Annotated in this window: 216 protein-coding genes, 2 tRNA genes, 1 other RNA gene and 2 pseudogenes (2 of these 221 running past the window's edge); 115 read left to right on the forward strand and 106 right to left on the reverse strand. The window is 61.8% G+C overall.

The annotated features are described in order from the left end of the window. The 3 genes from OGL93_RS06515 to rpmE form a co-directional block, all read right to left on the reverse strand. Positions 1-567: the 5' end (the start) of a malic enzyme-like NAD(P)-binding protein gene (locus OGL93_RS06515; RefSeq protein WP_263261631.1), read on the reverse strand. The gene continues 702 nt to the left of window position 1, outside the view; 567 of the gene's 1,269 nt are visible here — the first part of the coding sequence; it begins with the start codon at positions 565-567; its stop codon lies off the left edge, out of view. Positions 568-655: 88 nt separating this feature from the next. Then, a complete protein-coding gene (locus OGL93_RS06520; RefSeq protein WP_263261632.1) occupies positions 656-1,450 on the reverse strand; it encodes a thermonuclease family protein in 795 nt (264 codons plus the stop codon). A gap of 59 nt (positions 1,451-1,509) precedes the next feature. Further along, entirely contained in the window at positions 1,510-1,731 is a 222-nt protein-coding gene (rpmE, locus tag OGL93_RS06525; protein WP_263261634.1) for a 50S ribosomal protein L31, read from the reverse strand. Positions 1,732-1,904: 173 nt separating this feature from the next. On the opposite strand from rpmE, the gene OGL93_RS06530 reads away from it, so the two are divergent. The 6 genes from OGL93_RS06530 (at position 1,905) to OGL93_RS06555 (ending at position 9,146) form a co-directional block, all read left to right on the forward strand. After that, positions 1,905-4,124, forward strand: coding sequence for a primosomal protein N' (locus tag OGL93_RS06530; RefSeq protein WP_263261635.1), 2,220 nt, complete (start codon positions 1,905-1,907; stop codon positions 4,122-4,124). Between the two features lie 100 nt (positions 4,125-4,224). Next, positions 4,225-5,961, forward strand: a complete 1,737-nt coding sequence (gene argS / locus OGL93_RS06535; RefSeq protein WP_263261636.1) for an arginine--tRNA ligase — start codon at positions 4,225-4,227, stop codon at positions 5,959-5,961. A 1-nt stretch (position 5,962) separates the two neighbouring features. Next, positions 5,963-6,640, forward strand: a complete 678-nt coding sequence (locus tag OGL93_RS06540; RefSeq protein ID WP_263261637.1) for an SPOR domain-containing protein — start codon at positions 5,963-5,965, stop codon at positions 6,638-6,640. Positions 6,641-6,811: 171 nt separating this feature from the next. Next, complete coding sequence (gene hslV, locus OGL93_RS06545) at positions 6,812-7,342, forward strand: ATP-dependent protease subunit HslV (RefSeq protein ID WP_181110901.1); 531 nt, start codon at positions 6,812-6,814, stop codon at positions 7,340-7,342. Positions 7,343-7,364: 22 nt separating this feature from the next. Further along, a complete protein-coding gene (gene hslU, locus OGL93_RS06550) occupies positions 7,365-8,702 on the forward strand; it encodes an ATP-dependent protease ATPase subunit HslU (RefSeq protein ID WP_263261639.1) in 1,338 nt (445 codons plus the stop codon). 66 nt (positions 8,703-8,768) lie between these two features. Further along, on the forward strand, positions 8,769-9,146 hold the full coding sequence (locus tag OGL93_RS06555) for a DUF971 domain-containing protein (RefSeq protein ID WP_263261641.1): 378 nt from the start codon (positions 8,769-8,771) through the stop codon (positions 9,144-9,146). Positions 9,147-9,170: 24 nt separating this feature from the next. Here the strand turns inward: OGL93_RS06555 and OGL93_RS06560 are convergent, their stop codons facing one another. Both OGL93_RS06560 and OGL93_RS06565 read right to left on the reverse strand, forming a co-directional pair. Continuing rightward, positions 9,171-9,911, reverse strand: a complete 741-nt coding sequence (locus tag OGL93_RS06560) for a phasin family protein (RefSeq protein WP_263261643.1) — start codon at positions 9,909-9,911, stop codon at positions 9,171-9,173. A gap of 129 nt (positions 9,912-10,040) precedes the next feature. Then, positions 10,041-10,316, reverse strand: coding sequence for a polyhydroxyalkanoic acid system family protein (locus OGL93_RS06565; protein ID WP_263261645.1), 276 nt, complete (start codon positions 10,314-10,316; stop codon positions 10,041-10,043). 123 nt (positions 10,317-10,439) lie between these two features. Here OGL93_RS06565 and ubiE point away from each other — a divergent pair, with 123 nt between their 5' ends. Genes ubiE through OGL93_RS06610 form a run of 9 tightly spaced genes read left to right on the forward strand, consistent with a single transcriptional unit; the run spans position 10,440 to position 16,467 of the window. Next, on the forward strand, positions 10,440-11,210 hold the full coding sequence (gene ubiE, locus OGL93_RS06570; protein WP_263261647.1) for a bifunctional demethylmenaquinone methyltransferase/2-methoxy-6-polyprenyl-1,4-benzoquinol methylase UbiE: 771 nt from the start codon (positions 10,440-10,442) through the stop codon (positions 11,208-11,210). Next, positions 11,210-11,833, forward strand: coding sequence for an SCP2 sterol-binding domain-containing protein (locus tag OGL93_RS06575; protein WP_263261648.1), 624 nt, complete (start codon positions 11,210-11,212; stop codon positions 11,831-11,833). Before ubiE ends, OGL93_RS06575 begins: the two co-directional genes overlap by 1 nt. Further along, positions 11,830-13,440, forward strand: coding sequence for a ubiquinone biosynthesis regulatory protein kinase UbiB (ubiB, locus tag OGL93_RS06580; protein WP_263261649.1), 1,611 nt, complete (start codon positions 11,830-11,832; stop codon positions 13,438-13,440). Before OGL93_RS06575 ends, ubiB begins: the two co-directional genes overlap by 4 nt. Positions 13,441-13,491: 51 nt before the next feature. Continuing rightward, a complete protein-coding gene (hisI, locus tag OGL93_RS06585; protein ID WP_263261651.1) occupies positions 13,492-13,890 on the forward strand; it encodes a phosphoribosyl-AMP cyclohydrolase in 399 nt (132 codons plus the stop codon). Then, positions 13,883-14,215, forward strand: a complete 333-nt coding sequence (locus tag OGL93_RS06590) for a phosphoribosyl-ATP diphosphatase (protein ID WP_263261653.1) — start codon at positions 13,883-13,885, stop codon at positions 14,213-14,215. The genes hisI and OGL93_RS06590 overlap by 8 nt, the downstream gene beginning before the upstream one ends. A gap of 25 nt (positions 14,216-14,240) precedes the next feature. Then, the gene (locus OGL93_RS06595; RefSeq protein ID WP_263261655.1) at positions 14,241-14,510 is read left to right on the forward strand and encodes a twin-arginine translocase TatA/TatE family subunit; all 270 of its coding nucleotides are present in this window, start codon (positions 14,241-14,243) and stop codon (positions 14,508-14,510) included. Between the two features lie 3 nt (positions 14,511-14,513). Further along, the gene (gene tatB, locus OGL93_RS22230; protein WP_346659634.1) at positions 14,514-14,978 is read left to right on the forward strand and encodes a Sec-independent protein translocase protein TatB; all 465 of its coding nucleotides are present in this window, start codon (positions 14,514-14,516) and stop codon (positions 14,976-14,978) included. Continuing rightward, positions 14,975-15,763 (forward strand): twin-arginine translocase subunit TatC, encoded by a 789-nt coding sequence (gene tatC / locus OGL93_RS06605; RefSeq protein WP_263261657.1) that lies wholly within the window; start codon positions 14,975-14,977, stop codon positions 15,761-15,763. The genes tatB and tatC overlap by 4 nt, the downstream gene beginning before the upstream one ends. Continuing rightward, complete coding sequence (locus OGL93_RS06610) at positions 15,760-16,467, forward strand: 16S rRNA (uracil(1498)-N(3))-methyltransferase (RefSeq protein ID WP_263261658.1); 708 nt, start codon at positions 15,760-15,762, stop codon at positions 16,465-16,467. Before tatC ends, OGL93_RS06610 begins: the two co-directional genes overlap by 4 nt. Positions 16,468-16,529: 62 nt before the next feature. Here the strand turns inward: OGL93_RS06610 and mdoH are convergent, their stop codons facing one another. The 12 genes from mdoH to hutC form a co-directional block, all read right to left on the reverse strand. Beyond that, a complete protein-coding gene (mdoH, locus tag OGL93_RS06615; RefSeq protein WP_263261659.1) occupies positions 16,530-19,097 on the reverse strand; it encodes a glucans biosynthesis glucosyltransferase MdoH in 2,568 nt (855 codons plus the stop codon). After that, positions 19,090-20,829 (reverse strand): glucan biosynthesis protein G, encoded by a 1,740-nt coding sequence (locus OGL93_RS06620; protein WP_346659635.1) that lies wholly within the window; start codon positions 20,827-20,829, stop codon positions 19,090-19,092. Before OGL93_RS06620 ends, mdoH begins: the two co-directional genes overlap by 8 nt. Positions 20,830-21,107: 278 nt before the next feature. Beyond that, positions 21,108-21,545, reverse strand: coding sequence for a D-aminoacyl-tRNA deacylase (gene dtd, locus OGL93_RS06625; protein ID WP_263261662.1), 438 nt, complete (start codon positions 21,543-21,545; stop codon positions 21,108-21,110). Then, positions 21,542-22,513, reverse strand: a complete 972-nt coding sequence (gene pip, locus OGL93_RS06630) for a prolyl aminopeptidase (protein ID WP_263261663.1) — start codon at positions 22,511-22,513, stop codon at positions 21,542-21,544. The genes dtd and pip overlap by 4 nt, the downstream gene beginning before the upstream one ends. A gap of 127 nt (positions 22,514-22,640) precedes the next feature. After that, positions 22,641-23,444 carry an N-formylglutamate deformylase gene (hutG, locus tag OGL93_RS06635; protein WP_263261665.1) on the reverse strand — a complete coding sequence of 268 codons (804 nt, stop codon included), beginning with the start codon at positions 23,442-23,444 and terminating at the stop codon, positions 22,641-22,643. Next, positions 23,441-24,661, reverse strand: coding sequence for an imidazolonepropionase (gene hutI / locus OGL93_RS06640; protein ID WP_263261667.1), 1,221 nt, complete (start codon positions 24,659-24,661; stop codon positions 23,441-23,443). Before hutI ends, hutG begins: the two co-directional genes overlap by 4 nt. Before the next feature lie 23 nt (positions 24,662-24,684). Then, positions 24,685-25,497 (reverse strand): betaine/proline/choline family ABC transporter ATP-binding protein, encoded by an 813-nt coding sequence (locus tag OGL93_RS06645; protein ID WP_263261668.1) that lies wholly within the window; start codon positions 25,495-25,497, stop codon positions 24,685-24,687. Then, complete coding sequence (locus tag OGL93_RS06650) at positions 25,494-26,345, reverse strand: proline/glycine betaine ABC transporter permease (RefSeq protein ID WP_263261670.1); 852 nt, start codon at positions 26,343-26,345, stop codon at positions 25,494-25,496. The genes OGL93_RS06645 and OGL93_RS06650 overlap by 4 nt, the downstream gene beginning before the upstream one ends. A gap of 57 nt (positions 26,346-26,402) precedes the next feature. After that, positions 26,403-27,860, reverse strand: coding sequence for a cytosine permease (locus OGL93_RS06655; protein ID WP_263261672.1), 1,458 nt, complete (start codon positions 27,858-27,860; stop codon positions 26,403-26,405). 57 nt (positions 27,861-27,917) lie between these two features. Next, entirely contained in the window at positions 27,918-29,579 is a 1,662-nt protein-coding gene (hutU, locus tag OGL93_RS06660; RefSeq protein ID WP_263261673.1) for a urocanate hydratase, read from the reverse strand. Positions 29,580-29,783: 204 nt separating this feature from the next. Continuing rightward, positions 29,784-30,338, reverse strand: coding sequence for a HutD family protein (locus OGL93_RS06665; protein WP_263261674.1), 555 nt, complete (start codon positions 30,336-30,338; stop codon positions 29,784-29,786). After that, positions 30,335-31,084, reverse strand: coding sequence for a histidine utilization repressor (hutC, locus tag OGL93_RS06670; RefSeq protein WP_263261675.1), 750 nt, complete (start codon positions 31,082-31,084; stop codon positions 30,335-30,337). Before hutC ends, OGL93_RS06665 begins: the two co-directional genes overlap by 4 nt. Positions 31,085-31,193: 109 nt before the next feature. Here hutC and OGL93_RS06675 point away from each other — a divergent pair, with 109 nt between their 5' ends. Then, positions 31,194-32,558 (forward strand): formimidoylglutamate deiminase, encoded by a 1,365-nt coding sequence (locus OGL93_RS06675; RefSeq protein ID WP_263261676.1) that lies wholly within the window; start codon positions 31,194-31,196, stop codon positions 32,556-32,558. A gap of 20 nt (positions 32,559-32,578) precedes the next feature. On the opposite strand, the gene OGL93_RS06680 is transcribed toward OGL93_RS06675, so the two are convergent. Beyond that, positions 32,579-33,157 (reverse strand): lipocalin family protein, encoded by a 579-nt coding sequence (locus OGL93_RS06680; protein ID WP_263261677.1) that lies wholly within the window; start codon positions 33,155-33,157, stop codon positions 32,579-32,581. 27 nt (positions 33,158-33,184) lie between these two features. Continuing rightward, positions 33,185-33,403, reverse strand: coding sequence for a hypothetical protein (locus OGL93_RS06685; RefSeq protein WP_263261678.1), 219 nt, complete (start codon positions 33,401-33,403; stop codon positions 33,185-33,187). 210 nt (positions 33,404-33,613) lie between these two features. Here OGL93_RS06685 and OGL93_RS06690 point away from each other — a divergent pair, with 210 nt between their 5' ends. Then, complete coding sequence (locus OGL93_RS06690) at positions 33,614-35,506, forward strand: methyl-accepting chemotaxis protein (protein ID WP_263261680.1); 1,893 nt, start codon at positions 33,614-33,616, stop codon at positions 35,504-35,506. Between the two features lie 48 nt (positions 35,507-35,554). Here OGL93_RS06690 and OGL93_RS06695 read toward each other — a convergent pair whose 3' ends face one another. Both OGL93_RS06695 and OGL93_RS06700 read right to left on the reverse strand, forming a co-directional pair. Next, complete coding sequence (locus OGL93_RS06695; protein WP_263261681.1) at positions 35,555-36,562, reverse strand: class 1 fructose-bisphosphatase; 1,008 nt, start codon at positions 36,560-36,562, stop codon at positions 35,555-35,557. 290 nt (positions 36,563-36,852) lie between these two features. After that, complete coding sequence (locus OGL93_RS06700; protein ID WP_263261682.1) at positions 36,853-39,306, reverse strand: glycogen/starch/alpha-glucan phosphorylase; 2,454 nt, start codon at positions 39,304-39,306, stop codon at positions 36,853-36,855. A gap of 174 nt (positions 39,307-39,480) precedes the next feature. Here OGL93_RS06700 and OGL93_RS06705 point away from each other — a divergent pair, with 174 nt between their 5' ends. The 3 genes from OGL93_RS06705 to OGL93_RS06715 all read left to right on the forward strand — a co-directional run bounded on the left by OGL93_RS06705 (position 39,481) and on the right by OGL93_RS06715 (position 41,337). After that, a complete protein-coding gene (locus OGL93_RS06705) occupies positions 39,481-39,885 on the forward strand; it encodes a YkgJ family cysteine cluster protein (RefSeq protein WP_263261683.1) in 405 nt (134 codons plus the stop codon). A gap of 117 nt (positions 39,886-40,002) precedes the next feature. Next, positions 40,003-40,470, forward strand: coding sequence for an NfeD family protein (locus OGL93_RS06710; protein WP_263261684.1), 468 nt, complete (start codon positions 40,003-40,005; stop codon positions 40,468-40,470). A gap of 9 nt (positions 40,471-40,479) precedes the next feature. Next, entirely contained in the window at positions 40,480-41,337 is an 858-nt protein-coding gene (locus OGL93_RS06715; protein ID WP_263261685.1) for an SPFH domain-containing protein, read from the forward strand. Between the two features lie 813 nt (positions 41,338-42,150). On the opposite strand, the gene typA is transcribed toward OGL93_RS06715, so the two are convergent. Continuing rightward, positions 42,151-43,959: a translational GTPase TypA gene (gene typA, locus OGL93_RS06720; protein WP_263261687.1), complete on the reverse strand. Its 1,809-nt coding sequence runs from the start codon at positions 43,957-43,959 to the stop codon at positions 42,151-42,153. A 123-nt stretch (positions 43,960-44,082) separates the two neighbouring features. Continuing rightward, positions 44,083-45,537: a tRNA uracil 4-sulfurtransferase ThiI gene (gene thiI, locus OGL93_RS06725; RefSeq protein WP_263261688.1), complete on the reverse strand. Its 1,455-nt coding sequence runs from the start codon at positions 45,535-45,537 to the stop codon at positions 44,083-44,085. 321 nt (positions 45,538-45,858) lie between these two features. Here thiI and glnA point away from each other — a divergent pair, with 321 nt between their 5' ends. From glnA to ntrC, 6 genes are all read left to right on the forward strand, one after another. Then, the gene (glnA, locus tag OGL93_RS06730; protein WP_263261689.1) at positions 45,859-47,265 is read left to right on the forward strand and encodes a glutamate--ammonia ligase; all 1,407 of its coding nucleotides are present in this window, start codon (positions 45,859-45,861) and stop codon (positions 47,263-47,265) included. Positions 47,266-47,478: 213 nt separating this feature from the next. Further along, complete coding sequence (locus OGL93_RS06735) at positions 47,479-48,036, forward strand: chorismate mutase (RefSeq protein WP_263261690.1); 558 nt, start codon at positions 47,479-47,481, stop codon at positions 48,034-48,036. A 66-nt stretch (positions 48,037-48,102) separates the two neighbouring features. After that, the gene (locus OGL93_RS06740; protein WP_263261691.1) at positions 48,103-48,624 is read left to right on the forward strand and encodes a DUF4124 domain-containing protein; all 522 of its coding nucleotides are present in this window, start codon (positions 48,103-48,105) and stop codon (positions 48,622-48,624) included. Further along, positions 48,621-49,250: a DUF4124 domain-containing protein gene (locus OGL93_RS06745; RefSeq protein WP_263261692.1), complete on the forward strand. Its 630-nt coding sequence runs from the start codon at positions 48,621-48,623 to the stop codon at positions 49,248-49,250. Before OGL93_RS06740 ends, OGL93_RS06745 begins: the two co-directional genes overlap by 4 nt. Before the next feature lie 255 nt (positions 49,251-49,505). Next, positions 49,506-50,591 (forward strand): nitrogen regulation protein NR(II), encoded by a 1,086-nt coding sequence (gene glnL, locus OGL93_RS06750; protein ID WP_263261693.1) that lies wholly within the window; start codon positions 49,506-49,508, stop codon positions 50,589-50,591. Continuing rightward, positions 50,588-52,024, forward strand: coding sequence for a nitrogen regulation protein NR(I) (ntrC, locus tag OGL93_RS06755; RefSeq protein WP_263261694.1), 1,437 nt, complete (start codon positions 50,588-50,590; stop codon positions 52,022-52,024). The genes glnL and ntrC overlap by 4 nt, the downstream gene beginning before the upstream one ends. Before the next feature lie 507 nt (positions 52,025-52,531). On the opposite strand, the gene OGL93_RS06760 is transcribed toward ntrC, so the two are convergent. Beyond that, positions 52,532-52,978, reverse strand: coding sequence for a hypothetical protein (locus tag OGL93_RS06760; protein WP_263261696.1), 447 nt, complete (start codon positions 52,976-52,978; stop codon positions 52,532-52,534). Here OGL93_RS06760 and OGL93_RS06765 point away from each other — a divergent pair. Beyond that, on the forward strand, positions 52,977-53,432 hold the full coding sequence (locus OGL93_RS06765; RefSeq protein ID WP_263261697.1) for a tRNA (cytidine(34)-2'-O)-methyltransferase: 456 nt from the start codon (positions 52,977-52,979) through the stop codon (positions 53,430-53,432). The two genes, OGL93_RS06760 and OGL93_RS06765, sit on opposite strands and share 2 nt — an antisense overlap. 52 nt (positions 53,433-53,484) lie before the next feature. On the opposite strand, the gene secB is transcribed toward OGL93_RS06765, so the two are convergent. Genes secB through OGL93_RS06780 form a run of 3 tightly spaced genes read right to left on the reverse strand, consistent with a single transcriptional unit; the run spans position 53,485 to position 54,673 of the window. Beyond that, the gene (gene secB, locus OGL93_RS06770) at positions 53,485-53,970 is read right to left on the reverse strand and encodes a protein-export chaperone SecB (RefSeq protein WP_263261699.1); all 486 of its coding nucleotides are present in this window, start codon (positions 53,968-53,970) and stop codon (positions 53,485-53,487) included. Positions 53,971-54,006: 36 nt separating this feature from the next. Further along, positions 54,007-54,258, reverse strand: coding sequence for a glutaredoxin 3 (gene grxC / locus OGL93_RS06775; RefSeq protein WP_263261700.1), 252 nt, complete (start codon positions 54,256-54,258; stop codon positions 54,007-54,009). 1 nt (position 54,259) lies between these two features. Then, positions 54,260-54,673 (reverse strand): rhodanese-like domain-containing protein, encoded by a 414-nt coding sequence (locus tag OGL93_RS06780; RefSeq protein WP_263261701.1) that lies wholly within the window; start codon positions 54,671-54,673, stop codon positions 54,260-54,262. A 192-nt stretch (positions 54,674-54,865) separates the two neighbouring features. Between OGL93_RS06780 and gpmI the strand changes: the two genes are divergently transcribed. The 4 genes from gpmI (at position 54,866) to OGL93_RS06800 (ending at position 59,934) form a co-directional block, all read left to right on the forward strand. Continuing rightward, the gene (gpmI, locus tag OGL93_RS06785) at positions 54,866-56,401 is read left to right on the forward strand and encodes a 2,3-bisphosphoglycerate-independent phosphoglycerate mutase (RefSeq protein WP_263261702.1); all 1,536 of its coding nucleotides are present in this window, start codon (positions 54,866-54,868) and stop codon (positions 56,399-56,401) included. A gap of 92 nt (positions 56,402-56,493) precedes the next feature. Continuing rightward, positions 56,494-57,762: a peptidoglycan DD-metalloendopeptidase family protein gene (locus OGL93_RS06790; RefSeq protein WP_263261703.1), complete on the forward strand. Its 1,269-nt coding sequence runs from the start codon at positions 56,494-56,496 to the stop codon at positions 57,760-57,762. A 38-nt stretch (positions 57,763-57,800) separates the two neighbouring features. Then, the gene (locus OGL93_RS06795; RefSeq protein ID WP_263261705.1) at positions 57,801-59,141 is read left to right on the forward strand and encodes a S41 family peptidase; all 1,341 of its coding nucleotides are present in this window, start codon (positions 57,801-57,803) and stop codon (positions 59,139-59,141) included. 58 nt (positions 59,142-59,199) lie between these two features. Next, positions 59,200-59,934, forward strand: coding sequence for a divergent polysaccharide deacetylase family protein (locus OGL93_RS06800; RefSeq protein ID WP_263261951.1), 735 nt, complete (start codon positions 59,200-59,202; stop codon positions 59,932-59,934). 78 nt (positions 59,935-60,012) lie between these two features. On the opposite strand, the gene hisF is transcribed toward OGL93_RS06800, so the two are convergent. The 6 genes from hisF to OGL93_RS06830 all read right to left on the reverse strand — a co-directional run bounded on the left by hisF (position 60,013) and on the right by OGL93_RS06830 (position 64,969). Then, positions 60,013-60,783: an imidazole glycerol phosphate synthase subunit HisF gene (hisF, locus tag OGL93_RS06805; protein ID WP_263261707.1), complete on the reverse strand. Its 771-nt coding sequence runs from the start codon at positions 60,781-60,783 to the stop codon at positions 60,013-60,015. An 88-nt stretch (positions 60,784-60,871) separates the two neighbouring features. Then, positions 60,872-61,618 carry a 1-(5-phosphoribosyl)-5-[(5-phosphoribosylamino)methylideneamino]imidazole-4-carboxamide isomerase gene (gene hisA, locus OGL93_RS06810; RefSeq protein ID WP_263261708.1) on the reverse strand — a complete coding sequence of 249 codons (747 nt, stop codon included), beginning with the start codon at positions 61,616-61,618 and terminating at the stop codon, positions 60,872-60,874. Between the two features lie 41 nt (positions 61,619-61,659). Further along, positions 61,660-61,917, reverse strand: coding sequence for a DUF2164 domain-containing protein (locus OGL93_RS06815; RefSeq protein WP_263261709.1), 258 nt, complete (start codon positions 61,915-61,917; stop codon positions 61,660-61,662). Beyond that, positions 61,917-62,555, reverse strand: a complete 639-nt coding sequence (gene hisH, locus OGL93_RS06820; RefSeq protein WP_263261710.1) for an imidazole glycerol phosphate synthase subunit HisH — start codon at positions 62,553-62,555, stop codon at positions 61,917-61,919. The genes OGL93_RS06815 and hisH overlap by 1 nt, the downstream gene beginning before the upstream one ends. Further along, positions 62,555-63,148, reverse strand: a complete 594-nt coding sequence (hisB, locus tag OGL93_RS06825) for an imidazoleglycerol-phosphate dehydratase HisB (RefSeq protein WP_263261711.1) — start codon at positions 63,146-63,148, stop codon at positions 62,555-62,557. The genes hisH and hisB overlap by 1 nt, the downstream gene beginning before the upstream one ends. Before the next feature lie 162 nt (positions 63,149-63,310). Next, positions 63,311-64,969 (reverse strand): OFA family MFS transporter, encoded by a 1,659-nt coding sequence (locus OGL93_RS06830; protein WP_263261712.1) that lies wholly within the window; start codon positions 64,967-64,969, stop codon positions 63,311-63,313. Positions 64,970-65,350: 381 nt separating this feature from the next. Here OGL93_RS06830 and OGL93_RS06835 point away from each other — a divergent pair, with 381 nt between their 5' ends. From OGL93_RS06835 to OGL93_RS06860, 6 genes are all read left to right on the forward strand, one after another. Then, the gene (locus tag OGL93_RS06835; protein ID WP_263261714.1) at positions 65,351-67,573 is read left to right on the forward strand and encodes an AsmA family protein; all 2,223 of its coding nucleotides are present in this window, start codon (positions 65,351-65,353) and stop codon (positions 67,571-67,573) included. Beyond that, the gene (gene mutY, locus OGL93_RS06840; RefSeq protein WP_263261715.1) at positions 67,570-68,637 is read left to right on the forward strand and encodes an A/G-specific adenine glycosylase; all 1,068 of its coding nucleotides are present in this window, start codon (positions 67,570-67,572) and stop codon (positions 68,635-68,637) included. Before OGL93_RS06835 ends, mutY begins: the two co-directional genes overlap by 4 nt. Then, positions 68,634-68,906, forward strand: a complete 273-nt coding sequence (locus OGL93_RS06845) for an oxidative damage protection protein (RefSeq protein WP_263261716.1) — start codon at positions 68,634-68,636, stop codon at positions 68,904-68,906. The genes mutY and OGL93_RS06845 overlap by 4 nt, the downstream gene beginning before the upstream one ends. Positions 68,907-68,997: 91 nt before the next feature. Continuing rightward, a tRNA-Phe gene (locus tag OGL93_RS06850) sits at positions 68,998-69,073 on the forward strand. Between the two features lie 128 nt (positions 69,074-69,201). Continuing rightward, positions 69,202-69,648: a hypothetical protein gene (locus tag OGL93_RS06855; protein ID WP_263261717.1), complete on the forward strand. Its 447-nt coding sequence runs from the start codon at positions 69,202-69,204 to the stop codon at positions 69,646-69,648. Positions 69,649-69,748: 100 nt separating this feature from the next. Continuing rightward, positions 69,749-70,075, forward strand: a complete 327-nt coding sequence (locus tag OGL93_RS06860; protein ID WP_263261719.1) for a hypothetical protein — start codon at positions 69,749-69,751, stop codon at positions 70,073-70,075. Positions 70,076-70,141: 66 nt separating this feature from the next. On the opposite strand, the gene gabP is transcribed toward OGL93_RS06860, so the two are convergent. After that, positions 70,142-71,536 (reverse strand): GABA permease, encoded by a 1,395-nt coding sequence (gabP, locus tag OGL93_RS06865; RefSeq protein WP_263261720.1) that lies wholly within the window; start codon positions 71,534-71,536, stop codon positions 70,142-70,144. A 455-nt stretch (positions 71,537-71,991) separates the two neighbouring features. On the opposite strand from gabP, the gene OGL93_RS06870 reads away from it, so the two are divergent. Then, entirely contained in the window at positions 71,992-72,744 is a 753-nt protein-coding gene (locus OGL93_RS06870; protein WP_263261721.1) for a transporter substrate-binding domain-containing protein, read from the forward strand. 2 nt (positions 72,745-72,746) lie between these two features. Next, entirely contained in the window at positions 72,747-73,970 is a 1,224-nt protein-coding gene (locus OGL93_RS06875; protein ID WP_263261722.1) for an SAM-dependent methyltransferase, read from the forward strand. A gap of 73 nt (positions 73,971-74,043) precedes the next feature. Here OGL93_RS06875 and OGL93_RS06880 read toward each other — a convergent pair whose 3' ends face one another. The 6 genes from OGL93_RS06880 to OGL93_RS06905 all read right to left on the reverse strand — a co-directional run bounded on the left by OGL93_RS06880 (position 74,044) and on the right by OGL93_RS06905 (position 80,503). Further along, a complete protein-coding gene (locus tag OGL93_RS06880; protein ID WP_263261723.1) occupies positions 74,044-74,670 on the reverse strand; it encodes a response regulator transcription factor in 627 nt (208 codons plus the stop codon). A 35-nt stretch (positions 74,671-74,705) separates the two neighbouring features. Then, complete coding sequence (locus OGL93_RS06885) at positions 74,706-75,368, reverse strand: molecular chaperone (protein ID WP_263261724.1); 663 nt, start codon at positions 75,366-75,368, stop codon at positions 74,706-74,708. A gap of 61 nt (positions 75,369-75,429) precedes the next feature. Continuing rightward, the gene (locus OGL93_RS06890) at positions 75,430-76,656 is read right to left on the reverse strand and encodes a hypothetical protein (RefSeq protein ID WP_263261725.1); all 1,227 of its coding nucleotides are present in this window, start codon (positions 76,654-76,656) and stop codon (positions 75,430-75,432) included. After that, complete coding sequence (locus tag OGL93_RS06895; protein ID WP_263261726.1) at positions 76,649-79,168, reverse strand: CS1-pili formation C-terminal domain-containing protein; 2,520 nt, start codon at positions 79,166-79,168, stop codon at positions 76,649-76,651. Before OGL93_RS06895 ends, OGL93_RS06890 begins: the two co-directional genes overlap by 8 nt. Before the next feature lie 63 nt (positions 79,169-79,231). Beyond that, complete coding sequence (locus OGL93_RS06900; RefSeq protein WP_263261727.1) at positions 79,232-79,708, reverse strand: fimbrial protein; 477 nt, start codon at positions 79,706-79,708, stop codon at positions 79,232-79,234. Positions 79,709-79,765: 57 nt separating this feature from the next. Beyond that, entirely contained in the window at positions 79,766-80,503 is a 738-nt protein-coding gene (locus OGL93_RS06905; RefSeq protein WP_263261728.1) for a molecular chaperone, read from the reverse strand. Positions 80,504-80,705: 202 nt separating this feature from the next. Between OGL93_RS06905 and OGL93_RS06910 the strand changes: the two genes are divergently transcribed. The 7 genes from OGL93_RS06910 (at position 80,706) to OGL93_RS06940 (ending at position 86,816) form a co-directional block, all read left to right on the forward strand. After that, positions 80,706-80,781: transfer RNA gene (locus tag OGL93_RS06910), tRNA-Thr, on the forward strand. Between the two features lie 172 nt (positions 80,782-80,953). Further along, positions 80,954-81,301 (forward strand): integrase arm-type DNA-binding domain-containing protein, encoded by a 348-nt coding sequence (locus OGL93_RS06915; RefSeq protein ID WP_263261729.1) that lies wholly within the window; start codon positions 80,954-80,956, stop codon positions 81,299-81,301. A 17-nt stretch (positions 81,302-81,318) separates the two neighbouring features. Continuing rightward, positions 81,319-81,729 carry a hypothetical protein gene (locus OGL93_RS06920; RefSeq protein WP_263261730.1) on the forward strand — a complete coding sequence of 137 codons (411 nt, stop codon included), beginning with the start codon at positions 81,319-81,321 and terminating at the stop codon, positions 81,727-81,729. Then, entirely contained in the window at positions 81,669-82,280 is a 612-nt protein-coding gene (locus OGL93_RS06925; protein ID WP_263261731.1) for a tyrosine-type recombinase/integrase, read from the forward strand. Before OGL93_RS06920 ends, OGL93_RS06925 begins: the two co-directional genes overlap by 61 nt. 181 nt (positions 82,281-82,461) lie before the next feature. Beyond that, positions 82,462-83,388, forward strand: a complete 927-nt coding sequence (locus tag OGL93_RS06930; protein ID WP_263261732.1) for a DUF1837 domain-containing protein — start codon at positions 82,462-82,464, stop codon at positions 83,386-83,388. 3 nt (positions 83,389-83,391) lie between these two features. Further along, positions 83,392-85,908: a DEAD/DEAH box helicase gene (locus tag OGL93_RS06935; protein WP_263261733.1), complete on the forward strand. Its 2,517-nt coding sequence runs from the start codon at positions 83,392-83,394 to the stop codon at positions 85,906-85,908. A gap of 521 nt (positions 85,909-86,429) precedes the next feature. Next, positions 86,430-86,816: a hypothetical protein gene (locus OGL93_RS06940; RefSeq protein WP_263261734.1), complete on the forward strand. Its 387-nt coding sequence runs from the start codon at positions 86,430-86,432 to the stop codon at positions 86,814-86,816. Between the two features lie 114 nt (positions 86,817-86,930). On the opposite strand, the gene OGL93_RS06945 is transcribed toward OGL93_RS06940, so the two are convergent. After that, on the reverse strand, positions 86,931-87,161 hold the full coding sequence (locus OGL93_RS06945; protein ID WP_263261735.1) for a hypothetical protein: 231 nt from the start codon (positions 87,159-87,161) through the stop codon (positions 86,931-86,933). A gap of 97 nt (positions 87,162-87,258) precedes the next feature. On the opposite strand from OGL93_RS06945, the gene OGL93_RS06950 reads away from it, so the two are divergent. Next, on the forward strand, positions 87,259-87,813 hold the full coding sequence (locus tag OGL93_RS06950) for a DinB family protein (protein ID WP_263261736.1): 555 nt from the start codon (positions 87,259-87,261) through the stop codon (positions 87,811-87,813). Between the two features lie 98 nt (positions 87,814-87,911). Here the strand turns inward: OGL93_RS06950 and OGL93_RS06955 are convergent, their stop codons facing one another. The 6 genes from OGL93_RS06955 to OGL93_RS06980 all read right to left on the reverse strand — a co-directional run bounded on the left by OGL93_RS06955 (position 87,912) and on the right by OGL93_RS06980 (position 96,170). Next, positions 87,912-88,655 (reverse strand): alpha/beta hydrolase, encoded by a 744-nt coding sequence (locus OGL93_RS06955; RefSeq protein ID WP_263261737.1) that lies wholly within the window; start codon positions 88,653-88,655, stop codon positions 87,912-87,914. A 23-nt stretch (positions 88,656-88,678) separates the two neighbouring features. Then, positions 88,679-89,095: a hypothetical protein gene (locus tag OGL93_RS06960; RefSeq protein ID WP_263261738.1), complete on the reverse strand. Its 417-nt coding sequence runs from the start codon at positions 89,093-89,095 to the stop codon at positions 88,679-88,681. A 29-nt stretch (positions 89,096-89,124) separates the two neighbouring features. Next, a complete protein-coding gene (locus OGL93_RS06965) occupies positions 89,125-89,751 on the reverse strand; it encodes a glutathione S-transferase family protein (RefSeq protein WP_263261739.1) in 627 nt (208 codons plus the stop codon). A 154-nt stretch (positions 89,752-89,905) separates the two neighbouring features. Continuing rightward, positions 89,906-91,183, reverse strand: a complete 1,278-nt coding sequence (locus OGL93_RS06970) for an OprD family porin (protein WP_263261741.1) — start codon at positions 91,181-91,183, stop codon at positions 89,906-89,908. A 621-nt stretch (positions 91,184-91,804) separates the two neighbouring features. Next, the gene (gene aguA / locus OGL93_RS06975) at positions 91,805-92,911 is read right to left on the reverse strand and encodes an agmatine deiminase (RefSeq protein ID WP_263261743.1); all 1,107 of its coding nucleotides are present in this window, start codon (positions 92,909-92,911) and stop codon (positions 91,805-91,807) included. Between the two features lie 355 nt (positions 92,912-93,266). Beyond that, entirely contained in the window at positions 93,267-96,170 is a 2,904-nt protein-coding gene (locus OGL93_RS06980; protein ID WP_263261745.1) for an aminotransferase, read from the reverse strand. 192 nt (positions 96,171-96,362) lie between these two features. Between OGL93_RS06980 and rfbB the strand changes: the two genes are divergently transcribed. The 6 genes from rfbB to OGL93_RS07010 are packed head-to-tail and all read left to right on the forward strand — an operon-like array spanning position 96,363 to position 102,966. Continuing rightward, the gene (rfbB, locus tag OGL93_RS06985; RefSeq protein ID WP_263261747.1) at positions 96,363-97,445 is read left to right on the forward strand and encodes a dTDP-glucose 4,6-dehydratase; all 1,083 of its coding nucleotides are present in this window, start codon (positions 96,363-96,365) and stop codon (positions 97,443-97,445) included. Further along, positions 97,442-98,314 (forward strand): glucose-1-phosphate thymidylyltransferase RfbA, encoded by an 873-nt coding sequence (rfbA, locus tag OGL93_RS06990; protein WP_263261748.1) that lies wholly within the window; start codon positions 97,442-97,444, stop codon positions 98,312-98,314. The genes rfbB and rfbA overlap by 4 nt, the downstream gene beginning before the upstream one ends. Next, on the forward strand, positions 98,311-98,859 hold the full coding sequence (gene rfbC / locus OGL93_RS06995) for a dTDP-4-dehydrorhamnose 3,5-epimerase (protein ID WP_263261749.1): 549 nt from the start codon (positions 98,311-98,313) through the stop codon (positions 98,857-98,859). Before rfbA ends, rfbC begins: the two co-directional genes overlap by 4 nt. Continuing rightward, positions 98,856-99,734: a dTDP-4-dehydrorhamnose reductase gene (gene rfbD, locus OGL93_RS07000; protein WP_263261750.1), complete on the forward strand. Its 879-nt coding sequence runs from the start codon at positions 98,856-98,858 to the stop codon at positions 99,732-99,734. Before rfbC ends, rfbD begins: the two co-directional genes overlap by 4 nt. Positions 99,735-99,769: 35 nt before the next feature. Then, positions 99,770-101,575, forward strand: coding sequence for an ATP-binding protein (locus OGL93_RS07005; RefSeq protein ID WP_346659636.1), 1,806 nt, complete (start codon positions 99,770-99,772; stop codon positions 101,573-101,575). Further along, on the forward strand, positions 101,572-102,966 hold the full coding sequence (locus tag OGL93_RS07010; protein WP_263261752.1) for a sigma-54 dependent transcriptional regulator: 1,395 nt from the start codon (positions 101,572-101,574) through the stop codon (positions 102,964-102,966). The genes OGL93_RS07005 and OGL93_RS07010 overlap by 4 nt, the downstream gene beginning before the upstream one ends. A gap of 93 nt (positions 102,967-103,059) precedes the next feature. Here the strand turns inward: OGL93_RS07010 and cysQ are convergent, their stop codons facing one another. Together cysQ and nudE are read right to left on the reverse strand one after the other, a co-directional pair. Beyond that, positions 103,060-103,878, reverse strand: a complete 819-nt coding sequence (gene cysQ, locus OGL93_RS07015) for a 3'(2'),5'-bisphosphate nucleotidase CysQ (protein WP_263261952.1) — start codon at positions 103,876-103,878, stop codon at positions 103,060-103,062. A gap of 17 nt (positions 103,879-103,895) precedes the next feature. Next, the gene (gene nudE, locus OGL93_RS07020; protein WP_263261754.1) at positions 103,896-104,462 is read right to left on the reverse strand and encodes an ADP compounds hydrolase NudE; all 567 of its coding nucleotides are present in this window, start codon (positions 104,460-104,462) and stop codon (positions 103,896-103,898) included. Between the two features lie 86 nt (positions 104,463-104,548). On the opposite strand from nudE, the gene yrfG reads away from it, so the two are divergent. The 6 genes from yrfG (at position 104,549) to OGL93_RS07050 (ending at position 110,963) form a co-directional block, all read left to right on the forward strand. Next, the gene (yrfG, locus tag OGL93_RS07025; RefSeq protein WP_263261755.1) at positions 104,549-105,238 is read left to right on the forward strand and encodes a GMP/IMP nucleotidase; all 690 of its coding nucleotides are present in this window, start codon (positions 104,549-104,551) and stop codon (positions 105,236-105,238) included. Further along, entirely contained in the window at positions 105,239-106,126 is an 888-nt protein-coding gene (locus OGL93_RS07030) for a LysR family transcriptional regulator (protein ID WP_263261756.1), read from the forward strand. Positions 106,127-106,218: 92 nt separating this feature from the next. Further along, positions 106,219-107,046, forward strand: a complete 828-nt coding sequence (gene fdhD, locus OGL93_RS07035) for a formate dehydrogenase accessory sulfurtransferase FdhD (RefSeq protein ID WP_263261758.1) — start codon at positions 106,219-106,221, stop codon at positions 107,044-107,046. A gap of 2 nt (positions 107,047-107,048) precedes the next feature. After that, on the forward strand, positions 107,049-109,391 hold the full coding sequence (locus OGL93_RS07040) for an FdhF/YdeP family oxidoreductase (protein WP_263261759.1): 2,343 nt from the start codon (positions 107,049-107,051) through the stop codon (positions 109,389-109,391). Positions 109,392-109,570: 179 nt separating this feature from the next. Next, a complete protein-coding gene (locus tag OGL93_RS07045) occupies positions 109,571-110,032 on the forward strand; it encodes a glycine zipper domain-containing protein (protein ID WP_263261760.1) in 462 nt (153 codons plus the stop codon). Between the two features lie 184 nt (positions 110,033-110,216). Further along, positions 110,217-110,963 carry a hypothetical protein gene (locus tag OGL93_RS07050; protein WP_263261762.1) on the forward strand — a complete coding sequence of 249 codons (747 nt, stop codon included), beginning with the start codon at positions 110,217-110,219 and terminating at the stop codon, positions 110,961-110,963. A gap of 110 nt (positions 110,964-111,073) precedes the next feature. On the opposite strand, the gene OGL93_RS07055 is transcribed toward OGL93_RS07050, so the two are convergent. Together OGL93_RS07055 and hslO are read right to left on the reverse strand one after the other, a co-directional pair. Further along, positions 111,074-112,618 (reverse strand): phosphoenolpyruvate carboxykinase, encoded by a 1,545-nt coding sequence (locus OGL93_RS07055; RefSeq protein WP_263261763.1) that lies wholly within the window; start codon positions 112,616-112,618, stop codon positions 111,074-111,076. Between the two features lie 177 nt (positions 112,619-112,795). Beyond that, entirely contained in the window at positions 112,796-113,698 is a 903-nt protein-coding gene (gene hslO / locus OGL93_RS07060; RefSeq protein WP_263261765.1) for an Hsp33 family molecular chaperone HslO, read from the reverse strand. A 106-nt stretch (positions 113,699-113,804) separates the two neighbouring features. On the opposite strand from hslO, the gene OGL93_RS07065 reads away from it, so the two are divergent. Next, positions 113,805-114,605, forward strand: coding sequence for a phosphatase PAP2 family protein (locus tag OGL93_RS07065; protein WP_263261766.1), 801 nt, complete (start codon positions 113,805-113,807; stop codon positions 114,603-114,605). 25 nt (positions 114,606-114,630) lie between these two features. Here OGL93_RS07065 and OGL93_RS07070 read toward each other — a convergent pair whose 3' ends face one another. Next, positions 114,631-115,032 (reverse strand): S4 domain-containing protein, encoded by a 402-nt coding sequence (locus OGL93_RS07070; protein ID WP_263261767.1) that lies wholly within the window; start codon positions 115,030-115,032, stop codon positions 114,631-114,633. 196 nt (positions 115,033-115,228) lie between these two features. Here OGL93_RS07070 and OGL93_RS07075 point away from each other — a divergent pair, with 196 nt between their 5' ends. Together OGL93_RS07075 and rimK are read left to right on the forward strand one after the other, a co-directional pair. Beyond that, positions 115,229-115,711 carry an ATP-dependent zinc protease gene (locus tag OGL93_RS07075; protein ID WP_263261768.1) on the forward strand — a complete coding sequence of 161 codons (483 nt, stop codon included), beginning with the start codon at positions 115,229-115,231 and terminating at the stop codon, positions 115,709-115,711. Then, positions 115,708-116,613 carry a 30S ribosomal protein S6--L-glutamate ligase gene (rimK, locus tag OGL93_RS07080; RefSeq protein WP_263261770.1) on the forward strand — a complete coding sequence of 302 codons (906 nt, stop codon included), beginning with the start codon at positions 115,708-115,710 and terminating at the stop codon, positions 116,611-116,613. The genes OGL93_RS07075 and rimK overlap by 4 nt, the downstream gene beginning before the upstream one ends. Positions 116,614-116,742: 129 nt before the next feature. On the opposite strand, the gene OGL93_RS07085 is transcribed toward rimK, so the two are convergent. After that, a complete protein-coding gene (locus OGL93_RS07085) occupies positions 116,743-118,053 on the reverse strand; it encodes an ATP-binding protein (protein WP_263261772.1) in 1,311 nt (436 codons plus the stop codon). A gap of 96 nt (positions 118,054-118,149) precedes the next feature. Further along, entirely contained in the window at positions 118,150-118,890 is a 741-nt protein-coding gene (gene ompR / locus OGL93_RS07090) for a two-component system response regulator OmpR (RefSeq protein WP_263261773.1), read from the reverse strand. Between the two features lie 232 nt (positions 118,891-119,122). Between ompR and OGL93_RS07095 the strand changes: the two genes are divergently transcribed. From OGL93_RS07095 to gshA, 3 genes are all read left to right on the forward strand, one after another. Next, positions 119,123-121,444 carry a Tex family protein gene (locus OGL93_RS07095; protein WP_263261775.1) on the forward strand — a complete coding sequence of 774 codons (2,322 nt, stop codon included), beginning with the start codon at positions 119,123-119,125 and terminating at the stop codon, positions 121,442-121,444. Continuing rightward, positions 121,444-121,827 (forward strand): PaaI family thioesterase, encoded by a 384-nt coding sequence (locus tag OGL93_RS07100; protein ID WP_263261776.1) that lies wholly within the window; start codon positions 121,444-121,446, stop codon positions 121,825-121,827. The genes OGL93_RS07095 and OGL93_RS07100 overlap by 1 nt, the downstream gene beginning before the upstream one ends. Positions 121,828-121,991: 164 nt before the next feature. After that, the gene (gene gshA, locus OGL93_RS07105; protein ID WP_263261777.1) at positions 121,992-123,575 is read left to right on the forward strand and encodes a glutamate--cysteine ligase; all 1,584 of its coding nucleotides are present in this window, start codon (positions 121,992-121,994) and stop codon (positions 123,573-123,575) included. A 47-nt stretch (positions 123,576-123,622) separates the two neighbouring features. Here the strand turns inward: gshA and argA are convergent, their stop codons facing one another. Continuing rightward, on the reverse strand, positions 123,623-124,921 hold the full coding sequence (argA, locus tag OGL93_RS07110; protein ID WP_263261778.1) for an amino-acid N-acetyltransferase: 1,299 nt from the start codon (positions 124,919-124,921) through the stop codon (positions 123,623-123,625). Positions 124,922-125,050: 129 nt separating this feature from the next. After that, positions 125,051-126,199 (reverse strand): acetylornithine deacetylase, encoded by a 1,149-nt coding sequence (gene argE / locus OGL93_RS07115; protein ID WP_263261779.1) that lies wholly within the window; start codon positions 126,197-126,199, stop codon positions 125,051-125,053. Positions 126,200-126,351: 152 nt separating this feature from the next. On the opposite strand from argE, the gene OGL93_RS07120 reads away from it, so the two are divergent. The 3 genes from OGL93_RS07120 to OGL93_RS07130 all read left to right on the forward strand — a co-directional run bounded on the left by OGL93_RS07120 (position 126,352) and on the right by OGL93_RS07130 (position 130,013). Then, complete coding sequence (locus tag OGL93_RS07120; RefSeq protein ID WP_263261780.1) at positions 126,352-127,716, forward strand: CYTH domain-containing protein; 1,365 nt, start codon at positions 126,352-126,354, stop codon at positions 127,714-127,716. 113 nt (positions 127,717-127,829) lie between these two features. After that, positions 127,830-129,617, forward strand: a complete 1,788-nt coding sequence (locus tag OGL93_RS07125; RefSeq protein ID WP_263261782.1) for a GspE/PulE family protein — start codon at positions 127,830-127,832, stop codon at positions 129,615-129,617. 87 nt (positions 129,618-129,704) lie between these two features. Next, positions 129,705-130,013, forward strand: coding sequence for a DUF2388 domain-containing protein (locus OGL93_RS07130; RefSeq protein ID WP_263261783.1), 309 nt, complete (start codon positions 129,705-129,707; stop codon positions 130,011-130,013). Between the two features lie 102 nt (positions 130,014-130,115). Here OGL93_RS07130 and gcvH read toward each other — a convergent pair whose 3' ends face one another. The 6 genes from gcvH to OGL93_RS07160 all read right to left on the reverse strand — a co-directional run bounded on the left by gcvH (position 130,116) and on the right by OGL93_RS07160 (position 136,117). Then, positions 130,116-130,499 carry a glycine cleavage system protein GcvH gene (gene gcvH / locus OGL93_RS07135; protein ID WP_263261785.1) on the reverse strand — a complete coding sequence of 128 codons (384 nt, stop codon included), beginning with the start codon at positions 130,497-130,499 and terminating at the stop codon, positions 130,116-130,118. A gap of 44 nt (positions 130,500-130,543) precedes the next feature. After that, positions 130,544-131,623 (reverse strand): glycine cleavage system aminomethyltransferase GcvT, encoded by a 1,080-nt coding sequence (gene gcvT / locus OGL93_RS07140; protein WP_263261787.1) that lies wholly within the window; start codon positions 131,621-131,623, stop codon positions 130,544-130,546. A 117-nt stretch (positions 131,624-131,740) separates the two neighbouring features. Further along, positions 131,741-132,979: a 2-octaprenyl-3-methyl-6-methoxy-1,4-benzoquinol hydroxylase gene (locus OGL93_RS07145; RefSeq protein ID WP_263261953.1), complete on the reverse strand. Its 1,239-nt coding sequence runs from the start codon at positions 132,977-132,979 to the stop codon at positions 131,741-131,743. Between the two features lie 32 nt (positions 132,980-133,011). After that, positions 133,012-134,211: a 2-octaprenyl-6-methoxyphenyl hydroxylase gene (gene ubiH / locus OGL93_RS07150; RefSeq protein WP_263261789.1), complete on the reverse strand. Its 1,200-nt coding sequence runs from the start codon at positions 134,209-134,211 to the stop codon at positions 133,012-133,014. Next, positions 134,208-135,542, reverse strand: a complete 1,335-nt coding sequence (gene pepP / locus OGL93_RS07155; protein ID WP_263261791.1) for a Xaa-Pro aminopeptidase — start codon at positions 135,540-135,542, stop codon at positions 134,208-134,210. The genes ubiH and pepP overlap by 4 nt, the downstream gene beginning before the upstream one ends. Positions 135,543-135,562: 20 nt before the next feature. Further along, positions 135,563-136,117, reverse strand: coding sequence for a YecA family protein (locus tag OGL93_RS07160; RefSeq protein WP_263261793.1), 555 nt, complete (start codon positions 136,115-136,117; stop codon positions 135,563-135,565). Positions 136,118-136,272: 155 nt separating this feature from the next. On the opposite strand from OGL93_RS07160, the gene OGL93_RS07165 reads away from it, so the two are divergent. From OGL93_RS07165 to OGL93_RS07180, 4 genes are all read left to right on the forward strand, one after another. Further along, positions 136,273-136,479 carry a TIGR02449 family protein gene (locus OGL93_RS07165; protein ID WP_263261795.1) on the forward strand — a complete coding sequence of 69 codons (207 nt, stop codon included), beginning with the start codon at positions 136,273-136,275 and terminating at the stop codon, positions 136,477-136,479. Then, a complete protein-coding gene (locus OGL93_RS07170) occupies positions 136,479-136,796 on the forward strand; it encodes a cell division protein ZapA (RefSeq protein ID WP_263261797.1) in 318 nt (105 codons plus the stop codon). Before OGL93_RS07165 ends, OGL93_RS07170 begins: the two co-directional genes overlap by 1 nt. A 32-nt stretch (positions 136,797-136,828) precedes the next feature. Further along, positions 136,829-137,007, forward strand: a non-coding RNA gene (gene ssrS, locus OGL93_RS07175) — 6S RNA. 52 nt (positions 137,008-137,059) lie between these two features. Next, on the forward strand, positions 137,060-137,662 hold the full coding sequence (locus OGL93_RS07180; protein ID WP_263261798.1) for a 5-formyltetrahydrofolate cyclo-ligase: 603 nt from the start codon (positions 137,060-137,062) through the stop codon (positions 137,660-137,662). A 7-nt stretch (positions 137,663-137,669) separates the two neighbouring features. Here OGL93_RS07180 and OGL93_RS07185 read toward each other — a convergent pair whose 3' ends face one another. Continuing rightward, positions 137,670-137,810 carry a hypothetical protein gene (locus OGL93_RS07185; protein ID WP_263261799.1) on the reverse strand — a complete coding sequence of 47 codons (141 nt, stop codon included), beginning with the start codon at positions 137,808-137,810 and terminating at the stop codon, positions 137,670-137,672. Between the two features lie 189 nt (positions 137,811-137,999). Between OGL93_RS07185 and OGL93_RS07190 the strand changes: the two genes are divergently transcribed. After that, positions 138,000-138,464, forward strand: coding sequence for an EVE domain-containing protein (locus OGL93_RS07190; protein WP_263261800.1), 465 nt, complete (start codon positions 138,000-138,002; stop codon positions 138,462-138,464). Positions 138,465-138,538: 74 nt separating this feature from the next. Here OGL93_RS07190 and OGL93_RS07195 read toward each other — a convergent pair whose 3' ends face one another. Then, on the reverse strand, positions 138,539-138,952 hold the full coding sequence (locus OGL93_RS07195; protein ID WP_263261801.1) for a flagellar basal body-associated protein FliL: 414 nt from the start codon (positions 138,950-138,952) through the stop codon (positions 138,539-138,541). 130 nt (positions 138,953-139,082) lie between these two features. On the opposite strand from OGL93_RS07195, the gene OGL93_RS07200 reads away from it, so the two are divergent. After that, positions 139,083-140,066, forward strand: a complete 984-nt coding sequence (locus OGL93_RS07200; protein WP_263261802.1) for an NADPH:quinone oxidoreductase family protein — start codon at positions 139,083-139,085, stop codon at positions 140,064-140,066. A gap of 64 nt (positions 140,067-140,130) precedes the next feature. Here OGL93_RS07200 and OGL93_RS07205 read toward each other — a convergent pair whose 3' ends face one another. The 4 genes from OGL93_RS07205 to OGL93_RS07220 all read right to left on the reverse strand — a co-directional run bounded on the left by OGL93_RS07205 (position 140,131) and on the right by OGL93_RS07220 (position 144,275). Beyond that, a complete protein-coding gene (locus OGL93_RS07205) occupies positions 140,131-140,820 on the reverse strand; it encodes a gamma-glutamylcyclotransferase (RefSeq protein ID WP_263261804.1) in 690 nt (229 codons plus the stop codon). Positions 140,821-140,904: 84 nt separating this feature from the next. Next, positions 140,905-141,873, reverse strand: a complete 969-nt coding sequence (locus tag OGL93_RS07210; protein ID WP_263261806.1) for a CDP-6-deoxy-delta-3,4-glucoseen reductase — start codon at positions 141,871-141,873, stop codon at positions 140,905-140,907. Continuing rightward, positions 141,873-143,339 (reverse strand): 4-hydroxy-3-polyprenylbenzoate decarboxylase, encoded by a 1,467-nt coding sequence (gene ubiD, locus OGL93_RS07215; RefSeq protein ID WP_263261808.1) that lies wholly within the window; start codon positions 143,337-143,339, stop codon positions 141,873-141,875. Before ubiD ends, OGL93_RS07210 begins: the two co-directional genes overlap by 1 nt. 30 nt (positions 143,340-143,369) lie before the next feature. After that, positions 143,370-144,275 (reverse strand): LysR family transcriptional regulator, encoded by a 906-nt coding sequence (locus OGL93_RS07220; RefSeq protein WP_263261810.1) that lies wholly within the window; start codon positions 144,273-144,275, stop codon positions 143,370-143,372. A gap of 102 nt (positions 144,276-144,377) precedes the next feature. On the opposite strand from OGL93_RS07220, the gene OGL93_RS07225 reads away from it, so the two are divergent. The 10 genes from OGL93_RS07225 to OGL93_RS07270 all read left to right on the forward strand — a co-directional run bounded on the left by OGL93_RS07225 (position 144,378) and on the right by OGL93_RS07270 (position 154,986). Further along, positions 144,378-145,229, forward strand: coding sequence for an oxaloacetate decarboxylase (locus tag OGL93_RS07225; RefSeq protein WP_263261811.1), 852 nt, complete (start codon positions 144,378-144,380; stop codon positions 145,227-145,229). 118 nt (positions 145,230-145,347) lie between these two features. After that, positions 145,348-146,424, forward strand: coding sequence for a cell division protein ZapE (gene zapE, locus OGL93_RS07230; protein ID WP_263261812.1), 1,077 nt, complete (start codon positions 145,348-145,350; stop codon positions 146,422-146,424). Between the two features lie 117 nt (positions 146,425-146,541). Further along, positions 146,542-147,294, forward strand: coding sequence for a sulfite exporter TauE/SafE family protein (locus tag OGL93_RS07235; RefSeq protein ID WP_263261813.1), 753 nt, complete (start codon positions 146,542-146,544; stop codon positions 147,292-147,294). A gap of 67 nt (positions 147,295-147,361) precedes the next feature. Further along, complete coding sequence (locus OGL93_RS07240; protein WP_263261815.1) at positions 147,362-148,888, forward strand: 4-hydroxyphenylacetate 3-hydroxylase N-terminal domain-containing protein; 1,527 nt, start codon at positions 147,362-147,364, stop codon at positions 148,886-148,888. A gap of 68 nt (positions 148,889-148,956) precedes the next feature. Further along, positions 148,957-150,000 carry an aromatic ring-hydroxylating dioxygenase subunit alpha gene (locus OGL93_RS07245; RefSeq protein ID WP_263261816.1) on the forward strand — a complete coding sequence of 348 codons (1,044 nt, stop codon included), beginning with the start codon at positions 148,957-148,959 and terminating at the stop codon, positions 149,998-150,000. Positions 150,001-150,014: 14 nt separating this feature from the next. Next, entirely contained in the window at positions 150,015-151,385 is a 1,371-nt protein-coding gene (locus OGL93_RS07250; RefSeq protein WP_263261817.1) for a diaminobutyrate--2-oxoglutarate transaminase family protein, read from the forward strand. Continuing rightward, a complete protein-coding gene (locus OGL93_RS07255) occupies positions 151,382-152,686 on the forward strand; it encodes a SidA/IucD/PvdA family monooxygenase (RefSeq protein WP_263261818.1) in 1,305 nt (434 codons plus the stop codon). Before OGL93_RS07250 ends, OGL93_RS07255 begins: the two co-directional genes overlap by 4 nt. After that, on the forward strand, positions 152,676-153,935 hold the full coding sequence (locus tag OGL93_RS07260) for an FAD-dependent oxidoreductase (protein ID WP_263261820.1): 1,260 nt from the start codon (positions 152,676-152,678) through the stop codon (positions 153,933-153,935). Before OGL93_RS07255 ends, OGL93_RS07260 begins: the two co-directional genes overlap by 11 nt. 26 nt (positions 153,936-153,961) lie before the next feature. After that, positions 153,962-154,588, forward strand: coding sequence for an FMN-binding negative transcriptional regulator (locus tag OGL93_RS07265; RefSeq protein WP_263261821.1), 627 nt, complete (start codon positions 153,962-153,964; stop codon positions 154,586-154,588). Positions 154,589-154,596: 8 nt separating this feature from the next. Further along, positions 154,597-154,986, forward strand: coding sequence for a tautomerase family protein (locus OGL93_RS07270; protein ID WP_263261822.1), 390 nt, complete (start codon positions 154,597-154,599; stop codon positions 154,984-154,986). Between the two features lie 97 nt (positions 154,987-155,083). Here the strand turns inward: OGL93_RS07270 and rho are convergent, their stop codons facing one another. Next, positions 155,084-156,343, reverse strand: coding sequence for a transcription termination factor Rho (gene rho, locus OGL93_RS07275; protein WP_263261823.1), 1,260 nt, complete (start codon positions 156,341-156,343; stop codon positions 155,084-155,086). A gap of 236 nt (positions 156,344-156,579) precedes the next feature. Further along, the gene (gene trxA, locus OGL93_RS07280; protein WP_263261824.1) at positions 156,580-156,909 is read right to left on the reverse strand and encodes a thioredoxin TrxA; all 330 of its coding nucleotides are present in this window, start codon (positions 156,907-156,909) and stop codon (positions 156,580-156,582) included. 307 nt (positions 156,910-157,216) lie between these two features. Here trxA and OGL93_RS07285 point away from each other — a divergent pair, with 307 nt between their 5' ends. The 5 genes from OGL93_RS07285 to ppx all read left to right on the forward strand — a co-directional run bounded on the left by OGL93_RS07285 (position 157,217) and on the right by ppx (position 161,650). After that, positions 157,217-157,999: a transporter substrate-binding domain-containing protein gene (locus tag OGL93_RS07285; RefSeq protein WP_263261825.1), complete on the forward strand. Its 783-nt coding sequence runs from the start codon at positions 157,217-157,219 to the stop codon at positions 157,997-157,999. A gap of 33 nt (positions 158,000-158,032) precedes the next feature. Next, the gene (locus OGL93_RS07290) at positions 158,033-158,698 is read left to right on the forward strand and encodes an amino acid ABC transporter permease (protein WP_263261826.1); all 666 of its coding nucleotides are present in this window, start codon (positions 158,033-158,035) and stop codon (positions 158,696-158,698) included. Next, complete coding sequence (locus tag OGL93_RS07295) at positions 158,695-159,345, forward strand: amino acid ABC transporter permease (RefSeq protein WP_263261954.1); 651 nt, start codon at positions 158,695-158,697, stop codon at positions 159,343-159,345. Before OGL93_RS07290 ends, OGL93_RS07295 begins: the two co-directional genes overlap by 4 nt. Further along, positions 159,332-160,063, forward strand: a complete 732-nt coding sequence (locus OGL93_RS07300) for an amino acid ABC transporter ATP-binding protein (RefSeq protein ID WP_263261827.1) — start codon at positions 159,332-159,334, stop codon at positions 160,061-160,063. Before OGL93_RS07295 ends, OGL93_RS07300 begins: the two co-directional genes overlap by 14 nt. An 84-nt stretch (positions 160,064-160,147) precedes the next feature. After that, positions 160,148-161,650: an exopolyphosphatase gene (gene ppx, locus OGL93_RS07305; RefSeq protein WP_263261829.1), complete on the forward strand. Its 1,503-nt coding sequence runs from the start codon at positions 160,148-160,150 to the stop codon at positions 161,648-161,650. Here ppx and ppk1 read toward each other — a convergent pair. Beyond that, complete coding sequence (ppk1, locus tag OGL93_RS07310; protein ID WP_263261830.1) at positions 161,637-163,835, reverse strand: polyphosphate kinase 1; 2,199 nt, start codon at positions 163,833-163,835, stop codon at positions 161,637-161,639. The two genes, ppx and ppk1, sit on opposite strands and share 14 nt — an antisense overlap. A 315-nt stretch (positions 163,836-164,150) precedes the next feature. Here ppk1 and OGL93_RS07315 point away from each other — a divergent pair, with 315 nt between their 5' ends. Both OGL93_RS07315 and elbB read left to right on the forward strand, forming a co-directional pair. Further along, complete coding sequence (locus OGL93_RS07315) at positions 164,151-164,753, forward strand: DedA family protein (RefSeq protein WP_263261831.1); 603 nt, start codon at positions 164,151-164,153, stop codon at positions 164,751-164,753. Between the two features lie 56 nt (positions 164,754-164,809). Next, positions 164,810-165,472 (forward strand): isoprenoid biosynthesis glyoxalase ElbB, encoded by a 663-nt coding sequence (elbB, locus tag OGL93_RS07320; protein WP_263261833.1) that lies wholly within the window; start codon positions 164,810-164,812, stop codon positions 165,470-165,472. Between the two features lie 9 nt (positions 165,473-165,481). On the opposite strand, the gene rhtB is transcribed toward elbB, so the two are convergent. Both rhtB and OGL93_RS07330 read right to left on the reverse strand, forming a co-directional pair. Further along, positions 165,482-166,111: a homoserine/homoserine lactone efflux protein gene (rhtB, locus tag OGL93_RS07325; protein WP_263261834.1), complete on the reverse strand. Its 630-nt coding sequence runs from the start codon at positions 166,109-166,111 to the stop codon at positions 165,482-165,484. A gap of 54 nt (positions 166,112-166,165) precedes the next feature. Further along, positions 166,166-168,079, reverse strand: coding sequence for an ATP-binding cassette domain-containing protein (locus OGL93_RS07330; protein ID WP_263261836.1), 1,914 nt, complete (start codon positions 168,077-168,079; stop codon positions 166,166-166,168). Positions 168,080-168,128: 49 nt separating this feature from the next. Between OGL93_RS07330 and OGL93_RS07335 the strand changes: the two genes are divergently transcribed. After that, on the forward strand, positions 168,129-168,575 hold the full coding sequence (locus OGL93_RS07335; RefSeq protein ID WP_263261837.1) for a TIGR02444 family protein: 447 nt from the start codon (positions 168,129-168,131) through the stop codon (positions 168,573-168,575). On the opposite strand, the gene OGL93_RS07340 is transcribed toward OGL93_RS07335, so the two are convergent. Further along, positions 168,572-169,351, reverse strand: coding sequence for an AlgP family protein (locus tag OGL93_RS07340; RefSeq protein WP_263261838.1), 780 nt, complete (start codon positions 169,349-169,351; stop codon positions 168,572-168,574). The genes OGL93_RS07335 and OGL93_RS07340 overlap by 4 nt on opposite strands. Positions 169,352-169,515: 164 nt before the next feature. Between OGL93_RS07340 and OGL93_RS07345 the strand changes: the two genes are divergently transcribed. After that, positions 169,516-170,175, forward strand: a complete 660-nt coding sequence (locus tag OGL93_RS07345) for an FKBP-type peptidyl-prolyl cis-trans isomerase (RefSeq protein WP_263261839.1) — start codon at positions 169,516-169,518, stop codon at positions 170,173-170,175. 7 nt (positions 170,176-170,182) lie between these two features. On the opposite strand, the gene rsd is transcribed toward OGL93_RS07345, so the two are convergent. From rsd to OGL93_RS07380, 7 genes are all read right to left on the reverse strand, one after another. Next, entirely contained in the window at positions 170,183-170,653 is a 471-nt protein-coding gene (gene rsd / locus OGL93_RS07350) for a sigma D regulator (RefSeq protein ID WP_263261840.1), read from the reverse strand. Positions 170,654-170,853: 200 nt separating this feature from the next. After that, positions 170,854-171,339 (reverse strand): disulfide bond formation protein B, encoded by a 486-nt coding sequence (locus tag OGL93_RS07355; RefSeq protein ID WP_263261842.1) that lies wholly within the window; start codon positions 171,337-171,339, stop codon positions 170,854-170,856. 127 nt (positions 171,340-171,466) lie between these two features. Beyond that, positions 171,467-172,702, reverse strand: coding sequence for a heme biosynthesis HemY N-terminal domain-containing protein (locus OGL93_RS07360; RefSeq protein WP_263261844.1), 1,236 nt, complete (start codon positions 172,700-172,702; stop codon positions 171,467-171,469). Then, positions 172,699-173,739, reverse strand: coding sequence for a uroporphyrinogen-III C-methyltransferase (locus tag OGL93_RS07365; RefSeq protein WP_263261956.1), 1,041 nt, complete (start codon positions 173,737-173,739; stop codon positions 172,699-172,701). The genes OGL93_RS07360 and OGL93_RS07365 overlap by 4 nt, the downstream gene beginning before the upstream one ends. 217 nt (positions 173,740-173,956) lie before the next feature. Next, complete coding sequence (locus tag OGL93_RS07370; RefSeq protein ID WP_263261846.1) at positions 173,957-174,703, reverse strand: uroporphyrinogen-III synthase; 747 nt, start codon at positions 174,701-174,703, stop codon at positions 173,957-173,959. Next, positions 174,700-175,641, reverse strand: coding sequence for a hydroxymethylbilane synthase (hemC, locus tag OGL93_RS07375; protein WP_263261848.1), 942 nt, complete (start codon positions 175,639-175,641; stop codon positions 174,700-174,702). Before hemC ends, OGL93_RS07370 begins: the two co-directional genes overlap by 4 nt. A 105-nt stretch (positions 175,642-175,746) precedes the next feature. Beyond that, entirely contained in the window at positions 175,747-176,493 is a 747-nt protein-coding gene (locus OGL93_RS07380) for a LytTR family DNA-binding domain-containing protein (RefSeq protein ID WP_263261849.1), read from the reverse strand. Between the two features lie 490 nt (positions 176,494-176,983). Here OGL93_RS07380 and argH point away from each other — a divergent pair, with 490 nt between their 5' ends. The 4 genes from argH (at position 176,984) to OGL93_RS07405 (ending at position 181,888) form a co-directional block, all read left to right on the forward strand. Next, positions 176,984-178,378, forward strand: coding sequence for an argininosuccinate lyase (argH, locus tag OGL93_RS07390; protein ID WP_263261851.1), 1,395 nt, complete (start codon positions 176,984-176,986; stop codon positions 178,376-178,378). A gap of 9 nt (positions 178,379-178,387) precedes the next feature. Further along, on the forward strand, positions 178,388-178,660 hold the full coding sequence (locus tag OGL93_RS07395) for a hypothetical protein (RefSeq protein ID WP_263261853.1): 273 nt from the start codon (positions 178,388-178,390) through the stop codon (positions 178,658-178,660). Between the two features lie 71 nt (positions 178,661-178,731). Beyond that, on the forward strand, positions 178,732-178,977 hold the full coding sequence (locus OGL93_RS07400) for a TIGR02647 family protein (protein ID WP_263261854.1): 246 nt from the start codon (positions 178,732-178,734) through the stop codon (positions 178,975-178,977). A gap of 73 nt (positions 178,978-179,050) precedes the next feature. Continuing rightward, positions 179,051-181,888 carry a class I adenylate cyclase gene (locus OGL93_RS07405; protein ID WP_263261856.1) on the forward strand — a complete coding sequence of 946 codons (2,838 nt, stop codon included), beginning with the start codon at positions 179,051-179,053 and terminating at the stop codon, positions 181,886-181,888. Positions 181,889-182,002: 114 nt separating this feature from the next. Here the strand turns inward: OGL93_RS07405 and OGL93_RS07410 are convergent, their stop codons facing one another. Then, the gene (locus tag OGL93_RS07410; protein ID WP_263261858.1) at positions 182,003-182,203 is read right to left on the reverse strand and encodes a DUF1289 domain-containing protein; all 201 of its coding nucleotides are present in this window, start codon (positions 182,201-182,203) and stop codon (positions 182,003-182,005) included. After that, complete coding sequence (cyaY, locus tag OGL93_RS07415) at positions 182,203-182,535, reverse strand: iron donor protein CyaY (RefSeq protein WP_263261859.1); 333 nt, start codon at positions 182,533-182,535, stop codon at positions 182,203-182,205. Before cyaY ends, OGL93_RS07410 begins: the two co-directional genes overlap by 1 nt. A 178-nt stretch (positions 182,536-182,713) precedes the next feature. On the opposite strand from cyaY, the gene OGL93_RS07420 reads away from it, so the two are divergent. The 6 genes from OGL93_RS07420 to OGL93_RS07445 are packed head-to-tail and all read left to right on the forward strand — an operon-like array spanning position 182,714 to position 187,279. Continuing rightward, positions 182,714-182,851 (forward strand): lipoprotein, encoded by a 138-nt coding sequence (locus tag OGL93_RS07420; protein WP_263261861.1) that lies wholly within the window; start codon positions 182,714-182,716, stop codon positions 182,849-182,851. An 8-nt stretch (positions 182,852-182,859) separates the two neighbouring features. Continuing rightward, a complete protein-coding gene (gene lysA, locus OGL93_RS07425; protein ID WP_263261862.1) occupies positions 182,860-184,107 on the forward strand; it encodes a diaminopimelate decarboxylase in 1,248 nt (415 codons plus the stop codon). 5 nt (positions 184,108-184,112) lie between these two features. After that, entirely contained in the window at positions 184,113-184,943 is an 831-nt protein-coding gene (gene dapF, locus OGL93_RS07430; protein WP_263261863.1) for a diaminopimelate epimerase, read from the forward strand. Positions 184,944-184,962: 19 nt separating this feature from the next. Then, positions 184,963-185,682 (forward strand): DUF484 family protein, encoded by a 720-nt coding sequence (locus OGL93_RS07435; protein WP_263261865.1) that lies wholly within the window; start codon positions 184,963-184,965, stop codon positions 185,680-185,682. 2 nt (positions 185,683-185,684) lie between these two features. Further along, entirely contained in the window at positions 185,685-186,587 is a 903-nt protein-coding gene (gene xerC, locus OGL93_RS07440; RefSeq protein WP_263261866.1) for a tyrosine recombinase XerC, read from the forward strand. Beyond that, positions 186,584-187,279, forward strand: a complete 696-nt coding sequence (locus tag OGL93_RS07445; protein ID WP_263261867.1) for an HAD family hydrolase — start codon at positions 186,584-186,586, stop codon at positions 187,277-187,279. The genes xerC and OGL93_RS07445 overlap by 4 nt, the downstream gene beginning before the upstream one ends. A 137-nt stretch (positions 187,280-187,416) precedes the next feature. Here the strand turns inward: OGL93_RS07445 and sutA are convergent, their stop codons facing one another. The 4 genes from sutA to glnK all read right to left on the reverse strand — a co-directional run bounded on the left by sutA (position 187,417) and on the right by glnK (position 190,230). Then, entirely contained in the window at positions 187,417-187,743 is a 327-nt protein-coding gene (sutA, locus tag OGL93_RS07450) for a transcriptional regulator SutA (RefSeq protein WP_263261869.1), read from the reverse strand. Between the two features lie 93 nt (positions 187,744-187,836). Continuing rightward, positions 187,837-188,259 (reverse strand): secondary thiamine-phosphate synthase enzyme YjbQ, encoded by a 423-nt coding sequence (locus OGL93_RS07455; protein WP_263261870.1) that lies wholly within the window; start codon positions 188,257-188,259, stop codon positions 187,837-187,839. Between the two features lie 262 nt (positions 188,260-188,521). After that, positions 188,522-189,856, reverse strand: coding sequence for an ammonium transporter (locus OGL93_RS07460; protein ID WP_263261871.1), 1,335 nt, complete (start codon positions 189,854-189,856; stop codon positions 188,522-188,524). 35 nt (positions 189,857-189,891) lie between these two features. Continuing rightward, entirely contained in the window at positions 189,892-190,230 is a 339-nt protein-coding gene (gene glnK, locus OGL93_RS07465; RefSeq protein WP_002555808.1) for a P-II family nitrogen regulator, read from the reverse strand. 413 nt (positions 190,231-190,643) lie between these two features. Between glnK and OGL93_RS07470 the strand changes: the two genes are divergently transcribed. Beyond that, on the forward strand, positions 190,644-190,928 hold the full coding sequence (locus OGL93_RS07470; RefSeq protein ID WP_263261872.1) for an accessory factor UbiK family protein: 285 nt from the start codon (positions 190,644-190,646) through the stop codon (positions 190,926-190,928). A 17-nt stretch (positions 190,929-190,945) separates the two neighbouring features. Further along, positions 190,946-191,869, forward strand: coding sequence for a LysR family transcriptional regulator (locus OGL93_RS07475; protein WP_263261873.1), 924 nt, complete (start codon positions 190,946-190,948; stop codon positions 191,867-191,869). 3 nt (positions 191,870-191,872) lie between these two features. Here OGL93_RS07475 and yghX read toward each other — a convergent pair whose 3' ends face one another. The 3 genes from yghX to OGL93_RS07490 all read right to left on the reverse strand — a co-directional run bounded on the left by yghX (position 191,873) and on the right by OGL93_RS07490 (position 193,851). Beyond that, positions 191,873-192,760: a YghX family hydrolase gene (yghX, locus tag OGL93_RS07480; protein ID WP_263261875.1), complete on the reverse strand. Its 888-nt coding sequence runs from the start codon at positions 192,758-192,760 to the stop codon at positions 191,873-191,875. Positions 192,761-192,892: 132 nt separating this feature from the next. Then, positions 192,893-193,294, reverse strand: a complete 402-nt coding sequence (locus OGL93_RS07485) for an NUDIX domain-containing protein (protein ID WP_263261877.1) — start codon at positions 193,292-193,294, stop codon at positions 192,893-192,895. A 32-nt stretch (positions 193,295-193,326) separates the two neighbouring features. After that, positions 193,327-193,851, reverse strand: a complete 525-nt coding sequence (locus OGL93_RS07490; protein WP_263261878.1) for a GNAT family N-acetyltransferase — start codon at positions 193,849-193,851, stop codon at positions 193,327-193,329. Positions 193,852-194,095: 244 nt separating this feature from the next. On the opposite strand from OGL93_RS07490, the pseudogene OGL93_RS07495 reads away from it, so the two are divergent. Both OGL93_RS07495 and OGL93_RS07500 read left to right on the forward strand, forming a co-directional pair. Beyond that, a pseudogene (locus OGL93_RS07495) lies at positions 194,096-194,740 on the forward strand (magnesium chelatase domain-containing protein); the annotation flags it as partial. A gap of 40 nt (positions 194,741-194,780) precedes the next feature. Then, a complete protein-coding gene (locus OGL93_RS07500) occupies positions 194,781-196,460 on the forward strand; it encodes a recombinase family protein (protein ID WP_263261880.1) in 1,680 nt (559 codons plus the stop codon). Between the two features lie 248 nt (positions 196,461-196,708). Here the strand turns inward: OGL93_RS07500 and OGL93_RS07505 are convergent, their stop codons facing one another. Both OGL93_RS07505 and OGL93_RS07510 read right to left on the reverse strand, forming a co-directional pair. Next, on the reverse strand, positions 196,709-197,332 hold the full coding sequence (locus tag OGL93_RS07505; RefSeq protein WP_263261882.1) for a recombinase family protein: 624 nt from the start codon (positions 197,330-197,332) through the stop codon (positions 196,709-196,711). 544 nt (positions 197,333-197,876) lie between these two features. After that, a complete protein-coding gene (locus OGL93_RS07510) occupies positions 197,877-198,155 on the reverse strand; it encodes a helix-turn-helix transcriptional regulator (RefSeq protein WP_263261884.1) in 279 nt (92 codons plus the stop codon). Between the two features lie 478 nt (positions 198,156-198,633). On the opposite strand from OGL93_RS07510, the gene OGL93_RS07515 reads away from it, so the two are divergent. Further along, entirely contained in the window at positions 198,634-199,155 is a 522-nt protein-coding gene (locus tag OGL93_RS07515) for a hypothetical protein (RefSeq protein ID WP_263261886.1), read from the forward strand. A 134-nt stretch (positions 199,156-199,289) separates the two neighbouring features. On the opposite strand, the gene OGL93_RS07520 is transcribed toward OGL93_RS07515, so the two are convergent. The 4 genes from OGL93_RS07520 to OGL93_RS07535 form a co-directional block, all read right to left on the reverse strand. Continuing rightward, positions 199,290-199,853: a hypothetical protein gene (locus tag OGL93_RS07520; RefSeq protein ID WP_263261888.1), complete on the reverse strand. Its 564-nt coding sequence runs from the start codon at positions 199,851-199,853 to the stop codon at positions 199,290-199,292. Positions 199,854-200,706: 853 nt separating this feature from the next. Further along, complete coding sequence (locus OGL93_RS07525; protein WP_263261889.1) at positions 200,707-202,248, reverse strand: hypothetical protein; 1,542 nt, start codon at positions 202,246-202,248, stop codon at positions 200,707-200,709. 460 nt (positions 202,249-202,708) lie between these two features. After that, positions 202,709-203,848, reverse strand: coding sequence for a hypothetical protein (locus tag OGL93_RS07530; RefSeq protein WP_263261891.1), 1,140 nt, complete (start codon positions 203,846-203,848; stop codon positions 202,709-202,711). Between the two features lie 18 nt (positions 203,849-203,866). Continuing rightward, positions 203,867-204,922 carry a DNA-processing protein DprA gene (locus tag OGL93_RS07535; protein WP_263261892.1) on the reverse strand — a complete coding sequence of 352 codons (1,056 nt, stop codon included), beginning with the start codon at positions 204,920-204,922 and terminating at the stop codon, positions 203,867-203,869. 218 nt (positions 204,923-205,140) lie between these two features. Between OGL93_RS07535 and OGL93_RS07540 the strand changes: the two are divergent. Next, a pseudogene (locus OGL93_RS07540) lies at positions 205,141-206,004 on the forward strand (YifB family Mg chelatase-like AAA ATPase); the annotation flags it as partial. Positions 206,005-206,042: 38 nt separating this feature from the next. Here OGL93_RS07540 and OGL93_RS07545 read toward each other — a convergent pair. Together OGL93_RS07545 and OGL93_RS07550 are read right to left on the reverse strand one after the other, a co-directional pair. Continuing rightward, positions 206,043-207,335, reverse strand: coding sequence for an FAD-binding oxidoreductase (locus OGL93_RS07545; protein ID WP_263261894.1), 1,293 nt, complete (start codon positions 207,333-207,335; stop codon positions 206,043-206,045). 35 nt (positions 207,336-207,370) lie between these two features. Next, the gene (locus OGL93_RS07550; protein WP_276583444.1) at positions 207,371-208,861 is read right to left on the reverse strand and encodes an aldehyde dehydrogenase family protein; all 1,491 of its coding nucleotides are present in this window, start codon (positions 208,859-208,861) and stop codon (positions 207,371-207,373) included. A 244-nt stretch (positions 208,862-209,105) separates the two neighbouring features. On the opposite strand from OGL93_RS07550, the gene OGL93_RS07555 reads away from it, so the two are divergent. After that, positions 209,106-210,497, forward strand: a complete 1,392-nt coding sequence (locus OGL93_RS07555) for a VOC family protein (RefSeq protein WP_263261896.1) — start codon at positions 209,106-209,108, stop codon at positions 210,495-210,497. A 37-nt stretch (positions 210,498-210,534) separates the two neighbouring features. Here the strand turns inward: OGL93_RS07555 and OGL93_RS07560 are convergent, their stop codons facing one another. Next, entirely contained in the window at positions 210,535-212,511 is a 1,977-nt protein-coding gene (locus tag OGL93_RS07560; protein ID WP_263261897.1) for a methyl-accepting chemotaxis protein, read from the reverse strand. Positions 212,512-212,666: 155 nt separating this feature from the next. Then, a complete protein-coding gene (locus OGL93_RS07565; protein WP_263261898.1) occupies positions 212,667-213,587 on the reverse strand; it encodes a LysR substrate-binding domain-containing protein in 921 nt (306 codons plus the stop codon). Between the two features lie 129 nt (positions 213,588-213,716). Between OGL93_RS07565 and OGL93_RS07570 the strand changes: the two genes are divergently transcribed. Then, on the forward strand, positions 213,717-215,111 hold the full coding sequence (locus OGL93_RS07570; RefSeq protein ID WP_263261957.1) for a NorM family multidrug efflux MATE transporter: 1,395 nt from the start codon (positions 213,717-213,719) through the stop codon (positions 215,109-215,111). A 4-nt stretch (positions 215,112-215,115) separates the two neighbouring features. Here OGL93_RS07570 and OGL93_RS07575 read toward each other — a convergent pair whose 3' ends face one another. After that, positions 215,116-216,792 carry a bifunctional diguanylate cyclase/phosphodiesterase gene (locus tag OGL93_RS07575; RefSeq protein WP_263261899.1) on the reverse strand — a complete coding sequence of 559 codons (1,677 nt, stop codon included), beginning with the start codon at positions 216,790-216,792 and terminating at the stop codon, positions 215,116-215,118. Between the two features lie 245 nt (positions 216,793-217,037). Between OGL93_RS07575 and rep the strand changes: the two genes are divergently transcribed. Further along, positions 217,038-219,047 (forward strand): DNA helicase Rep, encoded by a 2,010-nt coding sequence (rep, locus tag OGL93_RS07580; protein WP_263261901.1) that lies wholly within the window; start codon positions 217,038-217,040, stop codon positions 219,045-219,047. A gap of 14 nt (positions 219,048-219,061) precedes the next feature. Next, positions 219,062-219,637: a xanthine phosphoribosyltransferase gene (locus OGL93_RS07585; protein WP_263261902.1), complete on the forward strand. Its 576-nt coding sequence runs from the start codon at positions 219,062-219,064 to the stop codon at positions 219,635-219,637. Between the two features lie 111 nt (positions 219,638-219,748). Here the strand turns inward: OGL93_RS07585 and OGL93_RS07590 are convergent, their stop codons facing one another. The 5 genes from OGL93_RS07590 to dadA all read right to left on the reverse strand — a co-directional run bounded on the left by OGL93_RS07590 (position 219,749) and on the right by dadA (position 225,261). Further along, complete coding sequence (locus OGL93_RS07590) at positions 219,749-221,644, reverse strand: acetyl-CoA hydrolase/transferase C-terminal domain-containing protein (RefSeq protein WP_263261903.1); 1,896 nt, start codon at positions 221,642-221,644, stop codon at positions 219,749-219,751. Between the two features lie 203 nt (positions 221,645-221,847). Next, positions 221,848-222,396, reverse strand: a complete 549-nt coding sequence (locus tag OGL93_RS07595; protein ID WP_263261904.1) for a cupin domain-containing protein — start codon at positions 222,394-222,396, stop codon at positions 221,848-221,850. Between the two features lie 92 nt (positions 222,397-222,488). Next, positions 222,489-223,559, reverse strand: coding sequence for an alanine racemase (alr, locus tag OGL93_RS07600; protein WP_263261905.1), 1,071 nt, complete (start codon positions 223,557-223,559; stop codon positions 222,489-222,491). 75 nt (positions 223,560-223,634) lie between these two features. Further along, the gene (locus OGL93_RS07605; protein WP_263261907.1) at positions 223,635-223,988 is read right to left on the reverse strand and encodes a RidA family protein; all 354 of its coding nucleotides are present in this window, start codon (positions 223,986-223,988) and stop codon (positions 223,635-223,637) included. Continuing rightward, entirely contained in the window at positions 223,960-225,261 is a 1,302-nt protein-coding gene (dadA, locus tag OGL93_RS07610) for a D-amino acid dehydrogenase (protein ID WP_263261908.1), read from the reverse strand. Before dadA ends, OGL93_RS07605 begins: the two co-directional genes overlap by 29 nt. Before the next feature lie 153 nt (positions 225,262-225,414). Between dadA and OGL93_RS07615 the strand changes: the two genes are divergently transcribed. Together OGL93_RS07615 and OGL93_RS07620 are read left to right on the forward strand one after the other, a co-directional pair. Continuing rightward, positions 225,415-225,903 carry an Lrp/AsnC ligand binding domain-containing protein gene (locus OGL93_RS07615; RefSeq protein WP_263261910.1) on the forward strand — a complete coding sequence of 163 codons (489 nt, stop codon included), beginning with the start codon at positions 225,415-225,417 and terminating at the stop codon, positions 225,901-225,903. A 73-nt stretch (positions 225,904-225,976) separates the two neighbouring features. Then, on the forward strand, positions 225,977-226,167 hold the 5' portion of the coding sequence (locus OGL93_RS07620) for an FAD-binding oxidoreductase (protein WP_263261911.1). It continues 1,129 nt past the right edge of the window; the window shows 191 of its 1,320 coding nt (coding positions 1-191); it begins with the start codon at positions 225,977-225,979; the stop codon falls past the right edge of the window.

Below are 226,167 nucleotides of genomic sequence, written 5' to 3' on the forward strand. Positions count from 1 at the left end.
GATCTTGGCCGCATCCAGCTGCTTGCCGGCGATTTCCAGCGCATTGAGCATGCCCGCGGCGGTCACGATGGCGGTGCCGTGCTGGTCGTCATGGAATACCGGGATATCGCACTGCTCGATCAGCGCCCGCTCGATCTCGAAGCACTCAGGTGCCTTGATGTCTTCCAGGTTGATGCCGCCGAAGGTGATGGAGATACGCTTGACGGTATCGATGAAGGCCTGCGGGCTTTCAGCGTCGACTTCGATGTCGAATACGTCCACGCCAGCGAAGCGCTTGAACAGAACGCCCTTGCCTTCCATCACTGGCTTGGAAGCCAAGGGGCCGAGATTACCCAGGCCGAGGATGGCGGTGCCGTCAGAGATCACTGCTACCAGGTTGCCCTTGCCCGTGTATTTGTAGGCGAGTTCGGCGTCACGGGCGATCTCGCGCACAGGCTCTGCAACACCCGGGCTGTAGGCCAGCGACAGGTCGCGAGCGGTAGCGGTCGCCTTGGTGAGTTCGACGCTCAATTTCCCCGGGCGGGGATGGGCATGGTATTCGAGAGCGGCAGTTTTCAAATCTGACATGATGGCGTTCCGCTTGACTGTTGAACTTTTCGGAGCGCCGAGGATACGCACAAAGGAAAGTCGCGACAAGACTACCCAGTCACCGCTGTCAAGGCTTTGAGCCTACGACTTTGGGCTCAGATGGCACCGTCACGAGCATCGCCGGATGCGTCAGCCGAAGTACCCAGCGAGCCCGGGCGGAACGGCGCGCCGACCGACGGCCGCGGTCCGTTATCCAGCCCCGCGCCTCGACTACCTGGCCCGGTAGCCCTTGTAGCAGGGCCAGGTCGAAGCGCTCGCTGTCGCGCTGCGCCACCTGCAGGGCTAAGCCGCCTTCGAGTTCGAGCCATAAGCCGCCACCGTTGCGCTCGACCTTCAGCACCCTGCCTTCCACTATCGCAAAGCCGCTGCGGTCGATCGCCGTCGAAGGGCGCGGGCTGAACCGTCGCCATACGCCAAGCCCGGCCCGCCGCGCAGTCAGTTCGGCGGCACCGTGGCATAGGCGCAGCGCGTCATTGGGTGGGACCACTACCTGATAGCCGAGGCCTTCTTCGAGCAGCCGCGCCTCGAGGTTGCGCCCATCGGGGCTATAAACGTTTGCCAGGGCGCGCCCGTAACGGTCACGAGGCTGTGCGCCAGGAAGGATCGCCACTTGGCCGCCAGCTTCATCGACCAAGGCGTGCAAGCGACGCCGGGCCGCCTCGGCGTAGGGCTCACTCGGGCGGCCCTTATCAGCCAATTCCGGCGCATTAAGGCCGATCAGCCGCACGCTGCGGCCATCGGCCAAGCGCAGGGTATCGCCGTCTATCACCCGTGCGACCTTGCTCAGCGCCACGCTGGGGGGCGACGGGCAGCCAGCCTGGGCGCTGCCGAGGTAAACCGTGGACAATAAAAAAGCGCCCACTAGGGGCGCCTTTCCGATCAGCCTGGATAAGCCGCGATGGCTCTCCAACGCAAAAACCCTTAGTTGGTTTTTGCGGCGCCGAACACGCCGAAGCGCTGCTTGAAGCGATCAACACGGCCGCCGGTATCCAGCATTTTTTGCTTGCCGGTGTAGAACGGGTGGCACTCGTTGCACACGTCCAGGCTCAGCGAGTGGCCCAGGGTAGAACGGGTTTTGATGACGTTACCGCAGCTGCAGGTAGCTTCGATAGCTTCGTATTTCGGATGAATTTCAGGCTTCATGGGTAATTCCTCTGTCGTCGCGCCGCCACCCGGCACCATTGCCGGATACCGCACGTACTGGGGCCCGGCATATTACCAGAGCCGCCGCGCGACGCAAGCGCAGCCGTCTACCGATGGTCGTTGCCAGATGTTAGGCTTCCCGGCCTGCATTGCCTTCCGCCGTGGAACCCACCGTGCCCGACGTCATCTTGCGCCTCGCCTTGCCCTCGCCCCTGCGCCGCCTGTTCGATTACCGCGCGCCGGCGGGCATACAAGTGGCAGCGCTACAGCCAGGCATGCGCCTGCGGGTGCCTTTTGGCCGACGCGAAATCATCGGCGTGCTGGTGGAGGTCACCGACCGCAGCGACCTGCCCAAGGAAAAGCTCAAGGCCGCCATTGCCCTGCTCGATGAGGCTTCCCCCATCCCCCCGGGCATGTTCAACCTGTGCCTGTGGACGGCTCAGTATTATCAGCACAGCCTGGGGGACACCTTGGCCTGGGCGTTACCGAGCCTATTGCGCCAGGGGGAGCCGGCCGAGGCCCGCCAGGAACGCTTCTGGAGCGTCACCGCCGGCGCCCGTAGCGATGACCCTCGGCTAGCCCGAGCGCCACGCCAGCGCGACGCTTTCATGGCACTGGCGCAGCATCCTCATGGCGTAGCGCACACCCTGCTGGCACGCCTGGGCCTGACCAAAGACTCCCTAGACGCCTTGCTGGCCAAGGGGCTGGCGAGCGTGGAAGTGCGGGGCCATGCGCCAGCCAAGCGCCACGCCCACTGGCTGGCGCAACCGGAGCTGCCGCTCAACCCTGAACAACGCAGCGCCTTCGAAGCGGTCAAGGCCGGCTTCGGGCACTTCCATGCGTTCCTGCTGGCGGGCGTGACCGGCAGTGGCAAGACCGAGGTTTACCTGCAACTGATCCATCAAGCCTTGGAAGCGGGCAAGCAGGCGTTGGTGCTCATCCCGGAGATCAACCTGGGCCCGCAGACCCTGCTGCGCTTCGAGCAGCGTTTCAATGCACGCATCGCGCTGGTGCATTCGGCGGTCAATGATCGCGACCGCCTGGACGCCTGGCTTGCCGCGCGCGACGGCGACGCGGACATCATCATCGGTACCCGCTCGGCGCTGTTCACCCCCATGCGCAACCCTGGGCTGATCATCGTCGACGAAGAACACGACAGCTCTTATAAACAGCAGGAAGGCTTGCGCTACCACGCTCGGGACCTGGCGATTGTGCGTGCCCGCCAGGACAACATCCCGGTGGTGCTGGGTTCTGCCACGCCTTCGCTGGAAAGCCTGCATAACGCCCACAGTGGCCGCTACGGGCTGCTGCGCATGGAGCAACGCGCCGGGGGCGCCTTCCCGCCCCGCTACCTGCGCCTGGATGTAAAAAGCCGGCCACTGGACAGCGGCCTCAGCCCGCCGCTGCAGCAGGCTATTAGCCAGGTGCTCGCTCAGGGTCAGCAGGTACTGGTGTTCCTCAACCGGCGCGGTTATGCGCCCACGCTGCTTTGCCATGACTGCGGCTGGCTGTCTGAGTGCCCCCGCTGTGATGCGCGCATGACCGTACACCTGCGCTCCGGCGAGCTGCGTTGCCATCACTGCGGTTACGCTGCGCCGCGTCCCCGGCAGTGCCCGGCGTGCCAATCGGTGGACCTGCGCCCCGTGGGCGCGGGCACCGAACGCGCCGAGGACCGCCTGAAAACCCTGTTCCCTGACGTGCCGGTATGGCGGGTGGATCGGGACAGCACTTCACGCAAGGATGCGATGGCGCAGTTGTTCACCCGGGTGCAACGCGGGGAGCCGTGCATCCTGGTGGGCACGCAGATGTTGGCCAAGGGGCATCACTTCCCGCGGGTAACCCTGGTGGCGATCCTGGACGCCGACGGCGGGCTGTTTTCAGCGGATTTTCGCGCTGCCGAGCGTATGGCGCAGCTCATCGTGCAGGTTGCCGGCCGCGCCGGCCGGGCGGAAGAGCCTGGGCGCACCATCATCCAGAGCCACATGGCTGACCACCCGCTGCTGGTGCAACTCACCGAGGAAGGCTATCCGGCCTTCGCCACGCAAGCGTTGAGCGAACGCCGTGCTGCCGGCCTGCCGCCCTTCAGCCACCTGGCGTTGCTGCGCGCCGAGGCGCACAAACCCGGCCAGGCCGAGGCCTTCCTGGAACAGGCGTGCGTGGAGGCCGAGCGCCTGCGCGACACCCTGCAAGTGCTTGGGGTGGAATTGCTGGGGCCGGTGCCGGCGCCCATGGAGCGCCGCGCCGGCCGATACCGCGCCCAACTGCTGTTGCAGGCCAATGCCCGCGCACCGCTGCACCGTTTGCTCAGTTTGTGGGTGCTGCAGCTGGAACAGCTTCCTGGAGGCCGGCAGGTCCGCTGGGCACTGGACGTAGACCCCATCGACCTCTATTGAGTGGCCGCGAAGGTTGGCAAGGCCGGCCCATGAACGGATAATGCCCAGTTTTTCCACCCGCGCATCATGCGCCGCCGCCCTCGCGGCACACGAGACGATCATGAAAGACACCATTCGCCTGCTGATCCAACACGCCCTCACCCGCCTCATGGAAGACGGCGTGCTGCCCGCGGGCCTGACCCCGGCGATCCAGGTCGAAAACACCCGGGACAAGACCCACGGGGACTTCGCCAGCAACATTGCGATGATGCTGGCCAAGCCCGCCGGCATGAAACCGCGCGACCTGGCGGAAAAGATCATCGCCGCGCTGCCCACCGATGCGCAGGTGAGCAAGGCTGAAATCGCCGGCCCCGGCTTTATCAACTTCTTCCAGAACACCCAGGCCCTCGCCAGCCGCCTGGACGCCGCCCTGGCCGACCGCAAGCTCGGCGTGCGCAAGGCCAGCCCCGCGCAGCGGGTAGTGGTGGACCTCTCCGCGCCCAACCTGGCCAAGGAAATGCACGTTGGCCACCTGCGCTCGACCATCATCGGCGACGCGGTGGCCAACGTGCTGGAGTACCTCGGTGACACGGTGATCCGCCAGAACCACGTGGGCGACTGGGGCACCCAGTTCGGCATGTTGCTGGCCTACCTGGAAGAAAACCCGGCGGACAGCGACCAGCTTTCAGACCTGGAGAACTTCTACCGCGCTGCGAAGAAACGCTTCGATGAGTCCGAAGCCTTCGCCGAGCACGCCCGTAGCCTGGTGGTCAAGTTGCAAGCCGGCGATCCGGACTGCCTCACGCTGTGGAAGCGCTTCAACGAGATATCGCTGTCGCACTGCCAGAAGACCTACGAACGCCTGAACGTGCGGCTCACGCCTAACGATGTAATGGGCGAGAGCGCCTATAACGACGACCTGCCCAGTGTGGTCGCCGACCTGCGTGCCAAGGGCCTGCTGGTTGAAAGCGAGGGCGCCCAATGCGTATTCCTCGAAGAGTTCAAGAACGCCGAGGGCAACCCGCTACCGGTGATCGTGCAGAAGGCAGGCGGCGGTTACCTTTATGCCACCACCGACTTGGCTGCCGTGCGCTATCGCAGCAATGTGCTCAAGGCCGACCGTGCCCTGTATTTCGTCGACCAGCGGCAGGCCCTGCACTTCCAGCAGGTGTTCGAGGTGGCACGGCGCGCAGGTTTCATCACCAATGGCATGAGCCCCGAGCACATGGGCTTCGGCACCATGAACGGCGCCGATGGCCGGCCCTTCAAAACCCGCGACGGCGGCACCGTCAAGCTGATCGACCTGCTCGACGAAGCCGAGCAACGAGCCTATGCCCTGGTGAAGGAAAAGAACCCTGAGCTGGAAGAAAGCCGCCTGCGCGACATCGCCCGGGTGGTCGGCATAGGCGCCGTGAAATACGCAGACCTGTCCAAGCACCGCACCAGCGACTACAGCTTCAATTTCGAGCTGATGCTCAATTTCGAAGGCAACACCGCTCCGTACCTGTTGTACGCCTATACACGGGTCGCCGGGGTGTTCCGCAAACGTGGCCTGGGGTTTGGCGAAGCCCAGGGCGAGATCGTGCTGCAAGCCGCGCATGAGCAAGATCTCGCCGCTCGCCTGGCGCAGTTTGGAGAAACCCTTAACACCGTGGCGGAAAAGGGCACTCCGCATGTGCTGTGCGCCTACCTGTACGACGTTGCCGGGTTGTTCTCGAGCTTCTATGAAAACTGCCCGATCCTTGGCGCCGATACCCCTGAACAGCAACAAAGCCGGCTGCGGCTGGCGGCCCTGACCGGCCTGACCCTCAAGCAGGGCCTGGAACTGCTGGGCCTGGAAACTCTGGAGCGTATGTAAGTTGGCGGCGAAAAAACCTGCACCCAAGCGTGGCGCCAGCCGCAACCAAGCCCCCGCGAAGAAACCCGTCCCTGGCTGGCTGTGGCTGGCTATCGGGCTGTCCGTTGGCGCCTTCATCGTATTCCTGATGAAGCTCGAGCCGGGGCGCAACGACGTCAAGCGGGTCAAGCCAGAGGAACAAAAGGCTGCGAAGGTCGCCGAGGCGGAGAAAACCCCGCCTAGCCCGGAAAAGATCAAGCCCAAGTACGACTTTTACACCTTGCTGCCGGAGTCCGAAGTGATAGTGCCGCCCGATGCGGTACCGGAGAAAACCCCACCCGTGCCGGCACAACCGGTGACCCCCGCGGAAGCTGCGAAGATCGACACCGCCCGCGCCCAGGCCGCATTGTCGGGCCAGGTCCCGCCACCGCCACCGCCGGTAGTCAAGCCTGCGGCGACCACCCAGTACTACCTGCAAGCCGGTTCGTTCCGCAAGCAGACGGATGCCGACAAGGTCCGTGCGCAGATCATCCTGCTCGGCCAGGCCGTGCAAGTGGAGTCTGGCATGGTGAAGGACGAAACCTGGTACCGCGTGTTGGTCGGCCCGTTCAGCAACCGCGAGCAGTTAACCTCGGCGCAGAAAATGCTCGCCGGCAGCGGTTTCAACAACCTGCTGCTGCAACAGCGGCAGACGCGGTAAATCTGCGATCCATTCCCGGGCTCCGCCCGATCCCGCAGGGTCGATCCGACCGTTACCCTGCAGGACCGGGCAGAGCCTGGGAATGACGCCAACCCCGGTTGAAATCCTTCCACCCCATCCCCACATCAGTCTGCATTGGGCAGTTTCGCCCCGCAGCGTGAGGACGTTCCCTTGACCACCATCGTTTCAGTCCGCCGCCATGGCAAAGTCGTCATGGGCGGGGATGGCCAGGTTTCCCTCGGCAACACCGTGATGAAAGGCAACGCCAAGAAAGTCCGCCGCCTCTACCACGGGCAAGTGATCGCCGGCTTCGCCGGTGCCACCGCCGATGCCTTTACCCTCTTCGAACGCTTCGAGGCCCAACTTGAGAAACACCAGGGTCACTTGGTGCGCGCTGCCGTCGAACTGGCCAAGGACTGGCGTACGGATCGCTCCCTGAGCCGTCTCGAGGCCATGCTGGCGGTAGCCAACAAGGACGCCTCGTTGATCATCACCGGCAACGGCGATGTGGTCGAGCCTGAAGATGGCCTCATCGCCATGGGTTCCGGCGGCGCCTTCGCCCAGGCCGCAGCCCGCGCGCTGCTGAACAAGACCGATCTGTCGGCACGGGAAATCGCCGAGTCCGCGCTCAACATCGCCGCGGACATCTGCGTCTTCACCAATCATCACCTGACCATCGAGGAGCAGGACCTCGCGCAGTGACATGCCCGAGGCCGCTAACGCCATGTCCATGACCCCCCGCGAGATCGTCCACGAACTCAACCGCCATATCATCGGCCAGGACGATGCCAAGCGCGCCGTCGCTATCGCCCTGCGCAACCGTTGGCGCCGCATGCAGCTGCCCGCAGAGCTGCGCGTTGAAGTCACCCCCAAGAACATCCTGATGATCGGCCCAACGGGCGTGGGCAAGACCGAAATCGCCCGGCGCCTGGCGAAGCTCGCCAATGCGCCCTTTATCAAGGTCGAAGCTACCAAGTTCACCGAAGTGGGTTACGTAGGCCGCGACGTGGAGTCGATCATCCGGGATCTGGCCGACGCGGCGATCAAGCTGCTGCGCGAGCAGGAGATGGTCAAGGTTCGCCACCGCGCCGAGGACGCCGCGGAAGATCGCATCCTGGATGCACTGCTGCCGCCAGCGCGGGTAGGCTTCAACGAAGACCCCTCCCCGAGCAACGATTCGAATACCCGCCAGCTGTTCCGCAAGCGCCTGCGTGAAGGCCAGCTCGACGACAAGGAAATCGAGATCGAAGTGGCCGAGGCCGTGGGTGTCGACATCTCCGCTCCGCCGGGCATGGAGGAGATGACCAACCAGCTGCAAAGCCTCTTCGCCAACATGGGCAAGGGCCGGCGCAAGGCGCGCAAGCTCAAGGTCAAGGAAGCGCTCAAGCTGGTGCGCGACGAAGAAGCCGGGCGACTGGTCAACGAGGAAGAACTCAAGGCCCAGGCGCTCGAAGCGGTCGAGCAACACGGCATCGTCTTCATCGATGAGATCGACAAGGTGGCCAAGCGCGGCAATGTCGGCGGCGCCGACGTTTCCCGCGAGGGCGTACAACGTGACCTGCTGCCGCTGATCGAAGGCTGCACCGTGAACACCAAGCTGGGCATGGTCAAGACCGACCATATCCTGTTCATTGCCTCGGGCGCCTTCCACTTGAGCAAGCCCAGCGACCTGGTCCCTGAGTTGCAAGGCCGCTTGCCGATCCGGGTGGAGCTCAAGGCACTGACGCCGGGCGACTTCGAACGCATCCTGAGCGAGCCGCACGCCTCCCTGACCGAGCAATACCGCGAGTTGCTCAAGACCGAAGGGCTGGAAATCGAGTTCCTCGCCGACGGCATCAAGCGCTTGGCGGAGATTGCCTGGCAGGTGAACGAAAAGACCGAAAACATTGGCGCACGCCGCTTGCATACCTTGCTCGAGCGGCTGCTCGAAGAGGTGTCTTTCAGCGCTGGCGACCTTGCCGGATCACAGAACGGCGAGGCGATACGTATCGACGCGGCCTATGTGAACAGCCATCTGGGCGAGCTGGCCGAAAACGAAGACCTGTCGCGCTATATTCTGTAGCTGCACAACAGCTGTCATCGCGGGCCCTTCGGGGCCCTTCTCGTTTAACTTCGCAGGCTGCCCTCCATGCCCAAAATCCCCAGCGCGATCAACCTGCACAAGGCCTCGAAAACCCTCACCCTGGCCTACGGCCCGGGCGAGGTCTATGCGCTGTCGGCGGAGTTCTTGCGGGTGCATTCACCTTCTGCCGAGGTACAAGGCCACGGTAACCCCGTGCTCCAGCACGGCAAGCTCAAGGTAGGGCTGGTTGGCCTGGAGCCTGCCGGCCAGTATGCGCTCAAGCTCACCTTCGACGACGGCCATGACAGCGGGCTGTACACGTGGGATTACCTCTACGAATTGGCCACCCGTCATGACGCGCTCTGGCAGGAGTACCTGAACACCCTGAACGCCGCTGGTAAATCCCGCGACCCTCTGGAAGCCGTGGTGAAATTCATCCCTTAGCCCGCTACCTGGCCCTGCATGCCTTCAAGCCTGGGATGACGGTTCCGGGGTCGCGGCTGCCGTAGGGCTGCTCGCCGCCGCTTTGCGTGCCCGGGGCTTTTTCTCCGTGGGAGCCGCCTTAACTTTGCTAGAAGCCTCGGCGGCGCTCTTGCCCGCAACCTTGGCTGATGCAGGCTTGGCTGCCGTAGGTTTGGCGATCGCCGACTTGGCCGTGGCCTTGCCGGGCACGCTAGCGCTGGCCTTGGCCGTAACGGGTTTGGCGGAACTGGCGGTGGGCGAGGCTGCGCGGCGGGTAGCGCTGGCCAATGGCTTGGCCGCGGCCTGCGGTGGAGCCTGTAGCGAAGCCTGGGGCTGAGGCGCTGCCGTACCAGTCAGGCGCTCCAGCTCCCGCATCAGCACATCGACCTTATCGTGCAGTGCCGCCACTTCATTACGGCTGGGTACGCCCAAGCGGGAGATCGCACTGTTGAGGCGCTGATCGAAGGCCTCCTCGAGTTCGCCCCATTTACCCAGTGCCTTTTCCTTGAGGCCGCCCGCTTTTGGTCGCGCGACAGCCTTCACGGTATTGACCTGCTTGTCTATCTCCCCCTTGGCCTGTTTTTCAGCCCTCTCGCCCTCTTTGACCAGGCTGTCGAACAACTTGCCGCCGTCGGCCGCTGTCTTGGCATAGGCCCCAAGGCCAGCCAGCCAGATCTGACGGGAATACTTCTCGATGCCGCCCGCCCAGGAAGCGGTTTCTTTTTCTACCTTTTTCTTGCTTGCCATGACGCGTTCCTCGTTGCCCGCGGGCGGCATATTCCACCAGCTACTGCCATTGGTCGAATTTGACGGGCATTTGTTCCGCAAGGTGGGGCGATTCGCGGGGCTTCGGCCCACCTACGATGGCTTAAGCCGTCACGCCAGGGCTTTGTCCAGCGCCCGGTCGATTTCCGACTCGATCATCCCGCTCATCATCGACAGCATCATTCCCAGCTTCAGCTCGACCACCACGTTGTCTTCGCCCACCGCCACCTGCCCGGTGATGCCGCTGCGCTTGAGGTCGACGACGTCGCCGTTCCACTCGGCGGTCATGTCATATTTGCTCACCAGTTTATCCACCAGACGCTCGGCCTTCTCTTTGGCGACCTGCTTGCCCAACTGGTGCTTGCGTTCTACCCGGATATTGCTCATCGAAGACCCCGATCGCTGAAAAATGGCCGGTATATTAACGCGGATCGCGCCCTGTTCCATACGCCAAGACAAACGCTACTCGTGCCTATTAGAATGGCCGGTAATTTTCCTGGTGACAGCGATATGACCGATCAGCGCAAAGGCAACGATGCCGAACCTACCACTCACTTCGGCTACCAGAATGTCCCTGAAAGCCAGAAGGCGAAAAAGGTCGCAGAGGTATTCCACTCGGTCGCGGCCAAGTACGACGTAATGAATGACCTGCTGTCCGGCGGCATGCATCGGCTGTGGAAACGCTTCACCATCGAGTTGTCTGGCGTGCGCATGGGCAACCGGGTGCTTGATATTGCCGGCGGCACCGGCGACCTGACCCGTAAATTCTCCCAGTTGGTAGGCCCGTCCGGTGAAGTGGTGCTGGCAGACATCAACGCCTCGATGCTCAAGGTTGGCCGCGATCGCCTGCTGGACCTGGGTGTGGCTAGCAACGTGCAGTTCGTTCAGGCGGATGCGGAAAAACTGCCCTTCCCCGACAACCATTTCGACTGCGTGACCATCGCTTTCGGGCTGCGTAACGTGACCCACAAGGAAGACGCCCTGCGCTCGATGCTGCGCGTGCTCAAGCCGGGCGGCCGGCTGCTGGTGCTGGAGTTCTCCAAGCCCACCAGCAAGGTGATGTCCAAGGCTTACGACGCCTATTCGTTCGCGTTCATGCCGCTGATGGGCAAACTCATCGCCGGCGACTCGGAGAGCTATCGCTACCTGGCCGAATCCATCCGCATGCATCCCGACCAAGAGATGCTCAAGGCCATGATGGTCGACGCAGGCTTCGACCGCGTGACCTATCACAACATGACCTCCGGCATCGTCGCGTTGCACCGGGGCATCAAGCCCTGATGTTCAGCGACAGCCTGCTTGCCGCAGCGGAGGGTGGGCTCAATGCCGCCCTGCGCCTGGACAGCACTGCCTTGCCGAGGCTGGCGAAGCAGGCCGGGCAGGTGATCCTGGTCGATTGCCCGCAACCTCGGCAACAGCTGTATATCGTTTTAGGCCCCGCGGGGATCACCCTCGCCCGGCGCTGGGAAGCGCCTGCCACCTGCACCTTGCGCGCGCCGTTGGGCACCTTGGCGCAACTGGCATTGCGCAAAGACAAGACCCGGGTGCTACACGCCCCTGAAGTGACCCTGAGCGGGGACAGCGCGGCGCTGATGGAGCTCGCCGCGGTGTTGCAGAACCTGGAGCTGGATTGGGAATATGAAGTTTCCCGCTGGCTCGGGCCGGTTCCGACGGCGCTGCTTGGGGGCCATCTGCGCCTGCGCACGCGCTGGGCCAAGCGCGGCGGCGAGCGGCTGCTCAACACCGTTGCGGATTACTTGAACGAAGAAACCCGAACCCTGGTCGGAAAGGCAGAAGCCGAGGCGCGCCTGCGCGAGCTCGATCAGCTCAAGCTCGACACCGACCGCCTGCAGGCGCGCCTCGACCGCCTGCTCCGAACCCTTGAAGCCAGCGATAACGCATGAAGCTGCTCGCCGCCGTACGTCGTTTGTTCCGCATCCTGCGCGTTGCCATCCGTTTCCGCCTCGATGATCTCATCCTCGCGCTGCCGTTGCCCTGGTGGTTGCGCGCACTGCGCTACGGCATGCCATGGCGCTGGCTCCCGCGCAGCAACCGCCACCTCAGCCGCGGCGCCTGCCTGCGCCTGGCGCTGCAGGACCTGGGGCCGATTTTCATCAAGTTCGGCCAGTTGCTGTCCACACGCCGAGACCTGCTGCCCGAAGACATCGCCGATGAGTTGATGCTCCTGCAAGACCGGGTCCCCCCGTTCGACCCACAGCAATCCATGCAACTGATCGAATCCCAGCTGGGCGCGAAGATTACCAGCGTGTTCAGCCGCTTCGACGTCGAGCCCATGGCCTCCGCGTCCGTCGCCCAGGTGCATGCGGCGCGGCTGAAAACCGGTGAAGAAGTCGTGGTCAAGGTGGTGCGCCCCGGCTTGCGGCCGATCATCAGCCAGGACATCGCCTGGCTGTTCATCCTGGCCCGCAGTGCCGAGCGGCTGTCCGCCGATGCGCGCCTGCTGCACCCGGTCGACGTGGTGGCCGATTATGAGAAAACCATCTACGACGAGCTCGACCTGTTGCGCGAGGCGGCCAACGCCAGCCAACTGCGCCGCAACTTCGAAGACTCTTCCCTGCTCTACGTGCCACAGATCTACTGGGACTGGTGCCGCCCCAAAGTGCTGGTGATGGAACGCATCCATGGTGTTCAGGTGAACGACATGGCAACCCTGGCCGACCAGCGCACCGATATGAAATTGCTGGCCGAGCGTGGCGTAGAAATCTTCTTTACCCAAGTGTTTCGCGACAGCTTCTTCCATGCGGACATGCATCCGGGAAATATCTTCGTCAGCACGGTCTCGCCGTGGAACCCGAGCTATATCGCTATCGACTGTGGCATCGTCGGCAGCCTGACCCCTGAAGATCAGGATTACCTCGCGCGCAACCTCTTTGCTTTCTTCAAGCGTGACTACCGCCGGGTGGCGCAGCTGCATATCGATTCTGGTTGGGTGCCGGCGGAAACCAAGCTCAACGAATTCGAGGCGGCCATCCGCACCGTGTGCGAACCGATCTTCGAAAAGCCGCTCAAGGATATTTCCTTTGGTCAGGTGCTGATGCGCCTGTTCCAGACCGCAAGGCGGTTCAATATGGAGGTGCAGCCGCAGTTGGTGCTGCTGCAAAAAACCCTTCTCAATATCGAAGGCCTGGGCCGCCAGCTGTACCCAGATCTGGACCTGTGGGCGACTGCGCAGCCATTCCTGGAGCGATGGATGCGCGAACGCATGAGCCCGCGCACCGTGTTGCGCAATGTACAGGCGCAGGTTGAGCAATTGCCGCACCTGGCCAACATGACCCGCGACCTGCTTGAGCGCATGTCCCAGCCACACCGCAAGGACCCGCCACCGCCTTGGCGAAACCACACCGATCAAGCCGGCCTGCGGCTGGTTGGCGGCCTCCTGCTGGCCGGCGGGGCCTTCATGGCGGCCACCGCTGGCGCGGTAAACAGCCTGGAAGGCTGGCCGGCCTGGCTGATGCTGGTGTGCGGGGTGTACCTGGTGGTGCGCCGATAGCCAGTCAACGGCGAGGCTGGCACACTAGATGAACCTGCAGTGGAGCAAACGATGGAAGACTGGCTGGACGAGATCAACTGGAACAGCGATGGCCTGGTACCGGCCATCGCCCAGGATCACCGAACCGGGCGGATACTGATGATGGCCTGGATGAACCGCGAATCCCTGGCCCTGACCGCTCAGGAAAACCGCGCCATCTACTGGTCGCGCTCACGTGGCCGGCTGTGGCGCAAGGGTGAGGAGTCTGGCCACGTGCAGAAGGTTCACGAACTGCGCCTGGACTGCGACGCCGACGTGGTCGTGCTAGCTGTCGAGCAGCTCGGCGGCATCGCCTGTCATACCGGCCGCGAAAGCTGCTTCTACCGGGTGTTCGAAAACGGCGCCTGGAAGACCGTCGAGCCGGTGCTCAAGGATCCCGCCGCCATTTATCAGGGGCACAACCATGAATGACACCCTCGCCCGCGTGGCGGAGGTCCTCGAAGCCCGCAAGGGCGCCTCGGCGGACAGCTCCTACGTGGCCAGCCTTTATCACAAGGGCTTGAACAAGATTCTCGAAAAAGTCGGCGAAGAGTCCGTAGAGACTATCCTCGCTGCCAAGGACGCCGAACGCAGTGGCGATTGCAGCGATGTCATCTACGAAACCGCAGATTTGTGGTTCCATAGCCTGGTAATGCTCGCGGCGCTCGGCCAACACCCGCAAGCCGTACTGGACGAGCTCGACCGCCGCTTCGGGCTGTCGGGGCATGCGGAAAAAGCGGCTCGCCAGCCGTCCTGAACCTTATTCTTTCACGGAGCTGCCCATGGGTATCTTTGACTGGAAACACTGGATCGTCATTCTCATCGTGGTCGTGCTGGTGTTCGGCACCAAGAAGCTGAAGAACCTCGGCACCGATGTGGGCGAGTCCATCAAGGGCTTCCGCAAGGCCATGAGCGACGAAGAAAAGCCCACCGAGCCTCCACAGCCGGTGCATCCGCAGGCCACTTCGCCGATTACCCCGCCGCCGACCACCTTCGAAGGCCAGCACCAGAGGGTCGAAGACCCCGTGCGCAAAGACGCGACCCGGGACTGACCCGTGTTCGGGATCAGTTTCAGCGAATTGCTGCTAGTTGGCTTGGTGGCGCTGCTGGTGCTTGGGCCGGAGCGCCTGCCCGGCGCGGCGCGAACCGCCGGGCTGTGGGTTGGCCGGCTAAAGCGCAGCTTCAACTCCATCAAGACCGAGATCGAGCGGGAATTGGGCGCGGATGAAATCCGCCGCCAGCTGCATAACGAGCACATCCTCTCGCTCGAGCAAGAAGCGCGCAAACTGGTCGACCCCCACGGCGGGCAGGCGCAGCCCTCGATCCATCCGCCTACTCCGCCGGTGCAACCTGCCCAACCAAACCCGGCTAGCGTTGAGCGTCCTGGCGCTCACTCGATGGCCCACGGCGAGCAGGCCAACGACCACGCGCCACAGGTGCCAACGGCCCGGCCGGCTGTCGAGCCCGAACCCGCGGGCCCTGCACCGCGCCCGCCCCAGGACCCTACCTCAGCACCATGAGTGAAATACCCGAAGACGACCAGCCGATGCCGCTGGTTTCGCACCTGACCGAGCTGCGCACCCGCCTGCTGCGCTGTGTTGCGGTGATTTTCCTGGTGTTCGCAGGGCTGTTCTCCTTCGCCCAGCAGATTTACACCCTGGTGTCCGCGCCGCTGCGGGCGTACCTGCCGCCAGGCGCGACCATGATCGCCACCGACGTGGCCTCGCCGTTCCTCACGCCCTTCAAGCTGACGATGACCGTATCGCTGTTCCTGGCGATCCCGGTAATCCTGCACCAGGTCTGGGGGTTCGTTGCGCCCGGGCTGTACCGTCACGAGAAACGCGTTGCCATTCCACTGCTGGTGTCGAGCATCCTGCTGTTCTACGCCGGCATGGCGTTCGCTTACTTCGTGGTGTTCCCGCTGATGTTCAAGTTCTTCGCGGCGGCGACCCCCGATGGGGTGACCATGGCAACAGACATCGCCAGCTACCTTGATTTCGTGATGACCTTGTTCTTTGCCTTTGGGGTCGCCTTTGAGATTCCCGTGGCGGTGGTGCTGCTGGTATGGATCGGCGTGGTGGAAGTCAAGGCGCTGAGAAAGGCCCGCCCCTATGTGGTCATCGCCTGCTTCGTAGTGGGCATGATCCTGACCCCGCCCGATATTTTTTCGCAGACCCTGCTTGCGGTGCCGATGTGGCTGCTCTTTGAAGTAGGCGTGCTGTTCGGCGCCCTGGTGCGTAAACGCAGCGACGAAGCGACTGCCGAGGCCGATCACGACGACCAGCCTCCAGCGACCCGCCTGTGAACCTGCTGTTGCTCGAAGCCGCGGACTTCGTCGGCGAAGGTCAGGTTCAACTCAGCGGCCGGCGCCTGACCCACTTGCACGAAGTGCATCGCGCCGAAGTCGGCGACACCTTGAGGGTCGGCTACGTCGACGGCTTGGTCGGCGAGGGGCATATCGAGGCCCTGAGCCGCGAACATGCGCAACTTCGGGTGACCTTTGACCGACCTCCTCCGGCCAAGCTACCGCTCACCCTGGTGCTGGCACTGCCACGCCCGAAAATGCTCCGTCGGGTGTTCCAGACCGTCGCCACCCTTGGCGTACCGCGGCTGATTCTGGTCAACAGCTATCGGGTCGAGAAGAGCTTCTGGCAGAGCCCGTTCCTGCAACCCGAGGCCATCCGTGAGCAACTGGTACTGGGGCTGGAGCAAGCTCGGGATACGGTGCTCCCCGAGGTCATCATCGAGAAGCGCTTCAAGCCATTCGTGGAAGACCGCCTTGGCGCGCTCGCAGAGGGCACGCGGGGGTTGGTTGCTCATCCAGGGGACTTCCCCGCCTGCCCACGCGCGGTTGCCGAACCGGTGACCCTGGCGATCGGCCCAGAAGGCGGGTGGATTCCTTACGAAGTGGAACTGCTCAAGCTGGCGGGCCTTGCGCCCGTGCAGATGGGTGAACGCATTTTGCGGGTGGAAACCGCCGTCACGGCGTTGGTTTCAAGGTTGTTCTAAAGCCCCGGTTCGCACGCCTTGCCCGCTCCTACGTGTTGTAGGAGCGGGCAAGGCGTGTGCTGTCAGGCGTTGGCCAGCGTACCGCCAGCCAAAGGCTGCAAAGGCAGCGCTGGCGCATGCGGATCGGCCGCAACCGAAGCTCGCCATGCTGCCAACCAGGCTTCACTGCGCGATTCCCACACTTCCTGATGCAGGCGCGCCAAGGCTACCGGATCGCTTAGCAGGTACAGGCGGGCGTTGCTATCCAGAGCACTGGGCCCTCCTGCCAATGCCTTGCCCACCATCGAGTCGCGCATGGCTTCAACCGGCGCCGCCTGGCCATGGCGCGACGTCGCCAGCGCACAGGCCAAGGCATTCTGGCGTGGATCGACCACCGCCCGAACAAAGCCTTCGCGCAGGGCGTGCCAGCGGTTCTCGTGGGTGTAGGCGTCGGTGGAAATCAGTTCCTGCGGCGTATCGTATTCCTCAGGAATCAAGAACAGCCGTTCATCCTTGGCGCGCAGGCCCAGGTTGGTGCGGCTGGAAATCACTGACACCGGGATCGACAACATCAGCGACACCACGATCGGCGCCAGCCACCACAAGAAGCTGGGGTTGAGCGAGGCTACGATCAGGGACCAGAACACCCCTAGCAGGGTTTGCGGGCCATGGCGACGCACCGCTTCGCTCCACGGAGTGGAGTCATCGTCACGCTGCGGGGAGTTCCAGGTCGCTGCCCAGCCAAGGAATGCGGCCAGAACGAAGCGGGTGTGGAAGATCATCCGCACGGGCGCCAGCAGCATGGAGAAGAGCATTTCCATCAGCATCGACAAGGTAACGCGGATGCGACCGCCGTATTCCTTCGCGCCCTTGGCCCAGATCAGGATGATGCTCAGCAGCTTGGGCAGGAACAGCAACACCACCGTGGTCGAGAACAATGCGATGGCTTTGTCTGGATGCCATTGCGGCCACAGCGGATACAACTGCCGGGGCTCCAGGAAGTAGGTCGGCTCCATCAGGGTATTGACCGCAAGCAACGCGGTGGACAACACCAGGAAGAAGAACCACAAGGGCGCGGACAGGTAAGACATCACCCCGGTGAGGAACACCGCCCGGTGAACCGGATGCATGCCCTTGACCAGGAACAGCCGGAAGTTCATCAGGTTGCCGTGGCACCAACGGCGGTCCCGCTTGAGCTCGTCGAGCAGGTTCGGCGGGAGCTCTTCGTAGCTTCCGGGCAGGTCGTAGGCAATCCACACGCCCCAGCCGGCTCGCCGCATCAACGCCGCCTCCACGAAGTCGTGGGAGAGGATGGCACCCGCGAAGGCCCCCTTGCCGGGCAGCGGCGCCAAGGCGCAGTGCTCGATAAAAGGCTTCATCCGGATGATCGCGTTATGGCCCCAATAATGGGATTCGCCCAACTGCCAGAAGTGCAGGCCGGCGGTGAACAGCGGCCCATATACGCGCGTGGCGAATTGCTGCATGCGCGCATACAGGGTGTCCATGCCGGACGCCTTGGGCGCGGTCTGGATGATCCCTGCGTCCGGGGTCGCTTCCATCAAGCGAACCAGGGACGTGAGGCATTCGCCACTCATCACGCTGTCGGCGTCGAGCACTACCATGTAGCGGTAGTCGCTGCCCCAGCGACGGCAAAAGTCGTCCAGGTTGCCGCTCTTACGCTTCACGCGGCGGCGCCGGCGACGGTAGAAGATTTTGCCGAAACCTTTGGTTTCCTGACACACATCCAGCCAGGCCTGCTGTTCAGCTACCGCGATATCCGTGTTGTAGGTATCGCTGAGGATGAAGAAGTCGAAGCGATCCAGATCCCCGGTGGCCGCGACGGACTCAAAGGTCGCGCGCAAGCCGGCGAACACCCGCGGCACGTCTTCGTTGCATATCGGCATGACCAGGGCGGTACGGGCGCCGGGCTCGATGGGCTCGTTTCCAGCACTGGCACCGGAAATCCGGTACTTGTCATGCCCGGTGAGCAGCTCGAGGAACCCCATCAAGGCAGTCCAGAAACCCGCCGACACCCAGCAGAACAGTATTCCGAAGAGGATGAGGATGGTCGTTTGCAATGCATACGGCAGGACCTGCTGCGCGGTTTGCAGCAACGGCTGGTGCGAGACCTCCTCGAGATCGACCATGCCCCAGCCTTGATACGGCAGGATGCCCTTCATGTAGTAACCGGCGACGATGGTCTGCCCAATCATCAACAGCAACAGAATGTAGCGGCGGATCGAGCCGACCGTGCGCCAGCGCGCCTTGGGCAGGTCCCGCCGGTCATCCTTGGGCTGAGGCGGAGTGCCCCGGCCATGCAGGCGGTTCCAGATGCGCCCCAGGATGTTGGTTTTCCAAGGCTCGGGCACCATCTTCGTGCGGCGGATCGGCGGCGTCGCCTTCAGGCGCACACGCCCCGCGGCATCGACGCCTAGCATCTCGTGCGCTTCAAGCTCCGCGGCGGAGGTGAAGGTCAGGCGCGGCCCCACGGTGGCCTGGGCCCCCTCCCCGGCCAGGTCGGCCGGAGAAAGGCGCTGGTGCAGCTCGGCGAAAGAGCCGCTCTGCGCAAGTTCCGCGCGCTGCTCCTCGCTCAGAGGCAGGTGTGCCAGATACTCGTGGAGCGTCTCTGGTCGTTCGGCTGGCTTACTCATCGGCAGGCAACTGGTAGCTCCAGGTTTCAGTCAACACTTCTTCAGTTTTGACCGGTTCAGCAGGCTCGGCGGGTGCCGCAGGGGTGGCTGCAGGTTCAGCGGCAGGGGCGACCTTGTCATGCTTGCCACCTTTTTTGTGGCCATGGGACGGTTCCTCTGCCTTGGCTTCCACAACAGGCTTGGGCGGGTCGACCGGCAGGATGTCTTGCACCAGCGCCGCGCGCATTTCCACCGGCTTGCTACCGTCCTTCACCTTAATCCGCAAGGTCAGGCGCCAGCCCTGGGTTTCCGGGTTATAGCGCACGCTGTTTTCGACCAGGTCGGCGTTGTCGCCCACGCTTACCTGGCTGCGGACGCCAGCATCATCGAGCAGCGACTTGAGCTTGGGCCCTTCGAAATCAATGAGGAACGCCAGGCTGCCGTCGGGCTGACGGACCAGGTTGGCCTGCTTCACGTCGCCGATCGAACGCAGGGTCTGCTTGACCCAGGCGATGTCTGGCGAGTGCAGCTCGGCCTCGTCCATGGTCCAGTGAATGCGGTAATTATGCTCGAGAGGCTCACCTGGCTCCGGCATTTTCTCCGGGCTCCAGAACGCAACGATGTTGTCGTTGGTTTCATCGGCGGTCGGGATCTCCACCAGGTCTACGGTGCCCTTGCCCCAATCCCCGCGTGGCTCTACCCAGGCGCTCGGGCGACGGTCGTAACGGTCGTCGAGGTCTTCGAAGCGGTCAAATTCGCGGCCGCGCTGCAACAGGCCAAAGCCTTGTGGGTTTTCCACGGTGAAGCTGCTGACAGCCAGGTGCTTGGGGTTATTGAGGGGGCGCCAGATCCATTCGCCGTTGCCGGCGTGGATCGACAGGCCGTTGGAATCGTGCAGCTCGCGGCGGTAGTTGAGCGAGCGAGACGGCTGGTTGGCGCCGAACAGGAACATGCTGGTCAGCGGCGCCACGCCAAGGCGGCTAACGTGGTCACGCATGAACACGCGGGACTGAACGTCTACCACACTGTCGGTGCCGGGGCGCAGCACCAGGCGGTAGGCACCGGTGGAGCGCGGCGAATCGAGCAACGCGTAGATGATCAGCTGTTTGTCTTGTGGGTCGGGCTTTTCGATCCAGAACTCGGTGAAGCGCGGGAATTCTTCGCCGGAAGGCAAGGCGGTATCGATGGCCAGGCCACGGGCGGACAAGCCGTAGTTCTGGCCTTTGCCCAGCACCCGGAAATAGCTGGCGCCCAAGAGGGTCATGACTTCGTCCTGCTTGTCCGCCTTGTTCAGCGGATAGAGCACACGGAAGCCCGCCCAGCCGAGGTTCTCGGTGGTCTTGGGATCGAACTGCAGGTCACCGTACTCGAAGCGGGAGGCGTCGTACTTGATTTCCTCGACCGAGGTAGCGGTGACTTCGTTGATCTTCACCGGCACGTCGAAGTGCATGCCCTGGTGATAGAAGGAAAGCTTGAACGGGGTTTTGTCGTCAGCCCACTCGACCTTGTCGGCGCGGAACTGGATCTTTTGGTAGTCCGCGAACTTCATGTCACGGAACAGCGGTGGCAGGTTACTTTTTGGCGCTTCGTATTTCTGCGCGGCAAGGTCTTTGGCCTTGGCGGTAACGTCGTCCAGGCTGAACGCCCACAGTTGCCCAGCGCCAAGCAGGCAGAACAGCGCGGAACTCGCCATCAGCGCCTGGCGAAAGCGTTTGCCGGTTGTTCTTGGTGTGTTACACGGACTAACAATCACGAGCTACCCTCGCCGAAAAACAGATCATTGAACCAACGGCCAGCTGCGTTTGCCGGGTTGGCGAGCATTGTTCCGACTCCGAAAGGGCTCAATGATTCCCTAAGCGGCGCCGGCCCAGCACTCAAGTTAGAACAAAACCGGGGACAGTACCTGCGGTCCCCCCGGCGCGCGATTATCTAGCACGCCGCGAAACAACGCATCAGGGGCACGGAAGAATTTCTGCTACAAAATAGGATTTTTCATCGCCCGATGGGGTTTTTCCAGGGGCTGGGTGTGTTTCAGGCCTGCAACATGAAGGTCACAGGGCCGTCGTTGACCAAATGAACCTGCATGTCTGCGCCAAAACGCCCGCTCTGCACCCCAGGGTGAGCCGCCTGGGCCTGGCGCAGCAGGTACTCGAACAGCTCGCGGGCGAGCTCCGGTGGCGCGGCGGTGGAAAAGCTCGGGCGCATGCCGCTGCGGGTGTCGGCCGCTAGGGTGAACTGCGATACCAGCAGCAGCCCGCCCTGCACATCGACGAGGGAGCGGTTCATACGCCCTTCGGCGTCGCTGAACACCCGGTAGTTAAGCAGCTTGTGCAAAAGCCTGTCGGCCTGGGCCCCGGTGTCGCCTGGCTCTACCGCGACCAACACCAAAAGGCCCTGGTCGATTGCCCCGATGGTTGCGCCAGCCACCTCGACACGGGCGCTGGTCACCCGCTGCAACAGGCCCTTCATGCCTCTTCAAGGGGCAGGTCGAGCAGGCGCCGCGCCATCTCGTCGGCGGCACGGACCAAGGCGTCGATGATGCCCGGTTCGGAGCTGGCGTGCCCGGCATCGCGGATGACCTTGAGCTCACTGTTCGGCCAGGCGTGGTGCAGCTCCCAGGCGTTGTCCAACGGGCAGATCACGTCGTAGCGGCCATGGATGATCACCGCCGGCAGGTGGGCGATCTTGTGAACGTCACGAATCAGTTGGTCTGGTTCGAGGAACGCGTTGTTGACGAAGTAATGGGTCTCGATACGTGCGATGGATAGCGCCCGCTGCGGCTCGGAGAAACGATCGACGATCAACGGATTGGGCCGCAGGGTGGCGGTGCGGCCTTCCCAGATCGACCAGGCCTTGGCGGCGTGCATCTGCGCGATCTGGTCGCTGCCGGTCAGCCGCTTGTGGAACGCCTTGAGCAAATCGCCACGCTCGTCTTGAGGGATGGGCGCGAGGTAATCCTGCCAGTAATCCGGGAACATCCGGTTGGCGCCTTCCTGGTAGAACCAGCGGAATTCCTGCGGGCGGCAGAGGAAGATCCCACGCAGGATCAGCCCATGCACGCGATCAGGATGAGCCTGGGCGTAGGCCAGTGCCAGCGTGGAACCCCAGGACCCACCGAACAGCACCCACTTGTCGATGCCCAGGTGTTCGCGGATGCGCTCGATATCGCGCACCAAGTCCCAGGTGGTGTTGTTTTCCAGGCTGGCGTGCGGCGTGGAGCGGCCGCAACCGCGCTGATCGAAGGTCACGATGCGGTAAAGATTAGGGTCGAAGTAGCAACGGCTGGCGGCGTCGCAACCCGAGCCAGGCCCACCGTGTATGAACAGGACCGGCAGACCCTCGGGGGAACCACTCTCGTCGACATAAAGCACATGCGGCTCATCCACGGCCAGATCGTGCCGTGCATAGGGTTTGATCTGCGGGTACAAGGTCAGCATCAGGCGCTCCGTAAGGGTTTGGTCAGCCGTGAGCCATCATAAACCCGATTCGCCTGTATGTGCTTGCCTAAACGCTGCGCTTGTCGTAGCCGGGCCTGTTCGCAAAGGAGCTATTCGCTGGCTGGGGTCACCGGGGATAGGTCTCCCGCCCCCACGCCAGCGCCGCTTCGAGCAACCGCCGCAATACCTCGCGGGTAGGCTCGGCCAAAGCCGGGCGGTAATCGAACGGAGGCTGTTCGTTCATATAAGTCGCCTGGCCCAGCTCTAGCTGCACCGCATGAATGTCGTGTGCCGGATCGCCGTAATGCCGGGTGATATGCCCACCCTTGAAGCGCCCATTGAGCACATGGCTGTACCCTTGAGCTTCGGCGCACACTTGTTCGAGCCGGCCGGCCAGTTCGGGCGCGCAGCTGGCGTTGTTGAAGGTGCCTAGGTTGAAGTCCGGTAGCTTGCCATCGAACAACCGAGGCACGTGGGAGCAGATCGAGTGGGCGTCCCACAGCAGGGCGTAGCCGTGGATTTCACGCAGGCGTGCCAGCTCACTGGCGATTTGCTGGTGGTACGGCCGCCATACGCGCTCCAGGTAGTGGGCCCGCTGCTGCGCGGCAGGCACCTGCCCTGGCTGGAACAGCGGCGTGCCGTCGAACAGGGTGTCCGGGTACAACCCTGTGGTGGCGCCGGCGTACAAGGGTTTGTCATCGTCGGGGCGGTTGAGGTCGATGACGAAGCGCGAGTATTCAGCTACCAACACGCTGGCGCCAAGCGCTTGGGCAAAATCGTACAGCCGTGGGATATGCCAATCCGTATCTGGCAGGCCGCGCGCCGGCTCTACCAAGCCGCGCCCCACGGCTTCGGTCAACCGCAGCCCGGCGTGGGGGACGCTGATCAGCAGCGGTACGCTGCCCTGGCTGAAGGTAAAGGTATCGTTCATGGGGTTTCCTGCTTGAAGGTCAATTCCGCGCCATGGCGGATGATGCGCTTGTCCAGGTCACCGCCCAGCCAGTACGCCAGGTCGGCCGGGCGTTCGATGTCCCAGGCCACAAAGTCGGCCACCTTGCCCACCTCCAATGAGCCATGGCTGTCGCCCAGCCCCAGCGCTCGCGCAGCGTGCAAGGTTACGCCGGCCAAGGCTTGCTCGGGGGTAAGGCGGAACAGCGTGCAGGCCATGTTCATCATCAGCCGCAGCGAGAGCACCGGCGAGGTGCCTGGGTTGCTGTCGGTCGAGATTGCGATGGCCACGTTGTTGTCGTGCAGGGCCTGCATCGGTGGCAAACGGGTTTCGCGCAGGAAATAGAACGCGCCAGGCAGCAGCACCGCCACGGTACCGGCGGCCCCCATGGCCACGGCATCCTGCTCGCTCATGAACTCCAGATGATCGGCCGATAGCGCCTGGTATTTCGCTGCCAGGCTGGAACCACCGAGCGAGGACAACTGCTCGGCGTGTAGTTTTACCGGCAGCCCCAACCGGCTAGCGGCCTGGAACACTCGCTCGACCTGCGCCGGGGAAAACGCCAGGTATTCGCAGAAGGCGTCCACCGCATCCACCAGCCCTTCACTGGCCAGGGCCGGCAGCAGCTCTTCGCAGATGAAGCTGATATAGCCATCGGCATTGTCTTTGTAGGCGTCCGGCACCGCATGCGCCGCCAGGCAGGTTGCCCGCACGGTCACTGGCAACTCATCGCCCAGGCGGCGAATGACCCGCAGCATCTTGCGTTCGCTGGGAAGGTCCAGCCCATAGCCAGACTTGATCTCCACCGTGGTCACCCCTTCCTTTAGCAGGCAGGCCAAGCGGCGGCGGGCACTCTCGAACAAGGCGTCTTCACTGGCGGCTCGGGTCGCGCGCACGGTATTGGCGATGCCGCCACCCTGGGCGGCGATTTCGGCATAGCTCACGCCTTGCAGCCGCTGTTCGAACTCGCCGCTGCGGTTGCCGCCGTAAACCAAATGCGTATGGCAGTCGATCAGCCCTGGGGTTACCCAGCGCCCCTGCAGGTCGACTTGCTCGCAACCGGGGTTCGTCGGGGCTTCGCCCTGCGGCCCGACCCACTGGATTTTCCCCTCATCAGTGATCATCGCGGCGTTCTCGATGATCGAATAGCGCCCCTCTGCAAGGGTTGCCAGGTGGCAGTTGTGCCAGAGCGTGGGCATGTCAAAAGCTCCGAAAGCGTGTGTCAGGTACCAGCACGACGCTGGACGAAACGGCTCACGTAATCGTCTGCGGGGTGCTGAAGAATATGTTGTGGCGTACCCACTTGAACCAAGCGGCCGTCGCGCAGGATGGCAATGCGGTCGCCGAGGCGCAGCGCTTCGTCGAGGTCGTGGGTGATGAACACAATGGTTTTGTGCAATCGCGCCTGCAGCTCGCGCAGTTGCGCTTGCAGGTCCGCGCGGATGAGTGGGTCGAGGGCGCTGAAGGCTTCATCGAGCAGCAGGATGGGCGTATCGCAGGCCAAGGCGCGCGCCAGGCCAACCCGTTGGCGCATGCCACCGCTCAACTGCTCGGGCCAATGCGCGGCATAGCCATCGAGGCCTACTTGCTCGATCCAGTGCTGGGCCCGCTCGAGGCTGGCCGCCCGGGTGTCGCCACGCAAGCGCAGGCCATAGGCGACGTTATCCAGCACATTCTTGTGGGGCAGCAGGCCAAAGCCCTGGAAGACCATGCTGATGTCACGCCGGCGAAATTCCCGCAAGCGCGCGGGCCGGTAGTCCAGGACGTTCTCGCCCTGAATGATGATCTCGCCTCTGGACGGATCGATCAGCCGGTTGAAGTGGCGCACCAGGGTGGACTTGCCCGAGCCCGACAAGCCCATGATCACGAACACTTCGCCCGCGTCGATGCTCAGCGACACGTCCGCTACCCCCAGTACACAGCCGGTTTGCGCAAGGATGTCCGCCTTGCTCGCCCCTTGGTCCAGCAGTGCCAGCGCCTGCCCTGGGCGGCGCCCGAAAACCTTGGTGACATGCCGCAGCTCGATCACGCTCATTTGCCAGCCCTGCGCCGTGGCTGACCGTAGGCCTGGGTAATCCGGTCGATGACAATGGCCAGCGCGACGATTGCCAGCCCTGCTTCCAGGCCCTTGCCTACGTTGAGGGTCTGGATACCGGCGAGTACGTCTTCTCCCAGCCCGCGGGCGCCGATCATCGAGGCGATCACCACCATGGAAAGCGCCATCATGGTTGTTTGGTTGATGCCCGCCATGATACTCGGCAACGCCAGCGGCAATTGCACGCCGAGCAGCTGCTGCCAGGGGCTGGCGCCGAAGGCGTTGACCGCCTCCATCACTTCCCGGTCTACCTGGCGGATGCCCAGGTCCGTCAGGCGAATCACCGGCGCGATGGCGTAGACCACGGTGGCGAAGATCGCCGGCACCTTGCCCAGGCCAAACAACATCAGCACGGGAATCAAGTACACGAAGCTGGGTAGGGTTTGCATCACATCGAGCAGTGGCAACAGCACCGCCCGCACCCGGGGGAAGCGCGCCGCCACCATCCCCAGCGGCACCCCCAGCACGATCGCCAGGGTGGTGGCGACCAGTACCAGGGCCAGTGTTTGCAGAAGTTTGTCCCACAGGCCCACCGCACCGACCATGAACAGCAAGCCTGCCATCAGCACCGCCATGTACCAGCGCCGGCTGGCATGCCAGGCCAGGGCGCCAACGATCAGCAGCAACAGCCACCAGGGCGTGGCCCGCAGCACGCTTTCGAGCCCCACCAGCACAGCCAGCAAGGACTCGGAAACCTGTCGCAAGGCATCGCCATAGCGGCCGACCAACTGGTCGACCCAGGCATTGACGCCATTGGCGATGGAAAACGTCAGGCTGTCGGGAAACATAGGCGGCTCTCGTCATGGGCATTCACCAGCCTAGGACAGCCAACGCAGCGCAGCGGCTCAAATCGGATTCGCTTGAGTGAACGCCGGGGTTGCCACAGACTCGGCGTCGGGCAGGATCAACTGCGCCGGGATCGGGCGCGGCCAGCGGCGCGCGGCCCAGTAGTACACCAGCGCCGGCAACACCAAGCCGATGATCCAGGAGATATCCGTGTCCCCCAGGCGCTCCACCAGCGGCCCGGTATAAAAATGGGTAGAGATGAACGGCAGCTGGATAAGCACTCCGAACACGTACACGCTGATGCCCACCGGATTCCAGGCGCCGTAGCGGCCATTGGGATCGTTCAGGGCCGGCAGGTCGTAGCGCTCTTTGCTGATGCAGTAGTAATCCACCAGGTTGATGGCGCTCCACGGCGTGAAGAACGCCAGCAGGAAGAGAATGAAGGCGGAGAAGTCCTTGAGGAACGAATCCTTGCCTAACAGGGCCAGGCTGGTGGACACCGCGACCATGGCCAGGATGCACAGCATGCGTGTGGCGGAGCCGATTCGCCGCTGCCCGGACAGGCCGCTGAAGATCGTCGCCATCGACATGAAGCTGCCGTAGGCGTTGAGAATGGTGATGGTCAGCTTGCCGAAGGCGATGCTGAAGTACAGCAGCGCCGCTACGGCGCCGGTCCCGCCCAGGCCGACGATGAACGCCACCTCGTGATGGGCGAAGCCTTTGCCGGCCAACGCGGCCGCGAACACCCCGAACACCATCGCCGCTTGCGCGCCGATCACCGAGCCCAGGCCCACCGCCCAGAACGTGCCGGCCGCCGGCGTCGACCGCGGCAGGTACCGCGAGTAGTCCGCCACATAGGGCCCGAAGGCAATCTGCCAGGAGGCTGACAGCGACACCGCCAGCAAGAAGCTGCTCAAGGAGAAGTTACGGTTGCCCAGCAGCGCGGGAATGTCGTTGCCGGCCAGCAAGGCATAGAAGAGGTAGGCGAAGGCCAGCACCCCGAGCACGCTGGCTACCCGGCCAACCAGGTGGATCACCCGGTAACCAAACACCGTCAGCAGCACGATAACGGCGGCGAACACCAGGATGCCTTGCCAGTCCGCCGTGCCGAGAAGCTGAGCCACGGCCTGCCCCGCGAGCACCGAGCCGCTGGCGGAAAAGCCGATGTACATCAGGCATACCAGCACCAGCGGTATCACCGCCCCATACACCCCGAACTGAACCCGGCTGGAGATCATCTGCGGCAAGCCCAGGCGCGGGCCCTGCGCTGCGTGCAGGGCCATTACCGCACCGCCTAGCACTTGCCCCAGGAACAGGCCGACCAGCGACCAGAACACATCGCCGCCCAGCACCACCGCCAGGGCACCGGTAACGATGGCAGTGATCTGCAGGTTAGCGCTGAGCCAGAGCGAAAACTGGCTGGCGAGACGGCCATGGCGCTCGGCGTCCGGAATGTAATCAATGGAGCGCCGTTCGATCAAAGGCTTGTTTGCAGTGCTGTGCGTATTTATCGCCATGCCAGTCTCCATCCAGGGGGTGAACCCCCTGGCGGCTGCCAAGGGGCAGTGCTTTTTTCAGTCAAGCATCGGCAGGTTCAGCCCCTGCTCCCGGGCACAGTCAATTGCGATTTCGTAGCCCGCATCGGCGTGGCGCATCACGCCGGTGGCCGGGTCGTTGTGCAGCACGCGGGCAATACGCTCGGCGGCCTCGTCGGTGCCGTCGCAGACGATCACCATCCCGGAATGCTGCGAGAAGCCCATGCCTACGCCGCCGCCGTGGTGCAATGACACCCAGGTGGCGCCGCTGGCGGTGTTGAGCAGGGCATTGAGCAGCGGCCAGTCGGATACGGCGTCGGAGCCATCACGCATGGCTTCGGTTTCGCGGTTAGGGCTGGCCACGGAACCGGAATCCAGATGATCGCGCCCGATCACCACAGGCGCGGACAACTCGCCACTTCGTACCATTTCGTTGAACGCCAGGCCCAACTTGGCGCGCTGCCCCAGGCCAACCCAGCAGATACGTGCTGGCAAACCTTGGAAACTGATGCGCTCGCGGGCCATGTTCAGCCAGTTGTGCAGGTGGGCGTCGTCCGGGATCAGCTCCTTGACCTTGGCGTCGGTCTTATAGATGTCTTCGGCGTTGCCGGACAGCGCGGCCCAGCGGAATGGCCCCACGCCACGGCAGAACAGCGGGCGAATATAGGCCGGTACGAAGCCTGGGAAGTCGAATGCGTTGTGCACGCCCTCTTCCTTGGCCATCTGCCGGATGTTGTTGCCGTAGTCGAAGGTGGGCACGCCCTGCTTCTGGAATTCCAGCATGGCTTTTACATGCACGGCCATGGACTGCTTGGCCGCTTTGACCACCGCGGCCGGCTCGGCCAGCGCGCGCTGGCGGTACTGCTCCCAGGTCCAACCGGCCGGCAGGTAGCCGTTGAGTGGGTCGTGGGCGCTGGTCTGGTCGGTGACCATGTCTGGGCGCACGCCACGCTTGACCAGTTCCGGCAGAACCTCTGCAGCATTACCCAGCAGCGCAATGGAGATGGCCTTGCCCTCGCCGGTGTACTTGGCGATGCGCGCCAGGGCGTCGTCCAGGTCTGTGGCTTGCTCGTCGACGTAACGGCTGGCCAGGCGGAAATCGATACGGCTTTGCTGGCACTCGATGTTCAGCGAACAGGCGCCGGCGAGAGTCGCCGCCAATGGCTGCGCGCCGCCCATTCCGCCAAGGCCTGCGGTGAGCACCCACTTACCGCTGAGGTTGCCGTTGTAATGCTGGCGGCCGGCTTCCACGAAGGTTTCGTAAGTGCCCTGCACGATGCCCTGGCTGCCGATGTAGATCCAGCTGCCGGCGGTCATCTGCCCATACATCGCCAGGCCCTTGGCATCCAGCTCGTTGAAGTGTTCCCAGTTAGCCCAGTGCGGCACCAGGTTGGAGTTGGCTATCAGCACTCGAGGCGCATTGGCGTGGGTTTTGAACACCCCCACAGGCTTGCCCGATTGCACCAGCAGGGTTTCGTCGGCCTCCAGGTTTTTCAGGCTTTCGACGATGCGGTCATAGCATTCCCAGTTGCGCGCAGCACGGCCGATCCCGCCGTAGACCACCAACTCCTTGGGGTTTTCGGCCACCTCTGGGTCGAGATTGTTCATCAGCATGCGCAGCGGGGCTTCGGTCAGCCAGCTCTTGGCGTTCAACTGGGTGCCACGGGGCGCGCGGATGTTTACGTCACGGAAGGTGGTCATGGCAGTGGTCCTCTGAAAAGTCGCGGGTGTTTCGTCCGCACACATATTTACTTGTATGTACAAGCATATGCAATCCAGGGGCCACTTTTTTTCTTCGCCGGCTAAGGGCCAGATCGCGGGCGTTACCCGCTCCTATAGCCTCTGCGAATGAACAAAAAGGGCGCACGGCCGTTAAGCCGTGCACCCTTTGGGTGTGAGGAAACGTTAGAGAGGCTGGAGCTGGATGAGCGCGCAGCGCCCCGTAACCACCGCTGCTTGCTCGTTGAGCAGCAAGGTGTCGTGTTGGCCGAGCGTAACGCTGTTACCGGCCAACTCAACCCGCACTGTCGGCACTGCGGCGAAGATGATCCGCGTGCCGGCGTCGGCCTTCAGCGAAACCCGGGCGGCGGCATCCAGCCATTGCAGCTGTGCCTGATAACGCACTGGAGCGTAAATCAGATTGAAGTCCCGGATAGGCCCGTCGATCAGCTCGCAGCTCACCTCGCTGGCACCGGAAAATTCGAACGGCTGATAGGGGCGCAGCGGGCCGGAGCTACGGCCATCGACCTGCAGCACCATGCCCTGGCCTTCGAGCACGGTGATCACCCGCTCGTAGCCCGCAAAGGACGAAAACGGCCCGGGCTGGGCGATGTCCGCGATAGACAGCCGCCAACCGAATTCGTCCAGGCCAGCGCCTTGGTCCCGGCATACCTCCAGGGTGCTGCCGCCACCGTTCTTCCACGGCGTACGCAGGTAATCGGCAGCGCGCAGCAGCTTCATTTGCTGAACCGCCCTTCCAGCCTATGACGGGAGCCGGGGTGAATCAGCCGCGCGGCGGTAACTGCCTCGCGGCCAGACCAAGTGCGCCGGCGGATCAACAGGCACGGCTCGCTGCGCTCGATCTGCAACAGCTGGCAGGCTTGCTCGTCGGCTAGGATCGCCTCTACCACATGCTCGCCCTCGGTCAGCGGGGCTACACGATTAAGGTAGGCATAGGGGGTTTCGCGGGTGAAATCCTGCAGCAGGTAATCCGGCGCTACCTGGGCGTTGACGTAGCGATCTTCGATCTGCACGGGAATATCGTTCTCGTAATGCACCAGGATGGAGTGAAAGATCCGCTGGCCTTCGCGCACGTCTAGCGACACGGCGCGGCTGGCCCCGGCTGCCTCCTCGACCAACCTGACCACCTGGCAGCGGTGGCGATGGCCGCGCGAGGCGATCTCGTCGGCGATGTTGTGCACTTCGAACAACGCCGACTGCGTCTTGGGCTCCGCCACGAAGGTGCCTACCCCCTGCATGCGCACCAGCAGCCCCTCGGCGGTGAGCTCGCGCAGGGCCCGGTTGATGGTCATGCGGCTAAAGCCCAGCTGGCTGACCAGCTCGCTTTCGGAAGGCACACGGTAATGCGGCGGCCAGCTGCCGGTCTGGATCTGCTGGGCGATCATCTGTTTGACCCGCGCATAAAGCGGCGCGGGGCTTTCGCCCAGCTGGTCGGCCAAGGAGGAAACAACGGGCGGCGTGGGCACGAGGGGCACCTGTGAAAGGTTAAAACGGGGTATAGCTTGCCGGAGTTTACCCGGCACGCAAACAGCTGTATATGTATATACAACCGAAGCCCGAAGAGATTCCTTGCCCATGCCTGCCTATTTCGCCGACCGCGCACTTTTACCCGACGGCTGGGCTTCTCAGGTGCGCCTCGAGGTCGATGCCCGCGGGTTTATCACGTCCGTTCAAGCGGGTGCCTCGCCTGACGGCGCCGAGGCGCTGCCGGGCGCATTGCTGCCGGGCATGCCCAACCTTCATTCGCACGCCTTTCAGCGCGCCATGGCCGGGTTGGCGGAGGTCGCTGGTAATCCCAACGACAGCTTCTGGACCTGGCGTGAGCTGATGTATCGGCTGGTCGGCAAGATCAGCCCGGATGACCTCGAAACCATCGCCCGTCAGCTTTACATCGAGATGCTCAAGGCCGGCTACACCTCGGTGGCGGAGTTTCATTACCTGCACCACACCGCTGACGGCACGCCCTACGCGGACCCGGCCGAGCTGGCCATGCGCATCAGCCGCGCCGCCGCCAGTGCTGGCATAGGCCTTACCCTGGTGCCGGTGCTGTACAGCCACAGCGGCTTCGGTGGCCAGGCACCTAGCGCCGGCCAGCGCCGTTTCATTAACTCCACCGAGGCTTACCTGCGCTTGCAGCAACGCTTGGCGCCTGAACTTCAGGCCCAGCCCTCACAGCACCTGGGCGTGTGTTTCCACTCGCTACGCGCAGTCACGCCGGGGCAGATCGACGAAGTGTTGGCAGCCAGCTCGAGCACCGCTCCCGTTCACATTCATATCGCTGAACAACAGAAGGAGGTGGACGACTGCCTTGCCTGGAGCGGCAGCCGGCCCCTGCAATGGCTGTTCGATCACGCGCCGGTAGACGAGCGCTGGTGCCTGGTGCACGCCACCCATGCGGACCCCAGCGAAGTGCAGCGCATGGCCGCCAGCGGCGCGGTTGCCGGCTTGTGCTTGACGACCGAAGCCAACTTGGGCGATGGGTTGTTCCCGGCAGTGGACTATTTCGTCGCGGGTGGGCGCTGGGGGATTGGCTCCGACAGCCACGTGTCACTGAGTGTGGTCGAGGAGCTGCGCTGGCTGGAATACGGCCAACGGCTGCGAGATCAGCGGCGCAACCGCCTACATGCCCCGCGCAACCCCCAGGTTGGGCAAGCCCTTTACCTGGGCGCCCTGGCCGGCGGCGCCCAGGCATTGGGCCAACCGATCGGGCGGCTCGAAGCGGGTGCCCGCGCCGACTGGCTGATGCTGGACTCCGCCGACCCCTACCTGGCCACTGCCAGCGACGATGCCCTGCTTGGCCGCTGGCTGTTCGCCGGGGGCGACCGCCAGGTACGCGACGTGATGGTAGGCGGGCGCTGGGTCGTACGCGCCGGCCAGCACCCCGGGGAGGCCGAAAGCCTGCCGGCCTTCGCCCGGACCCTGCGGTCGCTATTGGGATAGAAGCCGCGGGGCACGAGGCTTTAGTCGGCTGAGCGCCAGATCAGCCGGGAGGTGTCATAACCCTGCTGGCGAGCGTGAGCCAGCATCCGCTGCTTCACCTCCTCGCTGACCGTAGGAGTGCGCGACAACAGCCACAGGTATTTGCGGTCGGGGTCGCCCACCACCGCTTCGGTATACGTACCGTTCAGGTCGATGATCCAGTAGTCGCCCTTGGCAATGCTGGGCGCCAGCCTGGAGAACCAGTTGTCGAACACCACCCACAACTTGTCCGCCTGCCCCGCAACTTGCTCGGTCGCAGTGCCGTGGGCTTCTTCCCAACTACCATCCTGCGTCTTGCAGCGGTTGAGCACATCGACGGTTCCATCGGGCTTGAGGCTGTAATGCGCCTCGGACTGCACACAGTGGCGCTGGAAGAACATCGGCATGCGCGCCAGCTCGTACCACGTGCCCTGGTAACGCTTGAGGTCGACCTTGCCCACCGTCTTGGGCGCCATATCAGCCGTGCCGGCATTACTGCAAGCGCTCAGCATCCAGCCACAGGCCAGCAGCGCCAGTGCCACGCCAGCGCGGCGAAATATCGGTTGTCCAAGGATTGCCATGCTCAGGTGCTCCATGTAAGAAGCGGATCATTCGACCGCTTCGGCAGGCTCCAACGCTTGCACTCGCCGTTCAAGGGCCAGGCGCAGCTCGGGGTCGATCACGCCGGCATCATAGAGCGCGGCTATATAACCCAGCGCCATGCCCGTCATCAGTACCGTCTCCGGCCCTTTGGCAGCCCGAGTAATGGCCGCAGTGCGCCGGTCAATGGCGCGCCCGATCTTTTCGGGGAGGTCCTGTTCGGTCATTGCCGTTCCTGTTGTGTGCCTGATCGCGGTTGGACGGCCGTCACTGGCGGAGGTTCCGGAGGCCAGCGCAATGTCAGCGAAGCGACAGTTTCGGATATCACTACCGCGGGGGCTCAATTTTTCCGCCGCCTGGTCGACTGAATAGCAGCGGGAAATCCGTACAATCGGCGCCCTTTTCTTACTTGCACTACTGTTCGAGCAACGACCGCCATGAGCAATAACATGAAATTCAGCCACAAGATCCTGCTGGTGGCGGGGCTTATCGTGGCCCTTGCGTTTGCCTGCTTCACTCTGTTCAACGACTACCGCCAGCGCCAGACGCTGCGCGCGCAGACCGAGACTTCCCTCGCCCAGCTCGGCGCACTCACCGCGAGCAACGTGCAGACCTGGCTCACCGGCCGTATACAGCTGGTGGAGTCCATGGCGCAGCAGGTAGCGGTCAACGGCGCGGCTACCGAAGCCCTGCCGCAGATCATCGGCCTGCCGGTATACCCGGCCAATTTCCAACTCAGCTATTTCGGCGGCCGCGATGGCGTGATGTTCTCGGTGCCGGCCGGCAACCGCGCGGCCGATTACGACCCGCGCGCCCGCGGCTGGTACAAGGCGGCCGACGCCGCCGGCCAGACCGTGGTCACCGAGCCCTACATCGCCGCGTCTTCGGGCAAGCTGGTCATCACCGTTGCCTCGCCGGTACAGCGTAGCGGCCAGATGCTGGGCGTCGCCGGCGCGGACATGGACCTGAACCAAGTCAGCGATATCATCAACTCGCTGAATTTCGGCGGCCACGGCCTTGCTTTCATCGTCAGCGCCCAAGGCAAGGTGTTGATCCATCCAGACACCAAGCTGGCCCTCAAGTCTCTGGCCGAAGCCTACCCCCAAGGTGCCCCGGCGCTCACCGGCGGGCTGCAGGAGATCGAGGTGAATGGTAAGGACCAGTTCATCAGCTTTACTCGCCTCAAGGGCATTCCCTCCGCGGACTGGTATGTGGCTACCGTGCTGGATAAATCCGCGGCCTTCGCCATGCTTGGCGAATTCCGCGCCTCGGCACTGATCGCCATGGTGATCGCAGTGGTCGCCATCATCGCCCTGCTCGGCCTGCTGATCCGCGTGCTGATGGCGCCGCTGCATGTGATGAACCGCGCGCTGCAGGACATCGCCGCGGGCGAAGGTGACCTGACCCGGCGCCTGGTCATTCATGGCCGCGACGAGTTCGGCACCCTTGGGGAATCGTTCAACCGGTTCGTTGAGCGCATCCACGAGTCCATCCGCGAAGTGGCTTCGGCCACCGCCCAGGTCAATCAGGTGGCCTCGCGGGTGCTGGAAACCTCCAACGCCTCGATGCTCAACTCCGACCAGCAGGCCGGCCGTACCAGCAGTGTGGCCGCGGCCATCAACGAGCTGGGCGCCGCCGCCCAGGAGATCGCGCAGAACGCCGCCCTCGCCTCGCAGCACTCCAGCGCGGCCCGTGGCCTGGCGGAGGAAGGTCAGCAGGTGGTGCATCGCACGATCAACAGCCTTGGTCAGCTCTCGGCGAACATCAGTGACTCGTGCGGCAACATCGAGACCCTCAACACCAACACGGTGAATATCGGGCAGATCCTCGAGGTCATCAGCGGCATCTCCCAGCAAACCAACCTGCTGGCGTTGAACGCCGCCATCGAAGCAGCGCGTGCGGGCGAAGCCGGGCGCGGTTTTGCCGTGGTCGCCGATGAGGTGCGCAACCTGGCCCACCGGACCCAGGAATCGGCGCGCCAGGTTCAGGCAATCATCGAAGACCTGCAGCAGGGTGCACGCCAGGCGGTCGACACCATGACCGAGAGCCAGCGCCAGAGCTCGGAAAGCGTGGAGGTGGCCAACCAGGCCGGTGATCGCCTCAACAGCGTGACCCAGCGCATCGGCGAGATCGACGGCATGAACCAGTCGGTGGCTACGGCTACGGAAGAGCAGACCGCGGTCGTGGAAGCCATCAACCAGGACATCACCGAAATCAACCTGCTGAACCAGGAAGGGGTAGAAAACCTGCAATCGACGTTGCAGGCCTGCGGCGATCTGGAAAGCCAGGTCAGCCGCCTGAAGCAACTGGTAGGCAGCTTCAGGATCTAAAGCGCGAGCCCCCGCCCTTTCCAAGGCGGGGGCCCATAGCGGCGGAAATTACTGGTGGTAACCGGTAACCCGTTCGACTTCCTCTTTCGAGCCCAGGAACACCGCCACGCGCTGGTGCAGGCCCTCCGGCTTGATATCCAGGATGCGCTGGTGGCCATCGGTGGACGCGCCGCCGGCCTGCTCGATCAAGAACGACATCGGGTTGGCTTCGTACATCAGCCGCAGCTTGCCGGGCTTGGACGGCTCGCGGGAATCGCGCGGGTACATGAAGATGCCGCCGCGGGTCAGAATACGGTGCACGTCCGCGACCATCGAAGCGATCCAGCGCATGTTATAGTTCTTCGCCAGCGGGCCTTCCTCACCGGTCAATAATTCGTCCACATAGCGCTTGACCGGGGCTTCCCAGTGGCGCTGGTTGGACATGTTGATCGCGAATTCGGCGGTGCTCTGCGGAACCTGGATGTTCTCATGGGTCAGCACGAAGCTGCCCAGTTCGCGGTCCAGGGTGAAACCGATCACGCCGCTGCCCAAGGTGAGCACCAGCATGGTCTGCGGCCCATAGATGGCGTAGCCCGCGGCGACCTGCGAGGTGCCTGGCTGCAGGAAAGCCTGCTCGTTCAGCGCGTCGTTCTGGCTCAGGTATTGGTCCGGGCAGCGCAGCACCGAGAAGATGGTGCCGACCGATACGTTCACGTCGATGTTCGAAGAGCCGTCCAGCGGATCGAACACCAACAGGTAAGCCCCTTTCGGGTACTTGCCGGGGATCTGATAAGCGTTGTCCATTTCCTCGGAAGCCATGCCGGCCAAGTGGCCGCCCCACTCGTTGGCTTCGAGCAGAATGTCGTTGGAGAGCACGTCCAGCTTCTTCTGGACCTCGCCCTGCACGTTTTCGGTGCCCATGCTGCCCAGCACCCCACCAAGGGCGCCTTTTTGTACCTGATGGGCGATGGCCTTGCACGCACGGGCGACAACCTCGATGAGGAAGCGCAGATCGGCAGGGGTATTGTTGCTGCGCGTCTGCTCGATCAGGTAGCGACTCAGGGTAACGGGCGACATGGAAAAAGCTCCGGATCCAGGGAGGGGGGATAAAACCCGCGCAGTCTACAGGGCGAACGAGGGTAAACCTAGCGAGCCATGGGCGCGACTGCCCTCAGACCCCCATAATCCGGGCGAGTTCACCGCTCCGCGAGGGGGCCCGGATCACCAGCAGCTCACCGGCTCCGGGAAAGCTTGCGGGGCCTGCGAACCGCCTCGCTACACACCGACGATGGGACCTGGTTCGCAGGCTTCGCCAGCTCCCACAAGCCAGATCCCATTGCAGCCGCCGCCAGCGATTGGCCAACCGGTCAGAGCGCTTTCCAGATCTGCTGGGCATACTCGCGGATGGTCCGGTCCGACGAGAACCATGCCATCCGCGCAGTGTTGAGGATCGCCGAGCGCCACCACTGTTTCGGGTGACGCCACAGCTCCTCCACCTTCATTTGCGCCGCCCAGTAGGACTCGAAGTCCGCGCATACCAGGAAGTGGTCGTAGCTCTGCAGGCCATCGATCAACCCGGCGTAACGCGAAGGATCATCCGGCGAGAAGACGCCCCCTCGGATAGCTTGCAGCACGTCGTTGAGCCGGTGCGAATTGGCGACGTCCTGATGCGCGCTGTAGTCGCCCGCATGCTTGCGCGCTTCCACCTCATCGGCTTTAAGGCCAAAGATGAACATGTGCTCCTGGCCCACATGGCTGCACATTTCCACGTTCGCACCGTCCAGGGTCCCGATGGTGAGCGCGCCATTGAGGCCGAACTTCATGTTGCTGGTGCCGGAGGCTTCATAGCCGGCGGTGGAGATCTGCTCGGACAGGTCTGCCGCCGGAATGATGCTTTCGGCCAGGCTCACGTTGTAGTTCGGGAGGAACGCGACCTTGAGCAGGCCGCGCACCGTTGGGTCGTGGTTGACCGTGCGGGCGATGTCGTTGGCCAGCTTGATGATCAGCTTGGCCTGGTGATAACTGGCCGCGGCCTTACCGGCGAAAATCTTCACCCGAGGTGCCCAAGGCTTCTCCGGGGTGGCACGGATCGCCTGGTACAACGCCACGGTATGCAAGAGGTTGAGCAGCTGCCGCTTGTACTCGTGGATGCGCTTGACCTGCACGTCGAACAGCGCCTTGGGATCGACGGCAACGCCTAGGCGGTCCTGAATCACCCTGGCCAGTACTTCCTTGCTGTGCAGCCGCTGCTCGGCGAAGCGGCGCTGGAACACGGCGTCATCGGCGAACGCTTCCAGCCCTTTAAGCAACCCTTCAGGATCGTCCAGCACCGCCTCGCCCAGTTTGTCCACCAGCATGGCGGTGAGCTTAGGGTTGGCCTGGTACAACCAGCGGCGGAAGGTGATGCCGTTGGTTTTGTTGTTGATGCGCTCGGGGTAGAGCTTGTTCAGGTCCGAGAACACGGTGCTGCGCATCAGGTCGGTATGCAGAGCCGATACCCCGTTGATGCTGTGGGAGCCCAGGAACGCCAGGTTACCCATGCGCACCCGGCGCCCATGCTCTTCTTCAATCAGCGAAACGGTGCGTAGCAACGCCACATCATGCATGCCTTTCTCGCGCAGGCCGTCGATGTGTTGAGCGTTAATCAGATAGATGATCTGCATGTGACGCGGCAGCATGCGTTCCATCAGGCCCACTGGCCAGGTTTCCAGTGCCTCTGGCAGCAGCGTGTGGTTGGTGTAGCAAAGAGTGTCGACGGTAACCTTCCAGGCTTCGTCCCAGGACAGCTGGTGAATGTCCACTAACAGGCGCATCAGCTCGGCCACGGCGATGGACGGGTGGGTGTCGTTCATCTGGATGGCGGCATGCTCGCCGAGGGAGTTGACCTTCTCGTGCATGTTCACGTGACGACGTAGCAAGTCTTGCAGCGAAGCCGACACGAAGAAATATTCCTGGCGAAGGCGCAGCTCCTGGCCGGCCTCGGTGCTGTCGGCAGGGTATAGCACGCGTGAAATACTCTCTGCCCGGGCCACATCGGCAACCGCGCCAAGGTGGTCGCCGGCGTTGAACCGCTCAAGGTGCAGGTCTTCCATAGCGCGTGCGCGCCATAGCCGCAGGGTGTTCACGCTAGCTCCGCGCCAGCCCACCACGGGTGTGTCGTACGCTACCGCGCGAACGGTCTCGCCCGGGCGCCAGACCTGGCGCGCCGTGCCGTCGCTCTCGACGGTCGCCTCCACATGGCCACCAAAGCTGATCGGGTAGATCACCTCGGGGCGTTCGAACTCCCAAGGGTTGCCGAAGTCCAGCCAGTTCTCCGTCTGCTCCTGCTGCCAGCCGTCGATGATCGCCTGTCGGAACAGCCCGTGTTCGTAACGGATGCCATAACCGTGGGCGGCAACGCCAAGGGTGGACATGCTCTCCATGAAGCACGCCGCCAGCCGGCCCAAGCCACCGTTGCCCAAGGCAGCGTCGGGCTCGAGCAGGCGGATCTTGTCCAGATCCACCCCCAATCCGTCCAGCGCCTCGCGGGCGATGTCGAGGATGCCCATGTTGCTCAGGCTATCGACGAGCAAACGGCCGATCAGGAACTCCAGCGAGAGGTAGTACACCCGCTTCTGCTGGCTGCGGTAGATCTGCCGGGTGTGGTCCATCCAATGGTCGACCATGTGGTCGCGAGCAGCCAATGCGATGGCCTCGAACCAGTCGTGATCGAACGCATGTTCCGGGTCCTTGCCAACCGCGTAGGTCAGTTTGGCGAGTACTGCGGCACGAAATTCGTCCACATCGACTTTGACTTTTCGGGTGAGCGGTTCCTGAGACATTTGAAGCCCTCAATGGCGTAAAAAATTCTGCGCAAGTGCAATCAGCCTAGACGTTTCGACCGAGGGTGGTAGGGCAGGTTCGAGAAACTCGTGGCACAAAAGGCACGAACGGCGATTGAACCCGGGCGCGGTGCAGGTATCATCGCGCGCCCTGCACCTTTTAGATGCCCCACCATGAAGCCCACCCTGATTGCCGCGGCCGAGATCGACCGCCTCGAAACCTGGCAGAAATACGCCAGCCACATGTGTGGCGGCTGTGTCTCCAGCTGCTGTACCTTGCCGGTCGAAGTGCGCATCAAGGACCTGATCCGCATTGGCGTGGTGGATGAGTTCGAAAAGGACGAGCCGCCCAAAAACGTAGCCAAGCGGCTGCAGAAAGAAGGCATCGTCGAGCGCTTCAATCAGAAAAGCGGCATCTTCACCCTGGCCCGGATGAGCAACGATGACTGTCTTTATCTGGACCGTAAAAGCCGCCTGTGCACGATCTACGACAAACGCCCGGATACCTGCCGCAATCACCCCAAGATCGGCCCGCGCCCGGGCTACTGCGCCTACAAGCCCAAGCCGCTGGCCCGCTGAGCAGCAGGCCCATATCATCCTTGTGCGCCGTGCGATACATACACTGATACTTCGCCAGCCTTCCTAAACGGCCGCTCAAGCGGCACCATCGCTAGTCTGTTTCAACCGGCGGAACCTATGGACATTCAATGGTGGTACTGGGCAGTGGGCGGGGTAGCGTTAGTGCTGCTGGAGCTGCTGCTTGCCTCGTTCTTTATCGTCTGGTTTGGCCTCGGCGCGCTTTTGGTGGCTGGTTTGGTATGGCTCGCGCCTGCCATCAGCCCCGGCGTGCAGCTACTGGCATGGGGCCTGGCGTCGGTAGCGCTTACCCTCCTTTGGTTCAAGGTATTACGCGCAAGCGTGCAGCGGGGGCCGCAATGGTCCGGCGAGGACGCGCTTGGCGAAGTAGGCCTGCTAACCGTCGACGTCACTTCTTTTCAACGCGGCAAGGTGCGCTTCCAGAAGCCGTTGATGGGCGCTGATGAATGGCCCTGCGTAGCGGACACCGCCATACCCGCTGGCGAACGCGTGCGGGTGTTGGCAGTAGAAGGCAACCTGGTTCGCGTGGGCCTTGCAATGCCAAATGAACGCTCTTCCCTGAGCTAAGGAAATCTCATGAACGCTGCATTCATTATCCCTCTCGTTCTATTCATTTTCATCGTGGTTACCATCGCCAAGGGCGTACGCCTGGTGCCCCAAGGCCAGGAGTGGATCGTCGAGCGCCTGGGGCGCTATCGGGTCACGCTCAAGCCTGGGCTGAACTTCTTGATCCCGTACATGGATGCGGTGGGCTACAAGATGAGCACCAAGGATCTGATCCTGGATATTCAGCAGCAGGAAGTCATTACCCGGGATAACGCGGTGCTGCTGGCCAATGCCCTGTGTTTCGCCAAGATCACCGACCCGACCAAGGCTGCCTACGGCATCGAGAACTACGACCAGGCCGTGCGTAGCCTGACCATGACCAGCCTGCGTTCGATCATCGGCGGCATGGACCTGGACGAAGCCCTCTCCTCCCGGGACAAGATCAAGGCACTGCTGCGCGACGCCATGGCCGAACAGACGATCGACTGGGGCATCACCATCCGCTCGGTAGAGATCCAGGACATCAAGCCATCCGAATCCATGCAGCGCGCCATGGAATTGCAGGCCGCCGCGGAGCGTGAACGGAAGGCTACGGTAACCCGTGCCGAGGGGGCTAAAACCGCCGCCATTCTCGAGGCCGAAGCCCGGCTGGAGTCCGCAAAGCGTGACGGGGATGCGCAGGTCACCCTGGCCAATGCGTCCGCACAGGCCATCGAACGGGTAAAGGCCGCCATCGGCAGCGACACCGGGCCGATGATTTACCTCTTGGGCGAGAAGTACATCGGCGCAATGGAAAAGCTATCCACCAGCAACAATGCCAAGACCATCGTGTTGCCCGCGGATATCCAGGACACCATTGGTGGGTTGATGGGGCGGGCGAAGCGCTAGCGCCGTTTTGTACGGGTGCGGGAGTGGGCGCCAACCCGCGAATAGCGGCGATGCAAAGGTTCGCGGGCTCCGCCCACTCCCACAGGGAACGGCCGGGTGAACGCCCAAACCAAAGCCCTATCACCTGTAGGAGCGGGCGCCAGCCCGCGAATAGGGCAATGCAAAAGTTCGCGAGCTCCGCCCCCCACAGGAAACGGCCGGATGAACGCCCAAACCAAAGCCCCCATCACCTGTAGGAGCGGGCGCCAGCCCGCGAATAGGGCGATGCAAAGGTTCGCGGGCTTCGCCCACTCCCACAGGGAACGGCCGGATGAACGCCCAAACCAAAGCCCCTGTCACCTGTAGGAGCGGGCGCCAGCCCGCGAATAGCGGCATTGCAAAAGTTCGCGAGCTCCGCCCCGCCCACAGGAAACGCCCGGATGAACGCCCAAACCAAAGCCCCTGTCACCTGTAGGAGCGGGCGCCAGCCCGCGAATAGCGGCGACGCAAAGGTTCGCGAGCTTCGCCCACTCCTACAGGAAACGGCCGGATGAACGCCCAAACCAAAGCCCTATCACCTGTAGGAGCGGGCGCCAGCCCGCGAATAGGGCGATGCAAAGGTTCGCGAGCTTCGCCCACTCCCACAGGGAACGGCCGGATGAACGCCCAAACCAAAGCCCCTGTCACCTGTAGGAGCGGGCGCCAGCCCGCGAATAGCGGCGATGCAAAGGTTCGCGGGCTCCGCCCACTCCTACAGGAAACGGCCGGATGGGCACCCAAAGAAAAAGCCCCTGTCACCTTACGATGGCAGGGGCTTTTCTTATTGCCTGATGCTTACTTCGAAGCGCGCTTACGCTCGTTTTCGTTCAGCACTTTCTTACGCAGGCGGATCGACTTCGGCGTTACTTCCACCAACTCGTCGTCATCGATGAATTCCAGGGCCTGTTCAAGGGTGAACTTGATCGGCGGAACCAGGGCGATGGTTTCGTCCTTGCCGGAAGCGCGCATGTTGTCGAGCTTCTTGCCCTTGGTGGGGTTGATCACCAGGTCGTTGTCGCGGCTGTTGATACCTGCCAGCTGGCCTTCGTAGATTTCCTGGCCAGGCTCGAGGAACAGCTTGCCACGGTCTTGCAGGGTTTCCAGCGAGTAGGTCAGCGCCTTGCCGGTCGCCATGGACACCAATACGCCGTTCTGGCGGTGGCTCACTTCGCCAGCCTTGATCGGGCCATAGTGGCTGAAAGTACCGGTGAGGATACCGCTGCCGGAGGTCATGGTCAGGAAGGCGTTACGGAAGCCGATCAGGCCACGGGCCGGGATGGTGTATTCCAGGCGGATACGCCCTTTACCGTCCGGCACCATGTTGCTCAGGTCGCCCTTACGCAGACCCATCTGCTCCATCACCGCACCTTGGTGCTGTTCTTCGATGTCGATGGTGACCGCTTCGTAGGGTTCCTGCTTCTCGCCGTCCACTTCCTTGATAACCACTTCAGGGCGCGAGATGGCCAGCTCGAAGCCTTCGCGGCGCATGGTTTCGATCAGCACCGAGAGGTGCAGTTCGCCACGGCCAGAGACCTTGAACTTGTCGGCGCTGTCGGTTTCTTCAACACGCAGGGCCACGTTGTGCAGCAGTTCCTTCTCCAGGCGCTCCTTGATGTTGCGGCTGGTGACGAACTTGCCTTCCTTACCGCAGAACGGCGAGTCGTTAACCTGGAAGGTCATGCTCACGGTCGGCTCGTCCACGCTCAGCGGCGGCAGGGCTTCGACGTTCTGCGGATCGCACAGGGTGTCGGAGATGAACAGTTGGTCCATGCCGCTGATGCAGACGATATCGCCTGCTTCAGCTTCTGCTACCTCAACGCGCTGCAGGCCATGGTGGCCCATCAGCTTGAGGATGCGGCCGTTGCGCTTCTTGCCTTCGGCATCGATGGCCACGACCGGGCTGTTGGCCTTGATACGGCCACGGGTGATACGGCCAATGCCGATCACGCCCAGGAAGCTGTTGTAGTCCAGTGCAGAGATCTGCATCTGGAACGGGCCTTCCAGGTCGACCTTAGGCGCCGGCACGTGGTCCAGGATGGCCTGGAACAGCGGGTCCATGTTGTCGGCCATGTCCTGGTAGTCCAGGCCAGCGATACCGTTCAGGGCGCTGGCGTAGACGATCGGGAAGTCCAGCTGCTCTTCGGTAGCGCCGAGGTTGTCGAACAGGTCGAAAATCAAGCCCGCGACTTTGTCTGGGTCCGCGCCTGGGCGGTCAACCTTGTTCACGACCACGATTGGGCGCAGACCAGCCTTGAAGGCCTTCTGGGTGACGAAGCGGGTTTGTGGCATCGGGCCATCTTGGGCGTCGACCAGCAGCAGAACCGAGTCCACCATGGACATCACGCGCTCTACTTCACCGCCGAAGTCGGCGTGGCCGGGGGTGTCCACGATGTTGATGTCGTAGCCGTTCCATTTGATCGCGGTGTTTTTCGCCAGGATGGTAATGCCGCGCTCTTTTTCCTGGTCGTTGCTGTCCATCACGCGCTCGTCGTTCAGCTCTTTGCGGTCCAGGGTGCCGGACAGTTTCAAGAGCTTGTCGACCAGGGTGGTTTTGCCATGGTCAACGTGGGCGATGATGGCGATGTTACGAAGCTTATCTCTCACAGGGCATATCTCGATGATGAATTCGGTGGGGCCGGCTCAAGGCAACGGCCAATCTACAGGCGCGATCACGCCGCGCGGTCGGGAGGGCGATGGCGGATGCTCCCGCCATTGAGCCCCGGGACTCTATGCCGGACGATAAACGCGCACATTGGCGTGCCCCTCGCTGAGCAGGTGATGAGCATGCAGCCGGCTCATGACACCTTTGTCGCAATACAGCAGGTATTGCCGGGCAGGATCGAGATCCTTGAACCGGCTGTTCAACGCATAGAACGGCAGGGTACGCACTTCCACGCCGTCAATCAGCAACGGCTCGTCTTCTTGTGCGTCGGGGTGACGAATGTCCAGCACCACATGGTTGGCAAGGGCTTCGGCGACTTCCTCGATCTCCACTTGCTGGCCCAGTTCATCGATCACATTGTCGATGGACACTAGCCGGGCGCGCTCGAGGGCGCTTTCCAGCACGGCCATGTCGAAGCGCTGTTCTTCTCGCTCGATGCGATAGCCGCGGGCGCTGGTGGTCGGGTTTACCGAGATCACGCCGCAGTATTCGGGCATGTGCTTGGCGAAATCCGCCGTGCCGATGGCCGTGGCCGTGTCGATGATGTCCTGCTTGTGGGTAGCAAGCAATGGCCGCAACACCAGGGTGGGGGTGACCGAGTCGATCACCGCCAGGTTGGTGAGCGTCTGGCTGGATACCTGGGAGATTGCCTCGCCAGTGACGAGCGCGTTGATTTCCAGGCGCTCAGCCATGCGGCTCGCGGCGCGCAGCATCATCCGCTTGAGGATCACGCCCATCTGGCTGTCGTCCACCTTGGCGAGAATCTCCCCGACAACTTCCTCGAATGGCACGCTGATAAACAGCACGCGATGGGAGCTGCCGTATTTTTTCCACAGGTAGTGGGCGACTTCCATCACCCCCAGCTCATGGGCGCGGCCACCCAGGTTGAAGAAGCAGAAATGAGTCATCAGGCCGCGGCGCATCATCTGGTAAGCCGCCACGGTGGAATCGAAACCGCCGGACATCAGCACCAGGGTCTGCTCCAGGGCGCCCAGCGGGTAGCCGCCGATGCCCTGGTGCTGGCCGTGGATCACGAACAACCGCTTGTCGCGGATTTCCATCCGCACTACCACTTCCGGGTGCTTGAGATCGATGCCCGCGGCGCCGCACTGCTGGCGCAGTTGGCTGCCAACGTAGCGGTCCACGTCCATGGAGCTGAACTCATGCCGGCCACCGCGCTTGCAGCGCACGGCGAAGCGCTTGCCTGGCAGCAGGTCGCCGAAGTGGGCCTTGCATTTGGCCACGATGTCGTCGAAGTCGCCCAGGGGGTATTCATCCACTTCCAGGAAATGGGTAATACCGGGGGTGTAGCACAGCCGCTCGGTCAGCTCTCTGAGCACCTTGGCATCGGTGACGCGCGTCTGCACCTCGAGGTTGTCCCATACGCCGTTCACCACGAGATTGGGGTCCAGGTCACGGGCCACCACGCGGATATTCTTGGCGAGCTGGCGGATGAACTGCTTGCGCACCGGCCGGCTTTTAATGGTGATCTCGGGGAAGACTTTAACGATGAGTTTCATGGACAGCGCGCGCGATGGCCCAGCTGGAAAAAAGGGGCGGCATTATAGCGGAAATTGTTCAAGGTTTGACCAACTATCTGTCGAAACCCTCGAAAGCACCAAAATGGATCATGCCCGGCGGGCGGTGCGCCGTTAAAGTGCAGCACGTACAGCGCCGCCTGCCGTAAGTCTCGCAAAACCGGGCGTTTTTCCGCGGCTGCCCATCTCAGGGCACTGGCATGCAAATTGCTCCCTTGTGAGGCAGGTTGCCTTGACCGAGTATTCGGCGGCAGCACCGAATCTCGGGGCGCACAGCACGCTCCAATCCACCCGGAGGACAACATGTCGAAGTCGGTTCAACTCATCAAAGATCATGACGTTAAGTGGATTGATCTGCGCTTCACCGATACCAAAGGCAAGCAGCAGCACGTCACCATGCCGGCGCGTGATGCACTGGACGACGACTTCTTCGAAGTCGGCAAAATGTTCGACGGTTCCTCCATCGCTGGCTGGAAAGGCATCGAAGCGTCCGACATGATCCTGCTGCCGGATGACGAAACCGCTGTTCTGGATCCGTTCACCGAAGAGCCGACGCTCATCCTGGTGTGCGACATCATCGAACCTTCGACCATGCAGGGTTACGACCGCGACCCACGTGCCATCGCTCACCGTGCCGAGGAATACCTCAAGTCCACCGGCATTGGCGACACCGTATTCGTGGGCCCGGAGCCTGAGTTCTTCATCTTCGACGAAGTGAAGTTCAAGTCCGACATCTCCGGCTCCATGTTCAAAATCTTCTCCGAGCAAGCTTCCTGGATGACCGACCAGGACGTGGACGGCGGCAACAAGGGCCACCGCCCAGGCGTGAAAGGCGGCTACTTCCCGGTGCCGCCGGTCGACCACGACCACGAAATCCGTACCGCCATGTGCAATGCACTGGAAGAAATGGGCCTGACCGTCGAAGTTCACCACCACGAAGTGGCGACCGCTGGCCAGAACGAGATCGGCGTCAAGTTCAACACCCTGGTGAAGAAGGCGGACGAAACCCAGACCCTCAAGTACGTGGTGCACAACGTTGCCGACGCCTACGGCCGCACCGCGACCTTCATGCCCAAGCCGCTGTACGGCGACAACGGCTCGGGTATGCACGTGCACATGTCCATCTCCAAGGATGGCAAGAACACCTTCGCGGGTGAAGGCTACGCCGGCTTGTCGGAAACCGCCCTGTACTTCATCGGCGGCATCATCAAGCACGGCAAGGCGCTGAACGGCTTCACCAACCCGTCGACCAACTCCTACAAGCGTTTGGTTCCAGGCTTTGAAGCTCCGGTAATGCTGGCCTACTCGGCACGCAACCGCTCGGCGTCCATCCGCATTCCGTACGTCAACAGCCCTAAAGGCCGTCGTATCGAAGCCCGCTTCCCGGACCCGGCCGCCAACCCCTACCTGGCCTTCGCCGCGCTGCTGATGGCCGGCCTGGACGGTATCCAGAACAAGATCCACCCAGGCGATGCCGCCGACAAGAACCTGTACGACCTGCCGCCTGAAGAGGCCAAGGAAATCCCGCAGGTTTGCGGCAGCTTGAAAGAAGCGCTGGAAGAACTGGACAAGGGCCGCGCCTTCCTGACCAAAGGCGGCGTGTTCTCCGACGACTTCATCGATGCTTACATCGAGCTGAAGTCCGAGGAAGAGATCAAGGTCCGTACCTTCGTGCACCCGCTTGAATACGACCTGTACTACAGCGTCTGATTTCGCCCCGGCTGTACTGAAAAGGCCTCCTTCGGGAGGCTTTTTTTATGGGTGATCAAACGAATGCCTCAAAGCCCGCAGCAGCCGAGATCGCTCGCGATAAGGCCCACAGACACCGCAAGTCTCAAAACAGCGCAAGCGACACCCCCCGGCCGCTAGCCCCAACGCAGCTTTGCTGGCATAACGGAGCGCCCATCACAGCGGAGCCCCGCCATGCTTAGATCTTTCGTGCCCTGCCTGGTGCTCGCCGCCAGCCTCGTCGGCAGCAGTGCCTGGGCCGCAGAACCCGCTCCCGCAGCCTTCGAGCCACTGCTCGCCAGCATCGAGCAACGTTTGAACATTGCCGACCAGGTAGCGCTGAGCAAATGGGATAGCAAGAAGGCCGTTGAAGATCGCGCCCGGGAGCGCGAGGTGATTGCTGCGGCGGTACTGCTGGCGCCGCAATACAAACTCGAGCCGGCCTTCGTCGAGCAGTTCTTCGCCGCCCAGATCGAAGCCAACAAGCTCGTGCAATACGGGCACCTGGCGGAGTGGCGCCTGGCTGGCGCGGCACCGGACACCCCCCGCCCTGACTTGGTCGGGCAGATCCGCCCACAACTCGATACCCTGCAAAAAACTCTGATGGAGCAGTTAGCCGCCTTCGCCGGGTATCGGAATAACGCCGCTTGCCCCCTGTGGGTCGCCCAGGCCAGCAACAGCGGCGAGCGCGATGAGCTCCATCGGCTGGCGCTGATCCGCGCCACCGGTGAACTCTGCGTGACCCCGCATTAACCAGTGATCGGCGAGGCGGTCTGATCTATGCTGATCAGGCCGCCGAAGCCCTGTCGAGTAGTTCTCATGCGTCGCGCCATCGTCTTGCTCCTGCCTCTGTTCTGCGCCCCCGCCTGGGGCGAGATCTACAAATACACGGATGCCAACGGCAATACGGTCTATTCCGAGCATGCGCCGGCCGGGCAGCCCTCGCAGACAGTCAAGCTGCCCCCGCTCAACAGCGTCGAGATGCCCAAGGGCAAAGCCCCCGAACCTACGCCGCAGCCTGCGCCGCAGCCGCCGCCGACCGCAGTCACGGCTTATGCCGCGCTAGGGCTGACGGGCATTCCTCCGGACGGCGCCATTCGCGCCAACAACGGCACCTTTGACGTGGGTGTGAACATCCAGCCCCGCCTGGTCGAGGGCCAGCTGCTGCAGCTGTTGCTGGACGGCGTCGCCTATGGCACGCCCGGCAACGTGCCGCGCCTGCAATTGGTCAATGTCGACCGCGGCCAGCATAGCCTGGCGGTGCAGGTGCTCGACGGGCCTCGGGTTGTCCAGGCAAGCCCCCCGGTGACCATCTACGTGATGAGAGTCAGCGCTCCATGAGGCCACTGCTGTTGGCGATGCTGCTCTGCCTGAGCGGGCTCTGCCAGGCGCAGGTCTATACCTACGTCGATGCGCAAGGGAACCGGGTGTACACCGATCAGCCGCGCAAGGGGGCCAAATCCGTTCAGGTCCCTGAGGGCAACCGCATCAATCTCTCGCCCGCCAGCACTCAGAACACGCCCCAGGCCAAACCCAAACCCAAGCCAAAGGCCCCCGCGGTGCATCGGGTGACCCACTATGAAATGTTCCGGATTCTAGTGCCGTTGCCAGACGCCGGTGTCAGCCATGCCAGCGGTGAACTCATCGTCACCCTGACCAGCGACCCCGCGCTGGCCGAAGGCGACGTCTATCGCGTGCTGCTCGATGGCCAACCGTTCGGCGAGCCAGGGCCCAGCCCTGTGGTCGCGCTGCAAAACGTGGATCGAGGCACCCACCAACTGGCGGCGGAAATCCTCGACAGCCAAGGCAATGTGATCGAGCGAACCCCTTCGCAGCCCGTGCACATGCAGCGTATATCGCTGGCCCAGAAACGCCGTGTGCACCCGTGCAAGAAAGCCGACTATGGCGTTCGCCCTGAATGCCCCATCGGTGACAAGCCTCCGGACGACGACGATGACGACGAGTAGGCGCAGGTAGCCCACGCAGCGCTGCACCGTTATAGTGCGCCAAGTGCACCTGCAGCCTCACAATGAGCCGAATTGGCGCAATTGGCTGCGAAGCCGCCTTTCCTCCTTGCCCCAAACCGCCCTTTCACGCTTCTTTTCGGAGCTTGGTTTGGATTTTGCATTTTGCCTGCATCCGCGGGGCGCAAGCCGTGGCCCGACCCGCACCGAGACCGCGCCTTTTGGGTCGCGACGTGCCAAGAGAGGTCAAGGATACGCATGACCATCAGCGATGCGCTGCACCGACTGTTACTGGACAACCTTACGACCGCCACCATTCTTCTCAACGCCGAGCTGCGCCTGGAGTACATGAACCCAGCCGCGGAAATGCTGCTGGCCATCAGCGGCCAACGCAGCCACGGGCAGTTCATCAGCGAGCTGTTTACCGAATCCGCGGAAGCGCTTAACTCGCTGCGCCAGGCAGTCGAGCAAGCTCACCCTTTCACCAAGCGCGAGGCGATGCTCACCGCGCTCACAGGGCAATCCCTGACCGTCGATTACGCGGTGACACCCATTCTCAGCAAGGGCGAAACCCTGCTGTTGCTCGAAGTGCACCCGCGTGACCGGCTGCTGCGCATCACCAAGGAAGAAGCGCAGATCTCCAAGCAGGAAACCACCAAGATGCTGGTGCGGGGCCTTGCCCATGAAATCAAGAATCCCCTCGGAGGGATTCGCGGCGCGGCGCAGTTGCTGGCCCGGGAGCTTCCCGAAGAAAGCCTTCGCGACTACACCAACGTGATCATCGAGGAAGCCGACCGTCTGCGTAACTTGGTGGACCGCATGCTGGGCTCGAACAAGCTGCCATCGCTGGCCATGACCAATATCCATGAAGTGCTGGAGCGCGTGTGCAGCCTGGTAGACGCGGAAAGCCAGGGTGGTATTTCGCTGTTGCGCGACTATGACCCAAGCATTCCGGATGTGCTGATCGACCGCGAACAGATGATCCAGGCCGTGCTTAATATCGTGCGTAATGCGATGCAGGCCATCAGCGGCCAGAACGAGCTTCGCCTGGGGCGCATCACCCTGCGTACCCGCACCATGCGCCAGTTCACCATCGGCCACACCCGCCACCGGCTGGTCGCGAAGATCGAAATCACCGACAACGGCCCGGGCATTCCTGCCGAACTTCAAGAAACGATCTTTTATCCAATGGTCAGCGGGCGCCCAGACGGTACGGGCCTTGGGCTGGCCATTACCCAGAACATCATCAGCCAGCACCAGGGGCTGATCGAATGTGACAGCCATCCTGGCCACACCACTTTCTCGATCTTCCTGCCGCTGGAACAAGGAGCTGCTTCGTCATGAGCCGTAGTGAAACTGTTTGGATCGTCGATGACGACCGTTCCATCCGCTGGGTGTTGGAGAAAGCGCTACAACAGGAAGGCATGACTACCCAAAGCTTCGACAGTGCCGACGGCGTGATGAGCCGCCTCGCCCGCCAGCAGCCGGACGTGATTATCTCCGACATCCGTATGCCCGGTGCCAGCGGCCTGGACCTCCTGGCGAGGATTCGCGAGCAGCATCCACGATTGCCAGTCATCATCATGACCGCCCATTCCGACCTGGACAGCGCCGTGGCGTCTTACCAAGGCGGCGCCTTCGAATACCTGCCCAAGCCCTTCGATGTGGACGAAGCGGTGTCTTTGGTAAAACGTGCCAACCAGCACGCGCAGGAACAGCAGGGCATGGACACGCCGCCGGCATTGACCCGCACGCCAGAGATCATTGGTGAAGCCCCTGCCATGCAGGAGGTTTTCCGCGCGATCGGCCGGCTGAGCCATTCGAACATTACGGTGTTGATCAACGGCGAATCTGGCACCGGTAAAGAGCTGGTCGCCCACGCTTTGCATCGGCACAGCCCGCGAGCCGCCGCGCCTTTTATCGCACTGAACATGGCGGCCATCCCGAAAGACCTGATGGAATCCGAGCTGTTCGGCCATGAGAAAGGCGCCTTCACTGGCGCGGCGAACCTGCGGCGAGGGCGCTTCGAGCAGGCCGACGGTGGCACCCTGTTCCTCGACGAAATCGGCGACATGCCTGCCGACACCCAAACACGCCTGCTGCGAGTGCTGGCCGATGGCGAGTTCTACCGAGTGGGTGGCCACACACCGGTCAAAGTGGACGTGCGGATCATTGCCGCGACCCACCAGAACCTGGAAAACCTGGTCCATGCGGGCAAGTTCCGCGAAGACCTCTTCCACCGCTTGAACGTCATCCGCATTCATATCCCACGGCTGTCTGATCGCCGAGAAGACATCCCCACGCTCGCCCGGCACTTCCTTGGGCGAGCGGCCCAGGAGCTGGCGGTGGAGCCCAAACTGCTCAAGGCCGAGACGGAGGACTACCTCAAGAACCTTCCGTGGCCCGGCAACGTGCGCCAACTGGAGAACACCTGCCGCTGGATTACCGTGATGGCTTCCGGCCGTGAAGTGCACATTTCCGATCTGCCGCCGGAGCTGCTGAGCCTGCCTCAAGACGCAGCGCCGGTGACCAACTGGGAGCAGGCCCTGCGGCAATGGGCCGACCAGGCGCTTGCTCGCGGCCAGTCCAACCTGCTGGACAGCGCCGTGCCGAGCTTCGAGCGGATCATGATCGAAACAGCGCTCAAGCACACCGCGGGCCGTCGCCGCGATGCCGCAGTGCTGCTGGGCTGGGGCCGCAACACCCTGACCCGGAAGATCAAGGAGCTGGGCATGAAGGTGGACGGCGGCGAAGAAGACGACAGCGACGACGCTTGACGGCCTCAGGCGCGAGGCGCTGCTCGCGCTGAGGCTCGTAGGCGCACGCGGAGCGTTGCGCCTACGAAAACCCACTGCCTATGTTGCAACCCCCTGCCCCAAGGCATCGCATTTGTGCACCGCCACCCAACTTTGCACCGCACCAATGCGTTCCAACGGTGCCCCTTCGCTTCCTTCTCAAATGCCGAGCCAGGCGGCCCGGCCGCTCCGCTCAAAGAAAAACAAGCAATTTCAAAGCGTTAGAGATAATCCCGGCTTTCCGCAGGGCTTGCATAAGAATTGGCACGCCCCCTGCAATACCTGTTGTACGAACGGTTTCGGGAATTCTGGTACAGGCAGGCCAGAGTTCCCCTCTTTACAGCCGGGGCAGGTCACTTCAGCCGCCCCACCCTTTCAGGGGCTTCGGTACAGGCAGGCCGGAGCTCCTTCTTTACACCGGGCACGGCATTGCGCCAGCGCCCACCCTTTTTGGGGACCTTGGTACAGGCAGGCCGGGGTTTCCCTCTTTTATTCGTCGCGCAGGCTCACATGCAGCCGCCAGTGACCCGCTTCTTCCGCCCCTTCCCACTGCGCGTGCAACTGCCGTGCAGCAATGACGTTAAGCAGTAGCCCCTTGTCCGTATGACGCAGCGTCCACTTCGCCTGGCGGCCATTGAGCTCCAACTGGCCCTGGAGCTGCGGACCGCTGGCGTCGAACAGAATCGCCACCGTGCCGTCGACCATCTCGCCATGCACCTGTGGCGCATGGTCGAACCACACATTCATTTCCCCGCCCGGCAGCAACTCGATCCGGTCGAATATGCTGCGCTCGGGGTCCATCAGCTTGCCGATCATCAACCCCATCAGCAGCCCGAACAATGCCAGCGAACCGAGAAAGCGGGGCCAGTAGGAAGATCGTGGTGGCAGCACTTCGGCGTTAGAATGCTGCCCGTCGTTCGTATCGGAGCCGCGCATGTTTCACGTCATCCTGTTTCAACCGGAAATTCCGCCCAATACGGGCAACGTTATCAGGCTCTGCGCCAATAGCGGCTGCCATCTTCATCTGATCGAGCCACTGGGCTTCGAGCTGGACGACAAGCGCCTGCGCCGGGCGGGCCTCGATTACCACGAGTATGCGCCACTCAAGCGCTATCCGGACCTCCCAAGCTGCCTGGAAAGCCTTGGCCACCCGCGCCTGTTCGCCTTCACCACCAAAGGCTCGCAGCCCTTTCACGACGTGCGCTTCGAACCGGGCGATGCGTTCTTGTTCGGCCCCGAGAGCCGCGGCTTGCCAGCTGAGGTGCTAGACGCCCTCCCCGCCAGCCAGCGCTTGCGGCTGCCCATGCGGCCCAACAGCCGCAGCCTGAACCTATCGAACACCGTAGCGATCGCGGTGTACGAGGCGTGGCGGCAGCACGGGTTTGCCTGAACGCGACACATAAAAAAAACGCCCCTCGGGGCGTTTTTCTTCAAGCATTGGCTCAGGCCTGAGGCGCCTCGCCGGCTTCCTGCATGCGCTGCAGCTCTTGCGCATACAAGGCATCGAAGTTCACCGGAGCGAGCATCAGTGCCGGGAACGAACCGCGGGTGACCAGGCTGTCCAGGGTCTCGCGCGCGTACGGGAAGAGGATGTTCGGGCAGAAAGCGCCCAGCGTGTGGCTCATCGCGCCAGCGTCCAGGCCTTTGATCATGAAGATACCGGCTTGCTGTACTTCTGCGATGAAGGCCACTTCCTCACCGTTCTTTACGGTAACGGAGAGGGTCAGCACCACCTCGTGGAAGTCGCTGTCCAGCTCCTTCTGGCGGGTGTTCAGGTCCAGCGAAACGCTCGGCTCCCACTGCTGGCGGAAGATCGCCGGGCTTTTCGGCGCTTCGAACGACAGGTCGCGAACATAAATGCGCTGCAGGGAGAACTGAGGCGCTTCGGCTTCTTCGTTGGCCGTGCCGTTGGTAGCTTGATCGGTCATGACAGATCCTTCTTGTAGCGTTCGGTAGGGTTATGTTCAGCGCAGCAGCGGGTCTAGCTTGCCCGCCCGCTCCAACGCGTAGAGGTCATCGCAACCGCCCACGTGATAGTCGTCGATCCAGATCTGCGGAACGGAGGTACGCCCGGCTTTTTTGGCCATTTCGGCACGCAGCAGCGGCTGACCGTCCACACGCACTTCTTCGAAAGCCACGCCCTTCTTGGCCAGCAGCGCCTTGGCGCGGCTGCAGTAAGGGCACCAATCGCTGGAGTAAACGACTATTCGCGGCATATCACTTCACCAAGGGCAGGTTATCGGCACGCCAGCTGGAGATGCCGCCGCCCAACTTGGCGGCGGTATGACCGCCCTTGAGCAGGTCGCGGCAAACAGCACCAGCGTGCTGGCCCATGGCGTCGACGATGATCAAGGTCTTGCCCTTGTGCTTTTCAAGTTCCGCGGCACGCGCCTGAAGCTTGTCCTGCGGGATGTTCAGGGCATCCACGATATGCCCGCCGGCGAAGTCTTTCTTGGCGCGGATGTCGATCACCACCGCCTTGTCGGCATTTACCAGGGCGGTGAGCTCACGCGGGCTGAGGCTGCGGCCGCCACGGCTGCTCTCGAGCAGCAACAGCAGAACCAGAAGAATGACGAAAAGACCAACGAGCAGGTAGTGATTGGTGGCGAATTCCAGCAAGTGAGCGACCATCGACAGCTTCCAGAGCGTGAAAAATGGCGGCCAGTATACACAGCGGCAGACCGCGGCCAAAGCCCACCGGGCGCCTGTTTCACGGAACCGGAACCGCCTTGGCGGGTCTGCTGGAACACGCCTGGGTACTCAACCCGGCGCAATTTACCCTAAGATATGTTTCTTATTCTCTTACAGCCGCGAGTGGGAACCATGACAGCCACGCCGAAACCTCTGGTCCTGATCATCCTGGACGGATTTGGGCACAGCGACAGCCATGAATACAACGCCGTCTATTCAGCGAAGAAGCCGAATCTTGACCGGTTGTTGCAAACCCACGCGAATGGGCTGATTTCCGGCTCTGGCATGGACGTTGGCTTGCCAGACGGACAGATGGGCAACTCCGAGGTGGGCCATATGAACCTCGGCGCGGGCCGAGTGGTTTACCAGGACTTCACCCGGGTCACCAAGGCGATCCGCGACGGCGAGTTCTTCGAGAACCCGACCATTTGCGCTGCGGTAGATAAGGCCGTGGCCGCCGGCAAGGCAGTCCACGTCATGGGACTGCTGTCCGACGGCGGCGTGCATAGCCACCAGGACCACATCGTTGCCATGGTCGAGCTGGCTGCCCGCCGTGGCGCCGAGCACATTTACCTGCATGCTTTCCTCGACGGCCGCGACACGCCGCCCAAGAGCGCCCATGGCTCGCTCGAGCTACTGGAAGGCATCTTCAGCCGCCTGGGCAAGGGCCGCTTCGCCAGCCTGATCGGCCGCTACTTCGCCATGGACCGCGACAACCGCTGGGACCGTGTGAGCGCCGCCTACAACCTGATCGTCGAAGGTGCCGCCGAATACCACGCTTCCAATGCCTCCGAAGGCCTGGAAGCGGCCTACGCTCGTGGCGAAAGCGATGAGTTTGTCAAGGCCACCACCGTCGGCGAGCCGGTGAAGGTGGAAGACGGCGACGCCGTGGTGTTCATGAACTTCCGCGCCGACCGCGCTCGCGAGCTGTCCCGCCCATTCGTAGAAAACGACTTCGCGGAGTTCGCCCGCGCCCGCCAGCCGAAACTGGCAGGTTACGTCGGCCTTACCCAATATTCCGCGAAGATCCCCGCACCGGCCGCGTTCCACCCCAGCAGCCTGGAAAACGTGCTGGGCGAATACCTGGCCAAGAACGGCAAAACCCAGCTGCGTATCGCCGAAACCGAGAAGTATGCCCACGTGACCTTCTTCTTCTCCGGCGGCCGCGAAGAGCCCTTCGAAGGGGAAGAGCGCATTCTGATCCCGTCGCCGAAGGTCGCTACCTACGACTTGCAGCCAGAGATGAGCGCGCCGGAAGTCACCGACAGGATCGTCGACGCCATCGAGCACCAGCGCTATGACGTGATCATCGTCAACTACGCCAACGGCGATATGGTCGGCCATAGCGGCATCATGGAGGCTGCAATCAAGGCAGTGGAATGCCTGGACACTTGCGTTGGCCGCATCGCCACGGCACTGGAAAAAGTGGGCGGCGAGGCCTTGATCACTGCCGACCACGGTAACGTCGAACAGATGGAAGACGTGGCCACCGGCCAGGCTCACACTGCGCACACCACGGAGCCGGTGCCTTTCATCTATGTGGGCAAGGGCCCATACAAGGTGCGCGAAGGCGGTGTGCTGGCAGATGTCGCGCCTACCATGCTGATGCTGCTGGGCCTGGAAAAGCCAGCCGAGATGACGGGCCACTCCATCCTGGTCGATGCCTGACTACTTGGGCAAAAGGGCGCACATGCGCCCTTTTGATTGGCGGTGCTGCCGGGCATACTAGCCCCATTATTTTTTCGGTAACGACCCACTCAATGCTCCGCGCCCTCGCCTTCCTTGCCCTCGCGGCCCTGACGCTTCCGGCCCACGCCGACGACCGCGCCCAGACCCAACAGCAGATCGAAGCCACCCGGCAAGATATCGCCGAGTTGAAAAAGGTGCTCACGCAGCTGCAGCAGGAACGCGCCGATGTACAGAAGGACCTGCGCGGCACTGAAACCGAAATGGGTAACCTGCAGAAGCAGGTCGATGCGCTACAGCAACAGCTTAAGAAGGCCGAGAGCGAGCTGCAACGCCTCGAAACAGAGAAAAAAAAACTCCAAAGTTCGCGCGCTGAACAGCAAAAGCTGATCGGCATCCAGGCGCGGGCTGCCTACCAGAGCGGTCGCCAGGAATACCTCAAGCTGCTGCTTAACCAGCAGAACCCAGAGCAGTTCGCCCGCACCCTGACTTATTACGACTACCTCAGCCAGGCACGCCTGGAGCAGCTCAAGGCATTCAACGAAACGCTGCGCCAACTGGCGGGTGTGGAGAAAGATATCCAGCTGCAGCAAGCCCAGTTGCTGGTACAGCAGGGCACCCTTGACGAGCAGCGCGGGGCACTGGAGCAGGTCCGCAAGGAACGCGAGGCTGCGCTGGCCAAGCTCAACGGCGACTACAAGGCACGCGACCAGAAGCTACAACAGCGCCAGCAGGATCAAGCCGACCTGCAAAAGGTGCTCGCTACCATCGAGGAAACCCTGGCCCGTCAGGCCCGGGAGGCTGAAGAGGCAAGGCGCAAGGCCCTGCTCGCCCAGCAGGAAGAAGAACGCCGCCAGCGAGAAGCCGCCGCCGCGAACGACACGCCGCCCCCTGCGCGAAAGCCAGCTGCGGAGGTCCGCGTGAGCACGGGCGAAACCTTTGGCGGAGCATTCGCTGCAGCCCGCGGAAAACTTCCATGGCCGGTCGATGGTCGACTATTGGCGCGCTTTGGTGAATCCCGCGGTGATGAACGTACCCGCTGGGACGGCGTCATGATCGGCGCGTCCGCTGGAAGCGCCGTGCATGCCGTCCACGGGGGCCGAGTGGTGTTCGCTGACTGGTTGCGTGGCGCCGGCCTCCTGGTGATCCTCGACCATGGGGACGGCTATCTCAGCCTGTACGGGCATAACCAAACGCTGCTTAAAAGTGCCGGAGACGTGGTCAAGGCTGGTGAAGCGATCTCCACGGTCGGCACCAGCGGTGGGCAGGACACACCAGCATTGTATTTCGCCATTCGCCAGCAAGGTCGGGCCACCGACCCTGCACAGTGGTGCCGCGGCTGACGCTGCACCGGTCAAACAGGATCAGGAGTTCGTTCGACATGCTGCATTCCTCCCGCCTTTCCATGCTGGCCCTGGCTCTGCTGATGGCGGCGCCCTTGGCGAACGCCGCCGACCCGGCGCCTTCCAAACCGGCGCCCGCACCTGCAGCATCGCCGGTCACCGCGCCAGCCGCCAAGGCACCGCTACCACTGCCGCTGGACGAGCTGCGTACCTTCGCCGAGGTGATGGACCGCATCAAGGCCGCCTACGTTGAGCCGGTCGACGACAAGACGCTCCTCGAGAACGCGATCAAGGGCATGCTGAGCAACCTCGACCCGCACTCGGCCTACCTGGGCCCAGAGGACTTCGCCGAACTGCAAGAAAGCACCAGCGGGGAATTCGGCGGGCTGGGTATCGAAGTAGGCGTGGAGGATAACTTCGTCAAGGTGGTGTCGCCCATCGACGACACGCCCGCCAGCCGCGCTGGCATCGAGGCCGGTGACCTGATCGTCAAGATCAACGGCCAGCCGACCCGCGGCCAGACCATGAACGAAGCCGTGGACAAGATGCGCGGCAAGGTGGGCGAGAAGATCACCCTCACGCTGGTGCGGGATGGCGGCAACCCCTTCGACGTGACCCTGGCCAGGGCGATCATCCAGGTCAAGAGCGTGAAAGCCCAGCTGCTGGAAGATGGCTACGGCTACATCCGCGTGACCCAGTTCCAGGTCAAGACCGGCGAAGAGGTCGGGGCCGCCTTGGCCAAGCTGCGCAAGGACAACGGCAAGAAGCTCAACGGGTTGGTACTCGACCTGCGCAACAACCCCGGCGGCGTGCTGCAAGCGGCGGTGGAAGTGGCCGACCATTTCCTGACCCATGGGCTGATCGTGTACACCAAAGGCCGCATCGCCAACTCGGAGCTGCGCTTCAACGCCGACCCGGCGGACGCCAGCGAGGGCGTGCCGCTGGTGGTGCTGATCAACGGCGGCAGTGCGTCGGCTTCGGAAATCGTCGCCGGCGCCCTGCAAGACCAAAAGCGCGGCGTGCTCATGGGCACCGACAGCTTCGGCAAAGGCTCGGTGCAGACCGTGCTGCCGCTGAACAATGACCGCGCGCTCAAGCTCACCACCGCGCTGTATTTCACCCCCAACGGGCGCTCCATCCAGGCCCAAGGGATCATTCCGGACGTGGAAGTGCGCCGCGCCAAGATCACCCGCGAGCAGGATCCGGAAAGCTTCAAAGAAGCCGACCTGCAGGGGCATCTGGGTAATGGCAATGGTGGCGCCGAACGGCCCACTGGCTCCGGCGTTGCGGACAAGAAAGCCCGCCCACAGGATGATGACTTCCAGCTCAGCCAGGCGCTTAGCCTGCTGAAGGGCCTGAAGGTCACCCGCGGCAACTGACCCTATGCGTGCGTGGTTACTGGCGGGCCTGCTCGCCTTGCATTGGGCGGGGCAGGCAATGGCCCAGGAGGGGGCAGCGGGTTCGCCTGCTTACCTGAGCCTGATCATCGACGACCTGGGCCAGAACCCTACCCGCGATAGCCGCGCCTTGGCCTTGCCGGGGCCAGTGACCTTGGCGGTGATGCCAGATACCCCGCATGCGGCGGAATTTGCCCGCGAAGCCCACAAGGTCGGCAGAACGGTGATCGTGCACATGCCTATGGACCCCGCCACTGGGCCGTTTGCCTGGCAACCAGGAATGCCCGAGGCGCAGCTGCGCGAGCGCCTGGCGGCGGCCTTCAAGGCAGTGCCCTACGCCGCTGGCCTGAACAACCATGAAGGCAGCCGCATGACCACCCAGGCCGATGCCATGGCAGTGCTCGCCAGTGAGCTGCAGCAGCGGCGGCTGTTCCTGGTCGACAGCCGCACTAGCCCCGGCACCCAGGCCGCCGCCCAAGCGCAAGCCATTGGCCTGGCAAGCGTGTCCAGGGATGTGTTCCTCGATGATGTGCGAACCCCGGAGGCCATTGCCGAACAGCTAGCCAAGGCCGTGGCGCTGGCCCATCAGCAAGGCTCTGCCGTGGTGATCGGCCACCCTTACCCGCAAACCCTGGCGCTGCTGGAGCAGGCCCTGCCCGGTTTGAAAGCCCAAGGCGTGGAGATGATCAGCATTCGGCAGATGATCGCGGAGCGGAGCAACCAGGCCATGCGCGGGCATGGCCGGAAGGGGACATATGCGCCCTCCAGAGAGTGAGGGCAGGTCCGGGCCCTGTGAGCCCATTTCGCGGGCAACGCCCGCTCCCACAGAGCTTCACCGCGAGCCCGAGACCGACTAACGCACGCAAATCCCTTGCGCGGCCATAAAGGCCTTGGCCTCTGGCACGGTGTATTCACCAAAATGGAAGATGCTGGCTGCCAGCACCGCGCTGGCGTGGCCTTGGGTAATGCCGTCCGCCAGGTGTTGCAGGTTGCCCACGCCGCCAGAGGCGATCACCGGGATGCCCAAGGCATCGCTGATGGCGCGGGTGACGCCCAGGTCGAAGCCGTTTTTCATGCCGTCCTGGTCCATGCTGGTGAGCAGAATTTCGCCGGCGCCCAGGCCTTCCATCTTTTTGGCCCACTCCACCGCATCCAGCCCGGTGGGTTTGCGCCCTCCATGGGTGAATATCTCCCACCGGGGCGCCTCGCCCGGCCCAGAGACCTTCTTGGCGTCGATAGCGACCACGATGCATTGGGAGCCGAAGCGCGCGGCAGCCTCGCCCACGAACTCTGGGTTGAACACCGCCGCGGTGTTGATCGACACCTTGTCCGCGCCGGCGTTGAGCAGGTTGCGAATGTCCTGCACGGTACGCACGCCGCCGCCCACGGTCAGTGGAATGAACACTTGGCTGGCCATGCGCTCCACGGTATGCAGGGTGGTGTCGCGCCCGTCCACACTGGCGGTGATGTCCAGGAAGGTGATTTCGTCCGCGCCCTGCTCGTCGTAACGACGGGCGATCTCTACCGGGTCCCCGGCATCGCGGATGTTCTCGAACTTCACGCCCTTCACCACTCGGCCGTTGTCCACGTCCAGGCAAGGGATGATGCGTTTGGCTAAAGCCATGGGGCCTCCTTCGGCGGAGCTGCAGGTTCTAAGCTTCAAGCGGCAAGAAAAGGCGGATCGCGATACGCTTCTTCTTGTGGCATGCCGCTTATGCCTTGCCGCTCGTGTATTGGTCACAGAACGCCTGGGCTTCAGCCACGTCCAGGGTGCCTTCGTAGATGGCCCGGCCGGTGATGGCGCCGATGATGCCAGGGGCCTTGGCAGCCAATAGGGCCTTGATGTCGCCCAGGTTGTGAATGCCGCCAGAGGCGATCACCGGAATGCGGGTGGCCTCGGCCAGGGCCGCAGTGAAGGGCACGTTGCAGCCCTGCATCATCCCGTCCTTGGCGATATCGGTATAAACGATGGCCGAGACGCCGTCGGCCTCGAAGCGCCTGGCCAGGTCGATCACCTGCACGGTGCTGACCTCGGCCCAACCATCGGTGGCGACGAAGCCATCCTTGGCATCCAGGCCAACGATGACCTTGCCGGGGAATGCCTTGCACGCTTGAGCCACGAACTCCGGCTCTTTCACAGCCTTGGTGCCGATGATCACGTAGCTCACGCCGGCCTTTACATAATGCTCGATGGTTTCCAGCGAGCGGATGCCGCCGCCAATCTGGATCGGCAAACCGGGATAACGGCGTGCAATGGCGGTCACCACTTCACCGTTGACCGGCTGGCCTTCGAAGGCGCCATTGAGGTCCACCAGGTGCAGCCGGCGGCAGCCACCATCTACCCATTTGGCGGCCATGCTCACCGGATCGTCGGAGAACACCGTGGAATCTTCCATGCGGCCCTGGCGCAAGCGCACACAGGCACCGTCTTTGAGATCGATAGCGGGGATGATCAGCATCTGTGAAACCTTTGAAATCGGTGAACAGCGAAGCCCGGAAGTCAGTGCTTTTCGAGCGCCCACAGGTCGCTTTCGATGCTTTCGAACCTCTCCTTGAGGTGCGCCTGCGCATCGAAAATCGCCCTGTTGTAATAATGTGGAGCTATTTCACGGGTAAACAGCTCGAGAACTTCAAGCGCCTCGAACGAGCCCAGGTCCAAGTCGAAGCGGTCTTGCAGGAGCCGCTTGATATGGGCCACCGCCTCGCGCTCCTGCTCGGGTGTAAGCGTGAGAATCGGCGACTTTTTGGCCTTGTTCATTACCAGCGCCCGTCCCAGGCGGCGAAGTTCTGCAGCAGTTGCAGGCCGTGGGTGTGGCTTTTCTCGGGATGGAATTGCACGGCGAAGCGTGGGCCCTCTGCCAGTGCGGCGGCGAAGTCCTTGCCGTAATGGCCGCGGCCGACCACCTGCGAAGCCTTGCCTGCCTCGATGTAGTAGCTGTGCACGAAGTAAAAGCGGGCGCGGTCCGGAATGCTGTGCCACAGCGGGTGGTCCACCGGCATGCTGATTTCGTTCCAGCCCATGTGCGGCACCTTCAAGTGCTCGCCGTCTTCGTGCAGGGCCTTGCCGAAGAAGCGCACCTGGCCCGGGAACACGCCAATGCAATCGACGCCATCGTTCTCTTCGCTGCGCTCCATCAGCGCCTGCATGCCCACGCAAATGCCGAGGAAGGGACGGTCCTTGCTCACTTCATGCACCAAGGCATCGAAGCCAAGCCTGCGGATCTCGGCCATGCAGTCGCGGATCGCGCCAACGCCGGGGAACACTACCCGGTCCGCCTCGCGGATCACCGCCGCATCGCTGGTCACCAGCACCTTACCGGCCCCCACGTGCTCCAAAGCCTTGGCCACGGAGTGCAGGTTACCCATGCCGTAGTCGATCACCGCTACCGTTTGCATCAGAGTACGCCCTTGGTGGAAGGCATTTGCCCGGCCATGCGCTCGTCCAGCTCTACAGCCATGCGCAGCGCGCGGCCGAAGGCCTTGAACACGGTTTCGATCTGGTGGTGGGTGTTGATACCGCGCAGGTTATCGATGTGCAGGGTCACCTGGGCATGGTTGACGAAGCCCTGGAAGAACTCCTGGAACAGGTCCACATCGAACCGGCCCACCACCGCGCGAGTGTAGGGCACATGCATTTGCAGGCCGGGGCGGCCGGAGAAGTCGATGACCACCCGCGACAAGGCTTCATCCAGTGGCACATAGGCATGGCCATAGCGGCGGATGCCTTTTTTGTCCCCCACGGCGCGGGCAAAGGCCTGGCCAAGGGTAATGCCCACGTCTTCGACGGTATGGTGATCGTCGATGGCGAGGTCACCCTTGCACTCGATATCCAGGTCGATCAGCCCATGGCGGGCGATCTGGTCGAGCATATGCTCGAGGAACGGCACGCCGATATCGAACCGGGCCTTGCCGGTGCCATCCAGGTTGATCGAGGCTTTGATCTGGGTTTCCAGGGTATTGCGCTCGACGAACGCCTTACGTTCGGCCATCACCAACTCCGCACACATTCATTCAGCGAAAAAGGGGCACATTATAGGCCCATAGCGGCAGCGGCATGAAGCGAACGCGACGAAGAAACGCAAAACCCCGCGCAGCCGAAGCAACGCGGGGTTTTGGTTAAAGCGGTTCTGTGCCTGAAGGCGGCTCAGCGCTTAAAAGAGCACGGCAACCTTCTGGATGGTGATCATCACCCCCCACGCCAGCGGGATGCCGACCGCCAGCCAGGCGGCAATCACCCATGGCAGAGTGTCCGAAGCGGCGCGCCATTCCAGGACTGTCGAGCCATTGCTGCTCTTGTCGTGGCTGATAGCGCGCTCTGCGGCCAGCTGCTCGGGGGTCATGAAGTACTTGCTGGCAACCGGGCGGATCAGCGCGTTGCAGATAAAGCCCAAGACCAGCAAGCCGGCCAGGATGTACAGGGTAATGTCGTAAACCGCCGCGCGTTCAACGCCGATGCTCAGCTGATATTCGCGCAGGTAGTTGACCAACACCGGGCCCAGCACGCCAGCCGCTGCCCAGGCAGTCAGCAGGCGGCCGTGGATCGCGCCGACCATCTGGGTGCCGAACAGGTCCGCCAGGTAAGCCGGAACGGTCGCGAAGCCGCCGCCGTACATGGACAGGATGATGCAGAATGCCGCCACGAAGAGCACGACGTTACCCAGGTGCCCAAGGTTCGGCACCAGCGCGTAGAGCGCCACGCCCAGGGTGAAGAACACGAAGTAGGTGTATTTGCGGCCGATGTAGTCCGAGAACGACGCCCAGAAGAAGCGGCCGCCGATGTTGAACAGGCTCAGCAGGCCGGTGAAGCCCGCGGCGATCGCAGCGATCTGCGCCAGTTGCGCCGGCGCCAGTTCACCGAAGGTCTGGTTGGTGCCCAGCAGCTTGCCGGCGAACACTTCCTGCAGCAGCGGCGACGCCATGCCCAGAATGCCGATGCCCGCCGAAACGTTCAGGCACAGCACCAGCCACACCAATACGAACTGAGGGGTTTTCCAGGCCACGCTTACATGCACATGGCGGTCGGTGATCATCGCGTTGCCAGACTTCTTCGCCGGCGCGGTCCAGCCCTCGGGTTTCCACCCGGTTGGCGGCACTCGGTAGGTCAGGGCACCACCGATCATGAATACGAAGTAAATGGCGGCCATCACCAGGAAGCTCTGCCATACGCCTACACCGGCAGGCGACGCGAAGTGCGACATCAACGCCGTGGCCAGAGGGGCGCCGACCATCGCGCCACCACCAAAGCCCATGATCGCCATGCCGGTAGCCATGCCGCGCTTATCCGGGAACCACTTGATCAGGGTCGATACCGGCGAGATGTAGCCCAACCCAAGGCCAATGCCGCCGATCACCCCGGAGCCGATCCACATGAGCCAGATCTGGTGGGTGTACACACCCATCGCGGAAATCACCAAGCCACCGCACCAGCAGATCGCCGACACCACACCGGCCTTGCGCGGGCCGGCATGTTCGAGCCAACCGCCCCATGCAGCCGCCGAGCAGCCCAGGAAGATGAAGAACAGGGTGTAGATCCAGCCGAGCATGGAAATCGGCCAGTCGCAGTCAGAAGAGAACACCTGGCTGACAAAGCCCATATCGGCTGGGCAAGCGACCGCGGCGGTTACGCCCAGCGCCTTGGACAATGGCAACCAGAACACCGAAAAGCCATAGGCCATGCCGATGCACAAGTGAATGGCCAATGCCGCTGGCGGGACCAGCCAGCGGTTGAAGCCCGGCTTGGCGATGATGCGTTCCTTGGCGAGGAAACCCGGCCGGCCGGCCGCGCCCGCCGCATGAGTGCTTTGAGTCATTTACTACCCCTGGTTGTGGTTAGGCTCGCGGTCGCAACTTCGAATCATGTTTCGAAGTCAGAGGACCGCCACGATCTTTCAGGCAAGGCGTGCTGATCGTTTTATAGGCGATCGTCCCGCAAGCGACAAACTGCCGCACAAGGGCCGACGACGCGCGAAGGTTAACATTTGTTTAAGCGAGTGGAAGCAAACTGCTATCGTGTTTTTCTCGCCTTGTGGCCTGTCGCACATCGGGCCATATCAAGACTGCCGAACGCATGCCTTGCGCTTATGCCCAGCTGAGGCGGCCGTGAGCCACCCAAGCGCAACGTTGGCCGCTTGCGGGGAAGCAAAACGTTATACTCGCGCCCATCGACGAATCGGACTAAAAGGACCCTGCCCATGAAAGCGTTCGGCAAAATCCTGGGGCTCTCCATACTCGGGCTGTTGCTGATCATCGTGGCTCTGGGCTTCGCCCTGACCCATTTTTTCGATCCCAACGACTACAAGGGGCAGATCCGCAAGCTGGCCCGAGAAAAAGCGCATGTGGAGCTGACCCTCAACGGCGACATTGGCTGGAGCCTGTTCCCCTGGCTGGGGCTTGAGCTGCACGACGCCAGCATCGCCACGTTGGCCCAGCCGCAAACGCCCTTCGCCAACCTGCAAATGCTCGGCCTGTCTGTGCGGGTGCTCCCCCTGCTGCGGCGCGAAGTGCAGATGAGCGACGTGCGCGTGGACGGTCTCGAACTGAACCTCCAGCGCGACGCTCAGGGCCACGGCAACTGGGAGGATTTCGGCAAGCCGCTGCCGGGCGATGCCGCCCAGCCCGGCGTGGCCAGTGCCGACGCCAGCCCGGATTCGCCGCCGCCCCCGGAGCGTGGCCGTGCCCTCAAGCTGGATATCGACAGCCTTACCCTGAACAACGGGCGAGTCAGCTACCTGGACGAACAGAGCGGGCGTAGCTTCAGCGCCGAGAGCATTCAGCTGAGCACCGGCGCCGTGCATGCCGCCACGGACATCCCTGTTACGCTCACTGCATTCCTCGGCACCAACCAGCCAGAACTGCGTGCGCGCACCGAACTCAAGGGCACGCTGCGCTTCGACCCTGGCGTGCAGCGTTATCAGTTCGAAGACATGCGCCTGGGTGGCGAGCTCACAGGGGCGCCCCTGCAGGGCCAGACGCTTACCTTCTCCGCGCAAGGCCAGCTCTTGGCGGACCTAGGCGCGCAGGTAGCGGACTGGAACAACCTCAAGCTCTCCGCCAACCAGCTGCGCGCCCTCGGCGAGCTTCACCTGCGCGACCTCGATAGCGCACCGCAACTCAGCGGCGCGCTCTCTATCGCCCAATTCGACCTGCGCGCGTTCCTCGAAGGTATCGCCCAGCCAGTGCCAGCCACCGCGGACAGCTCGGCGCTGACCCAGATCGAACTGGTAAGCCGGGTAACGGGCGACCGTAATGCCCTGGCGCTGGAAGACCTCAACGTCAAGCTAGACGGCAGCACCCTCAACGGGCGCCTGGCCGTGGAGGATATTGCCCATCAGGCCCTGCGCGTGCGGCTGCAGGGCGACAAGCTCGACCTGGACCGTTACCTGCCCGCCGACAGCGAGCAGGCCAAAGGCACTGCCGCCGCGCGCCAGGCCGAGGTGCAAGGCAGCGAGGCGGCCGCGGTCGCGGCGGGCGGTAACTCCCCATTGCCCGATGCTCCCGGCCGGCAGGCCTGGAGCGACGACCGCCTGTTCCCGATCGAGCGCCTGCGTGCCATCGACCTGCAAGCTGAGCTCAGCGTGGGCCGGTTGACGCTGCAAAAGCTGCCTATCGATAGCGCCCGCCTGACCGTGGCAGGCGCGGGCGGCCTGCTCAACCTTCAAGGCCTGAGCGGGCAGGTTGGCGAGGGCGAATTCAACGCCAACGGCAGCCTGGACGTGCGCCCCGACACCCCGCTGCTCAACCTGCAAACCCGGCTGAACCGGGTACCGGTGGAAGCGGTACTCGCCGGCCACGTCGCCAGCCCGCCCGTGCGCGGCCTGCTGACCCTGGACGCTACCCTGAAGGGCAGCGGTAACAGCCAGAAATCACTGGTAGACAGCCTCGACGGCAACGGCCACTTCGCCCTGGACAACGGCGTGCTGGTAGATGCCAACCTCGAACAGCAGCTGTGCCAGGGCATTGCATTGCTTAACCGTAAAACCCTGAGCAGCGAGCCACGCGGCCGCGATACGCCCTTCCAGCGCCTGGACGGCAGCCTGACCTTGCGTGACGGCGTTGCCAACAACCCTGACCTGAACGCCAGCATCCCCGGCCTGCGGGTAAGCGGCAACGGCGACATCGACCTGCGCGTGCTGGGCATGGACTACCGCGTAGGCGTGGTGGTGCAAGGCGAAAGCGGCAACATGGCAGACCCTGCCTGCCAGGTGAACGATCGCTTCGCCAACCTGGAATTGCCAATCCGCTGCCGCGGCCCGCTGGAGCTGGGCGCCCGCGCCTGCCGGGTGGACCGCGAAGGCCTGGGCCAGGTCGCCGTGCAAGCGGTACGCAACCGGGTGGAAGAGAAGATCGAAGATAAACTGGGTGACAAGGTCAGCCCCGAACTGAAGGACGCCCTCAAGGGCCTGCTGAAACGATGACCCCAGAGCAATTTTCCGGCGCCGTGCTGAGCTGGTTCGACCGGCACGGCAGGCACGACCTGCCGTGGCAGCAACAGATCAACCCGTACCGCGTGTGGGTATCGGAAATCATGCTGCAACAGACCCAGGTGAGCACCGTGCTCAACTACTTCGACCGCTTCATGGCGGCGCTGCCTACCGTTCGCGACCTGGCCGAAGCACCTGAAGACGAAGTGCTGCACCTATGGACCGGCCTTGGCTACTACACCCGCGCGCGCAACCTGCAGAAAGCCGCGCGAATGGTGATGGCGAACTACCAAGGCGAATTCCCACGCGACCCTGCCCTGCTGGAAACGCTACCCGGCATCGGCCGCTCCACCGCCGGTGCCATCGCCAGCATCAGCATGGGGTTGCGCGCGCCCATCCTGGACGGCAACGTGAAGCGCGTGCTGGCACGCTATACCGCCCAAAGCGGCTACCCAGGCGAACCCAAAGTAGCCAAGGCATTGTGGGACGCCGCTGAGCGCTTCACCCCGCATGCCAGGGTGAACGACTACACCCAGGCGATGATGGACCTGGGCGCCACCCTCTGCACCCGCAGCCGCCCTAGCTGCCTGCTGTGCCCGCTGCGAGAAGGTTGCCGCGCGCACCTGCTCGGCGAAGAAACCCGCTACCCCGCGCCCAAGCCGCGCAAGGCCCTGCCGCAGCGGCAAACGCTGATGCCGCTGGTCGCCAATGGCCAAGGCGAGATCTTGCTGTACCGCCGCCCGTCCAGCGGCTTATGGGGCGGATTGTGGAGCCTGCCTGAGCTCGACGGCTTCGGCGACATCGAACATCTGGTGGCCCAGCACGACCTGACCTTGCGCGGCACCCATGAACTCCCCGGCCTGACCCACACCTTCAGCCATTTTCAGCTGACCATCGAGCCCTGGCTGGTGCGGGTAGATGCCCAGGCCGCCCACGTGGCCGAGGCCGACTGGCTCTGGTATAACCTCGCCACCCCGCCGCGCCTGGGCCTTGCCGCCCCGGTGAAAACCTTGCTCGAGCGCGCGGCCGTTGCCTTGCACGCAGGAGAACCCGAATGACTCGCACCGTGATGTGCCGCAAATACAAAGAAGAACTGCCAGCCCTGGACCGCCCGCCCTACCCCGGCGCCAAGGGTGAAGACATCTTCCAGCACGTTTCGCAGAAAGCCTGGGCCGACTGGCAGAAACACCAGACCCTGCTGATCAACGAACGCCGCTTGAACATGATGAATGCCGAGGACCGTAAGTTCCTGATGGCCGAAATGGACAAGTTCCTCTCTGGCGAGGACTACGCCAAGGCCGAAGGCTATGTGCCGCCCGCGGAATGAACCCGCTTTCGCGTAAGCGACGGTAATGATTAAAAAAATTTTGCACCAGCGCTTGACGCCCCCCTGAAAAACCCGTTTAATGCGCCCCGTTGCCCAGGTAGCTCAGTTGGTAGAGCAGGGGATTGAAAATCCCCGTGTCGGCGGTTCGATTCCGTCCCTGGGCACCACTAATACCGAAACCCCTGAATCGAAAGATTCAGGGGTTTTTTGTTGATGGCTGCGTGAAAGGCGCCTGCCTTCATGTGCTGCGCTACGCTGATAGCGCTTCGTTCCGCGCCGGCAAAGGAGCCCGCTGATGTCCTCCCCTCGCAAGCAGCAGAAGAAAAACAAGCGCGCCTCGGCCAAGGCTCGGCAAAACCGCATTCTGCGCAACAATGTGCCCGATGCGCCAGCGCCGAAAAACCCGGACGCTCTCGCCCCAGACACCATCAGCATGGAAGACTTCTTCGAAGGCGGGATGGAAGCGCAGGTGTTCGATGAAATGTTCGACGCCATGAAGCACGCCGAAGAGCATGGGCTGCAGGCGGTATGCGAGGTGTTCCATGAGGAGTCCCCGCTGCCATTGGTAGTCGACAACTATTCGGCCGAAGACATCGAAAACCTGATCGTTTCCCTATGGGTGGCTTACTACGAACTCCAGGGCATGGCCGAAGACGATGCCGTGGCCAAGGTCAGTTCCGACGAGTTCATGCAAGCGTATATAGCCGCCAGCGAGGCGGTGGTCGCCCGGGCGGCTGAATAACGCCTTACCGAACCTTTACCGTCGCTAGACAGCGCTTTACACAGGCATGGTGTTTCATAGGCTCATGGCGCAACCCAAACCGGCGCCTTGAGGAGACACCATGTTTGCGAAGTTGACCAAAGCCCTGCTTCTTTCCACTTGCCTGGTGGCCGCTGGAGTCGCCGGTACAGCGTCGGCGGACGAACGTGATCTGATCGTGCCAGTGATCGCCGGTGCCGCGGTAGGCGCCTTGATCGCCGGCAACTGGGACAACGGCGGCCATCATCATTACCACGAGCCACGCTACGCCCCGCAGCCCCGGCCGGTGATGTATGTACCCGCACCACAGCCTGTGTACTACCAGCCAGCACCACAGCCTGTGTATTACCGCCCAGCGCCACCACCACGGCATTGGGAGCACCAGCGCTTCGATGGCCCCCGCTGGTAAGCCCGCGGGCAACAAAAAAGGCCGCTACCTTCGCAGGTAGCGGCCTTTTGCATTTGCGTCGCTAACTCAGCTACCCAAGGCGACCCGGGCGTGGCCAGCAGCCTTGCGGCGGCGGTCAACGATAAGGCCGGCAGCCACCACGGCGATGGTCAGCAAGCCCGTGGCGATGATCTCGATGCGGTGATCGTCGCGCAGGAACATCACGCCCAGCACCGCAATGATGAACACAATCACCAGGTAGGTGAGGCCCGGGAAGGCCCACATCTTGAAGGTCAACTGTTCGCCACGCGCTTCGGCCTTGCGGCGCATGCGTAGCTGCGAGAACGCGATCACCAGGTACACCAGCAACGCGATGGCGCCGGAGGTGGCCAGCAAGAAGTCGAACACCGCGGCAGGGGCTGCGTAGTTGGCGAAAGTAGCCAGGAACGCGGCAGCGGTAGACAGGATAACCGCGGCATAAGGGGTGCCGGCGCGGGAAGTGCGCTGTGCCGCCTTGGGTGCGTCGCCGCGCTTGCTCAGGGAGAACAGCATGCGCGAAGAGGTATAGAGCGCGGAGTTCAGGCAGCTGGTCACAGCGACCAACACCACGATATCCACGATCATCTTGGCATTAGGCACGCCAACCAGGTTGAGCACGGTTTGGTAGGAGCCAAGCTGCGGCAGCGCTGGGTCGTTCCAAGGCACCAGGGCCACCACCAGGAAGATCGACACCAGATAGAACAGGCAGATGCGCCAAATGACCGAATTGGTAGCCTTGGAGATCTGGCGGCCCGGATCACGCGACTCGGCGGCGGCGATGGTTACGATTTCGGTACCCATGAACGAGAACATGGTGGTCAGCATGGCCGCCACCACAGCGCCCAAGCCGTTGGGCATGAAGCCTTGGGTATCGGTCACATGGCTGAAGCCGCTGACCTGGCTGCCCGGCACGAAGCCAAAGGCGGCGCCCAGGCCCACCACGATAAAGGCCACGATGGCGATGACCTTCAGCAGCGCGAACCAGAACTCGAACTCGCCGTAGTTCTTCACGCTGAACAGGTTGGTGACGGTAAGCACTGCGGTAATGATCAGCGCGAACACCCAGACCTGCACGTCTGGAATCCATTGATGCAGGATGCCGGCGGCGGCGTTGGCCTCCAGCGGGATCACCAGTACCCAGAACCACCAGTAAAGCCAACCGATGGTGAAACCGGCCCAGTGGCCAATGGCACGGTCGGCATAGGTGGAAAACGAGCCAGTGTCCGGCGAGGCTACCGCCATCTCACCCAGCATGCGCATCACCAGCACCACCAGGGTACCCGCGGCTGCATAAGCCAGAAGCACGGCAGGCCCTGCTTCTGCAATAGCGTGGCCAGAACCGACGAACAGGCCGGCACCGATTACTCCCGCAATGGACAGCATGGTCACATGGCGGGTTTTCAGCCCTTGGGCAAGCCCACCGGCGTTTTGAATACTGCTCATAGGTTTACCCTTCCGAGAAAGCGATTGACCGGCGCTGCGCTCAAATGACCGCTGTTTGAGACGAGCAACACGCCGTTGCAATAATTTTACGCAAGAAGCGCGCCAAATTGATGCAAAATAGTTCAAGGCCGCCCCACAGTAAGGCCTAGCGGCATAACTGCAAGGGCTTGAACAATATGACTTTTTGTCGCAGGGGCCAAAAAGTATTACCGGATTACCCAGGCAAAGATCACTTTTTGCTCTGTTTCCGAGCAGCAAGTAACACCCCCGCCCTGCCTCGGTGCAACTTTGGGGCCCTCAGGCGCTGGGGGCGGGGTACAACCGCCCGCCAAGGCTTAGGCTTGCCTGGGATAAGAAAATGTCACAAGCAGCCATACCTGAGCGGTGATGTTTCTGCCATAAACGTTGTCGAAGCGAGTACACCTCGCTGCCCCTGGCTATTGGAGTTTCGCTACATGGCTCGATTTTTCGGTTCGCTACTGGGTTGCGTACTGGCCCTTTCCTGCGTTTCTTCAACGTACGCCGCGGACAAACTACGGATGGGCATGGAAGGTGGGCACCCCCCGTTCAACGACACCGACGCCAGCGGGCAGGTCGTCGGCTTTGACGCGGACATCGGTGCCGCCTTGTGCGCGAAGATGAAGGTGGAGTGCGAGATCGTCACCGCAGACTTCGAGAACCTCATCCCGGCACTCAACGACAACCAGTTCGACTTCCTTATTTCGTCGCTTTCGGTGACGGATGAGCGCAAACAGCTGGTGGACTTCACCGACCCTTACTACATCAACAAGCTGCAGTTCCTCGCTGCTGAAAGCAGTGACCTGGACGGCACGCCGGGCAGCTGGATGGGCAAGACCCTGGGCGCCCAAGAGGGCACCTTGGCGGCGAACTGGCTTCAGGAAAAGGCCGCCAACGTCGCGATCGTGCAAACCTTCCAGACCCAGGACGAACTCTATGTCGCCCTTTCCACCGGGCAAATCGACGGTGCGCTGGCCGACAAGTACACCGGCTACGAGTGGCTGCGCACCGATGGCGGAAAAGGCTTCGAACTCAAGGGCGAGCCGGTTGAAGATGGCGACCGCATCGCCATCGCCACGCGGCTGAACGACCCGCTGCGCACCCGCCTCAATGTGGCGCTCAAAGACATCCTCCTCGATGGCACCTACAAGAAGATCAACGACAAGTACTTCCCCTTCAGCATTCGTTGAACATGCTTGAAAGCACACAACTGGCGAGCCGCTTCAGCGCCCTGAGTCATTTCCTGGATGACCACCAGGCGCTGTGGCGGCCACGGCCCTTCACCTACCTCGAACTTCCCTGGGAACGCAGTTACCCACAATTGGCCGGGTGGTTGCGCACCCGTACATTGGCGCAGGCCGAGAGCGCCCTGCAGGCGCCGCTGGAGCTGGCGGCTCCTGCTCCTTTCTCGACACTGGCCACTGAGGCTGCAACGCTGTGCAACATCGGCGCGCTCCCCGAACGACCACTTACCCCGGCACCCGCTCGGCTTGACCGGGACGTACCCGGGCGCAAATGGACGCAAATCGAAGCGTTCGCCCGCCACCTGCGCTTCGAACACGCCCCAAGCCACTGGCTGGACTGGTGTGCGGGTAAAGGCCACCTCGGCCGCCGCCTGGCCAGTGAAGGGCAATCACTGACCTGCTGGGAGCACGACCCGGCGCTGGTAGCCGCCGGGCAAGCCCTAAGCGAACACCATGGCCTGCAAGCCGAGCATTGCCTTACGGATGTGCTGGCAAGCGGCTTGCGCATTCCCGCAGGGGTTACGCCGGTGGCGCTGCATGCCTGTGGCGACCTGCACATACGCTTGCTAACGCTGGCGCTGGCGCAAGGCTGCACGCAATTGGCGATCGCGCCCTGCTGTTACAACCGCACCCGCGCCTCTCTCTATGTGCCGCTGTCACGCCAAGGTAACCGCGAAAACCCAGAGCTGACCCTTGAGGACCTCGCCCTGCCCGCCAGCGAAGCCGTGACCGCCGGCACCCGCGAGCGGCGCCAGCGCGACCTGTCCATGGCCCGGCGCCTGGGCTTCGACCTGCTGCAACGGCGGCTGCGCAACAGCGACAGCTACCTGCCTACGCCTTCGCTGCCCGTCAGCTGGCTCGGGCGCCCGTTCGAGGACTACTGCCGGCACCTGGCGCAACTCAAAGGTTTGCCAGCGATACCGCCCTGCGACTGGGCCAGCCTGGAAGCGCAAGGTTGGGCGCGCCTCGCCCAGGTGCGCAACCTTGAACTGCCGCGGGCATTGTTTCGCAGGCCATTGGAGCTATGGCTGGTGCTGGATCGTGCCTTATGGCTTCACGAACAGGGTTACCAGGTGCGCGTGGGCACCTTTTGCGAGGCGGCCGTCACCCCTCGCAACCTGATGATCATCGCGGAACGCGCTGCCCAACAACCTGTGGATAACTCTGTGTAAAACCTTTGGGTTGCGCTTACCTTCTCACGGTTTGGCGAGCGCGACGCTTACTTTCTGAGTTGTGAATAGACGTTCACACTAAGTTGTGGCGCCGGGCAAGTTCGGCCAGGCAAACGACTGACTTCACCTTAAGCTTGGCAACCAGGCGAGACTTGTAAGAGCTGACGGTTTTGTTACTAAGCAGTAGTGCTTCGCCAATTTGAATATTGGTAAAGCCCACGGCCAGATAACGCAGCACCGACAACTCCCGAGCGGACAAACCAGCAATGCGCTCGGTTTCGGCGGCGTCGCCGAGCGTGGGGCCGTCCACGTTCGCTTGCCAGTTGGGAAAAAAAATAAACCCGGAGGTAATAGTGCGCACGGCATTACGAAAATCTTCGGGGCGGTTGGTCTTGGAAAGAAAACCTGCCGCGCCTGCCTTCAGGCAACGCTCGGCGCCGTATTCAGGCGGGTAACTGGTTAACACCAGCATTTGAGTGGGAAAGCCCAGCGCTTTGATCCGCTGGATAACGCTAAGGCCATCAAGCCGGGGAAGTGCAATTTCCAGCACAACCAACGCCGGCCGAACCTGGCGCGCCAGCGCCACGGCCTGCACGCCATCAGCGGCATGGGCAAAGGAATCGAAGCCCTCTTCCTTGAGCATTTCTTCGACAGTCGCTCGAATATACGGTTGGTCATCCACAATCAGCGCGGTTCGCATAGGCGTCTCCTTTCAGTGCAATACAGCCGCCCCGCCTACGGCGTATACCGGCGGCGATCCTTGCCTTCAATGAGCGTAAAAAGAAACCGCTGGGGCTTTTCACCCTTCAACGTGAATGTTTTGCCGGGCCGCACGTGCACAGTCTTGCCCTGCCCACACTCACCAGGCCCCTGGCACAGGGCGAGGCCCTCCAGCACCACCGTGGTATTGCCACGATTGGCGACTCGTAACTGGTTATCGTGCTGCTCGACGCTCGTTTGGAACAGCGCCGGCCGAGGGCTTACCAACACGACCCCGCCGATAGCCTTGAGCACGCCTACATCAGCGACGATGGCTTGCTGGTATTCCTCCCGCGCCTCCTGCGCCAAGCCAAAGGCTTCTTCTGCTCGCGGCACCACGGGTACGAAGCGCAGGCGAAAGTAACGCTCCGCCGCTCTACCCCCGCGATAAACCACACGGATCTCTCGATAACTGCCTGGAGGAATGATCAAGCGGGACGGGCTAGCGATCAGGGGTCGTTCGGTGCCTTCAAGGGCGCGCTCCTGCGGCTTGCCGTCCGGGCCATAGGTAAGCTCGGCCACCTCGACCCTTACAAACGCCGTGGCGTCCCCCACGTTGCCGATGCGCTTGGTAAAGGTAGTTCGGCCTGCCGCCAAGTAATCGTAGAGCGCGCCAGAATCCAAGGCTGGCGTGGCCATGGCCGGCGCGCTAAACAAGAGGGCTGTTACCAAGCCCCAACAGCGTGCCCAGGGCAAGCCGTTAAATCTGCGCATCGAACACCAACGTAAAACTCCCACGGAACGGATGGCCTGGGTTCTTGAGCATTATTCGTTGGAAGTCCATGGTTTCCGAGGCGATCTCAAGCAACCCTGGTTCATCTACCACGGGATAGTTGGGCTCAACTTCAAATACCCAATCGTGCTGCATCAAAGCGTCTTTGACCGGAGTGCCTCGATAGGTGATAGAGGCAGGCAAGGTCAGGAAAAGGCTTATTTTCGCAATCCGTTGGTTACTGACATTTCGTACCCCGCAGGCTGACCCTACAGGCTCATCGCAGCGTAGTTGGATCGAGAAAGGCCCGGATGCGGACATGCGGAAGGGCAGAAACTTTTCGATTCGGCTCGGTGGCGGCTTAAGCCCGGTCAGGTATTGATGCCAGCCGCCGTAGCGTGCGGGTGGTTGCAGGTCGACGTTTTCGTAACCGGCGGGGAAGTCCACGCTGAGCTGATGTTGCACATCCACGGTGAAGTTGAAGGTAACGCTGCTATCGCTCAGTTGGCTGACCTGGCTGCCCAGGCTGAAATCCCCGGCTTCGCCCACGCTGTAAGTCACGCTGCCGTAATACAAGCCACTGCGCACCCCATGCGGCTTGGGCAGCTTTAGCCGATAACCGACCGACATCGAACGCGCCGTGACGTCGATTTCTCGAGGGGTTTGGGCCCCGCTGCTGGCCGGATAGCACAGCCCAGGCGACACCGGGTCGGCGATTCTCCAGATAAAGCCCACACGGTTACCGCTGCTTCCGTACGCGGAGACATACGCGCAGTTGCCTCCAGTACTCGAATGCGAGGCGGGGTTTTCAGGGCGGTCCACGCCCTGGCCTCCCAGCACTTGCGCCACATGGGTAATGTCGAAATCCGCCGCGATGGAGCTGCCATTGGCGGAGAGCAGCGTCACCTTGGCCTGAGGCGGGGTGCGCAGCGACCAACGTCGCGCGATAGGCGGCAGGCCGCTGAGCACGCGGCGCTCATATTCCACGGGCACGGCAACCGAGGCAATCTGCTCGCCGCAGCCGCCGTACTCTTGGCAGAACCCGGACGGCGGCGTGGTGTTCTTGAAGCCCGAACCATCAGACGAAGGCCGGAACTGTAGGCTGATATCCACACTGGCTGCGCTGGCCAGCGAAGTGCACGCCCACAAGGCCAAAAGCGGCCAGGCCCGGCGCAGGCCGCTGCGCCCCAACCGGTTGAATAGCGGCTTATACATCAGGCTGACCTCCCTCGGCGGCGCCAGCGACGGTGGTCTGGCTGCAGGTCAGCTTGCCGACCATCAGCACGTCCTGTTCCCGTTTTGCCCGTGCTGGGTCCACATTGACCAGGCAGCGGCGCTTGCCGTGATGGCGGACCTCCAGGCTCGGGTTGGAATGGCTCATCTCCACCGCGAAAAACCCATCCGCCTCGCTGACGCCACGGCTGGCATGGTTGATGACCATGGCGCCGGGCAGTGGCTTGCCGCGCTCGTCCAGCAGTTGGCCGATCACCGTCACGGTGCGCATCACCTGCACCTTGTGGTAACTCACCGCACCTTTATTCAGGTGATAGTCCGCCACCTGCGGGACCACCACCGCGGGGTGCGCGCCTTCCCCGCGAAAATCGAAACGCACGCGCCCCGGCTCGTAGGGGGTCACGGGGATTACATTGCGCCCCGGCACCAAACGGCCGCTGATGCCGTGCTCGTCGTAAGTGCGCAGCTCGACGTCGGCCAGGTCACTGTCCACGTCGACGATCATCCCAGCGCCATAAGCATTGAAATCGCCGCTAGAGGCGAGATGGCCCTCGCCGAGCGCCAAGGTGTTGCTGAGGTTGAGCCCACCACCAAGCTCGCCGTTATAAGACGACGTTTGCAGGTACAGGTCGCCAGCGGCGGCCTGGCTTAGGAATTCCGCGCGCCCGCCCACGCCCAAGCCGTAGCTGTCGCTGTTGAGCGTGCCGGTTACGCTGCGCAGGAAAGGCCCGGCAAGCTGATGGCGGTAGTTCAAGGTCGCGGTCTGCTCCCGGCTGCCGTCGCGGTCGGTACGGGTGCCCACGGTACCGGTTAGCTGGTCCCCGCTGCTGCCTAGCGCCAGCGTCAGGCTCACGTCCACGCCACGGCTGCGACGGTTGCCGCTGCTGTCGCTGCCCGGCCGGTCGAACACTGAGAAGCGCCAATAACCCTCGGAGCCAAACAGGATGCTGCGCTGAATCCAGGACAGGTCCAGCCCGGTGCCGGCCGCCGGCCCAGTGTCATGCGTGAGCCGGGCGGTGCCGGCGCCCCGCGCGGTAAAACGGTGCTGCCAGGTCAGCGCGGTTTGTGTGTTCTCGCGCACCTGCCAGCGCCGCCGCGCCGAGAAAAACGCGGGCACGCGGTCGTCCCAGGCCTCGTAGTAGAGCCAGGAGCGGTTGTGGGTCAGCATCAGATTGCCCGCACGGTAGGTGTAGATCGCCTGCGCATCGATGCCGTCGCCGCGATCCTCGGTGCGGTACAGGTTGCCGAACAGGCGCAGGCCTTGGCTTAGCTCTGTGTCCAGGGACAGGCCGTATTGCATCCGCGCATCCACATGCTCGGCCGACAGCCCAAGGATTGCCTGCGGGTGCAGCATGTAGTTGGCGATCACGCCGGCATTCATGCCTTCGCCCTGGCGATCGTCCCAGTCGCTGAGCAGCTCTCGCCCCTGGCCGAGGTAGGCGTTGTAGCGCCAGCGTTGCTCAGGGTTCTTCCAGCCGCTGGGCTTGTAGATGAATTCGTTGGTGGTGGCGGTGACCTGGCCGTCCTCGACCACGCGCACTTCTACCTCATAGATACCCCCAGGCAGCGGCCGGGTGTCGATGGCCTGCAAGCCGGGCTGCACGGGCTGGCTGTAGATAAGCGAGCCGTCGCGGTACACCTGTACCGTGGCAGGGCGATTGGGGGTCACATACACCGGGCTGGCGCTTGGCTGGGCGTTGTCGACGGCCAGGCTGTCACTGCTGCCGAACATCACCCCCAAGGTGCCTTCGGGGCGCCCGCTCAACGTGCGGGGCTGGCGGCTAAGGCCCTGCACGGCCGGGGAGAAATAGCCCAGGCGAAAGAACCTGTCGCCCTGCAAGTGATCGGCATACAGGCTGCGTAGGCGATGCCGGTCGAGGCTCACGCCTTCGTAGCGGCTGTTGTCCACCTGCCCTTCGGCGACGGTGGTCCATTGCCCTATGCTGCCGGTGGCGGCGGCAACCCAGGTGCCATAGCGCTGGGATTCGCTGCCCGCCAGGTTCAATTGATTACGCAATAGCAGCCCGCCGCTGCGCTCGGGCAATTGATGGAAACGAGGCGTTTCGCTGTCGCGCTCAACCTCCCCGGTCAGAATGGATAGCGTCGAACGCTCGAGGCTGTAGTGCAGCGCCACCAAGCCGTTGGGGCAGTCACGGGCGCAGTCGCCTAGCGTGCGCGGTTCGCTCAAGGCCTGGAGCCAGGCTTGGCGTTGTTCGGCCGAGGCCTCGGTCTGGCCAATGTCGGAGTATTTGAGTAACTGCACGGTTTCGTCGCGGCCTAGCAGGAGCATGGCATCCCCTAGATAACGGCCGTTAAGGTCTACCCGCACCACCACCGGCACATCGAAGAAATGGTCCCTGAATTCAGCGGGCAGCCCTCGCGCCTGGCTCAGCAAGTCAAGGCTGGCTGGCCCGGCTGCGCTGGCTTGAGCCATGAACAGGCTTAGGGCGGCCGCCCCGGCAAGCACAGGCTTGAGGAGATGGTTTTCAAACACAGCGTGTGTCCACTTCCGGAATAGGGAATGAAGCGGGCCAGCGCGGCCCGCTCGGGGTGGCGCTTAGGGGGTAACGTTGCCCAGCGGGGTTTCGAAGGTCACGTCCACGAACGCCATGTAATTGCCCGGCGCGTAAGGGCCATCCGCGGCGGAAATGTCCATGTTCATGTAGAAGCGGTTAGCGGCGTCCGCAGCGGACACCACTTCTTGCGAGGTATTGCTCAGGTCCACGCCGTTGGCGGTGATGGTCAGCGGGATGCGATCCCCACGGCTGGTGAGCACGGCTTCGCTTTCCAGGCGGGCGGAGATGGCGCCAGTGGTGCTGCGGACCAGTACCCGCTTGCCAACGATGCCTTCAAGGTTGCCGTTAGAGCCCAAGGCCATCTTCTGCGTTTCGTTCATCCAGCCGTGCTCGTCGAGGAACGAGAAGACCGCGGTGGGCACCAAAGCGGTGACCTGAATGCGCTTGGAGACAGTGTTATCGGCGGCCACGGCCTGGCCGGCGAGAAGCAAGGCCAACGGAAGGGCGAGGTATTTCATGGGGCAGGTGCTCCTGTTGCTTTCGTTAAGGTTGGTGCCGGTGGTTAAAGGGCCCGGCTAGCCCTTGATTTCGTAAGGCAGGGGCGCCAATGCACCACGCCGATGCTCGAAGGCGTAAGTGGAGTTGGGGGTTTTCGCGAAGGCGCGGGTGCTGCCGGGCGGCAGGTGATGCACCACGGCAGGGTCGCAGTCGATGCCAGATGCATCGCAGCGGCGGAAGCGCTCCAGCACCGCGGTGGCATTGCCCACATTGCGCACCACGAAGCGCCCGAGTTGGTCGTCGATTTCAAGCTGGTGCATGACGTCGCGCGGCCGCACATACAACAGCGAGCCAAACCCGGCGAGCATCTGCACCCCACCGGCGATGGACACCTCATAGGCTTCGGCCTCTTGCTCGGTCAGCTCGAAGCCATCCCCGGCGCTAGGCAGCACCGGGTTGAAGCGCAATCGAAAATAGCGCTCGCGGTCACGCTGGCCGTCGAACAGCAAGCGCACCGTTTGCATGCCACTGGCCGGGATAATCAGGCGGGTTGGGCTTACCACCAGCTCACGCTCGCCGCCCCCGGCCTCGATATCCAGCGCAACCTCCTCCACGGTACCGTCGGCTTTGCGCAGCAGTTCCCAGGCACGCACCTTTACAAAGGCAGTAGCGTCGCCGCCGTTGAACACGCGCTTGACCAGCACGCCTTTGTCCGCCTGCAAATAATCACTGAGCGACCCGATACTGATTTTCGGCCCCGCCACCGCGACGGCAGGCAACCACGCCAACAAGGCAACAATGAAAGTGAACCGCATGAAACACAGGCCTCCGACAGCAACCGAAGCGGCGATAAGGAGGCAACATTGTTGCGGCGCGGGTACGCCGGGCCTGTAGGTGCTTTCCGCCCAGGCTGGTCGAAGAATCCGTCTCGGATGTGGGAAATTTCTGAGGACACGTGCGCCAGCGCAGCGCGGGCTTTACACCCCGCCGCTAATCGCTATAATCAGCGCCCTCACCGCCGGTATAGCTCAGCTGGTAGAGCAACTGACTTGTAATCAGTAGGTCCCGGGTTCGATTCCTGGTGCCGGCACCACATTAGGTCCCAGAGAAGGCTTTCAAAATCTCTGGAATCGTTGAAAAACCCGCCTTCTGGCGGGTTTTTTCGTTTTGGCGTTCCATCGGTTTCCGTCAGAAACTGGTGGATTCCAACCGTTTTAAGGGTAGAGTTTGGGATACAGGTCACTTCGATAAAAGGGAGTACCCTTATGTCGCGCACCACAGCTCCACTCCCCGACGCAGCTTGCCGCTTGGCAAAACCTACAGACCGCGCCTACAAGCTTTTCGACGGCTATGGCCTCTATCTCCTAGTCCAATCCAATGGCCGCAAAGGCTGGCGGCTCCGTTACGTCAAACCTGACGGACGGGAAGGACTGACCTCGTTCGGCAACTACCCCGTCATTGGCCTCGCCGATGCTCGCCGCAAGCGCTTGGACGTCGAGCGAATGCTGGCGGATGGCATTGATCCTATAGAAACCAAGCACCAAGCCAAGGCGGAACCTTTGAAAGCGTTGCGCTCGACTGGCATACGGAAATGTCGGCCAAGTGGGCTTTAGGCCATTCCAAGACAGTGATGAGCCGCCTCAAAACCCATGTGTTCCCGCTGATCGGCGCCCGCGCCATTGTCGACCTCGACACCCATGATCTCATGCAGCCCCTGGAAGCGATCAAGAAGCGCGGAACGATCGACGTTGCTTTAAGGGTAAAAAACTATCTGCAGAGCATCATGCGCAAGGCAAAGCGCCTCCGGCTTATCACCGCAAACCCTGCTTACGACCTCGAAGGTTTAATCAAAGCCCCAAGGGTGGTTCACCGCCCTGCTCTACCCTTATCGCGTTTGCCTGAATTGCAGGAACGTATCGACACCTACAAAGGCCGCGCACTTACTCGGCTGACGGTCATGCTCTCGCTGCATGTGTTCGTATGCTCCAGCGAACTGCGCTTCGCCCGCTGGAACGAGTTCGACCTCAAGCGCGATACCTGACACTCGTCCAGCGTTGGACGGGGTTAACCTTTTCAACAAGAGGGACGAAGATGGCCGGAGACATCCACCTTGTACCCTTATCGCCGCAAGCCATGACCCTGCTTGAACAGATTCACGCCCGCAGCGGTAAATTCGACCTGGTGTTTGCAGGCGATGCCAAGCCCTGGAAACCCATGTCTGAAAACACGGTGAACAGTGCACTCAGAAAAATGGGCTATGACACCAAAACCGAAATCTGCGGGCATGGGTTTCGTTCGATGGCCTGTAGTGCGCTGATTGAATCAGGACTGTGGTCCGAGACCGCCATTGAAAGGCAGATGAGCCACAAAGAGCGGAACAACGTCCGCGCCGCTTACATCCACAAGGCAGAGTTCATTGAGGAGCGCAAGCTGATCATGAACTGGCGGAGCCGGTACCTTGAGGCGAATAGACAAGAGCATGTCACGCCGCATGAGTTTGCGGACTGTAGCGGCGCTACAGTTACACCCTTAAGTCGGCGAAAAGTCCCAAACGCGGGCTCGGTCCGCTGCGTATCGGGTAGGCTCCTGTAGGGATGAACCCGCGAAGGGATGGCACAGTACTGGCCACCAGCGCATCCCAAGGCTATGATCCCAAAACCCCTTCAGTCGGAATGAGGCAAATGAAGGCTTTAGATTGAAACGAAAAATCTAAATGTTATAAAGAGCATTAAATATCCGTAAAAAGGTCTTAACGAATCAAGGAAGAATATAATTGAGCAGCCTAGAAGATTCGTCGCTTTATGTTTCAGTAGATGAGTTAGACTATCAATCATGCATCGACGTAATTGAGCATACCGAAACAATAGATGAAGCAAACGCAAATATTCGAATACATCATCTAAAGTTTGACGGGAACGGTAGGCCAATGTCCAAGGCCCTAGCCGAGCTACTTTACCAATACATAATTGACTATTGCATAGCCTCGAAAAACAGGCCAGAAACCCTAACAAATAGACAATCTGCACAACTAACAAAAGAGGCACGAAAGTTATTTAGACATCCAGAAATATCAGAGGATGATCCTGACAAAACTGGAGAGGCTGGCGAAACACTTCTTTTCTTCCTAACAGAAGCAATTCTTAGAGCACCTCAAATCGTTGCAAAAATGGAATTAAAGACGAATAGGCGTTTGGAGTCAAACGGGTCTGACGGTATCCATATGCGCTGGTGCGAAAAAGATCAATTAGTGGACTTTTACTTTGGCGAGTCAAAACTATACAGTTCGATTGATGGAGCCATTACATCCGCACTGAAAAGCATTAACGAATTCCACGATAAAGAAATATATAAGCACGAATTTACAATGATAACAAAGCATTTCAAATATGCTGATGAAAACACAAAAAATGCAGTTATTGATCTAATTAAGCTTGGCGAACCTGGTCCTGGGGCTCGCATCAACCACGCATGCCTAATCGGCTACAATTGGAAAGAATATCAAAACATCCATAAAATCAAACAAAGCGATCTTTCTAGTCAATTCCGCCAAATGCTACTTACCGAAAGCAAGAACATATCTAAAGCACTAAACTCAAGGTTTGGCGATTTTGAAAAAAAACATCTTAATTTTGAAGTTTTTTTCCTCCCATTTCCATCTGTCCAGCAGTTTCGTGATGAATTCAACGCAGCCCTAGACTAAACCATGAATATCGCCGAAGAATTTCAACCCCAGATAGCAAAGCTTTACAAGCTAAACATAGAGTCGCTACTCCCAATTCCAATAAACGCTGCCTCGATTACAGAAGCCGAAATTAAAGGCCTTATTGGGGTGTCCTCGGCGCTTTCCCTATCCGAAGAGCCCAGCGATTTAATTCTGTCTTACGAAATAATGAGTAGACTTATAGAGTCTACCGAAGAATCCGCCATAGATATAACTTCTGCAGCAGACATCATACTTTCTAGGCTAGGGAATTTTCCAGGACGCACACTATTGCGCAGTCGTTACACGCAAGATGAACGACCCAGCATTCCTATTTCTCTTGCATTGGAAAGAGTTGCACGCGAGGCCGAAAATTCCACCAACGAGGGAATTCTTCTAACGGATTTTCAATATAAGCTTTTAGAAGCCTTACAAAAGCAAACATCCTTAAGTGTCTCCGCACCTACTTCAGCAGGAAAATCATTTATCCTGAACATAGACCTAGTGCGCCGATTAAAGTCTTGTACAGAAAAGGTCGTTGTATACATAGTACCAACACGCGCTCTAATAAGTGAAGTTTCAAACCGAATCCGGCAAACACTTCAGCGTGAAAACATAAATGACACGACGGTTCGAACCGCGCCATTTCCGCTGGAAACAGAATCGAAATTCAAAAGCATTGTATATATTCTCACACCTGAAAGACTTCTTACCCTTTTAAAGCCAAAAAATAACACGCAACAGATCTCCACACTCATCGTGGATGAAGCGCATGAAATTCAAAAAGGGAATCGAGGGATAGTACTACACAATGCAGTTGAAATCGCACTTTCGAAACATCCAAAAACGTCGCTTATGTTTGCCAGCCCTCTCATAAAGAACCCTGGATACTTACTAAATTTATTTAAACGCAGTGATAATGGGCAGTTCTTCACCGAAACAGTTTCACCCGTATCACAGAATATTTTATTAATCTCCGAAGTTAACAAAAAGCCTAACATGGTTAACGTTTCGCTGCTCACGAATAAATTTGACATCACAATCGGGGAGCGCCATGTAAATTTCCGCTTTAGAGACAGCATCTTCAAGCAAAGAGCAAATCTAGCCTACGCGATAACAAAGAACGATGACTCTACAATAATATTTGCAAACGACCCCAGTGACGCCGAAAAAATAGCTAGCGAGCTTTCCTCACTCAATAAAAATTTCGAACCAAGCAACAACATTAAAGAATTTGTCAGTTTTATTAGAAGCGAGATCCACGAAGAGCACGGATTGGTAAAAAGCCTGCAAAGCGGCGTAGCTTTCCATTATGGAGACATTCCTTCCATTGTAAGGGCTGGTATCGAAGATTTATTCCGATCTGGAGAAATCAAATACATATGTTGTACCAGCACCCTATTGCAGGGTGTCAATCTTCCCGCAAAGCATATTGTTATTGACAACCCGTACAGCGGCAAAAATCCAATGCTGCGATCGGACTTCTTAAATCTAGCAGGAAGAGCCGGCAGACTTCTCCAGGAGTTCCATGGCAACATATGGTGTATAAGACCAGGAAGTTGGGAGGACGAATCGTACAAGGGCGATACTCTACAAGAAATAAAATCATCCATGGATAAAATTATGGGTGACGGGGGAAAAATTATTCAGGAGCTTATAAACGAGTCTCTAACTGATGAAAAAGAAAAGGAGATAGCCGAAGCTGGATTTAGTAAGCTTTTTCATGAAAGCATGACGTCAACTGATACGGAACTAACAGCGAAGTACAGCATCTCTGACACCGCCGAAATTTTCAACGATAACTTAATCCATATAAGATCACTTGAGGTTACGCTTCCTTATGATATTCTTGAGGCCCATCGATCATTGAGACCAGACCACCTCCAACATATTTATAACCATATGATTGGAGTGCTGAGCATTGACCATCTTTCGCTTTTGCATCCGTTCGAGGTTGGCGGAAAAGAAAGAATGTCAAATGCTGTGGATCTCGTTTGTGAGTATTTTTCTTGGGATGCACCAGTAAACTCTATAAAATATAGAAATCTTATATGTAATCTCGCACACGACTGGGTTACCGGTAAATCCATCGGATCTATACTCAAAGATCGCGTAAATTACATCCGCAGAGACGACGATAATAAATTAAGCGCCTCCTCAATAATTCGACAAGTGTTGAAAGTTATCGAAAGCGCAATAAGGTTTAGGCTCGTTAAATATCTTAGCGCATACGAAGATCTTCTAGAGCTAGCTTTATTAGAAAGAGGATTCTCCAAAGAAGACGCTCAACAGGCTCCCTACCACACCTTCCTAGAGTTCGGCTCATGTAACAAAGTTGAATTAGGGCTGATGTCAGTAGGCTTTTCAAGATTTACTGCGCTTAGACTGAAGAAAATCATCGGGAACACAGACGCCGTAGATGTAGAAGATTATTTGGAAGCTCTTTCGAAACTCAATATCAACTCAATCGACCTCCCGAAATTATGCCTGAACGAGCTAAAAAGTATTTTGGGACGATAATAACAGTAACGCCCATCCTGAATTGCCCTAGACCTCTTCAATCAGGGTCCATTTCAGCATGGCTGCAAAGCCGCCCTGCTGAAATGGACCTCACTTAAAAATCTAAAGCCCAAGCAACTATCTGTGGAAAACCACTGATTTCCACCAGTGCATAATTTTCATCCACAGCCGCAGAACTCTCCAAAATTCGAGCCTTGACCCGAATTATCAACAGGCGTAAAAAAGATCGGGCAAAGCGCTGTCGCTGACAGCAACCCCAGGTAGTCAGAACCTTTAAGGCTACGCCACACCGTGGTGGTTCTCCCAAAGTGCGATTAGCGTCCGGCGGCTCGTACGGTTACAGCGATGTGATGGATGCCTAGTTTTACCAGTGTAACTACTGCGGCAACTCATCCCCTTTCATAGCTGCCCTGCAGCAACCTATCCGCTTGGCCGGCCTCCTGAGCACTTCCTGGGAAATGGGCGGGTGGAGGCTGCACAGGCTGCTCGATAAACAGCCCGCAATCAAGGTCCGGCACTTTGTGACCTATGCAAACTTGCAATCGCAGTTGCGCTCGAATGCGCTCCTCACCGCGTTCACCGGCCCGATTGGCGTAGCGCTTTTGGCGCGCAAGGATCTGCCCGCAGGAGACGTGCTGACCACGCCGATAGACAGTAGTGTGCTGGATGAAACCGCGGGCGACAAAGAGTACACGCGGGCATATTTTACCGAACAGGAAAACCCGCATAAATCCCCAGTCAACGTTATTTATATCGACACTGAAATGCTAGGGAAGCGGGTTGCCAGCCGTTGCGTTGTGCCTCCAATCGCCAACAAGCCTAATCTGTTTCTGATCGAGGCGATGGACATGTGCATTACCAATCACTTGGCGCTCTATAGCGGTGCTCAAGCAGCGGTTGCCAAATAGAAATCCGTAAAGGGGAATAGCGTTTAGGCGCTACCTCTTTTGACCTCCGCATTGCCCTGCAGCCGGCGCCAGGCGAGTTGTGACGGCTGTAACGGGCTGAGGTGAATTTCAACGCTAGCGCCGTTCGGCGTACTTGTCTCCCACATGGCGGCTGATATAAGTCGCTAGCCCCTTGCCTGCCCTTGCCAGCCGCTGCATCTCCTCCACTGCCTCCGGCCCTGGCCGGTCAGCGTTGTAGAGGTAGCAAGGCGAGCCATCGCCTGCGAACTTGATGGTGATCGAGCCTTCACCCAGCTCATACGCGACCACGCCTGAATGGCCGCTGAGGTTGCCGTAGCGTTGCATGCTGCTCTCCTCTGCTATATCCGGTAGACCGCCCACCCCAAGCTAGGGTTGCGGGCGGCTACGCTGAGTGGGTCGAAAGCCAGCAACCGGGGGGTTTATGAATTATTTCCTTGCGCAGGCGCTGAACAATCAATGGGCCAATCGGCGACTGCTGCGCGCTTGCGCTGGGCTGAGTGAAGCCGAATATATTGCCGACCGAACCGGGTTTTTCCCGTCCATCCAGCGCACGCTAAGCCACATTCTTGATGTGGATCTCTACTATCTGGCGGCGCTGGAGGAGGACCTGCAGGCACAGACCAGCGAGCCAGCACCCGCGCTTGGCTTCGCGGAGTTAGTGGCTGGCCAGGCGGCAAGCGACCAACGCCTGGTGACGTTCTGTGAGGCGCTGCGGGTCGAGGATCTGTCGCGCGAAGTGGGTTTGCTGAGGCCGGTGGGGTTGCTGCACGAGCGCATCGATCGGGTGCTGCTGCACCTGTTCGAGCACCAGATTCACCACCGTGGGCAGGTACATGCGATGTTGAGCGGCACGCCGATCAAGCCGCCGCAATTGGACGAGTTTTTCCTGGATCAGGACCGAGAGGCACGGGAGCCGGAAGCCAGCGCCTTGGGCGTGGACGAGCCGCGGGTGTGGCGGCGCTATGTTGGGCGTTGATGCCGGGGCTGTTCGCGGGCTAAGCCCACTCCCACAAAGCGCAGCTTTCGTATCACCCGCAAGCGCGGCCGGGGATCTACGGCGATCCCACGGCGACCCTACGCAGCCGTAGCGGTGACTGACCCGGCAACCGCCTGCATGAACCGCTGCGGGTCTTCGAGCATCATCATGTGCCCGCCGGGCAGCAGGGTATAGCTGGCAGCCTGTTGCCTCGCCCAGAGGGGCAGGTCCCAGCCGGAGGCGGATCGCTCGCCTGCCATCAGGTGTACTGGCGGGCCGCTATCGAATACTGCCTTGAGGCTGGTGGTGTAATCGGAATTTCCCGTCACTTCGACCACGGAGCCAGCGGTAGCGTGTACGGTGCTAGCCGGCTGGTTGGCCAACAGCATCCTGGCCTGGGCGAGCTGGCCAGGGGTGGCAGTTATGCCGGCGCCCCCGAGCCAACCGGCGGGGTCGGCCGCGTAACCGGCGAGCAGCGCGCTCGCTTCGCCCGCGCTCATGGCCGCGACTTTGGCGGACCAAAAGGCGTCGTTGAGGCTGAAGTTGCCCTCCACGTTGATGATCGAGGCGACGCGCGGGGGATAGCGATGTGCAAACAGCATGGCGACCGCGCCACCCACCGAATGACCCAGCAGGTGAACCCGCTCCAGTCCGTGCTGGGTGAGCCAGCGCTCCAAGTGCTCAACCTGTTGCCATAGGCCCACATCCGCCGGGGAAACCTGGGCGTGCGCCCCGTAGCCAAGCAGGTCCGGCGCATGTGCCGTAATGCCCCACTGATGAAACAACGGCGGCAGATCGCGCAAGGTGCCGATCAGCCCGTGGATAAGTACCAAGTCGGTCACGCGGATGTCCTTTTGTCAGGCGATCAAGGCTGGGGGCGATAACGCCCGTTGAAGGGGTGCCCAGCATCGACGATCAATTCCGGCGAGAGCCTGCGGATGCGCGCCTCGCTGTGGTAGGCACCGTCGTCGTTGTAGCGCAAAAATGCGCGCTGGCAGCGGTTGCACTGCCATAGCCCGCATTGGTTGTAGGGATAAAAACGCGGGGCAATGGGCGCCCCGGGTGACCAATAATAGGTGCCGTCCGGGTGAAATTCGTCCAGGGTGGCGTCTTCTTCCTCGAACTGGGCCAGGGTACCGATTTGCACCAGTTGGTTTTCGCGCAGGCTAACTGGCCAGCCCGCCCAACCGGGCGGTAGGGCGCTGCAATTGCAAGGCAGTTCGATCGTTGCGCAGTGCTGGGCAATCTCCAGCAAGGCGGCGGCGCTTAGCAGCGGTAGCATCGGTAACCTTCCTTGGTTGGAAAACGGCGTCAGGGCTGCTGCGCCCCGCAGAACAGGAAGAAGCTTTCGCGTTCGGCCAGCCGCGCGTAGTAGGCGTTGACGGCCGGCAGGTCCGGGCGTTCGAAGGGAGTACCAAACCAGCGGTTCACAGACAGCCCAATAACGATATCGGCCAGGCTGAACTGCTCGCCGCTCACAAATCCGCCGGTGCGTTGCAGTTGCTGTTCAAGAATGGCCATAGCCGCGCACCAACGCTGCTGGCCCTCGCGCAGTGCTGTCGCGTCTTGATAAGCCGGGTTCTTGCGCACCAGCGAATGGAACACGTACCCCCAGGAAGGGTTCAGTTCACTCGCTTGCCAATCCAGCCACTGGTCCACCCTCGCGCGCTCGCGGGCAGCCTGGGGATACAGCCGCTCGCCGCCATAGGCGTTGGCCAGGTAGCGAACAATGCTGTTGGATTCCCACAGCACGAAATCCTTATCAATCAATACCGGGATCTGCGCGTTTGGATTAAGCGCGAGGAATTCCGGCGCGGTGGGTGAGCGAAAGCCCGCGCCCCAGTCTTCCTCGCGGGTTGTGGGCAACTGCAGCTCAGTGCAGGCCCACAGCACCTTGCGCACGTTGATCGATGAAGTTCGGCCGAGAACCTTCAGCATTGGGACGCCCTGCGGTGGCTGGCAAAGTGGGCCTATTACAGCACCAGAGCCGCTAGACCGGCCAGGGGTTATATCGGCGCCGAGGCTGGCGGACTTCGAAGCCAAGCCCTCGATGGAAATAAGCCCGCATCATGACGCGGGCTTAAAGCCCTACTTAGAGCAGGCTGAGAGGGTATTCCACGAACAGCCGTACCTCGCTGCCGTCATCGTTATAGCCGGCATCGCGAACGTTCGTAGACGTGCGCAGGAAAGAGTTGCGCAAGCGCACTGTCAGGTCCTTGGCCGCCCCTGCTTGTACGACGTATTGCAGCTGGTTGAACCATTCACGCTCGGTTCCGGAGCCGTCGTTGGTGCGGATGTTATCCCCGCGCACGTAGGCAACGTTGTAGCTCAAGCCAGGAACGCCAAGGGAGGCGAAGTTCAGCCCATAGGCCAACTGCCATGAACGCTCGTCCTCGGCATTGAAATCGGACCAGTAGGAGTTAGCCAGCAAGATGCTTGAGCCACCGTCGCCAATCCCGTCGTGCTTGGCATAACCGCCATAGTTATAGCCCGTGCTGCCGCTGCTGCGCTGGTGGGCGAGGGTCAGCGAATGCGGGCCCGTGGCGTAGGTGGCAGCTAAGCTCCAGATCTTGTTGTTTTGCCCGGTTTCAAGGCGGTTGGCGTATGCCTGGTCCAGATGCGAACGGTAGCCGTTGAAGTCCAACGCCAGCGAACGGTCCATGGCCAACGGCATTACATAGGTCATGCCCAGGTATTGCTTTTTCACCCGGTCCTGAACATCGGAGGTGTAGAGCGAGGCGTTGAAGTTCTCGTTGAAACGGTAGCTGCCCCCGAAGACATCGACCCGCTTTAACCCGCCACTGTCAGTGCCTTCGGCGCTTTCGCGGGTTTGCGCAGTGAAATGGCCAGCATTGAGCTCCAGCCCTTCCAGCTCCCGAGACGTCACTAGGTACCCTGTAAAGCTTTCAGGCAGCAGCCGGGTGTCTTCATGGTTGAGTACCGGCAGCGCGGGCATCATCTCGCCGTACCGCAGTTCGGTGTTGGACACACGGAACTTGATCGCGGCGCCCATGCGCGCCAGGTCGTGCTTGGCATTGCCGTGGCTGTCTTGCTTGAAGAAATCGATACCGCCCGAGCCGCTGCGCCCGCTACCCCCGTCCAAACGCAAGGCATACAGGCCAAAGGCATCGACACCTACGCCCACGGTGCCTTGAGTGAAGCCGGAGCTGAAGTTGGCAATAACCCCCTGCCCCCACTCGGCGCGATCCTCAATGCCGTGTTTGTAGTCGCGGTTCATGTAGGCGTTACGCAGCAGCAAGTTAAGGCGGCTGTCTTCTATAAAACCCTGTGCTTGGGATTGCTCGCTGGCCATGGCGTGGGTAGCGGTGCAAAGCCCGAGTGCAAGTGCGCTGACGCGGTAATTCAACATCTTGCGTTCCTTATGCCGTAGTAAAGACGCGCTACAGCCCCGGTAGCCAGGCAAGCAAGGCCACCAGGAAAGCTCGCGACGCAGGCGCGGGCTCTGGCGTGCCAGCCGCAGCGGGCCGGATGCTAGGGAGCGATAACGGAGGGCGTCAAACTACGAAAAGGAGTAAAGCGGGCGATAGCGGAGGATTTCACCCGGGCGTCCTGCCCGAAGCGAACGGCCAATGGCCGATGGAGTTCAAGCTTTAGGAAGGCCTAACAGCGCTTCAAGTTCATCATCGCTGATTAGGCCCGCAGGGTAGCGGTCAGCGATGACTCGCCGTGGATCTACCCCCCTGCCGCCCCCGCTCCCCTTGGTTTTGGAGTGCTGGGCCGGTAATTGCGGCGACGTATCGTTGTTACCTTGGGGCACTACCTCTCTGACTGCATTCATCACAACATCCCCGGTTCAACGTAGGGCACAAGCCAGGTTTTTTTCACTACAGAAAGGCGAACCTGCGCTGCCATTCCTGCTGAACATAATGATACAAAACCTATGCCAGCGCACCGAAGAGTAGCGTTGTGGATACAGAAAAGCCCAACGGCAAGCCGCTGGGCTTTTTCACTGGGCAGCGCTTAGTAATGGCTAGCGATGGCTCGGGGCAGGTTGCTGCTGGGTCAAGCAATGGATGTTGCCACCACCAAGCAACAGCTCTCGGCCGGGCACCATGACCACTTCGTGCTGCGGGAACACCTGCTGCAATATCTCCCGGGCCGCGTCATCCGTGGCTTCGGAGAAACTAGGAGCGATGATCCCGCCATTGACGATCAGGAAGTTCACGTAGGAACCAGCCAACCGCACCGAGGGGTCCCGGTGCTGGCTACCCGCGGCGATATCCACCCCTTCGCACTCTTCTGCTGTCGCAAATAGCGGCCCTGGAATAGGCATTTTATGCACTACAAAGGAGCGGCCTTGGGCGTCCGTTGTGTTCTCCAATACCTGCAAGGCTTCCTGGCAGCGGCTGTAGTTAGGATTTTGTGGGTCGTCTGTCCACGCCAGTAACACTTCACCGGGGCGGACGTAACAACAGAAGTTATCCACATGGCCGTCGGTTTCGTCATTGAACAAGCCGTGGGGAAGCCACACAACCTTGCTGACGTTGAGGTAGTCCGCCAGCAGCGCTTCGATTTCGGCACGATCAAGGTGCGGGTTGCGGTTGGCGTTGAGCAAGCACTCCTCGGTGGTGATCACCGTGCCTTCGCCATCGACATGGATAGAGCCGCCTTCGAGCACGAAGCCTTCAGTGCGATAGCGCGCGTAGCGTTCAAGCTCCAATACCTTGCTGGCGACCTGGTCATCCCGGTTCCAAGGGCTATACAGCCCGCCATTAAAGCCACCCCAAGCGTTGAAGGTCCAATCCACGCCACGCACTTCGCCGCTGTCATTGATCACGAAGGTGGGGCCGGTGTCGCGCATCCAGGCGTCGTCGCTGCTCATTTCGACGATGCGGATATTGGGCACGTCCAGGCGAGCACGCGCATTTTCGTATTGTGCCGCCGAGACGGCTACGGTCACCGGCTCGAAGCGTGCGATAGCACGCGCCAAGGCCACGTGGGCCGCCTGCGCGGCCTTGCCACCGAGCCGCCAGTTATCTGCGCGCTCCGGCCAGATCATCCAGATCTGGCTGTGCGGCGCCCATTCGGCGGGCATATGGAAGCCATCTGCGCGGGGTGTGCTAGCGAGGGTTGTCATAGTCAGGACTCCAGCGATCCATCGAAGGTTTTGATCGGGCCAGAAATTAGGCCTGCGATCGCGGAAGGTGCCCCAGGCACTGCAGGTGTGCTCAGGCTTATCCAGGTCAAAGCTTTGAACCAGGACGCCTTCCTCGGTTTCATCGAGCTTGGCACTTTGGCGCCAGATCGGCCTTGTACGTTGGGTGATCTTTATAGCCGATATTAATCGGATTTGAAAGCAGACATAGGCGAGCTGACAGCATACCATAGGATTTAAATGCCGATAAAAATCGGTTTAAATCCGAACGTAATTCCCTGGCTCGCCCGCGTTCGGCCTCATACCAGCGTGCGCCTGGTCGCGAGCAAGCCTGCGGCTACAGGTCTTCCGCCAACACCTTGGCCACGCTGTCGATAAAGAAGTCCACGCTCTGGCGCGTGGTGCACATCGGTGGCTTGATCTTGAGGATGTTGAGGTAATCACCCGTTGGCTGCATGAAAATACCCAACTCACGCAGGCGCTCGCACAACAGCGCGGTTTCCTCCGTGGCAGGCTCTAGCGTGGCGCGATCTCGCACCAGCTCGAGGCCCAGGTAAAAGCCCGAGCCATGGGCCGCGCCGGCAAGCGGGAAGCGCGCCACGAGTTCGTCCAACCGCTGGCGGAAATAGCCCCCTGTTACCCGGGCGTTCTCCCACAAACCCTCCTCTTGCATCACGTCCAGCACGGCCATGCCGATCTGGCAACTGACTGGGCTGCCGCCTGCCGAGGAGAAGAAATAGCCTTCGGCCTCTAGCGCTTCGGCGATCTCTCGCCGGGTGATGACCGCCCCCAACGGGTGGCCGTTACCCATGCCTTTGGCCATGGTGATGATGTCCGGGACCACACCTTGCTCCTCGAACCCCCAGAAGTGCGTACCCAGGCGCCCGTAGCCCACTTGCACTTCGTCGGCGATGCACACGCCGCCACGAGCCCGCACTTGCGCGTAAACCTGCTCTAGGTAACCGGGCGGCAAAGCGATACCGCCGGCATTGCCATACACCGGCTCGCAGATGAACCCCGCTACCTGCCGCTTTTGAGCGCCGAGGCGCATTAGCGTATCGGTTACGCTGCGCAGGTAATCGGCAGTGCTGCCTGGGCCCCGGAAGGCGCCTCGATAGGTATTGGGCGCCACCACGGGATGTACCCATTCCGGGCGGGTTTCCAGGGCCTTGGGGTTATCGGCGATGGAAGTGGAGATCGCATCCGTGGCGACTGTCCAGCCGTGGTATGCCTCCAGCACACTGAGCAGGTCTCGGCCGCCGCTGTAGGCCCAGGCCAGGCGGATCGCCAGGTCATTGGCCTCGCTGCCGCTATTGACCAGGAACACCCGATCCATCGAAGGGGGCGCCAGCTCCAGCAGCCGCTCGGAGAATTCCGCCAGCGCAGCGTAATGAAAGCGTGAGTTGGTATTGAGCAGCGACCACTGGCGGCCCGCGACCTGCGCCATCCGCGGATGGCCATGGCCGAGCACCGCCACGTTGTTGAGCATGTCCAGGTAAGAACGCCCTTGCATGTCGATCAAGTGGTTGCGCCAGCCCCGCTCGATGCGCGGCGGCGCTTGGTAATAGTGCTTCTGCGAGCGGGCGAAGCTGGCGTTTCGGCGCGCCAGCAAGGCCTGCGGATCCTGCTGGGGCGGTGCGTCACAGGCCCAGCCGAGTAAGCCAGCCGGCGACGGGCACAAGGTTTGCCACGCGGCTGCTCGGGAAGGCGTGGTGAATAGCGGTGCACAGGTGCCGGCCTGCATGAGCTGCACCCGCAAGCGGCCACTGGCCTGGCCCAGTGGTTGGCCGGCGGCAAACTGACCCGCCTGTGCGGTGATCCCAGGGCCGTCCAGGTGCAGCATCCAAGCGTCACCACGCAACACCCACGCACCGCTCTCAGCGGCCCACGCCCCGTCGAAAGGCGCGACCAGCGCCTGCTCGGCAGCGAGGAGCAACTCCACATGCAAGGCGAAGGTCTCCGGCTCGGCAGGAGTGTCTGGGCGAGTCTGCGCCAGGCAGTACTCTCCGTAGCGCGTGGAGGCGGCGCCATGACCTGGCAGGGCCGCCGCCAGTTGCTGTTCAACCGCATCAGCTTTTTGCCAGTTGCCTGCCTGCCAAAGCGGGCTGAGCACACCCAGGTCGAGACAGTTCACGTCCTCCGCCGCAAGCCCGGGCAACAGCCGCTCCAACGCGCCTATGCGGGCAGGCGGCGGGGCGAACCCGGCTGCCGCCAGAATGGCGCTTTCCATCAATTGCAGCGGCGCGCTGAGCGCAACATCGAAGACCTCCCACTCGTGGGCGGCGTTGTTCAGCAGATAGCTGTTGTTCGGGTTCAGCTTCAACTGCCGGGCGGTGCTCAGCACCAGTACTGCCGCCCGGTTGACGATCAGCGGCCACAGTGCACGCAGTTCGGCCTCGGTCAGTGGGTTGGCCTGCTGGTAAGCGATAACCGCGGGCAGGATGCCAAAGGGATCGCCTTCGCAATGGTGCAACAGCCCTGCGCAGGTCACGCTAAGGTCAGCGATCCGCCAGGTGTGGGTAAGGTCGCCGAAGTCGATGATGCCTTTAAGGGCCCAGCCGCGCTGCGCATTGCGCTGCCATAAGGTGTTGTCATCGGTCAGGTCCAGATGCACAGCCTGGCTGGGCAGCTCGGCTATCAGCTCGGCCAGGCGCTCTTGCGCCTGCTCGGCTGCATGACGTACCTGAGCCAGGCGCTCGGGCTGTTCGGCCAATACCGGCAGCAGCTGCTCGATCAAGGCCGCAGCGTAGCGTGGGTCCCATTGCAGTGTGCGTTCGAGCCCAGGGTGGCTGAAGCCAGCCAGCGCGCGGCCCACCTGGGCACATAGGCGCCCCATGGCAGACCGAAGCTCCCGCCCCAGGTGCGGCCGCCGCGTGAGCGGTTCGCCATCTAGATACTCAAGCACACGCAGGTGAAGCGCCTGCCCGCTGATCGTCAAGCTCAGCAGCTGCTCGCCAGCGAGGGTCGGTACCACCTTCGGTACGGCCAACCCTTCAAGGGCCAGGTGCTCAAGCGCGGCATGCTGGGCTTGCAGCTCATCGAAGCCGTAACTACCGTGGCACGCCTTGAGCACAAAGCGCCCGGCAGCGCTCTCAACGCGAAAATTCAGGTCTTGCTGGCTGCCGAGGGGCTGCAATTCGCCTTCGATGGCGTAATGCTCGAGGAGTACGCGACGGGCATCGGTCGCAGACAGCTCAGGGTTAGGCAGGCTGGAACGCTGGATCAACTCATGGAGCGACATCAGGGGGCCCTCGGCTTTTTAGGCGCCAATATCGCCACGATGCCGATGGATTAGCAACCCCGTCTGCGCCGCCTACACTGCAAGCGATGAAGGCACGGCGAAGTAATGCGCTTCAGGGCTTGCGCCAGGCCGCCGATGCCCACACAGTACCCCATTTATCCGCAGCGACTTAAGGAAAAAAGGCGCACACACATGCGAATTCTCATCACTGGCGGCGCCGGCTTTATCGGGTCTGCCCTCGTGCGGCACCTCATTGCACACACTGACCACGAGGTGCTCAACGTCGATAAGTTGACCTACGCGGGCAACCTCGAATCCCTGGCGAGCATCGCTACCAACACGCGCTATGAATTCGTTCAGGCAGACATCGCCGACCAACCTGCCATCGCCAAGGTGCTGGCCCGCTTCGAGCCCGAGGCGATCATGCACCTGGCGGCGGAATCCCACGTAGACCGTTCCATCGACGGCCCCTCGGCGTTTATCCAGACCAACATCGTGGGCACCTACGCGCTGCTGGAAGCGACACGCGCTTTTTGGGCAGGGCTCAGCGCCCCAGTGCGGGAAGCGTTTCGCTTCCACCACATCTCGACCGACGAGGTCTACGGCGACCTGCACGGGGTGGACGACCTGTTCACCGAGACAACGCCCTATGCGCCGAGCTCGCCTTATTCGGCCAGCAAGGCGGCCTCCGATCACCTGGTGCGCGCCTGGCACCGCACCTATGGCCTACCAGTGGTAGTCACCAACTGCTCGAACAACTACGGCCCGTACCACTTCCCCGAGAAGCTCATTCCCTTGGTGATCCTCAACGCCCTGGAAGGCAAGCCCTTGCCAGTGTATGGGGATGGCCAGCAGGTGCGGGATTGGCTATTCGTGGAAGACCATGCGCGCGCTCTGCTCGAAGTGGTGACCCGTGGCGAAGTGGGCGAAACCTACAATATTGGCGGACACAACGAACAAAAGAACATTGACGTGGTACGTGGCATCTGCGCGTTGCTCGAAGAGCTGGCGCCCGCCAGGCCCGAAGGTGTTGCCCACTATGCCGACCTCATTACCTTCGTGAAGGACCGCCCCGGCCACGACCTGCGCTACGCCATCGACGCTGGCAAGATCGAACGCGAACTGGGCTGGGTGCCACAGGAAACGTTCCAGACCGGCTTGCGCAAGACGGTGCAGTGGTACCTGGATAACCTCGACTGGTGCCGCCGCGTGCAGGATGGCAGCTATCAGCGCGAGCGCTTGGGCTTCAGCGAACACAAGGACCTGATTGCATGAAAGGGATCGTACTGGCAGGGGGGTCCGGCACGCGCTTGCACCCGATCACCCTAGGCGTGTCCAAGCAACTGCTGCCGATCTACGACAAGCCGATGATCTATTACCCCATTTCGGTGCTGATGCTCGCCGGCATCCGCGAAGTGCTGGTCATCTCCACCCCGCTGGACCTGCCTCAATACCGCCAACTGCTCGGTGACGGCAGCCAGTTTGGCATCCATATCAGTTATGCCGAGCAGCCTTCGCCGGATGGCCTTGCCCAGGCATTCCTGATTGGCGAGGAGTTCATCGGGCAAAGCCCGGTGTGCCTGATCCTGGGCGACAACATCTTCCACGGCCAGCACTTCTCCGACCAGCTGCAACGGGCGGTAGCCCGGCCTAGCGGGGCAACGGTATTTGGCTACTGGGTCAAGGACCCAGAGCGCTTCGGGGTGATCGACTTCGACGAAGCCGGGCGTGCGCTGTCCATCGAGGAAAAGCCTGCGGTTCCAAAGTCCAGCTATGCGGTGACCGGGTTGTACTTCTACGACAACGACGTGGTGCGGATAGCCCGCGAGGTGAAACCCTCGCCGCGCGGCGAGCTGGAAATCACTGACGTGAACAATGCCTACCTGGCCCGCGGCGATCTCCATGTGGAGCGCTTCGGCCGAGGCTTCGCCTGGCTCGATACCGGCACCCACGACAGCCTGCTCGAAGCGTCGCAATATGTGCAGACGGTCGAACACCGCCAAGGGCTTAAGGTCGCTTGCCTGGAAGAGATCGCCTACATGAACGGCTGGATCGATCAGCAACAATTGCTGGTGCGTGCCAATGCCTTTGGCAAGACCGGCTATGGCCAATACCTGTTTGCTCTGGCAAGAGAAGCCCGATGAATGTAGTAACGACCAACGTCCCTGATGTACTGATTCTCGACCCCAAAGTGTTCGGGGATGACCGCGGGTTCTTCCTTGAAAGCTTCAACGAGCGCCAGTTCCAGCAGATCACCGGCCGCCAGGTGGCCTTCGTGCAGGACAACCACTCACGCTCGCAACGGGGCGTGCTGCGCGGCTTGCATTATCAGCTGCAAAACCCCCAAGGCAAGCTGGTGCGAGTGACCAGCGGCGAGGTGCTGGATATCGCCGTGGACATCCGCCGCAGCTCACCGACTTTCGGCCAGAGCGTGGCGGTGATCCTGTCGGAAGAAAACAAGCGCCAGCTGTGGATACCCGAAGGCTTTGCCCACGGCTTTGTGGTGCTCAGCGAGTCGGCGGATTTTCTCTACAAGACCACTGACTACTACAACCCGGCCGCCGAACGCTGCATTGCTTGGGACGACCCAACCCTTGCCATCGACTGGCAGTTGGGCGGCCTCGAGCCGAAGCTGTCCGCCAAAGACCAGCAGGGCAAGGCATTGGCAGAGGCGGACCTGTTCCCATGAGCGGCCCGCTGAACGTGCTGCTGATCGGCGCCAACGGGCAGGTAAGCACCGAATTGCAACGTCGCCTGGGGCCTAAGGTTAACCTGCAGGTCCTGGGTAGCAGCACCCTGGACCTGACCCAGCCCCACGCCATTCGCGAGCAGGTACAGGCGCTGCGCCCCGGGCTGATCATCAACCCGGCGGCGCACACCGCCGTGGACAAGGCCGAAGCCGAGCCGGACCTGGCCTTCGCCATCAACGCCATCGCCCCTGGCGTGCTTGCTGAAGAAGCCGCGCGCCTGCAGGTGCCGCTGATTCACTACTCCACCGACTACGTGTTCGACGGCAGCAAAGCCACGCCCTATGTCGAGACCGACCCTACCGGGCCGCTTGGCGTTTATGGCCAGAGCAAGCTGGCCGGTGAGCAGGCAATTGAAGCGGTCGGGGGCGAACACCTCATTTTGCGCACCAGCTGGGTCTATGCGGCCCATGGGCGCAACTTTCTACTGACCATGCAGCGGCTGCTGCAGGAAAAGCCCGAGCTCAAGGTCGTTGCCGACCAGTTGGGCGCGCCCACCTGGGCCGGCGCCATTGCCGAGAGCACGGTGCAGTTGATAGAGCGCTGGCGGGCCGGGCAAGCGGGAGACTGGGGCGTGTACCACCTGACTTCCAGCGGCGAAACCTCCTGGTTCGGCTTCGCTCAGGCCATCGGCGAGCAACTGCTCGCCGCCGGTAAACCCTGCGCCAACCTGATACCGATCCCCTCAAGCGACTATCCGACCCCCGCCAAGCGGCCGCTGAACTCGCGGCTCGACTGCAGCAAGCTGGAACAACAGTGGGGCGTGCATCAGGCGGCCTGGCACAGCGCGCTGCTGGCCTGCCTGGCCGAAGCGTAACCGCCGTGCGGCGGGTGGAGTAAGATGCCGGGATGATCAAACCCGCCCTTCCCCGCCGCCCACGCTGGCGCAACCTCGCGCTCCTGGCCCTATGCCTGGCCCCACTGCTGCTCCCCTTGCAGCAGCTGGCGGACCGTTATTACCGCAGCGAACTGGTCGGCCAGAACCGACAGACCCTCGACCTGTATGTAGCCAACCTGCTCGGCACACTGCGCCGCTACGAGGTGCTGCCGCCGATCCTCGGCGACCTGCCCGCACTGCGCCAGCTATTGGCCCACCCGGAAGACCCACAGCTGCAAAGCGCGGCCAACCACTTGCTGAAAAACATCTGCGAGCAGACCGGCGCCGAAGTAATGTACCTGATGGACCCTGCGGGCAATACGTTGGCGGCTTCGAACTGGGACCATAAAGACAGCTTCGTAGGGCGCAACTTCGCCTTCAGGCCGTATTTCAACGACGCCATCGCCGGGCATCTAGGGCGCTTCTTTGGTCTGGGTACTACCTCGGGCAAGCGCGGTTACTTCTTCGCGGCCGGGGTGCGAGACGGCGACGAAACCCTGGGCGCGCTAGTGGTGAAGGTCGACCTGGACCACACCGAGACCCTTTGGGGGCGTACGCCCGAGCAACTGGTGGTGACCGACCAATACGGGGTAGTGATCCTCACCTCGAGGCCAGAGTGGCGCTACCGCACAACTCGCCAACTGAGCGAGGTAGAGCGCGCGGCCATCGCGGCCAACCAGCCATACCCTGCCGGGAGCCGCGGCATGCTTGACCTGGGCAGCGCCGGCTGGCTCAGCCAAAGCCGCTTCATTGGTGAAACCGGTTGGACGGTCAATCTGTTGGCCCCGCGTAGCCTTATCGACCGCCCGGTACGCACTGTGGTCGCCGTGGGCGGAGCAGCCTTGCTTGCACTGATCCTGATGCTTGGCCTGATGATGCAACGACGGCGCAACTACCTGGACCGCATTGATTTCGAGGCACGGGCGCGCCAGCAGCTAGAGGTCCGGGTAAGCGAGCGCACCAGCGCCTTGGAAAAGCTCAACAGCCGGCTGCGCCAGGAAGTGCTCGAGCGTGAACAGGCCCAGCAAAAGCTGGTGCAGGCCCAGGACGAGTTAGTGCAGGCCAGCAAGCTGTCAGCGCTGGGCACCATGAGCGCGAGCATCAGTCACGAATTGAACCAGCCCCTGGCGGCCATCCGCAGCTACGCCGACAATGCCGGCGTGCTGCTCGACCACCAACGCACCGAAGACGCCCGCGGCAACCTCAAGGCGATCAGCGAGCTGACCGCGCGCATGGCGTCGATCATTGCCCACTTGCGGGCCTTCGCCCGGCGCGACCGTCACGCCCCAGAGAGTGTGGCCCTGCAACCGGCCCTGGAGGACGCCTTGGCGCTGCTGGCCAAACGCCGCCGAGCGATGGATGTGGAACTGATCCGCGACCTGCCGGACGCCCCTCTTTGGGTGCAGGCCGGGGAAACACGGCTGCGCCAGGTGCTGGGAAACCTGTTGGCCAATGCGCTGGATGCGCTGACCGAGAAAGCCAACCCCAGGCGAATCTGGTTGAGCGCAGAAAAGTCCGCCGAAGGGATAAGCCTGTTTATCCGCGACAACGGCCCGGGGTTCAGCAGCGAGGCGCTGGCCCATGCGCGGGAGCCTTTTTTCACCACCAAAACCCGCACCCAAGGGCTTGGCCTGGGCCTGGCAATCTGCGATACGCTGATGCGCGCGCTCGGCGGCGAGCTGCTGCTGGCTAACCACCCGCAGGGCGGAGCGCTGCTGACCCTGCGGCTGAGGCCCGCGACACCCGGCGTAAGCCCGCAACCTCCCGAGGACCTGGCATGACAAGCCCAGCTGTACTGGATGCGCGCACCGACGTAGTGCTGATTGACGATGACCCACACTTGCGCCAGGCCCTCGGTCAAACCCTGGACCTGGCCGGGCTCAAGGTACTGGCGCTCGAAGATGCCAGTGGCCTTCCGGCGCGCATTGGCCGCGACTGGCATGGGGTGGTGGTGTCGGACATCCGCATGCCGAACGTCGATGGCCTGACGCTGTTGCGCCAGTTGCACGCTGCCGATCCAGAGCTGCCCGTGTTGTTGATCACCGGCCACGGTGACGTCCCCCTCGCGGTGGAGGCCATGCGCGCCGGAGCGTATGACTTCCTGGAAAAACCTTTTCCCAGTGATGCCCTGCTCGACGGCGTGCGCCGTGCCCTTAGCCATCGCCAGCTGGTGCTGGATAACCGCAGCCTGCGCCTGGCGCTGAGCGATCGTCAGGCGCTGGGTGCTCGGCTGGTGGGGCAAAGCCCTTCCATGACGCGGCTGCGGGAGCAGATCGGCGCCCTCGCGGCCACTCGCGCCGATGTGCTGATCCTCGGGGAAACCGGGGCGGGCAAGGAAGTGGTGGCCAGGGCACTGCATGACCTTTCCAGCCGGCGCAGCGGCCCGTTCGTGGCTATCAACGCCGGGGCCCTGGCCGAATCGGTGGTCGAAAGCGAGTTGTTCGGCCACGAGCCCGGAGCTTTCACCGGCGCGCAGAAGCGCCGCATCGGCAAGTTCGAGTTTGCCAACGGCGGCACCTTGTTCCTCGATGAAATCGAAAGCATGAGCCTGGACGTACAGGTCAAGCTGCTGCGCCTGTTGCAGGAGCGGGTGGTGGAGCGGCTGGGCGGCAACCAGCAGATCCCGCTGGATATCCGCGTGATCGCCGCCACCAAGGAAGACCTGCGCCAGGCAGCCGACCAGGGCCGCTTCCGCGCTGACCTCTATTACCGCCTGAACGTCGCGCCTCTACGCATCCCCGCGCTGCGGGAACGAGGCGAAGATATCGTCACCCTGTTCGAGCACTTCAGTGGGGCCGCCGCCGAACGCCACGGGTTGCCGGCGCAAGCCCTGCAACCTGCCCAGCGCGGCGCGCTGCTGCGCCATGGCTGGCCAGGCAACGTGCGCGAACTGCAAAACGCCGCCGAGCGCTTCGCCCTAGGCCTGGACCTGGCGCTGGATGCCCCCGGGGGCGATCCGAGCCTCGCACTGGGCACCACCGAAACCACCGCCAGCGGCCCTTTGAGCGAACAGGTCGAGGCATTCGAGCGGCAGCTGATCAGTGCTGAAATGGCCCGCGGCCATACCTCATTGCGCAGCCTGGCCGAAGCACTGGGCATTCCCCGCAAGACGCTGCACGACAAGCTGCGCAAGCATGGGTTGAGCGTGGGCAGCGGCGAGGAGAATGACTGACCCCGTGATGCTGCTACCGCCCACCACTCCAATGACCCGACCGTTCCCGGGCTCTGCCCGGTCCCACAGGGTTTGGTGCGGGACTTTGGGCTGCTAGGAGGGGATAGCGTCAGCGCACAACGCCAACAGCGCAGCACGCCATGGCGCTTCGGCCGGCAACGCCAGAAAATGCCCATTCAGCAAGCTTTCCCGGGCGGGGTACTCGAAGGGTTGCCCTTGGGTATCTACCACTTCGCCGCCAGCGCCCTCCAGCACACCCTGGGCGGCGGCGGTATCCCATTGGGAGGTTGGCGCCAGGCGCGGGTAACAATCGGCCGCGCCTTCGGCAACGAGGCAGAACTTGAGCGAGCTACCTACGCTAGTCAATTGCAGGTCCCCTACCGCTTCCCCCAGGCCGACCAGCAGACGCTCCTGTTGCGGGCTAGAGTGCCGCCGGCTCGCTACCACCGTAAAGGCTTCGCCCGCCGGTGGGGCCGAACGCACTTGGATCGGCAGCGCCTCCTGGCCCGTGTCGCAGCGCCAAGCACCGAGCCCCGCCCCGCCCCACCAGCAACGGCCGGTGACCGGCATGGCCACCACGCCGAAGACCACCTTGCCTGCGGCCACCAATGCGATGTTCACGGTGAATTCGTCGCTGCCGGAAATAAACTCCTTGGTGCCGTCCAGTGGGTCGACCAGCCACCATTGTTGCCAGCCTTCGCGTTGGGCCAACGGAAGGTCGCAGTCTTCTTCCGATAGGATCGGGATGGCCGGTGCCAGACGCGTGAGCCCGGCGACTATCACATCATGGGCGGCCAGGTCGGCGGCAGTCACCGGTGAGTCATCCGCCTTGGCGGTCACCGCAACCCCGGCGCGCCAGAACGGCAGAATGGCGGCGCCGGCGTCGCGGGCGACGGCCAGCACGCCTTCCATCAGTGGATGGGGAAAGGTCACAGGCTCAATACCCCACGCTGAATCAACAGATCACGCGCCAGGTACAGCGCAGCCAACGCCCGCCCTTCGGTGAAGTCTGGATTACGGGCCAGCTCGGCCAGCTCGCGCAGGTTGACCCTATCCACCCGCATGGGTTCAGGCTCATCGCCTTCAAGGCGTTCCTCGAAGAGGTCGGTGGCCAGCACCACATGGATTTTCTGGCTCATGTAACCCGGCGACAAGGACAGCTCGGTGAGGTGTTCCAGCTGGCGCGCGCCGAAGCCGGCTTCTTCCTTCAGCTCGCGGTTCGCGGCCGCCAGCACGTCCTCCCCCGGCTCGATCAACCCCTTGGGCAGCGAACGCTCGTAGGTTTCGGTGCCGCCGCAGTACTCCTCCACCAACAGCGCATGTTCGGCATCAGCCATCGCCACGATCATCACCGCCCCATGGCCACCGCCATGCCCTACCAGCCGTTCGTAGGTGCGTTCGGCACCGTTGGCGAAGCGCAATTGCACTTGCTCGACCCGGAAGATACGGCTGCTGGCGACGATCTCACGAGCCAGTACGGTGGGTTTGTGGCGCATAGGGGCGGCTCCTTGGCTTGAACGGGTTACTATACCTTGGCTTGCGCCCACGCTGAGCTTGTTTTCCGCTGCCCGGGAGCCCTCCGATGCCTGCTTTAGCCTGGCCCGAAATAGACACCGTCCTGCTCGACATGGACGGCACGTTGCTGGACCTGTATTTCGACAATCACTTCTGGCTGCACCATCTGCCGCAGCGCTACGCCGACGTGCACGGGGTAAGCCTGGCCATGGCGGAGCTGGAGCTGCGGCCGTTATTCGAAACGCATGCCGGCCAGCTCAACTGGTATTGCCTGGACTTCTGGAGCCGCGAGCTGAACCTGCCGATCCTCGAGCTCAAGCACGAGATTGCCGAGCTGATCGCCCTGCGGCCGCATGCCGATACCTTCCTTGAGGCGGTCAAGGGCGCTGGCAAGCGCCTGGTGCTGATCACCAACGCCCATCGCGATTCGCTGTCGCTCAAGCTCGAGCGGATTGCCCTGGCACCCTGGTTCGACCGGCTGATCACCTCTCACGACTACGGCTATCCGAAGGAAGCGGCGCAGTTCTGGGACGCGCTGCAGGCCGACCTGGCCTTCGACCCTGCCCGTGCCCTGTTCATCGACGATACCTTGCCCATCCTGCGCAGCGCGCGCGCCTATGGCATTGGCCACCTGCTGGCGGTAAGCGAACCGGACAGCCGCAAAGGGCGCAAGAACACCGAGGAGTTCGAAGCGGTCGAGGACTTTCGTGAGCTGCTGGCTGGCCTGGCCGGCGTGGCGCGCCAACAAGGGGCCTGAATGGACATCAAGCAGCTCAAGTTCCTGGTGGCACTGGATGAAACACGGCATTTCGGCCAGGCCGCGGCCCGCTGCCACATTACCCAGCCCACATTGTCCATGCGCCTGCGCAACCTCGAGGAAGAACTCGACCTCCCGCTGGTAAACCGTGGCCAGCGCTTTGAAGGCTTCACCCCGCCGGGCGAGCGCATTCTGGCCTGGGCGCGCACGGTGCTGGCTGCCTACGACGGCCTGCAGGCCGAAGCCGCCGCCTGCCGCGGGCACTTGGTAGGGACGCTGCGCCTGGGGGTGGTGCCGTTGTCGAGTTTCGACCCGGTGCCCTTGCTGCGCGGCTTGCATAGCTTGCACCCTGAGTTGCGCTTCGAACTGAGCTCGCTGAGTTCGGACCAACTGCTTGAACAGCTGGCCAGCAACCAGCTGGATTTGGGCGTGTCTTACCTGGATCGGCTCGACCCGTCCCAGTTCGAATCGCTGCCGCTCAGCGAAACCCGCATGGGCTTGCTCCATGACCAACGCCATTACCAGTTCGGCGAGGCGCCGTTGAGCTGGGAGGCGATCAACGAGCTGCCCTTGGGCCTGCTCACCAGCGGAATGCATTTTCGCCAGTCCATCGACCATGCATTCCATAGCCGAGGCCTGCGCCCCCGGCCGCTGCTGCAAACGGACGCCGTGCACCAGCTGTTGCAGGCGGTGCATGGGGGCCTGTGTTGCGCAATCATGCCCCTGCATGGCGGCCTGGAAGCGCTCACCGAGCACTTGCGCCTACAGCCGATCGAACAGGCGCAAACGCTCGCCAGCCTGGGTCTGATCATGCGCCGGACGGCGCCCCGTTCACCTCTGGCACAAGCTTGCTTCACCTATTGCCAGAGCATGAGCGCCGGAGGCTGATCGACGCCATCTATCAGCGAATCGGAATAAGCGATTAGACGGCCAGTCCCACCCGGCATAGGCTCCATGAACCAAACTGCCGGTACCTACACATGCCCGCCCCGCACTCAGCGCCCTTGGCGACTGCCGACGCCGTGCCGTCCGCCAGCCAGGACTACGGCTATGCAGCCCTGGACGGTAGCGAGCCTGCTCGTGCCGCGCTGGCCGAGGAGGTGGCCCTGGCGGTGGCGTACAACGGAGTCAGCCAGGCGGTGATGTTGGTCAGCCCCCGAGACCTGGAAGACTTCGTGGTCGGCTTCAGCGTCGCCAGCGGCATCGTCTCCGGCATCGAAGACGTTTTCGACATTCAGATCCAGGGCGATGACGCCGCCCGGCACGCCCACGTCGAGATTTCCAGCCGAGCCTTCTGGGCCCTCAAGGACCACCGCCGGCAGCTTGCGGGCACCAGCGGCTGCGGCCTGTGTGGTGTGGAAGCAGTAGACCAGGCACTGCCCGAGCTGCCAGTGCTCGCCCCGGCACCCTTGCCGCCGGCGGCCTGGCTGGAAGGGCTGCGCCAGCGCATCAGCGACCTCCAACCCTTGGCGCAACATTCAGGTGCCGTTCACGCCGCAGGCTTCATGAACGGCCAAGGCGAACTGCTGCTGGCTCGCGAAGACATCGGCCGTCACAACGCCTTGGACAAACTGATCGGTGCCCTGCTGCGCCAACGCATCGATACCCGTGGCGGATTAGTGGTGATGACCAGCCGTTGCAGCCTGGAACTCATCCAGAAAATGCTGCGCGCGGGGATTCACACCCTCGTCAGCTTCTCGGCCCCCACCGGCCTCGCCTGCCAGTGGGCGCGCCAGCACCATTTGAACCTCATACATTTGCCGCACCACAGTGCCCCGCGGGTGTACAGCCCCGCGATGGAGATTTGACCGTGACTACCCGACTCAAGGCCGAGACAGCCCCCGCCTCCCCTGCGCGTTACAAGCCCTACACTGGCCCAGCCGCTGGCTGGGGCGCGCTACAAAGCGTGACGCGTTTCTGGCTGGGCAGCGGTAATGCCTTGAAGAACATTCGCGCCTTGCTCAAGACCAACCAGAACGGCGGCTTCGATTGCCCGGGCTGCGCTTGGGGCGAGTCGCCAGAAGACGGCATGGTGAAGTTTTGCGAAAACGGCGCCAAGGCCGTCAACTGGGAGGCGACCAAGCGCCGGGTAGACGCCGCCTTTTTCGCCCGCCATAGCGTGCGCTCGCTGCTTGAGCAGAGCGATTACTGGCTTGAGTACCAAGGGCGATTGACCGAGCCCATGGTGTATGACCCCGAAACCGACCGCTACAAACCCATCGCCTGGGACGATGCCTTCGCCCTGATCGCCAGCCATCTGAACAGCCTCGAAAGCCCCGATCAGGCTGAGTTCTACACCTCTGGCCGTGCCAGTAACGAAGCGGCCTACCTCTACCAGCTGTTCGTGCGGGCCTTCGGGACCAACAACTTCCCCGACTGCTCCAACATGTGCCACGAAGCCAGTGGCGTGGCTTTGTCGCAAAGCGTGGGGGTGGGCAAAGGCACGGTGACATTCGAGGACTTCGAGCACGCTGATGCGATTTTTGTGTGGGGCCAGAACCCTGGCACCAACCATCCGCGCATGCTCGAGCCTTTGCGCGAGGCTGTGGAGCGAGGCGCGCAGGTGGTGTGTGTCAACCCGCTCAAGGAGCGCGGCCTGGAGCGTTTCCAGCACCCGCAACATCCGCTGGAAATGCTCACCAACGGTGACCGCCCGACCAACACCGCTTACTTCCGCCCGGCGTTGGGTGGCGACATGGCCATCGCTCGCGGCATGGCCAAGTTCCTGCTGCAGTGGGAGCGAGATGCCCAGGCCAGCGGCGGCCCAGCGGTGTTCGACCATGAGTTCATCAACGCCCACACCGCCGAGGTCCATGAGTACCTGGCTATGGTGGATGCCACCAGCTGGGAGCAGATCGTAGAGCAGTCCGGCCTGCCCTTGGTGGAGGTGGAGCGCGCCGCGCGTATGTACGCCAAAGGCACCAAGGTGATTATGTGCTGGGCCATGGGCATTACCCAGCACCGCCATTCGGTACCTACCATCCAGGAGCTGGCCAACCTGATGCTGCTGCGCGGCAATATCGGCCGCCCAGGCGCCGGGCTCTGTCCTGTGCGGGGCCATAGCAACGTTCAGGGTGACCGGACCATGGGCATCAACGAACGCCCGCCGGTGTTCCTGCTCGATGCCATGGAAAAGCGCTTCGGCTTTTCGGTGCCGCGCCAGCAGGGGCACAACACCGTGGAGGCCATACACGCCATGCTCGACGGGCGTGCCAAGGTGTTCATCGGCCTGGGTGGCAACTTTGCCCAAGCCACGCCGGATACCCCGCGGACCGCCGAAGCGCTGCGCAATTGCCAGCTGACCGTGCACATCAGTACCAAGCTCAACCGCAGCCATCTGATCCACGGCGAACAGGCACTGATCCTGCCCTGCCTCGGCCGCACCGATATCGACCGCCAGGCAGAGGGGCCGCAAGCGGTGACCGTAGAGGATTCGTTCTCCATGGTTCACGCCTCCTTCGGTCAGCTGCAACCGCTGTCGCCCCTGATGCGCTCCGAGCCGGCGATCATCGCTGGTATCGCTCATGCAACGCTGGGCCCGCGGCCCGTGGACTGGCACTGGCTGATCGCTGATTATCGGCGCGTGCGCGAGCTGATTGCCGACACCATTCCAGGCTTCACCGACTTCAACACCCGGCTAGACCACCCCGGCGGCTTTTATCTGGGAAACACGGCCGCAGCCCGGCGCTGGAACACTGCGAGTGGCCGCGCCAATTTCAAGGCCAACGCGCTCCCGGCCGACCTGCTCCACGACAAAGTGCACGCGGCTGGTGCGGCACCGGATCTGATCCTGCAAACCATGCGCTCCCACGACCAGTACAACACCACCATCTACAGCCTGGACGACCGCTACCGGGGTGTGCGCGGGCAGCGCGAGGTGGTGTTCGCGAACGAAGCAGACATCATCCGCCTGGGCTATCAGCCGGGGCAGAAGGTGGACATGGTGTCGGTCTGGGCAGATGGGCGCGAGCGGCGGGTGAGCGGGTTCACCTTGCTGCCGTTCGATATCCCGGCGGGTCAGGCGGCGGCCTATTATCCCGAAACCAACCCGCTGGTTCCGCTGGAAAGCGTGGGCGACGGCAGCCATACCCCTACTTCGAAGTTCGTGGCTATACGCTTCGAGCGTGCCCGCGAAAGCGCGCGTATTCTCTGACCCTGCACGCTTCGGTGAAGCGGGCCGGATAGGTTCCGACCCGCTTTTCCTTCTCAAGTTTCATAGTTAAAACAATAAGTTAGCTATTTGTGACGAAGTCGTGCGATTGATCGGTTTTCGGTTGTAAGCCAGGGCTCGCCGCAGCAGGATCGCGCCGTCCTAAGCCTGAGATTCCTTACATGAAGCTTGCCTCCGTTATTGCGTTGTCCCTCAGCCTGGTCAGCGGCGCGGCGTTTGCCGGCGGCACTACCGAAGCTGGCGTTGGAGGCGCCTTGGGTGGGGTTCTGGGTTCGGTGGTTGGCCAACAGCTAGGTGGCAGCACCGGCTCAGCCATCGGCGCTGGCCTAGGCGGCGCGGCCGGGAGTGCCGTGGGCGCCGACAAGCACAGCCGTGGCCAAGCGGCCATTGGCGGCGCCTTGGGCGCAGCCGGCGGTAACGTGATCGGCCGCAGCGTAGGGGGCAGCACCGGCAGCCTGATCGGCGCCGCGGCGGGGGGTGGCGCCGGAGGTGCCCTTGGCAACTATATGGGCGCGGACGACGACCATGAGCGTGGCGGCAATTACCGTGGCCGCGCCGACCGCCGCTGGGAACACGACCATGGGCGGCATTACGGGCATCGCAAGCACTGGCGCCATCGCTAAGCCGCTCTGCACCCCGGGCGGCTTGCGCCGCCCTTCCTGCTCGGATCCATTCCGACCAAATGCTCGCGCCCCCTCTGTTCATTTTCTGAAGTCACGTTTACTCTGCCGCGCAAATGTAACAGCATTGCGACATCATCCTGCTCGATAGCCAGCGCAGTGGTGTCGGCACGCCAGGAAACCCGCGATGACTTCAGCCAATGACGACGGCCTCACTCACTTCCAGCGCCTGGACCCCAGCCAGATAGACGTGGTGCTGGGGAGCGCGCGCTCGGCCCGCCCTGCACCGCCTGCGCGTGAAGGGCGGGGTACCGTATGGTTGTTGGCAGTGGTGGCGATTGCGATCGCCGGCTGGGGGTTGAGTAACCGCGGCGGTGCGGGTGACGTAGCAGCCGTGGCTGCAACGAACCCACCTACGCCGGTGGTGACTGAGCCCGAGGTCCGTCCAGTAGCGGTAGTGAATACCGCCGTCGCCAATCAAGTGGTCAACCAGGCGACCGTAGTGATCATCAATGCCCCCGCCAGGGCGGGGTCGCCTAAAGCGGCCGCGCCTACCGAGCAGGCTGCCCCGCCAACAACCCCACAGGGCTTGGTGTCCGCGCAATATCTGGCTCAGTTCAAAGCTGGAGCCAACAGACCCGCGGCGACCGCTCCGCGGCAGGTACAGATTGCATCTGTCACTATCCGCGAGTGGGACGGCCCGAACCGTTATGTCGCCCGCTGGCGGATCGAAGATAACGAGATCGACCAGAACTCAGTGTGCTTCAACTTTCCGGACGACAGCATCGAGCATCGCGAATGCCGCCGCGCCGCCCAGCAGTACTTCCGCGATCAGTGTAAAGACTGGACCCGCCGCGCTGAAAAGGCCCACGATCGCGAAACCCGCGATGCACGCAGCCAGTTTTGTGCCGTCGCGCAGGGCTTTGCGCCCTAAAGGGCCGTGTAGGACCGGGCGGCAGCTCGCAAATATCGGTTGCCCCCGTTCGCAACACCCTCCAAAAAAAACCCCGCACACAGGCGGGGTTTTTCGTTACGCCGGGCTAATTACAGCTGAGGACCGGCGGCACGGATAGCGTCGGAAACTTCGAATTTCTTGAAGTTTTCCACGAAGAGCGCGGCGAGGCCTTTCGCGGCTTCGTCGTAAGCTGCCGGGTCAGCCCACGTGGTGCGCGGCTTGAGCAGGCCGGTGTCAACACCGGGAACGGCTTTTGGCACGTCCAGGTTGATGATGTCCAGATGCTCGGTTTCAGCGCCAACCAACGCGCCGCTTTGAATAGCAGCAATCACGCCACGAGTAGTGGGGATGTTGAAACGCTTGCCCACGCCGTAGCCACCGCCGGTCCAGCCGGTGTTAACCAGGTATACCTTGGAACCGAAGGCACGGATGCGCTTGATCAGCAGCTCAGCGTAAACGCCAGCCGGGCGCGGGAAGAACGGCGCACCGAAACAGGTGGAGAAGGTCGACTTGATGCCGGCACCGGAACCCATTTCAGTGGAGCCAACCAGTGCGGTATAGCCGGACAGGAAGTGGTAAGCGGCCTGTTCTTCGTTGAGGATCGACACTGGCGGCAGCACACCGGTCAGGTCGCAGGTCAGGAAGATAACGGCATTGGGCTCGCCACCGAGGTTCTTCGGTGCGATCTTGTCGATGAGTTCGCGAGGATAAGCCGCACGGCTGTTCTGGGTCAGGCTATCGTCGGTGTAGTCCGGTAGGCGGGTTTCCGGGTTCAGCACCACGTTTTCCAGCACCGCGCCGAACTGGATGGCTTTCCAGATCACCGGCTCGTTCTTCTGGGTCAGGTCGATGCACTTCGCGTAGCAGCCACCTTCGATATTGAAGACTACGCCTTCGCCCCAACCGTGTTCGTCGTCGCCGATCAAGTAGCGGCTTTCATCCGCCGAGAGGGTGGTCTTGCCGGTGCCGGACAGGCCGAAGAACAGGGTAACGTCGCCATCCTCGCCCATGTTCGCCGCGCAGTGCATCGGCAGAACGTCAGCGGCCGGCAGCAGGAAGTTCTGTACGGAGAACATGGCCTTTTTCATCTCGCCGGCGTAACGCATGCCAGCGATCAGGACCTTCTTGGCGGCGAAGTTGATGATCACACAGCCGTCGGAGTTGGTGCCGTCACGCTCTGGTTCACAGGTGAACCAAGGAGCGTTGAGTACCTGCCATTCTTGCCGGGAGGCAGGGTTGTACTGCTCCGGGTTGATGAACAGGCAACGGCCGAACAGGTTGTGCCAGGCAGTTTCGGTGGTCATCTTCACGGCCAGGTAGTGGCTGGCGTCGGAGCCTACGTGAACATGGGAAACGAAGTGATCGCGCTCGGCAACGTAGGCGCTGACACGATCCCACAAGGCGTCGAACTTGTCCGCCGCAAACTTGCGGTTGATCGGGCCCCAGGCAATGTCGTCCTGGCTGGACGGCTCTTCCACGATGAAGCGGTCGACTGGCGAACGGCCGGTGCGGTGCCCGGTTTTCACGACCAGCGAGCCATTGGCGGCAAGCTCACCTTCACCGCGACGGATGGCCTCTTCGACCAGTTGAGCGATGCTGATATCGGTATACACGGCGTTTTTGGCTTGCGTCATGAGAATCCCCGTCGGCGATTTAGCCGAGTGCTCCAAACGTTTGTAGTAGAAAACCGCACCCTACTACAGCTAAAAAGTGGCCGGATTATGCCTAGAACCGAGGGAAAAGAGTAGCTCTCTCCGCTCGAAACGGCGCTATTCCGGCGCTTGCAGCCTTATTTACGTTGCTGAAACTGTTCAGTGACGGCTATCTGACGGTGCATCGACTCCACCGCCCGCAAAGAGTTGCGCAACATCTGCGGCGTCGAACAGGTAGCGCTGGTTACAGAACTGGCAATCGATTTCCACGGTGCCGCCTTCTTCCTTGAGCAACGCTTGTGCGTCGTCCTCGCCGAGGCTGATCAACGCCCGCGCCGAGCGCTCCCGCGAGCAACTGCACTGGAACTCCACCGGCTGCCGATCGAAAAGCCGCACCTGCTCCTCGTGATAGAGGCGGTGCAGGATCGTCTCGTTGTCCAGGCTCAGCAATTCTTGCGTGCTCAAGGTACCGGCCAGCGCCAGCAAATGCTGCCAGTTATCGTCACGTTCTTGTGGATCCTTGCGTTTTTCCGCAGGCAACTGCTGCAGCAACATGCCCCGTGCCCGGTGGCCGTCCGCCTCGAGCCGGAAACGAGTACCCAATTGCTCCGACAGGGCAAAGTAGTTCGAGAAGCACGCCGAGAGATTTTCCCCATCAAGCGAAACGATGCCCTGGTACCGCTGCCCCTGGGTGGGGTCAATGGTCATTGCCAGAGTGCCATTGGGCATCAGCGCCTGCAAGCCGTCTTCCGCACCGATCAGCGCTTGGTCGTAGCGGGCGAGCCCACGCACTTGCAGCGTGTTGGAGCACTCGACCATCAGCAGGGGAATAGGCCCGTCGGACCGCGCCTGCAGTATCAACAAGCCGTCGAACTTGAGTGTCCCGGCAAGCAACGCGGCAGCGGCGACGAACTCACCTAGCAACTTCGCCACAGGTGCGGGATAGGGATGCTTAGCCAAGACTTCGGCATAGCTGCGCTCTAGCGAGACCATTTCGCCGCGCACGTCGGCGTCGTCGAAGATGAAACGTTGGGTGAAATCATTGTTCGGCAGATCGTGCATAGGTTCGGCTATCACAAAAAGATGACAAAATATGTATCGGCGCTGATAAAAGCCCGACTCGATGCACCAGCAGGGGTGCGATAGGACGTCGCTGACAGAGGTATATATGAACAAACCGGCACTGTTCCGGGCAAGCTGGAATCCGCGCGGGCTGCTCCTGTGCAACTTGATTGCGATTGCGTTGTTGTGCGCTTGGGTATGGCCTGCCGGCCATACGGCCTTCACCGCCTTTGACGAGGCACTGTTCACTCAGCTTAACCAGCCCTTGGCGACCAACGTGGGTTGGCGTTATGTATGGACTGTGGGCAGCCTGCGGCCGTTCGACGCACTGGTCGGCCTCATTCTACTGCTGCTGTTGATCCGCGGCGACTGGGTATTTAAGGCGGCTCAGGTACGTCAAGCGTTCTGGGGCTTCATCGCCACCTTGGTACTGCTATTGGTGGTGCGTGCGCTGTTTTCGAAGGTGTGCGACGCGATGGGCTGGCAACATGACAGCCCTACCCTGGTGCTGCCGGGGGCGGTTCACCTGAGCGACTGGTATCCCTACCTAGAGAAGAAATGGGAACTCAAGGATCAATCCAGTTCCAGCTTTCCGGGCGACCATGCCTCGGTACTGCTGATCTGGGCCTTTTATATGAGCTATAACAGCCGTCGCGCCGGCCAGTGGCTGGTGGTGTGGGCTTTAACACTGCTGTTCATGATGCCGCGCCTGGTTGCTGGCGCGCACTGGGGCCAGGATGACTACATCGGCGGCATGATCATGGCGCTGTTAGCGCTGGGGTGGTCTTGCTACACGCCCTTTGTGGCACATGCCAGCACCTGGCTCGTGGAGTTGACCAACCCCGTGTTCAACCTGCTTACCAAGCTGCCGGGGATTCGCCGCCTGAGCGTGGTCAGCGCCTCGTAGAGGCGCGGCTCCCGACCACCGGCCATTACGAACCCTCGGAACGGAACTGGAACAGCTGCCGGCGCTGCTTCTTGGTAGGTTTGCCGTCGCTGGCAACACCTAAAGCGCCGGCCTTGCGCAACGCCGCGGCCTGTTCGCGGCGGGCAATGCTCTGCTCGGTTTCGGCATAAAGCTGCTGGGCTTCGGGGGCACCACGGCGCACGTCTGACAATGCCATCACGACCACTGTCCGCTCGTCGAAGCCGGTCCGCAATTGGAACTCGTCGCCGATTTTCGGCTCCTTGCCGGGTTTGCAGCGCTCGCCGCGGCAGTGCACCTTGCCGCTCTCGATAGCCGCCTTGGCTAGGGCGCGGGTCTTGTAGAACCGCGCAGCCCAGAGCCATTTGTCCAGCCGGACCTTTTCGTCGTGCTCAGCCTGCTGTGCCACTGCCTGACCTCATTTGGAAACATCCATCCACTCTACTACCGTCGCGGATGGATGCAACGCGCCCTTGCTTTGTTTACAGTGCGGCACAAGCGCAACCGCTGACGCAATCTGCGCGGTGCCGCGGTCTATGCAAAGGCGGGTCTGTCGTGATGGCCGCCGCTGCGCGTCTGGGTGAATTATTTCGGGCGATTTTTTGTTGAAGACTTTCGACCACCTTACCGTCATTGGCCTGCGCGAATGGATCGCCCTACCTGAACTAGGCGTAGCGGGGCTGCGCGCCAAAATAGACACTGGCGCCAGCACGTCCAGCCTGCATGCCAGTGAAATCGAGCCCTTCGAGCGCAACGGGGAACCTTGGGTGCGCTTCAACGCTCACCTGGGCTCGGTCGTCCAGTTGCGTCATCGGCGCTGCGAAGCGCCGCTGGTGGCGATGAAAACCATCAAAAGCTCCAACGGCCTAGCGCAAACGCGCTATGTCATAAGCACGTTGCTGGCGCTCGGCGATCGGGTCTGGCAGGTCGAGTTCACCCTCGCTTGCCGTAGGGCCATGCGCTATCGGCTGTTGCTGGGGTCCAAGGCGCTGATAGACGGCCAGTTGGTAGTGAACCCCGGCAAGACTTACCTGCAGGACAAACCGCTATCCCCGGCCTCCCTTTCCACTGCCCCAGGTGTTCAATGAAAATCGCTGTGCTATCGCGCAACCCGCGCCTGTATTCCACCCGCCGGCTGGTCGAGGCCGGCATCGAGCGCGGTCACGAAGTGGTCGTAGTGGATACGCTCCGGGCGTACATGAACATCGCCAGCCACAAGCCGCAGATTCACTATCGGGGCAAGCCGCTAGAGGGCTTCGACGCGGTCATCCCGCGTATCGGTGCCTCTGTAACCTTTTATGGTTGTGCCGTGCTGCGCCAGTTCGAGATGATGGGCGTGTTCCCGCTCAATGAATCCGTGGCCATCGCTCGCTCGCGGGACAAGCTCCGATCGTTGCAACTACTGTCGCGCAAAGGGGTTGGCCTGCCGGTAACCGGCTTTGCGCACTCCCCGGACGATATTCCGGATTTGATCCGCATGGTCAATGGCGCCCCCCTGGTGATCAAGGTACTCGAAGGCACTCAGGGCATTGGTGTAGTGCTGTGTGAAACGACCAAGGCGGCTGAGTCTGTGATCGAAGCGTTCATGGGCCTGAAGCAGAACATCATGGTGCAGGAATATATTCAGGAAGCCGGTGGTGCCGATATCCGCTGCTTCGTGGTCGGCGACAGAGTGATCGCCTCGATGAAGCGGCAGGCCAAACCGGGCGAATTCCGCTCCAACCTCCACCGAGGCGGCAGTGCAAGCCTGATCAAGATCACCCCGGAAGAGCGCATGACAGCCATTCGCGCCGCCAAGGTAATGGGCTTGAGCGTGGCAGGGGTAGATATCCTGCGTTCCAATCATGGGCCGCTGGTCATGGAGGTCAACTCCTCACCGGGGCTGGAAGGGATCGAGTCCACCACTGGTAAGAACGTCGCCAGCATGATCATCGAGCATTTGGAAAAAAACGGCGGCCCCAACCTTACGCGCACCAAAGGCAAGGGCTGAGGGCCCACCGCCAGGCTTACAGTGGCGGTTAATGCGGCGGAATATCTCGCAGGCTAGGCCGTCTGCTGCATCGCTCGCCGTAGCGGCCGGGCTTGGCCCGCAGCGGGCGACACGCCACTCGACATGCCGCTAAACCGCGTCTCGCGGCAACATCAGGTTCAGTGGCAGCCGTACTCGCGCTTCCAGCCCGCCACCGGCGCGATTGCGCAGCTCTACATTGCCCCCATGCATCGAGGCGATCCGCTTGACGATCGCCAAGCCTAGCCCGGTACCCTTGCTGCGCGCCCGATCCCCACGGGTAAAGGGATTGAAAATGCCCTCGAACTCCAGCGGGTCTATTCCTTCACCTCGGTCCAGCACGCTGAGCACTACATAAGGGGCGCTGGAATCGCCCGATACGAAGGCCGCCACTTCAACCCCGGTGCCGGCGTGATACAAGGCGTTGCCAATGAGGTTGTTCAGCAGCCGCTTGATCGAAACACGCCGCAGCGGAAAGGGCGGGATAGGTTCCAGGCACAGCCGAACTTGCGGCTCGGGCTGGTTGAACGGAGCGACCACCTCCTCAACCAGCGCACCGAGGTCGACCTCCTCGACGGTTTCGTCGCGACCATCGCGGATAAAGGCCATGAACTGGTCGAGGATGGCGTCCATGTCTTCGATGTCACGGACCATTTCCTCGGCGAATTCACTGTCGCTGCTCATCAGCTCCAATGACAATCTCAGGCGCGTCAGCGGTGTTCGAAGGTCATGAGAAACCCCGGCCAGCATTAGCTCTCGCTCGCGGCCAGCTTGCTCGACATCCTCTGCCATCTGGTTGAAGGCGCTGTAGACCTCGGTCATCTCACTGGGCGTGTCGCTGATCGGCAAGCGCACGCTACGTCCCTGACCAAGCTGGCGCGCAGCGAACACCAGGTGCTTCAAGGGCTGGTTGAGTTGCCGGACGAAGATCCAGGCCGAGGCAGTGGACAACAGGCCGATAGCCAGGAACCAACCTAGCACGCTCCAGATTTTCTGACCCCGCAAAGGGTGGGGGTAGAGCGGGACCTTGAGCCAGTCCGGCCCGATGCTCGGCGCTCGTACCCACAGCGCTGGTGGTGCATGCACCCGCAATCGCACCTCGGTGTCGTCGCCAAGTTCCGCCTGCATCTGCCGCTGGTAGATTTCGCTGTACGGCCAGTGCTGCTCGCCCTCCGGCACAGCCTCGCCGGAAACTCGCAACAAACCCGCGGCTTCGGCAATCTTGCCCTGGTTGGCTTCGTCAGCCGCCCAATAAGCCCGCAGTGTTAAGGCAACGCCGTGGCTGTATTGCCGGTCCACCAGCACGTCTTCGTTCATCAGCAGGTACACCAAGGTCAGCGCCTTGGAAAACAGCACGACGATAAGCACCAGCCACAATGTGCGAGCGAAGAAGCTTTGGGGGAACCACAACGGGGTTTTCATAGGTGCCAGCATACCTCGGAGTAACGAGCCGAGCGCCCCGGCAATACAAGAACAAGCAGGCGTTGCCGCGAGGGCACCACCTGTCAAAAAGGTGAGTCACTTGCTGGGGTTGCCGTCCGGCACGAAGACATAGCCGACACCCCAGACCGTCTGGATATAGCGAGGCTTGGAAGGGTCGGGTTCGATCATCCGGCGCAGCCGGGAAATCTGCACGTCGATGGAACGCTCGAGCGCATCCCATTCGCGGCCGCGGGCAAGGTTCATGAGCTTGTCTCGGGTTAGTGGCTCGCGAGCGTGCATAACCAGTGCTTTGAGCACCGCGAACTCACCCGTGGTCAGCATATGTACTTCTTCGCCGCGCTTGAGCTCCCGCGTGGCCAGCGACAACTCGTAATCGCCAAAGGAAACGGTTTCGTCGCTTGCCGCAGGCGCGCCGGGTACTGGCGTGGCCTGGCGGCGTAATACCGCTTTCACTCGTGCGGCCAGTTCATCGGGGTTGAACGGTTTGGCCAGGTAATCGTCGGCGCCGAGCTCCAGCCCCTTGATACGGCTCAATTCGTCACCCTTCGCCGTGAGCATGATGATCGGGATCTGGTTATTGGCGGCGCGCAACCGACGGCACGCGGAGAGGCCATCTTCGCCGGGCAGCATCAGGTCGAGCACCACCAGGTTGAACACCTCGCGGCTGAGCAGGCGGTCCATTTGCTCGACGTTGGGTACGGCGCGAGCGCGGTAGCCCTTGCTGACGAAGAAGCGCTCCAGCAGGCTGCTCAAGCCGGGGTCGTCATCCACGATAAGGATTTTTTCGCCTTCGGTGATCTGGGCGGTGCTGCTCATGAAAGACTCCTTTGCTGTCGGCGCGCATTATGTCGCAGCGGCCATGGGACGTGCTTTGCGCATTGTTAGCAGATTTTTCCTGGGCACGTCTCGGACAGTCGGAAATGCACCGGCGAGGCCCCTTGCCACGTTTCGCTGGTTATAATGCGACGCTTTTTCCGCCGGCGAGTGCCCGGCCCGGTTTGCCGCCTGCTTGCAGCGGGCACAGGCATTACAGTATTCAGGTGGTTTTATGGAAAGCATCAATAGCCGCATCGCAGAAGAACTGGGCGTGCGCCCGCAACAGGTCGCAGCCGCGGTTGCCCTGCTCGATGAAGGCTCTACCGTGCCCTTCATCGCCCGCTACCGTAAGGAAGTGACCGGTAGCCTGGACGATACCCAACTGCGCCATCTTGAAGAACGCCTGCGCTACCTTCGCGAACTCGACGAGCGCCGCGCGAGCATCCTGGCCAGCATCGAAGAGCAAGGCAAGCTGACCCCGGAACTCGCCCGCGAAATCAACCTGGCGGATACCAAGACCCGCCTCGAAGACCTCTACCTGCCATACAAGCAAAAACGCCGCACCAAGGGCCAGATCGCTCTCGAAGCCGGCCTCGGTGAGCTGGCCGACGCCCTGCTCGGCGACCCGCAGCTAGCCCCCGAGGCAGAAGCTGCGCGCTTCGTCGATGCCGAAAAAGGCTATGCCGATGTGCGTGCGGTTCTTGAAGGCGCCAAATACATTCTCATGGAACGCTTCGCCGAGGACGCCACCTTGCTCGGCAGGCTGCGCGGGTTTCTCAACGAGCAGGCGACCCTGGCCGCACGCATCGTGCCCGGCAAAGAAGAGGAAGGGGCGAAATTCCGTGACTACTTCGAGCACGACGAGCCCCTCAAGAACGTACCCTCGCACCGGGCCCTGGCGATCTTTCGCGGGCGCAACGAAGGCATCCTCAGCGTTTCGCTGAAAGTCGGCGAGGAATTGCCCGGCACTCTCCATCCTTGCGAGCTGATGGTGGCAGAGCATTTCGGGCTGAAGAACCAGAACCGCGCAGCGGACAAATGGCTGGGCGAGGTGGTGCGCTGGACCTGGAAGGTCAAGCTCTATACTTCGCTGGAAAATGACCTGCTTGGCGAGCTGCGCGAGCAGGCCGAAGCCGAAGCGATCAATGTATTCGCCCACAACCTTCATGACCTGCTGCTGGCTGCCCCCGCCGGCCCTCGCGCGACCCTGGGGCTGGACCCCGGCCTGCGCACCGGCTGCAAGGTGGCGGTGGTCGATGCCACCGGCAAGCTGCTGGACACCGCCACCGTGTACCCGCACGTTCCGAAAAACCAGTGGGACCAGACCCTTGCCGTCCTAGGCGCACTTTGCGCCCGGCATAACGTGGACCTGATCGCCATCGGAAACGGCACTGCGAGCCGGGAAACGGATAAGCTCGCTGCCGAGCTGATCAAAAAATACCCAGCCCTCAAGCTCACCAAGGTCATGGTGTCCGAAGCGGGTGCGTCGGTGTACTCAGCCTCGGAGCTGGCGGCCAAAGAGTTTCCGGAGCTGGATGTATCGCTGCGTGGCGCCGTGTCCATCGCCCGACGCCTGCAGGACCCGCTCGCCGAGCTGGTCAAGATCGATCCCAAGTCCATCGGCGTGGGCCAGTACCAGCACGACGTCTCTCAGCTGAAGCTGGCGCGGGGCCTGGACGCGGTAGTGGAGGACTGCGTGAACGCTGTGGGGGTGGACGTGAACACCGCGTCCGTAGCCTTGTTGTCACGCATCTCGGGCCTTAATGCGACCCTGGCGCAGAACATCGTTGCCCACCGGGACGCCAATGGCGCCTTCCGCACCCGCGCCGAGCTGAAAAAAGTCAGCCGTCTCGGGGAAAAGACCTTCGAGCAGGCCGCGGGCTTTCTGCGGGTGATGAATGGCGACAACCCGCTGGACGCCTCGGCGGTTCACCCGGAAGCCTACCCTCTCGTGCAGCGCATCGCCGCCCAGACCGATCGCGACATCCGTTCGCTGATCGGCGACAGCACCTTTTTGCGCCGCCTCGATCCGGCCCGCTATACCGACGAGACCTTCGGCTTGCCCACCGTGACCGACATCCTTAAGGAACTGGACAAACCCGGCCGCGACCCGCGCCCTGAATTCAAGACCGCCGCCTTCCAAGACGGCGTCGAGGACTTGAAGGACCTCCAACCGGGCATGATGCTGGAAGGCGTAGTTACCAACGTGACCAACTTTGGGGCTTTCGTCGACATTGGAGTGCATCAGGACGGCCTGGTCCATATTTCGGCCTTGTCTGAGAAATTCGTCAAAGATCCTCGCGAGGCGGTAAAAGCCGGCGACGTGGTCAAGGTCAAGGTGATGGAAGTGGATATCCCCCGTAAGCGCATCGGGCTGTCCATGCGCATGAGCGATACACCTGGGGAGAAAGTGGAAGGTCACCGTGGCAGCAGCCGCCCGGCTGGCAACCGTCCCGCCCCCGCCGCCAAGGCACGCGAGACTGCGACCGCAGCGCCGGCCAACGGAGCGATGGCAAGCCTGTTCGCCAACGCTAAGCCATTGAAGAAACGCTGATGGACATCCCGGCGGACGTCGCGCAAAGCGCCTTCAGCCAACTCTTGGGCTGCAAAGTCGTCCGCCTGGACGAAGGCGCAGCCGAAGTGGCCCTCGCGCTGACCCCACCGCTGCGTAACCGCGGCGGGGTTCTGCATGGCGGCGCCTTGTTCAGCCTGGTCGATATCGCCATGGGCCTGGCCTGCTCCACATCCCATGGCTTCGACAAGCAGAGCGTGACCCTGGAGTGCAAGATCAACTACCTGCGGGCGGTGGCCGATGGCGAAGTGAGCTGTGTTGCCAAGGTGATCCACGCCGGCCGCCGCACCCTGGTAGTCGAAGCGGAGGTGATGCAAGGCAGCAAAATGGTGGCCAAGGCCCAAGGGACCTTCGCCGCTCTATAGCCCGGCCAAGCGAACTGGGGTAAGTTCGGCAGGTAAGAAGCAATGCCGAATGGCAAACCTGACGCGGCCGAACACCGGCTCCAAACGATCGGGCGCCCGCTTCGACCTTGCATAACGTCACGGCCATCCCCATATCGGGGCGATCGACGCGTAAGGACATCAACTTGAGCGAACTTCTCAACCGCCGCCTGCAATTGCTCGGCGCGCCTGCCAACCTGTCCCTGCTCAAGCAGTGCCTGCACGGTATCGAGCGCGAATGCCTGCGCGTCACCCAGGATGGCCGGCTGGCACAAACGCCTCATCCCGAAGCGCTTGGCTCGGCCCTGACTCACGAACAGATCACCACGGATTATTCCGAGGCGCTGCTCGAGTTCATCACCCCGGCGTTGGCCGATCCTGTGCAAACTCTTGAAAGCCTGGACACCATTCATCGCTTCGCCTATACCGCGCTAGGCGACGAAATGCTGTGGGGGCCCTCGATGCCTTGCGCCCTTCCCGCCGAGGAAGACATCCCCATTGCCTGGTACGGCACCTCGAATATCGGCCAACTCAAGCACGTGTACCGCAAGGGCCTGGCCGTGCGTTACGGGCGGACCATGCAGTGCATTGCAGGGATTCATTACAACTTCTCGCTGCCCGAGGCCCTGTGGCCGTTGCTGCGAACGGCTGAAGACAGCGAAGCCACCGACCGGGACTACCAATCCGCGGCCTATATAGGGATGATCCGCAACTTCCGCCGCTACAGCTGGTTGCTGATGTACCTGTTCGGCGCATCGCCGGCCCTTGATACAGGCTTCCTCCGTGGGCGCTCGCACCGCCTGGAGACCCTGGACGCCACTACCCTCTACCTGCCTTATGCCACCAGCCTGCGCATGAGCGACCTGGGGTACCAGAACAACGCCCAGGCAGGCCTTACCCCCTGCTACAACGACCTGCACAGCTATACCGAAAGCCTGCGCCAGGCGGTGGCCACGCCCTACCCACCCTACGTGGAGATCGGCACCCATAAAGATGGTGAGTGGGTACAGCTCAACACCAACGTGCTGCAGATCGAAAATGAGTACTACTCGAGCATCCGCCCCAAACGAGTTACCTATACCGGCGAGCGGCCGATCCAGGCGCTGATGGCCCGTGGCGTGCAGTATGTGGAAGTGCGCTGCCTCGACATAAACCCGTTCCTGCCAACCGGAGTCGACCTGGCGCAAGCTCGATTCCTCGACGCCTTCCTGCTGTACTGCGCGATGGAAAGCAGCCCGCTGCTCGACGGGCGCGACTGCGGTCACTGCACGGACAATTTCCTCAAGGTGGTCAAGGAAGGTCGCCGTCCTGGCCTGGAGCTGCAGCGCGATGGCCAAGCCATCAGCCTGCGGCAATGGGCCGATGAGCTGCTCTCGGCGATCGAGCCGGTGGCGCAATTGCTCGACCGCAGCCACGGGCTGGAGGAGCACAGCAAGGCGCTGGCAGACCAGCGAGCCAAGGTGGCCGACCCCTCCCTCACGCCTTCGGCGCAAGTGCTGGCGAGCATGGCGGCACACAAGGAAAGCTTCAGCCAGTTTTCCCTGCGCCAGACCCAAGCCCACGCGGACTATTTCCGCGCCACGCCCTTGCCTAGCGAGGTACGACAGGAGTTCGAGGCACAGGCCCAGGCATCACTTGCCCGGCAAAGCGAGCTTGAACGCACCGAGGTGGGTGAGTTCGACCTGTTCGTGGCCGCATACCAAGCCAGCATTCTAGGGATTAGCCAATAAGGTTCGCACGCACGCCCCGTAAAGGGCGTGCGAAGCCCCGAACAGGCCTACAGCGGTTTTTCAAAGATCTTGGAATTGCGTTGGTAGTTGTACAGTGAAGCCCTAGCGGCTGGGAGCCGCTCCACGCCGCTGGGGCTGAAGCCCCGCTCACGGAACCAATGCGCAGTGCGGGTGGTAAGCACGAAGAGGGTTTTGAGGCCCTGTTCACGCGCCCGAGCCTCGATCCGCTCAAGCAGCTCATCGCCTCGCCCGCCGTGGCGGTATTCCGGGTTCACCGCCAGGCACGCCAGCTCGCCGGTGTCGGAACCCGCGATGGGATAGAGCGCGGCACAGGCGATGATCATGCCCTCGCGTTCCACCACGCTGAACTGCTCGATCTCGCGTTCGAGCACCTCACGAGAGCGGCGTACCAGAATGCCCTGCTCTTCCAGCGGGCTGATCAGCTCGATCAGGCCACCCACGTCATCGATGTTCGCTTCGCGCACCTGCTCGAACTGCTCCTGGGCGACCAGCGTGCCGCCACCGTTGCGGGTAAAGAGTTCGGTAAGCAGCGCGCCGTTTTCCGCATAACTGACGATATGGCTTCGGGCAACGCCGCCGCGACAAGCCTCGGCGGCGGCATCGAGCAACTCGGCCTGATAGTCGCTGCCCAAGCGCTCCAAATGCGCAGGGACTTGCTGTGGGCGCAGCTCACGTACCAACTGGCCGCGGGCATCCAGCAAACCCGGCGCGGCGCCAAACAGGAGTAGCTTGTCTGCGCCCAGTTCGATAGCGGCGCGCGTGGCTACGTCTTCACAGGCGATATTGAAGATCTCCCCGGTAGGCGAATAACCCAACGGCGACAGCAGCACGATGGTGCGCTCATCCAGCAGCCGATTGATGCCCTTGCGGTCGATCCGTCGCACCTCGCCGGTGTGATGGTAGTCCACGCCCTCAACCACGCCGATGGGCCGCGCGGTCACCAGGTTGCCGCTGGCCACGCGCAGGCGGGCGCCCTGCATGGGGGACGAGGCCATGTCCATTGAAAGCCGCGCTTCGATGGCCACGCGCAAAGCGCCCACGGCATCGATCACGCATTCCAAAGTAGGGCCGTCGGTGATTCGCAACCCGCGATGGTAGTGCGGCGTCAGCCCGCGCGCGGCAAGCCGGCTTTCGATCTGCGGGCGGGATCCGTGCACCAGCACCAGGCGTACGCCAAGGCTGTGCAGCAGCACCAGATCATGGACGATATTGCCGAAGTTCGGGTCTTCGATGCCGTCCCCGGGCAGCATCACCACAAAGGTGCAGTCCCGGTGGGCATTGATATAGGGCGAGGCGTGGCGAAGCCAATTGACGTATTCGGGCATAAGTAGGCCTGTAGGGAAAAAAGACGAAGCGAGGGTGCAAACGCGAGACGGTTATCGTCGTAACAGGCCTGGCAACACGCGCGCCTCTCCTTCTTCCAGACAATTCGCCCGGCAGCCCGGGTGCCTCAGCTATACGGGCCGCAGGCAATAATATTCAACGAGATCTTGTATCAGACTCAGCGTAGGGTTCAGCCGGGACATTTCGAGAAACTCGCCTGGCTGATGCGCACAGGCAATGTCTCCAGGGCCCAGCACCAGGGTCTGGCAACCCAGCTGCTGAAGATACGGCGCCTCCGTGCCGAATGCCACTGCTTCTGCCCTGTGCCCGGTGAGTTTTTCGGCGACACGCACCAGCTCGCTGTCTGCGGGCTGTTCGAAAGGCGGTACTTCGGCGAACAGCGGCCGGTAATCGATCTCCACCTCATGCCGCTGCGCGATTGGGCGCAACTTCCGGGTGATCGCCTCGCGCAGAACCGCAGGGTCCATGCCGGGGAGCGGGCGTAGATCGAACTCCAGCGAGCATTGGCCGCAGATCCGGTTGGGGTTGTCCCCGCCATGGATGCAACCGAAGTTCAGCGTCGGTTGCGGCACGCTGAATTGTGGATTGTGGTAAAGCCCCTGCCATTCGCGGCGCAGCCCCATCAGCTCGCTGATCGACTCGTGCATGGCCTCCAGCGCGCTGTGCCCCAGGCTGGGGTCGGAGGAATGACCGCTGCGCCCAAGGATGTCGATACGCTCCATCATCACCCCTTTGTGCAGGCGGATCGGCCGCAGCCCGGTAGGCTCGCCAATCACCGCGGCACGCCCAAGCGGAGCGCCCTCCCGGGCCAGTGCCTTGGCACCTGCCATGGAGCTTTCCTCGTCACAGGTGGCGAGGATCAGCAGTGGCTGCCGAAACGGTTGGCTTAACAATGGCCGCACCGCTTCGATCACCAGCGCGAAGAACCCTTTCATGTCACAGCTACCCAACCCGACCCAGCGGCCGTCCACCTCGGTCAACTTCAGCGGGTCGGTTGCCCACAACTGTTCGTTGAACGGCACCGTATCGCTATGGCCAGCCAGCACCAAGCCGCCAGGGCCGCTGCCATAGGAAGCCAGCAGGTTGAACTTGCCCGGCGACACCTCGCGCAGATCGCACGCGAACCCAAGTTCCGACAGCCAGCTGGCCAGCAGATCGATCACCGGGCCGTTGCTCTGATCCAGGCTGGCCTGGGTGCAACTGACCGACGGAGAGGCAATAAGCGCGGCGAAGCGGTCTTTTAAGGTAAGCGCAGGCATCGAAGGCTTCCTGGGGCAGCGATTGACAGAGCACTGTTGTACCACAGCTGGCGCATCCGGCCAGTAAGGGTAAACGCCGGTGCGCGACTCCTGTACACTGCCCGGCTCTTCGCGTCTACGCTACGCCTTGTCTGCGTCCGGATATACCCGCCATGCACAAAGAAACCGAAATCAAACTGCGCGTTAGCCGCGAGACCCTGGCCGCGCTGCGCGAGCACCCGCTGCTCAAAAAACGCAACAAAAGCGGCTGGTCTAGCCACGAGCTGTTCAACCAGTACTTCGACACCCCTGAGCGCGACCTTGCCCAGGCGCGGGTTGCACTGCGCCTGCGCCGGGACGGCGACGAGGTCATCCAGACCCTCAAGACCCGCGGCCAAAGCGTTGCTGGGCTGTCGGAACGCAACGAGTACGATTGGCCGCTGGCCAAGGCGAAACTGGACCTGAAGAAGCTCGACGACAGCTGTTGGCCCGCGTCACTGGCCGAGCTAGACAAAAAAACCATCAAACCACTGTTCACCACCGACTTCGTTCGCGAGAAAGCCGAAATCGCCTGGGGCCGCGGCAAGGCCAAGGTGGTGCTGGAAGCAGCGTTGGACCTGGGCAAGGTCACCGCCGGCAAACTCTCCGAAGAGATCTGCGAACTCGAGCTCGAACTGCGCGAAGGCGACCCCGCCGGCTTGTTGGAACTTGCCTGTGAGCTGGCCGCCAGCTTGCCGCTGATGCCTTGCGACATCAGCAAGGCCGAGCGCGGGTACCGCCTGCTCGACCAAGCCAGCTATAACTTGGCCGTCCCTGCCCCCACGCTTGAAGCCGAACAGCCACTGGACGATGCCTTCAGCGCCATCGCCTGGCATCTGCTGGGCGGCAGCCAGCGTCTGGCCGAGCAATACCGTTTCACCGGCCAATGGCGCCTGCTGCAAGACTGGGTACAGCGGCTGATCGAACTGCGGGCGCTATTGGGCAGCTTAGGCCAGGCAGCACCGCGGCCGACGACCCGCGAGCTACGTGCCAACCTGGATGCACTGCTGGAAGACTGGCGCCCGTTGCTTGAGGCTGGCCAAGAAGACGAGGACGTGCGGGCGGCAGCCCCGGAGCAGTTCATTGAAGAACTGAGCGACCCCCGCTGGGGCCACTTCTCGCTCAGCCTGTCGCGCTGGCTGTTGGAGCGCAGCTGGACGGTGGACCGTGCTAACCGTGGCAACCGCCAGGGCCTGGCCCCGCTGGCCAGCTGGCTACAGCATTTCTTCGCCGAAGAAACCGTGGCCCTGCAACTGGACCGTTACCAGCGCCAACCCGAAGACCTGGCCGAGCAATTGCCGCGCCTGGAACGGGTGCAGGTGTGGTTGCACCATGCACGCGACCTGTTGCCGATCGAAGAAGCCGACCGTCTCTATGGCGAGCTCAACAAGCTGCACGACCTGGCCAGCGCCCAGATCAGCGATGAAGTGCTGGCGGCGCGTGCCGAGCAAGCCTTGACGGTAACGCGCACCCGGGCCTGGAAGGCCCTGTCCCGCTGATCCAGCGTTCGTACATACGCGCTGACAGTTGCGGCCCCGCTTCGCGGGAACATCCGGGGTAGGATTTCCCCGCCGGGCAAGGATGCCCAAAAACACCGCAAGGACGCACCTGCATGGTTACTGTCAGCCCCGTTACTGCTAGCCACGCCGCAGATCGCCCACTCGACCTTGGCGAACTGCTTCAGGCGCTGGTTCGCCAGCAGCGAATCACCCCTACCGCCGCAGAGCTCGCGCTCGCCCACAACGGCGAAGCGCCCCACGCTCATCCCCTCGAAGTCATCGCCGCGCTCGGCACCAGCGACCTCGCCACGCCTGGCCAGCCTTTAGAGCTAGAAGCCCTTTGTATCTGGCTGGCCGATCGCCTTGGCCTGCCTTACCAACGGCTTGATCCGCTCAAGCTGGACCCGCGCCTGGCAACCAAGGCGATGTCGGCGGCTTTCGCTCGCCACCACCAGATCCTCGTGATCGCGGCAGACGATCGCTCCCTGACCGTCGCCTGCGCCCAGCCCGGGATGCGTGGGTGGGAAGCCGACCTCGCCCAGACATGCCACAAGACGATCCGCCGAGTCATGGCCAACCCCGTCGTGCTGCGGCGGCTGATCGAAGAGTTCTTCCGCCTGGCGCAGTCGGTGCGGGGCGCCTATGGCCCCGCGGGCATCACTGGCAAGCCAGAGAACTTCGAGCAACTAGTGCGCCTGCAAGGTGTCGAGGAAAGCGCGAGCAGTTATGAAGCGCCGGTGGTGCAAATCGTCGACTGGCTGTTCAAATATGCGTTCGAACAGGGGGCGAGCGACGTTCATATCGAGCCTAGGCGCGAGCACGGAGACATCCGCCTGCGTATCGACGGAATTCTGCGTGACGCCTATCAGCTTCCGGCGCAGGTCACCCTGGCGGTCATCAGCAGGCTTAAATCACTTGGCCGCATGAACGTCGCCGAAAAACGCAAACCCCAGGACGGTCGGGTGAAGACCCAGGCACCAGGCGGCGCGACCATCGAGCTGCGCCTGGCTACCTTGCCGACGGCCTTTGGCGAAAAGCTGGTGATGCGCATCTTCGATCCGGCGGTCCTTAGGCAGGGGCTGGAGGCACTTGGGCTCGACAGCGAGGACTTGCGCCGCTGGCGAGGGCTGCTTGCACGGCCTCACGGCATCATCCTGGTAACCGGGCCAACGGGCTCCGGCAAAACTACCACGCTGTATGCCAGCCTTCACCGCGTGGCCAAACGGGGCGTCAACCTCTGTACCATCGAGGACCCGATCGAGATGGTCGAACCGGCCTTCAATCAGATGCAGGTGCGGCCCGCAATCGACCTAGGCTTCGCCGAAGGCGTGCGGGCGTTGCTCCGCCAGGATCCAGACATCATCATGATTGGGGAAATTCGTGACACCGAGACCGCCACCATGGCTGTTCAGGCTGCGCTTACCGGCCACCTCGTGCTTTCTACCTTGCATACCAACGATGCACCCGGCGCGCTGACTCGCCTGCTGGAACTCGGCGTGCCTGGGTACCTGGTGAAAGCAACTCTGCTAGGCGTAATGGCCCAGCGATTGCTGCGCCTGCTATGCGACCACTGCAAGGTGGAGCAGGCGTTTGTGCCGGAGGATTGGCAGGGCCTGGCAGACGCGGCCACCGGCCCGCTTCCCAAAGCGGGCTACAAGGCGACCGGTTGCGAATTATGCGGCGGCTCGGGTTACAAAGGCCGGGCGGGGATCTACGAATTGATGGTGATGAACGCGGCGCTGGCGGCAAAGATCGATTCAACGCCGGACCTAAGCACCGTGCGGCGCCTTGCTTGTGAAAACGGCATGCGCACATTGGGGCTCGCCGCGGCACGCCTAGTGATGGCTGGTCGCACTAGCCTCGCGGAGGCTTTGCGAGTCGCCCCGGCGCAGCAGGATTAGGCCGTATCGCCGGCCTGTGTGGGGGGAACTCCGTTATGGCCAGGCCGCTCAAAGAGGTTGAACAACACACACTCGGAGTACGCTGTCATGCGCCTCAAACTCGTTGTAGCAACCCTTGCGCTGGCCTCCTTGCCGTTGGCCCCGGCTGTTGCGGATAGCTTCTGGCGCAACGTGCTGTCTTCAGGCGCGACCACTGGCTCCACATACCTGACCTCCAGGGACCACAAACTGGTGGTGGCCACTCAAGACGACGCCGGTAGTTTCGTTGCCAGCAATGGCGCGATTCGCGGCCCTTACCTGGAAGCCGCAATTGCTCAGCTGAGGGCTGAAAACCCAACCATGCAAGCCTCCGACATGGATTTGGCGAACGCCATTCTGGCGAAGAACGCTCTATAGCTTGAGTGGGGCCCCGGCCATTCGGCGAAGCCTGCGAACAACGCACAAGCCCGCGACCCTCGTGATTTCACGGGTTCGCGGGCTTGTGCCGACTCCTACAATTTACTCGCCGATTGCAGCCTTATAGCCTTCAGCGTCGAGCAGCTTGTCCAGTTCGGCGCTGTTGCTGGGCTTGAGTTTGAATAGCCAGGTTTCATAGGGGGCGGAATTGAGGGCCTCCGGGGCGTCGGCCACGCTGTCGTTCACGGCGATCACTTCGCCGCCCACGGGGGCGTAGATATCCGAAGCCGCCTTGACCGACTCCACCACCGCGATCGTGTCACTGGCTGCTACCACTTTGCCCACTTCCGGCAACTCGACGAACACCACGTCCCCTAGCGCCTCCTGGGCATGGTCAGAGATACCGACGGTAATGGTGCCGTCCGCTTCCGGGCGCGCCCATTCGTGGCTTTCAGCGTAGCGCAGGTTGTCAGGGATATTGCTCATGGGTAGTCCTCAAAAAGGTCGGTGGGATTGCCACGGTTGGCGGGTCAGATCAGAATTTTGCCGTGTCGCACGAAGGTAGGTTTCACCACGCGCACAGGGTACCACTTGCCCCGGATTTCCACTTCGGCGCGTTCCGGCGCATCACGTGGCACGCGGGCCAGAGCGATGGACTTGTTCAGCGTAGGCGAAAACCCACCGCTGGTGATTTCACCTTCTTGTTTGTCCATCCGCACTACTTGGTGGGCCCGCAATACCCCGCGCTCTTCAAGCACCAGCCCAACCAGGCGCGAAACAGGGCCGGCGGCCAGTTCCGTTTCCAGCGCTGAGCGACCATTGAATTCACGGCCAGGCGGATCAAGAGCTACTGTCCAGCCCAAGTTGGACACCCAAGGAGAGTGCGCTTCATCCAGCTCTTGCCCATACAGGTTCAAGCCAGCTTCAAGGCGTAACGTGTCGCGGGCACCAAGGCCAATTGGCGAAATACCTGCTCCCAGCAAGTCGTTGAACAGCTCGCAAACTTCTACGCCCGGCAGCAGTATTTCTATGCCGTCCTCACCGGTATAACCCGTGCGCGCGATCAGCCAACCGTTGTCTTCGCCGGCTTCGAAGGGTTTCAACCGCCGGATCAGCGCCGCTCGCGATCCACCGAGCAGCTCTGCTACCCGTTCCCGTGCCGCAGGGCCTTGAATTGCGAGGGTGGCGGTGGTCGCCTGCTCGGTAATCAGAATCTCGAAACCTTGCGCCTGCCCACATAGCCAGGTGAGATCCTTGTCACGGGTAGAGGCGTTGACTACCAGGCGGTAGCCCTGCTCGCGGCGATAGATGATCAGATCGTCGACCACGCCGCCCTCGGTGTTCAGCATGGCGCTGTAAAGCGCCTGCCCGGGGCTCGCAAGCCGGTCGATATCGTTGGCCAACAACCGCCGTAACCAGCTGTGGGCGTCGGCGCCGGCGACATCGATCACAGCCATATGGGAGACATCGAACACACCACAAGCCCGTCGCACTTCATGGTGCTCTTCGACTTGTGAACCGTAATGCAAAGGCATTTCCCAACCGCCAAAATCGACCATCTTGGCGCCTAGCGCCAGATGCTGGTCGTACAGCGGTGTGCGCAATCCCATGGGGTTCTCCTTCCCGGCGCTCCGAATGCGCCGCATTGTAGCCTTCATGCCGAGCCCTGGCACCTTGCACGCGGATCCACCGGGCCCTGCCAGCGCCGCCAGGGATGGAGAACTTGCCTAGGCCGGTGCTTCGGCAACCCTGGCGAGCTCTGGCAAATCGCCTCCCAGGCCCAATGCTTGGCGCACAAAAGCAGCCTTGGCATCGGGTAGCTCATTCACCAGTGCCAGGCCGGTATTGCGTAACCAACGCAGTGGTAGCGGGTCAGCCTGGAACAGCCGTTCGAAGCCTTCCATGGCCGCCATAAGGGCAAGGTTATGCGGCATTCGCCGCCGCTCGTAGCGGCTGAGTACGCGCACCTCTGCCAAGCGCTCGCCACGCCGCCTCGCGCGCAGCAGCTCCTCGGCGAGCACAGCAGCATCCAGCAACCCCAGGTTCACGCCCTGGCCTGCCAAGGGATGAATGGTATGAGCAGCGTCGCCAATCAGCGCCAGCCCCGGCTCTATGTAGCGCCGGGCATGCCGTTGGCGGAGCGGAATGCACAGGCGCGCATCAGCGGCCAGCACCTGCCCCAAGCGGTGCTCGAAGCGGCCGCCGAGCGCGGCACAGAAGTCAGGTGTATCCAAGGCCATCAGGCGCCTCGCTTCTTCCGGCGTGGTCGACCACACAATCGACGACCAATGCTGGCCGGGTTCACCTTGCAGCGGCAGGAAAGCCAGCGGGCCGTCATCGCCAAAACGCTGCCAGGCCGTCGCGCGGTGGCTGTGCTCGGTGCGAACGCTGGTGACGATGGCGTGGTGCAGGTAATCCCACTCGCGGGTGGCGCAACCGGCGAGCTGGCGAATGGCTGAGTTGGCGCCGTCGGCTGCGATCACCAGCGGAGCGCGAACCTGCGAACCGTCGGCCAGGCTCAGCAGGCGGTCGTCACCCGAATGACGCATCTGCTCGACCCGAGTGCCGCCCAGTAGGCGGGTATCGGCCTGGTGCAGGGCCTGAAGCAAGGCGTCCTGCACCACGCCGTTTTCAACGATGTGGCCCAGCACCTGGGCATGCACATGGGCCGCGCTGAAGTGCACCGCGCCGGTTCCGCTGCCATCCCATACCCGCATGTCGGTGTAGGGGTTCACCCGCTGCGCGCGCATGGCTTCCCATACACCCAGGCGCTGGAAGATCCGCTGGCTCGCGGCCGATAGCGCACTCACCCGAGGCTCGAACGCACTGCCCGGATTGAAGGGCCGTGGCGCAAGATCACTGCCGTCGATGAGCAGCACCTTCAGGCCATTGCCTGCCAAGGCCAGCGCCAATGTGCTACCGACCATGCCCGCGCCCACGATGGCGATATCTGCTGTGATTTCCATGGGCTGCCCGCCTTTGCCGTAATTCACCGCGCTCATCGAGCGCTCCCTGGGCCTGCGCCGCTGCCCAACCCCATGGCTTGGCGAGCAAACCAATGCCGCGCAGGAGGTAATAAGTCCAAGCCGAGCAGGCCGAGGTTGCGGCCGTGGGCAACCCATTTGCCAGGCTGGGAAAACAGCCGTGTGACCTGGTCTGAAAACCCTACGGTCCATTGCTGGTCACGCTGCTGGGCGGCCACGTAGCCACGTAGTGCCCGCAGCTCGCCTGGAGGGCTATCGCTGGCCTGCAGCGCCTGGGCCAGGGCCTGAACGTCACGCAGCGAAAGGTTGAAACCCTGGCCGGCGATAGGGTGCAAGCTATGTGCGGCATTGCCTAGGACTACGAGGTTGCTGCGCACCTGTTCGCGTGCCTCGGCCAACGCCAGCGGGTACAGGCTGCGCGCGCCTACCTGAAGCAGCGTTCCCAGGCGATAGCCGAAGCTGCGCTGCAATTGCGCCAGGAAGTCGGCGTCCGGGAGATCGCGCAAGCGCTGTGCATCAGCCGGTTTGCGCGTCCATACCAGCGCACAGCGGTTGTCCGCCAGCGGCAGCAGGGCGAGGGGACCCTCGTCGGTGAATCGCTCGAAGGCCTGGCCGCCGTGAGGTTGGTTGAAACTGACATTGGCGATGAGCGCGGTCTGGTCATACTCGCGCAGCCGCACATCGATACCAAGCTGGTCGCGCAGGCCCGAGCGCCCGCCGTCGGCGAGCACCGCCAAGGAACAGTCGAGCTGGCTGTCGTCACCCAGGGTCAGCCGGTAGCCCTCGGGATTGGCGCGCATCGCGACGACCTCGGCCGGACACCGCCAGGTGACTACGTCGGCATCCAGCGCCGCCCACAGGGATTGCCCCAGCCAGGCGTTTTCGACCACGTAGCCCAACGCCGGAACGCCTTCTTCGGCGGCGTCGAGGAGGGTCGCGCCGAAGCGGCCACGGTCAGAGACGTGGATCTGCCGGATCGGCTCGGCGCGGCGGGCAATCGCCGGCCATACGCCGAGATGCTCGTAGATCAGCCGTGTGCCATAGGACAGCGCCGAGCTGCGGGCATCGTAACTAGGCTGGTAACCGTCGCCAGGGGCAAAGGGTTCGATCAGCAGAATCCGCCAGCCGCGCTCCCGGGCCAGTGGCTGCAGTGCCAACGCCAGGCTGGCGCCCACCAGCCCGCCGCCGATGATGGCGATATCGAAGCGGCTCACGCTAGCGCTGCCCGAGCAGACGCCATTAGCGCTTCGATTTCTTCAACACCCTTGGGCACGCCGCCTGTGAGAATCTCGCAACCGTTCCGGGTCACCACCACGTCGTCTTCGATGCGCACGCCAATGCCGCGCCATTTCTTCGCGACCTGGTCGTTGTGCGGCGAAATATAGATGCCCGGTTCGACCGTAAGCGCCATGCCCGGCTCCAGCACGCGCCATTCGCCGCCAACCTTGTATTCGCCTACATCATGCACGTCCAGCCCAAGCCAGTGGCCGGCGCGGTGCATGTAAAAACCACGATGGGCCTCTGTAGCAATGAGCTCATCCACATCGCCCACCAGCAGGCCGAGACGTACAAGCCCTTCGGTAATGACCCGCACCGTGGCTTCGTGGGCGCGGTTCCAGTGCTTGCCCGGTGCGATCTCGGCGAAAGCCGCTTGCTGGGCCTGGAGCACGATCTCGTAGATGGCGCGCTGCTCCGGGGAAAATTTGCCGTTGACGGGGAAGGTGCGAGTGATGTCACTGGCATAGCAGTCGATCTCGCAGCCAGCATCGATCAGCACCAGGTCGCCATCGCGCAGCGGCGCATTGTTGTCCTGGTAATGCAGGATGCAAGTGTTACGCCCCGCAGCGACTATCGAACCATAGGCGGGCATGCGGGCCCCGCCGCGGCGGAATTCGTAATCCAACTCAGCTTCGAGGCTGTATTCATGCAGCCCAGGGCGAGCGGCCTGCATGGCCCGAACGTGTGCCCGCGCAGAGATGGCCGCGGCCTCGCGCATGACCTTCACTTCGGCGGCGGACTTATACAACCGCATGTCATGCAGCAGGTGGTCGAGGGCCACGAACTCCTTTGGAGGCTGCGCGCCGAGGTTCGCCTTGGAGCGAATCTGGTTGACCCATTCCATCAGGTGCCGATCGAACTCGGGATGGCTACCCATGGCGGTGTAGACCCGGTCCCGCCCTTCGATCAGCCCGGGCAGGATGTCGTCGATATCGTTGATAGGAAAGGCATCGTCGGCGCCGTAGTCGTTCACCGCGCCTTCCTGCCCGGCGCGCTTGCCATCCCACAGCTCGCGCAGCGGATCGCGCTCCCGGCAGAACAGCACATATTCGCCATGCTCACGCCCTGGAATCAGGGCAATCACGGCCTCGGGTTCGCCGAAGCCGCTCAGGTACTGGAAGTCGCTGTCCTGGCGATAGGTGTGTTCCACGTCGCGATTGCGGATGGTCACCGCCGCTGCAGGCAAGATGGCGATGCTGTTGGGCACCATCTCGGCCATCAGGGCCTTGCGCCGACGCGCATATTCGGACTTCGGAATCTGGACCATCGGCGCGGCTCCTTTTGCAATCAGTGCAGGGACGGCTTGGGCGCAGGCTCCACCGGCAAGGCCCGCTCCGAATACAGCAGCAACGGCGCCACGCGAAGGTATTCCATCACTTCCATGTAGTCGCTTTCGCCGTCTTCGGACTCTTCCAACGCGTCCTGCACCTGAGCGATCGCCGACAGGTCTTGCAGCACCTCCCGCGCCTCGGTGCTGAGGGCGGTGCCGCCCGCTGCTAGGCCGAAACCGGTCAAAAAGCCCTGGCACCACTGGCCCAAGGCGGCGGCCCGTTCGGCCAAAGGCAAGTCATCGCCCGGCAACAGCAGCACCACGGTAACGTCGTCGCCGGTCAGTTCAGCCTTGACCATTTCCTGCAGGCCGATCAGCGCCTGGCGCACATTGCCGTCGGCAGGAGCGCCAAGCACTTCGACAGCGTCCTCCAGCCACGGCTCGGCGTCGAAGCCGACACCGGCACAACTGCGGCCCAGCAACAGGCCGTGCAGTTCAGCGGGGGACACTGGGTAGCCGTTATCGGCGAGCAGGGTGGCAAAAGCGGTGTACGGGGAGCTTGGGTTGGGCATGGGCAGCTAGGCGCCGAGCAGCGCAATGTCTAGAATGAAGGCTTCGTATCCTACACCGGCAGGTAAGCCAAGACCATCGACGCAACCGCCGGCCCGCGTTGTGGTCTGCATTCGTTCACACCGCCCCATTACCAGGACATCGTAACCGCCCACCCATGGAACAGAACGACCTGCAAGCGCTGATGGGCAAGATCGAACTATTGATCGAACGCGTCGAGCAACTGAACCGGCAAAATGCCCTCCTCCATGCCCAGGAAAGAAGCTGGCGCGAGGAGCGTGCCCATCTGATCGAGAAAAACGAAGTCGCCCGCCGCAAGGTCGAGTCGATGATTTCGCGCCTCAAGGCCCTGGAGCAAGATTGATGAGTTCGAGCAATAGCGTGACCGTGCACATCCTCGACAAGGAATACTCGATCATTTGCCCGCCGGAAGAGCGCGGCAACCTGATCAGCGCGGCGCGCTACCTGGATGGCAAGATGCGCGAGATCCGCAGTGGCGGCAAAGTCATCGGTGCCGACCGCATCGCCGTCATGGCGGCGCTCAACATCACCCACGACCTGCTCAACCGCAAGGACACGGCCGAAGCGCAACCAAGCGGGGCAACCCGCGAACAGGTACGCAACCTGCTGGAGCGCGTGGACCTGGCGCTTGCCACTAGTCAGGTCACAACCAAGGGCTGATCCGTACATATGGTTTGGGGTATACTCGAGTCCGCTCCCTGGAGTGCGCGCCAGTCGGTCATGTCCCTGAGCCGATACGCACAACCACGGAAGTTGCACGTTGGGGCTGGTGTGCATGTCCGCTCGACGGAAAGCCTGAAAGCCTCCTGCAATCTCCACCTTGAACTTTCGGGTTCAAGGGCTACACCGACAGCGGTTCGTCGGGGAGCGCCCTTCCTTGCCCCACGCCTTGGGCTCCGTCGAAACGCGTGGAGCCTTCCAGCATGATCGAATCTTCCAACCTCAGCCGCACCCAGCTGCGCAAACGCCTGCGCGAAGCGCGTAACGCCCTTGCGCCAGCCCAACGCCGAGCCGCAGCGCGCGGCCTCTATCGCCAACTCAGCCAGCACCCGTTGTTCCGCCGCGCCCGCACCATTGCCTTGTACCTACCCAACGACGGGGAAATCGACCCTCGCCTCCTGCTCCGTTGCGCACAAAGGCGTGGCAAGCATACCTACCTTCCCGTGCTCAGCCCCTGGCCGAGAACCAAGATGGTGTTCCAACGGGTACGCGCGGGCGAACGCCTAAGGCACAACCGCTTCAAGATCGCTGAGCCGGTGACCTGTGCGCGCCGGCAACGGCGAATCTGGACGCTGGACCTGGTACTGCTGCCGCTGGTGGGCTTCGATGAACAGGGAGGGCGGCTCGGGATGGGAGGCGGCTTTTACGATCGCAGCCTGGCCTACCGGGCGCGCCGAGTGACCTGGCGCAAGCCAACGCTGCTGGGCTTGGCCCATGAATGCCAAAAGGTGGATCGGTTGCAACAAGCCAGCTGGGACGTACCCTTGCAGGGAACGGTGACGGACCGGCGCTGGTACCTGGCCTGACCTGAAATCAGCGAAGAGGGACGGCGTAAGTAGCTTCCACCGGCTCGCTCGCCTTGCGATCCCAGAGGCTTTGGGCATAACCGGTGGTGACCACGCCCAGGCCGAACAGGAATACGAGGACCCACAGCAAATCCGGTTTACGTCGCATCGTTGGCCCCCCTAAAGGCGCGCTGCTGGGTGAATACTGGCTCAAGGCCCCGCCTGGCGGGCCGCTGGCTTAAAGTGCGCGCATTCTCCGACAGCTACTCGCTACATGCAAATGTTGATTTGAACCAGCCGTCGGGATAATCAACCATGTAACATTTCCATGCTATCGAGCCCTTGAAGGACTGCCGACATGGCCTACTGGCTAATGAAATCCGAGCCCGACGAACTGTCCATCGAAAGCCTCGCCCACTTGGGCGAAGCCCGCTGGGACGGTGTGCGCAATTACCAGGCCCGCAACTTCATCCGCGCCATGCAGCCGGGCGACCAATTCTTCTTCTACCACTCCAGCTGCCCGGAACCGGGGATTGCCGGCATCGCCCGCATCCTCGGCGAGCCCTATGCCGACCCTACCGCCCTGGACCCGCAAAGCCATTACCACGACCCCAAGGCCAGCGAAAGCAAAAACCCCTGGCTGGCCTTGAATGTAGCCTGCGAACGGGTATTTCCCAAGGTGCTCAGCCTGGGCCTGCTTAAGCAACAGGCAGCGCTGGAAGACCTGGCACTGGTGAAAAAAGGAAGCCGGCTTTCGGTGATGCCAGTGACTGAAGAGCAGTGGCAGGCAGTGTTAGGGTTGGGCTCAGCTGGGTCAGTGTAATCCACAGCCAGGCGGTGCTCGGCGCGCATCAGCGCTCGCATTGCCCGCTGATCGTTGCGCCTACACCGTTGTGCTCACTGCACAATCAAATTGTTAAACAGCAAATCTTCTACAACCGGTTTCCCTTCTTCGTCATTGAGCACCTGCTGAGTTTGCTTGAGCGCTTCCTGACGCAACGCCTCTTTGGACTCGCCGCTGCTCAGCGCTTCCAGGCTTTGTTGGTTGAACAGCTGCACCATTTGGTTGCGAATCAGCGGCTCATGGTGCTTCACCGCCGCCAGGGCTTCGGGGCCGGTGACTTTGAGGGCGATATCGGCCTTGTAAACGTGCAAGCGCGGGCCGCCATCCATGCCGTAATTACCCACCAGCGGCGGGTTGAGGGAGTAATACACCACCTTGGGCGGGCCCTCCTTCGACTCGCCACCTTCGTTCGCCACGGCGGCGAAAGGAATACAGGCAGCCAGCAGTACAGCGATCCAGGGTTTCACAGGTTCGATTCCTCGTTCAGTTGCGCGGCGGGCGAGGCGGTTATAAGCCGCTATCAGGCGGCACCATCATCGTTGCCCGGCCGGGGGGCTTGCCTACACTTATCGGCCACTACCCGGAAAGGAATAGCCCATGAAAGCGTTATTGTGCAAAGCCTTTGGCCCCGCGCAAAGCCTGGTTGTCGAACAGGTGGCCGATTTGCAACCCAAGCGCAACGAGGTGGTGATCGAGGTTCACAGCGCCAGCGTGAATTTTCCGGACACGCTGATCATTGAGGGTAAGTATCAGTTCAAGCCGCCCTTCCCGTTCTCCCCGGGCGGTGAAGCTGCCGGTTTGATCACCGCGGTTGGCGAGGGCGTCAGCGCGCTGCGGCCTGGTGATCGAGTAATGGCGCTCACCGGCTGGGGCAGCTTTGCCGAGCAGGTGGCGGTTGCCGCGTATAACGTACTGCCGGTGCCGCCGGCGATGGCCTTCGATGACGCCGCCGCGTTCGCCATGACCTATGGCACCTCGATGCATGCGCTCAAGCAACGGGCGGAACTCAAGGCCGGTGAAACGCTGTTGGTGCTGGGCGCCGCTGGCGGCGTTGGCCTCGCCGCGGTGGAAATCGGCAAGGCCATGGGTGCCAGGGTGATCGCCGCTGCCAGCAGCACCGCCAAGTTGGAAGCCGCCAAGGCCGCCGGGGCAGACGAACTGATCGACTACACCACTGGCAACCTTAAGGAGCAGGTATTGAAGCTCACCGGCGGCCAGGGCGCGGATGTGATCTACGACCCCGTGGGCGGCGACGCTTTCGACGCCGCGATACGCTGCATCGCCTGGAATGGGCGATTGCTGGTGATCGGTTTTGCCAGCGGGCGAATCCCGCAGTTGCCGGCTAACCTGGCGCTGCTCAAAGGTGCAGCCGTGGTAGGCGTGTTCTGGGGGGCGTTCGCGCAGCGCCAACCCCACGATAATGCTGCTAATTTCCGGCAGCTGTTCGGCTGGTACGAGGAGGGCCGGCTGCGGCCGCATATTTCTGGCCGCTACAGCCTGGAAGATGCGCCCCAGGCGATTCAGGCGCTTGCGGATCGGCAGGTGGTGGGCAAGTTGGTCGTCCAGGTGCGGCAGGCTTAGGCGCTGTCACTCCGAGCCTGCTTTAACCCAGCATCGCTGGGCGTAGCCACTTCCGGTACGGTGCCTAGCTTCCAGGCACCAGCTCCGGCGGGATCGCGCTGGCGGGTGTAAGCGACAACGCCAGGCACCGTTTGAAGCGTGCCTCCAGGTTGCGGTCAGGCATGGCGTGTGACCGCAGCGCTTCGATGGTCTGTTCGACGTAATCCCTGCACGTGCCAGACCGGCCGCAAGCACTGGCCAGTACCTGAACTAGCAGATCGTCGGGCAGATTTCCGGCATAGGTGGGCAGGTGCCGCTCCAACACGAACCCCAGCGCCTGGATCTTGCTGCCGTCTTCAAGGCGGCAGCTGAGCCAGTGGGGGCGATACGAAGGATAGGGCATTTCTCGCTTCCACAACGCCATCAGCGAGGCCTGCAAATGTTCCTCGTGCAGGCGATAGGCGAAACCGGTGCAGGAGCCGCCCCTGTCCAACCCGAATACCAGCCCCGGATTTTGCGGAGTGCCGCGGTGCTCCTGAGACCACAAGTACAGGCCGCGATGGTAGCCGTGCACACGGGCGCGCCTGCGCTCTACGCTGTGGCACTCGGGGCGCCAGATCAGCGAGCCATAGGCGAACAGCCACACTGGCCCACCCTTGTGCAGCCGCATGGTGTCGGCCAGCGAGCAGGCAAGCTGTTCATCGCTCAGTTGCGGAGTATTGAGAACAGGCGGATAGGCTACCTGTTTAGAGGGGGCGGGTTCGATTGCCGACATACTGAAACCCCGAGTGTTACGAAATGCTTCATCGCCACTCTAACCGAAGCATGCCGGCCCGGGGCTACCGGTTATCGCGACGGCTCAAGGCCGCGGCGCATAGGCGAACACATCAGCACGCATCTGGTGGGCGTCCATACCCGCTTCGACCAAGGCATCGAGGGTGGCATAGACCATGGCTGGGGAGCCGCTGGCATAGACGTGCACCGCGGACAGGTCGGCGATGTCCTCACGCACGGCTTCATGCAACAGGCCACAGCGCCCTTCCCAACCACAAAGGTCGCTGACCACTTGGTGTAGATACAGGTTCGGCAGCTGCTTCCACTCCTCCCAGTGCTCGATCTGGTAGAAATCGCTGGGTCGGCGCACGCCCCAGTAAAGGTGTACCGGGTGCCTGAAACCCTGGGCGCGGCAGTGCTCGATCAAACTGTGCATCTGCGCCATGCCTGTACCGGCGGCGATTAGCACCAGTGGGCCCTCCGGCAGTTCAGCCAGATGAGCATCGCCATAGGGCAACTCGACTCGAGCGATGCCCTGTTGGCGAAGCTGTGCCAGCAATTTAAGGGCGCTCTCTTCACGGCCGAGGATATGCATTTCCAGGTCACGCCCGCTGTGGGGCGCCGATGCCAGAGAGAAAGCCGCTTTGTCAGCGCCGTCTCGCTCGATCAACAGGTACTGCCCCGCGTGATAACGCGGCGGCCTGCCCGCTGGCGCGCGGAGCCTGACCCGCCAAACGTCGCCGCCAACCTCGGTGCATTCGCTCACCTGGCAGGCGAAATGCTTAACCGGCAACTCACCCCGGGATAGCACGCTATCCCAGAGCAACACGCAGTCTTCCAGCGGCTCGGCCACACAGGTGTATAGCTCGCCGTGGTCGCGCACCTGCCCTTCCTGCTGCACACGCCCCTCCACCAGGAGGGCGGTGCACACATGGCAATTGCCGTTGCGGCAACTGTGCGGGCAGTCATAACCTAACCGCCGGGCTGCATCGAGAATCTTCTCGCCGGGCTGCACATCCAGTACCGCGCCCGAAGGTTGCAAGGTTACGCGCATCAGTCTATTCCCAGCTGGTTCCAGAGTTCATCCACGCGGCGGGTGATGGCCGGGTCGCGTTCAATCACGCGGCCCCACTCGCGGGTGGTTTCGCCAGGCCACTTGTGGGTGGCATCCAGCCCCATTTTCGAGCCCAGCCCAGACACCGGCGAGGCAAAATCCAGGTAGTCGATCGGCGTGTTGTCGATCATCACGGTGTCCCGCTTGGGGTCCATACGGGTAGTCACCGCCCAGATGACATCGTTCCAATCCCGGGCGTTGATGTCATCGTCGGTAACGATCACGAACTTCGTATACATGAACTGCCGCAGGAACGACCAGACCCCAAGCATCACCCGCTTGGCATGCCCTGGGTACTGTTTCTTGATAGTGACCACGGCCATGCGGTAGGAGCACCCCTCCGGCGGGAGATAGAAATCGATGATTTCCGGAAACTGCTTCTGCAAGATGGGAACGAACACCTCGTTCAAGGCTACGCCAAGGATCGCCGGCTCATCCGGTGGCCGGCCGGTGTAGGTGCTGTGGTAGATAGGCTTGGTGCGGTGGGTGATGCGCTCCACCGTGAACACCGGGAAACGGTCCACTTCGTTGTAGTACCCGGTGTGGTCGCCGTAGGGCCCCTCGTCCGCCAGCTCGCCAGGGTGGATAACCCCTTCGAGCACGATCTCGGCACTGGCCGGAACTTGTAGCGCGTTGCCGCGGCACTTCACCAGTTCAGTACGGTGGCCGCGCAGCAGGCCGGCAAAGGCATATTCGGAGAGCGAATCCGGCACGGGGGTTACCGCACCGAGGATAGTGGCCGGGTCCGCGCCAAGGGCGACCGCCACGGGGAAAGGCTGGCCGGGGTGCTTCTCGCACCATTCACGGTAATCCAGTGCACCGCCACGGTGGCTTAGCCAGCGCATGATGACCTTGTTACGGCCAATCACCTGTTGGCGATAGATGCCCAGGTTCTGCCGATCCTTGTTCGGCCCGCGGGTCACCGTCAGCCCCCAGGTGATCAGCGGGGCCACATCGCCCGGCCAACAGTGCTGGATCGGCAAACGAGAAAGGTCGACGTCATCACCCTCGAGCACCACTTCCTGGCAGGGGGCATCCTTGAGCACCTTCGGCGCCATGGAGATGATTTTTTTGAAAATCGGCAGCTTGGACCAGGCGTCCTTGAGCCCTTTGGGTGGCTCCGGCTCCTTGAGAAAAGCCAGCAGCTTGCCGATCTCGCGTAGCTCGCTCACGTCTTCGGCGCCCATGCCCAGGGCTACCCGCCCTGGCGTGCCGAACAGATTGCCCAGCACGGGGATGTCAAAACCGGTCGGCCGCTCGAACAGCAACGCGGGGCCTTGCTTGCGCAGAGTGCGGTCGCAGATTTCAGTCATTTCCAGCACCGGCGAAACCGGCACCGCGATGCGTTTCAACTCGCCGCGCCATTCCAGCTGCTGCACGAAGTCTCGCAGATCCTTGAATTCCATCGCCCAAGTCACAAGTGGAAAAACAGACGCCTAGCTTACCTGCTCCGCCTCGCCCGTGCCCAACTGCGCGCAGGCCAGCAGATGCTCTATCACAACCGACTGCCTCGCCGGGCACGTGGCCAGGCCCAGAATCGCCTTCGGCTGCTCCAATGCAAGTTCGCGGAACACAAGGCCAGGCCGCTGCATCCTTTGCATCGAGGCAGGAACGATCGCGATCCCCATACCAGCGGACACCAGGTTCACTGCCGAGGAAACCTGCGGGGCCTGCTGGTGAATGCTGGGGTTGAATCCCCGACGTCGACATTCGGCGACTATATCGGCGCTCAGGCCGTACCCGGATTTGCGTGAATAGAGCACGAAGCGTTCGTCGCGCAGGTCTTCAAGGCGCAAGCGCTTTCTGCGGACAAGCCGATGGCTGCTGGGGAGGACGACCATGAGTGGTTCCTCGCTCAAAACCTGAAGGGCGATGTCGCCAGTACTGGCAAACGGCGGCCGTACGATCGCGGCATCCAGCTCGCCTCGGCTCAGCCGTTTGATAAGGGTTTCACTGTTGCCTTCCAGCAGTGTGATCCCTACCTCCGGGTATTGTTGTTGATAACGGCTTATCAGCGACGTCACCACCTCATTGAACGAGGCCGACTCGGTAAAACCGAGCGTCAGCGTGCCAAGCTCACCGCCCGCCGCCCTCAGGGCGTCTTTTTTGGCAGCCTCGACGCGGGCCAGGATGTCCAGCGCCGAGGTCAGGAATACCGCCCCTGCATCACTGAGCACGATGCCCCGCCCCTGCCGGAGGAACAGCGGCGTGCCGATTTCCTCTTCCAGCGCGCGGATCTGCTGCCCTAACGGCGGCTGTGCGATGTGAAGGGCCTGGGCCGCCTTGGTAAAGCTTTGCGCTTGTGCCGTGGCGACGAAGTACCGTAAGTGTCGAAGCTCCATAGAACTTTAAACATTCCAATATCGAATATTTAGAATATTAGACATCTCTTCCGACGCCCGCCAAGCTTTCTGCTTGGTCAACCTGTAGGTCTGAGGGGCGTTATGAACACCACGACAAAATTACGCAAACTGCTCGCGACCGGTACCAGCCTGGTAGCTCCCGGCGCCTATGATGGGCTCTCGGCGCGCCTGGTGGAGCTGGCCGGCTTCCAGGCGATTTATGCCAGCGGCGGCGCGATCGCCCGCTCGACCGCGCTGCCGGATATCGGCTTGCTGAGTTTCAGCGAAGTGCTGGAACGCATCGAGAAGATCGTCGATGCCACCCCGCTCCCAGTGATTGCAGACGCCGACACCGGTTTTGGCGGCGGCCCCAACGTTGAGCGAACCGTGCGTGCATTCGAGCGCGCAGGTGTGGCGGCGCTGCATCTGGAAGACCAAACGTTTCCGAAACGCTGCGGGCACCTGAACGATAAAACGTTGATCGACGCCGCTGAGATGTGCACCAAGATCCGCATCGCCCGCCAGGCCTTACGCGACCCGGACTTCGTATTGATTGCGCGCACTGATGCTATTGCGGTCGAAGGCTTCGAGGCCGCGCTGTCCCGTGCCCAGGCCTATATCGACGCCGGCGCGGATATGATCTTCGTGGAAGCCCCGGAAACCCTGGCGCAAATCCAGGAAATCGCCCGTCGCCTGCCCGGCCCGAAGTTGATGAACATGTTCTACGGCGGCAAAACACCGATGGTGCCTGTCCAGGAACTTGCGTCGATGGGCTACCAACTGGTGATCATTCCGTCGGATCTACAACGCGCTGCGATTCATGCGATGCAACAGACCCTGGCGCAGATCGCACGCACGGGTGACAGCGAAGCGCTGGCCAGCCAGCTCACCAGCTTCAATGAGCGCGAAATGATCGTGCGAACCAGCCGGTACCTGGCCCTGGAAAAAAGCTGAGGCACCTTTGCGCAGTAGGTGCACGCAAAGGCCTGGGGTTGACGCCAATGGATCCAATGGCTGTTACAAAACGCCAAGCCCAGCTAACCTCTGGCATCGCTCCTCAACAGGGTCAGGTATGAAACGTCGCAGCCCAGGAAATGAGTTAGTAGCCGCCATCGAGCAGGCTGCCCAGGCCAAGGGTTATAGGCTCGACACTTATCAAGCCGCTGCCACCGAGCGCCTGGGCGAACTCGCCCAAGGGCTGCTCAGCCCTTCGCTGTTGATGCAGCTGGGGTACGGCACGCCCCGGAGCCTGTACCTGTGGGGGCCGGTCGGCCGCGGCAAGAGCTTTCTGCTGGACACCTTCTTTGCGGCCATTCCCCTACAGCAAAAGCGTCGGGTGCATTTCCACGCGTTCTTCCGGGAGCTGCACCAGCGGATGTTCGATCACGCCGCTACCCACGACGCCATGGGTGCTGCGCTCGATAGCCTGCTAGGCAATTGTCGGCTGCTCTGTTTCGACGAATTCCACCTGCATGACATCGGCGACGCCATGTTGATCAGTCGCTTGTTCAAGGCGTTGTTCAAGCGCCACTGCGTACTGGTCGTGACCTCTAACTATCCGCCACAAGGGCTGCTCCCCAACCCGCTTTACCATGAGCGCTTCCTGCCCACGATCGAGTTGATCGAGCAACACATGGATATCCAGTCCATTGCCGGCGACGTGGATTACCGCACGTCCACGAATGCCTCGGCGGACGCCTTCAACCAAGGTGCTTTCATCTGCCCAGGAAACGCTGAACAGAGGCGAAGCCTAGGCCTTCCCCCCGGGGCGGTGGCAACGGAAGCAATCACCGTCAACCACCGCGCACTAACCGGCCTGGTGCTAGACGAAACCACTGTGTACTTCACGTTTGCGCAGCTGTGTGAAGCGGCTTCAGCGACGATGGACTACCTGGCCCTGGTTGATCGTTACGACTGCTGGATCCTGGATGCCGTACCTCGGCTGTCCTCCGCCAGCCCTGCCGGGCAGCAGCGGTTCTTGAACCTGATCGACGTGCTCTACGACCGGCGATGCACCCTTTTTCTGATAAGCGAAGTCGAGTTCTCACAAATGATGGACGCCTGCGAAGCGGGTGACCTGGCTCGGACCCGTAGCCGTGTCAGCCAGCTTCGCTGGACCCTCCCCACCCTGCAAAAAGCAACGCACTAAGCCAAGCGGTATTGCGACCAAAGGCATATACGCTGGATCCAACTCGTTTGTATAATCCCGTCGCGATGGGTTGGGATCCAAAAAGGCCCAGCGATACAACAAGAAAGGATTCGCGTGATGAGTGATGTGCTGACCATTGGTTGGGCGCCCTATGCCCTGATTTTCGCCACACTGCTGTGCGCTTATGTAATCTTCGGCATCGCGGGCTTTGGTACCGCGCTCGTTGCCAGCCCCATCCTGGCTGTATTTATCCCCGTGGCTAAAATCGTCCCGCTGCTGGCCCTGATGGACCTGTTCGCCGCTGTGGTGAACGTCAGCCGCGATGGCCGTAACGCTGACTGGCGCGAACTACGCCGCCTGGTGCCGATGATGATCCTGGGCAGCCTGGTAGGCGCAGCGATTCTTCTGACAACGCGCCCCGAATTTCTCCTGCCGGCGTTAGGCATCTTCGTGACAGGCTACGCGCTTTATTCCCTAAGTGGGCTCAAACCCCAGCGTGCCTTCAGTTCCACGGCGGCCTACCCCTTTGGCTCGGTCGGCGGTGTGTTCAGCGCCCTGTTCGGCAGTGGCGGGTTCATCTATGCGATCTACCTCAGCGGCCGGCTTCCCAGCAAGGAAGCCATGCGCATTACCCAAACCACCCTCATCGGCCTGAGTACCTTGACCCGCGTGGTGCTGTTTGCACTGGCAGGCGTGTACCTGGACTCCAGCCTGCTATGGCTGGCCCTCTTCCTCGCCCCGGGCATGTTGATCGGCGTTACCGTCGGCCGGCGAATCACCTTGACCATGTCTCGAGAGCAATTTCTCAAAGTGATCAATGTGGTTGTGCTCGTTTCTGGCGTTGCCCTGATTGTTCGGTATTACCTCTGATGCATCGGCCGCGCCAGACGTAGCCGCTTCGTACTGTAGTTTTCCCAGCAAAAACAAGGACGATCTGATGGAAACTGGCACGCATAACGAGATGATGACAGGGCCGCAATTTCTCGACAGTTTGGATGACGGGCGCGAAATCTATATCTACGGGGAGCGAGTTAAAAACGTTGGCGAGCATCCGGCGTTCCGCAACAGCGCCTATTCGCTCTCCCGCCTCTACGACGCGCTGCATGCGCCCGAAACCCAGACGGTGATGACGGACATCGACCCGGATGGCTATCGCACGCACCGCTACTTCATGCCTTCGCGCTCCTCCGAAGACCTGCTGCGGGCGCGCGATGCCATCGCCCATTGGTCGAGGCTCTCTTATGGCTTCATGGGCCGTACGCCTGACTACAAGGCCGGGTTCACTGCAACGCTGCGCTCAGATCCTCACCTGTATGCGCCGTTCCACGACAACGCCCTGGCGTGGTATCAAAAAAGCGCGCGCAAGGTGCTGTTCCTCAATCACGTACTGGTGAACCCGCCAATAGGTCGCGCCCGCAGCGTGGCCGAGATGCGCGACATCTACCTTCACGTGGAGAAAGAAACCGACGCAGGCATCATCGTGCGCGGCGTGAAGATGGTTGCAACCAGCGCAGCGTTGTCCAACGCCACCTTCGTGGCGCAAAACAGTGCCACGCAATACCAGGCTGGGTCCGAAGAGGACTTCGCGTTGTGCTTTATCCTGCCAATGAACGCGCCGAACCTTAAGGTCATGTGCCGGCGGTCCTATGAAGCCTCGGCCTTGAGCCCATTCGACAACCCGCTGTCGAGCCGCTTCGACGAGAACGACTCGGTGCTGATCTTCGACGGTGTGCTGGTGCCGTGGGAAAACGTACTGATCTACAGAGACATCGAGCGCGCCCGTAGCTTCTATGCCGCCTCCGGGTTCTTGAACCGTTATCCCTTGCAGTCCGGCACGCGCTTGGCAGTCAAGATGGACTTCATCTGCGGCTTGCTGGCCAAGGTTCTGGCGTCCAATGGCTCTTCGGAGTTTCGCGGAATCCGGGCCCGCCTGGCGGATATAGTCGCATTGCGCAACATGCTATGGGCCTTGACCGAAAACCTGTGCCAGGCCCCGGAAGTCAGGAAGGACGGTTCGGTCGTTCCACGGCTCGAAGCCGCGGCGACCGTGCGGTATTTCGGAACGCAAATGATGAGCCAGCTCAAGCCGGTGTTTAACACCATCCTGGGGGGCGCGCCAATCATGCAGGTCGCCAGTTGGCTGGACATGGCCAACCCGCAAACCCGCCCCTTGATCGACGACTATTACCAGGGCACCCACCAAACCGCATCGGAGCGCATGAAGCTGATCAAGTTGCTGTGGGACGCACTCGGCAGTGAGTTCGCCGGCCGCCACGAACTCTACGAAAACAACTACGCAGGCAACAACGAACAGGTTCGCCTGGACATGCTGCGCCACTGCGAAACGGCAGGCGTGATGGACCAGTGCACCTCGCTGGTCGACCAGTGCCTGGGCGATTACGACGAAGCAGGCTGGAAAGCACCCGGCTGGCAGTTCGACCCTCGACAAGCCGAAATCCGCTGACATTGAACTTTGAAAACGATGCCTGCGCGCATCGCTGGTTTTCCTTTGCCTGAAAACAGGAGATACCGATGTTCTACACCGGTGAATGGAATCGTGACGAGCTCGACTACAAGGCGCTTGCGGGGCAATGGCATGTGCTGTGCCTGAGTTCGGATGTGAGCACGCAACAACCCACGGCTGCCCGCCTGCTCGGCGAAGACTTAGTGCTGTGGCGAGACGAAACGGGCAAGGTGCAGGCTTGGAAAGACTACTGCGGGCACCGCGGCGCGCGGCTCTCCCTGGGCTGCGTCAAGCAGGGGGAGATCGAGTGCCCTTATCACGGCTGGCGCTACAACGCCCAAGGGCAATGCACCCGAGTGCCTGCGCACCCTGAGCGAAGCGGGCCGTCCTCGCAGCGCTTGATCTACCGGCATTACGCGCAAGAGCGCTATGGCTATGTGTGGGTTAGCCTCGAAGCACCGCAACGGCCGCTGCCCGAGCTGCCTCAGTGGGAAGATGCCAGCTATCGCAAGGTCTACGCCGGGCCCTATCACTACAAGGCCAACGCGCTACGGTCTTTGGAAAACTTCATTGACGCTTCGCACTTCCCCTTCGTGCACGCGCACCTCAATGGGCTGCCAGATGCCCCCGAACCACTGAAGAAATACAGCGTGCACGAAGACGAACACGGCCTGCATTCCTCGGAAATCGCCGTGTTCCAGCCTTATGGTGATCACCGAGGCATCCCCGTTAACGCCCGCTACACCTATTCGGTGCTTAACCCGACAACGGCCTACTTCATGAAGAAGACCGGCGACACTGAGCGTTTTTGCACCTTCTTCAACGCCACGCCCATAGACGAAGCGCAGTGCATCATCTGGCTGATCGTGGCCATCAACTTCGGGCCGGAGCTGACCCTCGAACAAATCCTGGCACGCCAGAACACAGTGTTCGAACAAGACCGGCGCATCGTTGAGTCCCAACGCCCCGCGCGCTTGCCGCTCGACCCTCACGCGGAAATGCATGTCGTCAGCGACCGCATGGGGCTCGAATATCGCCGTTGGATTCGAGCCTTGGGCGAGGCGGCCCTTGCCAAGAAGCAGGAGCACACCATCGCCTCGGTTTCCATTTGACAAAGGACTGTCCCATGACCCTGAACCCCCTACAAATGCTGGCGGATCGCGAATCCAGCGCTCGCACCTACGCCAGAAACATTCCCAAAGTATTGAGCCACGGCAATGGCGCCGAAGTGATCGATAGCGACGGCCGACACTATTTAGATTGCCTAGCCTGCGCTGGCGCACTGCCCCTGGGCCACAACCACACTTTCATTCGTGACCGGGTCATCGCCTTTTTGGAGTCCGGGCAGTTGCAACAAGCCCTGGATATCGCAACGCCCGCCAAGGTGCGGTTCGTAGAGGCGCTGTACCAAGCGCTACCGGCAGCCTTCGCTGCCCGGGCCAAGTTTCAGTTATGCGGCCCAACCGGCGCGGACGCCGCCGAGGCGGCGCTCAAACTCTTCAAGACCGCCACGGGGCGCCGTCCCGTCGTTGTGTTTCAGGGCGCCTATCACGGCATGACCCACGCCACGTTGGGCATGATGGGTAACCTGGCGCCCAAGCAAGCGATCAGCGGCCTGCCTGGAGAAGTGCACTTCTTGCCCTACCCGTATGCGTTCCGCAGCCCTTTCGGTGCGGGTACGAGTGCCGAGGAGACCGACCGGCTGAGTCTCGCTTGCCTGGAAAACCTGCTCAGTGATCCCGAAAGCGGAGTTGGCAAGCCTGCCATGGTGCTGCTCGAGGCCATCCAGGGCGAAGGCGGCTGCATCCCCGCGAGCGCCCATTGGCTACGCCGAGTGCGGGAAATCACCACGCGCCACCAGGTACCGTTGGTGATCGATGAGATTCAGAGTGGCATTGGCCGCAGCGGCGATATGTTCGCCTTCGAGCATGCCGGCATCACGCCAGACGCTATCTTGTTATCGAAAGCCATCGGCGGTGGCTACCCCCTCTCCGTCCTGCTTTATCAGGACCAGTACGACCTGTGGAAGCCCGGCGCGCATGCGGGCACCTTCCGGGGCAATCAGATTGCGCTGGTCAGTGGCGCGGCGACCCTTGAGTTCATCGGCGAAGAAGATCTGCTCGCCCATGTGCGCGCAGTGGGGAACCAATTGCGTGAGGGATTGCTACGGCTCCAGCAAACCCACGCCTGTATCGGCGACGTTCGCGGCCGCGGCCTGATGCTGGGAATGGAGCTGGTAGACCCGGATGGCAAACTAGATGCCCAGGGCCACCGGCTCGCAGCGGGCGAGCTTGCCAGCAGGGTAAAACGGGCGTGTCTCGAAGAAGGGCTGCTGATCGAAACAGGCGGCCGTCATGGCGCCGTACTGCGATTCTTGCCACCCCTGGTTGTGACTCATGCGCAGGTCGAGCAAATACTCCAACGCCTGGGCCGTGCCCTCGAGCGGCAGCATCTGTTGGCCCTCCCATTGGCTGAAGCCCTGGAGGCGCAGGCATGAGCGCCCTTACTCCCATGGTCGACGTGTTGGGCATTGGCTTTGGCCCAGCCAACCTGGCGGTGGCAATCGCCCTCGAAGAACTGGCGCCGCACTTGAGCGTTGCGTTCCTGGAAAAGCGCTTGGGGCCCTTCTGGCAACCCAACATGCTGCTGCCCGGTTCGGACATCCAGAACCACCCATTGCGCGACCTCGTTACGCCGCGCAACCCGCGTAGCCGCTACAGCTTCACCAACTTTCTGTTCGAGCAGGGCCGGCTTTACGAGCATTTGAACCTACCGCTGCATTACCCGTTACGCGCGGAGTACGCCCAATACGTAAGCTGGGTGGCGGGCCTGTTTTCCGACCGTGTGAGCTATGGCTGTGAAGCAAAAGCGGTGGAACTGGTCCAGCCCAGCGAAGGCATGGAGAGCCACTACAAAGTAACGTGTGCCGATGGCCGAGTTCGCTTGGCCCGCGCACTGATTCTCGCGCCAGGCCGCACGCCTCATATTCCGGCGCCCTTCGACGGCTTGGCCGACCCACGCGTGCGGCACCTCAACGACTACCTGCCGGCATTGGCTGAAAGCGTGGCGGCAACGGCGGGCCAGTGCCGAGTCGCAGTGATTGGCGGTAGCCAGAGCGCCGTTGAAATTGTGCTCCATGCCAGCGAGCAATCTGGCGTGCGCGACGTGGTGGGATTCACCCGCAACTTTGGCTATCGGCAGAAAGACACCAGCCCGTTCTCCGATGAGGTTTATTTCCCCGCGTTCGTCGATACCTTTTACCGCGCAAGCCCCGAGCACAAGGCACGCCTGCGTCGGGAGCTGGTACACACCAATTACTCGGCCGCCGACATCGACGTGCTCAACCAGCTGTACGTACGGCGTTACGAGCAGTCGTTACTGGGTGAAAGCCGGCTACAGCTGCGCACCTGCGAGGAAATCCAAGCCTGTCGGCCATCACCCTCTGGGGTAGAGATAGAAAGCCGTCACTACCTCGAAGGCAGCCACCATCGGCAAAGCTTCGACCTGGTCATTCTGGCCACCGGCTTTCTCGACCTGGGCCAAGGGGATCGGCAAGAGCCCTTCCCGCCCTTGCTGGCACCACTGGTGGGCGAACAGCATCGCGGCGAGCTCGCCATCGGGCGCGATTACCAAATAGACCTGGCCAACGGGGTACCGGTCTATCTCAACGGCTTGTGTGAGTCTTCCCACGGGATGGGGGACGCTGGGTCGTTCAGCCTCCTGGCACTGCGCTCGAAGGCCATCGTCGAATCGCTCGCCGCGCAGCTCGCCGCCTCGGAGCACCGACATGATGCATAGGCGCGGCTTGCGTGAACTCCTCGCGGCGCCGTCCTACTGGCAGGCTCGCATAGCGTGCCGGCGGGTGTATGCCGCGCCACTGCCACTTGAAAGCGACGTCGTGATCATTGGTGCTGGGCTCAGCGGCCTGGCTGCCGCGCAGAGGGCATTGGAAGCAGGTTTATCGGTCACCGTATTAGAGGCCGGTGAAGTAGGCGGCGGCGCCAGTGGCCGCAACTCGGGGTTCGTGGTGCCAGTGCCGGCCCGGCATACACCCGACTCGCTGCGTCACTTGCTGGGGGGCGCCGCACCGGCACTGATCGCGGCGTTGCAGCAAACCGTGAACCATGTTTTTGCGATGGCGCGGCCGGAAAGCACGGTGCGCGGTTGGGTGCAGCCTTTGGCACAGCCGCCAACCCGAGACATCAGCGCCTTGATCCAGGGGTGGCAACGCCTCGGCGTAGAGGCCGAGCAGCTCGAAAGCGATTCCCTGGAGCACGCGATTGGCACGGCCCGGTATACCAGTGGCGTACATTTTCCAGGCGGCGGCGCGATCGACCCTCTGGCGTTGGTTCAACAGCTGGCAAATGTGATTTACCACCAGGGCGGCTCGATCATCGAGCACTGCCGGGTGACCCAGCTTAAACCCAGCGACCGCGGTATTACCGTCGATACGCCCGCGGGCCAGCTCCGTGCGGGCAGGGTCCTCATTGCGGGCAATGCCTATGGCATAGGCGCTAGCCGCTCGACTCGGCGCGCGGTGGGGCCGATCCCGTTGGCGCTGGCCACCTTCACAGCCCATGGCACAACTGGGTTTTTACCCTTTTCCGATAACAACAAAGATATGTGGTTTGCCCGCCGGCTCGATACCCACACCGTATTGACCGGCTGTTTTGCCTTGCCCTTGCAACGCTCGGCCCGCGCATGCACTGAGTTGTTACAGGCCCGGATAGAGCACTTGTATGGCTACAGGCCCGAGGCGGCAAACCGGCAGTGGGCGGGCTGGGTCGGCCTCACGGCCAATGGCATGCCCAGCGTTCATTACGAGGATGAGCGGATCATTAGCTGGAGCGGCTGCAACGGCCGTGGCATTGCGCTCTCGGTGATGATGGGTCAAGCCTTGATCGACCGCCTATGCGGGCTAACGGGGCGGCATGTGCCGCTTTCCAGCGGCGCACGTTGGCAACAGGGAAGCGTACTGGCGTGGCTGGCTCAGATGGTCATTGCCCGGGACCGTCACAAACAACAGCGAACGTTGGCCACTTCTTGAAGACGTTAATTGCATGAGGATCCGCCATGAGCGCCTGCCCCTTTCATTATTCGCAGTACCGCTCCAGCGCCCCGGAGCTGATCGATCGCTTTATCGATGCATTTCCCCTGGCCACGCTTACGTCCCAGGTAGAGGGCCGGTTCTTCTCCAGCCATATACCTCTGTTACGCGACGCAGACGGTTCGTTGTTCGGTCACGTGGACGGCAACAACCCCCAGTTTCGAGGAATATCGGTGTTGGATTGCCAGATCATCTTCATGGGGCCATCTGCTTATATCCCGCCAAAAGGGTACGTTAGTGCCCAGTTGCCGACCTGGAATTATCTGGCCGTGCACATGCAGGCGCAGGTTCGGGTATCTGCTGAGGCCAGCCGCAACCTTGAGATTTTGCGGCGAACTGCCCAGCGCCTGGCAACGGATGAAGCAGACTATCAAGTCGATTCTGCAGACCCCAGAGTGGTCGCCAACCTCTCTCATATCCTCGGCTTAAGCGTCCATCCACAAACCACAGAGGGGCGGTTCAAGCTCTCACAGGACAAAACAGCCCAAGACGCGCTATCCGCGCTGGAATGGTTGCAGTCTCAGCGCCTGGAAAAACACCACGCCTTGATGGCCGACCTGCTATCCGCAGCTTTCACCCCCCTATCCCACTGAGGCCTGCCATGCCCATTGTCCGAATAGAAGACCCGGTACGCCGCGATGCCGCGACGCGCCACGCCGTGACCGAGACGGTTTACCGCTGCTTAAGAGAGGTGTTCAAGGTCAGCGATGAGGAGTTACAAGCACGCTATCACACATATGATCCGCAGGATTTTCGTGCCCCAGGAGACCGCGACGAATTTATACAAGTGGAAATCACAGTCTTCAAAGGCCGAAAACTCGAAACCAAGCGCCAACTTTATCAAGCCATCAGCCAAGCGCTGTCGGAGCAGCTTCGCATCTCGGCAACGTCTGTGCTGATCCTGCTCAAGGAGCATGACGCCGAAAACTGGGGCATGCGCGGTGGCCAGCCGGCGTGCGAGATCGACTTCGGTTATGCGATCGATATCTGAAAGAAGCAGAACGGGGCATCCCATTCGCAGGCTGGGCAGCCACTGGCTTTAAATAAAACGGCGCCCGAAGGCGCCGTTGATGCATCGGAAGCGAAACTTACTTGCGCTTCATCGACAAGAAGAACTCGTCGTTGGTCTTGGTCTGCTTGAGTTTGTCCACCAGGAATTCGATGGCGGCGATTTCGTCCATCGGGTGCAGCAACTTGCGCAGAATCCACATCCGCTGCAGCTCATCGTCGGCCGTCAGCAACTCTTCGCGGCGGGTGCCGGAGCGGTTGATGTTGATGGCTGGGAATACACGCTTCTCAGCGATGCGACGGTCCAGGGGCAGCTCCATGTTGCCAGTGCCCTTGAATTCTTCGTAGATGACTTCGTCCATCTTCGAACCGGTTTCCACCAGTGCGGTAGCGATGATGGTCAGCGAACCACCTTCCTCGATGTTCCGAGCGGCACCGAAGAAGCGCTTGGGCTTTTCCAGCGCATGGGCGTCCACACCACCGGTGAGTACCTTGCCGGAGCTCGGGATCACGGTGTTGTAGGCACGGGCCAGCCGGGTGATGGAGTCGAGCAGGATGACCACGTCCTTCTTGTGCTCGACCAGGCGTTTGGCCTTCTCGATGACCATTTCAGCCACTTGCACGTGACGGGTTGGCGGCTCGTCGAAGGTAGAGGCGACCACTTCGCCGCGCACGGTACGCTGCATTTCGGTCACTTCTTCCGGACGCTCGTCGATCAACAGAACGATCAGGTGGCACTCGGGGTTGTTACGGGTGATGTTCGCGGCGATGTTCTGCAGCATGATGGTCTTGCCCGCTTTCGGCGGGGCGACGATCAGGCCACGCTGGCCTTTGCCGATCGGGGCGCACAGGTCGATGACACGACCGGTGAGGTCTTCGGTGGAACCGTTGCCGGCTTCCATCTTCAGGCGCTTGTTCGGGAACAGCGGCGTCAGGTTTTCGAAGAGAATCTTGTTCTTCGCGTTTTCCGGCCGGTCGTAGTTGATGGTGTCGACCTTGAGCAGGGCGAAGTAACGCTCGCCTTCCTTCGGTGGGCGAATCTTGCCCACGATGGTGTCGCCGGTGCGCAGGTTGAACCGGCGGATCTGGCTCGGGGAGACGTAGATGTCATCCGGGCCGGCCAGATAGGAAGCATCGGCGGAGCGCAGGAAGCCGAAACCGTCCTGGAGGATCTCCAGCACGCCGTCCCCAGAGATTTCCTCGCCGCTTTTCGCGTGCTTCTTCAGCAGGGAGAAAATCACATCCTGCTTGCGCGAGCGGGCCATGTTTTCGATGCCCATCTGTTCGGCCATTTCGAGCAGGTCGGTGATCGGCTTTTGCTTGAGTTCAGTCAGGTTCATAGAGGGAATGACGTGTTCTGTATGGAGGGAATAAGCATTTGGGCTTAGAGAGGCCGCGCCGGGAGGAGGCGATAGGATCGCGCACAAATTCGAATTGGAATGCGTCGGCGACGACTTGCAGGGGGCACCGGAGAGGCCAGTGCGAGGCCGAATTTAACACCTGAGCACAGGGCCGTCTAGTCGGTAAAAATAAAAAACCCCGCTAAATGCGGGGCTTTGAAACGCGACTTTGACAATCAGATATTGGCGTCAAGGAAAGCTTGCAGCTGGGACTTCGACAGTGCGCCTACCTTGGTAGCCTCGACATTGCCATTCTTGAACAGCATCAGCGTAGGAATGCCACGCACGTTGTGCTTGGCGGGGGTTTCCTGGTTTTCGTCGATATTGAGCTTGGCGATGGTGAGTTTGCCGTCGTAGGTATTGGCAATTTCATCCAGCACTGGAGCGATCATCTTGCAGGGGCCGCACCATTCGGCCCAGTAATCCACCAGCACCGGGCCTTGCGCCTTAAGCACATCAGCTTCGAAGCTCGCGTCAGTCACATGTTTGATCTTTTCGCTGCTCATGAACATCTCCCGGTCGAAACTTGAAAAATTGCGCCCATCATAACGTTCCGCGTTTATAACCGGAAGCGTAGGGCCATTGAGTCTAGCTATGGCGCTGTACCATTTTTCATATGACCAAGCGACAGACGAAAAATGCACTGAAGCTCATAGACAGTGCATTACCAGGCCCCGGAACAGGGCGCGAGCGAGGTATACGCAACCGCTACAAAGCCCTTATCGGCCCAATATGCCGCAACCTCGGGTGCCTGAGGGCGGATGGCATGGCCCGTGCACAGCGTTGCAACCTTGGCCTACATTGGAGCGCCTCATGCTGAAACGTTGTGTTGCCCTACTGACCGCTACGCTAATGGCTGCTTCGCTCATACAACCCGCCAATGCCGATGCGCTCAGCGACATCACCCAACGTGGCACCCTGCGTGTCGCCGTGCCGCAGGATTTTCCGCCTTTCGGCTCCGTGGGCCCTGACCTCAAGCCGCGCGGGTTGGATATCGACACGGCGCAGCTGTTGGCCCAGCGCCTGAACCTCAAGCTGGAGCTGACGCCAGTCAACAGCACCAACCGCATCCCATTCCTGACCACCGGCAAGGTAGACCTGGTGATCTCGAGCCTGGGCAAGAACCCCGAGCGCGAACAGGTGATCGACTTCTCTAGCGCTTATGCCCCCTTTTACCTGGCCGTGTTCGGCCCGCCTGAAACAGTGATCGCCGGCCCCCAAGACCTTAATGGAAAGACGATCAGCGTCACCCGCGGAGCGATCGAAGATATCGAACTGAGCAAGGTTGCGCCTGAAGGGGTAACGATCAAGCGCTTCGAGGACAACAACTCGACCATTGCCGCCTACCTCGCCGGGCAGACCGACTTGATCGCCAGCGGCAACGTGGTGATGACCGCCATCTCCGAGCACAATCCCAAGCGTCTGCCGACGCTGAAGTTCAAGCTCAAAGATTCCCCTGTCTATGTGGGCTTGAACAAGAACGAGCCTGCGCTGCTGGCCAAGGTCAACGAGATCATCGCGGCGGCAAAGGCAGATGGCAGCCTCGGCAAGAACGCCATGACGTGGTTGAAGCAGCCGCTGCCGACAGACCTTTGAGGCTTGCCGCAACGCCCGATCAAGGATGCAGCAATGGCCTACCACTTCGACTTCACCCCGGTGCTCCAGGCGGCGCCCCTGCTGCTGCGAGGCGCCTGCTTTACCTTGGCGCTCACTGCCACAGGAGCCCTGCTGGGGCTCGCTCTTGGCATAGTGGGTGGCGTAGCCCGGGCCTGGGCATTGCGCCCGCTGGCAGGAATATTCACGGTTTATGTGGAGCTGGTCCGCAATACCCCATTTCTTGTGCAGCTGTTTTTCATTTTCTTCGGCCTGCCTTCGCTCGGTGTCCAACTCAGCGAATGGCAAGCCGCGGTATTGGCGATGGTGATCAATCTCGGGGCCTATAGCACTGAGATCATCCGTGCCGGCATTCAAGCTATCCCCAATGGCCAGCTGGAAGCGGCCGCGGCTCTCGCCATGAGCCGCGCCGAAGCATTCTGCCACGTGGTGCTGCGGCCAGCGCTCGCCAAGGTATGGCCGGCATTAAGCAGCCAGATCATTATTGTGATGCTGGGCTCGGCGGTGTGCTCGCAGATCGCCACAGAGGAACTGAGCTTCGCTGCCAACTTTATCCAGTCCCGCAATTTCCGGGCATTCGAAACCTACCTGCTGACCACGCTGCTTTATCTGCTGATGGCCATAGCGGTACGTTGGGCGCTGACCTGGATCGGCCGCCGTTTGTTTCGAGGGGCGCGCTGATGGACTTCACCCTCTGGGATATCGTCCGTAACCTACTCAGTGGGTTGCAGTGGAGCCTGCTGCTGTCACTGCTGGCTTTCCTCGGCGGCGGTGCGCTGGGCTGGCTGGTGCTCCTGGCGCGGGTATCCACGCGCAGCCTGCCCCAAGGGCTGGCGAAGGTGTTTATCGAACTGTTCCAAGGCACGCCGCTGCTGATGCAGCTGTTTCTGGTGTTCTTTGGGGTAGCGCTGCTGGGCGCGGACATTTCCCCGTGGCTGGCCGCGGCCATCGCACTCACGTTATTTACCGCAGCCTATCTTGCGGAGATCTGGCGCGGCTGCGTGGAGGCAATCCCCGAAGGCCAGTGGGAAGCGTCCGCAAGCCTTGCCCTCACCCGCTATGAACAGCTGCGCCATGTGATTCTGCCGCAGGCGTTGCGCATCGCCGTGGCCCCAACGGTGGGGTTTTCGGTGCAAGTCGTCAAAGGCACCGCGGTGACTTCGATCATCGGCTTCACCGAGCTGACCAAGACCGGCAGCATGCTGGCCAACGCGACCTTCGAACCGTTTCTGGTCTATGGCCTGGTCGCCCTTGGCTACTTCTGCCTGTGCTACCCCCTCTCGTTGTTCGCCCGTTATCTAGAAAGGAGGCTGCATGCCGCTGCTTAGAGTGACCGCCCTGCACAAGTACTACGGCGACCATCACGTGCTCAAAGGCATCGACCTGAGCGTGGAAGAGGGCCAGGTGGTGGCGATCATCGGCCGCAGTGGCTCGGGCAAGAGCACACTGCTGCGCACGCTCAATGGCCTGGAAACGATCAACGACGGCGTGATCGAGGTAGACGGCCAGTACTTGGATGCTGCCCGCGCGGATCTGCGGGCGCTGCGGCAGACGGTGGGCATGGTTTTCCAACAGTTCAACCTCTTCCCTCACCTGAGCGTGGGGGAGAATGTGATGCTGGCGCCGCAGGTTGTGCGCAAGGTGCCTGTCGATGAAGCGAAAGCCCTGGCCCGGCGCATGCTGGAACGTGTTGGCCTGGCCGAGAAATTCGACGCCTTTCCCGAACGGCTGTCGGGGGGCCAACAGCAGCGGGTGGCGATTGCCAGAGCCTTGGCGATGTCGCCCAAGGTCCTGTTGTGCGATGAAATCACCTCCGCGCTGGACCCCGAATTGGTCAATGAGGTGCTCAGCGTGGTACGCCAGCTAGCCCGGGAGGGTATGACGCTGATCATGGTGACCCACGAGATGCGCTTCGCCCGGGAGGTAGGCGATAAGCTGGTGTTCATGCATCAGGGGCGGGTACACGAAAGCGGCGATCCGCGGCAGCTGTTCGCCTCCCCCGGCACGCCAGAGCTGGCCAACTTCCTGGGTATGGCCGAGGCCTGACGACTAGGCGTGCGGCGCCGGTAACGTTGGCGAAGCGCCCGGATCGTGGCAGGATGTTCAGGTTATCGACCGAGAACCTCGAAAATGCCGCCACTCAAGCCGACGAATCTGTCCCTTATCGCTGCAATCGACCTGGGGTCCAACAGCTTCCATATGGTCGTGGCCAAGACCAACCAGGGTGAGATACGCATCCTCGAACGTCTCGGCGAGAAAGTGCAGCTGGCTGCCGGCATCGACGAGCAGCGACAACTGAACGAAGAGTCCATGCAGCGCGGGCTCGATTGCCTCAAGCGCTTTGCCCAGTTGATCAATGGCCTGCCGCTGGGCGCGGTGCGCATCGTGGGCACCAACGCCCTGCGCGAGGCGCGCAACCGCGCTGAATTCATCCGCCGCGCTGAAGCGTTGCTCGGCCATCCGGTGGAAGTGATTTCCGGCCGTGAAGAAGCCCGCTTGATCTACCTCGGGGTCTCCCACACCCTAGCGGACACTCCCGGCAAGCGACTGGTCACGGACATTGGCGGCGGCAGCACCGAGTTCATCATCGGCCACCGCTTCGAACCATTGATGCGCGAAAGCCTGCAAATGGGCTGCGTGAGCTTTACCCAACGTTATTTCCGCGACGGCAAGATTACCCCGGCCCGCTATGCCCAGGCTTATACCGCGGCACGGCTGGAGATCATGAGCATCGAGAACGCCCTGCGCCGGCTTGGTTGGGACGAGGCTATCGGGTCTTCGGGCACCATCCGCGCCATTGGCGCCGCGCTCAAGGCCGGCGGCCAAGGCTCTGGCGAGGTCAATGCCGAAGGCTTGGCCTGGCTCAAGCGCAAACTGTTCAAACTCGGCGATACTGACAAGATCGACTTCGAAGGCATCAAACCGGACCGCCGCGCGATCTTCCCGGCGGGGCTGGCGATCCTCGAAGCGATTTTCGATGCCCTCGAACTACAGCGCATGGACCACTGCGAAGGCGCTCTGCGTGAAGGGGTGCTTTACGATCTGATGGGCCGCCATGGCCACGAAGATGTGCGCGAACGCACCCTCAGCTCGCTGATGGAGCGCTACCACGTGGACCTGGACCAAGCCGCGCGGGTCGAGGAGAAAGCCCTGAGCGCGTTCGACAAGGTAGCCGCGTCCTGGGACCTGGACGACGGCGTGTGGCGTGACCTGCTGAGCTGGGCGGCGAAGGTGCATGAAGTGGGGCTGGACATCGCCCACTATCACTACCACAAGCATGGCGCCTACCTCATCGAACACTCGGACCTCGCCGGCTTCTCCCGGGAAGATCAGCACATGCTCGCGCTTCTGGTGCGCGGCCATCGTCGCAATATTCCCCGGGAGCGCTTCGCCGAGTTCGGTGAAAACGGCGGCAAGTTGATCCGCCTGTGCGTGCTGTTGCGCTTTGCGATCCTGTTCCACCACATCCGTGGCATCCAGGAGATGCCCCAGGTTCAGCTGCATGCCAATGGTGACGCGCTGGACGTAGTTTTCCCGGATGGCTGGCTGGAAAACAACCCGCTGACCCAGGCCGACTTCGCGCTCGAGGCGGAGTGGCTGACCCGGGTCGGCTTTACCCTTACCGTACGGTAAGGGGCTGGTTGCTGAGCCGGTCGAGCAAGATAGCCTGCGCGTTGCGTGGGTTCTGATTGCCGGTCGGGCTCAAGCGCACGTAAGTGCCATCCGGTTGCAGTATCCATGCATGGGTATTGTCGGTCAGGTACGCCTCTACCTCTTTCTTCACCCGCGTGATCAGCTTCTTGCCTTCGACCGGGAAGCAGGTTTCTACTCGCCGGTCGAGATTGCGCTCCATCCAGTCGGCACTGGAAAGGAACAGCTGCTCTTCGCCGCCGTTTAGGAAGTAGAAGATCCGCGTGTGCTCCAGGAAGCGGCCGATGATCGAGCGCACATGGATGTTGTGCGACACCCCAGGCACACCAGGGCGCAGGCAGCACATGCCGCGGACGATCAGGTCGATGCGGACCCCCGCCTGGCTCGCCTTGTAGAGTGCACGAATGATCTTGGGGTCGGTCAGGGCGTTGAACTTGGCCACGATATGCGCGGGCTTGCCGTCCACCGCGAACTGGGTTTCCCGGGCGATCATGTCCAGCATGCCCTTCTTCAGCGTGAAAGGTGCATGGAGCAGTTTCTTCATGCGCAGGGTTTTACCCATGCCGATTAACTGAGTGAACAGCTTGCCCACGTCCTCGCACAACGCGTCGTCTGAAGTCAGCAGGCTGTAGTCGGTATATAGCCGAGCGTTGCTGGCGTGGTAGTTCCCAGTACCCAAGTGCGCATAGCGGACGATCTCGCCGCCCTCCCGCCGCAAAATCAGCATCATCTTGGCGTGAGTCTTGAACCCGACAACGCCATAGATCACCACCGCGCCGGCGGCCTGTAGGCGGCTGGCCATCTGCAGGTTGGACTCTTCATCGAAGCGAGCGCGCAGCTCGATCACCGCGGTCACTTCCTTGCCGTTGCGCGCCGCATCGACCAACGCATCGACGATCTCCGAGTTGCTGCCGCTGCGGTACAAAGTTTGCCGGATGGCGAGCACGTGCGGGTCCTTCGCGGCCTGGCGCAGCAGGTCGATCACCGGGGTGAACGACTCGAAGGGGTGCAGCAGTAGGATGTCCTGCTTGCTGATCACGCTGAAGATGTTATCGGCGTTCTGCAGCAGCTTGGGAATCGCCGGCGTGAACGGCATGTGCTGCAGTTCCGGGTGGCTATCCAGCCCGGTGATGCTGAACAGGCGCGTGAGGTTAACCGGGCCATTGACCTGGTACAGCTCCGACTCGGCCAGGTTGAACTGCTTGAGCAGGTAGTCCGACAGGTGTTTGGGGCAGGTGTCAGCGACTTCCAGGCGCACCGCGTCGCCATAACGGCGCGAGAACAGCTCGCCGCGCAGGGCGCGGGCAAGGTCTTCGACGTCTTCGGAATCCAGCGAAAGGTCGGCGTTGCGGGTCAGGCGGAATTGATAGCAACCCTTGACCTTCATGCCTTGGAACAGGTCGTCGGCATGGGCGTGGATCATCGAGGACAGGAACACGAAATTATCACCGGCCCCGCCCACGTCCTCGGGAACCTTGATCACCCTAGGCAACAGGCGCGGTGCTGGAATGATCGCCAAGCCCGAGTCGCGACCGAAGGCATCGACGCCCTCGAGTTCGACGATGAAGTTCAGGCTCTTGTTGACCAGCAGGGGGAACGGGTGGGTCGGGTCCAGGCCGATGGGCGTGACAATCGGTGCTATTTCATCGCGGAAATACCGCCGCACCCAGGCCTTGAGCTTGGGTGTCCAGTGCCGCCGCCGAATGAACCGCACCTGGTGCTTTTCCAGCTCCGGTAACAGGATGTCATTGAGAATGGCGTACTGCCGATCGACCTGCACATGCACCAGCTCACTGATCCGCGCCAGGGCCTGATGCGGCTGCAGCCCATCGGCGCCAGCTTGTTCGCGGGCAAAGGTGATCTGTTTCTTGAGCCCGGCCACGCGGATCTCGAAGAACTCATCCAGGTTGCTGGAGAAGATCAGCAGGAACTTCAGCCGCTCCAACAAGGGATAGCTTTCATCCAGCGCTTGTTCGAGCACGCGGATATTGAATTGCAGCTGCGACAGCTCGCGGTGGCTGTACAGCACGGCGTCGTCGAGGCCGGGAATGGCCACGGCAGGCACCGGCGGGGCGTCCGGCGGCGTTTCGGCTACCACTTCGTGGATGGGTTCCAGCACGGGTTGAGCCTCTTCTACGACGATATCGGGGAGCGCTTCATTATTCATCTGAACATCCTGAAGGGCCAGAGGCCCTGGGTGCAATGGGCGGCACGCACGGCAAGGTCGGTCAGCCACAGTGACGCCGGCCCGGGAGGCGAGGTCACGCCACTCAAGGTCGAGCCGTTCGGGTCACCGGGACAGAAACGCCGTCGAAGACGGGCCCGGCTGTTATAAGGTCAACATGTGACAGCCGCGTGACAGCTACAGCGGGTTCAAGCCAGCAGGAGGTAGCATCAATGTTCACGTTGAGACACATATCGACACTTTCATGAATTTCTCTTAAGGGTTAGGCTGCGCGTTCATTTCGCCAGCATCTTGAAAATGCTCCATCAATTTCTCAACGATTTCGGTTACCTGGCCCTTTTCCTGGGGACCTTCTTCGAAGGCGAAACCATCTTGGTCCTCGCCGGGTTTCTTGCGTTCCGTGGATACATGGACATCAACATGGTGATGTTGGTCGCTTTTCTTGGCAGCTATGCCGGCGATCAACTCTGGTATTTCCTCGGTCGCCGCCATGGCCGGCGCCTGCTGGCGCGTAAACCACGCTGGCAAACCATGGGCGACCGGGCACTTGAGCACATTCGCAAGCACCCCGACCTATGGGTCCTGTCCTTCCGCTTCGTGTATGGGCTGCGCACGGTAATGCCCGTGGCTATCGGCCTCTCGGGCTATCCTCCCCGCCGCTATCTATTGCTCAATGGCATAGGCGCGATGGTATGGGCGATCGCCCTTGGGCAGGCGGCTTACCATTTTGGAGCGGTATTAGAGGGAATGCTGGGCAACATCAAGAAGTACGAGCTCTGGGTGTTAGGTGGCCTGCTGCTGCTCGGCGTGTTGTTGTGGATCAGCCGGCGCATCAAGGCTGCCCGCATCGCCCGCAAGGCCGAGCAGGAAGGAAAGCTGCCCGAGCCGCCTGCACAGTGAACACACGCGCCTCATCGCGTTCACAGTGAAACACATCGATCAACGGGGCATGTGCCATGACCGCACGCATCGCTGTCATTCTCTCTGGCTGCGGCTTTCAAGACGGCGCGGAAATCCACGAAAGCGTACTGACGCTGCTGCGGTTGGATCAACTGGGCTGCGAGGTCCAATGCTTCGCGCCGGATATTGAATTCGACGTGACAGACCATTTGACCGGCAAACCCACTGGGGAGCGGCGGCGCGCGTTGGTGGAAGCCGCGCGCATTGCCCGAGGCGCTATCAAGCCACTCGCTGAAGCACAAGTGCAGGCGTTCGACGCCCTTATCGTTCCCGGCGGGTTCGGCTCGGCGTGCAACCTCTCCAATTTCGCCACCCAAGGCAGCCAATGCACGCTTGATACCGGCTTTCTGGCGCTGGCCGAAGCTTTTGCCGAAGACCGCAAGCCGGTGGGGCTTATCTGCATTTCCCCAGCGCTGGCCGCGAAAATCTACGGGCCGACGGTGATCTGCAGCATCGGCAAGGATCGCGACACGGCGGCTGCTATCGAGAAAATGGGAGGCACACACGTGCCCTGTGAAGTCGATGCAATCGTTGAAGACCCGCACCGCCGGTTGGTGTGCACACCCGCCTACATGAGCGCGCGCTCGATTGCAGAGGTCGCCGTGGGCATCAACAAGCTGGTGGAGCGGGTGGTGGAGATGGTCGCGGCACCAAGCTAAGCCCGAAGGCTAGAGCGTTGCCCTGCGCAGGCTGGCCAGAAACGTCGCCGCGCCAACGAACAGCCCCGCGAAAGTGCGGTTCAGCCGCCGCTGCTGCTGAGGGCTGCGCAACAGCCGCAATACCCTGGAAGCCAAGCCCGTATAACCAGCCATGACGATCATGTCCACGCTGACCATGGTTGTCCCGATGATCAGGTATTGCGCCAGCAAAGGCGCCTTGGGATCAATGAATTGCGGCAAGACCGCCAGCATGAACACCAACGCCTTGGGGTTGCTGAGGTTGACCAGCAATCCACGCACAACCAGCCCCAGGCGGCTGCCAGTCTGAGGTTGAGCCTGCTCCTGCAATTGCATGGGCGCCGCCCGCCATTGGCGAACCGCGAGGTACAGCAGATAAAACACGCCGAACCACTTGATGAGGGTAAATGCCGTGGCCGACGCTGCGAGGATAGCGCCCACCCCCGCAGCCACCACGGCGATCTGTAGCGCCAGGCCCACCTGCAAGCCTGCCGCGTTCCAGTACCCCCGGGCGAAGCCATAACGCAGCCCGGAAGACATCGAAGCGATCGCCCCCGCCCCCGGCGACAGGCTGATCACCCAACTTGCAGCAAGAAACGCCAGCCACGTATGCCACGCCATTGTTCAACCCTCCGTCGAGTCAGACGGCTACGTTAAGCTGCCGCGGCAGCAATGTCACGACGCGAGGGCTTCGAGCTCAGCCTGGAGGTTTTCAAGCAGCTCGAGCGCTACCATCCAGTCGTCTTCAAGCTTGCCCTCCTCGCCCTTGAGCACCGCCTGACGCGCCAGCAGGTCGCGCAGCTCGTCCTTCCGGGCGGCCTCATACAGCGCGCTATCCGCCAGGCGCGCCTCAATACGCGCCAACTCCTCATGCACCTTGCCTAGGGCACTCTCCAGCCGCTCGGCTTCGCGCTTGTGCGGGGCCAGTTGCTGGCGCAGGGCAGCGGCTGCCTGACGCTGAGCCTTTTTGTCATTACGCTCGCCGCCCGCCGAAGGGGCTGTGGTGGGCGCGTTACGCTGACGATAATCGACCAGCCAGCGCGCATAGTCGTCCAGATCGCCGTCGAACGCTTCGATCTTGCCATTAGCCACCAATAGGAAATCATCCGTGGTGCTTTTGAGCAGGTGACGATCGTGAGATACCACCAACACCGCGCCACTGAATTCCTGCAGCGCCATGGTCAGCGCCAGGCGCATTTCCAAATCCAGGTGGTTGGTCGGTTCGTCGAGCAGCAGCAGGTTGGGCCTGCCCCAGGCGATCAAGGCCAGCGCCAGGCGCGCCTTTTCACCGCCCGAGAAATTCAGCACTGGCTCATCGAGCCGAGCGCCGCGAAAATCAAAGCCGCCAAGGAAATCCTTGAGGGTCTGTTCCCGCTCGGCAGGCGCCAGCCGCTGCAAATGCAGCAAAGGGCTGGCCTTGCCATCGAGGGAGTCGAGTTGGTGTTGTGCGAAGTAACCCACCTCCAGGTTCTCGCCACGGCGCAAGGTACCCGCCAAGGGCTCAAGTTCGCCGGCGAGGTTCTTGATAAGCGTCGATTTACCCGCCCCGTTTGGGCCCAGCAGGCCGATCCGTGCACCGGGAGTGAGCTGCAGCTTGACCTTCTCCAGAATCACTTTGCTGCCATAGCCCAGGCGCCCCTCGGAAATATCCAGCAGTGGGCTAGATAGCTTTTGCGCCTCTCGAAACACGAATTCGAATGGCGAATCCACATGGGCGGCGGAAATTTCCTCCATCCGCTCCAACGCTTTGATCCGGCTCTGCGCTTGACGGGCCTTGGTCGCCTGCGCTTTGAACCGGGCGATGTACTTTTCCATATGGGCACGACGCGCCTGCTGCTTGTCGTAGGCTTGCTGTTGCTGGGCCAGGCGCTCGGCCCGGGCCCGCTCGAAGGCCGTATAACCACCACGGTAGAGCACCAGCTTGCGCTGATCCACATGGGCGATATGGTCCACCACGGCGTCGAGGAAATCCCGGTCGTGGGAAATCAGCAGCAGAGTGCCGGGGTAGCCCTTGAGCCAGTCCTCGAGCCAGATGATCGCATCCAGGTCCAGATGGTTGGTGGGCTCGTCGAGCAACAACAGGTCTGAGGGGCACATCAAGGCTTGCGCCAGGTTCAGGCGCATCCGCCAGCCACCGGAGAAGTCCCCGACGGGCAGGTCCATCTGTGCATTGCTAAAGCCCAGCCCGGCAAGGAGCTTGCGCGCCCGGGCATCGGCCGTGTAGCCGTCGGCCGCGTCGAGTTCGGCATGCAGGCGAGCCAACGCGGTACCGTCATGGGCCGCTTCGGCAGCGGCCAGGTCCTGCTGGATGGCTCGCAGCCGCTGATCGCCGTCGAGCACGTAATCTACCGCGATACGCTCCAGCGTATCGACCTCCTGGCGCATATGAGCGATACGCCAGTCGGGCGGAAGGTCGCACGCCCCCGCGTCTGGGGTGAGCTCGCCGCGAAGCAAGGCAAACAGGCTGGATTTTCCGGCGCCGTTGGCACCGATCAGGCCGGCTTTTTGACCGGCGTGCAGCGTCAGCTCGGCGTCTTCTAGCAGACGCTGTGGGCCACGCTGTAAAGTGAGGTTTTGAATTCGAATCATAATGGCGGCGGAGTTTACCAGCTTCCCTGCCGGCTGGCGTGGGGGCTTGATGCACAACGATCTGTGGCGCTATGCCTGTGAATTCTATGCCCGGCGGGGGGTTGAAGCCGCTTGCCTGGCGGCCCAGGCCCAAGGCAGCAACGTCTGCCTAGCGCTATGCGCCCTTTGGCTGGAGCAGCGGCAAGTTACGTGGGAGGCAGTGCGAGCCGAGGTTTTGAGCGAGATCGCCCTTCCATGGGAGCGTACGGTAGTGCAGCCGCTGCGGGAGCTGCGTGAACAGTGGCGGCCAGCGGCCGCGGGCGACATCCGCCTGGGCCAGCTCAGAGAAAGCGTTAAAAGGCTGGAGCTGGAAGCCGAACAGACGCTGCTCGCCCGGTTACAATCGGCCGCTCAAGCTTGGCCAGCGACCTGCACAACACAGCCAGGGTGGCTGGACTGGGCCGTCCCGGACGCGACCGCGCGAGCAGCGCTGCGCGCGGCTTCGAGCCAGGCTTAAGACCCGCTGGCGGGCGCTACCGCTCCGTTGGCGGGAGCCTCGCTGCTGGCTGTCGCGGGCTTGGTGGTAACGCGGGGTTTGCGGGGAGCGCGAGGTGCTGCCGGCGCGGTTGCTTGTGCCTCAGGTGCTTGGGCACCGCCATCGGCGACGGGGCTGACCTTGCGCGTGGCGGGCTTGCGCGGCGCAGCCTTGGCCGAGGTGGCCGTTGGCTTGGCGACAGGCGCGCTGGCGCGGGCACTACGTGCACGTGGGGTAGCGGGTTTCTGCGCCGCGCTAGTCGAGGCGGTAGTAGCTGTTGCCAATGCCTTGGCAGGCGCTTTGGTAGAACCCGGCTTGCGCGCGGGCTTGGCGGCAGGTTGGGTAGCACTATTGTTCTGACGCTGGTCGAGAGCCTTGGCGGTGGCCTCGCGGACCTTCCCTACCCCCTGCACGAGCGCCATGCTGGCCTGGATGTCATTCTTCAACTCACCAATGTACTGGCGGGTCTCGCCCTGGCGCCGTTGCAGCTCCTCCAGCGAACTTTCGAGGCTATCGACATTGGCGCGGGCCTTGGTTTGGGCCTTGGCCTTGCCGGCAGTGGCGGCCGCTTCGATCCGCGCACGCTGCTTATGCAGCTTTTCCTGCACCTTCACTCGCTGCTTTTCCAGCTTGGCGAGGATCTTTTCCGCATCAGTGAGGGCCTGGGCGCAGGCTTGCTCGAAATGCTCTAGCAAGCTCCCGGTCAGTTGCTGAAGCAGATGCAACGGGGTACTTACGGGCTTCTTTTTAGCCGACATGACGTTCCTCCTCGCTGAATGGTCTTTTATGGTATGCCGAGCGCCCCCGGCTCGCTAGCGAGCACTCCATAAATTTGCATTCTCGCGCCGAGGGATGGGTTGGATCAGGTTTGAAAGGTCCGGGCGTGCCAGCGATAATCCGTGCTTATCTCAGGAGCCTTCATATGTCGCGTCGTCTGCTGTTCACGCTGTGCCTGGTGGCACCCTTCAGCCTGGCCGAGGACGCTGCCACTTCGCCACACGACCTCGGTTACAGCCTGGGCGCCAGCATTGGCGAGCGCTTACGAGAAGATCAGCCCGGCCTGGACGTAGAAGCACTCATCGATGGGTTGCGGCAGGCCTACCATGACCAGCCGCTAGCCTTGGACGAGAAGCGCATCAGGCAAATCCTGGCCGCACACGAGGCCGAGATGGGCGGGGCGCAACAAAGCTCAAGTACCGAGGCAGCGCTTATGGCGGAACGACGCTTCATGGCAGGGGAGCGCGCCAAGGCCAACATGCATGAGCTGTCGAACGGCGTGCTGTATACGGAGCTGGCGCCGGGCCAGGGCGAAAAACCTACCGCCAACTCGCGGGTGGAGGTCAGCTACAAAGGGCAGCTGCCCGAGGGCACGATCTTCGATCAGAACGACCAGCCGCAATGGTTTCGGCTGGATAGCGTGATTGAAGGGTGGAAGATCGCCCTGCAGCAAATGCCCAAAGGAGCGCGCTGGCGCGTGGTCATACCTTCGGATCAAGCCTATGGCGCCGAAGGCGCGGGTGAGCTGATCCCACCCTATACGCCGCTGATCTTCGAGATCGAATTGCGAAACCTCGCCAACTGAGCAAGGCTCAGGCTTGGGCGGCTTCCTCGCGGTGCGAGGTATGCAACACCTCGATCAGGCAGTCCTCAAGCTCGAACCGCTCATGCAGCACCCCGCCCAGTTCCTTGAGGCGCGCGGAAAGGTCAGCGAAATCGGAGCAGTCGCCGCTGTCGCAGTGATCGTTGAATTTGAGGCAGCCCTCGGTCAGGACATCGAGGCGAGGGCAGATCTGCTTGGCCAACTCTAGCCCGCGATCGTCGCCAAAAGCCTTGGCTTCCTGGGTGAGTTGCTCATACACACCGAAATGGCCGGCGGATACGTAATCCACAAGAATGCCGCAGAAGTCCTGAAGACCGGAGCGTCGCAGACGACCCTCTTCCGAAGCTTCTTCGATGGCACCGAAGGCTACGATCAGACGCTGGCGATCCTGTAGCCAACGGTCGATGATCAGGTGGACTCCACCCCAACGTTCCTGTGCATTCTGACAACTTTCCAGCATGGTCTGTTCTTCCCTTGAGGTTCACGTTGAAGACGGAACGCAAACCAGCCAATGGCCAGCGAACCAGCACTGTACGTCCCATCGGACGTAGCAAAGGGCCACGATCCGGTGCGTTTAACGAGATTATGCCCCCGCGTTGACGGCAGCAAGACATGCGCTCACTAACTTCATACAAATGTTTGATGCCAGCGAAACGCTGATCAGCGCTCAAACAGCTGGAGGCAGGTGATCAAGCCCAGGCCTGCGAGTGTCAGCAGGCTCCATTCGGGCAGGCTCAGGTCCAGCAGCGTCCAGTTGACGATGGCGCAGTCGGGGGAACCCAATGCAAACACCTTCAATGTTTCGAGCAGAGCCTCAGACTGGTCGAGGTGAAAAAGGTTCGTCGAGGCCGTAGGGTGGGGCAAAGGATGGGCTTGCAGCCAAAGTTGGCGGATGGCCGAAGCAGCCCCCAAGGTCGAAAGCAGCAAAGCGAGCGCCGCATACGCTCGCGTGCCGTTCACCTTGGGCCGGAAGCCCCAGGCCAGGGCGTTCAACACTGCAATCAGCGCTACACAACCACGCTGAACGATACACAGCGAGCAAGGATGCAGCAGGGCCACCTTTTCGAGGTAAACCGACGCGCTCAATGCCAGCATGGCCAAGATAAAGGCCAACACAAACAGATGACGCGAACGGGCCGAAGGCATGAGCGATCCAGATGCGCGATTAACAGGCAGCAACGTTAGTGGAAAGGCTCAAGCCGTTTCAAGACAGCCGGTGCAAGAACTGCTCTGAAATCAGGGCCCCGCCAAAGGCGTCGGGCCCCATGCACGCTCAAACGCCTACCGGCCCAGGCAAGGGCAGCGCCAACAAGCGTTCGTCCAGCAGGCCCAGGCCTTCCTGGAACAACTCATTGCTGCGCCGCGTATCGCCCAGTTGCGCCAGCAAGCGCGCCAGCTCGGCGCACGCTTCGGCGTTACGCTGGTGCCGCAAGCTGGCTTCGAAATAATCCCGCGCCTTGCCCCACAGGCGGTTCTGAAGGCAGAGCCGCCCAAGGGTCAACAGCAGGCTTGGGTCTTGCGGATGCTCACGCAGCAGCCCTTCGGCGAAGGCCAGTGACTTGCCAGGCTCTTCGCCAGGCACCAGCCCATAAAGCCGCGCCAGGTGACTGTCAAAGCTGCGTTTGAGCGCGCCGCGCAGCACCACTTCCGCCTTCGCCGATGCCCCCAGCCGGCGCAGCCTTTCGGCATAGTTGAGCAGCAAGGCCGGCTCTTGCCGTTGGCCAGGGCTCAGCTGTTGCCAGGCGCGGTCCAAGGAAGCCTCATCGCTGCCCTGGCCGTCGAGATCTCCCAGCAGCAGACGCTCTCCTACCGCCCGTTGTTCGAGTGCGGCGATGTCTTCGGCGGCCATCACCTTGTGCTTGCGCAGCTCCGGCAGCAAGCGCGCCACCGAGGCCCACTCGTTACGCTGCGCGCATAGGCCGGCCAGCTGCCGCAGGACCTGGGTGTTACCCGGATAGCGTTCGTGCATGACCTCTAGGGTAGCGAGCGCGCCAGCACCATCGCCGCGATCGGCTTGCAGTTGGGCATGGCTCAATGCAACGGCAAGCTCCGCCTTGGGCTGACGCTGCAGCGCCCGCTCTAGCAAACTATCGCTTTCTTCGTGCAAACCCTGTTCGTTGGCCGCCCGGGCGGCGCCTAAGTAATAGAACAGCGGGTAGCGCTCATTTTCCGCGGCGACCTTCAAGTGCTTTTGCGCGCTTGCCCAGCGACCTTCAGCCAGGTCTACCTGGCCGCGGGCAATGGCGGCCTGCAAACGTCGCCGGCGATTGCGGCGAGACCAAGGGTTAACCACTCCCGTGGAAGTGAGCAGCAGGCGGGCCAGCCCAACGAACAATAGCCCCAGCAACACCAGCGCCAACACGGCGGCGAGGGTTGTCCAAAGGCCGGATTCGTACCGGAACACGTGGGGGTAGTCGATCAGCACGTACCCCGGATGCAACGAAATCCCCAGGCCAACTACCAGCGCCAGCGCGATAGTGACGAACAGCACCACATACAGGCGCTTCATGGCTGGCGCTCCTGCTCGCCGCCGGGCCCGCCCCCTGGCTGATGCCGCCGCGCCATATAGGCCTGCAGTGCCGCAAGGCTGTTGGCCAGGTCTGGCGTTGCCACAGTTACCCGGCTACTGGCGAGCTTATCCAGGCTGGCCAGCAGGCTGCTGCTTTGCGTGTTGTCCTGATTGAAGTTGCGGATGAGTATTTCCCGGGCCTGCCCCAACGCTTGCTTGAACACCGCCTGCTCGCCATTGAGCGCAGCCCATTGTGCCTGCTCCAAGGCCAGCCGCAGGGCCAGCCGCACCTGATTCAAACCTTGCCCGGCCAGCAATGGCCGCACATTGGCGTCAGGGTTGAAATCGATGCGGAAGAAGCTGGAAATGCGCGCCCACCACTGGCGCCAATGCAGGGTGCTGTCGTCGCTGGCGGTGCTGACCGCTTCACGGTCGGCTTCGAACTGCGGCGCCAGCGCAGACAGCTGCGCCGCCTGCTCTCGCAACGCTGCCAGTTGCAGGAACAGCCCGGTGCGGTCCGGCTGCTCAGTGGCCTGCAGCGCGGCCAAGCTGCGGGCCAGTTGCTCGCGGGCGGCGAAGGCATTGGGGTCATCCTGTTCGCGCAGGATGTCATCCGCGCCTTGAACCAACGCGCGAGCGCTGTTGACGTCCTGCAGCGCGGAGAGCCGCAAGCTGGCAAGCCGTACCAGGTGTTCGGCTTCGGCCAGGCGCCAATCCTGGCGGCTGGCGCCGAGCACGGTTTCCAGGCGCTGGCCCAGGCGTTGCTGGTCGCTTTGCAGTTGCGCCACCAGGCGCCGGCGATCTTCCAATTCGTCAGCGGCTGGCAGCTGCGACAGCCTTGCGTCGAGGCTACGCGCCTGCTCGCCGATGGCCTGGTTGGCTGAGGCAAGGCTTTGCACTTGAGCGCCCTGCTGCCGCTGACCAGCATCCAGCTGCCTCAGCTGCCAAGCCGCCCAGCCTCCTACGCCTAATCCGCAGGCGCCAATCAGCAAGGCCAGCACTGCGAGGCCCTGGCTGGTGCGCGAGCGAACCGGCACCGCAGGGCCTGTGGCGGCCGCGGTCGAATGGGCAGGTTGGGCGGGCTTACCTAAAGGCTCCCGAACGGGTTCCCGAATGGGTTCCCGGACGGGTTCTCGAACCGGTTCCCGGATGGGGTCTTTCAACGGGTCCGTCGCCGGCTTGCGGGGCGGCTCCTGAGGGTCATGGGGCGGGGCTGTTTCGCTCACGTATCCTTCCTTTGTCGGGGGGCGCGGTTCACGGGCCCTGGGTAGCCAGCGCGGCGATCAAGGCAGCGCTGCTTGCACCGCGGCAATTGACGGGGTGGCGGCAGCCGAGCGCTTGGGCGAGGCCCGCTACGCGGGCGCTCGGCACGAAGAGCGGCAGCGCTGCCAGCGCCGGCCAGGCCGCGCCGGCGAGGCGGTGCAAATGCTCCAGCCCCTGACCACTGCTGACCACCGCGCCATTCAAGCGTTCCGCCTGCAACCGTTCGGCTACAGCGCTGGCAGGATAGTCAGGAACGCCGCGCCGGTACAGTTCCAGGTATTCAACCTCAGCGCCGCGCTCGGCCAGGCGCTCGCCCAGCCACTCCCGGCCGCCCTGCCCACGGACGATTAGCACTCGAGGCTTGGGGCCCGCCAGCACCGCCGCCAACGATGGAAGCTGCCACAGGGCTTCGCTATCGTCGCCGTTGCGCGGGAAGCTCACCGCCAAGCCATGCTGTTCGAGGACGGCCGCGGTGGCGGCACCTACCGCAAACCAGCGCGGCCCAGGCGTTGCTAGCTGATGCTCAAGCCCCCGCAGGCATAAATGGGCGGCGGGCTTGCTGACCACCACCACCGCGGCAAAGCCTTGCAGCCAGCCGGGCGGGCGAACAGGCGGGGGTAATGGCTCGATAACCAGCATGGGCAGGCAGCTGCCGTAATGTCCGTGGCTGGCGAGCTCGCAGGCCAGTGCCCGGGACTCGCCCTCGGGGCGGGTCAGCAGCAGCCGCCAGTGGCTCAATGAGGATCGCCTTCTGCGTACACCTCGTTAAGAATCACCTGAGCGCCCTTTTCCAGTAGCTCATCGGCCACGCGCTGGCCAAGGCCCACGGCATCGTCGCGGCTGGCACGGGCTTGGGCATGCAACAGCACGCTGCCATCAGGCCGCCCGACCAGCCCACGCAACCACAACTGGTCACCTTCAAGCACCGCGTACGCTGCGATGGGCACCTGGCAACCGCCGTTCAGGCGCCGGTTCAGTGCCCGCTCTGCCTCCACCCGCGCCGCGGTAGGGCCGTGATTGAGAGGCGCCAACAGGGCGTGCAACTCGGCATCGATCGTACGGCACTCGATACCTACCGCGCCCTGGCCGCCCGCGGGCAGGCAATCCTCGGCCGTGAGCGTATCGCGAATACGCGCTTCGAAACCGAGGCGGATCAGCCCGGCGGCGGCGAGGATGATGGCGTCGTACTCACCTGCATCGAGCTTGGCCAGGCGCGTATTGACGTTGCCACGCAAAAAATGGATTTTCAGGTCGGGCCGACTGGCCAACAGCTGGGCTTGGCGACGCAAACTGGAGGTGCCCACCACGCTGCCCGAAGGCAGGCTTGCCAGGTTAGCGAAGGCGTTGGAAACGAAGGCGTCGCGCGGATCTTCACGCTCACAGATGCAGTAAAGGCCTAGCCCCTCCGGGAAATCCATGGGCACGTCTTTCATCGAGTGCACCGCGATGTCGGCTTCGTTTTCCAGCAGCGCGGTTTCCAGCTCCTTCACGAACAGGCCCTTGCCACCGATCTTCGCCAGGGGCGAGTCGAGAAGCTTGTCACCCCGGCTGACCATGGGCACCAGGCTGACTTGCAGTCCGGGATGGGCTTGTTCCAGGCAAGCCTTTACATAATTGGCCTGCCAGAGGGCCAGGGCGCTTTTGCGCGTGGCGATGCGAACCGTGCGAGCGTACATGGAGTGTTACCAAAGCCGAGATGCGGGCGATCATACCAGCTGACCAGGGCTTCGGACCGCCAGGCGCGCCTATCAGGAAGATAGAAGCGCCCTAGGGCGGTTGCGTCAGAGTTGCTGCATCATCTTGCGCACGCCCGCCACATGGCGCCGGCTGACGATCAGCGCATCGCCATTGAGCCCAGTCAGGTACAGTTGGAAATGCCCCAGGGGCGTACGTTGCAGGCGCTCGATGCGGGCACGTGCCACCAGTGCATTACGGTGAATGCGCACGAAGCGGTCACCGAACTCGGTCTCGAGGGCCTTGAGCGGCTCGTCGAGCAGCACTTCGCCGTGCTCATGGCGCAAGGTGACGTACTTGTGGTCGGCAATGAAATAGATCACTTGGTCGAGCGGAATCAACTCGATGCCTTTACGGGTGCGGGCGCTGATGTGCGTGCGGGGGGTGCTGCCATTGTTCGCAGCCGGGCGGGTCAGCGCGGCGAGGGTGGCGCGGTTCGGCCGCTCGGCGCGCCTGAGCGCGTCGGACAACTTATCCGAGCTCACTGGCTTCATCAGAAAACGCACGGCGTTGCTTTCGAAGGCGTTGACGGCAAACTCGTCTTGCCCGGTGCAGAACACCACGGCGGGAGGAGTATCGCGTTCGCACAATTTGGCGGCGACTTGCAGGCCGTCCAGGCCTGGCATGCGCACGTCCAGCAACACAACATCAGGCTTGAGGCTGTCGATCAGCGTCAGGGCCTCGTCGCCGCTGCCGGCACCGGGTTCCAAGACGCTATACCCTTCGAGGTCGCTGACCATTCGGCTCAGTTTCTCGCGGGCCATGGGTTCGTCATCAACGATCAGGACATTCATAGAGTGCCGGATTCCTGCGTGAGTCTCGCGGATAGATAGCGTAGACAGGTGAACTGACGGCCGTGGCGGCGTTCCTCGCTGAGACTGGCGGCAGTATCGAAAAGTGCCCGAGAGCGAAGCGATGAGACGTTTCGCTTGCGTGAAACGAGCACTGACGCCGTTGCTAGAGGGGGTGCCGCACAGTGATTGAGGCGCAACTGAACTCTCCCTTTGGTCGCCCGCCGCCGCCCCACTCCGGGGCTCGCTTCTTGCCCATGACACACAGGCCTTGCCGCATGGCCGTTGCACGAGGTCGCGGCTTTCATTCACTGTAGACGCTTGCCGGCGCGACATTGCTCAATCGGCGTATATCGTTTCGCCAGTTATCCTACATCCCCTCCGGCAACAGCCTACGGGCAGACCCCGCCGCCGTCCCGCGCGCGCGGCCCGCTCGCCGGGCGACCCTGCTATGATGGGGCCATTTCCCGTTCGAACCTCCAACGAGCCAGTCATGAGCACCGACAAGACCAACCAGTCCTGGGGCGGCCGCTTCAGCGAACCCGTCGACGCCTTCGTCGCCCGCTTCACCGCTTCGGTTACCTTCGACCGTCGCCTTTACCGCCACGACATCATGGGCTCGGTTGCCCATGCGACCATGCTGGCCCAGGTTGGCGTACTCACCGAGGCCGAGCGTGATGCCATCGTCGAGGGGCTTCATACCATCCAGGGCGAGATCGAGGCCGGCACCTTCGAATGGCGTGTGGACCTCGAAGACGTGCACATGAACATCGAGGCGCGGCTTACCGATCGCATCGGCGTCACCGGCAAAAAGCTGCACACCGGGCGCAGCCGCAACGACCAGGTCGCTACGGATATCCGCTTGTGGCTGCGGGATGAGATCGACACCATCCTCGGCGAAATCACCCGCCTGCAAAAGGGCCTGCTCGAAGTCGCGGAGCGCGAAGCGGGCACCATCATGCCGGGTTTCACGCACCTGCAAACCGCCCAGCCGGTCACGTTCGGGCACCACTTGCTGGCCTGGTTCGAAATGCTTGGCCGCGACTACGAGCGCCTCGTCGACTGCCGCAAGCGCACCAACCGCATGCCGCTTGGCAGCGCGGCACTGGCCGGCACCACCTACCCGATCGACCGCGAAACCACCTGCGCGCTGCTGGGCTTCGAGGCCGTGGGCGGCAACTCGCTGGATGGGGTATCGGATCGAGACTTCGCCATTGAATTCTGTGCCGCAGCGAGCCTGGCGATGATGCACCTGTCGCGGTTCTCCGAAGAGCTGGTGCTTTGGACCAGCGCGCAGTTCCAGTTCATCGACCTGCCAGATCGCTTCTGCACCGGCAGCTCGATCATGCCGCAAAAGAAAAACCCGGACGTCCCGGAGTTGGTCCGGGGCAAGAGTGGCCGGGTGTTCGGTGCCCTCACCGGCCTGCTGACCTTGATGAAGGGCCAGCCGCTGGCCTACAACAAGGACAACCAAGAGGACAAGGAGCCGCTATTCGACGCTGCTGACACCCTGCGCGATTCGCTGCGCGCGTTCGCCGACATGATCCCGGCGATCAAGCCGCGCCATGCGGTGATGCGCGAGGCGGCGCTGCGCGGCTTCTCCACTGCCACGGACCTGGCCGACTACCTGGTGCGCCGTGGCCTGCCTTTCCGCGATTGCCACGAAATCGTCGGTCATGCGGTCAAGTACGGTGTGGAAACCGGCAAGGACCTGGCCGAAATGAGCTTGGATGAGCTGCGTCGCTTCAGCGACCAGATCGACGCCGACGTGTTTGAAGTGCTCACCCTCGAAGGCTCGGTCAACGCCCGCGACCATATCGGCGGCACGGCTCCGGCCCAGGTGCAGGCGGCGGTCATCCGCGGCCAGGCACTGTTGGCACAACGCTGAGGCATACCCATGACCGATGAACTCAACGACGAGGATTTCGCTGAAGCGACCCTCACCGAAGCAATCCGGAACCAGCTTGAAAGCGGCGAGCCGCCAGCGGCGCAGGCGACTTTTAATAAACTCAAGCTGGTGGGATACGAAGAAGCGGATATTCTCAACCTCATGGCCCACGTGCTGGCGATTGAAATCGACAACATGCTCAAGGCCGACCGCCCCTTCGATGGGCAGTGGTACGAGGCCGCGCTACGGGCTCTCCCGGAGCTTCCCGACGAAGAAGCCTGAGGCCGTCGCGGCAGCGGAGCATGGCCAGGTCGGCCATGCCCCTCCAACAATAACAACAGCGAGGCCGCTCCATGACCTACAGCCCAGAACTGATCGCCGAAATCGAGCTCCTGTCCCTGTTCAACCTTGGCAATACCCTCGAAGGTTTGAAAGTCCACCAGACCGCAACCCCTGCGGCCATCGCCGCCGCCGCTCGGCTGCACGAGAAAGAACTGATCACACTACCCGACGGCGGCTATCTCACCAGCCTCGGGCTTGAGGCGGCCCAGCATGCCCAGGCCCTGCTGACCATTCTGCGCACCACAGAAACCGCCTGACGGTCCTCAACCTCAGGCCAGGGCGGCCGATAACGCCAATAACCCGTTATCGGCCTGGCCGCCCGAGCTTGAGATGACCCGCACCCCTGAAATCCGTCCTGACCTGGGCGCTGGCATCGACCGCAAGGTGCTGGCCCAGCTGCGCCAGCGCTTTCTTACGGTGAACCAGGGGCGCCTGGAGCGAGCCACCGAAGGCTTCGCCAGCCGCCAACAATCCGTGTTGCGGCTGCTGCCGCTGCTGTTTCATGTGAACCACCCCCTGCTGCCCGGCTACGTATCCGGGTTCACTCCCGCGGGGGTGAGCGCTTACGAGCCAGACGACGACGTGCTCGCCGAAGCGCAGCGCCTCACCCGCTCCTTCACTTACAAACCACGACGCGGAAACGCCCCGGCGCCGATACTGGGGTTGTTCCTGATGGGCAGCCTCGGCAGCCTGGCGCAGGATGAAGGCAGCGACATGGACGTGTGGGTCTGCCATGCCGCCGGGTTGCCAGAAGAAGCGCTCGATGAGCTGCAACGCAAGTGCCAGGCCATCGAAGCCTGGGCGGCGAGCCTCGGGGCGGAGGCGCATTTCTTCCTGATCGACTGCGAGCGCTTCGTGCGCGAAGACCGCGACAACAAGCTCAGCTCCGACGACAGCGGCACCACCCAGCACTACCTGTTGCTGGACGAATTTTATCGAACGGCGATCTGGCTGGCCGGGCGCACGCCGTTATGGTGGCTGGTCCCGGTGTACGAGGAGGCTAATTACGCGGCCTTTACCGAGACGCTGCTGAGCAAGCGGTTCATTCGCGAGCAAGATGTGCTCGACCTGGGCAACCTGTCGCGCATTCCCCCGGGAGAATATCTCGGCGCCGGCCTTTGGCAGTTGTTCAAAGGGCTGGAGTCTCCGTACAAATCCTTGCTCAAGTTGCTGCTTGCCGAGGTCTATGCCGACCAGCACCCGGCCGTGCAATGCGTGAGCCTGCAACTCAAGCAGGCGGTCTATGCCGGCCAGCTCAACCTGGACGAGCTGGACCCTTACATGATGGTGTATCGGCGGATCGAAGCCTATCTGCTGGCCAGGGGCGAGCATGGGCGGCTGGAGCTGGTGCGCCGCAGCTTCTACCTGAAGGTCAACCGCAAGGTCAGCCTGGTAAGGGCCGGGCGCTCTATCGGTTGGCAGCTACAGGCCATGCAGCGGCTGACGGCCGAGTGGGGCTGGAGCGAGCAACAACTGCGGCTGCTGGACAACCGTGGCCTATGGAAGGTCGGCCAGGTCACCACCGAACGTCAGGCGCTGGTCAGCGAGCTCAACAGCAGCTACCGCTTCCTCACCCGCTTCTCTCGCGCCAACCACACCGACAACCCCGCCAGCCGCAAGGACCTCAATGTTCTAGGCCGCCGCTTGTATGCGGCCTTCGAGCGCCGTGCCGGCAAAGTCGAAATCATCAACCCAGGCATCGCGCCCAACCTGGCCGAAGACACCGTTACCCTGCTTCAAGGCCCAAACCGTCGCGAGCCGGGCAAGCGCCTATGGTACCTGTACCGCGGCAACCACAGCGCGGTGGATTGCGAGCCATACACACCGCTGACCCGCAGCCACGAGTTGATCGAGCTGCTCGCCTGGTGCCACCGCAACGGCGTGATCGACGCCAGCACTCGCCTGGCTTTGCATCCGGGCGAATCCGACCTGTCTGAATTCGAGCTGTTCAACCTGCTTGGGGCCTTGCAGCGCGCGGTGGTTCTACCCATGGAGGCGGTAAGCGAAGCCCAGCTGCTGCAACCGGCCATTCCCACCGAAGTGTTGCTGTTGGTCAACGCTGGGGTAGATCCGCTCAAACACCACCGCGAACAGAACATCCTGATGACCACGGAGCGCACCGACTCACTGAGCTATGCCGGCATGCGCGATAACCTGGTGCTGACGCTGGACCAGGTAACGGTCAACAGCTGGAACGAGGTCATGTTCAACCGCTATGACGGCCGCCATGCGCTGCTCGACTGCCTGCGCGACTATCTCAACGTACTGCCCCTGCAGCGGCCGGCGCCGCAGCTGCGAGTGTGCTGCTTTTGCCACAACCGGGCCCAGGCGATCAGCGCCCGGGTGCAGGAGCTGTTCGACACCGCCACCGAGCTGCTTACCCGGGAGCTCGGCCACCGCTACCTGATCCAGGTCGAGCAGCAGTACCACGTGCTAGAGCTCAACGCCGGCAATGTGCGCCATGTGCCGCTCCCCGGGTTGCCAGTGCTGCTGGATTACCTTGCGCGGCCCTTGAAGAGCTATAGCCCGCTGCATCTGGATGCCTATGCGCTGGCCGGGCATGAGCTGGCGCTGATCCTTCCACACGCCCATCCGGACTGCGTGCAGGTGTTCTACAGCCGCCAAGGCGATGAGGCCCTGGTGTACGTGCTGGATGAGTTCAACGGCCTATGGCGCCAGCTGTTGCCCTTCTTCAACGAAGCCAGCCTGCTGTTGCCCCTTCAGCGCTTTCTGCAGTCGGTCGCGTACCGGCGTGAAGCGCGCATGGAGATGGACCGCCCGGCCACCCTGGGCACGCTCTTTTACCGCATCACCAGCTCCGCCGGGCAGCCGCGGGCCGTCGAGCGTCGACAACCGCCGCGAGGCGATGGCGCGGAGCCGTTCTTCGAAGTGCAGGCGATCCTCAAGAAGACTGCCGACGGGCCGCCGCGGGTAACCTTGTTCTGCAACCAGAGGGAGTTCAGCGAGCTGGAGTACGGCGACCGGCTTTACGCGGAGGTCGCCCGGGAGATTCTCGCGCAGCGCCGGAACAATGCTGGCTATCGGTGCTACATCACCGACCTGGACCTCTCCGGGCTGGGCGGCGACCAGGTGCTGGCGAGTAACACTTACCTGCGCTACAAAACGGGGTTGGAAGGATCGCTCAATACCGCCCTGGCCCTGCTGTAGCAGCACGACGCCAGGCGAATGCCGCTCGGGCATTACGCTGCGTGGTCATCGAGCAACCTCGGCTGCTACGGGCGGTGTGTATTCAGGCGCTGCGCGGTGCTTGGGTTGCGACCTTCATTCACCGGCCGTTCGGCGCTGCTCGGCCAGGGCGCGGATTTCACGCCGGCGCTCGTCACTGGCGGCGCGCCATTCGCGGATGTGCTCCACATGGCGGAAGCACCCTAGGCAATAGCGCTCTTCGTCCAGTTTGCACAGGCTGACGCACGGTGATTTCACGGCAGTGCTGATGTTGCTGTACAGCGGCTTGCTGGCCATCAGAATTCTTCGAAGTCCAGTTTATCGCCAGCCTGCTCGAACACGATGCGCTCGAGCATTTCGCCCAGCAGCTCATCCGAGGAGTCGCACATCCACTTTTTGTTTTCTTCGTCGTAATCGAAATGAAAGCCGCCAGAGCGAGCGGCCAACCACAGCTGACGCAGCGGGGCCTGCCGGCTGAAGATCAACTGGCTGCCGTTGTCGAAGCGCACGGTCAAGGTGCCGCTGGAGTTTTCCACGTCAACATCCAGGCCGCTCTCTTCGAACACCACGTCCAGCGCTTCCTGGGTGGCATCTACCAGATCGTGAAAACGCGCTTCGGTCAAACTCATCGGCAACCTCGGTATCGGACGGGGCGAACAACTGCGGCACGATACGAGCAGATCCCGGTGAATGCAAAGACTATCGGCCGCAGCGGCGACCGCCCGGCGGGGTGGTCATTTCGTAGGCAAGTTGCCCCCCCGCCGGTATACTCGGCCGCAACTGACGGTTTATACAAAGGATTTCGCCATGAAGCGCCTGATCGCCTCATTCGCTGCGCTTGTCGCGGTTGCCTGCCTCGTTTCCGCCTGTGGTCAAAAGGGCCCGCTGTTCCTTCCTGACGACAGCAAACACGATGGCCACAGCCAATCGCACCAACACGAATAAGGGCCGATATGAACGCTTTCCAATACCGTGACGGCGAGCTGTTCGCCGAAGGGGTAGCGCTGTCGGCCGTGGCCGAGCGCTTTGGCACGCCTGTCTACGTTTACTCCCGCGCCCACATCGAAGCCCAGTACCACGCCTACGCCGACGCCCTGCAAGGGGTGGATCACCTGGTGTGTTACGCGGTAAAGGCCAACTCCAACTTGGCGGTACTCAATGTGCTGGCGCGCCTTGGCGCGGGGTTTGACATCGTCTCGGGTGGCGAACTGGAACGCGTTCTGGCCGCTGGCGGCCGTGCCGACCGCGTGGTGTTTTCAGGGGTTGGCAAAACCCGTGCAGACATGCGCCGGGCCCTTGAAGTGGGCGTGCACTGCTTCAATGTCGAGTCTACCGACGAACTTGAACGGCTACAGGCCGTGGCGGCCGAGCTTGGCCTTCGGGCGCCGGTTTCGCTGCGCGTCAACCCGGATGTCGACGCCGGCACCCATCCGTACATCTCCACGGGCCTGAAGGAAAACAAGTTCGGGATCTCCATCGAGCAAGCCGAGAGCGTGTACCTGCGCGCGGCGCAACTGCCGAACCTAGACGTGATCGGCGTGGACTGCCACATCGGCTCGCAGCTCACCACCCTGCCGCCCTTCCTCGATGCGCTGGACCGCCTGCTCGCCCTGATAGACCGTCTAGGCGACTGCGGCATCCACCTGCGCCACATTGACCTCGGCGGCGGCGTTGGCGTGCGCTATCGCGACGAGGAACCGCCGCAGGTCAGCGAGTACATCCAGGCCGTGCGCGAGCGCACCGAAGGCCGTGATCTGGCGCTGTTGTTCGAGCCCGGTCGATTCATCGTCGCCAACGGCGGTGTGCTGGTCACCCGCGTCGAATACCTCAAGCACACCGAATACAAGGACTTCGCTATCGTCGACGCTGCCATGAACGACCTGATCCGCCCGGCGCTGTACCAGGCCTGGATGGATGTGGCGGCCGTGCGCCCACGAGACGGCGCTGGCCGTGCCTACGACATCGTCGGCCCGATCTGCGAAACCGGTGATTTCCTGGCCAAGGATCGCCAACTGGCCTTGGCCGAGGGCGACCTGCTGGCCGTGCATTCGGCAGGCGCCTATGGCTTTGTGATGAGCTCCAACTACAACACCCGGGGCCGCTGCGCCGAGGTGCTGGTGGACGGCAGCGATGCCCACGAGGTTCGCCGTCGCGAAACCATCGCCGAGCTCTATGCGGGCGAAAGCCTGCTGCCGGAGTAATGCCCATGCTGTTGCGCTTCACTAAAATGCACGGCCTGGGCAACGACTTCATGGTGATAGACCTGGTCAGCCAGCACGCCCACATCACCCCCAAACACGCCCGTCAGTGGGGCGACCGCAACACTGGCATCGGTTTTGACCAACTATTGTTGGTGGAGGCGCCGACCAACCCCGACGTGGACTTCCGCTACCGGATTTTCAACGCGGACGGCTCGGAGGTCGAACAGTGCGGCAATGGCGCCCGCTGCTTTGCCCGCTTTGTGCTGGACAAACGCCTCACGGCGAAGAAGAAGATCCGCGTACAGGTGGCCAAGGGCATCATCGAGCTGGACGTGCGCAACGACGGCCAGGTACGCGTAGACATGGGCCCGCCTAGGCTGTCACCCGCCGAGGTACCTTTCCAGGCAGACCTCGATCAACTTACCCACGTACTCGAAGTCGAGGATGTGGCCTATGACATCGCCGCCCTTTCGATGGGCAATCCGCATGCGGTGACGCGGGTCGATGATGTCGACACCGCCCCCGTACAAACCCTCGGGCCGAAGATCGAGCACCACCCACGGTTCCCGGAGCGGGTCAACGCAGGCTTTTTGCAAGTGCTCGACCGCCAGCGCGGCAAGCTACGGGTATGGGAGCGCGGCGCGGGAGAGACTCGCGCCTGTGGTACCGGCGCCTGCGCGGCGGCGGTGGCGGCCATTGCCCAGGGCTGGATGGACTCGCCGCTGACCCTGGATCTGCCTGGCGGGCGGATCACGCTGGAGTGGGACGGGCCAGGGCGCCCGGTGATGATGACCGGCCCAGCGGTTCGGGTATACGAAGGCCAAGTGCGTTTGTAAGCATCGGAGAGCAGCGACAATGAGCGACGAGCACCTTCTTCCCGGTTCAGCAACCTGCGAGCTGGACGAACCGAATGCCGAGGCGGTCGTGGCTTACTTGCAACGGCATCCGGACTTCTTTACCGGCCAGGAAGAGCTGCTCGCCAGCTTGCGCATACCGCACAAGCGGGGCGACACCGTGTCTTTGGTCGAGCACCAGCTCAAGCTGCTGCGAGAACGCAACAGTGAGCTCAGGCAACGGCTGAGCCAATTGATGGACGTGGCCCGCGACAACGACCGGCTGTTCGACAAAACCCGCCGGTTGATGCTCGACTTGCTCGATGCGAGCAGCCTCGAAGAAGTGGTCATGGCCGTGGAAGACAGCCTGCGCCAGTCTTTCAAGGTGCCGTTCGTTAGCCTGATTCTGTTCACTGAAACACCCACGCCCGTCGGCCGCTCGGTCACCCCGGGGGAAGCCCACCATGCGATCGGCGCGCTGCTCGCCGAACCCAGGCCAGTGACCGGTGCGCTACGCCAGCTCGAACTGGAATTCCTGTTTGGCGCCGAACAACATGAGCAGGTGGGTTCCACCGCGCTGGCGCCGTTGGTTCATCACGGGGTGCAAGGAGTGTTGGCCATCGGCAGCCCCGACCCGGACCACTATCGCAGCTCCGTAGGCACTCTGTTCCTGGCTCATATCGCCGAGGTGCTTGGCCGCGTGTTACCTCGCTTTACCGGCGCCTTGCGCTCGGTGCGCTGAGCATGCAAGCGCAACTGGGCGGTTACTACCACCATCTGCGCACCGAGCGCCAGGCGTCTGCCCATACCGTGCACGCCTACCAGAATGACCTGGCTAAGGTCCTGGCGTACTGCGAGCAAGCGGGCATTGCCACCTGGCCCGAACTTACCGCGCCAAAACTGCGCCGCCTGGTTGGCCGCCTGCATCAGCACGGCCAGGCCCCCCGCAGCCTCGCTCGCCTGCTTTCGGCGGTCCGTGGCTTCTATGGCTGGCTGCTGCGCGAAGGGCTGTGTGAGCACAACCCGGCGGTAGGCCTGTCGGCGCCCAAGGGCGAGCGGCGCCTACCTAAGGTGCTGGACACCGACCGTGCCAAGCAATTGCTCGACGGCGCCGTTGAGGACGACTTTATCGGCCGACGCGACCAAGCCATGCTCGAACTGTTCTACTCCTCCGGCCTGCGCCTTTCGGAGCTGGCGGGGCTCGACCTGGGCTCGCTGGACTTGGCCGATGGCCTGGTGCAGGTGCAGGGCAAGCGCAACAAGGCGCGGCTGGTACCCGTTGGCACCAAGGCGCGTGAAGCGATCCGCGAGTGGTTGACCTTCCGTGGGCTGGCCAGCCCGGTCGACAGTGCCTTATTCATCAGCAAACGCGGCGAGCGCCTAGGGCAGCAGGCCATTCGGCTGAGGGTGCAAGCCGCTGGCCAACGCGAACTGGGCCAGCGGCTGCATCCACACATGCTGCGGCACTCTTTCGCCAGCCACGTGCTCGAATCCTCGCAGGACCTGCGCGCAGTCCAGGAAATGCTCGGCCATGCCGACATTTCCACCACGCAGATCTACACCCATCTGGATTTCCAGCACCTGGCCAAGGTGTACGACAGCGCCCACCCCCGCGCCAAGCGCCACAAGGACGGTGAACAGCCATGAGCATCACATTGGTGACCTTCGACCTGGACGACACCCTCTGGCATACCGCCCCGGTCATCCAGAGCGCCGAAATCGCACTGCGAGAATGGTTAGCGAGCCATGCGCCCAAGCTTGGGCCCTTCCCGCCGGAGCGGCTGTTCGAGATCCGCCAGCGTTTGATCGACGCCGACCCAGGCCTTGCCCACCGCATCAGTCATTTGCGGCGCCAGGTGCTCCAAGTTGCCTTGGAAGAAGCGGGCTACCCCCGCTCGGAAGCCCTGACGCTGGCACACGAAGGCTTTGAAGCGTTCCTCGAAGCCCGGCACCAGGTGAGTTTTTTCCCTGACGCGGCGGCGACGCTCGAAGCCTTGGCACAGCGCTATACCCTGGGTGCACTGACCAATGGCAACGCGGATGTCCGAAGGCTAGGCGTGGCAGACTACTTCAGCTTTGCGCTGTGTGCTGAAGACCTGGGCATAGGCAAGCCTGACCCACGCCCGTTCGAAGAAGCACTGCGCTTGGGCAGCGCCAACGCCGCCGACGCCGTGCATGTGGGGGACAACCCCCGCGACGACATTGCCGGGGCCAAGCAGGCAGGCTTTCGAGCGGTCTGGTACAACCCGGGGCGCCTGACCTGGGCCGGAGGTGCCATGCCGGACGGCGAAATTTCCGCCTTGGGGCAGCTGCCGGCGCTGCTGGAGAGCTGGGGGTAACCTGGCCGCGTGCTCTTGAAGGAGCGGGCGAAGCCCGCGAACCCAGACAGAGCGAACCGACGTACAGATAGACCCCGTAACACGAGGCTCGCAGGCCTGCGCCTAAAGCCACAAGGCTCAGCTTCCGGGCAGGCGGCTTAGATAGGCCGGCTACCGTATTTGTTGTCCGGCTTGCGGGGTGGGTCGGCCACTACATTGGGCTCGACTTCCTGGACTTTCCCGCCTCTGGAGAGAAACTCCTCCATGGCCTTGGCCAGCGCATCGCGCTCCTTCTGCTTGGCTTCGATGCTGGGCAGTTCGTCCACGCTAACGGCGGCTTTCTTGCCTTTGCCTGCAGGGGCAGGGCTGTCACCAACCTCGGCATCATCCTCGGCGACGTCTTCGGCAGCCGTCTCCAGGCCTTCCTCGGTGTCGTCCTCGTCACCTACTTCCAGCTCGTCGTTTTCCAGATCGTCGTCGCTCATCGTCCTACCTCATGTGTTGCCGGAGCAGTTGTTTATAGCCCGATGTGCCGCGAGTTCGGCACATTCGGAAAAAATACCGAGGGCCTGCGACCCTCACTCTTCGCCATGCAGCGTGACAATCAAACGCCTGGGCCCGCCGTGATCACGGTGTTCGCCCAGGTACACCCCCTGCCAGGTACCCAGGGCCAGGCGACCCGAGCGCACCGGCAAACTGAGTTGGCAGCCCAGCAGGCTGGCCTTGAAATGCGCGGGGAGATCGTCGTCGCCCTCGTCGTTGTGCTCGTATCCACGCTCACGCTCGGGGATCAGACGGTCGAAGAACCGCTCGAAGTCCCGGCGGACCGCCGGATCTGCATTCTCATTGACCGTCAGTGAAGCCGAGGTATGTTGCAACCAGATGTGCAGCAGGCCGACCCGGCACCCCTCGAGCGCCGGAACCCCCGCAAGGATTTCTTCGGTCACCAGATGAAACCCACGGGGCCGCGCCGCGAGGGTGATGGTCGTCTGCTGCCACATGGCGTTCTCCGCGCATTTCGGGCGCATTCTAGCGCGCCGGAAAAAAAAGCAAAGTGCTGTATCTGTATAGGCTTTTCCTACAAATGGAAAAATCCCTGGCCCCGACCAATTCAGCCGGTGGGCTGTTGATGAGGGAGTCCAAGCAGTGACAAACCTGGAATAAAAAAATGCCCGGCAAACCGGGCATTTTTTCGCGAGTGGCTCGCCGAACGGCTTGCCGAACGGCTTGCCGAACGGCTTGCCGAACGGCTTGCCGATGGCTTTAGAGGTTGTAGCCACGCTCGTTGTGCTGGGCCAGATCCAGCCCTACGGCTTCTTCTTCCTCGGATACGCGCAAGCCCATGAGCATGTCCAGCACCTTGAGGATGATGAAGGTCACTACCGCCGTGTAGATCACTGTGAAGCCCACGCCCTTGGCCTGAATCCACAGTTGCGCGGCGATGTCTTCAACGGTGCCGAAGCCGCCCAGAGCGGGCGCGGCGAACACACCGGTAAGCAGTGCGCCGATGATGCCACCGATGCCGTGCACGCCGAACGCGTCCAAGGAGTCGTCGTAGCCCAGCTTGCGCTTGAGCGTGGTCGCGCTGAAGAAGCACAGCACGCCGGCCGCCAGCCCGATGATCAAGGCGCCCATTGGGCCCACGGTGCCAGCTGCGGGAGTAATGGCAACCAAGCCGGCGACCACGCCCGAAGCGATACCTAGCGCGCTCGGCTTACCGTGGCTGATCCACTCGGCGAACATCCAGCCCAACGCAGCGGCGCCAGTGGCGATCTGGGTAACCAGCATAGCCATGCCGGCGGTACCGTTCGCCGCTGCGGCCGAGCCTGCGTTGAAGCCGAACCAGCCTACCCACAGCATGGCGGCACCAACCAGGGTGTAACCCAGGTTGTGCGGGGCCATCGGGGTGGTTGGATAGCCCTTGCGCTTGCCCAACACCAGGCAGGTCACCAAACCGGCGATACCGGCGTTGATGTGCACCACGGTGCCGCCAGCGAAGTCCAGCACGCCCCAGTCCCACAGCAGGCCGCCGTTACCGCTCCAGACCATGTGCGCGATCGGGGCATACACCAGGGTGAACCAGACGCCCATGAACACGAGCATGGCGGAGAACTTCATACGCTCGGCGAAGGCACCGACGATCAGCGCCGGGGTGATGATCGCGAAGGTCATCTGGAAGGTCACGAACACGGCTTCCGGGAACAGCGCGGTCGCCGACGTCAGGCTGGCAGGGGTAATACCGGCCAGGAAGGCCTTGCCCATGCTGCCCACGAAGGAATTGAGGTTGATGACGCCTTGTTCCATGCCAGTGGTGTCGAACGCCAGGCTATAGCCGTAGATGAACCACAGCACGGTTACCAGCCCTGTAATCGCAAAACACTGCATCATCACCGACAGCACGTTCTTGGAGCGGACCATGCCGCCGTAGAACAACGCCAAGCCTGGAACCGTCATGAACAGCACCAGCGCGGTAGAGGTAAGCATCCAGGCGGTGTCGCCGGAATTGAGCACAGGGGCCGCCGCCTCGTCGGCCAAGGCCAGGCCTGGCATTACGAGAGACAACAGGGCTCCTAGCCCTGCGAATTGACGCAGAGTCATATTGTTTACTCCTGGGGCTTTTTTTATGGGGCGGCTTAGATGGCGTCGGTATCGGTTTCGCCGGTACGGATGCGGATCGCCTGTTCCAGATTGACCACAAAGATCTTGCCGTCACCGATCTTGCCGGTGTTTGCGGCCTTGGTGATCGCTTCGATCACGCGGTCCAGATCCTTGTCGTCGATGGCCACGTCGATTTTTACTTTCGGCAGAAAATCCACCACGTATTCCGCGCCACGGTACAGCTCGGTGTGGCCCTTCTGCCGACCGAAGCCCTTGACCTCAGTGACGGTGATGCCCTGCACGCCGATTTCCGACAGCGACTCGCGAACGTCGTCCAGTTTGAACGGCTTGATGATGGCAGTGACTAGCTTCATGAAACTCTCTCCCGAATTGGTGGACTTGCCCCAGGAAAACAAACCCAGCTCAAGTCTAAGCGCAGTGTCCGGCTTTGTAACGCACCGCCGGCCTAGCCGGCCCGGCCTCGAACACCGCTCCTGACGAAACATTTCCCGCTCCGCCTGCGCACTGCATCCGCCTGTCTGGCCGCCATCAGTGCATGGGTCGGATGGCTCCAAGCAGAAACCTTGCCATCTCGTGCTGGGGCCATGTTTTCGCGTAAGAGCGCCCCCGGAATTGGCGCCTATCGAGCCCCGCGCCTCGCTGATCGCACAGCAATGGTGCGGGGGTGCCCTCAGCGGCGCCCAACAACTGTGCAGGCGAGAGCTGCGGCTGCGTTGACCGACCGTGATACACTTTCGCGACTTATTTGCCATGGAAACCGCCGCCCATGCTTGCGCCTAAAGCGTTCCTCGAAGCCTTGACCGACCAAGCCAGCCGCTTGCTCGGGGGCGATACGCTGCCGCCTCGGCAAGAATTCGAAAGCCAGTTGCGTACGCTGCTACAAAGCGCGTTCGCCCGCCTCGATCTGGTCAGCCGCGAGGAGTTCGATAGCCAAATGACCGTGCTGGCGCGCACGCGGGCCAAGGTCGATGCTCTTGAGGCGAAACTGGCGGAGCTCGAAGCGCGCTTGCCAGCCGTTTCGGCTGAAGCGAACCCGCCCCGGCAGGGCTGATTCCCAGGCGCACGCCGATGAACCGCAATGAATTGCGCAAAGCCGACATCAACCTGATGGTGGTGTTCGAAGCGCTGATGCTCGAACGCAACGTGACCCGCGTTGCGGAAAAACTTTTTCTTGGCCAACCCACAATCAGCGCCGCGCTGAATCGGCTGCGGGCAATGTTCAACGACCCGCTGTTTATCCGAGTGGGCCACCGCATGGAGCCTACCGCCCGCGCGGAAGAGTTGATCAAGCACCTTTCCCCAGCCCTGGACGCGATGTCCGTGGCGCTCAGTTTGAGCCACGACTTCGAACCGGCCACCAGCAAGATGACCTTCCGCATCGGTTTGTCTGACGACGTCGAATTCGGCCTGCTGCCACCCCTGCTGCGGGCGCTGCGCCAGGAAGCACCCGATGTGATCGTGGTGGTGCAGCATGTGGACTACTGGCGCATTCCCGACCTGCTCGCCGCTGGCGATATCACCGTAGGGATCAGCCAGACCCGTGGCTTGCCAGCCAACGCCAAACGTAAACTGCTGCGCAGGATGCATGCTCGCGTGCTGCGCGCGGACCCGTCGCCACACCGGCTGACCCTGGATGAATACTGCAGCCGCCCTCACGTGGTGGTGTCTCACACTGCCAACACACGCGGCGTGGCGGACGAATGGCTGGACGAAATCGGCCGCACCCGCAAAGTGGTGCTGTCGGTGCCCCAATTCAGTTCACTGCCAGCGATCCTCGCGGGCACCGACCTGCTGGCCGGCTGCCCTGACTACGCCGCTACCGCGATGGAAGCTTGGGGCACCTTGCATGCCGAGCCGCTGCCTTTTGAGTCACCCGCGCTGGAATTGTCCATGGTGTGGCTGAGCATTACCGACACCGACCCGGCTGAACGCTGGCTGCGCGCACGGCTAGAGGAGCATATGGGCGACGGTGGCCTGGGGCTCGCGCCTTAGGCGTCAGGCCAGGTACTTGGTGAACCAGGCCAAGGTCCGCTCCCACGCCAGTTTCGCCGAGGCTTCGTCGTAGCGGGGGGTCGAGTCGTTATGAAAGCCGTGGTTGGCGCCGGTGTAGATGTACGCTTCGTAGGTTTTGCCGTTGGCTTTCAGGGCCTGCTCATACGCAGGCCACCCTTCATTGATGGCAGTGTCCAGCTCGCCGTAATGCAGCAGTAGTGGGGCCTTGATGCGCGGCACGTCCTCGGCCTTGGGCTGGCGGCCATAGAACGGAACCGCCGCGGCCAGCTCGGGATAGGCCACGGCGGCGGCGTTGGCGACTCCGCCGCCATAGCAGAACCCCGTGATACCGACCTTTCCCGTAGCCGCCGGGTGCGTTTTGATCCACTCGATGGCGGCGAAGAAATCGTTCATCAGCTTTTGCGGGTCGACCTTCTGCTGCAATTCACGGCCTTTATCGTCATTGCCTGGATAGCCGCCCACCGAAGTGAGGCCGTCTGGCGCCAAAGCCACGAAGCCCGCCTTGGCGAGCCGCCGGGCAACGTCTTCGATATAAGGGTTCAGGCCACGGTTTTCATGGACAACCACCACGGCCGGCGCCTTGCTCGCGGCCTTCGCAGGCCGCACCAGGTAAGCCCGCACCTGGCCATGGCCCTGTGGCGAGGGGTAAGTCACGTATTCAGGAAGGATGTCTGGGTCGGTGAATTCCACCTGCTGCGCCAGAGCGTAGTTGGGGCTCAACGACGCCAGCAAGGCTGAAGCCGACAAGCCTGCCACAGTAAAAGCCGCCGCCCGATCGAGAAAATCGCGGCGGCTGATTCGCCCGTGGGCGTAGTAGTCATAGAGCTCGAGCAGCTCAGGGGCAAAGTCTTTGGCGGTAAGGCGTTCCATGCGGCGCTCCTTCGACGGTAGGCGGGCGTCGAAAGACTATAGCCGAGCGTTGCGGTTGCGGCCGCCCAGCCGCCGGGTTCGCAGGCTGGCCCCATGGACGCAACTCGCGAACTGGCGCGCCTGCCTTATGGGTCAAGTGTGCGCAAAAAACCGTGGCAGTATCGAATCCCGGGTCAACGGCGCCAGGTTCAACGCCTGCGCCTGCTGCGCATCGACCCACAGCGCTTCCTCGATCTCCGCGGCGGGCTGCACATCGGCATCGATCACCACCTCAAAGAGTTCGCAGTGCACTTCGAACCCTGGCTCATTGGCGGCAGGCGCGCTGAAGCAACCGACATAAGCCGCCTGCGCTGGCTGGATGCGCACGCCCAGTTCTTCCTCCAGCTCCCGCGCCAAGGCCTGCACGGGTAGTTCATGGGGCTCGATCTTGCCGCCAGGTTGCATGAAAAAGGCAGTGCCGCGCTTGCGGACCAGAAGGGTGCGGCCTTGAGCATCGAGCAACAGGGCCGCGGCAATTACGATAGGTTTTTTCATGGGCGCAAGGATACCAAAGGTCGCTAACCGATCTATCGTTCTTGCGCTCGGCTCGCTCGGTAAACCAGGCTTGGCGGCTCCCCGGGAACATCGTCAAGGGTATCGATACATCGCATGCCTACCTTTTCAAGCACCCGAATGGATGCACCATGGCCAGGCCGTACCATCGCGAACACTTCTGGCACGTCCAGCTCGGCAAAGCCGAAATCGAGCGAAGCCTGGCTCAGCTCTGTGGCATAGCCCTTCCCCCAGGCCGCCACGGCGAAGCGATAGCCGAGATTCAGCCGCTCCACGGGCCCATAGGGCCGCTTGTCCAGCCCGCCGAAACCGATGATCACATCGGGCGCATCGCGCTCGGCAATCGCCCACTGGCCATATCCTGCGCTCTGCCAGTGAACCATCCAGCGCTTCAGCATAGCGGCGGCATGATGTTGGGTTTTCAGCGGGCCGGCAGGATTGAAGCGGTGAGTGGCAGGGTCCCCGTAAATGGCGAATACGCTGTGTACGTCGTCTTGAGTCGGCGGCCTTAAGGTCAGCCTGCGCGTTGACCTGTGCATGAGGAGCTGATGACGATTCAACGGATTCCCCTATATATATGGGGTAGGTAAGGGCTCAGCAGGCGGGGAGCCGCTGAGCCGGGGAATGAGCCAAAGATACACCGATTTACTTGTACGGTTACTTAGACGGTGACCGCCAACGCATCATCGCCGCTACACATTTAGCCCAACACCTGCCCCGCTGCCGCCACACCGCTCGGCTAAGCTCAGGCCATCGCAAGGAAGCGTATCCTCCGGAGCCAACATGTCCCTCGCTATCGTTCATAGCCGTGCCCAGGTCGGGGTCGGCGCGCCCGCTGTGTTGGTGGAAGCGCATCTGGCCAATGGGTTGCCCGCGCTCACTCTGGTTGGCCTGCCGGAAGCCTCGGTGAAGGAAAGCAAGGACCGCGTCCGCAGTGCCATCGTCAATTCCGGCCTGAATTTTCCGCCACGACGCATCACCCTGAACCTGGCCCCGGCGGACCTGCCCAAGGATGGCGGCCGCTTCGACCTGGCCATCGCACTGGGGATTCTCGCCGGCAGCGGGCAGGTGCCGGTCGATGCCCTGCGCGAGGTGGAATGCCTCGGCGAACTGGCGTTATCTGGCGCGGTGCGCTCGGTGCAGGGTGTGCTACCAGCCGCCCTGGCGGCGCGGGATGCCGGCCGTGCCTTGATCGTGCCCCACGCCAATGCCGAGGAGGCGGCGCTGGCCAATGGGCTGACGGTGATCGCCGTGGGGAACCTGCTCGAACTGGTCGGGCATTTAAACGCGCAGGCCCCCCTAACCCCGTTCAGGGCACAAGGCCTGTGCCTGCAACCCCGGCCGTACCCGGATCTGAACGAGGTGCAAGGCCAGGCGGCGGCGAAGCGGGCATTGCTGGTGGCCGCCGCCGGCTCGCACAACCTGCTATCATTGTGGCCCAATCCACCAATAGCTAAAGCAGACGTAGATGCAGCCCAAAGCATACAGTTACATACGATTCAGCAGTCCGGAGCAGGCTAAGGGTGACAGCCAGAGGCGGCAACGGGACGCAGCGACTGCCTACTGCAAGGAGCACGGCCTAGAACTGGCGAAGGCCAAGGAATACACCTTTTTCGATGCGGGACGAAGTGCCTATAAAGGCGAGCATGTTGACGATTCGGGTGAGCTTGCCAGGTTTCTGACCTACGTGAACGACGGGACCGTTCCTTCAGGTAGCTACCTACTAGTTGAATCGCTTGATCGCCTAAGCCGAGACGAGGTGATGGTCGCACTGAACCAGTTCACTAACCTACTCCGCAAGGGTATCAAGATTGTCACTCTCTGCGACAAGCGGGTCTACTCCGAGGACTCGCCGAGTATCGCTGTGGAGCTGATCGTCAGTATCACAGTAATGATGAGGGCACACGAAGAAAGCGCGACTAAGGGGAAGCGTGTGTCGGCGGCCTGGCAGCACAAGCGGAATCTCGCACGCGACAGCAAAGTGCCCCTGGGTAATGCGTGCCCAGCGTGGCTGGTGCTGGAGAATGGTGCGTATAGGCCAATCAAAGAACGGGTAGATGTCATCCACAGAATTTTCGATATGGCCATCCACGGGCATGGGCAAACATCCATACTGCGGCGGCTAAACGAGGATGGCATCCCGGTATTTGGCACTGTGGGAGAGACAGGGCGGAACCGAAGTGGCGCTTGGGGAACCAGTTCGGTAGGGAAGATCCTGAACAATCGTTCCCTTCTTGGCGAATACCAGCCTATGCATATCGTGGATGGCGTGAGGTGTAATGACGGGGATGCTGTTATAGGCTACTACCCGACTGTTATAGATGAAGGCATTTTCCTGCGGGCGAGAGCTGCTCGTACTCAGCGCCGCAACAGCCAAGCCACCCGACAGACGAAGAACTTCAATATTTGGCAAGGTCTTGCAAAATGCCGTATCTGCGGTGATGCCATGCATTTAGTTAACAAAGGTAAGCCCCCAAAGGGCTATACCTATCTTCAGTGCCACACCGTCAGGAAGGGAAAATGTAATAACGGCCTCATCCGAATCGAACATGCCGGGTCGGTCTTCCCGGAAGTGCTGGCGAAGGTAGACAGTATGTCCCTAGTGCACGGAAAAAACGCAGAAATACGGAAGGGTCTGGAGATCGCTGAGGGCAAGCTCGTAGAGGTCGCAAAGAGGCTCAAGCAGGCAGAAGAAGCCTACACAGCTTGGACAAGTGTTGCTGGCGCGAAGCTCTTGCACACCCTTGAAGCGGAGCACGAGAAATGCTCAGCAACACGCGATGAATTTAGAGAGCAGCTTGCCTCAACCCAAGTGATCAGCAAGGAAGACTTTTTCCAAAAAGTGGACCTTGTTACCTACGAAGGCAGGGCAGCAGCCAACAGCTTACTGAAACGTCTGGGGATACAGGTGCAGTTTAGGCGGTACAGTCCTACTCGCTTCAGGTGCTGGGTTCTGGACAAATCGGACGATGCTATCACTGGAGCAAATGAGCAAATGCTATTCGGCATCGCCTATGAGCAAGGGACTTTAACCACGCAAGCGTTCGATGACGATATCTATGAAAGGCAGCTCAGGCAGGGCGAACTAACCCCAGAAGACGTTTGGCGGGATCAGAACTCAGGTATCGGCGGAGAATGGTTCATGTAGATGTCCCCAAAATTGGGGCCAGATCCCACTCTCCCCAAATTTTCCAAAACGGCATCTGGCTTGCCTAATATCTGTTTTTGGTTAGGACAGGAAATATCCAAGGGTACGGGATCAGCGCTTGACTTCACAGCCGTTGCTGGCGAGGGGTTTAACCCCTTGGCTTTCTGCCAGGCTATATCAATGGTGGATTTTGAAATATGGCGGGCACGAGAAAGCCGCCCAAAGGCGGCTAGTGTCCCTTCAAAGTATCAGACAAGGTTCAGTTCACGCTTGATCCGGTAGACAGTGGCTACTCCGCAATCAGCCAGCTTGGCGATCATGTCGGCAGACATAGTAGGGTGAGCCTTCATCAGCGCCTCCACCTCTTTCCATTTAGCTACGTTCTTGCCCTTGCCTGCAGGCTTCCAATCTGGCTCAGCAGCCCGTTTGTTCTCCAGGCCCTGCCGGATGCGTTCTACCCGCTTCTCTTGATCCAAACGGGCCATGGTAGCCATAAGGTCGATGAGCATGTCGTTAATTACTCTCATCACCTCTCCTGTAACGCCCGAAGTAGCCATTTCCCAACTCGTAGGCAGGTCGGCCACGACCAAACGCAGCCCCTTGCCCTTGATGGTCGCCTTGAGCGTGTCCCAGTCGGTTTGTGATAGGCGGCTGAGGCGATCCACGGATTCGACCAGCAACACTTCGCCAGGAGCGGCATTGTTTAGCAAGTTGAGCAACTCGGGGCGGATGAGCTTGGTCCCTGAAATATTCTCGGCGTAGTAGCCGATGATGCCCAACCCTTTTTCCTCAGCAAACTGCTTCAAGGCGAGTCGGGCACGGTTAGCATCCTGATCTTTGGTGCTGGCACGCAGATAAAGATGGGCGTTCATAGACTCTACCTTTTGCTCTCGATTTCGATAGAGCTATGATAATACGATCAGATATCTATCATCAATAGCTATTTGATAGTGGTTTTGCCTAGGCTATCCAGCTACCAGACGTGTCTACTGCTTTGATAGAGGGCGATTGGATTTCGGAGCTATTGGCAGGTTGTGGGCTGCTCAAGCATTAGTAGGAGTTCTTTGCCTAGGTCTGTCAGTGCTGGCCACAGCTTCGATGGGGTTTCCTCAACGACGGCTATGTACCTATTAGGAGAAGCGACGCCAGCAAATGCCCATGCTCATGTGGCAAATGATACGCCCTTCCTTCAGCGGCCGGCCGCAGGAGATTGAGCGTCGTAAGCGAATGTAAGGTCACGGGGAAGGTTCCATCTCAGGATGGTATTCGATATCGGATCAGTTTGATGGCTCGGGCCGAAGCCTTCATTTCCTACCAACCGGGCGAATTCCAGGGCTGCAATGCGGTTTCATGCGAAATCAGCGTAGCTTACTGAGTGCCTGGGAATCATGGTTGGCCGACGGTTCGACGGCCCCGTCAGGTGAAGTGGATGATCCTCTCTACGTCAGCGATGAGGTCTGATGGACGACATCTCAATGCAGCGGCGAGTTTGAAGACGATGACAACCGTCGGCTGATTCTTGCCTCGCTCGATCAGGCTCACGTAATTCCGCTGAATATCGGCTTCTAACGCGAGTTGTTCTTGGGTGAGCCCCGCCCGCTTACGCCGCTCACGTAGAACTTTACCGAATGCCAACCCTGCGTCCAAACCGAAGCCCCTCTGATCGAGGCTGCACTGTCGGCGGGCAGAGGACATACGTCTTCACAGTATATTGTGAATTCCGTAGCTCCATGGCACCATCCGCCCTGTACGGTTGATGGCATGGAGCCATCCTTCCGGCACGCTTTTGATCGTGACAGATGCGCCATTGGATAGAGGAGCGGTACTCGTGAAGGGAAGATTGCAGGGCTTACTGGTAGCAAACGCTTTCGTGTTGTTAGGTGGGTGTGCCGCTCAAGGCCATTTGGAATTCTCGAAGCCTGATATAACCCAGCAGGGGTTTGCCCAAGACAAGGCAGCTTGCCAGGTGGAGTCTCAGTACGTGCAAGTGGCCGATTACGCATATCGGGGCACCTTCATGGAGGGGGTGAACATCCAGCAGAAGCAGAATCAAACGTTTGTCCTATGCATGACCAGTAAGGGTTATTCAAACCGGATGGTGCAGTGAACCTAGTGGAGTGATCTCCCGCACCCGCATACTGGCTGATCTTCATCAATGTATTGGAATAGGATAATGAACAACGCGCTTCGCTGTATGTTGGTTACTGGAATGTTTGGGTTAGTTGGAGGATGTGCTCAACAGCGATATGAGCCCACGGTGGCACCTAGGCCTGCACCTGCCGAGCGATGGACGTTTACCCCAGTTGAAGCCAAGTATCTCGATACCCAGTCCCCCGCTCGAAACTTTCAGTACGTTCTTGAGCAAACCGCTAGGCAATGTCGCCCACAAGCTGATATGGGTTACATTCTCTATAACCAATTGCGAGGCTATGGGTCCAGTAAGCGACCTGACGATAATGCCCAAGCGCTGGCTGACTGTCAGGCATATGCCACCCGCCAAGGTGATGCGGCCATTGCACGCTTAATGCAAAGCAAGGTATCCGCTAAAACCATGGAGTTGAGCAAAGACCTATATTCAAAGTGGTCCGTTTACGTGAGTGGCATGACGATCTACGCTCCCAAAGATAGCTTCGCTCAGGATCAGTACGAAACGAGCAGTCGTGCCCTGCTGGCGGAAGACAAGTTCGCAAAATAAGGCATACGCGATACACCTGAGCGTTTATTAAATTCTCTCGTCGATGTGGAACGAGAATTGTCCTCACACGCGGCCACGAAACTAGCTGGTTCTGGCAGCATGCCCTTTCAAGGGAAGGCGATGACCCGCTTCAGCTATGAAAGCTGGCCTCGTACAAAATCGCCGAAGCCGCCCTTTGTCCAGAAAGAAATATCGATAATTCTCCCGGCCCGCTTAAAGTCCTTCACATTTCGAGTAACTAAAGGAAAAGCCATCGACCACTCTCCATAATCTACATCTGTCTGATTCTGAAGTAGGCCGGTTGGACGTAAGCTTTCTCCGGTTTCGCCACCTACTTTCTTATGCCGGGTAGGATCCTCTATAAAATCCCGCCCTTCCACCGATGTGAGGAAACCTCCCCCAAGTACGGTACCGTCTGACTGTAGGTCCCCAAGACCGCCGCCCCCTTGCCGTGCTTCTCCGTCTGACAAGCGAAACCATTCAACTGGTCTGGAGGCAAGGCGTTCAAGTTGCTCTCTTGCATATATTCCGGTCGCTACCGCTTCTGCCCTCGCATGATCGGGGGACGGGACCTCAATAATCCCAAGATCGCTAACCCGGAAATCCAGGTCTGAACCGGCTTCCACTAACAGGTCGCAGCCCTTTTTCCGCAGTATGTCCCAAACGTTATTGTCAAGTAAGACAATCTGTTTTACCACGGTAACCTCCTTCGACACCAATGCTATTAGCAGCAGCCATCAGTGTGGACTAAGATTTCGAATTTTGCTGCGACGGCCATGAAAAAAAAACTTGGCTGGTAGCGGCTACCTTAGATCTCAATGAAATGGCAGGGCAGGACGGTAAATAAACGACGCAGTGGGATCAACGGCTTAACCCTGCTACCGCAATTCTCCTAAATTCAGGGGGTGAGTAAGTGCAGGGCTATGCGACGCCGTGAACCGTCGCCGTCATAAATAAGTTATTGAATAGATAGATAATTAGTAACCAAGGGAAGATCTTTATAAGGAATCGGCTCAGTCATTCACTAGAAGAGCTATGCCGTTGTCGCTTTTTGGTGTACAAGCGAAACTCTTCCATAGTGAGCTGTGGCAGTCCACCTATCCGTTGAAAGGCGTTATGCCATTTCAGTTCCTGCTCTTCCGGAGTGCCTTTATACTTAAGAATCATTGCTTCGAGATCAAGACTGGCAGGCCAGTACTCCTTCCTGTTTTGGCTATATCCCCGGTCAATACACCCGGTCTCGCCTGAAACGTCTACCGAAGCAGTACGGCACCTGACAAGTCCCTCGTCTGCTAGGCCTTTCAATGTTCGGGTAAGGTTAGCTATGTCGAACCAACCATACTCAAGGTCCTCAGCGAGAATGCGTTGTACCCTCGCGGCTGAGTGTGGTGGATACAAGTTTTCAAAGCTGTCAATAAATGCGAGGGCCTGGAGGACCCTCGTCTTGTTTTGTGTCATTCTCATGAAACTACCTTCAATGGGCGGCACAGGTGCTGCGTCTTTATTGACAACTAGCGTGCGCCATACCCCTATACTTGTCGAAATGCATTGCTACGCTGCCAACGTTATGGCAGGTTCGTAAGCTACGGGAGGAAACTCCAGATACGATGGGTACCGTTTGAACGGTGCACCAAGTCTGTAGTAGATTTGTGTTTTGTAGAGCTGGCGTGCTTTCTGCACCGCCGCTTCAAGGTTGAATAGCAGGTCGGCACGAGCAACGAATAACTGCTCCTCGGTGCACATGTGGAGGTCCAGCATGGCCTGCCAAGATTTTTCTACCGATGCGTACAGGCTGTCTATATAAGCAAGCCAATTTGAACCGCAGGCTTTCCAGCTGTACTGATCCGGCGCCAGAACGGACGGTATCATGTTCAAGCTCGTCAGGCGCTTCAGTAACCTGTTCCGCACGTAGCCATGATCAATGTCGTTTCCTTGAAGCGCGTCTTGGGCAGATGGAATTACCCCCGGTTTCAACGCCTTGCCTTTACGGTCGAACTCGCCGTGTAACAGCGACTCTAGATCGGGATCGCGTACGCTGGCCGGGGTGTTCCACGGCCGTTCATGGTGCAAGTACTGTAGCGGCGACCACGTAACATTGGAGAAACTGAAGCGGTTACGGGCCGTGCCTTGCGAATTGCGAATCTGGGCAAGATAGAGACCGAGCACTCGCACCACTGACAGCATGAACCGGCAGTTTTCCTTGTGCTTGCCGTCTGGAAGGACATCGGAGAAACGGGCAAGCTCGTCATGAAGCACCCCCAATAGGGAATCTGGCGGACAATTGGGGAGGAGAAAGTCCTTTTTACTGGTACGTCCTCGCTGAATCATGTCCAGAGATTCCAGCTGCTCAAGCTTCAAGGATTGTAGCTCTGCCAGCGTATAGCGGCGCTCCAACGGCTCGTATCGATCCTCCCCCTGATGCTTGAATACGGACCTGGCAAGGCGTAGGCGTGCTGTCCGTTGAGGGATCCTGTCTAACTCTACAAGGTATGCATCAAATTCTTTGCCAAGGAAGTCAGCAATCTTCTGCAAGACCTCGCCCCGTGTCATGTTGTCAGTGATGTTCCACTTGCGTTTACGGTCCGATACGGGAACCGAAGCGCCAGCCCATTGGCTAACTGGCTTGTCACTTTGCTTCTGGTTGAGCGTCGCAACACCGGTAAATAGGTTTTCAGGTGTGGTCAGGCCTATGCTGCCATCGCGGCCTACAAGGGGCTGAACGTGGCAAAGGCTAAACTCGTCCTTGCCATGCCCTTTGTTCACCCAGCCGAATCGCTTCTTGGTGTAGGTGTATTGGGCATCCAAGAGATGGAGAACCTGGGCATCAACACCTCGGAATGTCTGCACCGTTCCAGCCCGAATGGCCTGGTCAATCAACCATCCTCCGAAAGCACTTTCATTCTGTCGTTCTTTGCGGCGCTCGACCATCCTTTGCTTAGCGGTAAGTTTGGGCGCTTTCTTCTGGCGCTCCACTGCCTTGGCACAAGCGGGACTGCACGTCTGTCGTCCGCCTGGTCTACGTTGGAACATGGTGTCGCATTTAACGCATGGGTACTCAGATTGCACGTTCTTGCTTGGTGTTGCTGTGGTCATGCACATCCTCGGAAATTGGGATCGGTTGTTGCGGTAGTGCTTCGGCTAGAAGCAGATTAATCATGTGAGTGGGACTTTCCACGCCACGCCACGACATGATTCGTAGCAGGCGAGACATAGATGTTGCGTTCAGGGTTATTCGCATCGAGTTGTCTCCTTCGATGGCGGAATTGGTAGATTGAATCCAGCGGAGGCCGCGTGGCAGTAGGGCTAGAGCCGGAAATGACGACAAATCCGTACCTACCCTCACCGAAATTTGTTTTTCTAGAGACAGCACGAAACCGACGAACCCAGCGGCCTTGTTGGCTTGGTTGTCGGTCTGGGAGCTTGCTGGTGATAGCCCTGAAGCTCAGGGAGAGTTCACAATACTAAACTTTTTTCATTCGTCAAGCCCCCTTGGAAAACTTTATCCTTTATGAAGCGGGATGCGTTTATCACCGCTTTAGAGAAGGCTTATTGGCTAGGGTATCAGGGCCTTGAGTGCATCTTGGGTGGTACTGTCGTTTTTGCCTTGGAAAGGTCGCGTCGACGCCAGATGGAACTCTCCATCCACAATTGGACTAAATACATCTCCGGTGATGTTTATCGCAAACTCAGAAAGTTGATTGCCAAACTTTCCAATAGCAACCCCGTGAACTGAGCTTGCTCCGGCCGCTTTCAAAAAGGCGGCTGCAACCCCGAAAGAAAGCCCATAAGTCGTGCAATCATCTATGACCACGACGTTTCGCCCCTTAATCTTTCCTTTATAAAAGGGATTAAGATGCAGGGTCATGATTTGGTCAGTTGCGTCATTGCGATCTATGCCCTTCGCAGTTGAACGTTTAACTGATGGGGAGTGTCGAATGAATAGGGGCTCCCCATCCGTTGCGTAACGAACCAAAGATGTCGTAGTTCTAAGTCGACGAGTGAATTCGGTTAGAACCTCAGGTGACTTACTCACATTACTAGAAGAGGGGTAAACTCCCCAAAGCAGATTGGCGGTCTGATCTATGTTACTAAGCAACATGGATCTAGCTATAATAGCCAATAGTGCTGCAAGCCGTGCACCACCTCCTTTGGCAGTTGCTGTCAGCTTTCTAGCGAATTCTTGCTGACTAATATTTTTACCGTATGTAGAAAGATCGACCAAGGCCCGTACAGAATAGTTCGCTCCATGGCCTTCAAACCACCATTGCCCTTGCCAACCAGCCGTCAAATTTACTAAATCTTCCAGCTCCCCAGGAGAGGCTATCAGTAGCCCAAGATCGCGAACTCTTACTTCCCTTGACCATGCAGCAGGCACCAAAACCGCACGGCCGTTCTTAGCCATTGCTATGTCATCGGCTTTAACTGCCAGCACCAATATGTCATGCGGACTTATTTTCTTTAACTTCGCTATCTCGCTGATTATCTTACCGTTCTGGCGTACCGCTATTTCGAAAAACTTAACTCTCTTCTGCTGCCCGAAATGATAGTCAAACCAAGACGGCTTAGCATGATTTGAGATAACAGCCACCAGATTGTCTGCCTGATTGGCAATCCGAATCATAGCCTGAATCAGACCAACGTCAAGCTGACCATTACTCATTAAACCATCGGGTGAGATCGCTAAGATAAGCATCCTTACTTACATCCGTAATCAAATTAAAGAGAGCTGCCCAAAAGCGTCAGGATCGGTCTGCTTAACCGAGCCTTCGCCGCTCAAGTTTGAATTTTTGACCGATTCATTCTCAAGGCTTAAAGGGCTTGAAGAAGTCTTTTCAGCAACAGGAAAGTTCGGCAAAGCCAGCCTATCTTTCAAATAGTCTATTAAATCGCTGGTCCTTACAGGAACCTCATACACTTTTGCGTTATATTCTGCCCATGCATATGCTATCTCAGGCCTGCTAGCCTTAGTGCCAGGCAAACATAAGTTAACTATGGATTTTCCATATTTGAATGCAAATCTAACAGTGTGTGCAGTACCGCTTTTGATATCCCATTGGGTAGGGACTAACACATCACAAAGTGCGGCTTGCAGCCTGTTACGCCGAACGAAATTTTCGGCGCTATACGACTGGCTTGGTAAATACTCAGAAATTATCGTACCTCCCGCCCTCAGGATCTCGGTTCTCATTAGCTCCGAACCCTTTGGATAATCCTGCAGGATGCCTGTTCCAAGTACGGCGATAGTGGGTAATTTATAGCGGATTGATTCCGCATGTGCGGCTTGATCTATGCCCACAGCTAAACCACTCACTGTGGAGCACGGTAAGCCCGCTAACGCGGCTAGAATGTATCTCGTTAAGAATAGACCATCATCACTCGGCTTTCTTGTGCCGACGATGGCAACAGAAGGTGTTTGCAGATTTTCCTGCGAGCCTTGGATAAAGATCCACTCCGGGGCATCGTGAATGCTCCGTAGCTTAGAAGGAAACTCTGGTTCGTCTTTGAAGATGAGGCGAATTCCCTCACCTGTTAGTATTCTTGCTAAAGCCAGTCCGGCACTCCATAGTTCTTCCTGACCGCTATCACCTCGGTATCCAGCGGCGTCGAGATGCTTTTGAATACCTAGTTCACTGGGCGCCCTTAGCACCTCCTTGAAACCGCGGCCTTCAGTTGCAATTTTGCGTAGCGACCAAAAACCTACGCCTTTCACGAGACATAAGCCCAGAAAAGCCACTCGTTCGTTTCGCCAGAAATCCCTCAAATCCATATCCCCGCCTCAGCTTCCACCTCAGCTTCAGCCTTAACCATATGGCTATCCGAAAACCCATCGCGCAGGCTGGCCGGTATGGAGGATGCCCGATGAATCCTTTCCAAGCTACGGCCTCCCGAACCATGACATTTGCAAATGATTGTAACGGGGTAAGGCGAGCACCACCACTTTCGACCCTAGAAGAATCTCACGGTCAAGACGGTATTGGTGTTTTCGCTTACAACCTCCTGTTCAGCGGCCCACCTGGTACGGGGAAAACCCTACTGGCCAGCCGCCTGCCAGGGCTGCTGCCGCCCTTGAGCGAGGCCGAAGCGTTGGAGGTCGCCGCCATCCATTCGGTGGCCAGCCATGTGCCCTTGACCAGTTGGCCGCAGCGGCCGTTTCGTCATCCGCATCATTCTGCGTCGAGCGCGGCCTTGGTCGGTGGTGGCGGGCGCCCGCAACCGGGAGAAATCACGCTTGCCCACCACGGAGTGCTGTTTCTCGACGAACTGCCTGAATTCGACCGCAAGGTGCTGGAAGTGCTGCGCGAGCCGCTGGAATCCGGGGAAATCGTGATTGCCCGCGCCAGGGACAAAATCCGCTTCCCGGCCCGTTTTCAGCTGGTCGCCGCGATGAACCCCTGCCCTTGTGGCTACCTGGGCGACAGCACCGGGCGCTGCCGCTGCAGCACCGAACAGATCGACCGCTACCGCAACAAACTCTCCGGCCCCCTGTTGGACCGTATCGATCTGCATGTAACGGTCGCCCGGGAAACCACCACCCTCAACCCGGCAGGGCCCCGGGGCGACTCCACCCTCACGATAGCTACCCAGGTAGCACGGGCGAGGGAGCTACAACTGGAGCGCCAGGGCTGCCCCAACGCCTTTCTCGACCTGAACGACTTGCGCACCCATTGCCTGTTGGCCAAAGCAGATGAGCTATGGCTGGAACAGGCTTGCGAACGGTTGACCTTATCGCTGCGCGCCGCACACCGCCTGCTGAAAGTGGCCCGAACGTTGGCAGACCTGGACGAGCAGGCGGGCATCGGGCGAGAACACCTGGCCGAAGCGCTGCAATATCGGCCAGCGGCAGGCTGACGTCTGCGAGCCAGCCCCTGCTGCCGCACGCCTCCCCTTTACAACACCACCCGCAAACACTGCCCGGCGTGGTACAGCGAAAACCCCGCTTCGTACAGCCCGGTGCGCAAGCCAGGCACACTGACTGGCCGGCTGCGCGAGAAGGGCATGGGCAGGTCGGCAACGCAGTCGTCGATCACAAAGTCCGCCATGGCTGCGCCCAGCACGGTGCCAGTGGTGTTACCACGGCCGTTGTAGCCGGTCACTGCTATCAGCCCAGGGGCTGGCTCGTACAGCCGCATCAAGTGGTCCGGGGTGAAGTCGATGGCGCCGGTCCAGTGGCACTCCCACTCCACCGTGCCGAGCTCAGGGAAGTAATGCCGCTGGATGCGGTCGGCCCAGCTGCGCACGAACCAGGCGGGCTTGTTGTCCAGCCGGCCCATGCTGCCGAGCAGCAGCCGGCCATCGTCGTCACGGCGAATGCTGCTGAGCACGGTGCGGGTATCCCAGGAGCCTCGGGCACGTGGCAGGATCGCCTCAGCCGCCGGGCCACCAAGGGGTACCGAAGCCACCTGCAGGTAGTAGCCGCGAAAGTAGTCATTCTTGACGCTGTTCCAATCGCCTTCGGTGTAAGCCCCGGTGGCGATCACCACCTTGTCTGCCTCCACGCTGCCATCGGCGGTGGTTACTCGCCAGGCATCGCCCTCGCGTTGCAAGCCGGTGACGGGGGTGTCCTGATACAGAGCACCGCCTAAGCGTTCGACGGCAGCGGCCAGGCCGCGGGTATAGGCCATGGGGTTGATGGTGCCGGCGCGATGGTCCAGCAAGGCCAGCGATACCTTATCCGTGCCGCAGTATTCGCGGCAGCGGGCGCCGGTGAGCAGTTCGATGTTGGCCCCACGCCGGCGCCACTGGTCGTGGCGCGCCTGAAGGTCCGCCTCGCCGTGGGCGTTGTGAGCCATGTGCAACGTGCCTTCATTGTGCGCCTGGCAGTCGATGCCATGCCGCGCAATGATCTCGAACACCCGCGCCGGCGCTTCGCCGAGTACCCGGTTAAGGCGTTCGCCAACGGCGTTGCCGAGCGTGGCTTGAACGTCGTCCGGCCTGATCCAGGTACCGGCATTGACCAAGCCTACATTGCGCCCCGAACCGCCGTGGCCCACCCGATGAGCATCGAGCAACACCACCTGGTAGCCACGCTCTAGCAGGCGAATTGCCGCGCACAAGCCGGTAATCCCGCCACCAATCACGCATACCTGAGTGCGCAACGACGCGCCCAGGCGGCTGGCGGGCGGTGCCGGGGGTAATACACGTTCCCACAAACATTCCTGGCGCAATTGGCGGGGCGGCATCGCAAGTTCTCTGCTAGTGGATGGAAACCCAGGGGTCAGTCGAAGACGATGCCTTGGGCCAACGGCAATTCCCGCGAGTAGTTCACGGTGTTCGTTTGCCGACGCATATACGCACGCCAGGCATCGGAGCCGGACTCACGGCCGCCACCGGTTTCTTTTTCGCCGCCGAATGCCCCACCGATTTCCGCGCCGCTGGTGCCGATGTTGACGTTAGCGATGCCGCAGTCGCTGCCCGCCGCACTCTGGAAGCGCTCGGCTTCGCGCAGGTCGGTGGTGAAAATGCAGGAACTGAGCCCCTGCGGCACGTCGTTGTTCATGGCCAGCGCTTGCTCGAATTCGTCATAGGCCATTACGTAGAGGATGGGCGCAAAGGTTTCATGGCGCACCACGCCCGTTTGCCCTGGCATTTCCACCAAGGCGGGGGAAACGTAGTACGCGTTGGGGTATTGGCCCTGAAGCTGGCGCTCGCCGCCATGCACCTGGCCGCCCTCGTCACGCGCCCGGGCCAGAGCATCCTGCATGCCCTGGAAGGATTGCTGATCGATCAGTGGGCCCACCAGGTTGTTTTCCCGTGGGTCGCCGATGCGCACCTTGGCGTAGGCCGCTTTCACCCGCGCCACCACCTCGTCCTTGATGGAGCGGTGAACGATCAACCGGCGCAAGGTGGTGCAGCGCTGGCCAGCGGTACCTACGGCAGCGAAGAGAATGCCGCGCACGGCCAGGTCCAGGTCGGCGCTTGGGGCCAGGATCATCGCGTTGTTGCCGCCCAGTTCAAGCAGGCTGCGGCCGAAGCGCGCGGCTACACGTGGGCCCACTTCGCGGCCCATGCGGGTGCTGCCGGTTGCGCTCACCAGGGCCACGCGGGGGTCGTCCACCATTGCCTCGCCAGCTTCTCGGTCGCCCAGCAGCAGCTGCGCCAACCCCTCCGGGGCATCGCCGAAGCGCTTGAGCGCCTCATCCAGCAGCGCTTGGGAAGCGAGCGCGGTGAGCGGGGTTTTTTCAGAGGGCTTCCATACCACAGCGTTGCCGCATACCAGCGCCAGCGCGGTGTTCCACGCCCACACCGCCACTGGGAAGTTGAAGGCGCTGATCACCCCGACCACGCCCAACGGGTGCCAGGTTTCGCGCATATGGTGCCCCGGGCGCTCGGAGGCGATGGTCAGGCCATACAACTGGCGCGACAAGCCCACGGCGAAATCGCAGATGTCGATCATCTCCTGCACCTCGCCCAAGCCTTCCTGGGTGATCTTGCCGGCTTCCACCGACACCAGTTCGCCCAACGCAGCCTTGTGCTCGCGCAGCACTTCGGCAAACAGGCGGACCAGCTCGCCCCGACGTGGCGCTGGCACGTTGCGCCAGGCCAGGAATGCTTCCTGGGCGGCACCGATGCGTGCCTGCACGTCGGCCTTGCTTTGCAGCGTTACCGCGCCGATCTGGCTGCCGTCGATGGGGGTATGCACCGGGTGAGTACCGTCGCGATACGCCGCGGCGGGCACGCCCAAGCGTTCTAGCAGGCCGTCGATCATGTGATTTCTCCGAAAAAATAAGCAGCGATAGCTCGATATTCGCCGCGCGCGGCGCTCCACCTCAAGCGATCATTTGGCAGCACATCATTCCGCTTGGGAATGATCGGTAGTAACCCGGCTTTGTTTAAGGGCCCGTGTTCGCCTTCGGGAAAATAAGGAATGAAGCGAGGACTTTTTTTCGCTTGCCTGGGCTACCAGCCCCCCGGTTATATAAGCCTGCCCAACCTAGCCACGGAGCCCTGCCATGCCTACTACCGGATTCGCCAACCCGGACGACATCCGCGCACGCTTCTCCCAAGCGATGTCTGCCATGTACCAGGCGGAGGTTCCGCTCTACGGCGACCTGCTGGAGCTGGTCGCCGAGGTGAATCGCGAAACCCTCGCGGCGCAGCCGGCGTTGGCCGAGGCCTTGCGATCCGGTGGCGAACTGGAGCGCCTCGACGAAGAACGACACGGGGCGATCCGCGTGGGCAGCGCCGAAGAGCTAGCCACCCTCGCCCGCCTGTTCGCGGTCATGGGCATGCAACCGGTCGGTTATTACGACCTGGCATCAGCGGGGGTTCCAGTGCATTCCACGGCCTTCCGCGCGGTGCATGAAGACAGCCTGCGCATCAGCCCTTTCCGCGTATTCACCTCCCTATTGCGGCTCGAACTGATCGATGACCTCGAGCTGCGTGCCCTCGCCGCCGACCTGCTGGCCAAGCGGCAGATCTTCACGGCCCGGGCCTTGGCGCTGATTGAGCGACACGAAACCCAGGGCGGCCTGACCGACAGCGAGGCGCAAGCCTTCGTGACCGAGGCGCTGGAAACCTTCCGCTGGCACCGACAGGCCACGGTCAGCGGCGATCAGTATCGGCAATTACATGGGCAACACCGGCTGATCGCCGACGTGGTGGCGTTCAAGGGCCCGCACATCAATCACCTGACGCCCCGTACCCTGGACATCGACCGAGTGCAGCAACTGATGCCCACCCGCGGCATCGAGCCCAAGGCAGTGATCGAAGGCCCACCGGCGCGGCGTCAGCCCATCCTGCTGCGCCAGACCAGCTTCAAAGCGTTGGAAGAACAGGTGGCGTTTAACGACCCACAGGGGCTGAGCACCGGTTCCCACACCGCCCGCTTCGGCGAGATCGAGCAGCGCGGCGCCGCCCTGACCCCGGCCGGGCGGGCGCTCTACGATCAATTACTGGCCAAGGCGCAGGCCGACCTTGCCGGTGTACCCGCCGAGCGTGACCCGCACAGGTACAGCGCGCTATTACAAGCAGCCTTTGCAAGCTTCCCGGACGACGTCGAGCAACTGCGCGCTCAGGGCTTGGCCTGGTTCCGCTATGCCCCAACGGCGCAGGGCCTGGCGCGCGCTGGCCGGGGGCGCGAGGACTTGGAGAGCTTGTTGGCGCAAGGGGACCTGCGTTGTGAACCGGTGGTGTATGAGGACTTTCTGCCGGTCAGTGCTGCTGGAATCTTTCAATCCAACCTGGGAAGCGAAGCGCGCGGCGACTACGGCAGCCACGCCAACCGCGCCCAGTTCGAACAGGCCCTGGGGCGGCCGGTAGTGGATGAAATGGAGCTGTATGCCCTGACTCAGTTGCGCTCGCTGCAAGCGTGCGAGGCGCAACTGGGAGTCCGGTTGCTGTAAGGGCCGGGCTTTATGGGTTCGCGGCCTTTACTCACCTCTACCCGCGCACGCGGAAGCGGTCCACTTCGCTGGTGAGTTCCGCGGCGAGGTTTTCCAGGTCGCGGGCGGTGATCGCCAGGTTGGAGACCACTTCGCGCTGATCGCTGTTGGCGTGCGCAATGCTTTGCAGGTTGCTGCTCAGCAAGGTAGCGGTTTCGCTCTGCTCTTGGGTAGCGGCGGCAATAGCAGCGAATTGCTGGCCCGCCATACGGCTTTGCTCGTCGATGTGCGACAGTGCATCGGCCACCTTGGCATTGCGCGACAGCCCTTCCTGCATCAGCTGTTTACCTTGCTCCATGGTCTGGACGGCCTGCCCGGTCTGCTGCTGGATGCTGGCGATCATTGTGGAAATTTCGTCCGTGGCCTGGCGGGTGCGCGACGCCAGGCTGCGCACTTCGTCGGCGACCACGGCAAAGCCCCGGCCTTGCTCGCCCGCCCGCGCCGCTTCGATGGCAGCGTTGAGTGCCAGCAGGTTGGTTTGTTCGGCAATGGACGTAATCACGCCGACAATCCCGCCGATCTCTTGAGAACGTTGCCCCAGGGTATCGATCACCTTGGCGGTGTCGTTCAAGGCGCCCGCGATTTGCCCCAGCGAAGACGATGCCTGGTCCATCGAGGTCCGCCCAGTGCGAGTGTGTTCGGCATTCTGCTGGGCGACCCGCTCGGTTTCGCTCATGTTGTCGGCGATGTTCAGCGAGGTGGCGCTGAACTCTTCCACGGCGCCGGCCATGCTGGTGATTTCGCCGCTTTGCTGCTCCATGCCCTCGTAGGCCCCAGCCGATAGCCCAGACAACGCCTGAGCACGGCTGCTTACCTGCTCAGCGGCAGTGCGGATGTGTCTAACCATGGTGGCCAGGGCTTCACCCATATGGTTGAAGCTGCGTGCCAGCTGGGCAATCTCATCGTTGCCAGCAACCGTCAGGCGGGCTTCCAGATCACCCGCGCCCAGCGCTTCGGCTTGGCGTACCAGGTCACCCAGCGGCTTGAGCCGGCGGCGCAGCAAGAGGATGGCAGCGGCGACTGCCAGCAAGGTGGCCAGCAGGCTGCCTAGCACCAGCCGGGTGCCGACGCTCCAAGTGACGGCGCGCAGTTCTTGCAGCGGCATGCTGGCGATCACGCTCCAGGGACCCTGGGCGAAGGGAACGGCCACTGAGTAATACTCGGCGTCGCCATCGCTCCAGAAACGCCCTTTGCGTGGCTCGCCCTGGGCTGCCTTTGCGGCGGCCTCCAGGTTCTTCACGCCAGCGGGCGGCACCAGCCATTGACCTTGGGCATCCAGCAGCGCGAGCGAGCCGCTCTTGCCAATGCGGAACTGAGCGAGGTTAGAGAACTGGGCCTTTTGTGCGTCGGTGTAATCGAAACCGACGAACAGCACGGCGATCACCTTGCCGGCGGCATCGCGCACGGGGGTGTATTGGGTCATGTAGGAACGGCCGAACAGCGCAGCAGCGCCCACGTAGTTCTGCCCGGCCAGCAGGCGCTGGTATGCCGGGTGGGCATGATCGAGCTGGGTGCCGATGGCCCGGGTACCGTCCTGCTTGGTGAGCGAAGTGCTGATGCGCACGAAGTCCTCGCCGCTGCGCACGAATACCGTGGCCACACCGGCGGTCATCTTGCGAAAGTCGTCCACTTCCCGGAAATCGTTATTGAGCACGGCATCGCCCAGCCACAGGCCAGGCGTGGAAGCCCCGGCCACGCTCACCGGCTGCTCTGGGTGAAGGCTCAGGCCGGCGGCGAAGCGGGACTCGAACAGCCCACTCAGGCGCTGGGTGCTTTCGCGCAGGGTGTTATGGAAGGTGTCGAGCTGGTCGGACAGCAGGCGCGCTTCGCTGGCCATGTGCTCCTCGCGGGTGGCGAGGTTGGCCTGGTCCAGCGAGCGCAGGGCGAACGCAGTACTGGCGCTGATCAGCACGATCAGAACGAAGGCCAGGGCAGTGCCGAGCTGCCTGGCGATTAAAGCACGGGGTTGAGTCATTCTCGCTCCTGTTGGAAGTGCCGGATGGCCCGGTCTTGAGGCTTCCAAGGGTGTATTCGGATAGTGTTGGATCCTGCCCGCCGGATCTCTGAAAGGAGTTCGGCGGCGCCTTCGCTTACTTGAGCGTCAGGCGCGGTTTTTCGATCACTTTGCGGTCAGCGCAGCACGGTAACGTCCGGCAAGGGTGTGTTCGCCGCTTCCATGCGAAGGAAATCGCTCAGCCTGTGGATGCGTTCGTTGCCCGGGCGCGTACCTGGCCAAACAAGGTAATAACCCTCGCCGCTGGCCACGGCGGTGGGCCAGGGCAGGCTCAAGCGGGCAGCGGCAACGTCCTCGGCGACCATCAGCAGGTCGCCGATAGACACGCCATAACCGCGAGCGGCGGCAATCATACCCAATTCGAGCGTGTCGAATACCTGGCCGCCGCGAATCGATACTTTTGTCTCCAGCCCCATGCGCCGTAGCCAGGCGCGCCAGTCGCGTCTATCCGGGGTTGGGTGGAGCAGTTCCGCCTGAGCCAGCCGAGCGGCGGTCCAAGGGGCCTGGCCGGCCAGCTCGGGCCCGCCCACGGGAATCAACAGCTCGTCGAACAGCCAGGTCGCTTCCCAGTCGGCCGGGAAGTTACCGTTGCCGATCAGCACCGCGCAGTCAAACGGCTCGAGGTTGAAATCCACTGAATCCACATCCATCCAGGCGCTGGTCAACTGCACCTCGTTGCCGCTCTGCAGGTGACGAAAGCGGCTCAGCCGCGCCAGCAGCCAGCGCATGGTCAAGGTGGAGGGGGCCTTCATGCGCAGAATGCCGTCTTCGCCCAACAAGGTGGCGCAGGCGCGCTCCAGGGACGAAAACCCTTCCCTTACCCCCGGCAACAGCAGCCGGCCGGATTCGCTCAATTGCAGGCTGCGGCCGGAGCGCAAGAACAACCGGCAGGCGAAATGCTCCTCCAGCGTGCGCACATGCCGGCTTACGGCACTTTGAGTGATCGACAGCTCCTCCGCGGCACGGGTGAACGAGCAGTGCCGCGCGGCCGCTTCGAAGGCGCGCAGGGCATAGAGCGGCGGCAAGCGGCGGTTCATGGCGGTTCCTTTCTGAGGTTAAGCATCCATGCATGAGTCAAACTCATGCCAGCGATCGCTATTATCCTTTTGTCGCTGCGCCGGGCAAGGCGCAGAATCACCCTTTCGGTCAACTTTTCTGCCCTGCCCATGCCACTGACTGCACGCTCTGAACTCAATGCTCTGCTGCGCCTTGCCGGGCCGCTGATCGCCTCGCAGTTGGCGCATATGCTGATGATCCTTACGGACACAGTAATGATGGCGCGCATCGGCCCCCAGGCGTTAGCCGGCGGCAGCCTGGGGGCCGCCAGTTATTCATTCGTGTCGATCTTCTGCATCGGTGTGATAGCGGCCGTCGGCACCTTGGTGTCGATCCGCCACGGCGCCACAGACCCAGCAGGGGTTACCCGGCTGACCCAGGCCGGGCTCTGGCTCGGTTGGTGCCTGGCGCTGGTTGGGGGGCTGCTGCTGTGGAACCTGCCGCCGGTGCTGCTGCACCTGGGGCAAACGCCGGAAAACGTCGCGGCGGCCAGCGAGTTCCTCAAGGTACTGGCCTTCGCCCTCCCCGGCTCGCTCAGTTTCATGGCGCTGCGCGGCTTCACCAGCGCAGTAGGCAAGGCGGCGCCGGTAATGGTTATCAGCGTGTGCGCCACGCTGCTCAACCTGGTACTCAACCTGGCTGTGCTGGATGGTTGGTTCGGCCTGCCGCCGATGGGGCTGGCGGGTATCGGTATGGTGACCGCGACGGTTTCCACCACCATGGGCCTGGCCCTGGGCTATTACGTCAGCCACCAGCGCAGTTATGCGGCTTATCCATTCCTGAAAGGGCTGTCGCGGCCGTCTACCGCCGCGCTCAAAGAGCTGTGGCGGCTAGGGTTGCCCATTGGTGGCACCTACGCGGTAGAAGTCGGGCTCTTCGCCTTTGCCGCCCTGTGCATGGGCAATATGGGGCAGACCCAATTGGGCGCGCATCAAATCGCCCTGCAAATCGTTTCCGTGGCCTTCATGGTCCCAGCGGGGCTGTCCTACGCAGTAACGCTGCGCATTGGCCGCCACTACGGCGCAGGCCAGCCGGGTCACGTTCATTACGCCGGGCGCCTGGGTATCGGTTTCGGCGCGGCCGTCATGCTCAGCTTCTCGCTGGTGCTGTGGTTCATGCCTGGGCAGTTGGTGGGATTGTTCATCGACGCCCAAGACCCGGCCTTCGCCGAGATCTTCAAGCTGGCCTTGCAACTGCTGGCGGTGGCCGCTTGGTTTGAATTGTTCGATGGTGTGCAAACCATCGCCATGGGCGCGATCCGCGGCCTGAAGGATGCCCGCCTGACTTTCCTGGTAGGCCTGGCTTGCTATTGGCTGGTAGGCGCCCCAGCCGCTTGGCTGCTCGCGTTCCATGCGGGCTTTGGCGCGGTCGGTGTGTGGTGGGGGCTGGCGCTAGGCCTGGCCTGCGCCGCCATCAGCCTGACCCTGGCGTTCGAAGTGAAAATGAAACGGCTGCGCCCGCTGCTCGCGGACGGGCAAGCTGTCGCCGCCCAAACAGCCCAGTGACGGCTTAACGCAGGCGTGCGTTGCTCCGCTGGCTCAGCCCACCCTGCAGGTACGCCAGCAAGGCCGGCAGCGGCATTGGCCGGCTGATCAGAAACCCCTGTACCTGGTCGCAGCCGTAGGCCCGCAACTCGTTAAGTTGCTCGATCGTCTCCACGCCCTCGGCCACCACCTGCAAATGCAGGTTGTGCGCAAGGTTGACCATCGCCCGTACCAGTTGCCGGCTTTCGGCGCGATCCTCGATGCCGGCAACGAAACTGCGGTCGATCTTCAGCAAGGTGATCGGCAGGCTGCTCAGGTGCACGAAGGATGAGAACCCCGTGCCGAAGTCGTCCAGCGAGAAGCGCACCCCCAATTGCCCGAGGGCATCCATGGTATGGCGCACCTGATCGTTGCGCCGCATCACTGCGGTTTCGGTCAGCTCGAACTCCAACCAGCTGGCGTCGATCCCGCGCTCGCTGATCAAGCGGCTGAGGGTGCCGAGCAACTGGCTGTCCTGGAACTGCCGGAACGACAGGTTCACCGCCATGTGCAGCGGCGCGATCCCGGCCTTTTGCAGCAGCTGCATGTCCTCAAGCGCGCGGGCCAGCACCCAGTAACCCAGGGGCACGATCAGCCCACTCTGTTCGGCCAGCGGCACGAACTCGCTGGGCGCTAGCAGGCCGCGTTCCGTATGGCGCCAGCGCACCAGCGCTTCGAGGCCGACGATCTTCCCGCCGGGCAGGTCCAGCCTTGGCTGGTAATGCATCTCCAGTTCATCGCGGCGCAACGCCCGGCGCAGTTCACCTTCAAGGTCGGCCACGCTGCGCGCATGGCGGTTGATGCGTTCGTTGAACACATGGAAAGTGCAGCCTTGTACGCTCTTGGCCTGGCGCATGGCGATGTGGGCATGCCACATCAGCGGGTCGGGATCGGTTCGTAGGCGCCCGTGGGCAATGCCCAGGCTACAGCCGATCAGCAGGCTTTCGCCGTCGACCCAATAAGGTTCGCCCAAAGCCTCGACGATCCGCTCGGCCAGCCGCTCGGCGCGTTGGGAGTCGCGGCGGGTGTCGATGAGCAAGGCAAATTCATCGCTGCCCAGGCGGGCGAGCCGGTCTCCAGGCTCAAGCTGCGCCTTGAGCCTGGCCACAACCTGGAGGATGAGCCGGTCGCCTGCCTGATAACCGAGGCAATCGTTAGCATGGCGGAAATTGTCCAGGTCCAGATGGCCCAGCGCCAGGCCTCGCCCGTCGCCGCCCGCCAAGCTGGTGGCGAGCATCGTCAGGAACCCTTGGCGGTTGGCGATGCCGGTGAGGGTATCCTCCTCTGCCAACCGCTGCAGCGTGCCTTGCAACAGGCTGCGCTCGCGAACGTGGCGCAGGCAGCGCCGTAGCGCATCGGTGCTGAGCTCTGGCAATACCAGCCAGTCGCTGGCCCCTACCGGCGGCTCCGGAGGTTCGTGCTCCAGCAGCAGCACCTGGGGCCAGGCGCAGCGCCCTGCCGGCGGCTGGCAGTCCGGTGTGGCAAGCACCACGAGCAGCCCATCGGCCTCTGCCTGGGGCGCATCCCAGGGCGCGCTCCATTGAAAGGCTCGCGCCAATGCGCACTGCTCGCCCAACGCGGCGAGGCACTTTCGCAACGCGGCCTCCCAGACATCCTGGTGCGCGAGAAGCAGCAGCCGCATGGGTTCGATGAGCGTGGACACGCAAGCTCCTTAAGGGCATGACTAGGCAACAAGCAGGGGGACGCCGAGCGGCGCTAACCGAGGATGATAATGATTTACAAGAGCGCGAGCACCATCATCAACGGCATGCTGTACAAGCTAGTAGGCACGTATAACCAAAGTAACAAAATCTACAAAAAAACATAGAGGGTCGAGAGACGGTCACGGCAGATCACGGCTGGCCTGTTAAAATGCGCGACCTTTTTTCAGCAAGCCCTCTGGAATCTATGTCCCGGCTCAACCCCAGGCAACAAGAAGCCGTGAATTACGTCGGTGGCCCCCTGCTGGTATTGGCGGGCGCAGGCTCCGGCAAAACCAGCGTGATCACCCGTAAAATTGCCTACCTTGTGCAGCAATGCGGCGTGCGCGCTCAATACATCGTGGCGGTGACCTTCACCAACAAGGCCGCCCGGGAGATGAAGGAGCGCGTCAGCAGCCTGTTGCGCGGTGGCGAGGGCCGCGGGCTGACGGTCTCGACCTTCCATAACCTAGGGCTGAACATCATCCGCAAGGAGTACGCCCGGCTAGGCTACAAGCCGGGGTTCTCGATCTTCGATGAAGGCGACATCAAGGCGCTGCTGACCGACATCATGCAGAAGGAGTATTCCGGCGACGACGGTGCGGACGAGATCAAGCACATGATCGGCAACTGGAAGAACGACCTGGTGCTGCCGCCGGAAGCCCTGGCCAATGCGCGCAACCCGCGCGAGCAAACGGCGGCCATCGTGTATGCCGCCTACCAGCGCACGCTCAAGGCCTATAACGCCCTGGACTTCGATGACCTGATCCTGCTGCCGGTCAAGCTGTTCCAAGAGCACGCCGACATCCTCGAAAAATGGCAGAACCGCGTGCGTTACCTGCTGGTGGATGAGTATCAGGACACCAACGCCAGCCAGTACCTGCTGGTGAAGCAGCTGATAGGCACGCGCAACCAATTCACCGTGGTCGGGGACGATGACCAGTCCATCTATGCCTGGCGCGGGGCGCGGCCGGAAAACCTGATGCTGCTCAAGGAGGATTACCCGTCGCTGAAGGTGGTGATGCTTGAGCAGAACTACCGCTCCACCAGCCGCATACTGCGATGTGCCAACACGTTGATCGCCAACAACCCGCACGCCTTCGAAAAGCAGCTATGGAGCGAAATGGGCCATGGCGACGAGATCCGGGTGATCCGCTGCAAGAACGAGGACGCCGAAGCCGAACGGGTGGCGATGGAGATCCTTACGCTGCACCTGCGCACCGACCGCCCCTATCGGGACTTCGCCATCCTTTACCGCGGCAACTACCAGGCCAAGCTGATTGAGCTCAAGCTACAGCACCATCAAGTGCCGTATAGGCTCAGTGGCGGCACCAGCTTCTTCGCCCGCCAGGAAGTGAAGGACCTGATGTCCTACTTCCGCCTGCTGGTGAACCCGGACGACGACAATGCCTACCTGCGCGTGATCAATGTCCCGCGACGGGAAATCGGCTCCACCACCCTGGAGAAGCTCGGCAACTACGCTACCGAGCGCAAGACGTCCATGTACACCGCCAGCGCCGAACTGGGGCTGGGAGAACACTTGGACAGCCGCTTCGTCGACCGCCTGCAACGCTTCAAGCGCTGGATGGACGGCGTGCGCCAGCAGGTATCGCAGGATGACCCTATCGCCGCATTGCGCAGCATGGTGGCGGACATCGACTACGAAAACTGGATTCGCCAAAACAGCTCCAGCGACAAGGCCGCCGAGTACCGCATCGGTAACGTCTGGTTCTTGATCGATGCGTTGAAGAACACGCTGGAAAAAGATGAAGACGGCGACATGACCATCGAGGACGCGATCGGCAAGCTGGTGCTGCGCGATATGCTCGAGCGTCAGCAAGAGGAAGAAGAAGGCGCCGATGGCGTGCAGATGATGACCCTGCATGCGTCCAAGGGCCTGGAATTTCCTTATGTGTTCATCATGGGCATGGAAGAAGAAATTCTTCCTCACCGCTCCAGCATCGAGGCCGATACCATCGAAGAGGAACGCCGGCTCGCCTATGTGGGCATCACCCGGGCCCGGCAAACGCTGGCGTTCACCTTTGCCGCCAAGCGCAAGCAGTATGGTGAAATCATCGACTGCTCGCCCAGCCGTTTCCTTGATGAACTTCCCGCCGATGACTTGGCTTGGGAAGGTTTGCAAGACACCCCCGTGGAGGTGAAGGCCGCCAGGGGCAACCATGCATTGGCCGACATCCGTGCCATGCTCAAGCGCTGATCCGAGGAACCTCAGTGGAAGCCCTGCATAACAAGATCCGCGAAGAAGGTATCGTGCTGTCCGACCAGGTACTGAAGGTCGATGCCTTCCTCAACCACCAGATCGACCCCGCATTGATGCAGGCCATCGGCGAGGAATTCGCCCGCCGCTTCGCCGGCTTAGGCATCAACAAGATCGTCACTATCGAGGCGTCGGGCATCGCGCCAGCGGTCATGACCGGGCTGTGCCTGGGCGTGCCGGTGATCTTCGCGCGCAAGCATGCCTCGCTGACGCTCACCGAACACCTCCTGACCGCCTCCGTGTATTCGTTCACCAAGCAGACCGAAAGCACGGTGGCGATTTCCCCTCGGCATCTCGCCAAGGACGACCAGGTGCTGATCATCGATGATTTTCTCGCCAATGGCCGGGCGTCCCAGGCACTGATTTCGATCATCCACCAGGCTGGCGCCCATGTGGCCGGCCTTGGCATCGTGATTGAAAAATCCTTCCAGACCGGCCGCGCTCAGCTCGACAAGCAAGGCTACCGGGTGGAGTCGCTGGCACGCGTGGCTTCACTTGCCGGGGGCGAGGTCAGCTTCTTGCCGGAGTGAGCACACCAACCGCCGCAAATGCTGTAGCTCTTGGGCGCAGGCGTGGGGGCCGGCCCTCCGGCGGGGCTCGCGAACTGACGTGACGCTAGGTTCGCGGGCTGCCGCCTGCGCCTACAAGGTCGCCTGCAGCCCCGCCAGCAGCAGGCGTTGCTCTAGCTGCTCACGCAGGCCGCCGGGGCTGGCCAGGCGCATGCGCTCCAAGTGCTCCGGGTACAGCGAAGGGTCGGGCGCGTCCAACGCAGCGCGGCCGAGGTCCAGCAGCTCGCTGAGGTGAAACTTGCTCTTGACCCAGTTCATCGCCCGCAGCAGGTCTTTCTCGGTGGCGGAAAAGTCACTGCCCAAGGGGTATTCGGGGAACAGGTGCGCATGCCGTGTGCGCAGTTCCTCCAGCCACTGCGGAGTGTTGTTGGTGAACCGTGGCGCCAGGCGGAAATCGCGCGGGAGCTTGCCGGCCAGTTGCGCCTGATCGAGCAAAGCGGGCTGGAAGCGTGAATCGGTGATGTTGAGCAGCGCCTCGATCACTTGGGCGTCGTTTTTGCCGCGCAAGTCGGCGATACCGTATTCGGTGATCACGATATCGCGCAGGTGGCGTGGCACTGTGCATTGGTTCTGCTCCCACACGATATTGGAGCTGACCACCCCGCCGCTTTCCCGCCAGCTGCGCACCAGCAGAATCGAACGAGCGCCTTCCAGCTCCTGACCCTGCACCACGAAATCGAACTGGCCGCCCACGCCGCTGAGAATTCGGCCATCGGGCAGTTGATCCGAGGCGGCTGCCCCCAGCAGGCTCACGCTTAGCGCGGTATTGATAAACCGCGCGTGCTGGCGCTGCTCACGCTTGAGCGCCTCGTCGCCGTATAGCCGGTTCACATAACTGATAGCGGTCATGGCGAAGCGCGCTCGCGCCTGTAGGGGTATTTCGCGCAACCGTGCGTAGAAGGACTCCGGGCCAAGGAAGAACCCGCCATGCAACACCGCCCCTTCGCTATCGAGCGCTGGCCCCGGCCCTTGCGGCCCGCCGAGCACACGCCGACGCAAGATCCCGGCGTCGGCCAGCACCAGCAAGCCGTTGACGAACATCTCGCTGCAGCCATACAGCCCTTCGGCGAAGGGTTCAACGCCACCTTCCCGTGTGACCAACGGCGCCCATTGGCGCAGTTGGGCATCCTCGACCAGCGCCCGGTAGCCTGGGTTATCTGCCTGGCGTGCAAGCAGGGCAGCAGTGATAGCGTCGCCCAAGGCGCCAATGCCGATTTGCAGAGTGCCGCCGTCGCGCACCAAGGTGCTGGCGTGCAACCCGATGAAATGCTCGCGAGCACCAACCGGCTGGTTCGGGGTTGAGAACAGACGGCTCTGCTCGGGCGTATCGATCAGCAGGTCGAAACGCTCCCGAGGCAACTCCGCCGCCCCCGGCATGTAGGGCAACTGCACATGCACCTGGCCTAGCACGAGTACGGCTTCGCCCTCGGCCCGCCGGCGCTCCAGCAGAGGCAACAGGTCCAGGGTGATATCAGGATTACAGCTGAGGCTGAGCAGCCCAGGGCGCTGCCGGTCCTCGGCTACCAGTTGAGCAATGAGGTTCAACCCTTGGGCGTTGATGTCCCGAGCGGCATGGCTGTAATTGCTGCTTGAGTACCCTTGTTGGGCCAGGTGGCTGCCGCCGAGGGCGCCGGGCTGCATGAAAAACTGTTCGACCCGCACGTTAGGCGGCAGGGCATCGGCCGCCAGGTCCGCGAGAAAATCCAGCTCCGGATAATCGCCATAAACCTGCTCTAGAAACGGCTCGAGGAATCGCCGTTGCAGCCCGTCACCCAAAGGAGGGCGGCCCAGGCATAGGGCCGTATAGATCGTCAGCTGCCGCTGCGGCAGCCCCTTGATGCGCGCATACAGCGCATTGGCAAACCGGTTAGGCTTGCCCAAGCCGAGGGGAAGGCCCAATCGGATATGCGCGGGCAAACGTTCCAATACCACATCGACCGCGCCTTCCAGGCTCAGCACATCGGTCATTACAACCCCCGTTTCGGATGCTCTGCTGACTAGACCCCTGGGCGACGACAAATGTTCGGTGGCATGGCGACGGCACGCGGTGGCAGGGCCCTACCTGCAGGAGCTGGGGGGCCGGCCATCTGCCTACAGCCCGCGAACCAGGCCTGACCGGCCCGCGGGATTCGCCCAGCGCCTACACGCTTTGCGACCCGCCGAGCCCAGGCTTAGAAGTTCGCCGGCGTAGCTGCGCTGATCAATCGCGCGGGGGTGTCGAAAGGGTTGCGGAAGCGATGCGGGCGGGTGCTTTCGAAGTAATAGCTGTCGCCGGCTTCGAGCACGAAGGTTTCCAGGCCCACCACGAGTTCTAACCGACCCTCGATAAGGATGCCGGTTTCCTCACCGTCATGAGTGAGCATTTCTTCGCCGGTATCGGCGCCTGGGGGATAGATCTCGGTCAAGAAGGCGATCGCTCGGCTGACATGCCCGCGGCCGACCAGTTTCATGGTCACCTCGCCGTCGGAAATGTCGATCAGCTCGTTCGCTTTGTAGACGATTTGCGCCGTGCTTTCCGGCGCCAGTTCCTCGGAGAAGAATTCCACCATGGACATGGGTATCCCGCTCAGCACCTTGCGCAGGGAGCTGATCGAAGGGCTTACGCTGTTTTTCTCGATCATCGAGATGGTGCTGTTGGTCACCCCCGCGCGTTTGGCCAGCTCACGCTGAGACAGGCCCTTGAGCTTGCGGATGGCTTGCAATCGTTCACCGACGTCCAATGGTGGAGTCCTCCTGGGGCAGCTGCTGGAAATAACGAACGGTATGATGGCAACAGCGTTCAGTATTTACAACAGCCGCACCCGCCGGAGGGTTATTCAGTGTAGTGGCGCGGCACTCGCTTGAGGTTGCAGAACAGCTGGTAAGGAATGCTCTGCGCCAGGCTCGCCACATCACTGGCCAGCACGTTCTGGCCCCATAGCTCGACGGGGCTCCCGAGGTTGGCTTCGGGCACGTCGGTCAGGTCGATGCACAGCATGTCCATGGACACCCGCCCGACCAGGCGGCTGCGCTTGCCGGCTACCATCACCGGCGTCCCGGTGGGTGCATGCCGGGGGTAGCCGTCCGCATAACCCATGGCGACCACGCCAATCCGCATCGGGCGGTCAGTCATGAATTTCTGCCCATACCCCACGGGTTCCCCTGCGGGAAGCTCGCGAACGCTGATCACCCGGGATTCAAGCGTCATCACCGGTTGTAACCGCTCCGCCTGTGGGTGCGGTTGTTCGAAGGGGCTCGCGCCGTAGAGCATGATGCCCGGGCGTACCCAGTCGCTGGGCACCTGGGGCCAGCCCAGCACTGCCGGTGAGTTGCGCAGGCTGACCTCAGCGCTCAAGCCTTGGCAGGTAGAGGTGAACTGCGCTACTTGCTCACTGCTGCGGGGGTTATCCAGCTCATCGGCGCTGGAGAAGTGGCTCATCAGCACCACCTTCGCCACTTTGCCGCTCGCCAGCAGGCGTTGATAAGCCTGGGCGTAGTCGGCCGGGTGAACGCCAACCCGGTGCATGCCCGAGTCCATTTTCAGCCACACCGTAAGCGGCGCAGCCAGCCTGGCCTGTTCGATGGCCTCGACCTGCCACAGCGAATGCGCCACGCACCAGAGGTTATGCTCGACGATCAGCGCCAGCTCTGCCGCCTCGAAGAACCCTTCGAGCAACAGGATCGGCGCCTGAATGCCCGCTTCGCGCAGCTCCAGCGCCTCCTCGATGCAGGCGACAGCGAACCCATCGGCCACCTCGGCCAAGGCATTGGCACAGCGCACGGCACCATGGCCATAGGCGTCGGCCTTGATCACGGCCAACGCGCGGGCGCCGGTCAGCTCTTGGGCAAGGCGGTAGTTGTCACGCAGGGCTTGCAAATCGATGACGGCACGAGCGGGGCGCATGAAAGTGCTCTTCAAGTTGAAATGCGGGCGAAAAAAACCCGGCTGCCGTAAGCGGCGCGCCGGGCGAGGAATCGTTTACTTCAGGGCAGCGGTGACCGACAGCTCCACCAGAATCTCCGGCTCGCACAGCTTGGCCTCGACGGTGGCCCGGGCGGGCGCGACGCCCTTGGGCAACCATTGATCCCAAACAGCGTTCATGCCTTCGAAATGCGCGTCGATGTCTTTCAGGTAAATGGTTACCGACAGCACGTGCTCTTTGCTCGAACCGGCCAGGTCCAGCAAGCGCTCGATGTTAGCCAGGGTTTCGCGAGTTTGCTGCTCGATACCGGCGGCCATGTCGTCGCCGACTTGACCGGCCAGATACACCACCCCGTTATGGGTAACGATCTGGCTCATGCGTTCATTGGTGAGCTGGCGCTGGATTGCCATGCCTGGAGTTCTCCTGGTGATTGCCGTAGCGGGAAATGTCGAGGCCCTGGGCACTGATTTGCGGCTTCTTGCGCGCCATCAGGTCCGCGAGCAGGCGACCGGAGCCGCAAGCCATGGTCCAGCCGAGGGTGCCGTGGCCGGTATTGAGGAACAGGTTGCGCAGCGCAGTGGCACCGACGATAGGCGTGCCATCCGGCGTGGTTGGGCGCAAACCGGTCCAGAAGCTGGCTCGGGCGAGGTCGCCGCCGCGAGGATAAAGATCATTGACGATCATCTCCAGCGTTTCACGGCGGCGCGGGTTCAGCGACAAGTCGAAGCCCGCGATCTCGGCCATGCCGCCAACGCGAATACGGTCGTCGAAGCGGGTGATCGCAACTTTGTAGGTTTCATCGAGGATGGTCGACACCGGCGCCATGGCGGCATCGGTGATCGGCACGGTCAGCGAGTAACCCTTGAGCGGGTATACCGGTGCCTTGATGCCAAGCGGCTTGAGCAGTGCCGGCGAGTAACTGCCGAGGGCGAGCACATAGCGGTCGGCGGTTTCCAGCTTGCCATCGATGTACACACCATTGATGCGGTCACCGGCGAAGTCCAGCCGCTCGATGTTCTGCCCGAAGCGGAACTCCACCCCCAGGTCCCGCGCCATCTCGGCCAGGCGGGTGGTGAACATCTGGCAGTCGCCAGTCTGGTCGTTAGGCAGACGCAAGGCGCCCACCAGGAGGTCGCCGGTCGCGGCCAGCGCCGGCTCTACCCTGGCGATACCGGCTCGGTCGAGCACTTCGTACGGCACGCCGGACTGCTCCAGCACGGAGATATCCTTGGCGGCGTTGTCCAGCTGCTCTTGGGTCCGGAACACCTGGGTGGTGCCCAGGGTACGGCCTTCGTAGGCGATGCCGGTTTCGGCGCGCAACTCGTCCAGGCAGTCCCGGCTGTACTCGCTCAGCCGCACCATGCGCTCTTTGTTGATGGCGTAACGGCTGGCGGTGCAGTTGCGCAGCATCTGCGCCATCCACAGGTACTGGTCCAGGCTGCCAGTGGCTTTGATCGCCAACGGGGCATGACGCTGCGCCAGCCACTTCAAGGCTTTGAGCGGAACGCCCGGGGCAGCCCAGGGCGATGCATAGCCGGGCGACACTTGGCCAGCGTTGGCGAAACTGGTTTCCATGGCGACCGCCGGCTGGCGATCGACGACTACCACTTCGAACCCTTGGCGGGCGAGGTAATACGCGGTGGTGGTACCGATTACCCCGCTCCCCAAAACCAGGACTCGCATGTTCAACCCCTTGACGCGGCTAGCCCGCAGTTCGAATGTGTATGGCGAAATGGCGGCAGTATAGGGATTCGAAACCAGTGCTTTTCACTGTATGTAAGGCTATATTTGGAGAGAATTCTCGGCAGTAATGGCTTTTTCGGAGGGGCATCGCCTATGCGCACCCAACATCAGACCAAACGCGAACTCGACAGGATCGACCGCAATATCTTGCGCCTGCTGCAGGCGGATGGGCGTCTGTCGTTCACCGAACTGGGCGAGAAGGTCGGCCTCTCCACCACGCCCTGCACCGAGCGGGTGCGCCGCCTGGAGCGCGAAGGAATCATCATGGGCTACTACGCCCGGCTCAACCCGCAACACCTCAAGGGTAGCCTGCTGGTGTTCGTGGAGATCAGCCTGGACTACAAATCTGGCGATACCTTCGAAGAGTTCCGCCGAGCGGTACTAAAGCTACCCCATGTGCTGGAGTGCCACCTGGTATCGGGGGATTTTGACTACCTAGTGAAAGCACGTATTTCGGAGATGGCGTCTTACCGCAAGCTGCTGGGCGACATCCTGCTCAAGCTCCCTCATGTCCGAGAATCCAAGAGCTATATCGTGATGGAGGAGGTAAAGGAGAGCCTGACCCTGCCGGTGCCTGATTGAGGCGAGCGCTCCCTATAAAGGCCGAACACTGTTAAATTTACCTAACACACCCCACGATATCGCAGGACGTTTTATGGTCGCCGCGGCCCGGCATTATCCCCAGTTTGATTCACAGCCCGCCTCCTACTACGAGGCCAGCTGTGTACGCCGCCCGGAGTATTCATCGCTACGGGGCCCGGTCAAGGTGGATGTATGCATCGTTGGCGGCGGCTTCAGCGGCTTGAATACGGCTATCGAACTGGCCGAACGTGGGCTGAGCGTTGC

Source organism: Pseudomonas sp. RIT-PI-S, assembly GCF_025642975.1.
GTDB lineage: Bacteria > Pseudomonadota > Gammaproteobacteria > Pseudomonadales > Pseudomonadaceae > Aquipseudomonas.

Bases quoted from the DNA above. Each gene is read 5' to 3' on its own strand.
- rpmE (WP_263261634.1), bottom strand. From the start codon at position 1,731: ATGAAGCCTGAAATTCATCCGAAATACGAAGCTATCGAAGCTACCTGC.
- argS (WP_263261636.1), top strand. From the start codon at position 4,225: ATGAAAGACACCATTCGCCTGCTGATCCAACACGCCCTCACCCGCCTC.
- hslU (WP_263261639.1), top strand. From the start codon at position 7,365: ATGTCCATGACCCCCCGCGAGATCGTCCACGAACTCAACCGCCATATC.
- OGL93_RS06555 (WP_263261641.1), top strand. From the start codon at position 8,769: ATGCCCAAAATCCCCAGCGCGATCAACCTGCACAAGGCCTCGAAAACC.
- OGL93_RS06560 (WP_263261643.1), bottom strand. From the start codon at position 9,911: ATGGCAAGCAAGAAAAAGGTAGAAAAAGAAACCGCTTCCTGGGCGGGC.
- OGL93_RS06565 (WP_263261645.1), bottom strand. From the start codon at position 10,316: ATGAGCAATATCCGGGTAGAACGCAAGCACCAGTTGGGCAAGCAGGTC.
- ubiE (WP_263261647.1), top strand. From the start codon at position 10,440: ATGACCGATCAGCGCAAAGGCAACGATGCCGAACCTACCACTCACTTC.
- OGL93_RS06575 (WP_263261648.1), top strand. From the start codon at position 11,210: ATGTTCAGCGACAGCCTGCTTGCCGCAGCGGAGGGTGGGCTCAATGCC.
- ubiB (WP_263261649.1), top strand. From the start codon at position 11,830: ATGAAGCTGCTCGCCGCCGTACGTCGTTTGTTCCGCATCCTGCGCGTT.
- hisI (WP_263261651.1), top strand. From the start codon at position 13,492: ATGGAAGACTGGCTGGACGAGATCAACTGGAACAGCGATGGCCTGGTA.
- OGL93_RS06590 (WP_263261653.1), top strand. From the start codon at position 13,883: ATGAATGACACCCTCGCCCGCGTGGCGGAGGTCCTCGAAGCCCGCAAG.
- OGL93_RS06595 (WP_263261655.1), top strand. From the start codon at position 14,241: ATGGGTATCTTTGACTGGAAACACTGGATCGTCATTCTCATCGTGGTC.
- tatC (WP_263261657.1), top strand. From the start codon at position 14,975: ATGAGTGAAATACCCGAAGACGACCAGCCGATGCCGCTGGTTTCGCAC.
- mdoH (WP_263261659.1), bottom strand. From the start codon at position 19,097: ATGAGTAAGCCAGCCGAACGACCAGAGACGCTCCACGAGTATCTGGCA.
- dtd (WP_263261662.1), bottom strand. From the start codon at position 21,545: ATGAAGGGCCTGTTGCAGCGGGTGACCAGCGCCCGTGTCGAGGTGGCT.
- pip (WP_263261663.1), bottom strand. From the start codon at position 22,513: ATGCTGACCTTGTACCCGCAGATCAAACCCTATGCACGGCACGATCTG.
- hutG (WP_263261665.1), bottom strand. From the start codon at position 23,444: ATGAACGATACCTTTACCTTCAGCCAGGGCAGCGTACCGCTGCTGATC.
- hutI (WP_263261667.1), bottom strand. From the start codon at position 24,661: ATGCCCACGCTCTGGCACAACTGCCACCTGGCAACCCTTGCAGAGGGG.
- OGL93_RS06645 (WP_263261668.1), bottom strand. From the start codon at position 25,497: ATGAGCGTGATCGAGCTGCGGCATGTCACCAAGGTTTTCGGGCGCCGC.
- OGL93_RS06650 (WP_263261670.1), bottom strand. From the start codon at position 26,345: ATGTTTCCCGACAGCCTGACGTTTTCCATCGCCAATGGCGTCAATGCC.
- OGL93_RS06655 (WP_263261672.1), bottom strand. From the start codon at position 27,860: ATGGCGATAAATACGCACAGCACTGCAAACAAGCCTTTGATCGAACGG.
- hutU (WP_263261673.1), bottom strand. From the start codon at position 29,579: ATGACCACCTTCCGTGACGTAAACATCCGCGCGCCCCGTGGCACCCAG.
- OGL93_RS06665 (WP_263261674.1), bottom strand. From the start codon at position 30,338: ATGAAGCTGCTGCGCGCTGCCGATTACCTGCGTACGCCGTGGAAGAAC.
- OGL93_RS06675 (WP_263261676.1), top strand. From the start codon at position 31,194: ATGCCTGCCTATTTCGCCGACCGCGCACTTTTACCCGACGGCTGGGCT.
- OGL93_RS06680 (WP_263261677.1), bottom strand. From the start codon at position 33,157: ATGGCAATCCTTGGACAACCGATATTTCGCCGCGCTGGCGTGGCACTG.
- OGL93_RS06685 (WP_263261678.1), bottom strand. From the start codon at position 33,403: ATGACCGAACAGGACCTCCCCGAAAAGATCGGGCGCGCCATTGACCGG.
- OGL93_RS06690 (WP_263261680.1), top strand. From the start codon at position 33,614: ATGAGCAATAACATGAAATTCAGCCACAAGATCCTGCTGGTGGCGGGG.
- OGL93_RS06695 (WP_263261681.1), bottom strand. From the start codon at position 36,562: ATGTCGCCCGTTACCCTGAGTCGCTACCTGATCGAGCAGACGCGCAGC.
- OGL93_RS06700 (WP_263261682.1), bottom strand. From the start codon at position 39,306: ATGTCTCAGGAACCGCTCACCCGAAAAGTCAAAGTCGATGTGGACGAA.
- OGL93_RS06705 (WP_263261683.1), top strand. From the start codon at position 39,481: ATGAAGCCCACCCTGATTGCCGCGGCCGAGATCGACCGCCTCGAAACC.
- OGL93_RS06710 (WP_263261684.1), top strand. From the start codon at position 40,003: ATGGACATTCAATGGTGGTACTGGGCAGTGGGCGGGGTAGCGTTAGTG.
- OGL93_RS06715 (WP_263261685.1), top strand. From the start codon at position 40,480: ATGAACGCTGCATTCATTATCCCTCTCGTTCTATTCATTTTCATCGTG.
- thiI (WP_263261688.1), bottom strand. From the start codon at position 45,537: ATGAAACTCATCGTTAAAGTCTTCCCCGAGATCACCATTAAAAGCCGG.
- glnA (WP_263261689.1), top strand. From the start codon at position 45,859: ATGTCGAAGTCGGTTCAACTCATCAAAGATCATGACGTTAAGTGGATT.
- OGL93_RS06735 (WP_263261690.1), top strand. From the start codon at position 47,479: ATGCTTAGATCTTTCGTGCCCTGCCTGGTGCTCGCCGCCAGCCTCGTC.
- OGL93_RS06740 (WP_263261691.1), top strand. From the start codon at position 48,103: ATGCGTCGCGCCATCGTCTTGCTCCTGCCTCTGTTCTGCGCCCCCGCC.
- OGL93_RS06745 (WP_263261692.1), top strand. From the start codon at position 48,621: ATGAGGCCACTGCTGTTGGCGATGCTGCTCTGCCTGAGCGGGCTCTGC.
- glnL (WP_263261693.1), top strand. From the start codon at position 49,506: ATGACCATCAGCGATGCGCTGCACCGACTGTTACTGGACAACCTTACG.
- ntrC (WP_263261694.1), top strand. From the start codon at position 50,588: ATGAGCCGTAGTGAAACTGTTTGGATCGTCGATGACGACCGTTCCATC.
- OGL93_RS06765 (WP_263261697.1), top strand. From the start codon at position 52,977: ATGTTTCACGTCATCCTGTTTCAACCGGAAATTCCGCCCAATACGGGC.
- OGL93_RS06760 (WP_263261696.1), bottom strand. From the start codon at position 52,978: ATGCGCGGCTCCGATACGAACGACGGGCAGCATTCTAACGCCGAAGTG.
- secB (WP_263261699.1), bottom strand. From the start codon at position 53,970: ATGACCGATCAAGCTACCAACGGCACGGCCAACGAAGAAGCCGAAGCG.
- grxC (WP_263261700.1), bottom strand. From the start codon at position 54,258: ATGCCGCGAATAGTCGTTTACTCCAGCGATTGGTGCCCTTACTGCAGC.
- OGL93_RS06780 (WP_263261701.1), bottom strand. From the start codon at position 54,673: ATGGTCGCTCACTTGCTGGAATTCGCCACCAATCACTACCTGCTCGTT.
- gpmI (WP_263261702.1), top strand. From the start codon at position 54,866: ATGACAGCCACGCCGAAACCTCTGGTCCTGATCATCCTGGACGGATTT.
- OGL93_RS06790 (WP_263261703.1), top strand. From the start codon at position 56,494: ATGCTCCGCGCCCTCGCCTTCCTTGCCCTCGCGGCCCTGACGCTTCCG.
- OGL93_RS06795 (WP_263261705.1), top strand. From the start codon at position 57,801: ATGCTGCATTCCTCCCGCCTTTCCATGCTGGCCCTGGCTCTGCTGATG.
- OGL93_RS06800 (WP_263261951.1), top strand. From the start codon at position 59,200: ATGGCCCAGGAGGGGGCAGCGGGTTCGCCTGCTTACCTGAGCCTGATC.
- hisF (WP_263261707.1), bottom strand. From the start codon at position 60,783: ATGGCTTTAGCCAAACGCATCATCCCTTGCCTGGACGTGGACAACGGC.
- hisA (WP_263261708.1), bottom strand. From the start codon at position 61,618: ATGCTGATCATCCCCGCTATCGATCTCAAAGACGGTGCCTGTGTGCGC.
- OGL93_RS06815 (WP_263261709.1), bottom strand. From the start codon at position 61,917: ATGAACAAGGCCAAAAAGTCGCCGATTCTCACGCTTACACCCGAGCAG.
- hisH (WP_263261710.1), bottom strand. From the start codon at position 62,555: ATGCAAACGGTAGCGGTGATCGACTACGGCATGGGTAACCTGCACTCC.
- hisB (WP_263261711.1), bottom strand. From the start codon at position 63,148: ATGGCCGAACGTAAGGCGTTCGTCGAGCGCAATACCCTGGAAACCCAG.
- OGL93_RS06830 (WP_263261712.1), bottom strand. From the start codon at position 64,969: ATGACTCAAAGCACTCATGCGGCGGGCGCGGCCGGCCGGCCGGGTTTC.
- OGL93_RS06835 (WP_263261714.1), top strand. From the start codon at position 65,351: ATGAAAGCGTTCGGCAAAATCCTGGGGCTCTCCATACTCGGGCTGTTG.
- mutY (WP_263261715.1), top strand. From the start codon at position 67,570: ATGACCCCAGAGCAATTTTCCGGCGCCGTGCTGAGCTGGTTCGACCGG.
- OGL93_RS06845 (WP_263261716.1), top strand. From the start codon at position 68,634: ATGACTCGCACCGTGATGTGCCGCAAATACAAAGAAGAACTGCCAGCC.
- OGL93_RS06855 (WP_263261717.1), top strand. From the start codon at position 69,202: ATGTCCTCCCCTCGCAAGCAGCAGAAGAAAAACAAGCGCGCCTCGGCC.
- OGL93_RS06860 (WP_263261719.1), top strand. From the start codon at position 69,749: ATGTTTGCGAAGTTGACCAAAGCCCTGCTTCTTTCCACTTGCCTGGTG.
- gabP (WP_263261720.1), bottom strand. From the start codon at position 71,536: ATGAGCAGTATTCAAAACGCCGGTGGGCTTGCCCAAGGGCTGAAAACC.
- OGL93_RS06870 (WP_263261721.1), top strand. From the start codon at position 71,992: ATGGCTCGATTTTTCGGTTCGCTACTGGGTTGCGTACTGGCCCTTTCC.
- OGL93_RS06875 (WP_263261722.1), top strand. From the start codon at position 72,747: ATGCTTGAAAGCACACAACTGGCGAGCCGCTTCAGCGCCCTGAGTCAT.
- OGL93_RS06880 (WP_263261723.1), bottom strand. From the start codon at position 74,670: ATGCGAACCGCGCTGATTGTGGATGACCAACCGTATATTCGAGCGACT.
- OGL93_RS06885 (WP_263261724.1), bottom strand. From the start codon at position 75,368: ATGGCCACGCCAGCCTTGGATTCTGGCGCGCTCTACGATTACTTGGCG.
- OGL93_RS06890 (WP_263261725.1), bottom strand. From the start codon at position 76,656: ATGTATAAGCCGCTATTCAACCGGTTGGGGCGCAGCGGCCTGCGCCGG.
- OGL93_RS06900 (WP_263261727.1), bottom strand. From the start codon at position 79,708: ATGAAATACCTCGCCCTTCCGTTGGCCTTGCTTCTCGCCGGCCAGGCC.
- OGL93_RS06905 (WP_263261728.1), bottom strand. From the start codon at position 80,503: ATGCGGTTCACTTTCATTGTTGCCTTGTTGGCGTGGTTGCCTGCCGTC.
- OGL93_RS06915 (WP_263261729.1), top strand. From the start codon at position 80,954: ATGTCGCGCACCACAGCTCCACTCCCCGACGCAGCTTGCCGCTTGGCA.
- OGL93_RS06920 (WP_263261730.1), top strand. From the start codon at position 81,319: ATGAGCCGCCTCAAAACCCATGTGTTCCCGCTGATCGGCGCCCGCGCC.
- OGL93_RS06925 (WP_263261731.1), top strand. From the start codon at position 81,669: ATGCTCCAGCGAACTGCGCTTCGCCCGCTGGAACGAGTTCGACCTCAA.
- OGL93_RS06935 (WP_263261733.1), top strand. From the start codon at position 83,392: ATGAATATCGCCGAAGAATTTCAACCCCAGATAGCAAAGCTTTACAAG.
- OGL93_RS06945 (WP_263261735.1), bottom strand. From the start codon at position 87,161: ATGCAACGCTACGGCAACCTCAGCGGCCATTCAGGCGTGGTCGCGTAT.
- OGL93_RS06950 (WP_263261736.1), top strand. From the start codon at position 87,259: ATGAATTATTTCCTTGCGCAGGCGCTGAACAATCAATGGGCCAATCGG.
- OGL93_RS06960 (WP_263261738.1), bottom strand. From the start codon at position 89,095: ATGCTACCGCTGCTAAGCGCCGCCGCCTTGCTGGAGATTGCCCAGCAC.
- OGL93_RS06965 (WP_263261739.1), bottom strand. From the start codon at position 89,751: ATGCTGAAGGTTCTCGGCCGAACTTCATCGATCAACGTGCGCAAGGTG.
- OGL93_RS06970 (WP_263261741.1), bottom strand. From the start codon at position 91,183: ATGTTGAATTACCGCGTCAGCGCACTTGCACTCGGGCTTTGCACCGCT.
- aguA (WP_263261743.1), bottom strand. From the start codon at position 92,911: ATGACAACCCTCGCTAGCACACCCCGCGCAGATGGCTTCCATATGCCC.
- OGL93_RS06980 (WP_263261745.1), bottom strand. From the start codon at position 96,170: ATGTCGCTCCATGAGTTGATCCAGCGTTCCAGCCTGCCTAACCCTGAG.
- rfbB (WP_263261747.1), top strand. From the start codon at position 96,363: ATGCGAATTCTCATCACTGGCGGCGCCGGCTTTATCGGGTCTGCCCTC.
- rfbA (WP_263261748.1), top strand. From the start codon at position 97,442: ATGAAAGGGATCGTACTGGCAGGGGGGTCCGGCACGCGCTTGCACCCG.
- rfbC (WP_263261749.1), top strand. From the start codon at position 98,311: ATGAATGTAGTAACGACCAACGTCCCTGATGTACTGATTCTCGACCCC.
- rfbD (WP_263261750.1), top strand. From the start codon at position 98,856: ATGAGCGGCCCGCTGAACGTGCTGCTGATCGGCGCCAACGGGCAGGTA.
- OGL93_RS07010 (WP_263261752.1), top strand. From the start codon at position 101,572: ATGACAAGCCCAGCTGTACTGGATGCGCGCACCGACGTAGTGCTGATT.
- cysQ (WP_263261952.1), bottom strand. From the start codon at position 103,878: ATGGAAGGCGTGCTGGCCGTCGCCCGCGACGCCGGCGCCGCCATTCTG.
- nudE (WP_263261754.1), bottom strand. From the start codon at position 104,462: ATGCGCCACAAACCCACCGTACTGGCTCGTGAGATCGTCGCCAGCAGC.
- yrfG (WP_263261755.1), top strand. From the start codon at position 104,549: ATGCCTGCTTTAGCCTGGCCCGAAATAGACACCGTCCTGCTCGACATG.
- OGL93_RS07030 (WP_263261756.1), top strand. From the start codon at position 105,239: ATGGACATCAAGCAGCTCAAGTTCCTGGTGGCACTGGATGAAACACGG.
- fdhD (WP_263261758.1), top strand. From the start codon at position 106,219: ATGCCCGCCCCGCACTCAGCGCCCTTGGCGACTGCCGACGCCGTGCCG.
- OGL93_RS07045 (WP_263261760.1), top strand. From the start codon at position 109,571: ATGAAGCTTGCCTCCGTTATTGCGTTGTCCCTCAGCCTGGTCAGCGGC.
- OGL93_RS07050 (WP_263261762.1), top strand. From the start codon at position 110,217: ATGACTTCAGCCAATGACGACGGCCTCACTCACTTCCAGCGCCTGGAC.
- OGL93_RS07055 (WP_263261763.1), bottom strand. From the start codon at position 112,618: ATGACGCAAGCCAAAAACGCCGTGTATACCGATATCAGCATCGCTCAA.
- hslO (WP_263261765.1), bottom strand. From the start codon at position 113,698: ATGCACGATCTGCCGAACAATGATTTCACCCAACGTTTCATCTTCGAC.
- OGL93_RS07065 (WP_263261766.1), top strand. From the start codon at position 113,805: ATGAACAAACCGGCACTGTTCCGGGCAAGCTGGAATCCGCGCGGGCTG.
- rimK (WP_263261770.1), top strand. From the start codon at position 115,708: ATGAAAATCGCTGTGCTATCGCGCAACCCGCGCCTGTATTCCACCCGC.
- OGL93_RS07085 (WP_263261772.1), bottom strand. From the start codon at position 118,053: ATGAAAACCCCGTTGTGGTTCCCCCAAAGCTTCTTCGCTCGCACATTG.
- ompR (WP_263261773.1), bottom strand. From the start codon at position 118,890: ATGAGCAGCACCGCCCAGATCACCGAAGGCGAAAAAATCCTTATCGTG.
- OGL93_RS07095 (WP_263261775.1), top strand. From the start codon at position 119,123: ATGGAAAGCATCAATAGCCGCATCGCAGAAGAACTGGGCGTGCGCCCG.
- OGL93_RS07100 (WP_263261776.1), top strand. From the start codon at position 121,444: ATGGACATCCCGGCGGACGTCGCGCAAAGCGCCTTCAGCCAACTCTTG.
- argA (WP_263261778.1), bottom strand. From the start codon at position 124,921: ATGCCCGAATACGTCAATTGGCTTCGCCACGCCTCGCCCTATATCAAT.
- argE (WP_263261779.1), bottom strand. From the start codon at position 126,199: ATGCCTGCGCTTACCTTAAAAGACCGCTTCGCCGCGCTTATTGCCTCT.
- OGL93_RS07120 (WP_263261780.1), top strand. From the start codon at position 126,352: ATGCACAAAGAAACCGAAATCAAACTGCGCGTTAGCCGCGAGACCCTG.
- OGL93_RS07125 (WP_263261782.1), top strand. From the start codon at position 127,830: ATGGTTACTGTCAGCCCCGTTACTGCTAGCCACGCCGCAGATCGCCCA.
- OGL93_RS07130 (WP_263261783.1), top strand. From the start codon at position 129,705: ATGCGCCTCAAACTCGTTGTAGCAACCCTTGCGCTGGCCTCCTTGCCG.
- gcvH (WP_263261785.1), bottom strand. From the start codon at position 130,499: ATGAGCAATATCCCTGACAACCTGCGCTACGCTGAAAGCCACGAATGG.
- gcvT (WP_263261787.1), bottom strand. From the start codon at position 131,623: ATGGGATTGCGCACACCGCTGTACGACCAGCATCTGGCGCTAGGCGCC.
- OGL93_RS07145 (WP_263261953.1), bottom strand. From the start codon at position 132,979: ATGGAAATCACAGCAGATATCGCCATCGTGGGCGCGGGCATGGTCGGT.
- pepP (WP_263261791.1), bottom strand. From the start codon at position 135,542: ATGGTCCAGATTCCGAAGTCCGAATATGCGCGTCGGCGCAAGGCCCTG.
- OGL93_RS07160 (WP_263261793.1), bottom strand. From the start codon at position 136,117: ATGCCCAACCCAAGCTCCCCGTACACCGCTTTTGCCACCCTGCTCGCC.
- OGL93_RS07165 (WP_263261795.1), top strand. From the start codon at position 136,273: ATGGAACAGAACGACCTGCAAGCGCTGATGGGCAAGATCGAACTATTG.
- OGL93_RS07170 (WP_263261797.1), top strand. From the start codon at position 136,479: ATGAGTTCGAGCAATAGCGTGACCGTGCACATCCTCGACAAGGAATAC.
- OGL93_RS07180 (WP_263261798.1), top strand. From the start codon at position 137,060: ATGATCGAATCTTCCAACCTCAGCCGCACCCAGCTGCGCAAACGCCTG.
- OGL93_RS07185 (WP_263261799.1), bottom strand. From the start codon at position 137,810: ATGCGACGTAAACCGGATTTGCTGTGGGTCCTCGTATTCCTGTTCGGC.
- OGL93_RS07190 (WP_263261800.1), top strand. From the start codon at position 138,000: ATGGCCTACTGGCTAATGAAATCCGAGCCCGACGAACTGTCCATCGAA.
- OGL93_RS07200 (WP_263261802.1), top strand. From the start codon at position 139,083: ATGAAAGCGTTATTGTGCAAAGCCTTTGGCCCCGCGCAAAGCCTGGTT.
- OGL93_RS07205 (WP_263261804.1), bottom strand. From the start codon at position 140,820: ATGTCGGCAATCGAACCCGCCCCCTCTAAACAGGTAGCCTATCCGCCT.
- OGL93_RS07210 (WP_263261806.1), bottom strand. From the start codon at position 141,873: ATGCGCGTAACCTTGCAACCTTCGGGCGCGGTACTGGATGTGCAGCCC.
- ubiD (WP_263261808.1), bottom strand. From the start codon at position 143,339: ATGGAATTCAAGGATCTGCGAGACTTCGTGCAGCAGCTGGAATGGCGC.
- OGL93_RS07220 (WP_263261810.1), bottom strand. From the start codon at position 144,275: ATGGAGCTTCGACACTTACGGTACTTCGTCGCCACGGCACAAGCGCAA.
- OGL93_RS07225 (WP_263261811.1), top strand. From the start codon at position 144,378: ATGAACACCACGACAAAATTACGCAAACTGCTCGCGACCGGTACCAGC.
- zapE (WP_263261812.1), top strand. From the start codon at position 145,348: ATGAAACGTCGCAGCCCAGGAAATGAGTTAGTAGCCGCCATCGAGCAG.
- OGL93_RS07235 (WP_263261813.1), top strand. From the start codon at position 146,542: ATGAGTGATGTGCTGACCATTGGTTGGGCGCCCTATGCCCTGATTTTC.
- OGL93_RS07240 (WP_263261815.1), top strand. From the start codon at position 147,362: ATGGAAACTGGCACGCATAACGAGATGATGACAGGGCCGCAATTTCTC.
- OGL93_RS07245 (WP_263261816.1), top strand. From the start codon at position 148,957: ATGTTCTACACCGGTGAATGGAATCGTGACGAGCTCGACTACAAGGCG.
- OGL93_RS07250 (WP_263261817.1), top strand. From the start codon at position 150,015: ATGACCCTGAACCCCCTACAAATGCTGGCGGATCGCGAATCCAGCGCT.
- OGL93_RS07255 (WP_263261818.1), top strand. From the start codon at position 151,382: ATGAGCGCCCTTACTCCCATGGTCGACGTGTTGGGCATTGGCTTTGGC.
- OGL93_RS07260 (WP_263261820.1), top strand. From the start codon at position 152,676: ATGATGCATAGGCGCGGCTTGCGTGAACTCCTCGCGGCGCCGTCCTAC.
- OGL93_RS07265 (WP_263261821.1), top strand. From the start codon at position 153,962: ATGAGCGCCTGCCCCTTTCATTATTCGCAGTACCGCTCCAGCGCCCCG.
- OGL93_RS07270 (WP_263261822.1), top strand. From the start codon at position 154,597: ATGCCCATTGTCCGAATAGAAGACCCGGTACGCCGCGATGCCGCGACG.
- rho (WP_263261823.1), bottom strand. From the start codon at position 156,343: ATGAACCTGACTGAACTCAAGCAAAAGCCGATCACCGACCTGCTCGAA.
- trxA (WP_263261824.1), bottom strand. From the start codon at position 156,909: ATGAGCAGCGAAAAGATCAAACATGTGACTGACGCGAGCTTCGAAGCT.
- OGL93_RS07285 (WP_263261825.1), top strand. From the start codon at position 157,217: ATGCTGAAACGTTGTGTTGCCCTACTGACCGCTACGCTAATGGCTGCT.
- OGL93_RS07290 (WP_263261826.1), top strand. From the start codon at position 158,033: ATGGCCTACCACTTCGACTTCACCCCGGTGCTCCAGGCGGCGCCCCTG.
- OGL93_RS07300 (WP_263261827.1), top strand. From the start codon at position 159,332: ATGCCGCTGCTTAGAGTGACCGCCCTGCACAAGTACTACGGCGACCAT.
- ppx (WP_263261829.1), top strand. From the start codon at position 160,148: ATGCCGCCACTCAAGCCGACGAATCTGTCCCTTATCGCTGCAATCGAC.
- ppk1 (WP_263261830.1), bottom strand. From the start codon at position 163,835: ATGAATAATGAAGCGCTCCCCGATATCGTCGTAGAAGAGGCTCAACCC.
- OGL93_RS07315 (WP_263261831.1), top strand. From the start codon at position 164,151: ATGCTCCATCAATTTCTCAACGATTTCGGTTACCTGGCCCTTTTCCTG.
- elbB (WP_263261833.1), top strand. From the start codon at position 164,810: ATGACCGCACGCATCGCTGTCATTCTCTCTGGCTGCGGCTTTCAAGAC.
- rhtB (WP_263261834.1), bottom strand. From the start codon at position 166,111: ATGGCGTGGCATACGTGGCTGGCGTTTCTTGCTGCAAGTTGGGTGATC.
- OGL93_RS07330 (WP_263261836.1), bottom strand. From the start codon at position 168,079: ATGATTCGAATTCAAAACCTCACTTTACAGCGTGGCCCACAGCGTCTG.
- OGL93_RS07335 (WP_263261837.1), top strand. From the start codon at position 168,129: ATGCACAACGATCTGTGGCGCTATGCCTGTGAATTCTATGCCCGGCGG.
- OGL93_RS07340 (WP_263261838.1), bottom strand. From the start codon at position 169,351: ATGTCGGCTAAAAAGAAGCCCGTAAGTACCCCGTTGCATCTGCTTCAG.
- OGL93_RS07345 (WP_263261839.1), top strand. From the start codon at position 169,516: ATGTCGCGTCGTCTGCTGTTCACGCTGTGCCTGGTGGCACCCTTCAGC.
- rsd (WP_263261840.1), bottom strand. From the start codon at position 170,653: ATGCTGGAAAGTTGTCAGAATGCACAGGAACGTTGGGGTGGAGTCCAC.
- OGL93_RS07355 (WP_263261842.1), bottom strand. From the start codon at position 171,339: ATGCCTTCGGCCCGTTCGCGTCATCTGTTTGTGTTGGCCTTTATCTTG.
- OGL93_RS07360 (WP_263261844.1), bottom strand. From the start codon at position 172,702: ATGAAGCGCCTGTATGTGGTGCTGTTCGTCACTATCGCGCTGGCGCTG.
- hemC (WP_263261848.1), bottom strand. From the start codon at position 175,641: ATGTACGCTCGCACGGTTCGCATCGCCACGCGCAAAAGCGCCCTGGCC.
- OGL93_RS07380 (WP_263261849.1), bottom strand. From the start codon at position 176,493: ATGAATGTCCTGATCGTTGATGACGAACCCATGGCCCGCGAGAAACTG.
- argH (WP_263261851.1), top strand. From the start codon at position 176,984: ATGAGCACCGACAAGACCAACCAGTCCTGGGGCGGCCGCTTCAGCGAA.
- OGL93_RS07395 (WP_263261853.1), top strand. From the start codon at position 178,388: ATGACCGATGAACTCAACGACGAGGATTTCGCTGAAGCGACCCTCACC.
- OGL93_RS07400 (WP_263261854.1), top strand. From the start codon at position 178,732: ATGACCTACAGCCCAGAACTGATCGCCGAAATCGAGCTCCTGTCCCTG.
- OGL93_RS07405 (WP_263261856.1), top strand. From the start codon at position 179,051: ATGACCCGCACCCCTGAAATCCGTCCTGACCTGGGCGCTGGCATCGAC.
- OGL93_RS07410 (WP_263261858.1), bottom strand. From the start codon at position 182,203: ATGGCCAGCAAGCCGCTGTACAGCAACATCAGCACTGCCGTGAAATCA.
- cyaY (WP_263261859.1), bottom strand. From the start codon at position 182,535: ATGAGTTTGACCGAAGCGCGTTTTCACGATCTGGTAGATGCCACCCAG.
- OGL93_RS07420 (WP_263261861.1), top strand. From the start codon at position 182,714: ATGAAGCGCCTGATCGCCTCATTCGCTGCGCTTGTCGCGGTTGCCTGC.
- lysA (WP_263261862.1), top strand. From the start codon at position 182,860: ATGAACGCTTTCCAATACCGTGACGGCGAGCTGTTCGCCGAAGGGGTA.
- dapF (WP_263261863.1), top strand. From the start codon at position 184,113: ATGCTGTTGCGCTTCACTAAAATGCACGGCCTGGGCAACGACTTCATG.
- OGL93_RS07435 (WP_263261865.1), top strand. From the start codon at position 184,963: ATGAGCGACGAGCACCTTCTTCCCGGTTCAGCAACCTGCGAGCTGGAC.
- xerC (WP_263261866.1), top strand. From the start codon at position 185,685: ATGCAAGCGCAACTGGGCGGTTACTACCACCATCTGCGCACCGAGCGC.
- OGL93_RS07445 (WP_263261867.1), top strand. From the start codon at position 186,584: ATGAGCATCACATTGGTGACCTTCGACCTGGACGACACCCTCTGGCAT.
- sutA (WP_263261869.1), bottom strand. From the start codon at position 187,743: ATGAGCGACGACGATCTGGAAAACGACGAGCTGGAAGTAGGTGACGAG.
- OGL93_RS07455 (WP_263261870.1), bottom strand. From the start codon at position 188,259: ATGTGGCAGCAGACGACCATCACCCTCGCGGCGCGGCCCCGTGGGTTT.
- OGL93_RS07460 (WP_263261871.1), bottom strand. From the start codon at position 189,856: ATGACTCTGCGTCAATTCGCAGGGCTAGGAGCCCTGTTGTCTCTCGTA.
- glnK (WP_002555808.1), bottom strand. From the start codon at position 190,230: ATGAAGCTAGTCACTGCCATCATCAAGCCGTTCAAACTGGACGACGTT.
- OGL93_RS07470 (WP_263261872.1), top strand. From the start codon at position 190,644: ATGCTTGCGCCTAAAGCGTTCCTCGAAGCCTTGACCGACCAAGCCAGC.
- OGL93_RS07475 (WP_263261873.1), top strand. From the start codon at position 190,946: ATGAACCGCAATGAATTGCGCAAAGCCGACATCAACCTGATGGTGGTG.
- yghX (WP_263261875.1), bottom strand. From the start codon at position 192,760: ATGGAACGCCTTACCGCCAAAGACTTTGCCCCTGAGCTGCTCGAGCTC.
- OGL93_RS07485 (WP_263261877.1), bottom strand. From the start codon at position 193,294: ATGAAAAAACCTATCGTAATTGCCGCGGCCCTGTTGCTCGATGCTCAA.
- OGL93_RS07490 (WP_263261878.1), bottom strand. From the start codon at position 193,851: ATGCACAGGTCAACGCGCAGGCTGACCTTAAGGCCGCCGACTCAAGAC.
- OGL93_RS07500 (WP_263261880.1), top strand. From the start codon at position 194,781: ATGCAGCCCAAAGCATACAGTTACATACGATTCAGCAGTCCGGAGCAG.
- OGL93_RS07505 (WP_263261882.1), bottom strand. From the start codon at position 197,332: ATGAACGCCCATCTTTATCTGCGTGCCAGCACCAAAGATCAGGATGCT.
- OGL93_RS07510 (WP_263261884.1), bottom strand. From the start codon at position 198,155: ATGTCCTCTGCCCGCCGACAGTGCAGCCTCGATCAGAGGGGCTTCGGT.
- OGL93_RS07515 (WP_263261886.1), top strand. From the start codon at position 198,634: ATGAACAACGCGCTTCGCTGTATGTTGGTTACTGGAATGTTTGGGTTA.
- OGL93_RS07525 (WP_263261889.1), bottom strand. From the start codon at position 202,248: ATGACCACAGCAACACCAAGCAAGAACGTGCAATCTGAGTACCCATGC.
- OGL93_RS07530 (WP_263261891.1), bottom strand. From the start codon at position 203,848: ATGCTTATCTTAGCGATCTCACCCGATGGTTTAATGAGTAATGGTCAG.
- OGL93_RS07535 (WP_263261892.1), bottom strand. From the start codon at position 204,922: ATGGATTTGAGGGATTTCTGGCGAAACGAACGAGTGGCTTTTCTGGGC.
- OGL93_RS07545 (WP_263261894.1), bottom strand. From the start codon at position 207,335: ATGCCGCCCCGCCAATTGCGCCAGGAATGTTTGTGGGAACGTGTATTA.
- OGL93_RS07550 (WP_276583444.1), bottom strand. From the start codon at position 208,861: ATGATCGACGGCCTGCTAGAACGCTTGGGCGTGCCCGCCGCGGCGTAT.
- OGL93_RS07555 (WP_263261896.1), top strand. From the start codon at position 209,106: ATGCCTACTACCGGATTCGCCAACCCGGACGACATCCGCGCACGCTTC.
- OGL93_RS07560 (WP_263261897.1), bottom strand. From the start codon at position 212,511: ATGACTCAACCCCGTGCTTTAATCGCCAGGCAGCTCGGCACTGCCCTG.
- OGL93_RS07565 (WP_263261898.1), bottom strand. From the start codon at position 213,587: ATGAACCGCCGCTTGCCGCCGCTCTATGCCCTGCGCGCCTTCGAAGCG.
- OGL93_RS07570 (WP_263261957.1), top strand. From the start codon at position 213,717: ATGCCACTGACTGCACGCTCTGAACTCAATGCTCTGCTGCGCCTTGCC.
- rep (WP_263261901.1), top strand. From the start codon at position 217,038: ATGTCCCGGCTCAACCCCAGGCAACAAGAAGCCGTGAATTACGTCGGT.
- OGL93_RS07590 (WP_263261903.1), bottom strand. From the start codon at position 221,644: ATGACCGATGTGCTGAGCCTGGAAGGCGCGGTCGATGTGGTATTGGAA.
- alr (WP_263261905.1), bottom strand. From the start codon at position 223,559: ATGCGCCCCGCTCGTGCCGTCATCGATTTGCAAGCCCTGCGTGACAAC.
- OGL93_RS07605 (WP_263261907.1), bottom strand. From the start codon at position 223,988: ATGGCAATCCAGCGCCAGCTCACCAATGAACGCATGAGCCAGATCGTT.
- dadA (WP_263261908.1), bottom strand. From the start codon at position 225,261: ATGCGAGTCCTGGTTTTGGGGAGCGGGGTAATCGGTACCACCACCGCG.
- OGL93_RS07615 (WP_263261910.1), top strand. From the start codon at position 225,415: ATGCGCACCCAACATCAGACCAAACGCGAACTCGACAGGATCGACCGC.